Origin of the sequence: Nocardia sp. NPDC023852 (assembly GCF_040639505.1) — a bacterium.
Classification (GTDB): Bacteria; Actinomycetota; Actinomycetes; order Mycobacteriales; family Mycobacteriaceae; genus Nocardia.
In genome coordinates this window covers 1-195,484 of the sequence record NZ_JBFAAB010000012.1, presented here as the reverse complement: position 1 = coordinate 195,484, position 195,484 = coordinate 1, and the positions used below count along the sequence as shown (strand labels likewise).

At 66.1% G+C, this 195,484-nt stretch carries 171 protein-coding genes, 2 tRNA genes, 1 other RNA gene and 4 pseudogenes; 71 read left to right on the top strand and 107 right to left on the bottom strand.

Annotated features, from left to right (window positions below; translation table 11 throughout):
- A partial coding sequence (locus AB0H00_RS18475; protein ID WP_357267589.1) for a hypothetical protein occupies window positions 1-636 on the top strand: 636 nt, incomplete at its 5' end.
- 185 nt (window positions 637-821) lie between these two features.
- Entirely contained in the window at window positions 822-1,670 is an 849-nt protein-coding gene (locus AB0H00_RS18470; RefSeq protein ID WP_357267587.1) for an alpha/beta fold hydrolase, read from the top strand.
- Window positions 1,671-1,721: 51 nt separating this feature from the next.
- Here the strand turns inward: AB0H00_RS18470 and AB0H00_RS18465 are convergent, their stop codons facing one another.
- The 5 genes from AB0H00_RS18465 to AB0H00_RS18445 all read right to left on the bottom strand — a co-directional run bounded on the left by AB0H00_RS18465 (window position 1,722) and on the right by AB0H00_RS18445 (window position 5,200).
- Window positions 1,722-2,423: a class I SAM-dependent methyltransferase gene (locus AB0H00_RS18465; protein WP_357267585.1), complete on the bottom strand. Its 702-nt coding sequence runs from the start codon at window positions 2,421-2,423 to the stop codon at window positions 1,722-1,724.
- Window positions 2,424-2,570: 147 nt separating this feature from the next.
- Window positions 2,571-3,002 carry a hypothetical protein gene (locus AB0H00_RS18460; protein ID WP_357267584.1) on the bottom strand — a complete coding sequence of 144 codons (432 nt, stop codon included), beginning with the start codon at window positions 3,000-3,002 and terminating at the stop codon, window positions 2,571-2,573.
- The gene (locus AB0H00_RS18455; RefSeq protein WP_357267582.1) at window positions 2,999-3,157 is read right to left on the bottom strand and encodes a hypothetical protein; all 159 of its coding nucleotides are present in this window, start codon (window positions 3,155-3,157) and stop codon (window positions 2,999-3,001) included. Before AB0H00_RS18455 ends, AB0H00_RS18460 begins: the two co-directional genes overlap by 4 nt.
- 2 nt (window positions 3,158-3,159) lie before the next feature.
- Window positions 3,160-4,263, bottom strand: a complete 1,104-nt coding sequence (locus AB0H00_RS18450) for a hypothetical protein (RefSeq protein ID WP_357267580.1) — start codon at window positions 4,261-4,263, stop codon at window positions 3,160-3,162.
- Window positions 4,264-4,654: 391 nt separating this feature from the next.
- A complete protein-coding gene (locus AB0H00_RS18445) occupies window positions 4,655-5,200 on the bottom strand; it encodes a hypothetical protein (RefSeq protein ID WP_357267578.1) in 546 nt (181 codons plus the stop codon).
- A gap of 1,793 nt (window positions 5,201-6,993) precedes the next feature.
- Here AB0H00_RS18445 and AB0H00_RS18440 point away from each other — a divergent pair.
- A complete protein-coding gene (locus AB0H00_RS18440; protein ID WP_357267576.1) occupies window positions 6,994-14,715 on the top strand; it encodes an amino acid adenylation domain-containing protein in 7,722 nt (2,573 codons plus the stop codon).
- A gap of 58 nt (window positions 14,716-14,773) precedes the next feature.
- Here AB0H00_RS18440 and AB0H00_RS18435 read toward each other — a convergent pair whose 3' ends face one another.
- From AB0H00_RS18435 to AB0H00_RS18425, 3 genes are all read right to left on the bottom strand, one after another.
- Entirely contained in the window at window positions 14,774-17,785 is a 3,012-nt protein-coding gene (locus AB0H00_RS18435; protein WP_357267574.1) for a bifunctional [glutamine synthetase] adenylyltransferase/[glutamine synthetase]-adenylyl-L-tyrosine phosphorylase, read from the bottom strand.
- Between the two features lie 57 nt (window positions 17,786-17,842).
- Complete coding sequence (gene glnA / locus AB0H00_RS18430; RefSeq protein WP_357267573.1) at window positions 17,843-19,183, bottom strand: type I glutamate--ammonia ligase; 1,341 nt, start codon at window positions 19,181-19,183, stop codon at window positions 17,843-17,845.
- A 163-nt stretch (window positions 19,184-19,346) separates the two neighbouring features.
- Entirely contained in the window at window positions 19,347-20,876 is a 1,530-nt protein-coding gene (locus AB0H00_RS18425; RefSeq protein ID WP_357267610.1) for an alpha/beta hydrolase, read from the bottom strand.
- 188 nt (window positions 20,877-21,064) lie between these two features.
- On the opposite strand from AB0H00_RS18425, the gene panB reads away from it, so the two are divergent.
- Window positions 21,065-21,922 carry a 3-methyl-2-oxobutanoate hydroxymethyltransferase gene (gene panB, locus AB0H00_RS18420; RefSeq protein ID WP_357267608.1) on the top strand — a complete coding sequence of 286 codons (858 nt, stop codon included), beginning with the start codon at window positions 21,065-21,067 and terminating at the stop codon, window positions 21,920-21,922.
- A gap of 135 nt (window positions 21,923-22,057) precedes the next feature.
- Here panB and AB0H00_RS18415 read toward each other — a convergent pair whose 3' ends face one another.
- Window positions 22,058-22,267: a hypothetical protein gene (locus AB0H00_RS18415; protein ID WP_357267571.1), complete on the bottom strand. Its 210-nt coding sequence runs from the start codon at window positions 22,265-22,267 to the stop codon at window positions 22,058-22,060.
- Window positions 22,268-22,316: 49 nt separating this feature from the next.
- Between AB0H00_RS18415 and AB0H00_RS18410 the strand changes: the two genes are divergently transcribed.
- From AB0H00_RS18410 to AB0H00_RS18400, 3 genes are read left to right on the top strand one after another with little or no spacing between them, the layout of a single operon-like run.
- Window positions 22,317-22,547: a hypothetical protein gene (locus tag AB0H00_RS18410; protein ID WP_357267569.1), complete on the top strand. Its 231-nt coding sequence runs from the start codon at window positions 22,317-22,319 to the stop codon at window positions 22,545-22,547.
- 13 nt (window positions 22,548-22,560) lie between these two features.
- Window positions 22,561-23,523 carry a prolyl aminopeptidase gene (gene pip / locus AB0H00_RS18405; protein WP_357267568.1) on the top strand — a complete coding sequence of 321 codons (963 nt, stop codon included), beginning with the start codon at window positions 22,561-22,563 and terminating at the stop codon, window positions 23,521-23,523.
- A gap of 2 nt (window positions 23,524-23,525) precedes the next feature.
- Entirely contained in the window at window positions 23,526-24,413 is an 888-nt protein-coding gene (locus AB0H00_RS18400) for a CHAD domain-containing protein (RefSeq protein WP_357267566.1), read from the top strand.
- Between the two features lie 228 nt (window positions 24,414-24,641).
- On the opposite strand, the gene AB0H00_RS18395 is transcribed toward AB0H00_RS18400, so the two are convergent.
- Together AB0H00_RS18395 and AB0H00_RS18390 are read right to left on the bottom strand one after the other, a co-directional pair.
- The gene (locus AB0H00_RS18395; RefSeq protein WP_357267564.1) at window positions 24,642-26,093 is read right to left on the bottom strand and encodes an RNB domain-containing ribonuclease; all 1,452 of its coding nucleotides are present in this window, start codon (window positions 26,091-26,093) and stop codon (window positions 24,642-24,644) included.
- Window positions 26,094-26,109: 16 nt separating this feature from the next.
- On the bottom strand, window positions 26,110-26,442 hold the full coding sequence (locus tag AB0H00_RS18390; protein WP_357267562.1) for a hypothetical protein: 333 nt from the start codon (window positions 26,440-26,442) through the stop codon (window positions 26,110-26,112).
- A 433-nt stretch (window positions 26,443-26,875) separates the two neighbouring features.
- On the opposite strand from AB0H00_RS18390, the gene AB0H00_RS18385 reads away from it, so the two are divergent.
- Both AB0H00_RS18385 and AB0H00_RS18380 read left to right on the top strand, forming a co-directional pair.
- Window positions 26,876-27,262, top strand: coding sequence for a hypothetical protein (locus AB0H00_RS18385; RefSeq protein ID WP_357267560.1), 387 nt, complete (start codon window positions 26,876-26,878; stop codon window positions 27,260-27,262).
- 45 nt (window positions 27,263-27,307) lie between these two features.
- Entirely contained in the window at window positions 27,308-27,430 is a 123-nt protein-coding gene (locus AB0H00_RS18380; protein WP_357267558.1) for a hypothetical protein, read from the top strand.
- A 19-nt stretch (window positions 27,431-27,449) separates the two neighbouring features.
- Here the strand turns inward: AB0H00_RS18380 and rnpB are convergent.
- Window positions 27,450-27,864: RNase P RNA component class A (rnpB, locus tag AB0H00_RS18375), an RNA gene on the bottom strand.
- 36 nt (window positions 27,865-27,900) lie between these two features.
- Between rnpB and AB0H00_RS18370 the strand changes: the two genes are divergently transcribed.
- Both AB0H00_RS18370 and AB0H00_RS18365 read left to right on the top strand, forming a co-directional pair.
- The gene (locus AB0H00_RS18370) at window positions 27,901-28,788 is read left to right on the top strand and encodes an alpha/beta fold hydrolase (RefSeq protein ID WP_357267556.1); all 888 of its coding nucleotides are present in this window, start codon (window positions 27,901-27,903) and stop codon (window positions 28,786-28,788) included.
- A 172-nt stretch (window positions 28,789-28,960) separates the two neighbouring features.
- Complete coding sequence (locus AB0H00_RS18365) at window positions 28,961-29,479, top strand: TrmH family RNA methyltransferase (protein ID WP_357267554.1); 519 nt, start codon at window positions 28,961-28,963, stop codon at window positions 29,477-29,479.
- On the opposite strand, the gene AB0H00_RS18360 is transcribed toward AB0H00_RS18365, so the two are convergent.
- The 3 genes from AB0H00_RS18360 to AB0H00_RS18350 form a co-directional block, all read right to left on the bottom strand.
- Complete coding sequence (locus AB0H00_RS18360; protein WP_357267553.1) at window positions 29,480-29,917, bottom strand: hypothetical protein; 438 nt, start codon at window positions 29,915-29,917, stop codon at window positions 29,480-29,482. It abuts the gene before it with no gap.
- Between the two features lie 175 nt (window positions 29,918-30,092).
- On the bottom strand, window positions 30,093-30,512 hold the full coding sequence (locus tag AB0H00_RS18355) for a GNAT family N-acetyltransferase (protein ID WP_357267551.1): 420 nt from the start codon (window positions 30,510-30,512) through the stop codon (window positions 30,093-30,095).
- A gap of 170 nt (window positions 30,513-30,682) precedes the next feature.
- A complete protein-coding gene (locus tag AB0H00_RS18350; RefSeq protein ID WP_357267549.1) occupies window positions 30,683-31,093 on the bottom strand; it encodes a hypothetical protein in 411 nt (136 codons plus the stop codon).
- A 143-nt stretch (window positions 31,094-31,236) separates the two neighbouring features.
- Here AB0H00_RS18350 and AB0H00_RS18345 point away from each other — a divergent pair, with 143 nt between their 5' ends.
- Window positions 31,237-32,133, top strand: coding sequence for a helix-turn-helix transcriptional regulator (locus AB0H00_RS18345; protein WP_357267547.1), 897 nt, complete (start codon window positions 31,237-31,239; stop codon window positions 32,131-32,133).
- Here the strand turns inward: AB0H00_RS18345 and AB0H00_RS18340 are convergent.
- From AB0H00_RS18340 to cobC, 5 genes are all read right to left on the bottom strand, one after another.
- Complete coding sequence (locus tag AB0H00_RS18340) at window positions 32,124-33,329, bottom strand: bifunctional RNase H/acid phosphatase (RefSeq protein ID WP_357267545.1); 1,206 nt, start codon at window positions 33,327-33,329, stop codon at window positions 32,124-32,126. The genes AB0H00_RS18345 and AB0H00_RS18340 overlap by 10 nt on opposite strands.
- 46 nt (window positions 33,330-33,375) lie before the next feature.
- Window positions 33,376-34,113: a C4-type zinc ribbon domain-containing protein gene (locus AB0H00_RS18335; protein WP_357267606.1), complete on the bottom strand. Its 738-nt coding sequence runs from the start codon at window positions 34,111-34,113 to the stop codon at window positions 33,376-33,378.
- A 72-nt stretch (window positions 34,114-34,185) separates the two neighbouring features.
- Entirely contained in the window at window positions 34,186-34,830 is a 645-nt protein-coding gene (locus tag AB0H00_RS18330) for a hypothetical protein (RefSeq protein ID WP_357267543.1), read from the bottom strand.
- 210 nt (window positions 34,831-35,040) lie between these two features.
- On the bottom strand, window positions 35,041-36,162 hold the full coding sequence (locus AB0H00_RS18325) for a Nif3-like dinuclear metal center hexameric protein (protein WP_357267541.1): 1,122 nt from the start codon (window positions 36,160-36,162) through the stop codon (window positions 35,041-35,043).
- A 67-nt stretch (window positions 36,163-36,229) separates the two neighbouring features.
- Complete coding sequence (gene cobC, locus AB0H00_RS18320) at window positions 36,230-37,267, bottom strand: Rv2231c family pyridoxal phosphate-dependent protein CobC (protein WP_357267539.1); 1,038 nt, start codon at window positions 37,265-37,267, stop codon at window positions 36,230-36,232.
- 44 nt (window positions 37,268-37,311) lie between these two features.
- Between cobC and AB0H00_RS18315 the strand changes: the two genes are divergently transcribed.
- Entirely contained in the window at window positions 37,312-37,836 is a 525-nt protein-coding gene (locus tag AB0H00_RS18315) for a low molecular weight protein-tyrosine-phosphatase (protein ID WP_357267537.1), read from the top strand.
- The gene (locus tag AB0H00_RS18310; protein WP_357267535.1) at window positions 37,836-38,720 is read left to right on the top strand and encodes an SURF1 family protein; all 885 of its coding nucleotides are present in this window, start codon (window positions 37,836-37,838) and stop codon (window positions 38,718-38,720) included. Before AB0H00_RS18315 ends, AB0H00_RS18310 begins: the two co-directional genes overlap by 1 nt.
- A 124-nt stretch (window positions 38,721-38,844) precedes the next feature.
- Here AB0H00_RS18310 and AB0H00_RS18305 read toward each other — a convergent pair whose 3' ends face one another.
- Window positions 38,845-39,762, bottom strand: coding sequence for a cobalamin biosynthesis protein (locus tag AB0H00_RS18305; protein ID WP_357267534.1), 918 nt, complete (start codon window positions 39,760-39,762; stop codon window positions 38,845-38,847).
- Between the two features lie 156 nt (window positions 39,763-39,918).
- Between AB0H00_RS18305 and sigJ the strand changes: the two genes are divergently transcribed.
- Window positions 39,919-40,881, top strand: coding sequence for an RNA polymerase sigma factor SigJ (sigJ, locus tag AB0H00_RS18300; protein ID WP_357267604.1), 963 nt, complete (start codon window positions 39,919-39,921; stop codon window positions 40,879-40,881).
- Between the two features lie 42 nt (window positions 40,882-40,923).
- Here sigJ and ald read toward each other — a convergent pair whose 3' ends face one another.
- Both ald and AB0H00_RS18290 read right to left on the bottom strand, forming a co-directional pair.
- Window positions 40,924-42,039, bottom strand: coding sequence for an alanine dehydrogenase (ald, locus tag AB0H00_RS18295; RefSeq protein ID WP_357267532.1), 1,116 nt, complete (start codon window positions 42,037-42,039; stop codon window positions 40,924-40,926).
- A 139-nt stretch (window positions 42,040-42,178) separates the two neighbouring features.
- Window positions 42,179-42,952 (bottom strand): MBL fold metallo-hydrolase, encoded by a 774-nt coding sequence (locus AB0H00_RS18290; protein ID WP_357267530.1) that lies wholly within the window; start codon window positions 42,950-42,952, stop codon window positions 42,179-42,181.
- Between the two features lie 71 nt (window positions 42,953-43,023).
- Between AB0H00_RS18290 and AB0H00_RS18285 the strand changes: the two genes are divergently transcribed.
- The 4 genes from AB0H00_RS18285 (at window position 43,024) to AB0H00_RS18270 (ending at window position 45,812) form a co-directional block, all read left to right on the top strand.
- Entirely contained in the window at window positions 43,024-43,980 is a 957-nt protein-coding gene (locus tag AB0H00_RS18285; protein ID WP_357267529.1) for a helix-turn-helix domain-containing protein, read from the top strand.
- A gap of 2 nt (window positions 43,981-43,982) precedes the next feature.
- Window positions 43,983-44,498: a gamma carbonic anhydrase family protein gene (locus tag AB0H00_RS18280; RefSeq protein ID WP_357267527.1), complete on the top strand. Its 516-nt coding sequence runs from the start codon at window positions 43,983-43,985 to the stop codon at window positions 44,496-44,498.
- A 163-nt stretch (window positions 44,499-44,661) separates the two neighbouring features.
- Complete coding sequence (locus AB0H00_RS18275; protein ID WP_357267525.1) at window positions 44,662-44,847, top strand: hypothetical protein; 186 nt, start codon at window positions 44,662-44,664, stop codon at window positions 44,845-44,847.
- 257 nt (window positions 44,848-45,104) lie between these two features.
- Complete coding sequence (locus AB0H00_RS18270; protein WP_357267523.1) at window positions 45,105-45,812, top strand: TetR/AcrR family transcriptional regulator; 708 nt, start codon at window positions 45,105-45,107, stop codon at window positions 45,810-45,812.
- A 1,278-nt stretch (window positions 45,813-47,090) separates the two neighbouring features.
- Here AB0H00_RS18270 and AB0H00_RS18265 read toward each other — a convergent pair.
- The 8 genes and pseudogenes from AB0H00_RS18265 to aceE all read right to left on the bottom strand — a co-directional run.
- Window positions 47,091-47,651: pseudogene (locus AB0H00_RS18265) on the bottom strand (methyltransferase domain-containing protein); the annotation flags it as partial.
- 242 nt (window positions 47,652-47,893) lie between these two features.
- Complete coding sequence (gene dctA / locus AB0H00_RS18260) at window positions 47,894-49,267, bottom strand: C4-dicarboxylate transporter DctA (protein WP_357267603.1); 1,374 nt, start codon at window positions 49,265-49,267, stop codon at window positions 47,894-47,896.
- Between the two features lie 213 nt (window positions 49,268-49,480).
- Window positions 49,481-50,911 (bottom strand): carboxyl transferase domain-containing protein, encoded by a 1,431-nt coding sequence (locus AB0H00_RS18255; protein ID WP_357267521.1) that lies wholly within the window; start codon window positions 50,909-50,911, stop codon window positions 49,481-49,483.
- Window positions 50,912-51,029: 118 nt separating this feature from the next.
- Entirely contained in the window at window positions 51,030-52,280 is a 1,251-nt protein-coding gene (locus AB0H00_RS18250; RefSeq protein WP_357267518.1) for a KasA/KasB family beta-ketoacyl-ACP synthase, read from the bottom strand.
- A gap of 10 nt (window positions 52,281-52,290) precedes the next feature.
- Window positions 52,291-52,593 (bottom strand): meromycolate extension acyl carrier protein AcpM, encoded by a 303-nt coding sequence (acpM, locus tag AB0H00_RS18245; protein ID WP_218475618.1) that lies wholly within the window; start codon window positions 52,591-52,593, stop codon window positions 52,291-52,293.
- 121 nt (window positions 52,594-52,714) lie between these two features.
- Window positions 52,715-53,629: an ACP S-malonyltransferase gene (locus AB0H00_RS18240; RefSeq protein ID WP_357267514.1), complete on the bottom strand. Its 915-nt coding sequence runs from the start codon at window positions 53,627-53,629 to the stop codon at window positions 52,715-52,717.
- Between the two features lie 128 nt (window positions 53,630-53,757).
- Window positions 53,758-55,092, bottom strand: a complete 1,335-nt coding sequence (locus tag AB0H00_RS18235) for a helix-turn-helix domain-containing protein (RefSeq protein ID WP_357267511.1) — start codon at window positions 55,090-55,092, stop codon at window positions 53,758-53,760.
- A gap of 11 nt (window positions 55,093-55,103) precedes the next feature.
- Entirely contained in the window at window positions 55,104-58,013 is a 2,910-nt protein-coding gene (aceE, locus tag AB0H00_RS18230; RefSeq protein WP_357267508.1) for a pyruvate dehydrogenase (acetyl-transferring), homodimeric type, read from the bottom strand.
- Between the two features lie 212 nt (window positions 58,014-58,225).
- Between aceE and AB0H00_RS18225 the strand changes: the two genes are divergently transcribed.
- The 4 genes from AB0H00_RS18225 (at window position 58,226) to AB0H00_RS18210 (ending at window position 59,961) form a co-directional block, all read left to right on the top strand.
- A complete protein-coding gene (locus tag AB0H00_RS18225; protein ID WP_357267505.1) occupies window positions 58,226-58,783 on the top strand; it encodes a hypothetical protein in 558 nt (185 codons plus the stop codon).
- A gap of 126 nt (window positions 58,784-58,909) precedes the next feature.
- The gene (locus AB0H00_RS18220) at window positions 58,910-59,332 is read left to right on the top strand and encodes a DUF3052 domain-containing protein (protein ID WP_357267501.1); all 423 of its coding nucleotides are present in this window, start codon (window positions 58,910-58,912) and stop codon (window positions 59,330-59,332) included.
- A 75-nt stretch (window positions 59,333-59,407) separates the two neighbouring features.
- A complete protein-coding gene (locus AB0H00_RS18215) occupies window positions 59,408-59,872 on the top strand; it encodes a peroxiredoxin (RefSeq protein ID WP_357267498.1) in 465 nt (154 codons plus the stop codon).
- 17 nt (window positions 59,873-59,889) lie between these two features.
- A tRNA-Val gene (locus AB0H00_RS18210) sits at window positions 59,890-59,961 on the top strand.
- Between the two features lie 187 nt (window positions 59,962-60,148).
- Here the strand turns inward: AB0H00_RS18210 and AB0H00_RS18205 are convergent.
- The 3 genes from AB0H00_RS18205 to AB0H00_RS18195 all read right to left on the bottom strand — a co-directional run bounded on the left by AB0H00_RS18205 (window position 60,149) and on the right by AB0H00_RS18195 (window position 63,603).
- Window positions 60,149-61,927 (bottom strand): serine/threonine-protein kinase PknD, encoded by a 1,779-nt coding sequence (locus tag AB0H00_RS18205; RefSeq protein WP_357267495.1) that lies wholly within the window; start codon window positions 61,925-61,927, stop codon window positions 60,149-60,151.
- 603 nt (window positions 61,928-62,530) lie between these two features.
- Window positions 62,531-62,989 carry a DUF6463 family protein gene (locus AB0H00_RS18200; protein WP_357267492.1) on the bottom strand — a complete coding sequence of 153 codons (459 nt, stop codon included), beginning with the start codon at window positions 62,987-62,989 and terminating at the stop codon, window positions 62,531-62,533.
- A gap of 14 nt (window positions 62,990-63,003) precedes the next feature.
- Window positions 63,004-63,603, bottom strand: coding sequence for a DUF2867 domain-containing protein (locus tag AB0H00_RS18195; RefSeq protein ID WP_357267489.1), 600 nt, complete (start codon window positions 63,601-63,603; stop codon window positions 63,004-63,006).
- An 84-nt stretch (window positions 63,604-63,687) separates the two neighbouring features.
- On the opposite strand from AB0H00_RS18195, the gene AB0H00_RS18190 reads away from it, so the two are divergent.
- The gene (locus AB0H00_RS18190; RefSeq protein ID WP_357267601.1) at window positions 63,688-64,245 is read left to right on the top strand and encodes a TetR/AcrR family transcriptional regulator; all 558 of its coding nucleotides are present in this window, start codon (window positions 63,688-63,690) and stop codon (window positions 64,243-64,245) included.
- Window positions 64,246-65,099: 854 nt separating this feature from the next.
- Complete coding sequence (locus tag AB0H00_RS18185) at window positions 65,100-65,378, top strand: hypothetical protein (RefSeq protein ID WP_357267486.1); 279 nt, start codon at window positions 65,100-65,102, stop codon at window positions 65,376-65,378.
- 589 nt (window positions 65,379-65,967) lie between these two features.
- Here AB0H00_RS18185 and AB0H00_RS18180 read toward each other — a convergent pair.
- A complete protein-coding gene (locus tag AB0H00_RS18180) occupies window positions 65,968-66,501 on the bottom strand; it encodes a DUF3145 domain-containing protein (RefSeq protein ID WP_357267483.1) in 534 nt (177 codons plus the stop codon).
- Between the two features lie 95 nt (window positions 66,502-66,596).
- A complete protein-coding gene (locus AB0H00_RS18175) occupies window positions 66,597-67,430 on the bottom strand; it encodes a serine hydrolase domain-containing protein (RefSeq protein ID WP_357267481.1) in 834 nt (277 codons plus the stop codon).
- 257 nt (window positions 67,431-67,687) lie between these two features.
- Between AB0H00_RS18175 and AB0H00_RS18170 the strand changes: the two genes are divergently transcribed.
- Window positions 67,688-68,035 carry a DUF1801 domain-containing protein gene (locus tag AB0H00_RS18170; RefSeq protein WP_357267478.1) on the top strand — a complete coding sequence of 116 codons (348 nt, stop codon included), beginning with the start codon at window positions 67,688-67,690 and terminating at the stop codon, window positions 68,033-68,035.
- 6 nt (window positions 68,036-68,041) lie between these two features.
- Here AB0H00_RS18170 and AB0H00_RS18165 read toward each other — a convergent pair whose 3' ends face one another.
- Both AB0H00_RS18165 and AB0H00_RS18160 read right to left on the bottom strand, forming a co-directional pair.
- Window positions 68,042-69,172, bottom strand: coding sequence for an NDMA-dependent alcohol dehydrogenase (locus tag AB0H00_RS18165; protein WP_357267475.1), 1,131 nt, complete (start codon window positions 69,170-69,172; stop codon window positions 68,042-68,044).
- Between the two features lie 156 nt (window positions 69,173-69,328).
- The gene (locus tag AB0H00_RS18160; RefSeq protein ID WP_357267599.1) at window positions 69,329-70,324 is read right to left on the bottom strand and encodes a phosphotransferase family protein; all 996 of its coding nucleotides are present in this window, start codon (window positions 70,322-70,324) and stop codon (window positions 69,329-69,331) included.
- 399 nt (window positions 70,325-70,723) lie between these two features.
- Between AB0H00_RS18160 and pabB the strand changes: the two genes are divergently transcribed.
- Complete coding sequence (gene pabB / locus AB0H00_RS18155) at window positions 70,724-72,970, top strand: aminodeoxychorismate synthase component I (RefSeq protein WP_357267472.1); 2,247 nt, start codon at window positions 70,724-70,726, stop codon at window positions 72,968-72,970.
- A 44-nt stretch (window positions 72,971-73,014) separates the two neighbouring features.
- Here the strand turns inward: pabB and AB0H00_RS18150 are convergent, their stop codons facing one another.
- On the bottom strand, window positions 73,015-73,506 hold the full coding sequence (locus AB0H00_RS18150) for a hypothetical protein (protein WP_357267469.1): 492 nt from the start codon (window positions 73,504-73,506) through the stop codon (window positions 73,015-73,017).
- Window positions 73,507-73,633: 127 nt separating this feature from the next.
- Between AB0H00_RS18150 and AB0H00_RS18145 the strand changes: the two genes are divergently transcribed.
- Entirely contained in the window at window positions 73,634-75,673 is a 2,040-nt protein-coding gene (locus AB0H00_RS18145) for a TerD family protein (RefSeq protein WP_357267466.1), read from the top strand.
- A gap of 2 nt (window positions 75,674-75,675) precedes the next feature.
- On the opposite strand, the gene AB0H00_RS18140 is transcribed toward AB0H00_RS18145, so the two are convergent.
- The 5 genes from AB0H00_RS18140 to AB0H00_RS18120 form a co-directional block, all read right to left on the bottom strand.
- A complete protein-coding gene (locus AB0H00_RS18140; RefSeq protein WP_357267463.1) occupies window positions 75,676-76,401 on the bottom strand; it encodes a TetR/AcrR family transcriptional regulator in 726 nt (241 codons plus the stop codon).
- Between the two features lie 8 nt (window positions 76,402-76,409).
- On the bottom strand, window positions 76,410-77,639 hold the full coding sequence (locus AB0H00_RS18135) for a cytochrome P450 (RefSeq protein ID WP_357267460.1): 1,230 nt from the start codon (window positions 77,637-77,639) through the stop codon (window positions 76,410-76,412).
- A gap of 154 nt (window positions 77,640-77,793) precedes the next feature.
- The gene (locus AB0H00_RS18130) at window positions 77,794-79,218 is read right to left on the bottom strand and encodes a DUF1254 domain-containing protein (RefSeq protein WP_357267457.1); all 1,425 of its coding nucleotides are present in this window, start codon (window positions 79,216-79,218) and stop codon (window positions 77,794-77,796) included.
- 323 nt (window positions 79,219-79,541) lie between these two features.
- Complete coding sequence (locus AB0H00_RS18125) at window positions 79,542-79,688, bottom strand: hypothetical protein (RefSeq protein ID WP_357267454.1); 147 nt, start codon at window positions 79,686-79,688, stop codon at window positions 79,542-79,544.
- Window positions 79,689-79,783: 95 nt separating this feature from the next.
- On the bottom strand, window positions 79,784-80,077 hold the full coding sequence (locus AB0H00_RS18120) for a hypothetical protein (protein ID WP_357267451.1): 294 nt from the start codon (window positions 80,075-80,077) through the stop codon (window positions 79,784-79,786).
- A gap of 412 nt (window positions 80,078-80,489) precedes the next feature.
- Between AB0H00_RS18120 and AB0H00_RS18115 the strand changes: the two genes are divergently transcribed.
- Window positions 80,490-80,765: a hypothetical protein gene (locus tag AB0H00_RS18115; protein WP_195033234.1), complete on the top strand. Its 276-nt coding sequence runs from the start codon at window positions 80,490-80,492 to the stop codon at window positions 80,763-80,765.
- 168 nt (window positions 80,766-80,933) lie between these two features.
- On the opposite strand, the gene AB0H00_RS18110 is transcribed toward AB0H00_RS18115, so the two are convergent.
- Complete coding sequence (locus tag AB0H00_RS18110) at window positions 80,934-82,223, bottom strand: VWA domain-containing protein (RefSeq protein ID WP_357267448.1); 1,290 nt, start codon at window positions 82,221-82,223, stop codon at window positions 80,934-80,936.
- A 167-nt stretch (window positions 82,224-82,390) separates the two neighbouring features.
- On the opposite strand from AB0H00_RS18110, the gene AB0H00_RS18105 reads away from it, so the two are divergent.
- The 9 genes from AB0H00_RS18105 (at window position 82,391) to AB0H00_RS18065 (ending at window position 91,507) form a co-directional block, all read left to right on the top strand.
- On the top strand, window positions 82,391-83,767 hold the full coding sequence (locus AB0H00_RS18105; protein ID WP_357267445.1) for an MFS transporter: 1,377 nt from the start codon (window positions 82,391-82,393) through the stop codon (window positions 83,765-83,767).
- Window positions 83,757-84,176 carry a MarR family transcriptional regulator gene (locus AB0H00_RS18100; RefSeq protein ID WP_357267443.1) on the top strand — a complete coding sequence of 140 codons (420 nt, stop codon included), beginning with the start codon at window positions 83,757-83,759 and terminating at the stop codon, window positions 84,174-84,176. The genes AB0H00_RS18105 and AB0H00_RS18100 overlap by 11 nt, the downstream gene beginning before the upstream one ends.
- 169 nt (window positions 84,177-84,345) lie before the next feature.
- Window positions 84,346-84,954: a TetR/AcrR family transcriptional regulator C-terminal ligand-binding domain-containing protein gene (locus AB0H00_RS18095; RefSeq protein WP_357267440.1), complete on the top strand. Its 609-nt coding sequence runs from the start codon at window positions 84,346-84,348 to the stop codon at window positions 84,952-84,954.
- 7 nt (window positions 84,955-84,961) lie between these two features.
- Entirely contained in the window at window positions 84,962-86,422 is a 1,461-nt protein-coding gene (locus AB0H00_RS18090; RefSeq protein WP_357267437.1) for a hypothetical protein, read from the top strand.
- A gap of 284 nt (window positions 86,423-86,706) precedes the next feature.
- Window positions 86,707-87,849: an AI-2E family transporter gene (locus AB0H00_RS18085; protein ID WP_357267435.1), complete on the top strand. Its 1,143-nt coding sequence runs from the start codon at window positions 86,707-86,709 to the stop codon at window positions 87,847-87,849.
- Window positions 87,850-87,945: 96 nt separating this feature from the next.
- Window positions 87,946-88,461 carry an OsmC family protein gene (locus AB0H00_RS18080; RefSeq protein ID WP_357267432.1) on the top strand — a complete coding sequence of 172 codons (516 nt, stop codon included), beginning with the start codon at window positions 87,946-87,948 and terminating at the stop codon, window positions 88,459-88,461.
- 47 nt (window positions 88,462-88,508) lie between these two features.
- Complete coding sequence (locus AB0H00_RS18075; RefSeq protein ID WP_357267429.1) at window positions 88,509-89,807, top strand: bifunctional o-acetylhomoserine/o-acetylserine sulfhydrylase; 1,299 nt, start codon at window positions 88,509-88,511, stop codon at window positions 89,805-89,807.
- Window positions 89,808-90,241: 434 nt separating this feature from the next.
- Entirely contained in the window at window positions 90,242-91,111 is an 870-nt protein-coding gene (locus AB0H00_RS18070; RefSeq protein WP_357267426.1) for a hypothetical protein, read from the top strand.
- 222 nt (window positions 91,112-91,333) lie between these two features.
- Complete coding sequence (locus AB0H00_RS18065; protein ID WP_357267423.1) at window positions 91,334-91,507, top strand: CsbD family protein; 174 nt, start codon at window positions 91,334-91,336, stop codon at window positions 91,505-91,507.
- A 52-nt stretch (window positions 91,508-91,559) separates the two neighbouring features.
- On the opposite strand, the gene AB0H00_RS18060 is transcribed toward AB0H00_RS18065, so the two are convergent.
- The 6 genes from AB0H00_RS18060 to AB0H00_RS18035 all read right to left on the bottom strand — a co-directional run bounded on the left by AB0H00_RS18060 (window position 91,560) and on the right by AB0H00_RS18035 (window position 97,004).
- Window positions 91,560-92,174, bottom strand: a complete 615-nt coding sequence (locus tag AB0H00_RS18060; RefSeq protein ID WP_357267420.1) for an ElyC/SanA/YdcF family protein — start codon at window positions 92,172-92,174, stop codon at window positions 91,560-91,562.
- A 159-nt stretch (window positions 92,175-92,333) separates the two neighbouring features.
- On the bottom strand, window positions 92,334-94,391 hold the full coding sequence (locus AB0H00_RS18055) for an MMPL family transporter (protein ID WP_357267417.1): 2,058 nt from the start codon (window positions 94,389-94,391) through the stop codon (window positions 92,334-92,336).
- A gap of 230 nt (window positions 94,392-94,621) precedes the next feature.
- Window positions 94,622-95,434: an RNA polymerase sigma factor SigF gene (locus AB0H00_RS18050; protein ID WP_357267415.1), complete on the bottom strand. Its 813-nt coding sequence runs from the start codon at window positions 95,432-95,434 to the stop codon at window positions 94,622-94,624.
- The gene (locus tag AB0H00_RS18045) at window positions 95,427-95,861 is read right to left on the bottom strand and encodes an anti-sigma factor (protein ID WP_357267412.1); all 435 of its coding nucleotides are present in this window, start codon (window positions 95,859-95,861) and stop codon (window positions 95,427-95,429) included. Before AB0H00_RS18045 ends, AB0H00_RS18050 begins: the two co-directional genes overlap by 8 nt.
- Window positions 95,862-95,992: 131 nt before the next feature.
- On the bottom strand, window positions 95,993-96,463 hold the full coding sequence (locus AB0H00_RS18040) for a DUF4254 domain-containing protein (protein WP_357267409.1): 471 nt from the start codon (window positions 96,461-96,463) through the stop codon (window positions 95,993-95,995).
- Between the two features lie 115 nt (window positions 96,464-96,578).
- On the bottom strand, window positions 96,579-97,004 hold the full coding sequence (locus AB0H00_RS18035) for a VOC family protein (RefSeq protein ID WP_357267406.1): 426 nt from the start codon (window positions 97,002-97,004) through the stop codon (window positions 96,579-96,581).
- Between the two features lie 149 nt (window positions 97,005-97,153).
- On the opposite strand from AB0H00_RS18035, the gene AB0H00_RS18030 reads away from it, so the two are divergent.
- Window positions 97,154-98,128, top strand: coding sequence for a helix-turn-helix domain-containing protein (locus AB0H00_RS18030; RefSeq protein ID WP_357267404.1), 975 nt, complete (start codon window positions 97,154-97,156; stop codon window positions 98,126-98,128).
- 129 nt (window positions 98,129-98,257) lie between these two features.
- Here AB0H00_RS18030 and AB0H00_RS18025 read toward each other — a convergent pair whose 3' ends face one another.
- The 3 genes from AB0H00_RS18025 to AB0H00_RS18015 all read right to left on the bottom strand — a co-directional run bounded on the left by AB0H00_RS18025 (window position 98,258) and on the right by AB0H00_RS18015 (window position 100,355).
- Window positions 98,258-98,794 carry a DUF5994 family protein gene (locus AB0H00_RS18025; RefSeq protein ID WP_357267401.1) on the bottom strand — a complete coding sequence of 179 codons (537 nt, stop codon included), beginning with the start codon at window positions 98,792-98,794 and terminating at the stop codon, window positions 98,258-98,260.
- A complete protein-coding gene (locus AB0H00_RS18020; protein ID WP_357267398.1) occupies window positions 98,791-100,098 on the bottom strand; it encodes an acyl-CoA desaturase in 1,308 nt (435 codons plus the stop codon). Before AB0H00_RS18020 ends, AB0H00_RS18025 begins: the two co-directional genes overlap by 4 nt.
- Window positions 100,099-100,181: 83 nt before the next feature.
- Entirely contained in the window at window positions 100,182-100,355 is a 174-nt protein-coding gene (locus AB0H00_RS18015) for a hypothetical protein (RefSeq protein WP_357267395.1), read from the bottom strand.
- 244 nt (window positions 100,356-100,599) lie between these two features.
- Here AB0H00_RS18015 and AB0H00_RS18010 point away from each other — a divergent pair, with 244 nt between their 5' ends.
- The gene (locus AB0H00_RS18010; RefSeq protein WP_357267597.1) at window positions 100,600-101,256 is read left to right on the top strand and encodes a TetR/AcrR family transcriptional regulator C-terminal domain-containing protein; all 657 of its coding nucleotides are present in this window, start codon (window positions 100,600-100,602) and stop codon (window positions 101,254-101,256) included.
- A gap of 268 nt (window positions 101,257-101,524) precedes the next feature.
- Here the strand turns inward: AB0H00_RS18010 and AB0H00_RS18005 are convergent, their stop codons facing one another.
- Window positions 101,525-102,241 (bottom strand): TetR/AcrR family transcriptional regulator C-terminal domain-containing protein, encoded by a 717-nt coding sequence (locus tag AB0H00_RS18005; protein ID WP_357267392.1) that lies wholly within the window; start codon window positions 102,239-102,241, stop codon window positions 101,525-101,527.
- Between the two features lie 87 nt (window positions 102,242-102,328).
- Between AB0H00_RS18005 and AB0H00_RS18000 the strand changes: the two genes are divergently transcribed.
- A complete protein-coding gene (locus AB0H00_RS18000; protein ID WP_357267595.1) occupies window positions 102,329-102,706 on the top strand; it encodes a DUF5994 family protein in 378 nt (125 codons plus the stop codon).
- On the opposite strand, the gene AB0H00_RS17995 is transcribed toward AB0H00_RS18000, so the two are convergent.
- The 3 genes from AB0H00_RS17995 to hsaA are packed head-to-tail and all read right to left on the bottom strand — an operon-like array spanning window position 102,626 to window position 110,654.
- On the bottom strand, window positions 102,626-108,376 hold the full coding sequence (locus AB0H00_RS17995) for a beta-ketoacyl synthase N-terminal-like domain-containing protein (protein WP_357267389.1): 5,751 nt from the start codon (window positions 108,374-108,376) through the stop codon (window positions 102,626-102,628). The genes AB0H00_RS18000 and AB0H00_RS17995 overlap by 81 nt on opposite strands.
- The gene (locus AB0H00_RS17990; RefSeq protein WP_357267386.1) at window positions 108,376-109,509 is read right to left on the bottom strand and encodes a 3-oxoacyl-[acyl-carrier-protein] synthase III C-terminal domain-containing protein; all 1,134 of its coding nucleotides are present in this window, start codon (window positions 109,507-109,509) and stop codon (window positions 108,376-108,378) included. Before AB0H00_RS17990 ends, AB0H00_RS17995 begins: the two co-directional genes overlap by 1 nt.
- A 2-nt stretch (window positions 109,510-109,511) precedes the next feature.
- Entirely contained in the window at window positions 109,512-110,654 is a 1,143-nt protein-coding gene (gene hsaA, locus AB0H00_RS17985; protein ID WP_357267383.1) for a 3-hydroxy-9,10-secoandrosta-1,3,5(10)-triene-9,17-dione monooxygenase oxygenase subunit, read from the bottom strand.
- A gap of 339 nt (window positions 110,655-110,993) precedes the next feature.
- Between hsaA and AB0H00_RS17980 the strand changes: the two genes are divergently transcribed.
- On the top strand, window positions 110,994-111,734 hold the full coding sequence (locus tag AB0H00_RS17980) for a hypothetical protein (RefSeq protein WP_357267380.1): 741 nt from the start codon (window positions 110,994-110,996) through the stop codon (window positions 111,732-111,734).
- A gap of 163 nt (window positions 111,735-111,897) precedes the next feature.
- On the opposite strand, the gene AB0H00_RS17975 is transcribed toward AB0H00_RS17980, so the two are convergent.
- From AB0H00_RS17975 to AB0H00_RS17955, 5 genes are all read right to left on the bottom strand, one after another.
- Window positions 111,898-112,485 (bottom strand): DUF5825 family protein, encoded by a 588-nt coding sequence (locus tag AB0H00_RS17975; RefSeq protein ID WP_357267377.1) that lies wholly within the window; start codon window positions 112,483-112,485, stop codon window positions 111,898-111,900.
- Entirely contained in the window at window positions 112,482-114,344 is a 1,863-nt protein-coding gene (locus tag AB0H00_RS17970) for a RiPP maturation radical SAM C-methyltransferase (protein ID WP_357267374.1), read from the bottom strand. Before AB0H00_RS17970 ends, AB0H00_RS17975 begins: the two co-directional genes overlap by 4 nt.
- 35 nt (window positions 114,345-114,379) lie before the next feature.
- Entirely contained in the window at window positions 114,380-114,784 is a 405-nt protein-coding gene (locus AB0H00_RS17965; protein WP_357267371.1) for a hypothetical protein, read from the bottom strand.
- Window positions 114,785-114,897: 113 nt separating this feature from the next.
- Complete coding sequence (locus AB0H00_RS17960; protein WP_357267368.1) at window positions 114,898-115,062, bottom strand: hypothetical protein; 165 nt, start codon at window positions 115,060-115,062, stop codon at window positions 114,898-114,900.
- 71 nt (window positions 115,063-115,133) lie between these two features.
- Window positions 115,134-115,532 carry a hypothetical protein gene (locus AB0H00_RS17955; RefSeq protein WP_357267365.1) on the bottom strand — a complete coding sequence of 133 codons (399 nt, stop codon included), beginning with the start codon at window positions 115,530-115,532 and terminating at the stop codon, window positions 115,134-115,136.
- 90 nt (window positions 115,533-115,622) lie between these two features.
- Between AB0H00_RS17955 and AB0H00_RS17950 the strand changes: the two genes are divergently transcribed.
- Window positions 115,623-116,285: a CatB-related O-acetyltransferase gene (locus tag AB0H00_RS17950; RefSeq protein ID WP_357267362.1), complete on the top strand. Its 663-nt coding sequence runs from the start codon at window positions 115,623-115,625 to the stop codon at window positions 116,283-116,285.
- 65 nt (window positions 116,286-116,350) lie between these two features.
- Here the strand turns inward: AB0H00_RS17950 and AB0H00_RS17945 are convergent, their stop codons facing one another.
- Window positions 116,351-117,625: a cytochrome P450 gene (locus AB0H00_RS17945; RefSeq protein WP_357267359.1), complete on the bottom strand. Its 1,275-nt coding sequence runs from the start codon at window positions 117,623-117,625 to the stop codon at window positions 116,351-116,353.
- A gap of 479 nt (window positions 117,626-118,104) precedes the next feature.
- Between AB0H00_RS17945 and AB0H00_RS17940 the strand changes: the two genes are divergently transcribed.
- Window positions 118,105-119,067, top strand: a complete 963-nt coding sequence (locus AB0H00_RS17940; RefSeq protein WP_357267356.1) for a DUF389 domain-containing protein — start codon at window positions 118,105-118,107, stop codon at window positions 119,065-119,067.
- A 118-nt stretch (window positions 119,068-119,185) separates the two neighbouring features.
- On the opposite strand, the gene AB0H00_RS17935 is transcribed toward AB0H00_RS17940, so the two are convergent.
- Window positions 119,186-121,639: an FHA domain-containing protein gene (locus AB0H00_RS17935; RefSeq protein WP_357267353.1), complete on the bottom strand. Its 2,454-nt coding sequence runs from the start codon at window positions 121,637-121,639 to the stop codon at window positions 119,186-119,188.
- Between the two features lie 726 nt (window positions 121,640-122,365).
- A complete protein-coding gene (locus AB0H00_RS17930; RefSeq protein ID WP_357267350.1) occupies window positions 122,366-122,917 on the bottom strand; it encodes a helix-turn-helix domain-containing protein in 552 nt (183 codons plus the stop codon).
- 67 nt (window positions 122,918-122,984) lie between these two features.
- Here AB0H00_RS17930 and AB0H00_RS17925 point away from each other — a divergent pair, with 67 nt between their 5' ends.
- On the top strand, window positions 122,985-123,383 hold the full coding sequence (locus AB0H00_RS17925) for a nuclear transport factor 2 family protein (protein ID WP_357267348.1): 399 nt from the start codon (window positions 122,985-122,987) through the stop codon (window positions 123,381-123,383).
- Window positions 123,384-123,429: 46 nt separating this feature from the next.
- Here the strand turns inward: AB0H00_RS17925 and AB0H00_RS17920 are convergent, their stop codons facing one another.
- The gene (locus AB0H00_RS17920; protein WP_357267345.1) at window positions 123,430-123,714 is read right to left on the bottom strand and encodes a hypothetical protein; all 285 of its coding nucleotides are present in this window, start codon (window positions 123,712-123,714) and stop codon (window positions 123,430-123,432) included.
- A gap of 48 nt (window positions 123,715-123,762) precedes the next feature.
- Between AB0H00_RS17920 and AB0H00_RS17915 the strand changes: the two genes are divergently transcribed.
- Window positions 123,763-123,888 carry an Rv1535 domain-containing protein gene (locus tag AB0H00_RS17915; protein ID WP_357267593.1) on the top strand — a complete coding sequence of 42 codons (126 nt, stop codon included), beginning with the start codon at window positions 123,763-123,765 and terminating at the stop codon, window positions 123,886-123,888.
- Between the two features lie 50 nt (window positions 123,889-123,938).
- Here the strand turns inward: AB0H00_RS17915 and AB0H00_RS17910 are convergent.
- The 4 genes and pseudogenes from AB0H00_RS17910 to AB0H00_RS17895 all read right to left on the bottom strand — a co-directional run.
- Window positions 123,939-126,212, bottom strand: a pseudogene (locus tag AB0H00_RS17910) (cation-translocating P-type ATPase); the annotation flags it as partial.
- 1,991 nt (window positions 126,213-128,203) lie between these two features.
- The gene (locus AB0H00_RS17905) at window positions 128,204-128,632 is read right to left on the bottom strand and encodes a hypothetical protein (RefSeq protein ID WP_357267342.1); all 429 of its coding nucleotides are present in this window, start codon (window positions 128,630-128,632) and stop codon (window positions 128,204-128,206) included.
- A 784-nt stretch (window positions 128,633-129,416) separates the two neighbouring features.
- Entirely contained in the window at window positions 129,417-129,917 is a 501-nt protein-coding gene (locus AB0H00_RS17900; RefSeq protein ID WP_357267339.1) for a hypothetical protein, read from the bottom strand.
- A 284-nt stretch (window positions 129,918-130,201) separates the two neighbouring features.
- On the bottom strand, window positions 130,202-131,050 hold the full coding sequence (locus AB0H00_RS17895) for a helix-turn-helix transcriptional regulator (RefSeq protein ID WP_357267336.1): 849 nt from the start codon (window positions 131,048-131,050) through the stop codon (window positions 130,202-130,204).
- A gap of 138 nt (window positions 131,051-131,188) precedes the next feature.
- Between AB0H00_RS17895 and AB0H00_RS17890 the strand changes: the two genes are divergently transcribed.
- Entirely contained in the window at window positions 131,189-131,968 is a 780-nt protein-coding gene (locus AB0H00_RS17890; RefSeq protein ID WP_357267333.1) for an NAD(P)H-dependent oxidoreductase, read from the top strand.
- Between the two features lie 804 nt (window positions 131,969-132,772).
- Here the strand turns inward: AB0H00_RS17890 and AB0H00_RS17885 are convergent.
- From AB0H00_RS17885 to AB0H00_RS17800, 18 genes are all read right to left on the bottom strand, one after another.
- Complete coding sequence (locus AB0H00_RS17885; protein ID WP_357267330.1) at window positions 132,773-134,206, bottom strand: HEPN domain-containing protein; 1,434 nt, start codon at window positions 134,204-134,206, stop codon at window positions 132,773-132,775.
- Window positions 134,207-135,973: 1,767 nt separating this feature from the next.
- A complete protein-coding gene (locus AB0H00_RS17880) occupies window positions 135,974-136,423 on the bottom strand; it encodes a hypothetical protein (protein WP_357267327.1) in 450 nt (149 codons plus the stop codon).
- Window positions 136,424-136,625: 202 nt separating this feature from the next.
- On the bottom strand, window positions 136,626-137,399 hold the full coding sequence (locus AB0H00_RS17875) for a DUF2637 domain-containing protein (RefSeq protein WP_357267324.1): 774 nt from the start codon (window positions 137,397-137,399) through the stop codon (window positions 136,626-136,628).
- A complete protein-coding gene (locus AB0H00_RS17870; protein ID WP_357267321.1) occupies window positions 137,396-137,836 on the bottom strand; it encodes a hypothetical protein in 441 nt (146 codons plus the stop codon). Before AB0H00_RS17870 ends, AB0H00_RS17875 begins: the two co-directional genes overlap by 4 nt.
- Window positions 137,833-138,846 (bottom strand): hypothetical protein, encoded by a 1,014-nt coding sequence (locus AB0H00_RS17865; RefSeq protein ID WP_357267319.1) that lies wholly within the window; start codon window positions 138,844-138,846, stop codon window positions 137,833-137,835. The genes AB0H00_RS17870 and AB0H00_RS17865 overlap by 4 nt, the downstream gene beginning before the upstream one ends.
- Window positions 138,843-140,555: a hypothetical protein gene (locus AB0H00_RS17860; protein ID WP_357267316.1), complete on the bottom strand. Its 1,713-nt coding sequence runs from the start codon at window positions 140,553-140,555 to the stop codon at window positions 138,843-138,845. The genes AB0H00_RS17865 and AB0H00_RS17860 overlap by 4 nt, the downstream gene beginning before the upstream one ends.
- A 14-nt stretch (window positions 140,556-140,569) precedes the next feature.
- The gene (locus AB0H00_RS17855) at window positions 140,570-140,812 is read right to left on the bottom strand and encodes a hypothetical protein (protein WP_357267313.1); all 243 of its coding nucleotides are present in this window, start codon (window positions 140,810-140,812) and stop codon (window positions 140,570-140,572) included.
- Between the two features lie 38 nt (window positions 140,813-140,850).
- Window positions 140,851-141,363: a hypothetical protein gene (locus AB0H00_RS17850; protein ID WP_357267310.1), complete on the bottom strand. Its 513-nt coding sequence runs from the start codon at window positions 141,361-141,363 to the stop codon at window positions 140,851-140,853.
- Window positions 141,364-141,392: 29 nt separating this feature from the next.
- A complete protein-coding gene (locus AB0H00_RS17845) occupies window positions 141,393-143,477 on the bottom strand; it encodes a hypothetical protein (RefSeq protein ID WP_357267307.1) in 2,085 nt (694 codons plus the stop codon).
- A gap of 2 nt (window positions 143,478-143,479) precedes the next feature.
- Window positions 143,480-144,244, bottom strand: coding sequence for a hypothetical protein (locus AB0H00_RS17840; protein ID WP_357267304.1), 765 nt, complete (start codon window positions 144,242-144,244; stop codon window positions 143,480-143,482).
- Window positions 144,241-144,627 carry a hypothetical protein gene (locus tag AB0H00_RS17835; protein WP_357267301.1) on the bottom strand — a complete coding sequence of 129 codons (387 nt, stop codon included), beginning with the start codon at window positions 144,625-144,627 and terminating at the stop codon, window positions 144,241-144,243. The genes AB0H00_RS17840 and AB0H00_RS17835 overlap by 4 nt, the downstream gene beginning before the upstream one ends.
- Complete coding sequence (locus tag AB0H00_RS17830; RefSeq protein ID WP_357267298.1) at window positions 144,624-145,058, bottom strand: RRQRL motif-containing zinc-binding protein; 435 nt, start codon at window positions 145,056-145,058, stop codon at window positions 144,624-144,626. Before AB0H00_RS17830 ends, AB0H00_RS17835 begins: the two co-directional genes overlap by 4 nt.
- On the bottom strand, window positions 145,055-145,330 hold the full coding sequence (locus AB0H00_RS17825) for a hypothetical protein (RefSeq protein WP_357267295.1): 276 nt from the start codon (window positions 145,328-145,330) through the stop codon (window positions 145,055-145,057). Before AB0H00_RS17825 ends, AB0H00_RS17830 begins: the two co-directional genes overlap by 4 nt.
- Before the next feature lie 1,031 nt (window positions 145,331-146,361).
- Complete coding sequence (locus AB0H00_RS17820; RefSeq protein ID WP_357267291.1) at window positions 146,362-147,270, bottom strand: NAD-dependent epimerase/dehydratase family protein; 909 nt, start codon at window positions 147,268-147,270, stop codon at window positions 146,362-146,364.
- Window positions 147,271-147,285: 15 nt separating this feature from the next.
- Window positions 147,286-148,665, bottom strand: coding sequence for a helix-turn-helix transcriptional regulator (locus AB0H00_RS17815; protein ID WP_357267288.1), 1,380 nt, complete (start codon window positions 148,663-148,665; stop codon window positions 147,286-147,288).
- Between the two features lie 97 nt (window positions 148,666-148,762).
- Window positions 148,763-149,323, bottom strand: a complete 561-nt coding sequence (locus tag AB0H00_RS17810) for an HD domain-containing protein (protein WP_357267285.1) — start codon at window positions 149,321-149,323, stop codon at window positions 148,763-148,765.
- Between the two features lie 77 nt (window positions 149,324-149,400).
- Complete coding sequence (locus AB0H00_RS17805; RefSeq protein WP_357267282.1) at window positions 149,401-150,333, bottom strand: tyrosine-type recombinase/integrase; 933 nt, start codon at window positions 150,331-150,333, stop codon at window positions 149,401-149,403.
- Window positions 150,334-150,430: 97 nt separating this feature from the next.
- Window positions 150,431-150,504 (bottom strand) — tRNA-Ile (locus AB0H00_RS17800).
- A 115-nt stretch (window positions 150,505-150,619) separates the two neighbouring features.
- On the opposite strand from AB0H00_RS17800, the gene AB0H00_RS17795 reads away from it, so the two are divergent.
- Entirely contained in the window at window positions 150,620-151,051 is a 432-nt protein-coding gene (locus AB0H00_RS17795) for a nitroreductase/quinone reductase family protein (protein ID WP_357267279.1), read from the top strand.
- 6 nt (window positions 151,052-151,057) lie between these two features.
- Here AB0H00_RS17795 and AB0H00_RS17790 read toward each other — a convergent pair whose 3' ends face one another.
- Window positions 151,058-151,219, bottom strand: coding sequence for a hypothetical protein (locus tag AB0H00_RS17790; protein ID WP_357267277.1), 162 nt, complete (start codon window positions 151,217-151,219; stop codon window positions 151,058-151,060).
- Between the two features lie 63 nt (window positions 151,220-151,282).
- On the bottom strand, window positions 151,283-152,272 hold the full coding sequence (locus tag AB0H00_RS17785; RefSeq protein WP_357267274.1) for a zinc-binding dehydrogenase: 990 nt from the start codon (window positions 152,270-152,272) through the stop codon (window positions 151,283-151,285).
- Window positions 152,273-152,879: 607 nt separating this feature from the next.
- Here AB0H00_RS17785 and AB0H00_RS17780 point away from each other — a divergent pair.
- Complete coding sequence (locus AB0H00_RS17780) at window positions 152,880-153,356, top strand: hypothetical protein (RefSeq protein ID WP_357267591.1); 477 nt, start codon at window positions 152,880-152,882, stop codon at window positions 153,354-153,356.
- 36 nt (window positions 153,357-153,392) lie between these two features.
- Here AB0H00_RS17780 and AB0H00_RS17775 read toward each other — a convergent pair whose 3' ends face one another.
- A complete protein-coding gene (locus AB0H00_RS17775) occupies window positions 153,393-153,680 on the bottom strand; it encodes a 2Fe-2S iron-sulfur cluster binding domain-containing protein (RefSeq protein WP_357267271.1) in 288 nt (95 codons plus the stop codon).
- A gap of 79 nt (window positions 153,681-153,759) precedes the next feature.
- On the opposite strand from AB0H00_RS17775, the gene AB0H00_RS17770 reads away from it, so the two are divergent.
- The 4 genes from AB0H00_RS17770 to AB0H00_RS17755 all read left to right on the top strand — a co-directional run bounded on the left by AB0H00_RS17770 (window position 153,760) and on the right by AB0H00_RS17755 (window position 157,909).
- Window positions 153,760-155,151 (top strand): wax ester/triacylglycerol synthase family O-acyltransferase, encoded by a 1,392-nt coding sequence (locus tag AB0H00_RS17770; protein WP_357267268.1) that lies wholly within the window; start codon window positions 153,760-153,762, stop codon window positions 155,149-155,151.
- A 206-nt stretch (window positions 155,152-155,357) separates the two neighbouring features.
- The gene (locus AB0H00_RS17765; protein WP_357267265.1) at window positions 155,358-156,104 is read left to right on the top strand and encodes a glucose 1-dehydrogenase; all 747 of its coding nucleotides are present in this window, start codon (window positions 155,358-155,360) and stop codon (window positions 156,102-156,104) included.
- A gap of 386 nt (window positions 156,105-156,490) precedes the next feature.
- Complete coding sequence (locus AB0H00_RS17760) at window positions 156,491-156,742, top strand: CsbD family protein (RefSeq protein WP_357267263.1); 252 nt, start codon at window positions 156,491-156,493, stop codon at window positions 156,740-156,742.
- 189 nt (window positions 156,743-156,931) lie between these two features.
- Window positions 156,932-157,909: a DUF5996 family protein gene (locus AB0H00_RS17755; protein ID WP_357267260.1), complete on the top strand. Its 978-nt coding sequence runs from the start codon at window positions 156,932-156,934 to the stop codon at window positions 157,907-157,909.
- A 202-nt stretch (window positions 157,910-158,111) separates the two neighbouring features.
- Here AB0H00_RS17755 and AB0H00_RS17750 read toward each other — a convergent pair whose 3' ends face one another.
- Both AB0H00_RS17750 and AB0H00_RS17745 read right to left on the bottom strand, forming a co-directional pair.
- The gene (locus AB0H00_RS17750) at window positions 158,112-159,587 is read right to left on the bottom strand and encodes a sialate:H+ symport family MFS transporter (protein ID WP_357267258.1); all 1,476 of its coding nucleotides are present in this window, start codon (window positions 159,585-159,587) and stop codon (window positions 158,112-158,114) included.
- Between the two features lie 23 nt (window positions 159,588-159,610).
- On the bottom strand, window positions 159,611-160,660 hold the full coding sequence (locus AB0H00_RS17745; RefSeq protein WP_357267255.1) for a dihydrodipicolinate synthase family protein: 1,050 nt from the start codon (window positions 160,658-160,660) through the stop codon (window positions 159,611-159,613).
- 135 nt (window positions 160,661-160,795) lie between these two features.
- On the opposite strand from AB0H00_RS17745, the gene AB0H00_RS17740 reads away from it, so the two are divergent.
- The gene (locus AB0H00_RS17740; protein ID WP_357267252.1) at window positions 160,796-161,470 is read left to right on the top strand and encodes an FCD domain-containing protein; all 675 of its coding nucleotides are present in this window, start codon (window positions 160,796-160,798) and stop codon (window positions 161,468-161,470) included.
- A 234-nt stretch (window positions 161,471-161,704) separates the two neighbouring features.
- Here the strand turns inward: AB0H00_RS17740 and AB0H00_RS17735 are convergent, their stop codons facing one another.
- Together AB0H00_RS17735 and AB0H00_RS17730 are read right to left on the bottom strand one after the other, a co-directional pair.
- Window positions 161,705-163,168 carry an MDR family MFS transporter gene (locus AB0H00_RS17735; protein ID WP_357267249.1) on the bottom strand — a complete coding sequence of 488 codons (1,464 nt, stop codon included), beginning with the start codon at window positions 163,166-163,168 and terminating at the stop codon, window positions 161,705-161,707.
- Between the two features lie 631 nt (window positions 163,169-163,799).
- Complete coding sequence (locus AB0H00_RS17730) at window positions 163,800-164,813, bottom strand: saccharopine dehydrogenase (protein ID WP_357267246.1); 1,014 nt, start codon at window positions 164,811-164,813, stop codon at window positions 163,800-163,802.
- A gap of 174 nt (window positions 164,814-164,987) precedes the next feature.
- Between AB0H00_RS17730 and AB0H00_RS17725 the strand changes: the two genes are divergently transcribed.
- Window positions 164,988-166,430, top strand: coding sequence for an ATP-binding protein (locus AB0H00_RS17725; RefSeq protein WP_357267243.1), 1,443 nt, complete (start codon window positions 164,988-164,990; stop codon window positions 166,428-166,430).
- A 430-nt stretch (window positions 166,431-166,860) separates the two neighbouring features.
- A complete protein-coding gene (locus tag AB0H00_RS17720; RefSeq protein WP_357267240.1) occupies window positions 166,861-167,466 on the top strand; it encodes a DUF4291 domain-containing protein in 606 nt (201 codons plus the stop codon).
- 101 nt (window positions 167,467-167,567) lie between these two features.
- On the opposite strand, the gene AB0H00_RS17715 is transcribed toward AB0H00_RS17720, so the two are convergent.
- The 5 genes from AB0H00_RS17715 to AB0H00_RS17695 form a co-directional block, all read right to left on the bottom strand.
- The gene (locus tag AB0H00_RS17715) at window positions 167,568-168,092 is read right to left on the bottom strand and encodes a HEAT repeat domain-containing protein (RefSeq protein WP_357267237.1); all 525 of its coding nucleotides are present in this window, start codon (window positions 168,090-168,092) and stop codon (window positions 167,568-167,570) included.
- Window positions 168,089-173,617 (bottom strand): putative T7SS-secreted protein, encoded by a 5,529-nt coding sequence (locus AB0H00_RS17710; RefSeq protein ID WP_357267234.1) that lies wholly within the window; start codon window positions 173,615-173,617, stop codon window positions 168,089-168,091. The genes AB0H00_RS17715 and AB0H00_RS17710 overlap by 4 nt, the downstream gene beginning before the upstream one ends.
- Window positions 173,614-174,225 (bottom strand): type VII secretion target, encoded by a 612-nt coding sequence (locus AB0H00_RS17705; protein ID WP_357267231.1) that lies wholly within the window; start codon window positions 174,223-174,225, stop codon window positions 173,614-173,616. The genes AB0H00_RS17710 and AB0H00_RS17705 overlap by 4 nt, the downstream gene beginning before the upstream one ends.
- 5 nt (window positions 174,226-174,230) lie before the next feature.
- Window positions 174,231-174,632 (bottom strand): hypothetical protein, encoded by a 402-nt coding sequence (locus AB0H00_RS17700; RefSeq protein WP_357267228.1) that lies wholly within the window; start codon window positions 174,630-174,632, stop codon window positions 174,231-174,233.
- Window positions 174,633-174,729: 97 nt separating this feature from the next.
- Window positions 174,730-175,227, bottom strand: a complete 498-nt coding sequence (locus AB0H00_RS17695; RefSeq protein WP_357267225.1) for a MarR family winged helix-turn-helix transcriptional regulator — start codon at window positions 175,225-175,227, stop codon at window positions 174,730-174,732.
- Window positions 175,228-175,314: 87 nt separating this feature from the next.
- On the opposite strand from AB0H00_RS17695, the gene AB0H00_RS17690 reads away from it, so the two are divergent.
- Both AB0H00_RS17690 and AB0H00_RS17685 read left to right on the top strand, forming a co-directional pair.
- On the top strand, window positions 175,315-175,686 hold the full coding sequence (locus AB0H00_RS17690; RefSeq protein ID WP_357267223.1) for a VOC family protein: 372 nt from the start codon (window positions 175,315-175,317) through the stop codon (window positions 175,684-175,686).
- Between the two features lie 61 nt (window positions 175,687-175,747).
- Window positions 175,748-175,888: pseudogene (locus AB0H00_RS17685) on the top strand (hypothetical protein); the annotation flags it as partial.
- 67 nt (window positions 175,889-175,955) lie between these two features.
- Here the strand turns inward: AB0H00_RS17685 and AB0H00_RS17680 are convergent.
- Window positions 175,956-177,071: an EamA family transporter gene (locus AB0H00_RS17680; RefSeq protein WP_357267220.1), complete on the bottom strand. Its 1,116-nt coding sequence runs from the start codon at window positions 177,069-177,071 to the stop codon at window positions 175,956-175,958.
- Window positions 177,072-177,722: 651 nt separating this feature from the next.
- On the opposite strand from AB0H00_RS17680, the gene AB0H00_RS17675 reads away from it, so the two are divergent.
- Window positions 177,723-179,729, top strand: a complete 2,007-nt coding sequence (locus tag AB0H00_RS17675; RefSeq protein WP_357267217.1) for a polyprenyl synthetase family protein — start codon at window positions 177,723-177,725, stop codon at window positions 179,727-179,729.
- An 852-nt stretch (window positions 179,730-180,581) separates the two neighbouring features.
- On the top strand, window positions 180,582-181,142 hold the full coding sequence (locus AB0H00_RS17670) for a hypothetical protein (RefSeq protein ID WP_357267214.1): 561 nt from the start codon (window positions 180,582-180,584) through the stop codon (window positions 181,140-181,142).
- Window positions 181,143-182,168: 1,026 nt separating this feature from the next.
- Here AB0H00_RS17670 and AB0H00_RS17665 read toward each other — a convergent pair.
- Window positions 182,169-183,458 (bottom strand): Fic family protein, encoded by a 1,290-nt coding sequence (locus AB0H00_RS17665; protein ID WP_357267211.1) that lies wholly within the window; start codon window positions 183,456-183,458, stop codon window positions 182,169-182,171.
- A 1,204-nt stretch (window positions 183,459-184,662) separates the two neighbouring features.
- Between AB0H00_RS17665 and AB0H00_RS17660 the strand changes: the two genes are divergently transcribed.
- The 8 genes from AB0H00_RS17660 to arfB all read left to right on the top strand — a co-directional run bounded on the left by AB0H00_RS17660 (window position 184,663) and on the right by arfB (window position 189,160).
- Complete coding sequence (locus AB0H00_RS17660) at window positions 184,663-184,971, top strand: WXG100 family type VII secretion target (RefSeq protein WP_357267208.1); 309 nt, start codon at window positions 184,663-184,665, stop codon at window positions 184,969-184,971.
- A complete protein-coding gene (locus AB0H00_RS17655; RefSeq protein ID WP_357267205.1) occupies window positions 184,971-185,153 on the top strand; it encodes a hypothetical protein in 183 nt (60 codons plus the stop codon). Before AB0H00_RS17660 ends, AB0H00_RS17655 begins: the two co-directional genes overlap by 1 nt.
- Window positions 185,134-185,259, top strand: a complete 126-nt coding sequence (locus AB0H00_RS17650) for a hypothetical protein (protein WP_357267202.1) — start codon at window positions 185,134-185,136, stop codon at window positions 185,257-185,259. The genes AB0H00_RS17655 and AB0H00_RS17650 overlap by 20 nt, the downstream gene beginning before the upstream one ends.
- On the top strand, window positions 185,259-185,414 hold the full coding sequence (locus AB0H00_RS17645) for a hypothetical protein (protein WP_357267199.1): 156 nt from the start codon (window positions 185,259-185,261) through the stop codon (window positions 185,412-185,414). The genes AB0H00_RS17650 and AB0H00_RS17645 overlap by 1 nt, the downstream gene beginning before the upstream one ends.
- Window positions 185,415-185,653: 239 nt before the next feature.
- The gene (locus tag AB0H00_RS17640; RefSeq protein ID WP_357267196.1) at window positions 185,654-186,508 is read left to right on the top strand and encodes a hypothetical protein; all 855 of its coding nucleotides are present in this window, start codon (window positions 185,654-185,656) and stop codon (window positions 186,506-186,508) included.
- Entirely contained in the window at window positions 186,508-186,879 is a 372-nt protein-coding gene (locus tag AB0H00_RS17635) for a DUF6188 family protein (protein WP_357267193.1), read from the top strand. Before AB0H00_RS17640 ends, AB0H00_RS17635 begins: the two co-directional genes overlap by 1 nt.
- Before the next feature lie 54 nt (window positions 186,880-186,933).
- A complete protein-coding gene (locus tag AB0H00_RS17630; RefSeq protein WP_357267190.1) occupies window positions 186,934-187,287 on the top strand; it encodes a YbaB/EbfC family nucleoid-associated protein in 354 nt (117 codons plus the stop codon).
- Window positions 187,288-188,731: 1,444 nt separating this feature from the next.
- Window positions 188,732-189,160, top strand: a complete 429-nt coding sequence (arfB, locus tag AB0H00_RS17625) for an alternative ribosome rescue aminoacyl-tRNA hydrolase ArfB (RefSeq protein WP_357267187.1) — start codon at window positions 188,732-188,734, stop codon at window positions 189,158-189,160.
- Between the two features lie 221 nt (window positions 189,161-189,381).
- Here the strand turns inward: arfB and AB0H00_RS17620 are convergent, their stop codons facing one another.
- Genes AB0H00_RS17620 through AB0H00_RS17610 form a run of 3 tightly spaced genes read right to left on the bottom strand, consistent with a single transcriptional unit; the run spans window position 189,382 to window position 191,638 of the window.
- Window positions 189,382-190,194 carry a class I SAM-dependent methyltransferase gene (locus AB0H00_RS17620; RefSeq protein ID WP_357267184.1) on the bottom strand — a complete coding sequence of 271 codons (813 nt, stop codon included), beginning with the start codon at window positions 190,192-190,194 and terminating at the stop codon, window positions 189,382-189,384.
- Between the two features lie 14 nt (window positions 190,195-190,208).
- Window positions 190,209-190,664, bottom strand: a complete 456-nt coding sequence (locus AB0H00_RS17615) for a hypothetical protein (protein ID WP_357267181.1) — start codon at window positions 190,662-190,664, stop codon at window positions 190,209-190,211.
- A 32-nt stretch (window positions 190,665-190,696) separates the two neighbouring features.
- Window positions 190,697-191,638, bottom strand: a complete 942-nt coding sequence (locus tag AB0H00_RS17610) for an alpha/beta fold hydrolase (protein WP_357267178.1) — start codon at window positions 191,636-191,638, stop codon at window positions 190,697-190,699.
- A 1,045-nt stretch (window positions 191,639-192,683) separates the two neighbouring features.
- Here AB0H00_RS17610 and AB0H00_RS17605 point away from each other — a divergent pair.
- Window positions 192,684-192,965: pseudogene (locus AB0H00_RS17605) on the top strand (chitin binding peritrophin-A domain-containing protein); the annotation flags it as partial.
- Here AB0H00_RS17605 and AB0H00_RS17600 read toward each other — a convergent pair.
- The gene (locus AB0H00_RS17600) at window positions 192,862-193,701 is read right to left on the bottom strand and encodes a hypothetical protein (protein ID WP_357267175.1); all 840 of its coding nucleotides are present in this window, start codon (window positions 193,699-193,701) and stop codon (window positions 192,862-192,864) included. The pseudogene AB0H00_RS17605 and the gene AB0H00_RS17600 sit on opposite strands and share 104 nt — an antisense overlap.
- A gap of 262 nt (window positions 193,702-193,963) precedes the next feature.
- Here AB0H00_RS17600 and AB0H00_RS17595 point away from each other — a divergent pair, with 262 nt between their 5' ends.
- The gene (locus AB0H00_RS17595) at window positions 193,964-195,307 is read left to right on the top strand and encodes an ATP-grasp domain-containing protein (RefSeq protein ID WP_357267173.1); all 1,344 of its coding nucleotides are present in this window, start codon (window positions 193,964-193,966) and stop codon (window positions 195,305-195,307) included.
- Window positions 195,304-195,484, top strand: a 181-nt coding sequence (locus AB0H00_RS17590) for a hypothetical protein (protein WP_357267170.1), incomplete at its 3' end; no start/stop codon positions are given. The genes AB0H00_RS17595 and AB0H00_RS17590, both read left to right, overlap by 4 nt.

Genomic DNA, 195,484 nt, shown 5'->3' with positions numbered 1-195,484 from the left:
CGCGTCATCAACCGCGGCGGATCCCTGGGCGACGTCGTCACCTCCATGATGGACGCCGGGTTCAAGGACAAAGACATGATGGTCGGAGCCATGCGGGCCTACAACTACCGCGAGCAGTTCGGTCCCAGCGTCTGGGATGGTGACGCGTACATCGGCGAGGCCGTGGCCTCGATGTCGGTCCTCAAATTGGCTCAAACACCGGCGAACATGGCTCTCTTCGAGCACACCGCGCACCGGCTGGCAAACCGACGCTACATCGACCGGGTTCCGTGGACCGATCTCACCAAGGACGAACAGAAATATCTCGACGACTACTTCAAAAATCCCACGAGGGACAAGATCAGAGGCATCGAGGCCCTCGCCAGCGGAAGCCAAATTCTTGGACGCGATAATAAGGGGAATATCATACAGTCGAACAAGGAATACCCGCTGCCTCCCGAGTTCGAGGGCTGGAGTCAGGAACGTGGCCTGCTGATGAACAGGTTCATCATGCCCCATCTCAGCCAGAAATACCTGGCCGCCGCCAACGCAGGCGACCTCCACAAAGCGTCGGAAATACTACAGATCATGGCGCATTCCGAATACTGGACAGGCAACGTCAAGCTGACCCCATCGAAGGCAATTCCACGATTCTAGTGCTGAGTTCCTCAAAGGTGGTGTACAAAACCGGCGGCGTGGGGTCCTCGGTTTCGGCGCGGGTCGGCCCCGAATCCACGGTCGCGCGGGCGTTGAGCGCAGCGGTAGCCTGGTGCCCGAGGCATGGCCGCCCTGTCCGGGACGGGAACTGGCAGCAGAAGCCGGCCGTCACTTAGGGAGTGATCATGTCCGCTGGTTCGACCCCACTGCTTTTCCTGCACGGCTACTGGCATGGGTCCTGGTGTTGGAGTGAGGTCATCGCCCGCGTGGCGAGGATGGGCCGCGCGTCCGTCGCGGTGGACATGGCGGGCCACGGGCTTCGTGCTGTTCGGCCACAGTGCCTCACCACACGCCCATTCGACGCTGAAATTCTGGCCACAGAGATGTCTCCGGTGGCGGGGGTGGACCTCGAGCAGGCAGGTGACCTGCTTGTTTCGCAGATCGAGGAGGTCGGCCGCGGTGGCCCGGTGACCGTGGTGGCGCACAGCATGGGCGGCACTGTGCTGACGCGGGCGGCGCAACTGGCGCCGGAGTTGCTGGCGCACGCGGTGTACCTGGCCGCCTTCATGCCTGCCTCGGACGTGCCGGCCATCGCCTACATCCATCTGCCCGAGAACGCGGGCGAACTGGTCGCACCGTCCTTTCGGGCCGACCCCGCCGCGATCGGCGCACTGCGCTTCGACCTCGCCTCCGATGACCCCGACTACCGTCAGCAACTGCGGGATGCATTGTTCGGCGATGTCGATCCGGCCGTCGCCGACGCGGCTATCGGACTGCTGACGCCGGACGCTCCAGCCGGCATCGCGCTCGGTGCCACCACACTGACCCGCGATGGCTGGGGCTCGGTGCCACGCACCTATGTCACTTGCGCTCGTGACATGGCGATCCGACCGGGCCTGCAGCAGAAGTTCATCAGCGACGCGGACGCCACCTTCCCGGACAACCCGACCGCCGTGGTGGCGCTCGACTCCTCCCATTCGCCGTTCTTGTCGATGCCCGAGCAGGTAGCTGACATCGTGGCGAAGCTGGGCTGATACAGCCTCCTGCCCGGGCAATGCAACCCTGCGATCTCGCTGCTTGGCGGATCAGCCCAGATGGGCCGACAGCAGCCAAGCCGGAACCGACTTGCGGCCGTTGGGTTCGTCGCGTAGGCCCTCGAACCGAAAACCCATGTCCGCAGGCAACTCGAGGTTGCCCGCAGGTAGGTTGCCATGGATTCGCGCCGGCCTGATCTCATCGATCACCCAGTACCTCGACACCGCCTCACGAAGCTCGTCGGCGGTGACCGGCGACGGCCCCGGTTCGGGCACTTCGGGCAGGGCGGCCCGGTCGAACACCAGCGCGAAATACGACGCGCCCGGCGCGGCGGCACGCACGATCGACTGCTGATAGCCCTCCCGCGACTCGACCGGGATCGAATGGAACAGCGTGCTGTCGACGATGGTGCCGAAGCGGCCGTCGTAGCCGGTGAAGGAGGCGATGTCGGCGACCTCGAAGGAGGCGTTGCCCAGGCCACGCCGGGTGGCCTCGGCGCGGGCCAGCTCCACCGCGGTCGGCGACAGATCCAGTCCCACGGTGGTGTAGCCCCGCTCGGCCAGATGCAGCGAGATCGCCGCCTCTCCGCATCCGACGTCGAGGACATCGCCATGGAATTTGCCCTGTTCGATCAGTGCGGCTAGTTCCGGCTGGGGTTCCCCGATGCTCCACGGCGGTTTGACGCCCGGCCCGAACGGACCGCCTTTGCCTTGGTAGACGGCTTCGAATTCGAAGTCATGTGGTGTCGTCATAACCCACGAATATCAGGGCATCTGATACATGGTGGGGACGTGGACCGCGACGCGCTCGGCCTGCTCTACAGCTCGGATGCCGCCGGTGCGCTGTGGTGAGCAGTGGCTCGGCCGCGCGCCGCTTCTCGGTCAGCGAATAGGAATTGATCAGACCGCGTCGTCGTCTTCAGGGCCGAACTTCTCAGCGACGGAAGTAGCTCGGACATGCCTGCGTGCGGCAAGCACCACCGCGACAGCATCCAGCCACCTGGCGAATAGTTGGTCGCGGAGGGCATCGGGGCTGTTCGGCAGGCGCGCTGCCGACATCCAGCCGCGGACCACCTCGGTCGACTGCTCCCCGATCAACGGTTCACGCAACTCCAATGCGCCATCCAAGCCGAGCGCCCGCACACAGCCGGCCAGGAATTCGAGAGGGTACGGGCCGACCTCGAATTGCTCCGCGTACAACGCCGCCGCTACTGCCGCCGCACCGAACAGGGCCGTGCGGGCTTCGGCAGGTTCGGCCATGCCGGCAGCGATCGCGGCCTCGATATCGATCCCGCGCAGCTCTTCGTCGCGACGAATCCTCGGGTCACTCATAGTGGCAAGGCGACATCGACGGCATTGCTCAGACCCTCGTTCGGGTCACTGTCCGTGATCGCGCCCAACTCACCATCGATGAACTGCTGCTTGGTGACCCATTCTGTGTAGCCCCAGGGGTTGTAGATCTCCAGCTTGTCACCTTGCGCCGCCATGATCACCACTTCGTGGGCAGCTCCCTTTTCCCGGGGTCCCTATCCACGGTAATGGGAACCGGTTTGCCCGCATTCACCGCGGTCTCGATCTCCGGCAACATCGCCTGCCGAGCCGCCGCCGACTCGGAAGGAGAACTACCATCAACATACGTAATGGTGTAAGTATCGCCGGTTGACGGCCGGAGCGCGGTGGTGAACAGTTCGGCCAGGTCCTTGTCGCTTCCGTCCCAGGTGGCGTCGGTGGTGCCATAGACACGAACCAACCTGTCGCGGAACGCGGTGGAGGAATCGTTGCCCGGTTCCGCGCCGGCCACTGCGGCAGGGCCTTGGCCGGTGGTTAATCCCAGCATGAATACCGGGTCGTTGGCGGCTCGTGCGATGACGGTGGAGGCGGCGACACAGTTCGTCGAGTCCTGCCCGTATAAATTGTGGACATCGACCTTACCTTTCTCCTTTGCTGGGGTCGTGAAGGTCGACTTGCCTCTATAACCCGATATGTATTCACCACCTTCCCCCAATCTGGTATCGGTGCTGTGCACGTTTGGGTTCAGATGGGCAGACAGCCAAGCGAGGTCCTCTCCGTGCGGGTGTATCAATTCGACGAACGACTCGACATCGGCAAGCGAATATCCGGCTGCCAACGCTTTCCAGATGTACGCAGCCTCGTGTGGGGAGTAGGCGGCGGCGAGCATTTCTTCGAATTTCTTGCGATCCGCCTCCGACATAGTATTCAGCAGTTGCGAGGCCCGTGCCAACGCTGTCGGCGTGAGGATGCCCGCGAGCGGATTCGCCGTAGAGCCGCTGTTCCCCGCATATGCCAGAACTACCGAGGACAATGGATCGATGCCGGGTGAATTGATCTGCCTCGCCCGGGCTTGTGCGGCAAACTGATCGAGTGCGCTCACCACATCGGTTGCAGCCTGATCCCGAAGTTTGGCGGCGGCGAGGCGGTAATGGCAGCCTTCTGCCGCCCGATGGCGAATCTCGAACCACATCATCCCCGAACCGCTCAGCGATGACGCCGCAGCCTTGGCCTGCTGTAGCAGTTCGACGCCCTGTTCATCGACTTTCTGTGCCTGTGCCAGCTGCTCGGCAAAAACATTCAATGCGTCAGCTCCGCCATCGATAGCGGCCCCGGCTGCCTCTGATTGTGATGCGAGAGCCCGAACCGCTTCCGTCGCGGTCTCCGCAGCCGCTCCCCGCCAGGCACTAGGGAGCGATCTGGTTTCCACGTTTCGCAAATGCAGGGTGGCGACCGAACACGCGCCCGCCACGGCTTGATAGTCGCGTGCCCGCTCGGTGATGCTCGTCGGCGACCCACTCGGCGAAGGGGGGATCAGGGCGATGTCGATCGCGCGCGGCAAGCTCGGGAACGGGTCGATCGCGCCGGCAATCTCGGAGGTCGCAGGATCTGTGCGTGGCTCTCGAACATCAGGCTATCGATCACGTCCAATGCCGCCTGCAGGGCGGACACCGTGCTCATCTCCCGACCCCGGCCTACAGCCTCTGCATTGTGGCTTTGGGCTCGGCCACCGCAGGCTTATTCACATCGAGCGGATCCAACTCCAATGGGCTCGTAATGGGCGGCGGGTTCACCCTGAATACCCCCGAGCCGGTGGTATCGATATCCACACCGCTGACCTCCCTGCCGCCATCCAGATCTGCTCCTTCATATTTCTCAGCGGCATCGGGCAGCAGCTTCCTTAGTTCGGCCATTGCCGAGCTCGTCACACCTGTCTCGCGAACCCAGGCCTGATGGAATTCTGCCCATGCAGATTCGATGGCTGTATCGCCGAAGATTCCGGAATATATCATCAATGGCACCATGTCGAGAACTGCGTCGGCGGTCGATTTTGCCAGGAGGTTATTTATCGTGGCGAGCTTGTCGTTTACCATATCGACCATCGCAATGGGGGACAGCAGCTGGTTCGGATCGAGCCATAGACCAATCCCTCCGGAAAGCGGTGTCGCCGTTACCGAGGTAGACCCCTGCACACCGCGGTTTCCCGTCACATCGCCCTTGCCCACGTCGCCATCCGGCACAGCTTCCAACCTCTCCGCTCCCCTGCCGGACCTACTTGTACCGACAAGCATGGACCAATGCGTCCACGGCACCACTGGCCGGAGAGCCGGATATTGTGCAGCACAGGACATTCAGCAACAAAGAGGATCGCCGGACACTCCGACACTTCAGCATCTGACGTTCGACTTCGATCACTGTCCAACCGCTATGGTGTAGGACGCTAGTCGACGGGCTGGAGGCCGGAAACGGCTCCGGAGGACGCACTTTCAGTTGCTTGTTGTGAGCTGTGCACAAGCACATCGGAACCGAGGGTCCGACCACGCCGCGAAAGTCCGTGCCAGCCCCCGACCATCGACCCGGGCGCCGCATGCCGCCATCACCACCGACCACACAGGCCGGCTGGAGAACTAGGACTGCCCCTCCGCGTATTCGCCCTACCGTTGGCACCTATCGCCCCGCGACCACGGCGCGAGCAGATCAGGGTTGAATACTTCGTGCACAAGCACTCGCTGAAGCGATGAGAACGCTATCTCGTAGCAGCGCCCGACCGAGGCCCGTGGTAGAAGGCCGAACGAGTCGCGTGTGACCCCTGAATCGAACAATCGCCGCCTCTCGTACAGTCCGAGCCGACGAGTATGCATTCCGAACGGGGCTCCAGCCGGAGGAATCAGAGTGTCCTCATCCGCCGCACGGTAGGTGATGAGGTTCTCGCTGACGACCGAGCCCGACTCGTCCCGCAATATGGCGTGTCGGATACACAGAGCATGCGGATCTGTCGAGGAGAAGACGTCGCTGAAGCGAGGATGCACACTCGCGTCGGCTGCGAACGGCGGCAAAACGTCGGCGACGATGCGTGACCCTGTGATCTGCTGGAGCGATACGGTTGTCGAGCCGTCGCCGTACAGGAGCATCCTGGTGATCAACGGAAAGTCGAGGTAGGGCATGAACTCGGGGTACACACGTGTGCCGGACAGCTGCGGCAAAGCTTCCGCAATGACAGGTGCGCCGGCCTCGGATTCGATGTGCGAAAATGGTGTGGGGCGTTTTAGCACCGCCGCTTTTCGGCTGATTCTTACCATTGGTTGACTCTTTTCAGAATTCAATGACGCGTCATTGAATTGGACACCGGGCACAGACGGACAATTCGCACCTTCAGCTTCGAACAGTGCGACCGATTCTCCGTGCTCATCCCGGAGACAACGTGGTTCGCCCGATTCGGCGGCGCACCATCACGTGAATCATGGAGCCGTATCAGGCATGTATTCGACTACTTTCCCATCTGCTGTGATGCATGAGGTTAGCGAGCCGGACTGAGGTGGGAAATGGTTTGGGAGACCGTACTTTCAGCCGGGTGTTGTGAAGTATGCACAATGGGTCGGCGAAAACGGCGGCAATGCCGGTCTGGTGCGGAGGATCGGTCACTGGGTGGGCCGCACCGGGATCGCCGGCGCCTGAGCGGAACCCACTCGCGGTACTACGAACTGTTCAACAGGTCCAATGGGTTCTATTCATCAGTTTGCCGGCACCATGGACCCGATCCTTATCGAACGGTAAGCTGTGGCAGGTATTTGAACGTTCTGGACGGTTGGCCTCGGGAGGATCTCCTCGGCTTTCTTTGGTCCAGGTGAGCGGGTGGGGTGTCGGTTCCAGCCGTTGGTGAACTCGCGGATCTCGGTGTCCGGCTCGCGGACACCGCGGAAGTGCCTCGATGCATGGCTTGGCGGTCGGTGACGCCGAACCGGGCCTCGACCAGGTTCATCCACGATGCCGAGGTCGCCGAATCGACAAGTCCCAGAATAGACAAGGAACGACCTTGCCCGCCGAATACAATCCGTTTCCTGCGCTGTGGGCGCTGTTGGCCGGTTTCTTCATGATCCTGGTGGACATGACGATCGTTGCGGTCGCGACTCCGGCCATCAAAGCTGATCTGAATGCTGATATGTCCAGTGTGATCTGGGTGACGAGCGTCTATCTGCTCACCTATGCGGTGCCCCTGTTGCTGACCGGACGGCTCGGAGACAGGTTCGGGCCCAAGCGTATCTATCTGATCGGTCTGGTCGTCTTCACCACCGCCTCACTGTGGTGCGGCCTGTCGCGATCCATCGAAATGCTGATCGCCGCGCGCGCGGCGCAGGGTATCGGCGCAGCGTTGATGACGCCACAGACCATGGCCGTGATCACCCGGATCTTCCCACCGGACAGGCGTGGCGCGGCGACGGGCCTGTGGGCGTCCGTCGCTGGGCTGTCGATGCTGGTCGGCCCGATCATCGGAGGCGTGCTGGTCGACCGGATCGGCTGGCCGTGGATATTCTTCGTCAACATCCCGATAGGAGTCACCGCGTTCGCCTTGGCGGTCTGGCTGGTGCCCTCGTTGCCGACCCACACACATCGGCTCGATCTTCCCGGTGTGGCACTCAGTGCGGTCGGTATGACGTTGTTGGTGTTCGGCATTCAGCAGGGCAACGCCTACCACTGGTCGACAGGAGTCTGGGTGTCGATCGGCGTAGGACTTACGGTGCTGGTCGGGTTCGTCGTGACTCAGGCTCACGGTAGAGGCGAGCCGTTGGTGCCGCTAGGGCTGTTCCGCTATCGGAATTTCGCTTCGGCCAATGTCGCGGTGTGTGCAGCGGGTGCGGCGGAAACCGCCCTGATGGTACCTGCGTATTTCTACTTGGAGGCGGTACGGGATTTGTCACCGATGGCAGCGGCTTTGGCTTTCGCCCCGATGGCGGTCGTCACCGGCATCGCGGGCCCATTCATCGGCAAACTAGCCGACCACGTGCACCCGCGTGCCATTCCGAGCTTCGGTTTCCTTTTGTTCGCCGCTTCGATGGCGTGGCTGGCGTCAGCAATGACACCGACCACCGCGGTTCGTCAGGTTGTGCTCTCATCCATCGCAATGGGGCTCGCAGCGGCCTGCGTCTGGGCACCGCTATCGGCCGCCGCCGCACGCGACCTCCCCGTGCGCCACGCCGGCGCGAGCGCCGGCGTCTACAACACCACCCGTCTGGTCGGCTCGGTCCTGGGCAGTGCGACGATCGGCGCATTGATCACCGCTCGGATGACAGCACATGGAATTCCGTCATCGGCAGCCGACGATACCTGGCAGCTGCCCGAGTTCTTGAAGTCTCCGTTCAGTGCGGCGCTGAGCCAATCGACCTATCTACCCGCCGCGATCTTGCTGATAGGCCTGATCGCATCGATGATGCTCGTCCTTCCCCGCAAATCATCGACCCCGCCTACAGCGGGTTCGAGACAGGCCGATCCGGCAACGTCGGGAACAGGGAAGGATGCTGAGGATTCTCCGGTGGCGCCAGTTACGGTCGCGGAGTTGTTCGCCAGTCAGGCCGATCGAACACCGGCCGCGGTCGCAGCGATATTCGACGATCGTTCGCTGCGGTATGCGGAACTGGATCACGAGTCCTCTCGGCTGGCCCGGGTACTGATCGATCGAGGTGTCGGCCCAGAGACGATTGTGGCGGTGATGCTGCCGCGATCACTGGAGATGATCATCGCGATTCTGGCGGTGATCAAGGCAGGCGGGGCGTATCTGCCGATCGACCCACGCCATCCCCGCGAGCGGATCGGGTTCATGCTCACCGACGCCGCCGTGCGTCTAATCCTGACCGATTTCGCGACAGCCGAATCGACGATGCGCCCGAATACCATCGACCTGCCGACCGCGGTCTCGGTACTCGCAGTCGATGGCACCGAGACCGTCCGGCTCATGGCCGGCCAGGATGACGCGCCCCTCATCGACAGCGACCGCCTATTCCCACTGCAACCGCTCAACCCGGCCTATGTCATTTACACCTCGGGATCCACAGGCGTACCCAAGGGCGTCGTCATCACGCACCACAACGCGACGGCGTCGATTCGCGAACTGTCATCTCGGATAGAGATGACAGCGGGATCGCGAATGCTGGCCAGTACCTCGTTGACCTTCGACGTGTCTGTGTTCGAAGTATTCTGCCCGCTGACCACAGGCGGCAGCATCGAAATCGTCCGCGATATTCTGACATTGGCCGAGCGCGATTCGTGGACGGGCGATATTATCAGCGCGGCACCGTCGGCATTCGGCGAGCTGATCGGACAACCCACTGCGGCGAAACTCGACGCAAAAGCTGTCGTCTTCATCGGCGAGCCGCTGACGGCGGCACTCGTCGAGAGAACCCTGGCGTATATCCCCGGCGTTCGCATCATCAACGGTTACGGTCCGACTGAAACAACCGTTGCGATCACCTCATTCGCCGTGTCGCAGGCCCCTACTCAGGCCGCTGTGCCGATCGGTTCGCCGGTCGGGAATACGCGGCTGTTCGTGCTGGATGGCCGGTTGCGTCCGGTTCCGGTCGGGGTCGCGGGCGAACTCTACGTCGCGGGTGTGCAATTGGCCAGAGGCTATCTGCGGCGAGCGGGGTTGACCTCCTCGCGGTTCGTGGCGAACCCATATCCAGTGGCCGACGGTGAGCGGTTGTACCGGACAGGGGATGTCGTTCGGTGGAATCACGGGGGTGAGTTGGAGTTCATAGGACGGGTCGACGACCAGGTGAAAGTTCGCGGATTCCGGATCGAACCGGGCGAGGTCGAAGCGGCGCTTGCCGCCCATCCCGCGGTAGCACGCGCGGCGGTGGTGGTACGCGAAGACCAACCGGGCGACAAACGGCTGGTGGGCTACATCGTGCCGGCAAACGGAATACACTCGGAGGCCAGGGATGTCGAGCATGTCGACGCGTGGCGCCAGGTTTATGACGATATCTATAACGCGTCCGGCGTCCCAGCGCTCGGAGCGGACTTCTCGGGCTGGAACAGCAGCTATACCGATCGACCGATTCCGCGGGCGGAGATGTGCGAGTGGCGCGAGGAGACCGTACAAAGGATCCTGGAAATCGCTCCGAGAAGGGTCCTGGAAATCGGTGTCGGCGCGGGCCTGATACTGAGTGGGGTCGCGCCCACGTGTGAAAGCTACTGGGGCACCGACGTCTCCCAGTCGGTCATCGATCGCCTGAGCTCCCAGCTCGTGGGACGTCCCGGCCTGGCAGGCGAGATAAATTTGCGTTGCCAAGGTGCGGATGACACCAACGGCCTGCCCGAGAACTTCTTCGACGCGGTTGTCATCAATTCGGTTGTCCAGTACTTCCCGCACGCGGAATATCTGGTCGAGGTGCTGCGCTCGGCTGCCCGGCTACTGAGAGCGGACGGCGTGATATTTGTCGGCGATGTTCGTAACCTGCGCCTGGCGAGTTGTTTCCACACCGCGGTCGAATTACATCATGCCACGCCGGAAACTACGGCGACGGCGGCACTGACAGCCGCTGAACGGGCCATGACAATAGAGAAGGAGTTGATGGTCGATCCAGACTTCTTCGTGACGTTCGCAAACGATACTTCCGACATCGCTGGTGTCGATATCCGAATCAAGGACGGCGCCCATCACAACGAGCTGACGCGCTACCGATACGATGTGAAACTTCACACCAAGCCGAGCGCCGCGCAACAGCTACTCGAAGATGCACCGAGACTGCGTTGGGGACACCTGGTGAGTGGCATCGATGAACTTATCCACCAACTGCGCGCCGATTCACCTCCGGTACTTCGCGTAGACGGCATTCCCAACGGTCGCCTGTTTCAGGAAATCATGGCCGAGCGCAGCCTGCGCGGCGGATCTCTCGCCGCCGCCATCGCCGATCTCAACGCGCCACCACCGCACCCAGATTCGATCGACCCGTCCGAACTCAGCCGTCTGGCCGCCGAACAAAACTATCGGGCGATCATGACATGGTCTAATATTCCTGAGCAGTTCGACGTCGTCTTCGCCGAATCGGAGCGGATGACCTCAGCATCATGGATCGGAGCGTACACGCCGAGGACAACTGATGAATTCTCTGCGGACAAGCTCACCAACAGGCCCGTACGCTCCCGTGAAATCGCCGCCCTGACAAGCGTTATACAGCCATTTCTGGCATCCCGTTTGCCAGACTACATGATGCCCGCAGCAGTCGTTGTGGTAGAACGGTTCCCGCTGACCCAGAACGGAAAGTTGGACCGTCGGGCGCTGCCGGCTCCGGAATTCACCGGCGTGACATATCGGGCGGCGCGGACCGACCGGGAAAAGATACTGACAGGGTTGTTCGCCGAAGTGTTGGGAGTGGCACGTGTCGGGATCGGCGACAGTTTCTTCGATATGGGTGGGCATTCACTATCTGCGACGAGACTGGCCAATCGAGTACGTGTGATGTTGGGAATCGAGTTGGGTGTGCGGGACTTGTTCGACACACCCACAGTTTTCGAGTTGGCGGAACGACTCGAAAATGGTGTTCGGGTGCGTCCCATATTGACTACCAAAGACCGTCCACAGGAAGTGCCGTTGTCGTTCGCACAGCGGAGACTGTGGTTCCTCCATCGGCTGGAAGGGCCCTCGGCGACCTACAACATGCCGATGGTTGTGCGGTTGACCGGAGCAGTGGATACGGCGGCCCTGCAGGACGCGCTGGTCGATGTGGTGGAGAGGCACGAAAGCTTGCGCACGGTGTTCCCACAACGCGACGGTGTCCCACATCAGCACGTGTTGCCGGTCGAGGATGCCTGTCCGCGGTTGCTGATCTCGCAGGAAGTCGAGCCTCAAACGGCGGTAGCCGATGCGGTGCACTATGCCTTCGATCTGGAGTCGGAGATCCCGGTGCGGGCGTGGTTGTTCGGCGTGGGCGTGGACCGGCATCTGCTGGTTATCGTGGTCCATCACATTGCCGCTGATGGCTGGTCGATCCGACCACTGTGGCGGAACATCAGCCAGGCGTATGTGGCCCGTCGGGCGGGGCGAGCGCCGGAGTGGATGCCGTTGCCGGTGCAATACGTGGATTACACGCTGTGGCAACAGGATCTGCTGGGCGAGCAGGCTGATCCGGACAGTCGGATCGCCGAACAGCTGAGCTATTGGAAACGGGCTTTGGCCGGAACGCCGGAACGGATCATGCTGCCCGTTGATCGATCTTTCCCGCCAGTAGTGTCGTATATAGGTGCAGCCGAGCGATTTTCGTGGCCTGCAGAGCTGTGTGCGGGATTGGAAAGACTTGCCCGAGCCCATGGGGCAAGCGTTTTCATGGTTGTCAACGCGGCGTTGGCGGTGCTGCTGTCGCGCATGGGCGGCGGAGACGACATCGTCCTGGGTTCGGCTGTCGCCGGACGCACCGACGAGGCACTCGACGAATCGGTCGGGTTCTTCGTGAACACCCTTGTGCTGCGGACCGATCTCTCCGGCGATCCCACTTTCGCGGAGCTTCTCACTCAGGTGCGGGAACGTTGCCTGGACGCCTACGCCCATCAGGATGTCCCCTTCGAGCGCCTCGTCGAGGCCGTCAATCCGACGCGTTCGACGGCCCACCACCCGATATTCCAAGTGATGCTCGCTTGGGACAACACCGAGCAAGCCGATCCGGTATCGGCCGAAGGTCTGGGGCCAGAGCTGGAGGCACGCTCGGAGTTCGTCGATACGGGTACCGTTCGAATGGATTTGGCCTTCAGCATGACCGAGCGCGGTGGTGTCGGCACGGGCGGTGTCGCGGTAGACGGCATGGTGGAATTTCGGACCGATCTGTTCGATCCGGCCACCATCAAGATGTTGCTCACTCGGCTGAGACGAGTGCTCGAAGCTGTCGTGGCCGATTCGGGCACCCGGACGGGGTCGATCGATCTGCTCGACGATCTGGAGCGGCATAGGTTGCTGGCGGAGTGGAACAACACCGGCAAACGTGTTGGGTCGGTGCGACCGTTGACGGTCGCGGAATTGTTCGCCCGTCAGGTTGCTCGCGTGCCGGATGCCACCGCAGTAGCATCCGGCGATCGGTCGTTGTCCTACCTGGAGCTGGATCGACAGTCCAACCGGTTGGCGCGGGTGCTGATCGACTGCGGCGTCGGCCCGGAGAGGATCGTCGCGATCGTGTTGCCACGGTCATCGGAAATGATCGTGGCAATCATGGCAATCTCGAAAGCAGGCGGGGCGTACCTGCCTATCGATCCCGACTACCCGCGTGAACGGGTCGGATTCATGCTCGGCGACGCCGCTGTGCGATTGATCCTGACCCAGTCCAGCACAGCCGGATCGGTGTTGTCGTCGGACTCGATTGATTTGTCGGCGGACATTCCGGTGCTCGCACTCGACAACGCTGACACGGCAGCGCTCGTGGGCGGACATAGCGGCGACCCGATCACCGATACCGACGGCCTGCGCCCGTTGAATCCACTCAACGCGGCCTACGTGATCTACACCTCTGGATCAACGGGCACGCCCAAAGGCGTTATCACCACACACGCCGGCGTCGCTAATCTACTCGCCGCCCAGCGTGATCTGCTCGACATCAACGACAACAGTCGCGTATTGCAGTTCGCCTCCGTCAGCTTCGACGCCGCTTTCTTCGAACTGCTGATGGCACTCGGATCCGGGGCCACACTCGTGATACCCGCGCAGAGCCGGGTGGTCGGTGCCGAGCTCGCCGACCTGATCAACGAATGCCGAGTGACCCACGCGGTTCTCACTCCCGGTGTGCTCGATGGGATCAACCCAGCGGAACTGAGTTCCGTTACCGATCTCGTTGTCGCAGGCGAGCCTTGCACTCCCGGGTTGGTCGCGCGATGGTCGGCCACACGGCGGATGGTGAATGGGTACGGGCCCACCGAGGCTACTGTGTGCGTTTCGATGAGTTCCCCGTTGTCCGAGACCGACCCGACCGTGCCGATCGGTTCGCCGGTCGGGAATACGCGGCTGTTCGTGCTGGATGGCCGGTTGCGTCCGGTTCCGGTCGGGGTCGCGGGCGAACTCTACGTCGCGGGTGTGCAATTGGCCAGAGGCTATCTGCGGCGAGCGGGGTTGACCTCCTCGCGGTTCGTGGCGAACCCATATCCAGTGGCCGACGGTGAGCGGTTGTACCGGACAGGGGATGTCGTTCGGTGGAATCACGGGGGTGAGTTGGAGTTCATAGGACGGGTCGACGACCAGGTGAAAGTTCGCGGATTCCGGATCGAACCGGGCGAGGTCGAAGCGGCGCTTGCCGCCCATCCCGCGGTAGCACGCGCGGCGGTGGTGGTACGCGAAGACCAACCGGGCGACAAACGGCTGGTGGGCTACATCGTGCCGGCAAACGGTAGTGCCATGGCGGCAAGCGAGGTACGTCGGTTTGTCTCGTCTCGATTGCCCGAATACCTGGTGCCATCAGCGATCATGGTGATGACAACGCTACCGTTGACAGCGAATGGAAAGGTGGATCGCCGGGCACTCCCGGCCCCGGAATACGCCGATGCGGCGTATCGAGCACCGCGCACCGATCAGGAGAAGTTGCTGGCCACACTATTCGGTGAGGTGCTGGGGGTGGAACGAGTCGGGATCGACGACAGTTTCTTCGAGCTCGGAGGACACTCGCTTTCGATCACCAGACTGGCCGTTCGGATCCGGGAGGTCCTTGGCGTGAAGGTGACTGTGCGGGCCTTGTTCGACGCGCCTCGAATCGCCGAATTGGCGCAGGCGATAGCTGACAATGGCCGTTGATGCCGGTGGAGGTGGTGTCGGTGCCGGGAATACATGAGCCACAGTCGATTTCGCCGCGTCACGCACCGAATACCCGCACCACCACGGCTTTGGCGCGGCGGGTGACGCGCATGTAGTGGTCGAGGAATTCGCTGCCGTCGTCGTTGGGCCATCCCGCTACGCGTGCGATGGCGGACAGTAGTCGGCCCGGGGCGGGTAGCTGGTCGGTCGGCTTGCCGCGGACCAAGACCAGCGCGTTGCGGGCCTTGGTCGCGGTGAGCCACGCGTCACGCAGCAGCGCGACATCCGCGGCGTCCAGCAGCTTTTTCTCCTCGATCACGTCCAGCGATTGCAGCGTGGAAGTGTTGTGCAAGCCGAGGACGTCATGGGCGTGGCGCAGCTGCGTCAGTTGAACAGTCCACTCGATGTCGGCGAGTCCGCCACGTCCCAGCTTGGTGTGGGTGGCCGGATCCGCGCCGCGCGGCAGCCGCTCGGCATCCACTCTGGCTTTGATGCGCCGGATCTCGCGGACCGCATCGGCCGAGACGCCGCCCACCGGATACCGCACCTTGTCGATGATGTGCAGGAATCGCAGCCCGAGTTCCTGATCGCCCGCCACCTGGTGGGCGCGCAGCAGCGCCTGCACCTCCCATGGCTGTGCCCACTGCTCGTAGTATGCGGCGTAGGCGGCCAGCGTGCGAACCAGCGCCCCGTTGCGCCCCTCCGGCCGCAGCCCGGCGTCGACGTGCAGTGGCGGATCGGTGCTCGGCGCCCCGAGCAGCTGCCGCACCCGGTCAGCCACTCCGATCGCCCACTTGACGGCCTTGGTCTCGTCCTCGCCCGGCTTCGGGTCGCACACGAACAGCACGTCGGCGTCGGAGCCGTAACCCAGCTCCATTCCGCCGAGCCTGCCCATGCCGATCACCGCGAGATCGGCGGGCGCCTGCGCGCCCCGCTCCGCCGCACTTGCCCGGATCACCGCGCGCAGTGACGCCTCCAGCACCGCGACCCACACCGACGACAGCGCCCGGCACACCTGCGGCACGTCGAGCATGCCGAGCAGGTCGGCCGAGGCCACCCGCGCCAGCTCGTGTCGACGCAGCGAACGTGCCGCGGCTACAGCGCGTTTCGGGTCATCGTAGCGTGCTGCGGCGGTCAGGATGCCGCGCGCGACGTCCTCGGTCTGTGGACCGAGCAACAGCGGACCGCCGGGACCGTCGGCGTACATCCGGATCGTCTCCGGCGCGTTGATCAGCAGGTCGGGCAGATACTCCGACGAGCCGAGCACGATCATCAGCCGCTGCGCGATCGCCCCTTCGTCGCGCAACTCGCGCAGGAACCAGATCTGGTCGGCAAGCCCCTCGGAGACCCGGCGGTAGGCCAGTAGCCCCGCGTCGGGATTCGGCGTGTTACCGAGCCATTCGAGCAGCGTCGGCAGCAGCAAGGCTTGGATGCGTCCCTTACGCGACACCCCGCCGGTCAGCGCTTTCAGGTGCCCGAGCGCGTGTTCCGGCGCGACATAACCGAGGGCCGCCAGCTGCCGAATCGCGGCTTCCGGGCTCAGCCGCAGCGCGTCGGAGTCCAGCCGCGCCACAGATTCCAGCAGCGGACGGTAGAACAGCTTGGCGTGTAAACGGCGCACCCGCATCGCGTTTCGGCGGATCTCGCTGGCCAGCACGCCCACCGCGTCCTGCTTGCCGTCCGGCCGGACGTGCGCGGCGCGTGCCAGCCAGCGCATACCTTCCTCGTCGTCGGCGGCGGGCAGCGTGTGTGTGCGACGCAACCGCTGCAGCTGCAGCCGGTGTTCGAGCAAGCGCAGGAACTCGTAGGACGCGGTCAGGTTCGCGGCGTCGTCGCGGCCGACGTACCCGCCCGCCGCCAGCGCGGCCAACGCCTCGACGGTGCCCTGCGCGTGCAAGGTCTCGTCCACCCGCCCGTGCACCAATTGCAGCAGCTGCACGGCGAACTCGACATCGCGCAGGCTGCCGTGCCCGAGCTTCAGTTCGCGTTCGCGCAGATCGGCGGGCACCAGGTCTTCTACCCTGCGGCGCATGGCCTGCACGTCGGCGACGAAATCGGGACGCTCGGACGCCGACCAGACCATCGGCATCAGCGCATCACGGTATTCTTCGCCGAGCCGGAGATCGCCGGTCATCGGCCGGTTCTTCAGCAGCGCCTGGAACTCCCAGGTGCGCGCCCACCGCTTGTAGTAGGCGACGTGCGATTCCAGCGTGCGCACCAGCGCGCCCGCCTTACCCTCCGGCCGCAGCGCCGCGTCGACATCGAAGAACGCCTGGCTCGCCACGCTCATCATCTCGGCCGCCAGGCGGGTCGCGGTGGTGTCGGCGGGCTCGGCGACGAATACCACGTCGACGTCGCTGACGTAGTTCAGCTCGCGTGCGCCGCTCTTCCCCATGGCGATCACCGCCAACCGCACCGGCACCGGCCCGTCTTTGCAGACCCGCGCGACCGCGACCGACAATGCCGCGGTCAAGGCGGCATCGGCAGCGTCGGCGAGATGCCTGCCGACCACCCGATACGGCAGCACCGGCTCGTTCTCCACGGTGGCCGCCAGGTCGAGCGCGGCGAGCAGCATCAGCTGGTCGCGGTAGCGCTTGCGCAGCAGTGTCACCACCTCGGGACCGGAGATCCCGGCACGGAACAGCATCGGGCCCGCGTTGGCCCCCTCCTCCGGCACCCCGTCGACCACCTGGAGGAGGTCGGCGACGAGCTCGTCGGGTCCGGGTAAATCCTTGCGGCGCAAGTTTTCCCAGGCCGACGGGTCGGCGACCAAGTGGTCACCGAGCGCGCTGGAGGCACCGAGCAGAGCGAACAGCCTGCCGCGCAACGACTTTTCCGTGCGGATCGCCGAATCCAGCGCTTTCCATCCTGGTCCGATGCTTTCGCGTAGCCGCATGAGCGTGCTCAACGCGAGATCGGCATCTGGCGCGCGGGACAGCGCCCACAGTACGGGGATACTTTCGACGTTGTCCCAGCCCAATTCGCGCAGCGACGCGGCTGCGGACGGCTCCAGCAATCCGAGCCGACCGACGCCGGGTACAGCGGAGCGGGCAGACGGTGGCCGGACCATAGCTCTCAAATTACATGGCCGAGGCCGTCGGCACGTCGACGCCGGACATCCGTTGGGTTACAACCCCAGGTATTCCTCGAGCTCATAAGGCGTCACCTGGCTGCGGTAGTCCGACCACTCTCTGCGCTTGTTGCGCAGGAAGAAGTCGAACACGTGCTCGCCGAGGGTCTCGGCGACCAGCTCGGAGCGCTCCATCGCCTTCAGCGCCTCGTCCAGCGTGCCGGGTAGCTCGCGGAAGCCCATGGCGCGCCGCTCGGCGGTGGTCAGCGACCACACGTCGTCCTCCGCCTCCGGCGGAAGCGTGTAGCCCTTCTCGATGCCACGCAGACCTGCCGCGAGCAGCACAGCGAAGGCCAGGTAGGGGTTACAGGCGGAGTCCGGGCTGCGGATCTCGACACGGCGCGAGGACGACTTGTTCGGCGTGTACATCGGCACGCGCACCAGCGCGGAGCGGTTGGACCGGCCCCACGAGGCCGCGGTGGGCGCCTCACCGCCGTGGATGAGGCGCTTGTAGGAGTTCACCCACTGGTTGGTGATCGCACTGATCTCCGACGCGTGCTCGAGGATGCCCGCGATGAACGCTCGCGCCGTCGCCGACAGGTTGATCGGGTCGTCCGGATCGTGGAAGGCGTTCGACTCCCCCTCGAACAGACTCATATGGGTGTGCATCGCGGAGCCGGGATACTTGGCGAACGGCTTGGGCATGAACGTCGCGCGCACGCCCTCGTCGATCGCTACTTCCTTGATCAGATAGCGGAAGGTCATCACGTTGTCGGCCATGGACAGCGCGTCGGCGTAGCGCAGGTCGATCTCCTGCTGGCCCGGTGCGCCCTCGTGGTGGCTGAACTCCACCGAGATGCCCATAGACTCCAGCGCGTCGATGGCGTGGCGGCGGAAGTTCGGCGCCGAATCGTGCACGGCCTGGTCGAAGAAGCCGCCGGAGTCGGCCGGTATCGGCGAGGCGCCGTCCTTCGAACCGTTCTCCAGCAGGAAGAACTCGATCTCGGGGTGCACGTAGCAGCTGAAGCCCACGTCGCCCGCCTTGTTGAGCTGGCGACGCAGCACGTGGCGCGGGTCGGCCCAAGACGGCGAGCCCTCGGGCATGGTGATGTCGCAGAACATGCGCGCGGAGTGTTGGTGGCCTTTGCTGGAGGCCCACGGCAGCACCTGGAAGGTCGACGGATCCGGCCGGGCGACCATGTCGGCCTCCGAAACACGGGCGAAGCCCTCGATGGCGGAGCCGTCGAAGCCGATGCCCTCCTCGAACGCGCCTTCCAGCTCGGCGGGAGCGATCGCGACGGACTTCAGATAACCCAAGACGTCGGTGAACCAGAGACGTACGAAGCGGATGTCCCGCTCTTCGAGCGTCCGCAGCACGAATTCCTTCTGGCGATCCATGCCCGCGAGCGTAAGCACCTGGCGTTAAATCTGTGTTACATACCCGCTCAGAAATGCCTGAGTAGGTGTTTTCGGAAGACTTCGCACAGCCGGAACATCTGATTTCCGAGTTTCCGGCTCCAGCTCAACCGCGCAGCAACGATCGAGCCGGGACTCGACGGGTTCAGCAGGTGAGGCCCGGCGGGGGTTCGGTCAGGGCGACCAGATAGCCGACGACCGCGTCGTCCACGCAAGGCACGCCGCCCGCCAGCACCACCGTGTGCCTGTTGCCCCGGTAGGTGATGAGCGCGGCGCCCAGCTGCTCGGCCAGGTCGACCCCGGCCTGGTATGGCGTCGCCGGATCGTCGGTCGTGGACACCACCACGGTCTTCGGCAGCCCGTTCACCGAGATCCGGTGCGGTTCGCTGGTGTTGGACACCGGCCAGGAAGTGCACAGCTCCAGCGGTGCCGCCCCCGTGCCGTGCCCGTCGTCCAAGAACGGCGCCGCCTTGCGGTATTCGGTGTCCTGTCGTCCGGTGACACCGCGGTCACTGATGCGCGGATCGTCCATACAGCGGATGGCGTTGAACGCGTCGCTGGTGTTGTTGTAGGAGCCGTCGTCGCGGCGGCCGTCGTACAGATCGGCCAGCGACAGCAGGGTGTCGCCGCGGCCGTCGCGCAGTTCGGACAGACCGAGTGTGAGCACCGGCCACATTTCGTCGGAGTACAGCGCCTGGCGCACGCCGGTGAGCGCGTCACCGTAGTTCAGCCCGCGCGGGTCGGTGGTCGCGACCGGCTTGTCCCACAGCGGGTTCACCAGCTCGCGGAAGCGCTGCACGGCCTGCGCCGGATCCGTGCCCAGCGGGCAGTCCGGATTCCGCACGCAGTCCGCGGCGTAGGCGTCGAACACCTTCTGGAAGCCCGCCGCTTGGCGCAGCGACTCCTGCACCGGGTCCTGCGAGGAATCGATCGCGCCGTCCAGCACCAGGGCACGCACGTGCGTCGGGAACCTCTCCGCGTACGCCGAGCCGATCCTGGTGCCATAGGAGTAGCCGAGGTAGCTGAGCTTCGCGTCGCCGAGCGCGGCGCGCATGACGTCCAGGTCCTGCACCACCTCACGGGTGCCGACATGCGCGAGGAAGTCCTTGCCGGTCCGTTCCAGGCAGCGGTCCACATACCTGCGGTTGTCTGCCTCCGCGTCGGCGATGCCCGCAGGCGAGTTGTCCTCCTGCGGCTCGGCGCGTTCGGCGTCCTGCTCCTGGGCGGTCTGGCAGACGATCGCGGGGGTCGAGGAGCCGACGCCGCGCGGGTCGAAGCCGACCCGGTCGAAGCGCTCGGCCAGCGGCGTCTTGTTACCGAGGAACGACATGGTCAGGCCGGACTCCCCCGGGCCGCCCGGGTTCATCAGCAACGAACCGATGCGCTCGCCCGTCGCCTTGATCCGGGATACCGCGATCTGCGCGGTCGGGCCGTCCGGCGACGCGTAGTCCACCGGCACGGCGATCCGCGCGCACTCCGCGTTCGGGGGGAAACGGTCGTCCGCTCCACCGAATCCGGTACAGCCACCCCACTGCACCGGCTGCCCGTAGAACTTCTCCAGCCCGGTGGGCGGCGCGGGCATCGCGGTCCCCGGCTCGTCCCGGGTGACAGCGCACCCCGCAGCAACCAACGCCAGCACCGCCACCACGAGCACACCGCGCCCACTTCGCACCATCGACATGCCCTCGATATTGCCATCGGGAAAACGCCGACGCCGCCATCGGGAAAACCCGCCCGGTGCTGTGACCAATTGCACCGGTCACGGCCCTTAATTCGCCCCGGTGGCGGGTGGCACACTGGATTCGTCAGACAGACCCGGGGACCCGGACGGGCCCCGAGGCGACACAGACGAAAGGGACGATGATGTCCGTATCCGATTCGGAAACCCCTGCCTACGGTGCGGCGCCCGCCACGGCCGGGAAGGCCGTGCGCAAGACCCGGGTGCATCACCTGCAGCAGATGAAGGCCGACGGCGAGCGTTGGGCGATGCTGACCGCCTACGACTACTCCTCGGCGCGACTGTTCGAAGAGGCAGGCATCCCGGTGCTGCTGGTCGGCGACTCCGCGGCCAACGTCGTGTACGGCTACGACACCACCGTGCCGATCACCGTCGACGAACTCATCCCGCTGGTGCGCGGTGTGGTGCGCGGCGCTCCGCACGCGCTGGTGGTGGCCGACCTGCCGTTCGGCACCTACGAGTCCTCGCCGCAGCAGGCGCTGGCCACCGCGACGCGCTTCATGAAGGAGGGCGGGGCGCACGCGGTGAAGCTGGAGGGCGGCGAGCGCGTCGCCGAGCAGATCGCGCTGGTCACCTCCGCGGGCATACCGGTGATGGCGCACGTCGGATTCACCCCACAGAGCGTGAACACCCTGGGCGGTTTCCGCGTGCAGGGGCGTGGCGACGGCGCCGAGCAGCTGATCGCCGACGCCATCGCAGTGCAGGAGGCGGGCGCGTTCTCCGTGGTCATGGAGATGGTGCCGGCCGAGCTGGCCGGACAGGTCACCCGCAAGCTGACCATTCCGACCATCGGCATCGGCGCGGGCGCCGACACCGACGCACAGGTACTGGTCTGGCAGGACATGGCGGGCTATACCAGCGGCAAGACCGCCAAGTTCGTCAAGCGTTTCGGCCACATCGGCGACGAACTGCGCGCCGCCGCAGCCGCTTACGCCGACGAGGTGCGCCGGGGCACCTTCCCCGGTCCGGAGCACAGCTTCTGAGCGAGTCGGAGCGGGCGATGACCAGCGAGCGGTGCGCCCACCTGTCGCACTGCTCGGTCGTCGATGAGCTGCTGGACGAGCTGCGCGCGCACTTCCGCTGACATATTCCCGGCGAAACCAACCGGCACGGGCCGGTCAGCGGAAAAAAATGGCAGACTCGATGCCGACAATACCGACACGAGCAGAGGTACCGATGCCGCACAGCCGTTGGATTTCCCGCAGCACACTGCTGATCGCCGGTGTTTGCGCCGCCGCAGCACTCACCGCCTGTGGCAGCGAGTCGAGCCCCGCTCCGACCGAAAGCTCGACCACGGCAGCGGCGAGCGCGACCACCAGCCGCAGCACGCCGACCACTCAAGAGGTCAGCGACGCGTCCGCAGCTCAGCTATGCGACATGCTCCGCCCGGAACTGACGAACTGGCGGATACAGGGTGGGACGCTGGGCAAGATCGGGCTCAACGCTCTCGTGCACGAGTGGGCGCTGCGCAACGGCGCCATCAACGCCGCGGTGCTGGCCGACAAGGCGATCGTCGATCGCGCCGCCATCAAGAGCTGCCCCGATGTGCGGCAGCAGGCCATAGACGCCTTGGGCATCCCCGACCTGGCCTCCGGTCTGGTGTTCTGATCGAGAAGGCCGAATGCGCAGCCGCTACCCCGAGATCGAACCCTACGACTCCGGCATGCTCGCCGTCGGCGAAGGCCAGTCGCTGTACTGGGAGGTCAGCGGCAATCCGGACGGCAAGCCGGTGGTGTTCCTGCACGGCGGTCCCGGCGGTGGCACCGCGCCGTTCCATCGACGGTACTTCGACCCGGCCGCCTACCGGATCGTGCTGTTCGACCAGCGTGGCTGCGGCCGCTCCATCCCGCATCTCGCCGACGGCGCGAGCCTGGAGCACAACACCACCCAGCATCTGATCGCCGACATCGAAGCGCTGCGCGAGCAGCTCGGCGTCGAGCGCTGGCAAGTGTTCGGCGGCTCATGGGGTTCGGCGCTCGCACTGGCCTACGCGCAGAAGCACCCCGGACGCGTCACAGAGCTTGTGCTGCGCGGCATATTCCTGTTGCGCCGCAAGGAAATCGACTGGTACTACAACGGCGCCGCCGGCTACCTCTACCCCGAGGAGTGGGCGAAGTTCCTCGCACCCGTGCCCGAGGACGAACGCGACCAGGATCTGGTCGAGGTCTACCACCGCCTGCTGCACTCGGCCGATGACGAGGTCGCCCGCGCGGCCGCCGTCGCCTGGTCCACCTGGGAGGGCGCCACGAGTTCGCTGCTGCCGCAACCGGATCGAGTCGCCGAAATGGCCGAGCCCAGGTTCGCGCTGGCCTTCGCCATGATCGAGAACCACTACTTCCGCCACGGCGGCTTCCTCGACGAGGGCCAGTTGCTGCGCGATATCGGCGCCGTCGCGCAGATACCCGCCGTGATCGTGCAGGGCCGTCACGACATCGTCTGCCCGGCGGTCAGCGCGTGGGACCTGCATCGGGCCTGGCCCGGTTCGGAACTGCGCATCGTCGACGACGCAGGGCACGCGGCGAACGAGCCCGGCATCGCGCATCACCTGGTCGAAGCGACCGACCGATTCGCGAAGGCGGGGTAAGCATGACGACCACGGCCGGGAGCGCGCTCGTCACCGCACTGTGTGAGGACGTCGACCGGCTGCTGGCCGCCGAACCCGAGGTCCGTTCCGACGCAGCGGATTCCGTGCACCAGATGCGGGTGGCCACCCGCAGGCTGCGCAGCGTGCTGCGGTCCTACCGCGGGCTGTTCGACAAGCAACCGATCGCCACGATGAGCGCGGAACTCAAATGGCTGGCCGGATTGCTCGGGGAGGCCCGCGACGCGGAGGTGCGCACCGACCGCTTCGAGACGCTGCTGGCCGACCATGCCGGGCAGACCTCGCGCGCCGAGCTCGTCGCCGTCACCGCCCGGCTGGTGAACGCCGAGCGGGACCGCTACCGAGCGGCGCACGACGAGATCCTCGAGGCATTGGACAGCGCGCGTTACCGCGATCTGCGGGCGGAGCTCTGCCAGTGGCGCACCGATCCCCCGTTGCGCCACTCCCGCGCCGCGGCGCACGCCGCAGAATTTTTCGAGGAGGTCCTGCGACGCGACCTCGACCGGGTCGAGTCCCTCGTGCGCGCCGAACCCACGGTCACCGCTACCGAGCGGATAGAGCTTCTGCACGATATCCGCAAGAGCGCCAAACGTTTGCGCTACTCGTGCGAAGCGGCAGAGCAGACGCTCGGCGACGCCGCGGCCGACCTCGGCACGCGTGCGAAGAAGCTGCAGACGGTGCTCGGAGACCACCGTGACGCGGTGGAATCACACGAGGCGATCCTCGGCAGGGCGGCCGACGCCGCCGCGGCGGGCGAGCAAGCGGCCGTATACGAGATTCTCGCGGCCGCCGAGGACGCGGCGGCCGGTCGCGAGCTGAGCCGCTATCCGGCCACGGCCGCAGCGCTGTTCGGACAGCTCGACGCCAGGTAGCTCGCCGAGCCCACGACGCACGGCAGCTGGCACTCCAGCGATCCAGTGCCAGGCGAAGCTGCGCCACCGCTGCGGTTCGCAGGGTGAGCCGGTTCATGCGGTCTCTACGCGCACTCGCCGTGCGTCAGACGCGGCCATTGAAGTATTGCGACGCAACGGTTTCGATCCGACAGGCAGCAGTCGACATCCGGCACTGTCGGACGCCGACAGGGTGCTGAACGCGCGGATTCACGCGGGGAACTCGAACGTCACCTTCCGTTCCCTCGGGTCCGCCGATGTCAGCCGCACCCGCACCGCCGCCCCTTCCGGCGGCTCGCCGACGCACGGCCCGAGCACCGGAGGGTCGGCGATGAAGATCTCGGCGGGCCGATTGCCGTTGCCCTCGCGCACCACCACGGCGTCGAACTCCGCGCCGACCCGCTGCGTCAGCAAGGTCGCCTCGGTCAGATCGATGCAGGCGCGCTCCAGCTTGCCCGCGACGCCATCGCTACGGCGCATGGCCTCGGCCGTGCGCGTCAATCCGCCACGTACCCACCGCGGCACCTCGTTTCCGGCGCACCTGGCCAGGCAGATCTCCGTCGCGAACCGATCCGACAGCCGCCGCAACGGAGCGGTGACATGCGCATAGGACGCGCCGATACCGCTGTGCCGCAATGATTCCGGCGCGAGCGGCTCCCCCGCGGCGCCGTCGACAACGGTGTAGGAAGCGCCGCGCAGCAGGCTGGTCGCCTCGGACATCAGTACCAGCGCCGCCGGCGTGTTCGGGTCCAGCCGCGCCAGCATCCGGCCGACCGACTCCTCCGCGGACCAGGTCACACCGAGCGCGTGCGCGGTGCGCCGCATGGAATCGATCGCTGATTCGGCCGGTGGCGGCATGGTGCGCAGCAGCGCGACCCGCTCCTCGGCTCGCGCGGCACCGTCCAGCATGATCCGCGCCGCGCACATGCCCGTCAGCAGCGAAACCTGCTCGTTCCAGTCGTCGGCGGGGGTGCGCGGTTCCACCACCAGCCGCCAGTGCCCATCGGCGCGCGCGTCCCGAACGATGGTTTGCGCCGGCAGCCGCAGCCCGATCGCGCCGCGCGCCAGCCCAGCCTCGATGCGCCGCGTACCGAATTCCGGCAGGGCCGCGATCGAGGGATGCAGTCGACCGGCGTCGGCGTCGACCTGCACTCCGGTGTAGTCGAGGCGAGCACGGGAGCGCACCAGGGCCCGCACCACCGAGGAACTCTGCGGTTCGGCCTGCTCGTCGAGTTCGATGGTCCACAGCGCCGCAGGGCGGGTCCGCCCGGGCAGTAGGCTCGCGGACCCTTCCGCCAGCACCGGCGGATGCAGCGGCACGGTGCTGTCGGGGAGATAAAACGTCTGCCCCCTGGCGCCGGACTCCTTGGCGAGCGCGCCGTCGGGGATGATCACGGCACCGACGTCGGCAATAGCGTAATGCACGGTGAAGCCGGTGGGGGTGCGTTCGAGATGCAGGGCTTGGTCCAGATCCAAAGCCCCGGGCGGGTCGATCGTCACGAACGGGATGTCCGTGCGATCGACCCGGTCACCCGCGAACACGTCGATCGCATCGCGCGCCTCGGCGGTGGCCTCGGCGGGATACGCCGAGGCCAAGCCGAATTCGGAACGGATGGCGCCGAAATCGACCGGCGCCGAGACGATCCGCTGGTGAAGTGCCACGCTCGAGCGCCGGGTCCTACTGCAGCGCCAGCATGGTGCCGTTCAACTGCTCAACCGGCCCGTAGACGGTGAAGGTGACCCGGCCGCCGGGGACCGAGGACGACACCTGGGCCGCCACGTCGAGCGCCTCACCGAACGAGGCCGCCGAAGGATGCGGCAGGCCGGCGATCGTCTGGCCGAAATGGTTCTGAGATACCCACGCCGTGTCTGCGGGGCTGAGGTCGACTTGGACCCCACCCGGCAGCGGAGTCACCGCGACCGCGCTGGCGGAACCGGTGCCGAGCACGGCGAAAACCGATGCGGCCCCGGCGACCAATGCACCGGCGACCAATGAGCGAACTACTCGCATATGAGTTGAGACCTGCTTTCCCGCGATCGGAGTACGAATGGCCCGTTGCTGCCCGGCAACGGGCCGTGCCAACGGCGACTACTTTATGACGTCGATCACGATGAAGGCCAGCTCCACAGGAATCGACATGGCGGAAACTTCGAGCGGCGACACGACCGCGCCCACGGCTGCTAACGTGGCCCGCCGTGACGGGTGTCGCGTGCGCCCGCACATTTCGAAATGTCCCGTACGTCGACAATTGGGAGCTCTGCACCTATGTCATCGATCCTGTTCGACTACCTTTTGCCCCTCCTCGGCCCCGAGCAGGCCGCGCACTGGGCTCAGGTCTTTATGGTCAACCCGGTCTGACCGCGCGATTCTTCTCCCCCACGCGTCGCCTCCCGTTCACCTGACGGGAGGCGGCCTTGGTTCCGGGCCGCTAGCATCCCGCTGCGTGAGAAGAACTACCGCCGCTCTCGCGGCCAGTGCCGCCCTGTTCGCCCTGATCCTCGCCGGCTGCGGGGATGACGAAGCAACCAGCGCCACCCCGTCGACCACCACCTCCGGCGCGCCCTCGACGCAGGGCGGCGAGGCCCTGGCCGTCGACAGCGTGAAGGCGGGCGCGTTCGTCGTCAGCTTCCGCGGCGCGTTCCCGAAGCTCGCCGAAGGCAAAGACGATGCGAAGATCGCAAGCATCTTGTCCGAGGGGTGCAAGGACATCAAGGCGGGCAAGTCCGAAGACGAAGTCGTCACAAACATCGCCAAACGAGCCGGGGGCAGCACCGAACCCAGTTCGGAAGAGGCCAAGGCGATCTATCAGATGACCAAACTGATGTGCTGAGTGAATTACTTCCGCAGCGGCAGACACCTCATCAGGTAGCCGATCATGATCACGACGATGGCGGCAATCGGCACCGACACGCGGGAACGTCGAATTCTGCGGCGACGCACCCGGATCGGCATCCGCCGCCTGCGTTACGACAGGGCATCCGCCCGGGCGAATCCCTGATGTTTCGCCGACGTCGGGGCGGACGAGTCGGTCTCTAAGCCGGATCCTGTACCCGGTTCGCACCGGTGGCGACCATCCATCTGGACACACCGTCGCCGGGTGCCTCGAGCGGTCCACCCGCAGGCTCGGGCGAGCGACCCTCGAACGCCTGCGCAGCCGCACCGCGAGCGGTGCGACCTTCGACCTTGCTCCGGGCGGGGTTTACCTAGCCGCCCCGGTCACCCGGGGCGCTGGTGCGCTCTTACCGCACCGTTTCACCCTCACCGCACGGCCCCGAAAGGCCATGGGCGGTCTATTTTCTGTGGCACTTTCCCGCGGGTCACCCCGGGTTGCCGTTAGCAACCGCCCTGCTCTGTGGAGTCCGGACTTTCCTCGGCTCCGGGCAGCGGCACACATGTGCCCGTTCCCGGCGCCGCGGTCGCCCGACCAACTCGTCCGCGGTAACAGGATACTAGGTACGGTTACTGGCCATGGAACGTGTCGAGGTCGGCTTCCCCTCCGGAAGCGAGCAGTGCGCCGCGTGGCTTTATCGCCCGGACGGAGCACCAAAACCCCGCCCCCTCGTGGTGATGGGACACGGCCTGGGGGCCAATCGGGAAATGGGACTCGACCGCTACGCGCGGCGCTTCGCCGCCGCGGGCATCGCGGTTCTGGTGTTCGACTATCGACATTTCGGGGCCAGCCAGGGCACGCCGCGCCAGGTGGTGAACATCGCCCGCCAGCGCGCGGACTGGCATGCCGCCATCGCGTTCGCGCGCACCCTGCGCGGCATCGACGCGACCCGAATCGCCTTGTGGGGCACCTCTTTCGGCGGCGGGCACGTGCTGTCGGTCGCGCCGGACGACGCCTACATCGCGGCCGTGGTCGCGCAGGTGCCGTTCACCAGCGGCTTGGCTTCGGCGCTGGCGAAGGGACCGATCAGCCTGGTCAAGGTCGCCACCATCGCCACGACCGATCTGCTGATCGGCCCGATCCGGCGCAAGCCCGTCGGCATCCGGCTGGCGGGCCGCAAGTGGGCGGCGGCGCTGATGAGCGCATCCGACGTCCCGGACGGCAACCGCAGACTGGTCGAGGAGAGCGAGACCTACGAGCCGAAAGTCGCAGCGCGCGTGGCTATCTCCGCGCTGTTCGATGCGCCGGGCCGACGTGCGAAGGCACTGAAGATGCCGGTCCTGTACGCGCTGTGCGACAACGACTCCATCGCGCCGGTGAAATCGGCGATGCAGGCCGCCGACCGCACCAAGCACGCGATCGTGAAGCGCTATCCGGCAGGGCATTTCGACATCTACTTCGACGACGTCTTCGAGAAGGCCGTGTACGACCAAACCGAGTTCCTGGTGTCGGTGCTGCGGCCCTGAGCTCCCACGGCGCGACCCGGCCGGGCGGGTCGCGCCGCGCGATCGGTGACGTATCGTGGGGTGACAGTTCGTTTCCCGGGCAGTCCGCCCTCGGTGATGGCCCCGATGCGCCGCGAAGCATCTTTTCGATGAAAGTTGCTCTCTCCTATGGGAAGACACTTCCCGTTCCACAATGAGCTCCGCGCGGGTCAGGACCCGCACGGAACTGCGCGGACAGCGGCGCAGACGCAGCCACGGCTGCTGGAACCATCTGCTGATCGCACCACTGTGGCCCAAGCACGGCGTCAACCTGGGGACGCTGCTGCGTACCTGTGACGCCGTCGGCGCGTGCATGGTGGTGCCGCGGCGCCCCTGGGTGCCCGACGCGCTCGCGCAGGGCAACACGTTGCGGCACCGACAGTGCGTGCACTGGGTCGACGGACGGGTCGAGCGGTGGCTCGGGCGCCAGCGTGACGGTGGTTCGGCGATCGTCGGCGTGGAACTCACCGACGAATCCATCCGCCTGGCCGACCTGCCCGTCGCCCGGCGGCGCACCGTCATCGTGCTCGGACACGAGACCAGCGGGATCCCGCCGGAAGGGCTCGAGCTGCTCGACGTGGCAGTCGAGATCCCGATGGTCGGCACCGGGCACAGCCTCAACGTGGCGGTCGCGGGCTCACTGGTGCTCTACAAGCTGGCCGGACTGTGCTGATCACGTTTGCCGTCCGCGGATGGCTCGCCAGACAACGAACGCGATGATCGCGGCGGGGGCGGCGGCGAGCAGGGGTTGTTTGCGGAACAATTCCAGCAGCGTGCGGCCCTGCTGGACGATGGGTTCGGGAACTCCGGCCGCCCCACGCTCGCCGGCGGCGGCGGTGTTCGCCTCCGTCAGTTCAGCGCGCGCGGCCGCCCGGCGAATGGACGCCGCCGCCTTTTGGGTGGCCTCCTGGCTCTGACCCGCCCGTCGCGCGGCGGCCACCTTCTCCTCTGCCTCCCGTGTCGCCTCCGCGGCTCGGCGGCGCACGTCGGCGGCTTTGCGTTCGGCCGCGTGCCGCGCCTCAGCGGCCGTGTCCTCGGCGTCGGCCGCCTCGCTGCGCGCGGCGCCTGCGACTTTCTGGACACCGTCGGTTTCCGAGTTACGTTCGTTCATCGCTGTCTCCTGTCCTCGGCGGCGCGGTGCCGGGCGGATGTCCTGATGGTGTCGATCGGCGAGCGCGACACCGACGGACCGAGGCGCTGGACCAGTGGACCGCTCGTCGCACCCTGTCGAGGGCCGGTTACCCGGCGACCGCGCAGGCAAACCGAACCTCAGAGGCGCAGTTCGATCATGTGTTCCCGTCGTGACCTGGTGCGAGGGGTCCGCTGACCCCGGTCAGCGCGAAGCCGTTGCGTCGATACAACTGCTCAGCGAACATGTTCCCCTCGGCGACCTCCACACCGACCACGCGATGACCACCGCGCGCGGCCCATTCGATCACCGCGCGCACAAGCAGATCCGGTACCCCGGTGCCGCGCGCCTCGGGTGCCACCACAACGAAATCAGTTGCCCCACCGCGATTCAGGTCTGGCATGCCGGCGACGGTGCCCAGCTCGACCCCCGCGGAACCGGCCAGAAACTGCGCCGGTCCGACAGCGCACGCCGCCGGGCACGCTCGGTGCGGGCCTTCGCCTCCGCCAGGGTCGAACCGAAGAACTGTGACGCATCGGCCGGCGCCCGGAGCCGGACCCGCCGGAACACCACCCACTCGTCAGGGATGAGCTGCCTGATCTCGAACGTCGAGACATCCACCCGGAACTCTTCACTCTCCCGGCGCTGTCGTGCGCAAAGGGTTCTCCAGACGCGGCGTCTCCGGTCGAACCGTGAGCCCCGGCGGCGCGGCGGGATCGGTCGTCGGTATGCGTTGATCGCGACCGCTCAGGCGCGCCGGCGCAGGCCGGTGAATTCGAGCCCGGCGAAGACCGCGACCACCGCAGCGCCGACGAGCAGGAACGCCACACCGAGGACGGTGAGGTCGAGAACACCGGATTCGGCCAGCGCGATCATCGCTACGGCCGACACCGCGTTGACAGCGACGACCCCGTTCGCCTGCCGCGCCCGGATCTCGGGCTGTCTCGCGATCAGCAGCAGGACGAGCGCACCGCCGAGCATGGCGACACCGAACACGACACTCCAGACGGTGGGCAGCCCGAGCGGGTCCCGCAAAGCCGCGGCGCCCGCCAGCAGCACACCGCCGAAGATTCCGGTGCTCCAGCCGTCCACCCGCAGTGTGGTACGCAGGAAGTCGCGGGCGGGTGCGGGCCGGGTGGCCGGGGTCGAGATGCTCATGTCTGCTCCTGTGGTCGATCCGGTGGGGGCCTATCGGTTCCCGAGACCAACCCTGCGGACTCGAGGTCGGCGTCTCAATAACCTCTGACGTCATGGCTCCGCGGCACGGCGGGTGATTAGCTGGTCAGGTGGCACATACACCGGTGGGTACGGAATCGAGGGCGGGCAGTCTGCTACGTGCATGGCGGCAGCGACGCAGGCTGAGCCAGCTCGATCTGGCGCTGGCGGCCGACACCTCGGCACGCCACCTTTCCTATGTGGAGACCGGACGGGCCAAGCCGAGCCGAGCGATGGTTTTACGGTTATGCGAGACGCTGGATGTGCCGCTGCGCGAACGCAATACGCTGCTGATGGCCGCGGGCTACGCACCGGCGTATCGGGAGAGCAGCCTGGACGACGCGTATCTCACCTCGGTCCGCGCCGCGCTGGACACCATGCTGACCGCGCACGAGCCATACCCGGCGGTGGTGGTCGATCGGGTGTGGAACGTGGTGACCGGCAACGCGGCGATGGACGTGCTGATGCACGGCGTTCCCGACCACGTGCGGGCACCACAGCCGAACGTGTACCGGCTGGTGCTACATCCGGAAGGGCTCTCCGCCCGGCTGGCCAACCTCGCCCAGGTGCGCGAGCTGTTCGTGGAGCGGCTGGCCAGGCAGGTCACCGCGAGCGGCGATCCCGAGCTGGCGGCGCTGTACGACGAGGTGTCCCGCTACCCGGACCCACCTCGGATCGTGGACGATTCGGAGGAGACAGACACACGAACGAGTCCGTTCGAGGTACCGATCCGAATCCGCACACCCGCGGGCGAGCTGTCGATGTTCAGCACGATGGCCACATTCGGCGCACCGGCCGACGTCACGCTGTCCGAACTGGCCATCGAATTGTTCTATCCGCTGGACCAATTCACCGCGACCGCGCTGCGCAACATTGCGGCAGCGGCGAATTGCCGCTCCGCGACGGGCACGGCGGAGTCGAAGCGGAATTCACCGCATCGCACGAATGTTCCCACACCGTGTTCGGCGTCGCATCAGAGATAGGAAGTGTCGTTCACCAGACGCACCGATGCTTCACCATCGGGATAGAACTCCGCTATCGACAGCGACGCCAGATCCAGATGCAGCCGGTACAGCAGCGACGGGCCGACGCCGAGCGCCAGTTGCAGCAGCGTCTTGATCGGGGTCACATGACTGACCACCACGACGTTCGCGCCGGGATACAACCCGACCAGATCGCGACGGGCCGCGCCCACCCGCTCGCGGACCTGGTCGAAGCTCTCGCCGCCCGGCGCGGCGATCGCGGGATCGCCGATCCAGCGGGCGTGCAGTTCCGGGTCGCGCTGCGCGGCCTCCAGGAAGGTCAGACCCTCCCAGGCGCCGAAGTCGGTCTCGATCAGGCCGTCGAGCACTCTGACCGGCACGCCCAGCGCGGTGGCCGCGGCGTCGGCGGTCTCCCTGGCGCGGCCGAGCGGGGAGCTGACCACGGCCGCGATATCACCTTTGGCGGCCAGCATCTTCGCGGCGCGGGCAGCCTGCTCGCGGCCGAGGGCGGTGAGTGGAGGGTTGCCGCGACCGGAGTAGCGGCGCTGTAGCGACAGCTCGGTCTGGCCGTGGCGCAGAAGAAGAAGACGGGTGGGGCGGCCGGTGGCTCCCGTCCAGCCTGGGCCGGGGTGTGCGGCCTTCGCCGCCGCGGCGTCCGCGTCCCTGACCTCGTCGATCCAACTCGGCAGCTCGCGCTCGTCGGCGGTGGCGACGGCCGGATCGGCGGGCCCCGTCGCCGGCGCCCGCTGCTCACGCGGAGCCGCCGAGCGGACCTCGTCCACCAGGGTGGCGTCGTCCATCGCCTCGTTCGCCAACCGGTCGGCGTGCGCGTTCTGCTCGCGCGGAATCCAGGTGAAGCTCACCCGCGCGAAACCGGCGACCAGCCTGCGCGAGCGGTCCGCGAGCGGAATCATGGCCGCGTGCTTGACCTTCCAGCGGCCGGACATCTGCTCGACGACCAGCTTGGAATCCATCCGCACCGTGACGGATTCGGCGCCGATTTCCGCCGCCGCCTCCAATCCGGCAATCAGGCCGCGGTATTCGGCGACGTTGTTGGTGGCGACGCCGATGAACTCCCGGCGTTCGGCGAGGACCCGGACGCGCTCCGGGTCGTAGACCACCGCGCCGTACCCGGCCGGGCCCGGATTGCCGCGCGAGCCGCCATCGGCTTCGACGATCACCTCGGAATATGTCACCGTCGTCCCCGCTTCGCGCGGGCGGCCGAGCCGGGCAGCGGCCGGCTCACAGCCCCGATTCCTTGGTCCGGACCAGGATCGCGCCGCACTCCGGGCAGCGCACAACCACGTCGGGCGCGGTCTTGGCGATCCGCGCGATCTCGCCGCGGTCGAGTTCGATGCGGCACGCACCGCAGCGGCGGGCCTGCAACAGTGCCGCGCCGACGCCGTGCTGCTCGCGCTGGCGGTCGTAGATCGCGAGCAATTCGGCCGGGAACCGCGCGACCATACCGGATCGGCCGGTATGGCAACGGCCCTGCGCCACATCCAGATCCGCGAGCGCCTCGTCACGATGCCGCTGCGCGGCGGCCAGATCCTCTTCGGTCTTGCTCAGCCTGGCGCCCGCGTGCTCGTGGTCTGCGGCCGAAGCCTCGCGGCGCTCCATGACCTCGAGCAGTTCGTCCTCCAGCACCGAGCGGCGGCGCTCCAGGCTACCCAGCTCATGCTGAATCTCCGTCAGCTGTTTGGCGTTCACCGAGCCCGCGGTGAGCATCCCCTTGTCGCGGTCCTCGCGTTTGCGCACCGCCTCTACCTCGCCCTCCAGCTTGCGGATGTCGCGATCGAGGTCGTCCAGCACGATCTCCACGGCCACCGCGGCGTCCTTGTGCGCGTTGCGTTCGGCCTCCAGCCGGGCCACCTCTTGCTGCTCGGGTAGCACGGTGCGACGGTGCGCGATCCGCGTCAGCTCGGCGTCGACGGCGGCGAGCTGCAGCAGCTTGGCCTGAATCGGGGGTTCGACATTCAACGCGGACAAACTCCTGGACATGGTGGACGGGGTTGGTGTTCAACCGTACCTCGCCGGACCCGTTGCCCCACGCTAGCCGCCGACGGTGCGAGTCTTGATGGCGTCCCTGGAGATGTAGACGTCGTATTCGCCGGGTACCGCGATCACCGCGTTGCCGTAGGCGGAACGCACGAACGGCTGGGTCCACCAGCGGCCCGCCCGCATGTCGGTGAAGAAGTCCCGGTCCCCGTCATTGAGGAAAATCTGATGCTGGGTAGTCGCCACACCGTCCAGGCGCTGGCCGTACAGCCGGCTGATCTGATAGCCGGAGTGGAAGCCGAGGGCGTTCACCCAGGGCTCCAGCTCGACGATGCCCGCCTGCAGCATCCACATGTCACCCTCGACCCGATAGGTCTTGCGCTGTTCGGGATGGTCGTCGTCGCCGTAGAGGGTGAGGTCCACGTCGAGCTGATGCTCCTGCCCCGCCACTTGCTTGGCGACTACGTGCGCCGCCTTGATCTCCCCGGTCAATCCCAGGTACGTCTGCAGCAATGTCACGATCCACAGCAGCACCGCCGCGACCAGCAATAGCACGAGTCCGCTTGCCCCGCGGGCGACCAGCGCCCGCATCCCGACCCGGCGCGCCGTGACGAGTCCGGAGATGATCAGCGCGACACCGACGAGCAGCAGCAGGATCAGGCCGATCTGCACGACCCCGAAATCGACCGGAAAGCTCATGCCCGCGCCTCGCTAGCGCTCGGCTCCGGCATGCGCAATGCGCGCTGTAACATGATTCGCTCGCTGCGCTCACTCATACGCTAGTTGTACCCCGCACGAGCCGTGCAATTCACCCGAACCGACGACTGCATCAATGCGCGAACGCGGTCACGCCCCGATCGTTACGACACCGTGGGCAGGACAACGGCGTTCGGGTCCCGCGGCCGGCGGTCAGCTGGGTGCCCGTACCGTCCACGGGTCGGTGCGCAGCGTGGACACACGGGTCTCCAGTTCGGGCAGCGCGGTCCGGACCACCGATTCCGCCTGTGCGCACCAAGGGAATTCGGTGGCCCAGTGCGCGGCGTCGACGAGGGCGGGGCCACCCCGGCGCAGGTGCTCGTCGACCGGGTGGTGCCGCAGGTCGGCGGTGACATAGGCGTCGACGCCGAGACGGGCCGCGGCAGTCAGGTAGGAATCGCCCGCGCCGCCGCAGACCGCGACGGTGTAGACGGTGCGGTCGGGATCGCCCGCGGCGCGCACGCCCCACGCGGTGGGTGGAAGAGCGGCGGCCACCCGATCGGTGAAGGCGCGCAACGACTCCGGCTGCGGCAGCGTGCCGACCCGGCCGATCCCCAGCGATGAGGGCAGCGGTGCGCGTTCGCTGATGTGGTAAGCCGGGTCCTCATAGGGATGGGTGGCGCGGAGCGCGGCGAGCACCGCCGAGCGCGCCGCGGGCGCGGCGACCACTTCGACCCGGTCCTCCTCGACGTGCTGGAGTTCGCCGAGGGCGCCGTGCGCCGGATTCGCCTCGGCCACCGGACGGAATTGACTGGTCGCGGGCACCCGCAGCGCGCAGTCCCGATAGTTCCCGCTGCCGCCGGCGCCCGCCGCGAAAAGCGCGGCCAGCACCACGTCTGTGTGCGTGCGCGGCACCTGGACCACCCAGTTGTCAACGACAGATTCTGGTTTCGCATCCAGCGGACCGGTCACGGTGAGACCGAGGGACGCGGCGAGCGCGTCCGAAACTCCGGGATCGGCGGAGTCGGCGTTGGTGTGCGCGGTGAACAAAGCGCAACCGGAGCGGATGAGCCGATGCAGCAACGCGCCTTTCGGCGTGTCAGCCGCGACCGTGTCGACACCGCGCAGCAGCAGCGGGTGATGGACCACCAGCGCTTGGGCACCCCTATCGATCGCCTCGTCGACGACGGCGGCGGTGGCGTCGACCGCGAACAGCACGCGGGTCAGCTCCTCCGCGGGATCGCCGCAGACCAGGCCGACCGAGTCCCAGGACTCGGCCAGCCGCGGCGGATAGGCCGCGTCGAGCACCGCGATGAGATCCGCGAGTGTCGTCATCGTCCACCTTCTTCGCATCGTTCATGCATTGCCACATTCGGTTTCGTTCGGCGCGCCCCTGCGGGCATCACAGACCTGCCGACCGGATTGCGTCGACCAGCCGATCCACCTCAGGTCCGTCTCGGACCGCGACCCTCAGATGGTTCGGGCCGAGGCCGGGGAACGTGTCGGCCCGGCGAACCGCGATCCCCTGGTCGGCCAGATGCTTGCGCAGCAATTCGCCGTCCGCGACGTGCAGCAGCAGGAACGGGCCCTCGGCCGGGGTGTAGACATGCACGTCGATTTCGGTCAGGCGCTCGATCATCGCGGCACGTGCCGCGGCGACGGCCTCGGCCCGCCGCTCGGCCTCGATGACCGCCGCCTCGTCGGCGGTGGCGGTGATCGCCTCCAGCTGCAACGTGCCGAGCGGCCAGTGGCCCCGCCCGCGCTCGAGCCGCGCGAGAAGCGCGGGATCGCCGAGAAAGTAGCCGCAGCGCAGACCCGCGAGCGCCCAGGTCTTGGTGAGGCTGCGCAGCACGAGGAGGTCGGGCGCCGCGTCCGCGGCGAGGGATTCGGGCTCGCCCGCCACAGCGTCCGCGAACGCTTCGTCGACCACAATGGTGCGGCCCGGCCTGCGCAGCGCGCGAATGGCGTCAGCCGGGTGCAGCACGGAGGTCGGGTTGGTCGGGTTGCCGAGCACCACCAGATCTGCCTCGACGGGCACCACGGCGGAATCGAGCAGGTAGGGCGGTGGCAGCAGCACCCTGGTCACCGGGACACCCGCGTCGCGCAGCGCGAGTTCCGGCTCGGTGAACGACGGATGCAGCACCGCGGCCAGTCGCGGTGCTAGGCGGGGCAGCATCGCGAAACCCTCCGCGGCGCCCGCCAGCAGCAGCACCTCATCGGGAGCACGGCGGTGCCTGGCCCCGACCGCGCGGCGGGCGGCGTCCGCGTCCTCGGCGCTCGGATAGCGGCCGAGCGCCCCGAGCTGGGCGGCCAGGCGCTGCCGCAGCCACCCCGGCGGCGCCGCGCCCTGGACGTTCACCGCGAAATCGAGCATGCCCGGGCGTGCGTCCACGTCACCGTGGTAGCGCAGTTTCGCGCGGTCGACACTGTCCTCGGGCACGAGACGACACCCTACGTGGCGGCCTCGGCGCGAGACCGGCCAGAATGGCAGTCGTGGGTCAGCTGCACGTGTCGTTCGTCTGTACCGGCAACATCTGCCGTTCTCCGATGGCGGAAAAAATCTTCGCGGTGCATTTGTACCGGTCCGGGCTGGCCGACCGCGTGCGGGTCAGCAGCGCGGGCACCGGGTCCTGGCATGTCGGCGACGACGCCGACCCGCGGACCGACGCGACGCTGCGCAAGTACGGCTATCCGACCGGCCATGTCGCCGCCACGTTCGGCGCCGAGCATCGCGACGCTGATCTGGTGGTCGCGCTGGACAGCTCGCACCAGCGGGAACTGGCCCGCCTCGGCATACCACGGGAACGGCTGCGGCTGCTGCGCACCTTCGACCCGAACGCCGACGATCCGGACGTTGCCGACCCTTACTACGGCAGCGCCGACGACTTCGATCTCGTCCGCGGCCAGATCGAGGCGGCCGTCCCCGGCCTGCTCGACTGGGTGCGCGCCGAACTGCGGACAGCCGCTGAACCGTCCGACCGGAGACCCCTCCTCGACGGACGGCCCTGATGCGCAGGCTCACCTTTCTGCTGCGCCCCAGCTGGCTGATCCTGGCGGTGCTGGTCGCCGCGTTCGCCTACCTGTGCTTCAGCGTGCTCGCGCCGTGGCAGCTCGGCAAGAACACGGCCACCTCGCATCGCAATCAGCTGATCGCCGACTCGGTGCGAGCCGACCCGGTGGACGTCAGCACAGTGTTCGGCGACCCGGCCGCCGACTCACACACCGAATGGCGCCGCGTCACCGCCTCGGGCAAATACCTGCCCGACTCCACGGTGCTGGTGCGGCTGCGCCACCTCGACGGTGCGCCCGGTTACGCGGTGCTCGCGACGTTCCGGCTGGACGACGGGCGCGTGTTGCTCGTCGATCGCGGGCTCGTCGCCGCGGTGGACGGATCCCGCCCACCGCGGATCCCCGAACCGCCCACCGGGCCGCAACGCATCGAAGCGCGGGTCCGCATGTCCGAGGGTGTGGCATCCGGCAAGGATCCGAGCGTCCAGGACGGCTACCGCCAGGTGTACTCCATCGATACCACCCAGGAGTCGACGGTCCTCGGACAGCCCGTCACTGCCATCCCGACCGGCGAACGTGGCGGCTACCTGCAGCTGAGCGAGAACCAGCCGGGCGTGTTCACCCCCACCCCACTCCCACAGCTCGACGCGGGCCCCTATCTGTCCTACGGCCTGCAATGGTTGGCTTTCGGCATCATGGCGCCGCTGGGGCTCGGCTACTTCGTGTACGCCGAGCTCCGGGAGCGGCGGAAGGAAAAGGGCGCCGGCGCAACAACTCACGCCGCAACGACTCCCGTCGACGCAACCCCGGCGACGCCGACCGAACCCGCCGCACCGACCACCGAGGCGCGCCTGGCCGACCGCTACGGCCGCGGACGCAGCTGATCACCTACTGCGACGTCTGCTCAGCCACGCGGTCAGACGCGGTTCGACTCGAGGTGCGAAAGACAAGTGCTGATGCCGCCGGCCCAGCCGAGACACATAGACGTCTGGACTCGCGCGACGCGGCTCAGCGCTTGATGGCGGCGATAGCGGCGGCGAGGAGAGCGGCGGCGCACTGCACGGCTTCGGAGAGCCGCACCGCGCGGCGCAGATCGTGCACGGTGGGGGCGGGGCCGTCTCCGAGGAGCGGGCGCTGTTCGACGCCATGCGGATAATGCGTGCGACCACCCAACCGGATACCGAGCGCGCCCGCCATCGACGCCTCGACCACACCCGCGTTGGGGCTGGGGTGCCCGGCGGCGTCGCGGCGCCAGGCGCGCAGGGCCGCGGCGGGGCGGCCGTCGACAAGCGGGGCCAGCGCGGCCGTGAGCAGGCCCGTGAGGCGGGCCGGAATCAGATTGGCCACGTCGTCTGTGCGGGCCGCGGCCCAGCCGAAACGAAGGTAGCGCTCATTGCGGTAGCCGATCATCGCGTCGAGCGTGTTGACCGCGCGATACCCGAGTAGACCGGGTACACCCGCCACAGCGCCCCAGGCCAATGGTGCGACGGCCGCGTCGGCAGTGTTCTCGGCGATGGACTCCAGGGCGGCGCGCGCGAGCCCGTCCGCGTCGAGCATGTCGGGGTCGCGGCCGCACAGCGACGGCAACAGCGCGCGAGCGCCGTCCAGATCGCCGGACTCCAGCCGATCGGCCATCGCGTGACCGGCGCGCGCCAGGCTGCGACCACCGAGAACCGTCCAGGTCGCGAGCGCAGTCGTGGGCATCCCGCCCCGACGCGCCGCGACGCCGAGCCCGACGATCGCTCCCACCGCGAGCACCTCGTGCACCAGCCCCGCCGCCCGCCGGTCGGCGTAGGTGACCGACTCCAGCGCCGCGGCCGCCACACCGAACCCTGCCACTGGATGCCGTCGCCGGGGATCGCCGAACACCCGGTCGAGCGCGAATCCGACCATCAGCCCGACCGCGTGGGAGGTCCCCTTTTGCACCCGGCGAGGTTATCGGGTGGCCCGACGGTCCGAGCACATGGCCGGGATATCACCGCCGCGCGGACGTGTCACACACCGGGCCCCCACGTCGTCGACCTGGTGAGGCATTCATACACTCGCCCTGTGGGGGGCGAACGACCGAACGGCGAACAGCAAGTGACTTCCGAACAGTCCTCCACTCCGGAGCCCCTCGACCAAGCCGAACTGGCCCGGCGGTTCGAGGAACACCGGCCGTATCTGCGCAGGCTCGCCTACAGCACGCTGGGCAGCCTCACCGACGCCGACGACGTGGTGCAGGAGGCGTGGCTGCGGTTGCAGCGCCAACACGCGGCGGGAACCGCGGGCGAGATCGACAACCTGCGCGCGTGGCTGTCCACGGTGACCGGACGGCTGGCACTCGACCACCTGGGCTCGGCCCGCATGCGCCGGGAACAGTACGTGGGCGAATGGCTGCCCGAACCCGAGGTGACGAGCTGGGACGACCCGGCCGACCGGATCACCCAGGATGAGCGGGTCACCACGGCCCTGCTTGTGGTCCTCGAGTCACTGTCGCCTGCCGAACGCACGGCCTTCGTACTGCAGGACGTGTTCGGTATGAGCGGCCCCGAAGTCGCCGAGGTGGTCGGCCGCACCCCGGCCGCTGTCCGCCAGCTCGCCTCCCGTGCCCGCAAGCACGTCGAGGACGGCACCCCGCGCTTCCCCGCGTCGCCCGACGAGCAGAACAAGGTGGTGTCGGCCTTCGCGCTGGCCTGGCGTTCCGGCGACTTGAGTGCCCTGCTCGGGGTACTCGACACCGACGTCAGCCTCACCGCCGACGGCGGCGGCAAGGTGCCCGCGATCCGGCAGCCCGTGCACGGCGCCGAACTGGTGGCCAAGCTACTGCTCGGTTGGTACCACGCCCCGTCCGCGGCGGGCGCCTGGGGCCGCGCGGTACTGGTCAACGGCCGGCCGGGTCTCGTGGTCTTCGACGGCACGCACACCGGTGTCTTCTCCTTCACCGTCGACGACGGCCGCATCGTCGCGATCGACGTGGTCCGCAACCCCGACAAGCTCCACGACCTGCCCACCAGCGGCCAGCCCGACTGGTACCTGGGCGAGGGCCGAACGGACAAGGCGTAACCGCACGCGATCGACACCCGCTCGTCCGGCGAGATCGCGAGGTCAGCCCGCGATGCCCACCGGCCGCGGCGCCGTATACCCATGTGCGGCGGCGACTTCGACCGACACCAGCCCGCCCGCGTGCGCGGTGAGGCCGTGGGCCAGGTCGGGATGTGCGGAGCAGCCGGCCTCCCAGCCGAGCTCGGCGATCGCGCGGACGTACGGCAACGTGGCGTTGGTGAGCGCGACCGTCGAGGTGTGCGGGACGGCCCCCGGCATATTCGCGACGCAGTAGAACAGCGAATCCGCCACGCGGAAGGTGGGCTCCGCGTGTGTCGTCGGGTGCGAGGCGGCGAAGCAACCACCCTGGTCGATAGCGATGTCGACGAGCACCGAGCCTGGACGCATGCCCGCGACGAGTTCGTCGGAGACCAGTTTCGGCGCCCGGGCGCCCGGGACCAGCACCGAGCCGATGACGAGGTCGGCGGACACTACCGCGCGCCGGATCTCCGCCGTGTTCGACGCGACGGTGGTGACCCGTCCGGCGAACCGAGCGTCGAGTTCACGGAGTCGGCGCAGGTTGGTGTCGAGGACGCTGACGTGAGCGCCCATGCCCACGGCGACGGCGGCCGCGTTCGACCCCGCGACGCCACCGCCGAGCACGACCACCTCGGCCGGACGCACCCCGGGGACGCCGCCGAGCAGCAGTCCCGCGCCACCGAGCGGGGCCATCAGGTGATACGCGCCGATTTGGGCGCCGAGCTTGCCCGCGATCTCGCTCATCGGGGCGAGCAGCGGCAGCGAACCGTCGGAGGCCCGCACCGTTTCGTAGGCGATGGCCGTGATCCCCGAGCGCAGGACGGCGTCGGTGCACTCGCGCGAGGCGGCCAAGTGCAGGAAGGTGAACAGCACTTGGCCGCGCCGCATGCGCGGGTACTCCTCGGCGATCGGCTCCTTCACCTTCAACACCAGATCGGCTTCCCACCAGACCTGGTCGGCGCCCGATACCAGCCGTGCTCCCGCCGCGGCGTAGTCGGCGTCGCGGAAGCCCGATCCGGTGCCCGCGCCTGCCTGCACCACTACCTCGTGCCCGTACCCGGCCAGTTCCCCGGCGCCCGCCGGGGTCAGGGCTACCCGGAACTCTTGCTCCTTGACCTCTTGTGGGACTCCGATCCGCATACCGCCATCGTGGCCCCGTCACCGAGCAGGCGCCACGACCGACGCGCCGATCGCGCACGAAGAGCATCCGACCATCTCCGTCGCGTCACTTTCTCGGCACGTTGCCCACCTGAACGAGCAGACTGTGTACGGCGTGCCACTACCGGCCGAGGATGGCCTCCTTCCCCAAGGGCGGGATGTGCAGCTGGTCAGCGCGGTCCGCGTAACGGAAGACGCGGGCGAGGTGGTCGAGCGTCTCGCTGAAGTGCGCCCAGCCTTCACCGTGTACCGGGATGATCAGGGCGTCGCCGAGCAGTTCGGCGGCCAGCAGGGCGGTGCGGGCGTTCAGGGTGGCGTCGGAGTCTCCGAACCGGCCGACATTGGCGGCGCCCACGTTGAGAACTGCGATGTCGATCCGGCCGATTCGCTCGACGATCCGCGCCACCACATCGACGGAAGCGTTGTCACCCGAGACATATACCGTGGGCTCCCCGTCGGCTTGCAGGACGAAACCGGTGACGATCCCGCTGAACGGCTCGCACCCCTCGGGGCCGTGCAGCGCGGGCACGCCGGTCACGCGGACCCCGTCCACCGTCACGGTCTCCCAGTTCTCCAGTCCGCGCACCCCTTGGATCCGGGTCGCCGCGCCAGGCGTGGACAGCACGATCGGCACCGTGGTGAGAAAGGTGCGACCGGAGTTATCCAGGTTGTCGGCGTGCTCGTCGTGCGAGAGCAACACGATGTCCACCGAGCCGACCTGCCGCGGCAGTACCGCGGGACCGGCGAGTTTGTGCAGCGTGACGGGGCCCGGGTAGTCGCCAGGCTCGTCGAAGGTGGGGTCGGTCAGCCAGGTGCGGCCCGCGTAGCGGAACCGGAGGGTCGGTCCGCCGACGTGCAGAACTTCGAGGGTGGCGCATTCGATCGTGTCACTCATAACGTCGATTTTGTTCTGGCCGTGGCAACGTCAACAGTGGCCCACCAGCCCACTAGCGCTAAAATCGGGCCATGCGTACCGTGGCCGTCGTCGCGTTCGACGGGATCAGCCCGTTCCACCTGTCCGTCCCGACTCTCGTCTTCGGCCGGGTAGGGGTCGGCGGTCCGGCACCGTATCGCGTGGACGTCTGCGCCGAACAACCCGGAAGCCTTTGCACCCCGGCCGGTTTCGATATCGACGTCCGGCACGGACTCGAGACCCTGGTCCACGCCGACACGGTAGTGATCCCGAGCTGGGAGCGTGACATGCCACTGTCGGAGGACCTGCGGACGGCCCTGCACGACGCACACGCGCGCGGCGCCAGGATCGTCGGCCTCTGCCTCGGCTCGTGGGCAGTGGCGGCCAGTGGATTGGCCGACGGGCGCGAAGTAACCACGCACTGGGCCGCGGCCGCCCAACTTGCCCGCGCCTACCCTGCGGTCCGGGTCCGCGCCGACACGCTGTGGTCGGACCTCGGAGACATCGTGACATCCGCGGGCGTTGCCGCGGCCCTCGACTGCTGCCTGCACTTGGTGCGCGGGGACCTCGGTAGCCGCGAGGCCACCGAACTCGCCAGAGCGATGGTCACCGCCCCGCACCGCAGCGGCTCACAGGCGCAGTACATTCCGGTGGCGGTGCCCGACGCCGCCGAGGACGACCCGATCGAACGCGCGATGGTCTGGGCGCGAACACACCTCGGCGACCCGATCGATCTGGATGGCTGGGCACGGGTCGCGCTCATGTCGCGACGGACCTTCACCCGCCGCTTCCGCGACCGCACCGGAAGCAGTCCACAGCAGTGGCTGCTGCTGCAGCGCGCCGACCGCGCGCGGCTGCTGCTCGAATCCACCGGCGACACCGTCGAACGCATCGCCACCGAAACCGGATTCGGGACGGCGGTGAGCCTGCGCCACCACTTCCACCGCATTCTCGGAACCAGCCCGGCCGCCCACCGCGCCAGCTTCCAGGGGTCGCGGATAGGTTCGTGAACATGCGGATTCAGGTCGGCGAGTATGCGCCGGAAATCGAGGAGAGCGCGTGGATCGCGCCGAACGCCACAGTGATCGGCCGCGTCCTGCTCGCGGCCGAGGTGAGCGTCTGGTATGGCGCGGTGCTCCGGGGCGACCTGGAGGCGATCGAGGTCGGCGCCCGCAGCAATATCCAGGACGGCTGCGTCCTGCACGCCGACCCAGGCTTCCCGCTCACCGTCGGTACCGGAGTCTCGGTGGGGCACAACGCGATCCTGCACGGGTGCAGAATCGGCGACGACGTCCTGGTCGGCATGGGCGCCACGATCCTCAACGGCGCCGTCGTCGGGGCGGGCAGTCTGATCGCGGCGAACGCGCTGATCCCGGAGGGCGCGCGGATTCCGCCGGGCTCACTGGTGGCCGGCGTGCCCGGTAAGGTCCGCCGAGAACTGGGCCAGTCGGAGCAAGATCGCATTCGCCTGAATGCGACCGTCTATTTACACAACACAGCCCGTCATCGCACAGCAAATGAGATATGAGACAGGCCACATTTATCGAAGGCGCCGCCGGAAGCGCTGATAACATTCAGCCAGCGTGCCCGGTGACCCGGGGTCTCCTGCCGGAACGGTTGTCGTGCGGCTCGTAGCGCAGTGCTGAACCAACCCGGGTCGCTGGGTGAGGGTGCAGGCAGGAGGTATCACGGTGTCGTACGTGCAGTCGGGCGCGCACCGGCCCAAGAGGCGGATCAGCGTGGCCGACATCGCGGCCCAACCCGGCGGAGTCGAGGCACTCCAGCGCCGGATTCATGAATTACGTTCGACCGGTGTCGATTTCGCCGCGAACGCGATCGAGCAGGAAATGGCCGAGCTGAATCTACCGCGTCAGTAACTCGAACGCCACGGTCGACGCGTGTCACGACGACCGTGACAGATCCGACAGTGGTGTGCTGATCCAGCGCCACCAGGGCAGCCCGCATTCGCACCGGTTGTCAGCTACCGTCCAAGCGCGGACGCTGCGGTCTCGACAATGATCGGCAGGCGAAATGTCTCGCGCGCAGGGCATTGTCGTCGCGCCGGAGTCCAGACCGTCCGATACTCGGTTCCCGTCGGACATGCCCGACCACACCGCGGTATCCCGGTGGAATAATGAACGTCCCCGTCCGCACCGTCGCTGTGCCGCTCCGCGCGGCCCACCCGCCTGGCGTCCGCGCCGAGACCACTGGAGATCCGATGCCTATCGTTCCGCCCATGCTGCAGCGCATCCTGGAGAAACCGGTCGCCGACGGCGAGAAGCTGCTGGAAAGCGCGCTCTCGGCGTTCCTGGACTTCGGCATCAAGCGGACCAGCATGGGCGAGATCGCGCGCCGCGCGGGCATCAGCCCGGCCACCCTGTACCGGCGCTTCGAGTCGAAGAACGACCTCGTCGAGGCGGTTAGTGTGCGGGAAGCGCAGCGCTTCGTCGCCGCTATCGACCGGCAGGTGCACACCGTTTCCGGCACCGACGATCAGCTTGTGGAAATCTTCGTCGCCTTCATCGGCGCCATCGCGGGCAACGAGTTGCTGCGCCGACTGCTACGGACCGAACCCGACCTGATCCTGCCCCGGCTCACCACCGACGCGGGACCGATCCTCGCCGTCGGCCGCGGCTATCTGGCCGAGAAGCTGCGCGAATTACGGGCTGCCGGCGGCACGCACGACTTCGATGCCGACCTGGTCGCCGAGATCATGGCCCGGCTGGCTCTCTCGCTCGCGCTCACCCCCGACGGCCTCATTCCGGTGACCGACCAGGATGCCGCGCGCGAGTTCGCTCGCCGCACCCTGCTGCCGATGGTCGGAGTCGGGGTCAGCGCCTAGCCGCAGACCGAACGCCGCCGCCACGCGCTCGTCCAACTCGATCTGGGCCGCGGCGTCGGGCGCACGGCCTTCGACCAACTCGCTGACCAGATCGACGACGTCCGCGGACCGGGCCGTGGCCGGGTCGGGCAGCGGAAGCCGCGACACGTACTGGGTGATCCAGCGCCGCCTGCCGGAGTACAGACGGTTGCCGCAGACCGCGTCGTAGAACCGTAGTCCGAGCGCCGAATTGGCTACGCCCATCAGCAGATATGCCAGCCTCACCGCCTCGGCGTCAGCGCAGGCCAGGTCGGGCAGCGAGATCCAGTAGCAGTCGCCGTTGACCACCGCGCCCGAGCGGTCCAGCGCGAAACGCGGACGATCGCTGATGTCCGGGAAGACGAGCTTCGGCTCGCGCCACAGGTGCGGGCGCTGCGGAACCCAGATCTCGAACCAGGCCCGCCCACTCGCGGTGACATAGTGGCGAGCGGCGAGCGTCTTCTTGTTGGCCAGCAGATACGCCGCGGCGTCCGGGAAGTCGTCGAGATCCACGGGGGCGCGGCGTGAACGCGTCAGATCGTAGGGATATAGCACGCGGATGTCGCGATGGCGGGTGGCCAGCCACGGGCCGAGATCATGGTGGGTGATCAGGGCGAGCAGGAGCTCGGGCTCGGGGCAGGGGTCGGCTTCGGCCCAGCGGTCGGAGATGAAAACGCGGTCCGCGGTGGTCTTGATGCCGACCCGGATGCGCGCGACATCACCGAAGCTGCGCCAGGTGGCGTTGCCGACCTTCGCCAGCCAGATGTCGACCGCGTCGTGCGACATCCGCCACGCGGCGTCGGGCGCGCGCGCCCCACGGGACGCGGTCTTCCCGCGTGTTTCCTCTCGCCGAGCCCGCGAACCATCCCTGTCCGAGCGCTCGGGAGACGCCGGAAACCCAACCGGCGCGGTATCCGAACGTTCACTCGCCGTGAACCTCTCGTCGGTAAGAGCCTGCTCCGATCCGAAACGCCGCGTCAACCTGTCCGGTGGATGCCGCACGGTCACCAACCTGCCCACCTCGACGGCGAAGGTGCGCCCGTTGTGCTGGACGAGCGAGCGATGATCCGCTGTCAGCGCATCGAAAAGGTCTTTTCCATCGGGTATTTCGCCAGAGCTCACCTGGTAGGCGGAAACGTACCGGCAGCTGTCACGGCAGCTGTCGCGACGCGCGATGGTGATCGCGGGTAGCACAGCCGCCGCGAAGAGTTTCGTATCGCCCAGGTCGTACAGTTCGACCGGTGCCAGCTCGCTCACCAGCAGCCGCCGAATGTTCGCACCCGCCTTAGTGGTCAGGAATCTATTGGCGCACAACAGGCCGAGCATGCCTCCGGTAGGCAGCAGCCGTGGCAGTGTCGCGACGAACGGATGCGTCAGATCGATCCGTCCGCGCAACCCGAAACGCTTGCTCAGCAGCTGTGCCGTCGATCCGCCCAACTGCTGGGTCCGCACGTACGGGGGGTTGGTGATCACCGCGTCGAACGAGCCGTCCGCGAGGTCCGCCTCGACCGCGAGGAAGTCGGCCACCTGCCAGTCCACGACAATCCCTGCTGCACCAGCCCGTTCACGTGCCACCGTCAGTGCGTCGCCGTCGAGGTCGTAGCCGGTCAGGACAAGCCGGGCGCCGGGAAGCCGTGCCGCGACCTCCGCGTACACCGCGAACAGCAGCTCGCCGTCACCGCAAGCCGGATCGAGGACGCGCAGGACCCCGGATCCCGACGGCACGGCATGCCGCAGCAGCCTGCCCGCAAGGAACCGCGCCAGCGCGGGCGGCGTGTAATGCCTGCCGTGCCGCTTTCGGTCCCGCGTCTCGGAAGCCATACCCGGATTCTGCCCCGTCCAGGCGCTGCGATCGCGACAACGCGAACAACCCGGTCCTGACCGGCAGCGGCTCGTCGCACTGGTCCGGATCGAGACCTTCGACGCAGGCGTCTGGTCTTCTGCCGCGGCGCCCGTTGATCTAGCGTCCTGTTTTCGCTCACGCCGCTACCCAGAGGCGTCGGGCAGGCCTGGGCTAGACTCCGGCGCCACCTCTCCGGCGCCCTCCCCGCGCTTGGGAAACCTCATGATCCCGCAGGCTCATCTCGGGTGTACGCCACCATCGGATCCTCCTCCGGCTGCGGTGCCACAATCTCGCCGTCGAGGACTGCGCGCATCCGCGCGATGTCCAGCTGACCTTCCCATGCCGCGACCACAACGGTCGCGACACAGTTGCCGAGCAGATTCACCGTGACCCGCATCGAGTCCATGATGCGGTCGGCGCCGAGCAGCAGCGCCACCGCCGCCACCGGGATGGCGCCGTGCCCGATGGCGCTGATCGTGGCCGACAGCGCCAGGAACGACGAACCGGGCACACCCGCCATCCCCTTCGAGGTCAGCATCAACACCCCCACCGCGGTGATCTGCTCCCCCAGGCTCAGGTCGACACCGAGCGCCTGCGCCAGAAACAGCACGCAGATAGACAGATACAGCGTCGCACCGTCGAGGTTGAACGAGTACCCGGTCGGTATCACCAGGCCGGTCGTCGCCCGGGAGCACCCCGCTCCGGTCAGCTTCATCATGATCCGTGGCAGAACCACTTCGGTGGAGGCGGTGCCGAGCGCCAGAAACAACTCGTCCTTGATGTACCGCACGAACTTCCACAGGTTTACTCCGGCGAACACCCGCGCCACCACCGCGAGGACTAGCAGGAACAGCAGCGCAGCGCCGTAACAGCAGGCGATGAGCTTGCCGTAGCTGCCGAGCGAGGACAGACCGTACTGGCCGACGATGTAAGCCATCGCGCCGAACGCGCCCAGCGGCGCCAACCGCATGATCCATCCGATGATGGTGAAGAAGATCCGCCCGATGTGGTCGACCGCCTCCAGAATCACCGGCGGGCCGTGCTCACCGAACTTGGCGAGGGCCAGCCCGAACAGCACCGCGAAGAACAGCACCTGCAGCAGCATGTTTTCCGCGAACGCGGAAACCACCGACGCCGGAATAATGTTCAGCAGGAACTCGACGGTATGCGGCAGCTCGCCGCTGCCGGTCTTCTGCGCGATCTTGTCCGCGCCGGTGGCCAGAGTCTGCGGGTCGATGTCGAACCCGGCACCCGGCTTGACCAGGTTGCCGACCAGCAGCCCGAACAGCAGCGCGAAGGTGGTGATGACCTCGAAGTAGATCAGCGCCTTCACGCCGATCCGCCCCACCGATTTCATGTCGCCGACATGCGCGATGCCGAGCACCACCGTGCAGAAGATGATCGGCGCGATCACCATCTTGATCAGCTTGACGAATCCGTCGGCCAGCGGTTTGAGATCAGCGCCGAAATCCGGCCAGAGCGCCCCGAGCACGATGCCCGCCACGATGGCGACCAGTAACTGCACGAACAGCGACCGGTACCACGGCGCCCGCGACGCCACCTCGTCGCCCACTTCCCCCGAGGATTCAATCATCACAGCCACGCGACGAACCCTACGAATCCCCTGTATCGCCCCGGTTACCCCCGTGTTGCGCCTCCGCTACCCCATCGATATATCCCGACTTCACGCAACCGCTTACGTCTGCACGCATGCAACATCTGCGAGGAACTGAGCCGCCGTGCGAAGTCCGGTAGAAAACGCACAGTGGGCCCCGGATGTCTCCGGGGCCCACTGGGTGCCGGTGGGTCAGAGCGGGATGTTCTTGTGGTTGCTCGCACGGGACGGCGCTGCCGCCAGGGCAGCGGCGATGACGCTGCGCGTCTTGGCCGGGTCGATGACCTGGTCCACGACGCCGATCGCGACGGCACGCTCGACGCCACCCGCGATGCGCTCGTGCTCGGCGGTCAGCCGCTCGTGCAGCGCTTCGCGCTCTTCCTCCGGCGCGGCCGCTAGGGCCTTCTTGTGCAGAATGCCGACCGCGGCCTTGGCGCCCATCACGGCCACCTCGGAGCCCGGCCACGCGTAGACCGCGGTCGCGCCCAGCGAGCGGGCGTTCATCGCGATGTAGGCGCCACCATAGATCTTGCGGGTGACCAGCGTGACCCGCGGAACGCGCGCCTCAGCGAACGCGTGCAGCAGCTTCGCACCGCGACGCACGACGCCTTCCCACTCCTGGCCGACGCCAGGGAGGTAGCCCGGTACGTCGGTGACGACGACCAGCGGAATGCCGAAGGCGTCACACAGCCGCACGAAACGCGCGGCCTTCTCGGCGCTTTCGGAGTTCAGGCAACCACCGAGCCGGATCGGATTGTTGGCCAGCACGCCGACGGTGCGACCGCCGAGGCGGCCGATGCCGGTGACGATGCTGCGCGCGTAGCGGCCCTGCAGCTCCTCGAACGTCGACTCACCGTCGACGTTGTCGAGCAGTTCGTGGATGATCGGCTTCACGTCGTAGGCGCGCTTTGCCGACTCCGGCAGCATCGCCTTCAGGTCGACGTCGCCGTGCTCGGCCGCGGCCAGGTCGAACTCGCCCTGCTCGGCGAACATGGACACCAAGCGGCGCGCCCGGTGCATCGCGTCGGCCTCGTCGTCGGCGACGATGTGGGTGACGCCGGACTTCTTGCCGTGCGTCTCCGGGCCGCCGAGGGTGGCCATGTCGACCTGCTCGCCGGTCACACTGCGCACCACGTCCGGACCGGTCACGAAGATGCGGCCTTCCGGCGCCATGATCACGATGTCGGTCAGCGCGGGACCGTAGGCGGCGCCACCCGCGGCGAATCCGAGCACCACGGAGATCTGCGGAACCAGGCCGGACGCGCGGACCATGGCCTCGAAGACCAGGCCGACCGCGTGCAGGGCCTCGACACCCTCGGCGAGACGAGCGCCGCCGGAGTGCCACAGCCCGACCACCGGGACACCGGAGTCGATGGCGGTGTCGATGGCGTCGACGATGTGCTTGCAACCCGCCACGCCCATCGCGCCGCCCATGACGGTGGCGTCGGAGCAGTAGGCCACGGTTCGGACACCGTCCACCTCTCCGATGGCAGCGAGCACGCCGGACTTGTCACGCGGGTGCAGCGGAAGAAGGGTGCCGGGATCGAAGAAGCGCTGGAGCCGACCTAACGGATCGCGCGGATCGGTCGCAGTCTCTTGTTGAAACGGAGCGATGATGGTCATCGCGTGTTCTCCTCACCTCGATGAGTTCGCCGCTGCTTGCGGCTGCGTAAGTCGAACCACGGCGGGGTCGTGCCAATTGGCCGACCCCGCCGTGACCCTTGTGCAGTCGATCGCGCGGCTATGCCCGACCGAAGGCGAGCGCCACATTGTGCCCACCGAATCCGAACGAGTTGTTGATCGCGTACTCGATCTCCTGGCGCCGGGCCTCGCCCTTCACCACATCGAGGTCGATCTCGGGATCCTGGCTTTCCAGGTTCAGCGTCGGCGGGACAATGCCGTCCCGGATGCTGAGCACGGTCAGTACCGACTCGAGAGCGCCGACGGCGCCGATCGAGTGGCCCAGGGCCGACTTGGGCGCGTAGACCGAGGCGTGGCTGCCGACGGCCTTACTGATCGCGTTCGCCTCGGCGCTGTCGCCGATCGGCGTCGCGGTCGCGTGGGCGTTGATGTGGGTGATGTCCTTCTTCGTCAGTCCAGCGGTCTGCATCGCCCTGGTCATCGCCCGCGCCGCGCCGTCGCCCGTGGGGTCGGGCGCGACCAGGTGGAAGCCATCGGAGGTGATGCCCGCACCGAGCACGCGCGCGTGAATCGTGGCACCGCGTGCCTTGGCGTGCTCCTCGGTCTCGATGACCATGAGGGCACCGGCCTCACCGAAGACGAAGCCGTCGCGATCCTTGTCGAACGGGCGCGAGGCACCCTTCGGGTCGTCGTTGCGGGTGCTCATGGCGCGCATCATGGTGAACGCCGCGATCGGCACCGCGTCGATGAAGCCTTCGACGCCACCTGTGACGACGATGTCCGCGTCACCCATAACGATCATCCGCCACGCATTGGCGATCGCTTCGGAGCCGGACGAGCATGCCGAGACCGGAGTGACCACTCCTGCCCTGGCCTTCAGTTCGAGACCGACAACGGCCGACGGGCCGTTCGGCATGACCATCTGGACAGCCAACGGCGAAATCTTGCGATAACCACCGTTCTTCAGCTTGTCGACCGAGTCGATGAGAGCGTCGCCGCCACCCAACCCGGTGCCGATGGCAACACCCAGCCGCTCCGGATCGACTTCCGGGCTGCCCGCGTTCCGCCACACCTCGCGACCGAGCACGGTCGCGAGCTGCTCGACGTACGCCATGCGCCGGCACTCGACACGAGTCAGCAGGGTGTCCGGCCGGACCTTCAGGTGGCCGCCGATGCGGACCGGAAGGTCGTATTCCTCGATGAAGGAATCCTCGAGAACGTCGATGCCGCTCTCGCCGTTGAGGAGTCCCTTCCACGTCGCATCGACGTCACCCGCGATCGACGTGGTCGCCGCCAGGCTAGTTACGACGACGTTGGGGAAGTTCCCGTTCAAGGTGGAAGGAGTGGTCACAGTTTCGGCCCTACTCGGCGTTGTCGAACTTGGCCTTGAGCTCAGCGGCCGCCTCGGAGTTCTCGGCCTCGAGCTTCTGGATGTAGGCGACGGCGTCGCCGACCGTCTTCAGGCTGGCCAGATCCTCGTCGGGGATCTTTACGCCGTACTTGTCCTCGGTCTGAACCGCAATCTCGACCATGGACAGCGAGTCGATGTCCAGGTCATCGACGAAGGACTTCTCGATCGTCACCTCGGACGGCTCGATACCCGTCACCTCCTCGATGATCTTGCCGAGCTCCTCGACGATTTGTTCCTGGGTCAGAGCGGCCACTTCGTGGCTCCCTTCTTGTTTACTTTGCAGGGCTTTACTTGGTTTTTCGGATCGAGTCGGGCGATAGTTACCGCTCGCTCGGTCACGACCTTGCATATGGATGCACGGTCGCCGAGGAAAGCTAGCCGGATGTGGTCAGCTCAGCCAACGCGGGGAGGTCTTCCGGGGTCTTCAAAGCAAGCGTCGGCGTGCCCTTCAGCTCCCTTTTCGCGATGCCGACGAGGGCGCCCGCCGGCGGCAATTCCGCCACCGCCGATACCCCGGCCTGCCGGACGGTCTCCATACACAGATCCCATCGGACGGGCCGGGTGACCTGCGCGGCAAGCTTGTCGATCGCATCCTGTCCGGACGCGACCTGCTTGCCGTCGAAGTTCGAGAGCAGGGTCCTGGTCGGCTCGTTCGGCGAGATCGTTGCTATGGCTTCGGTCACAGCATCCTGTGCCGGAGCCATAAACGTGGTGTGGAACGCTCCCGCGACAGGCAATGCGCGAACCCTGGCCTTCTCCGGTGGGTTCGCGGCGAGCTCCGCGAGGGCCTCCAGCCGACCGGCGGCCACGATCTGGCCCACCGCGTTGCGGTTGGCCGGGACGAGGTCGAGGTCGAGGAGCCGTTCGAGCACGGCGGCCTCATCGCCGCCGAGCACCGCGGACATGCCGGTCGGCTCCAGCGCGCACGCCTTGGCCATCTCCGCTCCGCGGATAGCGGCCAACTTGACCGCGTCGTCGGCAGAGATGACGCCGGCGACGGCGGCGACGGCGAGCTCACCGACCGAGTGTCCGGCGATGATGGTAGCCGCCGGCAGTGAATCCTGCGCAATTTCGGCGAACGCGAGAAGTGCGGCGGCGACAACCAGCGGCTGGGTGACGGCGGTGTCGGTGATCTCCTCCGCCGTCGCGGTGGTGCCGAGACGAACCAGGTCGAGGCCGGAAGCCTTGGACCACAGGGTCAGGCGATCATTCGCGCCTGGAAGGTCGAGCCATGGCGCGAGCATGCCGGGTGTCTGGGAGCCCTGTCCTGGGGCGAACAACGCGATCACGTCTCTAAGAAAACACTGCGAGGCGGTCCGTACGAGATGTCGACGCCACTGAAGGATTCGGGCAGGTTTTGTGGGAGTCCCACAAATGTCCACGTGGCTTGGTCCGATCGAGCGATGAGGCAGACGCGTTACAAGCTCTCGGAGCCCAGTGCGGCATGAGTGACCTCTGGGGCCGATGTTGACGATTCGTTACGGGTTCGTGTCAAACGACCTACTGTTGCGGCGATTTGTAGCACATACGCATCCCGCGCATTCATCGGATCACGGCCCGTGATCTCGGCGATGCGCTTGAGGCGATACCGAACCGTATTTGGATGGACGTACAGCTGACGCGCACACGTCTCGACCGCTCCACCGCAATCCAGATAGGCATCGAGGGTGTCCGCCAGCGACGACCCCGCCGCGGCCAACGGTAGGACAAGGTACTCGTTCAACGCGTCGATCGCAGCTCGATCGCCCAACAAAGCGCGTTCAGGCAATAACTCCGTCGCGTGCACCGGCCGAGGCGCCCCGCGCCAGCCCACGACGGCCTCCATTCCGGCCAGCGCTTCCAGCGCGCTGGCGTGCGCGGCGCCCAACGTGCGGGTGGTCGGGCCGATCACCACGGGACCGTCGGAGAACACCTCGGCGAGCAGGTCGGCCAGGAACGGAGAGACATAGGAGGAATCGCCCAGATGCCCGGAGACGACCATCACCAACCTGGTGCCCTGGACCACGGCCAACGCGGCGCGGCCGTGCCGTGCCGCGATGGAGTGCACCGCCCCCACCGAGGAGACGCCCTGCTCGCCGGGCGGGGTGCCCACCAGCACCGTCGCCGGCGCGGTGGCGTCCCAATTCAGCGTCGCGGCCCGGGACAGCATGTCCGGGCCGGTGTCCCCGCGCACCACGGCATCGACGACGAGTGCCTCCAGCCGGGTGTCCCACGCCCCGCGCGACTCCGCGGCGCTGGCATATACCGAGGCGGCGGCGAACCCGAGCTCACGTCCGTAGCGCAGCACCGCCTCGGTGAGTGCGACCAACTGCCGGTCGTTGCGTGCGAGGGCGGGCAGCCACTGCTCGAAGAACTCCATCGCGACGCGAACCATGTCCACGGTTTGGCGCAGGGTGAGCCGCCGCGCCAAGTCCTGCGGGATCACCTGGAAGGCGTCGAGGCTGAACCGGATGTCGCTGTCCGGGTCCTGTAGCCATTCCAGGAAGTTCACCACCGCGGTCTGCACCAGCATCTGCACACCGGCACGCTGCGCGGCATCCAGATCGGTGAAGAACGGCAACCGATCCTGCATCGACCCCACCGCCTCGGTGGAGAGACGGCCGGAGAACTGCTTGACGCGTTTGAGCAGCGTGTCCGGTAGAGGGTCGCGAGTCTGCCGGTTCGGGGAGAGCGCACCGGTCGGCAGATACACCTCGTGCTCGGAGGAGCCTTCGGAGATCCGCCGCGGCCGCGGCGGTTTACGGTCCACCATCCAATGTTCCGCTACGCGAGTTCTTCTTCGGCGCTTGCCGCGGGCTTCGGCGCGGCGTCCACATCATCGATCCGGTACTTCGCCGCGGCCTCGACGGCCTTGGCGGGATCGATCTTGCCCGTCCGGCCGAGACCCGCCAGCGCGGCGACCGCGATGGATTGTGCGTCGACATTGAACACCCGTCGCGCGGCGGGGCGAGTGTCGGAGAAACCGAAACCGTCCGTGCCGAGCGTGGTGAAGTCGCCGGGCACCCACTTGCGGACCTGATCGGGCACCGCGCGCATCCAGTCGGTCGCTGCGACGTACGGGCCCTCGACCCGCGACAGCGCCTCGGTGACGTATGGGACGCCCGGATCGGTACCCGGGTTACGCAACGAGGCGATCTCCTTGTCCAGCGCCTCCTTGCGCAGTTCGCCCCACGAGGTCACCGACCAGACGTCCGCCTGCACACCCCACTCCTCGGCGAGCAGCGCCTGCGCGCGCAGGCCGTCCGGCACGGTGACACCGGAGACCAGGATCTGGGCGCGCACCGCGCCCTCTCCCCCGCGCTTGTACAGGTAGATGCCTTTGAGCAGACCAGGGATGTCCAGGCCTTCCGGCTCGGCGGGCTGCTGGTACGGCTCGTTGTAAAGGGTGATGTAGTAGAAGATGTCCTCGCCGCCGAACTCACCCGCGCTGCCGTGCGGATGGGTGCCGGGCAGGGCCACCGCACCCTGCGGGGGCGTACCGCCGCCGTACATCCGGCGTAGGCCGTCACGCACGATGTGCGCGATCTCGAACGCGAACGCGGGGTCGTAGGTCACCACGGCCGGGTTGGTCGAGGCGAGCAGCAGCGAGTGTCCGTCATTGTGCTGCAGGCCTTCACCGGTCAGCGTGGTTCGCCCGGCGGTTGCTCCGAGCACGAACCCACGGGCAAGCTGGTCCGCGGCCGCCCACAGTCCGTCGCCGGTGCGCTGGAAGCCGAACATCGAGTAGAAGATGTACAGCGGAATCATCGGCTCGCCGTGGGTGGCATACGAAGTGCCCGCCGCGGTGAACGACGCGGTCGATCCCGCTTCGTTGATGCCCTCGTGCAGGATCTGACCGACGGTGCTCTCTTTGTAGGCAAGCATCAATTCCGCGTCGACGGACGTGTACAACTGCCCGTTACGGTTGTAGATCTTCAACGAAGGGAACCACGAGTCCATACCGAAGGTTCGTGCCTCGTCGGGGATGATCGGGACGATCCGCTTGCCGATCTCCTTGTCCCGCAGCAGTTCCTTCATCAGCCGCACCAGCGCCATCGTCGTGGCCACATTCTGCTTGCCCGAGCCCTTGCGCACCGAGCGGTACGCCTCGTCGCCGGGAAGTTGCAGCGGCTTTGCCGCGGTCCGCCGCTCGGGCAGGAAACCGCCCAGCGCTGTACGCCGGTCGAGCATGTACTGGACCTCACGCGCCGCCATGCCCGGGTGGTAATACGGGGGAAGGTACGGATCTTTCTCCAGCTCGGCATCGCTGATCGGAATCCGCTGCAGGTCACGGAAGTCCTTGAGGTCCTGCAGAGTGAGCTTCTTCATCTGGTGCGTGGCGTTTCGGCCCTCGAAGTGCTTGCCGAGGGTGTAGCCCTTGATGGTCTTGGCGAGGATCACCGTCGGCTGGCCCTTGTGCGCCATGGCGGCCGCGTAGGCGGCGTACACCTTGCGGTAGTCGTGGCCGCCGCGCTTGAGGTTCCAGATCTCCTGGTCCGTCAGATCGTGCACCAATGCCTTGGTGCGTGGGTCGCGGCCGAAGAAGTGGTCGCGGACATAGGCGCCGTCGTTGGCCTTGTAGGTCTGGTAATCGCCGTCGGGGGTGCTGTTCATCAGGTTCACCAGCGCGCCGTCGCGGTCCGCGCCGAGCAGCGCGTCCCACTCGCGACCCCAGATCACCTTGATGACGTTCCAGCCCGCGCCGCGGAAGAACGACTCCAGCTCCTGGATGATCTTGCCGTTGCCGCGCACCGGGCCGTCGAGGCGCTGCAGATTGCAGTTGACCACGAAGGTGAGGTTGTCAAGGCCCTCCATGGCCGCCACGTGCGCGAGACCGCGCGACTCCGGCTCGTCCATCTCGCCGTCGCCGAGGAACGCCCACACGTGCTGGTCGGAGGTGTCCTTGATGCCGCGATCGTGCAGGTAGTGGTTGAACCGCGCCTGGTAGATGGCGTTCATCGGGCCGAGGCCCATCGACACCGTCGGGAACTCCCAGAAGTTGCTCAGCAGCCGCGGATGCGGGTAGGACGGGAGCCCGTGGCCGGGGCCACCGTGGCTGTACTCCTGCCGGAACCCGTCGAGCTGATCCGCCGAAAGCCTGCCCTCCAGGAACGCGCGGGCGTAGATGCCCGGGGAGGCGTGCCCCTGGATGAAGATCGAATCGCCGCCGCCTGCGTGATCCTTGCCGCGGAAGAAGTGATTGAAGCCGACCTCGTAGAGCGCCGCCGAGGACGCGTAGGTCGAGATGTGCCCGCCGACACCGATGCCGGGGCGCTGGGCGCGATGCACCATGATCGCGGCGTTCCACCGGATCCAGGCGCGGAAGCGACGCTCCACCTCTTCGTCGCCGGGGAACCACGGCTCGTTCTCGGTGGGGATGGTGTTGACGTAGTCGGTAGAGGTCAAGGACGGGATGGCGACACGACGTTCACCGGCCCGCTCCAACAGTCGGAGCATGAGGTAACGCGCACGACCAGGGCCTTCTCGATCGAGCATCTGGTCGAACGACTCGAGCCATTCGCTGGTTTCCTCCGGGTCGATGTCCGGTAGGTAGGACGCCACCCCTTCGCGGATCACCCGCACCCGTCCGCCAGGCTGCGGAAGGTGCGATCCGTCGGGATCGCCACTCGCGGCGGTGGCGGAGTTGGTGCCAGCGGATTTCGCTGGAGCGGAAGAGTGGATCAGGTCGGTCAAATCTGCTCCTCGTACAGGGGTGGACAGGCTGATGGCGTCGGTATCCCAGGGCGGGCACGCGTGGTTGGCGGACCGCCCGTTCAGGTAAAGGTTCGGGCGCACCACCCATCCTTCCCGATGGCGCGTCCCAGGTCATCATGTCAGCCGGAAATCCAGTACCGTTCGACAGGCAAGGTGTCGAGCCGTGGGAGCCGGGAGGAGCGGGGAGGACGATGAAGCTGCTGGACCCACGTGGGTTCGGAATGGTGTGCGCGACCGGGGCGATCGCGATCGGGTTGGTCGTCGCGGGCTGCGCGAATCGGGTGGAGGGTGAGCCGAGTCCGAACGCCAGTGACCTGGCAGCGTACAAAACCGAGGCGGCGTCCTCGTCGGCGGCGGCGACGTCTTCGCGGCGGGCGGCAGCAGAGGCCAAGGCGATCTCCGACAACTGCGGCCCGTTCCCCACCACTACCGGCGCCGGCGTGTCGAAGTACAACGAATTCGTCGACGCACATGATGCGAACGCGCCGGACTACGGTGCCAAGCGTGATGCGGCCGCGTCCACCCTCGAGGACGCCGCGAACACGGTGGAGCGCGGTGTGAGCGCCGTCACGGACACGCTGCCGCCCGATCTGGCCGCCAAATTCACCGAGTATGTGAACGCGGCACGCGCGCTGGCCGACGAGACGCGCAAGATGACCTACACCGCCCCGGTCAGCGCGCTCAACGACGCGAGCAGGCGGGTCAACGACGCGCGCAACGTCGTCCGCGACTCCTGCCCCAAACGCTGAAACAGCCGTTGACACATCCCCACAGGGCGACATTCGGTGCCTATTTCGACGGATCAGCTTGCGCTGGAGCCCATAACCATGTTCGCTTGCAGCTAACTACTGTCGGGAGTTGAGGAGGACACCACCGTGGTCGCCGCGGCGGACGCGCAGAACTACGCTCAGAAGCTTGGCATCACACACGGCTTGGTTGTCCAGGAATTGGGTTGGGACGAGGACGTCGACGACGACCTGAGGGCCGACGTCGAGGACTCGATCGGCGGCGAAATCGTCGACGAGGATTCCGACGAGGTCGTCGACGTTGTGCTGCTGTGGTGGCGCGACGGGGACGGTGATCTGGTGGACGCGTTGATGGACGCGATCAGCCCGCTCGCCGACGACGGTTTCGTCTGGGTACTGACACCAAAGACTGGGCAGCCCGGCCATGTAGAGCCGAGCGAAATAGCAGAATCCGCACCTACCGCCGGTCTTACCCAGACCTCGGCGATCAACCTCGGCACCTGGACGGGTAGTCGTCTGGTGCAGCCCAAGGCGCCCTCGAAGCAGCGCTGACCCACTTCGCTATGGTTTTCACCGGGCGGCCGTGTACGCCGCCCGGTGAAAACCCGACACGATGGAGGACTCACGATGCCACTCGAGGTCGGCACTGTCGCCCCGGATTTCACACTGCGGGACCAGAACAACCAGAACGTCACCCTGTCGGACTTCCGCGGCAAGAAGAACGTTCTCATCGTGTTCTACCCGCTCGCGTTCACCGGGATCTGCCAGGGTGAATTGTGCAAGGTGCGCGACGAGCTGCCGAAGTTCCAGAACGAAGACGCGGAAATCATCGCGATCTCGGTCGGTCCGCCGCCCACGCACAAGATCTGGGCCGCCGAACAGGGCTACACCTTCCCACTGCTGTCGGACTTCTGGCCGCACGGCGCGGTGGCTCATGCCTACGGCGTCTTCAACGAGAAATCCGGCTATCCCAACCGCGGCACCTTCGTCGTCGACCGCGAGGGACGCATCCGTTTCGCCGAAATGAACGGCCCCGGCGAGCCCCGTGACCAGGCGGCTTGGGAGAAAGCGCTCGCCGCGCTAGATTCATAGACCGTCGGCAACGATCCGGGCGTATAGCTCAGCGGTAGAGCACTGGTTTTACACACCAGCGGTCGGGGGTTCGATCCCCTCTGCGCCCACAGATGAAAATACCGGCTAGACAAGGGTTTTCTCCGCCCGGCCTGCTGCTTCATGCGCATTCCGTGGAGCAGATGTGGAGCACGTGACCATTCCAGCCAAGCCGCCTGCACCACCAGGGCGCCATCGCCCGCTGCCACGCCAGAGTCCGACCACTCACACATCCGCTCGCAGTACGCGGAACAGGGTTCAGCCGACCCGGAGTTTCACCACCGGATTGGGGCCCAGGTCGGTGACGTATACGTTGCCCGCCGTGTCGACCGCCACACCCTGAGGATTCTTCAGGCCGGTGAACGGCAGCGGCGTCGGCGTCGACGCGCCCGCCGCCAACCTCACCACCCATTTGTTGCCCCAGTCGACGAGGTACACGTCTCCCGCCGTGTCGACCGCCACACCTTGGGGATCTTTGAGGCCCGCGAACGGCAACGTGGTCGGCGCCGACGCGCCCGCCGCCAACCTCACCACCCGCTCGGTACCCAATTCGGTGACGTATACGTTGCCTGCCGTGTCCACCGCAAGACCCTGAGGATCTTGGAGCCCGGTGAGCGGCAGCGTCGTCGGCGCCGACGCGCCCGCCGCCAACCTCACCACCCGATCATTACCCCAGTCGGCGACGTACACGTCTCCCGCCGTGTCGACCGCCACACCATGGGGATTCTTCAGGCCGGTGAACGGCAGCGGGGTCGGCGTCGACGCGCCCGCCGCCAACCTCATCACTCGATCGTTACTTGTGTCGGTGACGTATACGTTGCCCGCAGTGTCCACCGCGACACCCTGCGGATTATTCAGGCCGGTGAACGGCAGCGGGGTCGGCGCCGAAGCGCCCACCGCCAACCTCACCACCCGATCGTTACCCATGTCGGTGACGTATACGTTGCCCGCAGTGTCCACCGCCACATCGGTGGGCAGGCTGACGCCGGTGAACGACAGCGGAGTCTGGGACGGATGGGCCGGGGCGATAGGCGTGGGCGAGTCGCCGCCTGATTCTCGCTGGACACCGATGACGACAGCTACGGCGGCCACCACCGTAGCCGCGACCGCGGCGGCGAGCAGCCAGGCGGTCTTGGGCGCCAATCTGATTCGCCGCCCATGGCGCGCAGGCACGCCCCGGGTGGTGCCGGCCGCGGAATCGCCCACCGCGGCAGAGGCCGCCGCGGCCAGCTCGCGCACGGTCTGGTAACGATCGTCGGGGTTTTTGGCCATTCCCTTGGCGATGACCGCATCGAACGCAGTCGGTACATCGGGTGTAGTGGTGCTGGGACGCGGCGGCGGGGTGTGCAGGTGATGGGCGATCACACCCTGCACCCCCGCTCCGCTCGCAAACGGCGGTCGGCCGGTCAGGCACTCATACAGCACGCACGTCAACGCGTACACGTCCACTCGGGCATCGGTTTTGACCTCCGCGCCGATCTCCTCCGGCGCCATGTAGGCGACGGTGCCGATGGTCTCGCCGATCGTGGTCAGCGTACGGTCGTCGGCGGCGTGGGCGATCCCGAAGTCGATCAGGGAGGCGAACTCATCGGCCCCTAGCAGGATGTTGGTGGGTTTGACATCGCGGTGGACCAGCCCGGCGTCGTGGGCCGCCTGCAGCGCTCCGGCCACCTGTGTGATGATCGACACTGCCCGCCGCGGCGACAAGGCCCCTTCTCGGCTGATCACCTTGCGTAGGTCGGTGCCCTCGATCAAGCGCATATTCAGATAGAGCCGACCGTCGATGTCGCCGAAGTCGTGGATGGGGATCACATGCGGCTCGGTCAACTGCGCCACCGCCCGGCACTCGCGGCGGAACCGCTCGCGCAACTGCTCGTCATCGGCGAAGCGCTCAGGCAACACCTTGAGCGCCACCACCCGGTTGGTCAGCGAATCATGCGCCCGCCACACCTGGCCCATGCCGCCCTGACCCAGCAGCGACAGAAGCCGATAGCGTCCGAATGCCTCTGCTGACACAGTGGCGTCCCCGCCACTCATTGATGTGTCATCCATTGTGCCGTCCCATGACCATTCGACTGGCAAAACGGTGTACTTGCTTGCATTCCAACCCCGCCCGAGCGGGTCGCCCACACTAGTTGATATAGCCAGGTCAGACCGTCGAGAGCCGGCGCTATCGTCGGCGCTCGACGTTCCCAGCCATGCTCGTGCCGGCAAGTACGCGGCCCGGGCACTGCCCGCCGGTGCGAGTGCGCGGATCGCGCCCGGAAATCCGCCAACAAACCTGTCGCAACTTCAGCGTACCTCTGAGCCATACGACCAACTTCGTAAAGCCGGTCGTCCAGCACCACTCGGGGGGCCGGGCCATCTTGCATAAAAGGCCCGTCCGACAGCGAACCGATTACGCCACGTGTCCGTCGGATCATGGCTGCGGTAGACCATGTAGAAGCTGGCGGCTCGCTTCCTTCTTTGCCCTGTGGGGCAGGCGCATCCGCTCGGGGATCAGTCGTTGTCTAGTAGTCGAACAACTGCGGTGTTATCTCCTGGTGGGTAGCGATGCGTCGATCTCAGCGGATGGCGGGCGCCTCGGATAATTGCCTCGGTGGCACTGGCAGCACAAGGCCCGGCGGCGGCGCGCGCGAATCACGCCAGGTCCATCTGCCGGTCTCGGGCTGTTCCCAGTCGATCTTCCTTTCGCGCTGCCAGGATGATGAGTGCCCCCGAGATGGTCCCGGCGAAGAACGGGGACGGCACAAGAAGGACACCGCCTAACACACACCACGCCGCGAGGCCCCAGCCGATCCCGGCGGGCACAGCCACCTCGCGCCCAGCGAGGTGCCATGTCAGGCAACCCAAGAGAATCAGAGGCACGGCGAAACTTCCCGGACCGCCCCAGAAGGTGACTTCATTCTGCATGGAATCCACCGTCTGAACGGCATCTCCATCCGCGAGCACGAGCGGGACGGCTGCCCACATCCCCCGATCCACCCAGCCGGTGACATCCGCCCAAGCGACGAGACCCAGCAAAGATAGGTGCCCTACTCCCAGCACGAGCATGATCCCGCTCGCCCAGCGGAGCAACCGCTTTCTGGAGTTCATCATGACCTCTCTTCTTCCTACTCCGCCGCTGCACGATCGCGGTCGCGCCAGGCTCGTTCCCATTGCCGGGTCAGGGCCGGGTACACGATGAGGTATCGGAACGGGGCGATGGCGCCCATATAGAGGCGCCCGAACCATCTACTGGGCTTGACGAGTACGGCCATCCGCAGCTCATAGTCGCCGTTCGCCGCTTGAACCCAGCCGAGATGCATCACGGCGTGCACAGTCTTGTTCGCAAGCTCGCGAGCGGACTCCCTGTCGAGTTCGTAGACCGCTTCGAGGGGCATGCTCTTGTTGTCCGGACAGCGCGAAGCGGCACGGACGTCGCTGGGCAGGCGGTCGCGTAGCGAGGCAACCCGTTCACCGACGCCCGCTGACGGTTCGTCCCAGCCGAGGAGTACACCGAGCTTCCACCGCACGGCGAACAAGAACCGCACCAGCCAGGTCTGCTTCACGGGGCCACCGGCAGCCCGCATTGCCGCGAGCATCGTCGGGAAGTCGTCAGGCCCGGCTCCGGGAGTGCGGAACGCCCACACGTCCTCGACCGAGAAGTCACTCGTCAGTTCGTGGATGCGCCACGACTGCTCGATGTAGGTGGTCTTTGCGAGTCGTGGCACGGTTCGGCCTCTCATCTATACGGTGTCGTACAGTTCGTATATACGGTAACGTATAAATCCAACGCACTCAATGGAGGTGTCCGAATTCCTGCCTTGCCCCGCACAACACGAGCCCGCTGGATAGCAGCGGGCCTCGAAGCCCTCGCACGAGGAGGACCCGACGCAGTCCGCGTCGAAACGCTCGCCACCGAACTCGGCGTGACGAAAGGCGGGTTCTATGGGCACTTCGATGGCCGTCCCGCGTTCCTCATGGAGATGCTCGACGAGTGGGAACGCCGCTGCACCAAAGAGGTCATCGCCCATGCCGACGCGGAAGGTGGCGACGCCGCCGACAAAATCCGGCGCGCAGGTCGACTGACCTTCTCAGAGGACCTTCACCGGATCGATCTCGCGATCCGGGCCTGGGCCCGCAACGACCAGTCTGTCGCGACGCGCCTGCGGCGCATCGACAACGAGCGGATGCAGTTCCTGCGCACGATGTTCGGCGCGTTCATCACCGACCCCGACGAGATCGAGGCACGCAGCATCCTGACGTTCACGCTCGCGATCGGCCGCCACTTCATCGTCGCGGACCACCCTGGGTACACGAAACGCGAAGCCATCCAGCTTGCCGGAGAACACCTCTTGCGCCCGCCACCGTGAAACGTCGAATTCGCGCAGGTCACCGCGGCCAGAGACCACCCCACCGTAAGCCCCCGGCCCAGTCGAGTGGCCGCGCGGCCGCTTCCGGATCATCCGTTCGCGGCTCGCTAGCCCTCTCGATTCAGTTCCCGCTGACGGGCCGACGTCGTTGGTGGCCCTTCCAGCGCCGTTGCTGGATGCGGGATTGTTCATAGCTGTAGCGGTCTCGCTACCTCATCTGTTCAATTGAAGGTCGCGGAACCGTCGGGGTGGCCCGCTGAGGCCCTGACAAGAACAGTACGTCGAGCGTCGATGGAGAATAAGCGTCGGAACCGACAGCTTTCGCGCGATTTCCGACATCTCACCTTTCGACGACGACCTCACCTGTCGAAAAGCACACCCACCTGGGAGGGATCCCCGGACTGGCCAGTGCGCTGAGATGCCGTTCTTGCAGTCTGCTGGCCGAGGGTTTCGGGTCGGAGCGGCTGGTCGGCGCGCCGACCGGGGAACAGCCATCGTGAGTTGAGTTCGGGTTCGCCGCTGTGCGCATGTTCGTGCGCTGGTCGATCAGTTCGAGGAGGAGGTTGGCGAACGGATCGGGAACGGGCGTCGGTGGCTCGCCGAAGCGGATCAGGACACCGGCGCTGGCGTGACGGTGCGTCTGGCGGTGTTTTCGCGAGTGCCGGATGGCGCGCGAGCACGATCACTGAGATCGAACCAACACCCCTCCGCCCACCTCGGTAACCGACGAGCAGCCGGTCTCCTACGAAGCTGTTTTGCGGCTCGGGCCGGCTTCGGGATTCCGCGGCCGTGCCCCGGGGTTCACCGGCACCGGAATTGCGGTCTTCCGGATCGCCGCAGGTCGAATACTGTCCTTGATTGAGTATCTGCTGGGTGTGTTCGACTATGAGGAGATAATTGTGCACTACACGATCACTAGAAGCATGTTCGCCGGGGCGATCCTGGTCGGATCGCTATTGGGATCCGGTCAGGCTGTAGCCGGACCTGGCCTGTCGCTGGAACCGGTCGGTGTCGAATCGGTGCCGAACTCCGAACCTGCGCACCGTAGCGGTTTGTCCGAAATCGTCGGCTCGACCGGTTCGACCAACTCTCTTTCCGGCCACTCCTCATGCGCCCCTCCGGTGTGCTGGTGAACTCTGGGCTCTTGCTCACTTTCAGTTTTCGCCGTGAGGCGCTGTGATTCGAATGGCGGTGCGAGACCTTCATCGCCGTCCTGTCGTAGCAGGTCGGTGCAGCTGAGGGCAGCCTGATCCGGGTGGTGCCGGGTGGTGCCGGGCAGGGCGGAGCAGCCCTGACAACGCCGGAACGGGGCCAGTACTGCCAGACGGTGCGAGTCCGGCAAGCGGGGTGCCGGTAAGAACCGTGTCATGGCCCCGAACTCCTGAGGCCGTCCTGAGGTGCAAAGTACGAACGGCGTTGCTCTAGCAGCATGGAAGTCGATCCACCGCCGCTACCACGACCCCGACGACGCCAGCCTGGCCGACCTCGCCGAGGAATACAGCGTCGGACCGCTCCACCATCCGCCGCATCATCAGCAGCACCACCCCGCCCCGGACCTGACACTCGCCTGCGGCCAACCCGGCCGCTATCCCGGCAGGGAGAACCGGACACCGAACCCGACATCACTGCTGGTCCAGGCAACTTTCGTTGTCAGGGAAGATCCACAACCGCGGCGGCCGGTTCGACGGTGGTCTGGGACCCACACGGATCGCGTGGTTACGTCTACCCCACGTCGCGGCGCAGCCAGGTGACCTCGGCGCCGGATTCCGTTCCGTAACGGTAGATTTCGAGGTCCTCGTCCCAGTCGGTGCCGAGGGCGCGGTCGATTTCCGCGGCCAGGTCGTAGCCGGAGTACCTGCCGATTTCGCTGGTGGCCTGCAGCATCGCGCGCAAGCGCATCTCACCGATCGTGACGTCGCCGTTGGCGCTGGTGGATCCGTGCCACAGACCTAGGCCGGGGACGAAGCTGTAGCGCTCGCCGTCCACGCCGTCGCTGGGGTCCTCGGTCACCTCGAAACGCAGCACCGGCCACGAGCGCAATGATTGGGCGATCCGGGAGGCGGTACCGACGGGACCGATCCAGTCGCTGGTTGCGCGCAGTTGGCCGTCGGCCGGTTGTGCGGTCCAACGCAGTTTTGCCGGGGAGCCGAGGGTCGAGGTGAGTGCCCACTCGACATGCGGGCACAGCGCGGCAGGCGACGAGTGGATGTAGACCACACCCGCCGTCGCATCCGCGAACTGACTCGATGCTCGCACCACCAATACCTCCAGCTTCGACGAGGAACGTCTTCCCCAACGACTCGTCGAACTGGCGTTGCCCGAGTGTACTGGAGTGCCCGAAGTTACACGTGTTACTTTGCGATCGTGTTGCGTGCGGTTGTAGCCTCCGCGATGACGGCATCGCTGAAAGGTGGCCAGGCCGCACGCGCCCAGTCGCCGAAATTCTGGTCGCTCAGTGCGAGACAAGCCGTGCCTGCGTTCGGGTCGACCCACAGAAATGTCCCGGATTGGCCGAAATGGCCATATGTGCGTGGCGAGTTCGTGCCACCGGTCCAATGCGGCGTCTTTTCGTCGCGAATCTCGACGCCGAGCCCCCAGGCGTTCGGGCGTTGCGAGCCGTAGCCGGGCAACACGCCGTCGAGTCCGGGGAATTGGACCGAGGTGGCCTCGGAGTGTGTCTGCGCGGAGATCAACTGCGGGGCCAGCAATTCGGCCGCGAAACGCGTCAGGTCGGCCGCAGTGGACCGCCCCGCGTGTCCGGCCGGGCCCGCCAGGACCGAAGCCGTCATGCCGAGCGGCTGGAACACCGCGTCACGTAGATACTCCTCGAACGCGATGCCGGTCTGCTCGGTGACGAACCCGGCGAGCACCTCGAAGCCCGCGCTGGAGTAGATCCTGCGGGCACCGGGTGCCGCCTGGACATCGGTGGTGTCGAACGCGAGTCCCGACGCGTGCGCCAGCAGGTGGCGCACCGTGGCGCCGGGCGGTCCAGCGGGCTGGTCCAGTTCTACCGCGCCCTCCTCCACCGCGACCAGCACGGCGTAGGCCACCAGCGGCTTGGTCACCGACGCGAGCGAGAAGACCCGGTCGACGTCGCCCTCGCTCGCTGTTCCGCCATCCGCGGTGACCACCGCCGCCGCCGCGTGCCGAACCGGCCATTCCCGAATCTGCTCGAGTGAACGCACGCTACGAGCCTACGAGAACCCCGCCGCCGCCATCGACTCGCCATCCGTGACAAGGTCAGGCTGCATGGTGAAGTCGAGTCCTTCTCCGTTCGGGTTCGGCCCGGACGACAAGACCGGCTCGGGCTCGCGATCTTCCGGCGCCGTCCGCGATCGCGACCGGCGCGAAGGCCTGTTGTGCTGCCGCCTCCCACCCACCCGATTCCGTACACTGGCCTGGCTCGACCAGCGGTAGCCGATCGCGGAATCGAGGAGACCTGATGGCACAGCAACCCGAGAACATCGACGCGTACCTCGCCGGATTCCAGGACGACGTGCGCGAGATCCTGAGTGAGATTCGCGGTACTGTGCGGCGGGCGCTACCGGAGGCTACCGAGGCGATCAGCTACTGCATCCCGACCTTCCGGCTGGGTGGCCGCAACGTCGTGCACTTCGCGGGCTGGAAGCGGCATGTCAGCCTCTACCCGATCCCGGACGGCGACGCGGCGTTCGAGCACGCGGTCGAGCCGTACCGGGCAGGCAAGGGGACACTGCGATTCCACCTCGGCGAGCCGGTGCCGTATGACCTGATCGCACAGATCGCCACGCTGCTCGCCGAACAGCGTTGATCGGGTCTACCAGTCGGCTTCGGTGTACTTGATGATGCCGCGAATGTTCTTGCCCTCCAGCATGTCCTGGTAACCCTGGTTGATGTCTTCCAGCGAGTAGCTGCGCGTCACCATGTCGTCCAGGTTGAGTTGGCCGGACTTGTACAGTGCGAGCAGGCGCGGCGCGTCCTGGCGGGCGTTGCCGCCTCCGAAGATGCAGCCCTTCACCGTCTTCTGCAGCATGGACAGCAAGAAGCTGTTCAGCTTGACGTCGCTCTCGTCCATCCGGCCCATCGCGGTGACCACCACGGTGCCCGCCTTGGCGGTGAGGATCAGGCCCTCTTCGATGTACTCGCCGTGCATCTCGCCCATGGTGAGGATGACTTTCTCTGCCATCCGTCCCTCGGTGGCCTCCATCAGCGGCATGATCGCCGCGGCCATGCTCTCGTAGGTGTGCGTTGCGCCGAACTTCTGCGCCTGCTCGCGCTTCCACGGGTTCGGGTCGATGGCAACGACTTTAGAGGCGCCCGAGAGCACAGCGCCCTGTAGCGCACTCATGCCGACGCCACCGATACCCGCGATCACCACGGTCTCGCCCGGAGACACCTGGGCGACGTGGGTGGCGGAACCGAAGCCGGTGGGGACGCCGCAGCCGACCAGGCACGCCACCTCGAACGGAATGCTCGGATCGATCTTCACCACCGAGGTGTGGTGCACCGTCATGTACGGCGAGAAAGTGCCCAGTAAGCACATCGGGATGACATTCTGGCCGCGCGCCTGGATCCGGTAGGTGCCGTCGCTGATCGCCTGCCCCATCAGCAGGCCCGCGCCGAGGTCGCACAGCGCCATGTGTCCGGCTACGCAAGCCGGACAGCGGCCGCAGGCCGGGATGAACGAGAGGATCACATGGTCACCGACCTGCAGGTCAGCGGGGGTGTTCGGCCCGAGTTCGGTGATCACGCCCGCACCCTCGTGCCCACCCATCACGGGATAGGCGGGCATCGGGGTCGCACCGGTCACGATGTGGTGGTCGGAATGGCACATGCCGGCCGTTTCCAGTCGGATCTGCACCTCGCCGGCGACCGGGTCACCGACCTCGATCTCCTCCACCGACCACGGCTGGTCGATCCCCCACAGGATCGCGCCCTTCGTCTTCATTCCTGTCGACCCTCTCGCATGCACGTGCTTATATGTGATTGCACCCACATTACGAGAAAAATGGAACGCGTTCTAGTGTCGCTCGGAAAATTCACCGATATGGCCGAACACGTACCCCGAACGCGTTCTAGTCCTGAGGCGCGCTCAGCCACAACATCATGGATGTGCCATCAGGCGCTGCGCACGCTCGAAAAGCTCCAGTGTGATCGCGTGCAGGAAGTCGCCGACCCGCTTGGGCGCCTTGCCCGCGAACGCGCGGGCATGCGTGCCCTCCAGGACGATGCCGAGCTTGAAGCAGGCCAGCACGGTGTACCAAGGGACTGCGCTGAGATCGCGATCGGAGAACTGGCCGTAGTGCGCGACCATCTCCTCCGGGGTCGGCAGACCACCGACCGCGCCGAGCTTGCCTACCAGGGCCGCGACGGTGGTACCCGGCTCCGGGCGGGTGGCGATCTGCCAGCCGAGGTCGAGCAGCGGGTCGCCGATCGTGGACATCTCCCAGTCGACCATCGCCGCGACCTGGGGGCCGTCGAAGGAGAACATCATGTTCGCCAGATGACAGTCGCCGTGCAGGATCCCGGGCGTCCAGTGCGCGGGACGGTTGCGGTCCAACCACTCCCCGACCGGCTTGACACCAGGGATCTCCGGCCCCGGGTAGCCCTCGTTCACCGAGTACGACTCGAGTTCGCCGAGCCAGCGCGGCACCTGCCGCTCGAGGAAGCCCTCCGGCTTGCCGTAATCGGTCAGGCCGAGCGCCTGGTAATCCAGCGCACCGAGCCGCGCGATGACCTCGACCGCGGACAGACCCATCTGCCTGCGGATCTCCGGAGCGCTCGCGTGCGGTTCCGGCAGCTCGTTCTGTGGGTTGAACCCGTGGATCGGCTCCATCAGGTAGAAAACCGCGCCTAGCACCGATTCGTCGGGGCAGGCCGCGATCACTCGGGGCGCGCGAACCTCGGTGCCGTTGAGCGCGCCGAGCAGGCGGGCCTCGCGCCGGATCACGTCGTTACTCTTGGCACGCAAGTGCTTCGGCCCGCGACGCAGCACGTATCCGCGGCCACCACGGACGAAGCGAAGCATGATGTTCTGCGTTCCGCCGCCCAGCGTGGTCACGTCCTCGAATTCGCCGACGGGAAGCCCCTGCTCATCCATCCACCTTCCGACGACGGCGAAGTCGATGACCGCGGGATCCACATCCGCTCCTCCGCCGCTCCCCGCCTTGCGCCGATCTGTAAACGCCTCCGAAGTCGCGTCGCGGACCGGCGGTGCGTCAGATCGCCCGGATTCGGGCTTACCCGGCGAGTTACCCATGTACTGTTCCGCCTCTCCGAGGATCAGGCCGTGCCCGTCGGGGGGCGCCGGATGTGCGTTCAGGTCCTGCGTCTGGTGTCACTCGAGTTCTGGGGTACCCGGCGAGTTACCACTGTGGTCTCGAGTCACTATCGCGTGAGAGCATGAGCATCCAGACCTATCACGTCGTCATGAGCTGTCTCACTCCGGCCATCGTAGGGCGCAGGTGTCAGCCAGCCGTTGGCGTAGTGTTCTGCACAAATGCGCACGCTGTTGGTCGACAATTACGACTCGTTCACCTATAACCTCTATCAGCTGATCAGCGAGGTGAACGGAGTCGAGCCGACGGTCGTGCGCAACGACGAGGTGCGGACCGTCGCCGAGCTGGAACTCGCCCGCTTCGACAACGTGGTCGTTTCGCCGGGGCCAGGGCGGCCCGACATCGCGCGGGACATCGGGATTTCCGCGGCCGTGATTCGCGAGACCGAGCTGCCGGTGCTCGGGGTGTGCCTCGGACATCAGGGCATCGTGGTCGGCGCCGGTGGCATCGTTGCCGCGGCGCCCGCGGCAAGACATGGATTCCTCGACCGAATCGAGCACGACGACCGGGATCTGTTCGCCGGAATCCCGCAGGGCTTCACCGCCGTGCGATATCACTCGCTGTGTGCGCTGCGGCCGTTGCCAAGGGACCTGGAAGTCACCGCGGTGGCCGCGGACGATGTCGTCATGGGGGTACGGCACCGCCGAAGGCCACAGTGGGGTGTGCAGTTCCATCCCGAGTCGATCGCCAGCGAGTTCGGCGCGGCAATAGTGCGCAATTTCGCGAATCTCACCGCGACGCGCCGGGTTCGGTCGAATGCCGGGCGCGCTGCCGTACCGCGAGACCCGGTGGAGGCGGAAGGCGGGATGGCTCCGGAAGCGAGCACCACCGGCCCACCATCCCCCACTCCGATGTCGGCACTCGCGCCCGAGCAGTTCCCGGCCGCGGCAGTCCGATTCGAGCGCTCCGTCGGCGAATGGTCCGTAGCGCGAGCGGTTTCGGCTCGCACCGAGCACTCGGCACCACGTCCCCGGACATTCCGGCTCCAGCAGGAGGTGATCGAGCGGGCGATCGATACCGAGAGCGCGTTCGTGCGGCTCTACGGCAACTCTCCCACCGCATTCTGGCTGGACAGCGAGCACGTGGAACCCGGGTTGGACCGGTTCTCGTTCCTGGGTGACGCGAGCGGTCCCCTCGCGGAGGTGCTGCGCTACCGGGTGAGCGACGGCGAGGTGACCGTCGAGTCGTCCGACGGCCATCGGCGCACCGTCTCGGGCGGCATTCTCGACTACCTGGCCGCCGAACTGCGGGCGAGGCAGTTCGAACTTCCCGATCTGCCTTTCGATTTCGTGGGCGGGTACGTCGGGTATCTCGGCTACGAGGTCAAGGCCGACTGTGGCGGGGCCGCGGTTCATCGCGCACCGACACCGGACGCGCAGTGGATTTTCGCCGACCGGATGGTGGTGGTCGACCACATGGGCGGGCGGACACATCTGCTCTCGCTCACCGACGCGACACCGGACACGGCCCGGGCGGGCGCCGACTGGCTTCGCGATACCCGCGAGACCCTCGAAACCCTTCCGACCTGGAGAAATCCGCTGCCGCTCGATGTGCCCCCGGACCGCGAGGCCGTCGCACCGCTGCTCACCCGCGGCCGAGAGCGCTACCTCGCCGACATCGCGGTCTGCCAGGGACGACTGCACGCCGGCGAGTCCTACGAGATCTGCCTGACCGACAGCGCGACAATCCCCGCCCACGAAGCCGACGGACTCGACTTCTACCGCGCGCTGCGGCGCTGCAACCCCTCGCCGTATGCCGCCTACCTACGCTTCGACGACCTCGACATCGCGTGCTCCTCGCCGGAGCGCTTCCTCAAGGTCGACCGCCACCGCTCCGTGGAGAGCAAGCCGATCAAGGGCACCGCGCCACGCGGTGCCACCCCCGCCGAGGACGAACGTCTGCGCCGCGAGCTGGCCGATAGCCCGAAGACCAGGGCGGAGAACCTGATGATCGTCGATTTGCTGCGCAACGATCTCGGCCGGGTCTGCGAGATCGGCAGCGTGTATGTGCCGAAGCTGATGGCCACCGAGCAGTACACGACCATGCATCAACTGGTGTCCACCGTGCGCGGCAGACTGCGGCCCGAGGTCGACGTGGTCGACTGTCTGCGCGCGTGTTTCCCGGGCGGCTCGATGACCGGCGCGCCGAAGCTACGCACCATGGAGATCATCGACGCGCTGGAAACCGAAGCGCGCGGGGTCTATTCGGGCACCATCGGCTTTCTCGGGCTCGGCGGCACCGCGGACCTGAACATCGTGATCCGCACCGCCGTGCGCTACGACGGCAGCTGGCGGATCGGTGCGGGCGGCGCCATCGTGCTCGATTCCGATCCCGAGGACGAATACCACGAAGTCCTGCTCAAGGCTGCCGCTACCTTGCGCGCGGCCACAGTCCACGCGCCCCGCTGAGTTCGCGCGGTGCACCTTGTGCCACTTCGTGCGGCCGCCCACCTTCACCTACGTCGCTTGGTCGACTTCGACGGCGGCGGCTCGACCGGCTCCGGTGCGCTCAGACCGGTCAGCTTGCCTAGCAAAGCCACTCCGGGCACCTTCGACAATCGGCTGAGCACGTCCTCGCCGAGCGCGATCATCGCCTCCAGCCTGGGCAACAACCTGTCGTAGGCTACGAAGGCCGGGTCGGCCAGCGCCAGCGTCCGATCCAGGCGATCGATCGTGGAGTTCAGCCGCTCGACGGCGATCGACAGACGCTCTACCAGGTCGGGCAGCTGCGCGGCGAGCTGGGCCGATGCCGGAGGCAGCCGCACCGCTGTGTCGAACGCCGAGCTCGCGGTCAGCTGGGCGGCTTCCAGCGCCTGACCCGCCGCCGTCTGCGCCGCTTCGACTGCGGCCTGCGCGGCGGCCAGGATGTCGGAGGGACCGGGCACGCGCCCACCGGGCATTTTCGGGGTCGAGGGCCTGCGACCCGGGCGTTTCGGGTTCGTCATGAGAACACTGTGCCGTACCGCACGGTACGAACGCGGTATTGCGGGATCACGGGCGTTGTCCGCCCCGCCGAGGGACGCCACCTCGCGCGTTCGGCGTGTCGGAGGGTCGTGGCATAGTTCGAGCACGATGAAACTCAGCAAAGGCGCCAACGCGCCGGTACCGACATCCCTTCTAGCCGTGGTTGTTTCATGGCGGTCGGAACATGCGGTGGACGCACACGCCTTGCTCCTGGACAGGTCCGGCACAGTCCGCTCGGACCGGGATCTGGTGTTCTACAATGCCCCGCGCCACGTCTCCCAGGCAGTGACGCTGGACCAAGAGCCCGCGCCAGGGACCGCGCGGCTGAGCGTCTCACTGCCGCGCACCGAAGCGGACGTGGACCGGATCGTCGTCGCCGGGTCCGTCGAGAACGGAATCTTCAGCGATATCACCGCTTTGACTCTCACCGTGCACGCCGTCGACGGGGCGGTGGCGACCTTCGAGATCGAGGACGCGGACGCGGTGCCCGCGCTGATGTTCGGCGAGTTCTACCGCAGAGAGGGGCGGTGGCGGTTCCGGGCCATCGGCCAAGGTTGGTCCAGCGGCCTGGCCGGACTGGTCACCGAATTCGGCGTCCAGGTCGAAGATCCGGCGGATCCGGCCCGCACGACGCACCCCACCGATCCGTTCCGTCTGCACCGATCCACCCGTACATCGCCGTCGCAGGAGCTGCGCTCGGCACGGTCGGCCACCGGCGCTCACCCGGATCCGGCTGCACCGGGCCTGCGTGATCGGCACGACCTCGCTCCGGTCCGGCACTTTCCGCACGGGTCCGTCACGTCCGATCCGCCCCGCAGGAGTTCGCAGTCGGCGCGGGAGGACCGAGCGAGCGAAACCGACTCCGAAGGCATTGCGAGGCCCCGCTTCTCCTCGAATTCCGACGACGTCGACAGCCCCGCCGAACAAGGAGTGGCGCATAACCGGTCGGACGCGAGCGCATTCGACCGGCCGCGCACGAACCTGCTGGACCGTGCGGAGACCGCCGCCATGCTCGGGTCGTACCGCCCGGTCGACCTCACCCGGCACACATCGGAAACCGCACCCGCCGCGCCCACACCACCCCCGAATCCGGAACGGGCCGACTGGCATTCGGATCCTGAAGTACCGGACCGCATGCGCTGGTGGGACGGCAATGAGTGGACGAGCGCCACCTACCCGCGCCACCGGCCGAGCGACCGGCACTGCGCGCGCTGCGGACATCCGCTCCGCCGCAAGCTGTTCGGCGGCCTCGCGCCCTGCCAGGGATGCGAGCTGGAGATCGAGGAGTACCTCACCCATTGGCACACCCAGGCGTGGCGGGTGCTCACCACGCACGGTCCGCGCGGATCAGAATGGTCGGCACTCTGGGCGTCGTTGCGCTACCAACGGATCGAGGCGGACGCGGGCCGCCGCGCCTTACGCGCCGCGGCGCTCAGCTACGTGGAGCGGCTGGTCACCTTCACCTTCGCCGACGGCGAGGTCCAGCACGCCGAACTGGAGCTGTTCGAGCAGGCGGTCACCGAGTTGGCGCTCGACGGCCCGCTGATCGAGGACCTGCGCAGGCGGATGCACCGCGGACGTACCCTGTCCCGGTTGCGTGCGGGCGATCTACCGGTGGTCCGCACGCCGGGCTTGCACCTGGACCCCGAGGAGAAGGTGCACGTGGATCTGCCCGCGATGCACGTGCGTCAGCTCGCCCGCGGCCCCAAGCTCACCGAGGGCAGGCTGATCTGCAGCAACAAGAAGCTGCGGTTCGTCGGCGCCGGCGCAGGCACCGAAATGCCATGGTCCCGTATTGTTTCCGTGCACGCGGAGCAGGAAACGGTGGTGATCGCGGCCACCTCGTCTCGTGGCGGTGGGACGTTCGCCGTCGCCGATCCCGACTATGTCGCCGCCGCACTGGAAGGCGCGTTGCGTGTGGCCAAACGCCTGGTGCTCACACCAGGGCAGCGCGACACCCGCAGCATCCCGCAGGAGATCAAAGCCGAGGTGTGGCAGCGTGACGGCGGCAAGTGTGTCGAATGCGGTGACGGGCACTACTTGGAGTTCGACCATGTCATCCCGCTCAGTCGTGGCGGCGCGACCAGCGCGGCCAATCTCCAGATCCTGTGCCGCTCCTGCAACCGCGCCAAGGGCGCACGCATCTGAACTCAGCCCGCGATCAGGCCCGCCGTCCGTCCCAGGTCGGCCAGCATGGCGTCGAACAGGATCTCCGGATTGGCCAGCGGGATCGGATAGTTTCCGAATACCTCCAGCGTGACGTGCCCGTACAGCCTGGCCCAGATCTGGATCATCAGGTAGGTCACCCCGAGGTCGAGCTTCTCCGCCGGGAACTTCTGGCCTGACTCGGACAGCGCCGCGAGCAGCTCGGTTTGGAAATGCAGGAGATCCTCGCGCAGTTCCGGCGGAATGACATCGGTGGGCGGAGTGACGACGTCATAGGTGGCAAGCAGCCTCCCCGCCGCACCGAGGAAGATGCGGCCGAACGGCTCATCGAACCGGCGCAGTGCCTGTGCCCGGTCGGCGCCCGGCGAGGCGAACACGAGGGTGAACTCCCTGGTGTGCGCCAGCGCCCAGCGCCGAAAACCACGGCAGATGGCGAAGAACTGCACCGCGCCGTCGTCGGGCAGCGTGGCGATCTCGGCGGTCAGCTCCCCGGCCAGATCGGCGCAGAAGTCCAGGCGCAGCCTTTCCAGCAGATCGTCCAGCGACTTGTAGTACCGATACAGCGCGGGAGCGGTGACACCGAGCTCACGCGCGATCGCGCGCAGGGTGACGGCGGCGGGCCCGCGCCCGACCAGCAGCGCACTGGCGACCCGCCGGATGTCGGCGTCGCTCACCACCGGTGAGCGGCCCCGCGGTTTGGACTGATGCACGAGTCGATTCAAGCGTATTCGACTTCCCAGCGCTTGATCCCGTTCAGCCAGCCCGAGCGCAGCCGCACCGGATCGGAGACCTGCCGCAGGTTCGGCATCACGTCGGCGATGGCGTTGAACATCAGGTCGATCTGCAGCCGGGCCAGGTTGGCGCCGACACAGTAGTGCGTGCCGGTGCCGCCGAACCCGACATGCGGGTTCGGGTCGCGCAGTACGTCGAAGGTGAACGGGTTCTCGAACGCGTCCTCGTCGAAATTGGCCGAGCTGTAGAACAGTCCGATCCGCTGGCCCTTCTCGATCTCCTGGCCGCCGAGCACAGTGTCTCGGGTCGCGGTGCGCTGAAACGCCGTCACCGGGGTCGCCCAGCGGACGATCTCGTCAGGTGCGGTGCGCGGGCGCTGCTGCTTGTAGATCTCCCACTGCTCCGGGTTGTCCACGAACGCCTTCATGCCATGCGTGATCGAGTTGCGGGTGGTCTCGTTGCCCGCCACCGACAGCAGGATGACGAAGAAAGCGAACTCGTCCGAGCCGAGATGCTCGCCGTCGATGTCGGCGTTGACCAGCTGGGTGACGATGTCGTCGGCCGGGCACGTGCGCCGCTGCTCGGCCATGGTCCACGCGTAACCCATCACCTCGGCGGTGGCGGCGTGGTGGTCGCCCTCGAACTCCGGATCATCGTAGGAGATCATTTGATTGGACCAGTCGAAAATCTTCATCCGGTCTTCCTGCGGGATGCCGATCAGCTCGGCGATGGCCTGCAGCGGCAGCTCGCAGGCCACCTGTTCGACGAAGTCGCCACCGCCGGACTTCTTGGCCTCGTGCACGATCCTGGCGGCGCGTTCGGTGAGCGCGGCGCGCAAACTCTCCACCGCGCGCGGGGTGAAGCCCTTGGAGATGATGCGGCGGGTCTTGGTGTGCTTGGGCGGATCGAGGTTCAGCAGCAGCATGTCGCCGAGCATGTCGATCTGCTCCCGGGTGGTGTCCTCGTTGAACCGGATGATCGCCGTGTTCTCCTGCGAGGAGAACACCTCCGGCTTCTTCGAGATCTCCTTGATGTGGTCGAGCTTGGAGACGACCCAGTACCCGCCGTCGTCGAAGCCGCTGGCGCGGCCGGACTGAGCGCACCACCACACCGGGGCGGTGCGGCGCAGTTCGGCGAACTCCTGGATGGGCAGGCGGGTGGCGAGCAGGTCAGGGTCGGTGAAGTCGAATCCTGTGGGGATCGAGGGCGTGGTCACGGCTAACTCCTACCGGTCTGGGCGTGGCGCAGACCTCACGACATTGTGTTGGAACACGGTCCAAGAGGAGATGGAACCACAGAACAAGCTTGAGTGAACAGTGTTTAGTAAAGCCCGTTTACTTTCTGCTTCGTTTGGGCAGGCGAGGGCTGAATCAGAGCAGTGGCGTGAGCGGCGGGGGCAGCCAGCGCCCCTGCAACGCCTCTGCTTTCGGCACGTACAGGCGCAGGGTCAGCGAGAACTGGCCCGATTGCGGGATGGGCAGCCAGTTTCCGGTGGGGACGCTCGGTCCGGGGTCGGCGTACTGGAGCGTGAGGTCCAGGGAGCCATCTGCATTGAGCACGACCGGGACCAGGTGGCCGACCGCGTATATCCCCGCCGGGTTGGGCACCAAATAGTTGTCGGCGTCGTAGGCGGTCAGCGACCAGAAGGCGTCGACAGGCGGCAGCTGGCCCGGCGCGAAGTGCAGCCGGAAGCGGCCCGCGCTGCCGTGCGCGTCCGCGGTGGTGAACAGGGTCGGATAGATGGCGTCCTCTGGCAGGCCGATGCCGAGACCCACCCAGGCCATCACGGCGCGCAGCGGGTAGTTGGTGCCGTACCTGCCGACGCCGTGGTCGTAGACCCAGCCGTTCACGTTGGCCGTCTGCGCACCCAGAACCACAGGAATCTGCTGCCGGGCGGTGTCGACGGCAGCCGCGAGCTCGACGTCGGACAAACCCTCGACCTTGCCGCCCGGCCGGATGCCTATGGTCGCGAAGCGGCGCATCGCAGGCGCGTCGTCGGGCGCCGGTGGATTGATCGACATCACCGCGCACATCCGGTCGAAGAAGGCCCGCGGGTCCAGCTCCGCGACCTGAGCAGGCGGGGACTGCGCCTCCGCCGGCCCACTGGGCGCCGCGGCGGGCGGATCCGTTCCCGCGATCCATGCGCTCAGCGGAACCAGCTTCAGCTCCTGCTGCAGCGCGCGAACGCTGGGAAGGTCGTCGTTGCCGTTGACCTGAATCCGGCCGATCAGCCATACCGTCGGCGTCGGCATCGGCATCGGGGTGAGACCGCTCGGCAGCGCACCCGACCAACCGGGACCGGTCACCACGTAGGTGTACGGCGGCGCGGCCGACTTGGCTCGCGGACGAGCGCTACTCGGGTTGTGCACTGTGTTCGTCCACGCGTCGAGCAGTTGCACCAGCCAGTACCGCCGGCCGTCCATCGCGGGAACCTGCAGCACCATCGGCTCGGCCGTCAGATCGAGCCAGGCGGTCGAGTACAGGGTGTCCAGATTCATTCGCACCAGATCTCGCTCCGCGGCGGTGGGCAATGTCGCGGCGTGCCGGAACCGGTTAGCGGGTGTGGTCGCCTCGTTCGCAGCGCGGGTGAAGTCCATCAGCACCAGCGGAAAGCCGAAAATGTATGCGTCCTTGGCGATCTTCGCGGCCTCGCCGGGCATGGTGGGGACGGTCGAGCCGTCCTCATCCGATCCGCCACACGCCGCCACGCCGAGCGCGGCCATCGACGACACGGCCATGCCGAGCACGCCGCGCCGCGAGACCACGGGCAGCCTATTCCCGGTGCTATCGTCCATGATCCTGCTCCGCCTCCGATCCTATCGGGCACCGCGCGAGATCCGTCCTGGAGTATAGCCATCCCTCACCGCGAAAATCGCTGGTCAGCGCCCCTGAGGCGCAACAATCCCGAGCAGCCCGGGAGCGTCGGCCAGGTCGGTGGCCGGCGGCCGCGGTGCGTCCAGGCTCCACCGAGACGAAGGAACGGCGAGCGCGCCGAGGAACGCTATCCGGCGCCCGCCAGGCGCGCATAGACGACCGCACGGCGAGCTTTTCACGCAACCAGCCCGGCGTACGTGCGACCGTGGCGCCTCTTCAGGTCGCATTCGCCGTCGACCGATTCCTATGCCAGTTCGGTCCGGCGCGGATCGGTGACCACGGCGTCGAGGCAGAACTGCCCGCGCGACAGCCGCGCCACCGCGCGGACGTCGGTGACCGTAACTCTGCGCGTAGGTGTTGACGCGGCGTCGGCGAACTGCGCACGATGCAAGACCTGTCGCTGCTATCGGCAGCCACCGCGTTGTACTCCATGCCGCCGACGACAGTCCGGACCCGGACCAGAGGCTCGCCGAGCGGTCTGCGCGGTCAGATCTCCAGAATGGTGTTCATGATCGTGCCCGCGCTGGTGGCGACAACACCACCGAGCATGGCTCCCGCGATCATCTTCGGCGACTGCAATGCGCCCCCGGTCCACTTCTCCCAGGCGAAGCGGCCGCCCGCGTAGATGATGCTGACGATGCCGGACAGCAGCGCGAACCAAGTCAGATACCGGACGAACTTCAACAACTTGTCCGACAGAGGAGGCGCCTCCGGGGTCGGATTGCCGATCTGCGCCAGTGTTGTGATCGATTCGCCGACCGACGCCAGAATGATGCTCACCGTCTACTCCCTATGCTTCAGTACAACCTTGCCGTCGCCGAGCTGCCACACGAAAGCTGTTCGACCATTGAGGAATTCGATCGTGAATGAGAATACGGGCCCGACCGCGCCACCTGTGCGGGTTCCGCCGAGCAGGCACGGTGCCGACCGCGAAACCTGGTGCGGGGCTCGAGAATCCGAATCGCGCCCCAGTGGTCATGGCAATCGCCGGCGAGTCCGGCGACGCACGACAACCGCGTTCTCGATCACCGTGCCCCACCCATCTTCCAGAGCTTCGACCGACTCGGCAAGGCCGTAGAATGCACGAACTCCCCTGCGCCACACCGACCCGCCGACATCACGGCAGACAAACGGATACGATCTTCACAGCGAAGCACTGCCCTTGTCCCGAATCCGGAATGAGCGAACGACGATGATCCTGGCCGCCGCTTACGACACCCTGGCGCAGATCGGCAACCCCACCCCCGAGGCTCCGCCGATTTCAGACAAGTTCCTTCAACTGGTCCGCTACCTGACGTGGTTCGTTCTCCTGTCGGGCGTCTGCGGCATCATCTACGCGGGCGGCCGCTTCGCCTGGGAGAAGTGGACCGGAGGCGGCCTCGAGTCGCCGAAGATGGTGGCGGGCGCCATGATCGGCGGCGTCATCGCCACCAGCGCGGGCACCATCATGAACGCCGTCATCGGCTGACCCCGAACCAACACAGCACTAAGCAGAGCTGTCATAGCTTCTTGCCATAACAGCTGATGGCGTCGAGTGGGACATGGCGTCACGATTCGCCGCGAATGTCCCACGCACGCCAGGTGTCCGAGGTGTCCGAGGTGTCCGAGGTGTCCGAGGTGTGCGAGCCGAACGGTTTCAGCGCAGGATGCCCGCGACCCGCGCAGCACGTAGCCAGTCCGGGAACTCACCGAGCAACCGCGCGTACAGCCGCGCGTCATCGATCTGATCGATGTCGTCGAGGGCGAAGAATCCCGCGTTGTCCACCACCCGGTCCGCCATCTCGTCCAGCGAACGCAGCAGGCCGTAGTTGGCCATGCCGAGGCCGATGAACTGCCAGAAGACGGGCAGCCGTGACGCTTCCCGCATCAGGGCGGCGATCTCGCGCTTGTTGGCGAAACCGCCGTCGGTGAAGAACAGTACGAGGGTGGGGCGGTCACCGGGAGGCAGGGAGTCGATGATGTCACGCATGATCGGCAGTTCGTCGTTGCGGCCGCCGATCCGGTCGTAGTCGATGTCGGCGTGGGTACCACTGAGGTGCAGGAAGGTCTGGGCCCATTCGTCGCCGTGTTCCACCTCGATATCGGGCAGCTTCACGAAGAAGCGGGCATAGAGATATGCCTCCAGGGTGCCGTCGTCATCGAGCTGAGTGGCGACCGGAATCATCCGCTGCACGACGCGATGCACCACCTGGTCGCGGTACTGCCGGTTCATGCTGCCGGTCTTGTCGATGACCAGCACGACACGGGCGCGAATCCCGAAGGCGTCCTTGTCGATCAGGACTTTCGCCACTTCCCGCTTGCGCAGATCCAGCTTCGCGCGCTTCTCCAAGGAGAGCTTCGCTTCACCCGGCACGGTGAAAACCTCGACTGAGCGAGCGAATCGGGACGTCGCTCCCGATTGCGGCGGCGCCGAAGGGGCCCGATCTGCGGGCTCGTCCACCGTCACACCGTGATCGGTGACGAGTGCGGCGAATCCCCCTGCGTAGCCTTGACCAACCGCCCGCACTTTCCATTGTGCGTTCCGCCGATACAGCTCCAGCGCGATCACCACCGATTCGCTGTCGAGCCCCTCGATTCGATACTCGTACAACACCGTCCCCGCCGCGTCGGCCACCGTCGCCACCGCCGCCTCGAACCGGCCGAAGGTCGCCGTCGGATCGTCGAGGGTGAGCACCGCGCGCACCTGTGCGATGCCCTCAGGCAGTTCGGTGAGCGAAACCTCGAGCGTGCTGGGCGTTCCCGGTCGCAGCGACACTCCGGGCGCACTCGGCTGGTTGAAGAACACGAAGTCCGCGTCCGATCGCACCTGCCCGGCTTCGGTCACCAGCAGCGCCGACAGGTCGACCGCGGTCTCGGTCAGCACCGAAACCAGCACCCGATCCACCTCCAGCGCCCCGTTCTGCCCTTTCACCAATGCAGCGCCCACCGAAACTCCCAAGCCGAATCGAAATCGCTACCGCGATCAGCCTCAGCCTAGGACAGCCCCCGGCCCGGCCCACCGACTTCGAGTTCGCCGGATCGGAGGACCACCTGCGACGCGGACCACACCGTACATCCTTGCGCGGGCAACTATTGCAACTTCACAATAGTTATGTGAACACAACTGTCGAGTCGTTGACTGTCCGGCGCAAAGCGCTCGTGCTGGCCACCTGCTGCCTGAGCCTGTTGATCGCGTCAATGGACGTGACAATCGTGAACGTCGCCATCCCGACGATCCGCGACGACCTACACGCTTCTCTCTCCCGCTTGCAATGGGTCATCGACATCTACACGCTCACGCTCGCGAGCCTGCTCATGCTGTCGGGTGCCGCGGCGGACCGGTTCGGACGCCGCCGCGTCTTCCGGATCGGGCTGGTGACCTTCGCCATCGGATCACTTCTGTGCAGTCTCGCCCCGACTGTCGAGCTGCTGATCGGGGCCAGGTTCGTCCAGGCCATCGGCGGTTCGATGCTCAACCCGGTGGCGATGTCCATCATCACCCAGGTCTTCACCGGCCGGGTGGAACGGGCCCGCGCCGTAGGGGTATGGGGCGCGGTGGTCGGCGTCTCGATGGCGCTGGGGCCCACGGTCGGCGGCGCGCTGATCGATTCGCTCGGCTGGCAGGCGGTGTTCTGGATCAACCTGCCGATCTGCGTGCTCGGGCTGATCCTCACCACGATCTTCGTGCCGGAATCGCGGTCGGCGACAGTGCGCGGCATCGACCCAGTCGGCCAACTGCTGGTGATCGCCTTTTTGTTCACCATCGTGTTCGGGCTGGTCGAGCGCGCGCCTGCGATCTTCGTGCTCGCCGCGCTCGCGTTCGCCGCGTTCCTGCGCCACGGATCCCGGCGCCGGGATCCGTTCATCGATCCGCGATTCTTCCGCAGTGTCCCGTTCGCCGCCGCCACGGTGATCGCGGTGTTCGCCTTCACCGGCCTCGGCGCGTTCCTGTTCACCTGTTCGCTGTATCTGCAGAACGTGCGGCACTATTCGGCGGTTCACACCGGCCTGCTCTACCTCGCGATGGCGATCGCGATGCTGATCTCCTCGCCGCTGTCCGGCCGCCTGGTCGGCCGGCACGGCACGCGGCCATCTCTGCTCACCGCCGGGTTCGCCATGACGCTTGCCGCGGTCCTGCTCACCCGGCTCGACACCGCCACCCCGGTGTGGGCTCTGGCCGGGATGTTCGCGGTGTTCGGTATCGGCTTCGGCATGGTGAACGCCCCGATCACCACCTCCGCGGTCAGTGGGATGCCGCCGGATCGTGCCGGCGCCGCCGCCGGGGTCGCCTCGACCAGCCGCCAGGTGGGCGCGAGCGTCGGTGTCGCGCTGTGCGGCGCGTTGACCGGCGCGAGCCTGTGGTGGGTGATCGCCATACTCGCCGCGGGAATCGCCATACTCGGCATTGCCTCGAACACCTCGTGGGCCGACCGGTCACGCGACCGCGTTGCTCCGCTCTTGGAACAGAAAGTCCCGATCCATGCCGGCTGACACCCCGACACCCGACGAGGTGTGGGCCCTGCTCACCCACGTGGTGATCGACACCCGCGACCAATGGAAGCGCGCCGTCACCGAGCGAACCGGCTTGCCGTTCAGCCGGATTCGCGTCTTGCGACGGCTGCGTCCCGGGCCGATGACAGTCAAGGAACTGGCGCACGCCGCGGCCATGGATGCCCCCGCCGCCACCGTCACGGTGAATCACCTGGAGGAGCTGGGATTGGTGGCCAGGGAGATCGATCCGGCCAACCGCAGGCAAAAGCAGGTCTCGATCACATCCGCCGGGCACACGGTTCTGAACACCGCCCTCGCCACCCCCGACCCCGCCCCCGCGGCGATCACCGCCCTCTCGAACGAGGACCTGCGGGCACTACACGAGATCCTGGGAAAGCTTCAGCACTGACGGATCCGTGACGCGATCATGCACCCTCCTACCAGCCGACCTGGAAGACCACCACACCATAGCCGCGCCCGACCCGACCGACAGTTTGTCGCGCTGGCAGGTATCGACATATAGATACGGTCTAGTAGCTACACTTGCATAGCTACGAGCTAGTTGCTAAATTGCCGTTGTGAGCTCCCCACGCACGCCAAGGGCCCGGCGCACCAAAGCCGAACTGCTCGATGCCTGCCGATCCGCCGTGATCGCCGAAGTCTGCGAATTCGGGCTCGGCCGCCTCGGAATGGAAGGTGTCGCACGACGGGCCGACACCGCGAAAACCTCGCTGTACCGGCATTGGGCCACCGCCGAGGATCTACTGCTCGACGCACTGCGGCATGCACACCCGGTGGAACTGCCATCGCCAGAGGGCGGTCAGCTACGCGCGGACCTGCTGCGCGCACTGGCGCAGTTGACCGGCTGGCTCGCCAGCCCGGCGGGAGCGGCGACCGCGGCGGTCCTCGCCGAACGGGCACGCCGCCCGGATCTGGTAGAAGCCATGTACCGCACCGTGTTCGACTCACGCGGTGGCCGGTTCACGCGCACCGTGCTCGAGCACTACGCATCGCTGGGCGAACTCGACGCCCAGCTACTGACCCCCGTCGTGACCGACATCGGCGAGGCCCTCGTCATCAAGCACCACATCGACAGCGGGCAGTTGCCCGACGAACGGGCCAGGGCTGCGATCGTCGACCAGGCGATCCTGCCGGCGCTCGGTTTTCCCCGTTTCCGTGAGGAGTAAACCCGATATGACACAGACACTTCCCTGCTCGGTCCAGGTGGACTGGAAGACGACCACCGGCGCCTCCCGCACCACACTCACCACACATCTGTGGACGGCGCCGCCGCTGCGCCGCGATTCTCCCATCCACGACAAGGCATTCGACGCGCTGCGCTCTCTCGACGCCGATCTCGTCCGTTTTCTGCCGTGGTTCTCCCATCCGCGCCTCGCGGTCGCCGAGCTGACGCCGCCGACGGAATCCGAAACATCCTGGAACTTCGACCTCCTCGACCCCATAGTCGAGGATTTCGTCGCCGCTGCGGGCGGACGACCTATCGTCGCGAACTTCGCGACCATCCCGGCCTGGATGTTCCGCACGCCGGAAACCGTGGCCGTGTCCGCGGATCCGAACGAGATCCATTGGGATTACGAACAAGGCACCGAACTCCGCGACCCGACACTGAACGAAATCGCCGACTACTTCTATCGGGTCGCTAGCTGGTACATCGTGGGCGGTTTCACCGACGAGCTGGGACGCAGACACGAGTCTGGCCATCGGTACCGCTTCGCGTACTGGGAGGTGCTCTGCGAACCCGATCTCGGCCACCGGATCTCCCCGGAGCTCTACACCCGACTGTACGACGCGATTGTCGAACGCCTGCGCCCACTCGATCCGGAGATGAAATTCATCGGATTGTCGCTGAGCCACGTGCATCACGACCCTGAGTACTTCTGGCACTTCCTCGACGCCGCGAACCATCGGGCGGGCATCCCGATCGACGCGTTCTCATACCACTTCTACGCCGCGCCAGAGATCGTGAACCCTTTTTCCGCAGAGGGCAACGCGCCGTACTCGTCCTGGCGCGACATCTTCTTCGCCCAGGCCGACGGTTTCATCGAGCAGGTCCGCTACATCGAGTCCCTCCGCCGCCGCCTCGCGCCGGACACCCGCACGTTCATCAACGAACTCGGTACCTTTCCCGCCGATGTGATGAATCCGGAACCCGAGATCCCCGATGAGTACTGGGCGCTCAGCGCCGCTGTGCAGTCGTATCTGTGGGCACGGCTCGTCGGCATCGGGATCGACCTGGTCGGCATCGCGGAGTTCATGGACTACCCGGGCATGATTCCCGGCACCACGCTGCTCGACTGGGAGACCGGAACCCCCAACCTCCGCTACCGGGCGCTGGCGCTGCTGCTCGAGCACTTCGGGCCGGGAGACCAGTCGGTCACCACCGTTACGGGAATGCCGGGTATGCCCGACAGCCGAGTGCATGCGCAAGGGTTCCACACCGTGTCGGGAGAACGAAAAATTCTGCTGGTCAACAAGACCGCCGATCCCATCACGGTCGCGATCTCCGGTGACACCCCGGACATCGGTCATCTGGCTCAGATCGGCGCTGCCACCACCGACGCTCCGAGCACGGCAACCCTGTCCGAATCGAGCTTCGCGCTGGACGGCTTCGCGACCGCGATCGTCACCTACTGACCGGTCCCACTCACCATGGGCCGGTAGCCCGCACGACTGGTCCCTGTTTCGCCGCGGCGCGCGGTCGACAGCTCGGTTCAACCTGCCTGACCCCCGCCCGGCGCGCCACCGCGTGCGGAACGAGTCCTCGGCTCCGGTGCTGTTGCGGCATGCCGCCGAAGACAACCACGTGGAGAACAGCTCGGCGGTGGGGCGACACGGATCGCCCGCCACACACGCCCAGGCGCGGCCTCCGCCTGAGCCGAGCCCTATTCGGCCCCGCGACTTCGTGCCAAACTTGGCCCGTGAGCGAACCGAACAAGGGCCAGGAACCGGATGACCGTGCGACTCGGGATCGGGGCGACGTCATAGGCGCGGGCATCCTGTGGCTCGCCAAATGGGCGCTGTGTGTTGTCGCGATCGCGGCGGGCGCCTGGGTGCTCGGCTTCCTGGTCGCCAAGCTGTGGGTGGTGATCCTGCCGGTGGCGCTGGCGATCGTCGTCTCGACCGTGCTGTGGCCGCCGACGCGCTGGCTCACCACACACGGCCTGCGGCCCGCCGCGGCAGCATCGATCGCGGTGCTCGGGTTCATCGCGCTGCTGGCCGGGGTCATCGCGCTGATCGTGCCCTCGGTCGTCGACCAAGCACCCGAACTCGCGGACAAGTCGACCGAGGGTGTCAACCAGGTGCGCGACTGGCTGCAAGGTCCGCCGCTGAAAATCCGTGACGAACAACTGGATTCGGCGGTCGACGCGATCGTATCCCGGCTGCAGTCGAGCTCCGAGCAGATCGCGACCGGCGTGTTCAGCGGCGTGAGCACCGCGACATCGGTGCTCGTCGCCCTGTTCCTCGTGCTCGTGCTCACATTCTTCTTCGTCAAGGACGGGCCGCGCTTCCTGCCGTGGCTGCACATCGTGTCCGGCAGTCGCAGCGGCAAGCACCTGGAAGAGGTGCTGAACCGGATCTGGGTGGTACTCGGCGGGTTCATCCGCACCCAGGCGCTGGTCAGCCTGATCGACGCGGTGCTGATCGGGGCGGGTCTGGTGATTCTCGGGGTGCCGCTCGCACTGGTCCTCGCGGTGATCACCTTCCTCGGCGGGTTCGTCCCGATTGTCGGCGCGTTCGTCGCGGGCGCGCTCGCGGTGCTCGTCGCGCTCGTCGGCAATGGGTTCGTCACGGCGATGATCGTGCTCGGCATCATCGTCGCCGTGCAGCAGCTGGAAGGCAATGTCCTGCAACCGGTATTGCAGAGCCGCAGCATGCGGCTGCACGCCGTTATCGTGCTGCTGGCCATCACCGCGGGTGGCTCGCTGTACGGCATCGTCGGCGCCTTCCTCGCGGTGCCGGTCGCGGCCATTGTCGCGGTCATCGTGCGCTACATCGGCGAGCAGCTCGACGCGGCAACCGCCGCTGCGGCGGAGCCCGAAACCGAACCCACTCCCGAATAAGCGCAAGGCCATTGGGAAAGGCCGGCGCACCACTGTTCGACTCAGCCGGAGTGTAACTATCGCCGTCGCGCGGCATCGTTCCTAGCGTCAGTGCATATGACGACCATCCGGCGCACGCCGCTCAACGACATCGCCGATGCCACGGCACGGGCCGTCGCGGACGACCTGGCGAACGCGCTGGTGGTCTTCCGCGCTTCCGGCACACCGGAAGGAACGGTAGGTAGCGCGGTCACTCTCGGCAAGCACACCATTCGTGTGGACGAGCCGCCTGCGCTCGGTGGCGCGGACACCGCACCCAACCCCGTCGAGGTCTACCTGGCCTCGCTCATCGCCTGCCAGGTGGTGACCTACCGGTTCTGGGCCCAGCGGCTCGGCATCACGATCGATGATCTGGCGGTAACGGCCGAGGGCGATCTCGACGTGCGCGGGTTCTTCGGTCTGGACGACGCCATCCGCCCGGGGTTCCAGGTGGTGCGCGTGACCGTGCGGGTCAGCGGACCCGAGACCGAGCAGCGCTACACCGAACTCCAGCAGGCCGTCGACGCGCACTGCCCGGTCCTGGATCTCACCACCGGAGCCACTCCGGTGGACACCACCCTGATCATCGGCTAGCCGAGCTCGACTTCGACCCGATCGCCCACACGAAGGAGGACCTTTCGATGACCGAACCCGACCTGTCCGACAACTGGAGCTTCGAGACCAAGCAGATCCACGTCGGACAGATACCCGACGGCGCGACCAACGCCCGCGCGCTCCCGATCTACCAGACCACCTCGTACACCTTCCGCGACACCGCGCACGCCGCCGCGCTGTTCGGGCTGGCCGAGCCGGGCAACATCTACACCCGGATCATGAACCCCACCCAGGACGCGGTGGAACAGCGCATCGCCGCACTCGAAGGCGGTGTCGCCGCACTGCTGCTGGCCTCCGGACAGGCCGCGGAGACCTTCGCGATCCTCAACATCGCCGGAGCGGGCGACCACATCGTCTCCAGTCCACGGCTCTACGGCGGCACCTATAACCTGTTCCACTACTCGCTGCCCAAGCTGGGCATCGAGGTGAGCTTCGTCGAGGACCCGGACGACCTCGACCAGTGGCGTGCGGCGATCCGCCCGAACACCAAGGCACTCTATGGCGAAACGGTGTCCAACCCGCAGAACCACATCCTCGATATTCCGGGGATCGCAGCTGTCGCGCACGACAACGGCGTTCCGCTGATCGTGGACAACACCGTCGCCACCCCTTACCTCATCCAGCCGCTTGCGCACGGCGCCGACATCGTCGTGCACTCGGCGACGAAGTATCTCGGCGGGCACGGCGCAGCCATCGCGGGTGTCATCGTGGACGGCGGCACGTTCGACTGGACGAGCGGGCGATTCCCCGGTTTCACCACACCCGACCCGAGCTACCACGGCGTGGTCTACGCCGATCTGGGCGCGCCCGCCTATGCGCTCAAAGCACGTGTGCAGCTGCTGCGCGACCTCGGCTCGGCGGTCTCGCCGTTCAACGCGTTCCTGATCAGCCAGGGCATCGAGACGCTGAGCCTGCGCATCGAGCGTCATGTGCGCAACGCCCAGGCGGTGGCGGAGTTCCTTGCGACGCGCGAGGAAGTGATCTCGGTGTCGTATGCGGGCCTGCCGTCGTCGCCGTGGTACGAGCGGGGCCGCAGCCTCGCACCGAAGGGCACCGGCGCGGTGATCGGCTTCGAGCTGGCCGACGGCGTGGACGCGGGCAAGCGGTTCGTCGAGGCGCTGCGGCTGCACAGCCATGTGGCCAACATCGGCGACGTGCGCTCGCTGGTGATTCACCCCGCCTCCACCACCCACTCCCAGCTGACGCCAGAAGAACAGCTCGCCGCGGGGGTGACGCCGGGCCTGGTGCGACTCGCCGTCGGCATCGAGGGTATCGACGATATCCTCGCCGACCTTCGAGCCGGTTTCGCGGCGGCAGGTTCTTGACAGGCCGTGCCCCGGGTCGCTCGATCCGGGGCACGCTCACAGTCCGATCGGTCAGCTGAGCGGACTTCCGCTCAGGGTCCGGAAATTTCCAGGGGCAGACGAGGGCTTCGCCGACTGGTTAGGGTCTTCCGATGCGGACAGCGGGGCGCGCACCCGTTTCGAGCCGGTATTTTCGAGTTCAGGCCCGAAGAGAAGGCAGAAGAAACACAGCCGTGTCCAGTAATTGATGCCTGTCACAGGTACGTCAGACCACAAAATGCGGCATTACCGCGATGTGGTGCGGATTCGGGGATGCGAATCGTCATACGGACCTATTCCTTGACCGATCGAAAAGACCGACCGGAAAAGAATTCGTTGCGATCTTCGCATCCAGAAGACGCCGCAGATCCGAACTAGAAAGGTAGGTAGGAACCCCGGTTCGAAATGAGGTAAGCATGGGCACAAAAACGCCCGGAACATCTGTTCTTCATCCCTTCTACCGCCGCGCCGCCTCCCTCGTCGTCGCGGGGGCGATCCCGCTCTCGGTGGCCGTGTCCGGTGCCGCGACCGCCGCGGCCGATCCACGATCACCCGACATCACCATCCAGATGCCCTTCGGACGGGTACCCGCCATCGCCGCGGTCCCAGCCGCCGATCCCGGCTCCGTGCCGGGGGACGCCGGCACCCCCGCCGACCCCGGCTCCGTACCGGGTGACGTACCTCCAGCACCTCCGGCAACTCCGGAACGTCCTGCGTCGACCGGCCGCAACGACATGAGCACCACCCGGCCGATGCCGGACCCCGGCAAGCTCGCGCCCGTCGATCCCCAGCGCTTGCGTTTCCCCAACCCTCTCGCGCCTGCTCCTCCGGTCGCACTCATCGAAGCCCCCGAGGGCACCCTGCGCGTCGGCAGCCTGATAATCGGCAGGCCGGAATGGTTGAGTCGCGAACAGGGCAAGCAATTCAACGACGCGATCGCGGGCTCGGAAGCGGGCATGGCGCAGGCCTTGGATTCGGCAGGCTTCGAGCCGTCGCGCTCTGACCGGATCGCCGCCGACGTATTCGGCGCCACCACGATCGGCGCGTCGGTAGGCAGCATCGTGGCTGCCCCGGTCGCCTCGATCGGAGCGGGTATCGGCGCGGTCTGCGGCGCCATCGCCGGCATACCGATGTTCCCGACCGGGACGGTGGCCACCACCATTTTCGGCGCTGCCGTCGGCTACGCGTTCGTTGCCTCCCCTGCCATCGCTATCGGCGCGGCGGTCGGTGCGGCGGTCGGCGTCGCCGAAGGCCTTCTCATGCCGCCCACGATTCCGGCCTCATAACCCGACTTCCCGGCAAGACTCCGGTCAGGACACAGATACGGCGGAGTCGATACCCCCTGGATCAATTTCATAGGCCCACGATTCAACCAGGAAGACCCGGTGTCGGCCGGGTCTTCCTGGTTGCTGTGACCACACCGCATGTTTGGCCTCGCTGTGACGGGTTATGGCCCAGGAGACCGGCTGGATAGGGCAAGCCGATCACCGCACGAAGGAGGTTGTGACATGGGCACAGTCGACAAGGCGAAGAACAAGGCCCAGAATCTCGCGGGCAAGGCCAAGGAAAAGGTCGGCGAGACGACCGACGACCAGAGCAAGAAGAACGAGGGCCGCGCCGATCAGACGAAGTCCGACGTCAAGGACGCGGGCGAGAAGGTCAAGGACGCCTTCCGCCGCTGATCGCGCACGGCTGCCAGACCGAGCGGATGGCCGCACGCCGCGGTCATCCGCTTCAGTTACGCAAAACGGCTTTCGGCGCGGCGAACCACTCGCGAATAGTGTTGCGGAACTTCGTCACCCTACGCGCTTCGCAGGGGGCCACCACTCCGTCGGCGTCGATACCCGCCGCCCGACACAGCGCCACCGCGCGCGGGAGGTGTCGCCGCTGGGTGACGATGAGCGCGCGATCGATACCGAACAGTTGTTTCGCTCGCAGGCAAGTCGCCCACGTCGACAGTCCTGCTCCATCAGCGCGGATGAGAGCGAGGTCGACGCCGCGTTTCACCAGATAGCTTGTCATCGAGTCGATTTCATCGCCCGAGGCCCCCGACGCCGCTCCGGACACCAGGATCTCCACGGCCCGGCCCGCGCGCACCAGCTCGATCGCGGCGTCCAGCCGCCCACGCAGATACGCCATCGGCGAACCATCCGGGGCGACCTTCGCTCCGGGCACGATCACCACGGGAGCGCTCGGCGCCTCCTGGGCGGCGAATCGATGCCCGGACGACAGCCGCCACAACCGCAGGTTCGACCCGATAACCAGAAGGGCCGGTACCACCGCGCCGCCGATCAGCACCCACCGTCGACACCCTCCCCCACCGGCCATTTCCTCCCCGTTTCTCGTCATCGGTTCGTTGTGAGCGCGAGAAGCACCGCCCGCATCGACAATACGCAACCCACAACAGCGCCGGATCCCGCTGGTTTCGCGTTGCCGAGCCGTGCTGGTCACGTCGATCCACCCGACCTGTGCACCGCGACCCCCGGCTGGTTCCCGGCCGAGCGTTGGTCAGCTGTCCTCCTCGACGCGCCACAGGACGCTCGGCCACCAGATTCCCCGACCGATGAGGCTGAACAGCGCCGGGATGACCACGGTGCGGACGACGAACGTGTCGAGCAAAATGCCGAGGCCGACCACGATGCCGATCTGGGTTAGCGTGATCAGCGGCAGCACACCGAGCACACAGAAGACCGCGGCCAGCACGATACCTGCGCTGGTGATCACCGCGCCGGTCGCCGACACCGCGCGGACCATGCCCTGGGTGGTGCCGTGCCGCAAGGTCTCCTCGCGGGCCCTGGTGACCAGGAAGATCGTGTAGTCGACGCCGAGTGCGACCAGGAACAGGAACGCGAAGAGCGGAACGCTGATGTCCAGCGCGGAAAATCCGAACACGTACTCGCTGATCCAGCTGCCGAGACCGAGCGCGGCGAGCGCACTGAACACGGTGACCGCGACCAGCAGCACCGAGCCGGGCACCGCACGCAACAGCACCAGCAGCACCAGCAGCACCACGACGAGGACCAATGGAATTATCACCACACGGTCCCGGCTCGCGGCGGATTGGATGTCCAGCGCCTGCGCGTCGGCGCCGCCTACGAGCGCGTCGGCCCCCGGCACCTGATCGACCGCGGCGCGCAGCGCTTCAGTCGTGTCGAACGCTCGCGCGGAGGCCGGTGGCGCATCGATCACGACCGCCCACCGGGCCAGCCCGGTCGGCGAGGTACCTGTCCGCCACGTTTCTACCACGCCCTCGGTTCGTCGGAGGGCTTCCTCGATACCCGTGGCCGAGCCGCTCCTGGCGAGCACGATGGCCGGATCGGACGCGCCGGGCGGGAAATGCTGCGCGAACGTGTCGAAACCCGCCACGGACTCGGCGCGGACGCGGAACTGTTCGATCTGCGGAAGCCCGACCCGCACGGTCAGCAAACCTGCCGCACACCCGGCCAGCACCGCCATCGCACACGCGGCGACCACCGCGGGCCTACGCACCACACCAGCGGCGACCGTGTGCCAGATCCCCTCGTTCATGGTGTCGCGGTCGTCCGCGTGTGGCACGAGCGGCCAGAACACATTCCGCCCGCACAGCGCGAGCACAGGGGGCAGGACGAGCAGGACGAACACGACGGCCACGAGCAGGCCGGCCGAGGCCATAGTGCCGAGACTGCGCGTGCTGGGCAGTGCGGCGAGCAGCAGTACGAGCAGAGCCGCGACCACCGTCACGTTGCTCGCCAGGATCGCGGGTCCGGCCCGGCGCACCGCCTGCCGCAACGCCGCACGGTGATCCGATTCCCGGTGCAGCTCATCGCGATAGCGCGACACCAGCAGCAGCGCGTAGTTGGTTCCCGCGCCGAACACCAGCACGCTCGTGATGCCGGAGGTCGAGCCGTCGAAGGTCAGCCCGGTGAGGTCGGCCAAGCCGGTTCCGACGCCGGTGGCCACCCGGTCGGCCGCGCCGACCACGGCCAGCGGCACCAGCCACAGAACTGGAGAACGATAGGTCGCGATCAGCAGCACCGCGACCACGACGGCGGTCGCCACGAGCAGGAGGACGTTGGCGCCGGAGAACGAATCCGCGATATCGGCGCCGAACGCGGGACCGCCGGTGACCTGCAGGGTCAGCCCGTCGGGCAGCCCGTCCGCCGCCACAGCCCGAATGTCCTCGACGCGGTCGGTCAGGGCGAATCCGGTCAGCTCGGCAGACACCGGCACCTGACCGATCGCCGCTTTCCGATCCGGTGAGGTGATGATCGGCCCCGTGGACGGCTGCCCGGCGGCGCGGGCCGTGGCCGAGGCCGTGGCGGCGCGGTCGTCATCGGTCAGCTCGCCGTTGTCGGCTCGGGTGGCGACCACGATCGCGGCGTAGGAGCCTCCATCCGGAAACTCGGCCAGCGCCTGCTCGACCCGCGCGGACTGCGCCGACGGCGGCAGCGACACGGGCGCCTGCCCGGCTGCTTCGTTCTTCCCCACGGCGCCGATCAGCCCCAGCGACGCGGCGACGACCACCAGCAACAGCACCCAGGACTTGCGGGCGGTCACCAGCGACGCGTACCGATCCCAAGCATTCACCTGGCAACCCTCTCAGCTTCTGAAATATCAAGCAATCGAGGACTCGCCTGCTGACACCCGTGTGCACGCGATGTCGACCGAGAAACCATCCACGCCGGAGCCGAACCGCGACCGACCCGAGGCCGATGAATCGCTACGGCCCACGATCCGGCTGTACCAGATGTCCACAACCCACTACCGGGGCAGCGCGAGCACGAGGCTCGCGCAACCCGGCCGAACCGGCTTGTGCGTCAGTCTCGTAAAGCCTGCTCGCGCAATGATTTCAACGTCTTGGATAAAATGCGCGACACCTGCATCTGCGAACAACCGATCCGCTGGGCGATCTGCTCCTGGGACATGGAATCGAAGAAGCGCATCACGAGCACCTGTTTCTCGCGTTCCGGCAACGCGGCGAGCAGCGGTTTCACCGCCAGGTAGTTCTCAACGGTGCCGAAGTCCGGGTCCTCGGCGCCGAGGGTATCCAGCAGGGAGAAGCCGCCCGACTCCGCCTCGTCGGTATCGGACGCGGCGTCGATCGAGGAGGTTTGATAGGCGTTGCGGGCGATCAGCGCCTGGGTCACCTCGTTCAGGTCGGCGTCCAGTTCCTCGGCGATCTCCCGCGCCCGAGGCATGCGGCCGAGCCGCTGCGACAGAGTCTCGACCGTGGGACCGATCGTGGACTGGATTTCCTTGAGCCGCCGAGGAACTCGCACCGACCACGCGTAGTCGCGGAAATGCCGCCGGACCTCGCCCATGATCGTCGGCACCGCGAACGACAGAAATGTGGAGCCGTGCTGAGGATCGAACCGGTCGACCGCGGCGAGCATGCCCACCCTCGCGATCTGCAGCAGATCCTCGAAGTTCTCCCCGCGACCACTGAACTTTCGTGCGATGTGCTCGGCCAGCGGCAGACACCGGCCGATCAGTTCCGCGCGCACGCTCTCCCGGCGCGGATCGTCCACGGCCAGCGCGGCCAGCTCCGCGAACAGCGGTTCGATGTTGTCGTAGCTGTCGCCCCTACCCGACTTCCGCCTGGAAGCACCGGGAATCGGCTCGTTACTCATTCGAGCCGCCGCGGACCCAACGGAAGTCGACGACAGTCGGGTAGCCGCCTATTGCGGCGTCGTAAGCATCCTGCGACGTGGCGACCGAGTCGGTCAGCGTCGCCACGATGTGCCAGCCGAAGCTGGACTCATCCGGGCTGGAGTCCGACACCGCGACCGAGGCGACTCGCACCTGCACCGCTTCGTCGTCGAAGGAGAACGCACAGTCGATCACCGACCCCTCCACCGCGTCCAGCACCAGCGCGCTGGCGACCTCGTCCAGGGCCAGTCGGATATCGGTCACCTCGTCGATGCCGAAATCGGCCATGAGCGTGACAGTTTCGGCCAAGGCACGCAACATCGCCAACTGCTCCGACTCCGCGGGCACCTGCACGCTGATCGTCCCGGTCCTCGTCGTAGCGGGAGGAGTCCCCTCACTCTTGCTCATGCACCGCTCCCAGAAGTCGCACCGTCGGTCGGAGCGACCAGCCTACGCCCTCGCACCCGCCGGCCCGAAGAGACATGGCACGGCGCGAGTATGTTGCACGGCGCGTCAGGTGGCGAGCGGGCGGCAGGATCTCAGCCGCCTCCGACACCCACCGGCGGCAGACAACGGCGACCGTCCCCCACCTGTTCGACCAAGTCTGCGTACGCGATCTCCATTTCGGCCAGCCGGGTCCACTCCGCATGCATCCGGTCGCCGCCCGGATCATCGTGCATCAGCAGATGGAATGCCCGGGCCGCCACGGCAGCGATCCGATCGATCACCTCGCCCAGGCTCGCGTCGTGCAGGCGTGCGCCCACCGCTGGGCACGGCAGGTGCAGCGTCGCCCACGTATTGATCCGATCGACCAATTCGGCGCGGCGGTTATCGATGTCGGCACTGAGCCGCCGGTCGTCGCGTCTGCGTCCGTGCAACTCGGTCAGTTCACGGGCCCACCGGCTCACCGGTCCGTCCACATGCTGGCCGCCCAGCGCGCACAGCAGGGTGCTCGGGCTCGGCAACGCCGAACCGGTCGCTTTTCCCTCTCGCGCACGCTGGACGAGCATCGACCTACCTCCTCGGCACAACCACACCGATTCCGCGGCCGGTCGTCAGAACCTTCATCAGGATGTTCATTCCGGGTCGTTCACGCGTGGGTCGGCGCCATGCGGTCACGGGCCGTCACAGTGGCGAGGTAAGTTCGAGATGAATGCCGTCCGGATCGAAAAACGCCAAGATGGCGATGCCGAAATCGGTCATCTCGGTGATCTCGCCGTGTTCGATTCCGGCTGCGGCCAGACGGGCGGCCGCCGAGACCAGATCGTCGCGGGAGGGGACGGTGAAGCTGAGGTGGTCGAGCCCGACGCGGTCGGCATCGAAGCGATCCGTCGCGGCCGCCACCGGGCGCAGGCCGAGTAACATCCCATTGGCCTGGAACACCACCCCGCCGAAAAGCTGCATAGGGTCATTGCGCACCACAGGGTCCTCGGGACTGCCTGGAGACTCGGCGGCGATCGGGAATCCGAGGACATCCCCGTAGAACGCTCGGGACCGAGCGATGTCGGTCACCGTCAACCGGACGTGGTGAGTGCCGGTTGTTTCGATCATGGTCACGCAAACTCCCCAGGTGAAGAGGTACGGCGGGCAGGTCGGCCGGACCGGCCCGCGGGCCGGTGCCGAGCCGTGTTCGATGACAGTAGGACAGATTTCCACCAAAACGGAGTGTCGCAAACGACATGTTCGGTACTGTTTCCGACATGGATGTCGCTGTCTTCGTCGTGGACGGCGTGGCCGACTTCGGGTTCGCCGCCCTCCTGGAGACCTTCAGTACCGCAAACGCCGTGCGATCCGAACTCGCCGACCCGCCGCAGCCGTGGCGGGTCCGAACCGTGTCGTTCAAGGCCGACATACGCTCGGGCAACGGCTACACCGTGCCGACGATTCCGCTCGACGAACTCGGCGACGAGTTCGATCTGATGATCGTGCCCGCGGTGAACGTGCTGGCCGCCGAGGCGCTGGTCGAACTCGTCTCCGCACAGGCCAGTCGCCCTGTACTCGATCGCTTGATCGCGGCACGGGACCGAGGTGTGCACCTCGCCGGCGCATGCACGGGAACGTTCTTCCTGGCCGAGGCCGGAGTGCTGGACGGCTCACCCGCGACCACGAGTTGGTGGCTCGGCCCGGCCTTTCGCCGCCGCTACCCCCGCGTCGAGCTGAATGAGGGTCGGACGCTGTGCCGTGGCCGTGGCGTCATCACCGCGGGCGCCTCGCTGTCGCACATGGACTTGGCCCTGTCGATGATCGCCGCGAGGAGCCCCGCGCTGGCCGAGCGCGCGATGCGCTACCTGGCGGTCGGTGCCGGGCGCCCGCAGCGCGAGTTCATCGTTCCCGAGGTCGTCGCCAGGGGAGACTCGATGACCGCCGCGTTCGAACGGTGGGTTCGCGACCATCTCACCGAGAACTTCCGAATTTCACACGCCGCCAAGGCCATCGGTGTCACCGAACGAAGCCTGCAGCGCGCCACCCATTCCCAACTCGGCATGTCGCCCAGCGAATTCGTGCACGACATCCGGCTGGAGCGGGCAATGCACCTGCTGCGGACTACCTCGCTCACCGTGGACGCGGTCGCGGCCAAGGTCGGCTACCTCAACGCCGGCACCCTGCGCGGCCTGTTCCGACGCCGCCGGGGCATGTCGATCTCCGAGATCCGGACTACCCGCATCTCGTACTGACGCGCCTGGTCCGCCCGGCAGCTCGAACCGCAGGCCTGCGTGCGGCGGCGCGTTCCGCCACGAACTCGCCGAACTCATCGCGCGCGGCAGTGCTGGTGGCAACGAAATCCGCGCCTCAGACCACCGATCTCACGATCGATGCTCTGCGCCACCTTCGGAAACCCAACGTTGCACGGCGGCTCGATCGGCGCGGTCGCTGCGCTCACGTACACCGATCATCAGCAGCTCGTCGACTGTTGATTCGTCATTCGTGGCGGATGCGGACGTCATCGTCGCGAAGGCGTCGTGCGCGTCGGTGTGTGGCGGGACCACGAGCAGGACCAGCCTGCAATCCTTCACACCGAGCATTTCGACGGTGTGAGCAGCCCCGTATCGATATCCGGCGCATCGAACCGTCCGGCCGGCGACGACGAGGTCAGCGGGCGTTCCCGCCCATTCGCCGAGCGGGTACGCCACATGATGGACCGGGCCGATCCGGGCAGCCAGGACCGCGAGCAGGGCCGGAAGTTCAGTCACCAGTTCATCACCTTGCGGCCACCACGCTCCGTCGACGTAGCCGGTCTTCGGCGTTGTGTAGCCGTTCTCCGACGTTGAGGGCTTCAACTGCACTCGCAGCGCGGGGTCGCCGTGCGACCGCTTACCGGCGCGGGTCTTGGATTTCGTCATGGCCGGCGCCCCTGTCTCGACCCCGAATCGGCCGACTCGATTCGGATCGGGCGATAACGCGACATGGTCACGCGCGATGTGTCGACAATATGTCGACCGTAGCGGCCACGGCCGGCCCGGCGTAACGCTGTACGCAACCCGCTTCGTCCGAGTGAGCGATCGGTATCGGAGGCATCGGCGCCGTCGAACTTGCGTTCCGAAGCGGTCTCGGGTGCGTCGTCGGAGGTGGCGATCAGGAAGCTGTCCGGAAGGGCAAGTTTGTGAATGGTGCGCAGGGTCAGCAGGTACTGGCGAAGTAAGGACCCGGAGGTGTATGGCAGGTCATATTTATCGCACAGTGCCCGCACTCGAACGGCGATCTCGGCGTAGCGGTTGCTGGGCAGGTCGGGGAACAGGTGATGCTCGATCTGGTAGCAGAGGTTCCCACTGAGGAAGGCGAGTAGCGGTCCCGCGGAGAAATTCGCGGTGCCCAGCATCTGTCGCAGGTACCACTCGGGTTTGGTTTCGTGCTCCACGACGGTGGGTGCGAACTTCTCTGCGCCATCGGGGAAATGACCACAGAAGATCACCAGATACGCCCACAGATTGCGCATGATGTTGGCGCTCGCGTTCGCGGCGAGCGTTCGCCGCCAGCGGCGCCCGCTGAACGCGGGGAACAGGACATAGTCCTTGCCGGCCTGCCGCGCGATCTTCTTGACCAATTCCCTGATCTGGGCGGATTTCTGGGCGGGGGTCGCGGCACGGTCTCGTTCGGAGTACAGGTCGTGCACCGCGATACCCCATTCGAAGGTGGCCGCCAGCAAAAGATTCTGTAGCGGCTGCAGCAGGTGTGCTGGTCGCCATCGCTCGTCACGGGTCACACGTATTACGCCGAAGCCGATGTCCTCGTCCATCCCGAGAACGTTCGTGAAGACATGGTGGCGGTAGTTGTGCGCATAGCGCCACTGCGACGACAAGCCCGCCATGTCCCACTCCCACGTGCTGGAGTGGATTTCCGGATCGTTCATCCAGTCCCATTGGCCGTGGCAGACGTTATGGCCGAGTTCCATGTTCTCGATGCTCTTCGCCGTCGCCAACCCCGCTGTGCCCAGGAGCCAACTGGCCTTGGTCCGGCCGAAACAGATTGTCAACCTCGCGGCGGCGTCGAGTATCCGCTGGAACGCGATCGTGCGGCGGATGTACGTCGTGTCCCGCGCACCGCGCTGATCCAGAATGTCCTGTCGCATCGCATCGAGTTCACGACCGAGCGCCTCGATATCGGCGGCGGTCAAATGCGCGTACACAGCGACTTGCGTGATTGCCATGCTTCATGTCCCCAGTTCCTAGTGCTCGCCGAATGACCGGCGGATGAATTCGGCACGCTGCCGCTGGTCGCGACGAGGACAGGTCAGCGCTGAAACACACCTCGCAGCTTGCCCATGGCTCGCTCGAGGGTGCCGCGAGTCGGCCTGCCACCGCTGTCGGTGCGGCGACGGCTGTTTTCGTCAGTTCTGGCAAGCAGTTTCTGCGTACTCGCCTGCACTGCCCGCAACCAGTACGCGATCTTGTTCTCGATAGCCATAGGCGTATTCCAACCTCTGCGCGTTCCGGTGACTGATCCACCGGAACGAAGCGGTATATGCACAGCATATGGGCCAACTACGTTGTATGTCTACAGTGTAGACTTGTGCACAATGCTGGACCGAACCCGTGAGGCGATGGATTCGATGGATCGAATCAGTGCCGGATCAACCGACTCCACAGACCTTCCGGAACATCGCGCCGACCGTGAGAGCAACCGGAACACCCCTCTGACGCGCGCCGCGATGCTGGCCGCCGCACTCCAAATGATCGACCGTGACGGTATCGATCGACTGTCGATGCGGCGTCTGGGCCAGAAGCTCGGCCGTGACCCGATGGCGCTCTACCGGCACGCCGCCAACAAGGCCGCACTCCTCGACGGGGTCGCCGAGACCGTGCTCGCGCAACTGACGGTCGACACCACCGACCCCGACTGGCGCCACCAACTACGAATCGTCGCGCGCGACTTCCGCGAGCTGGCAGTTGCCCACCACAACTTGGTGCCGCTGCTGGTCACCCACCCGCTCGCCACCCCACTCGGATTGCGGCCGCTGGGTACCCTCAGACCACTGGAACACATCCTGGATCTGCTCACCCATGCCGACTTCGACAGCGGCGATGCTCTGCATATCTACCGGGCGCTGTTCGGATTCCTCTACGGACACATCCTCAACGAGTTGCAGGAAATCGTCGAACGCCCGGACGAAGCAACCGACCTGCTGCACCTGAGTCTGCACCGGCTGCCGATCGGCGAATTTCCCCTGCTCCGCGAACTCGCACCGGCGCTGGCCGCCTACGACGGCGCCGCCGAACTGGAATGCGGCCTCGACATCCTGATCGCCGGACTCGGCAACACTATAACACCGGCCGTTACGCGGCCGAGACAGGAGCGTCGACCATGACTCCACGACAGACCATAACCGATTCCAGTCGGCGATCAGCGCCCATAGGGCGGCTGACGCTGCTACCCGCGCCGGCAGCAGAATTACCGTGCTGGTAAGCCCACCGCGCACCGATGCCGACTGCGCGCACATGAGCATGACGGATACGGCCGACCAGTCGGCACACCGACCATCGGCGATCCACTGGCGGTCGTAGACATCGAAACCATTGGCGCACAACAGCTTTGGGATTCCAAAGGCGAAGCCGGAGCACGCGGAGCCGGTACGGTCATCCGCCGTGGTGGCCGAGCAATGTGGAGGCGAGTCCGCTGAACAGGAGGTCGAGACCGCGTTCCAGTTCGGCGGCGCCGTCGTAGGCGGCCAGCGCCGGTGCGAGTTCGCGGACCAGCGGGAATTCGCCGATCGGCAGCCGGTGCAGACCCAGGCGGAGCACTTCGTCGGTCTCTTCGGGCTTCTCCACGATTTCCTGCAACTCGTTGAGGATGTGTCCATAGAGGAACCCGAACAGCACGCGATAGATGTGCAGCGCATCGACTCCGGAGAAACCGGCGCGAGTCAGTAGCGTGAGCGTATCTTCCAACGGCCGAACCATAGACCGGGGCCGCAGCCCCAAAGGCGTCGACAACGGCCGGGTCGCCAACAACGGCACCACCTTCGGATGGGCCAGTGCCAGCCCGCGGAAATCGCGGGCTACAACCCTCAACTGTCCAGCCCAGTCCGCATCGGTCGCGTCTACCGACAACTGCGCGAACACGATCTCCGCGACGCCGTCGAGCACAGCGGCTTTGTTCGGCACATGCCGATAGATCACCATCGGATCCCGACCCACCGCATCGGCCAGTCGCCGCATCGACAACCCGTCGACCCCGTCACGATCAACGATCTCCAGTGCCGCTGCCAAGACCGCAGCCCTGGTGACTGGATTGTCACCCCGGCGGTGGGTTCCGGTTCGGACATGCGCGCGATCGATCGGCGGTTGGGTCATGGCGGAACTGTCTCCATCCCTGTCGACGCACTGTAGACAGGCAGTGTAGCCCTACAACGTTGACATGCCGATGCGAGCGGACGTCTACTGTTACCAGACCTACTGGCAGTACTGATAGTTCGGCTGAGACCCATCTGGCGAGTCGCCTACGACCTGGCAGGCTGGTCGTCGGCACTCCGGCAGTTGACCGTCGGCGATCGCGCGATCCGGCTCGACACCTATCCACTTCAGCTCTGGAACACGATGTATGTCTTCGGCAGCGGCAGTGGCTTGATCGTGCTGCGGGCAATTCCCTCGGCGACCGGAGACGAACCCACGCATTCGGCCCTGATGGCTGCTGTCGATCGGGGCCAGCCGCCACCTCCGGGCGACAGCGGCCGACGATCACAAACGCTCATCGAGCCATTCGCGGATAACCTGGGCCGTCTGTGCCGAATCCGGGCCTACCAGGCCGAAATGGTCTGATCGCACGGTACGGACATCATGTGTCCGTTCGAAGGGTTTCGTCAGCCAGCGAGCCGGGTCGGGCGCACCCGGAACGACCGGTTTCGAGGCCTGAACGAAGAGCACCGGCACATCCAGCGGAGCGAATTCCATGCCGGACATCGTCGCGAGCCAGCGGCCCATCGCGGAGAGCCGGTCACTGGTGATCCCACCGAAACCCTGGGAATCCGCGAACATCTCGCGCAGGATCGCCTCAGTCGGCACCGTAGGGTCATCGATCCGGAAAGTGTCGATCATGATCACCGCGGACGGCCTGGCCTGCTGAACTGTTTCCAGGTGGCGGGCCGCCGCATACGCCAGAGCGCCGCCCGAGGAGTATCCGAGTAGGACGAAGGGCTCGCCCGCAGCGGCCCGATGCACGCTTTCGGCCACCGCGGCGACCGCGGCTTCGGCGGAAGCCGGAAGCTTCTCTCCCGAGACGAACCCCAGGAGGGGCACCGCCGAGACACGCATAACGCCCTGGAAATGTGCGGCGAGCCTCGCATGCTGGTGAACGCCGCCGTTCGCCATCGGCGAGCTCACGGCGATGAGTCGCACGCGTCGCGGTCCATCGGCCAGAATCGTCGGTGCGGGAAGGGAGTCGAGATCGGCGAGCGCGCCGAACGATGGCCGAAGGTCCGCCACCGCACGCATCAGGCCGAAGGCCGCAGCCGGGTTGCCCACCGCGACCGCATGCTGGATCACCGTCCGGACGGACTCGTCGTACCGCGGTAGTGGCGCGATCGACTCCGGCCCGGGAACACTCGGCTGTTCGATCAGCTCGTCGAACACTCGCCTGGCCAGTGCAGCGGGAGTCTCGGCCTCGAATACGGTGATAGGCGGCAACCGGAGGTCGATGACCTGGTTGAGCGTGTCTTGCAGCTCCGTCACGGTCAGCGAGTCGAAGCCGATTTCCAGGAACTTGTGATCCGCCGCCACCGCCGACGGATCATGGTGGCCCAGCAACGCAGCGGCGCGGGCACGCACCAGGTCCTCGATGAGCCGAACCTGCTCGGCCTTGTCGCGCCCGGCGAGCTGACCGCGAAAAGAGCCCGACGGTGCGGCAGCGGCGGTCCCTGTTGCCTGCACCGTACCGGTGTCGACCAGTTCACGGTCATCGGTGGACTGCGGCCCGGCCGAGTCCCGCGTGACGTCCTGTCGACCGGGTCTGGCGGGCTGCCTCGTTTTCGTTCGGCCGAGCCAGAAATGGCTGCGCTGGAACGGATAGGTGGGCAGGTCGATCTGGCGGACTCCGCAACCGTCGAAGAACCTCACCCAGTCGACCGGTAGCCCCCGAACATACGCCCTGGCCAGCGAAGCCGCGAACTGGCCGATGCCACCCTGGCCACGCCGCAAGGTTCCCACGGCGAGGCCTGCTTCACCCACCGTCGCGCCGATCGCGGCGGTGAGCACCGGATGGGGGCCGACCTCGATGAAGTGGCTGAACCCCGCCGACGCCACAGTATGCACCGTCGACGCGAACGACACAGGCTGCCGCAGATTGTCATACCAATAGCGGGCGCCGGCCTCGGGGCCCGCCATCAGTTTGCCGGTGACTGTCGAGTACCAGGGAATACGGGCGCCCAGCGGGCGCAGGTCGGACAGGTCTGCCGGCAGGCGGTCGCGGAGGGGCTCGACATGCACCGAGTGCGACGCGAAGCCGATCGGCACGACGTGGGTCGGCACGCCGACCTCCCGGAAGTCCGCCGCCAGCGCGGTGACGGCGTCGGCGTCGCCCGCCACGACCGTCGTGGAAGGACCGTTACGCGCGGCGATGCTCGCGCCCGGGTGACCGGAGATCCGTTGCTCGACGTCGTCGGCATCCGATTCGATGGACAACATCTGACCGCTCAGACCCGCGCACAGCGCGCCACGGCAGACGATGGCCCGGACGGCGTCGCGCAGCGAGAGTACGCCGGCGACGTGCGCGGCGGCGATCTCGCCGAAGGAGTGGCCGATGACCGCGTCCGGCACAACCCCGTGCCGCTGCCACAGCCGCGCCAGCGAGACCGTCACCGCGAACAGCACGGGCTGAACGACTTCGGTTCGGCGCAAGGCGGATTCGTCCGCGATCACCTCGGTCAAAGACCAGTCGACGAACTCGCTGAGCGCCTTCTCACACTCGGCCATCGCGTCGGCGAAGACCGGGGACGAACCGAGCAGCTCGGCCCCCATCCCGGCCCACTGCGCGCCGTGCCCCGGGAAAACGAACACGATACGGCCGTGGAGATCGGCGCGACCTGTCACCGCACCACTCGGCGTCCACGACGCCAGTGCTCCCAGGTCGTCGCGATCGAACACGACCGCCCGATGTTCGAGCCTCGCGCGGGTGGTGGCCAGTGCGTAGCCGACGTCCGTGGGCGTGGCACCTTCGCTGAGAAGGGAATCCAATCGTTCCGCCTGAGCGGCCAAGGCCTGTTTCGTCGACGCCGAGAAGACCAGCGGCACCACCGGCGCCGACGTGCGTGTGACGGCGGCTGCTTCGGCTGTGTCTTCTTCGGTGGGTGCCTGTTCGATGATGACGTGTGCGTTCGTGCCGCTGATCCCGAACGCGGAGACGCCTGCGCGGCGCGGTCGTCCGGTCTCCGGCCACGGCACCGCGTCGGCGGCCAGGCGTACCGCTCCTGTTGCCCAGAGCACATGTGGCGACGGCTCATCCACATGCAATGTCTTGGGCACCACCCCATGCTGGATCGCCATGAGCATTTTGATCGTCCCGACGAGGCCCGCGGCGGCCTGCGAGTGCCCGAGGTTCGATTTCAGCGAGCCGAGCAGCAGGGGCTGTGCCCGGTCGCGCCCATAAGTCGCCAGGATCGCGTTCGCTTCGATCGGGTCGCCGAGTGTCGTCCCCGTGCCGTGCGCCTCGACCGCGTCCACCTCAGACGGCTCGAGCCCGGCATCGGCCAGCGCTTGCCGGATCACCCGCTGCTGCGCCGGGCCATTCGGCGCGGTCAGCCCATTCGAGGTGCCGTCGGAGTTGACGGCCGACCCGCGAATGACGCCGAGCACGCGATGGCCCGCCCGGCGCGCATCCGAGAGACGCTCGAGCACGAGCACACCGACCGCTTCTCCCCAGCCCGTCCCGTCTGCCGCGGCCGCGAAGGGCTTGCATCTCCCGTCGGCCGCGAGGCCATTCTGTTGGGCGAATTCCACGAAGGTGGCCGGTGTGGACAACACCGTCGCACCACCGACCATCGCCAGTGAGCATTCCCCCTCACGCAGCGATCGGGCCGCGAGATGCAGCGCCACAAGAGAAGACGAGCACGCCGTGTCCACGGTGAGAGCCGGGCCGTGTAGTCCGAGTACGTAGGAAATCCGGCCGGACGCCACACCGCCGGCATTACCGGTCATGGCGCCGATGTCGGAATTCTTGACCGTCTCATACGTACGCGGCACGTAATCCGAGGCCATGATGCCAACGAAGACGCCTGTGTCGCTGCCGCGCAACGAGACCGGGTCGATCCTCGCGTGCTCGAGCGCCTCCCACGCCGTTTCCAGCAGCAGCCGCTGCTGGGGATCCATGGTGACGGCTTCGCGCGGCGAGATTCCGAAGAAGGCGGGATCGAACCAGGCGGCGTCCAGGAAACTGCCGCGACGCGCATACGTGGCGTCCGGGTCGACCTCCCAGCCACGATCGGTGGGGAAGTCACCGATCGTCTCCCGCCCCTCCGCGAGCAGGTCCCAGAACTCGGCGGGGGACGCGACGCCGCCCGGCAACCGACATCCCATGCCCACGACGACCACCGGGTCGTCTTCGGCAGGTCGTGGCCGGATCGGCATCGCCAGGTCGAGCCGGTCCCGAGTCGGGCCTGCACCGAGAAGGGCGCAGAGGTGGCGGGCGAGCAGATTCGGTGTCGGCAGGTCGTAGGCGATGGTCGTCGGCAGGTCGAAGCCCGTGGTTTCGGCCAAGGCGGCGCGTAACCGGACCGCGGTGAGTGACTTCAGGCCGTAATCGGTGAACACCTGGCCCGGCCCGATCGGCTTGGGTGCCTCTAGCACCGCGCCGACTTGTTCGCGCACCAATTCCAGAGCGTGCCGCAGCCGTTCGGAGGGTGGTAACGCCCGCAGCCGCTGCGCCCAGGGCGACTGCGTCCGCGCGCCACCGCGCTGCAGCATCGCGACGAGCTGACTTCGCGCGATCTTGCCGGTCGGCGTGCACGGCATCTCGTCGAGCACGACCAGTTCGACCGGGATCTTGTACTCCGCCACGCCTTTGGCCGCCAGATGTCCGGCAACGTCGTCGAGGGTGACCGAGGCGCTCGCACGCAGTGTGACGACCAGACACGGATACTCGCCCAGACGATCGTCCGGGCGGCCGACGACGGCGATCGAGCCCAGTCCCGCCATGTCGTCGAGTAACGTCTCGATCTCCGGCGCGCCGAATTTCACGCCGCCGACATTGATGACCTCGACGTCCCGGCCTCGGAAAGCCACTGTGCCGTCGTCGTTCATGCTGGCGCGGTCGCCGGTCCGCAGCCAGCCGTCCGCGGTCAGCGCGGTCCGGGTCAGCTCGGGATCCTCGAAATACCCGGTGAAGAGAAAAGGGCTGCGGAACTGCAGCTGGCCGGTCTCACCAGGAGCACACGGGCCACCGTCGTCGTCGACCACTCGCACCGCACCGCCGGAGATCGGGCGGCCGACACTGGTGGTCGCCGCTTCCAGCGGATCACCCGGCCGGGTGAACAGGCCCGCCCCCAGCTCGGACATGCCCCATTGGGCGATCACTTGCGCCCCCAACAGTCGGCGGGCGTCTTCGATGAGCGTCGCGGGTACGGCGGCGCCGCTGGCCCGGACCTCGCGCAACCGGACTTCACCCGTGCCGGCGGAGGAACCCAGCCGGGCTACCACATCGCGGATCTGGGCCGGCACCGCGAACAGCACCGTCGCCTCGGTGATCTGTGCCAGCCGGAGGTACTCCCCCACATCCCAGCTGGTCAGCAACGCCTGGCGGCCTCGGGTCACCAAGCTGAGGTGGACCGAAAGGAGGCCGAAAAGGTGCGTGAAAAGGCTGCCGCTGAGGATCGTGTCGGTGCCACGGGCCCCGGCGTCGGCAGCGACCGCGACAGCGTTCGAGACGAGACCGTCGTGGGTGTGCACGCAGATTTTCTGGCGCAGCGAGGTGGTGCCGGACGACGGGAGAAGCACAAACCGGTCGTCCGGCGCCACATCTGTCGGCAGCGGCGCGGTCCCCGCCCACCGCAGCACGACCTCCTCGAGCGACAACACGTTGCTCAACGGATCGTCCACGTCCCCGACCACCAGCACATGGTTCAGTGCAAGGAATTCCCCGCGAAGTTCTGGCATGAGTTCGCGCCGACGGTCCGCGGTGACGACCACCGTGCCGGCCCGTGTTCTGGCGAGGAGCGAGCGCAGCTCGTGCACCCCGAGGCCGATGTGCAGCGGGAGCATCACCGCGCCCACAGCCGCGACAGCGATGTGAACGATCAGGAACTCCCAGCAGTTGGGCAGGTGTACTGCGACTACATCGCCCTTCCTGATTCCCAGGTCCTGCAGCCCGCGGGCCAACGCGTCCGCCTCCGCACGCCACCGCGTCCAGGACCGGTATCCGCCGTCGGCAAACACCGCCGGTTCATCACCCCCGGCCTCGGCGGCGGCGTTGAACAGCGAAGGAAGTGTGTACCGCGGAGGCACTACGGAGCCCATCCGCCTTCGGGGACCGTCATCGTGAATGCGCCGCAGCCGAAACTCAACCCGAATGCCACGAGAATGCCCTGGCCGGCCGGACGGTACACCGGCTCCGCCAGCATCAACGGAACCGAGCAGCCGAGGGTGTTGCCGTAGTCGCGCAGCACCCGATACGACGAGACGACCACCTGATCGTCAGGGTCGAGGCCGAACCCCTTGCACAACGCGTTCAGGATGCGCACGCTGCCGGTGTGCATGAGCAGCACCGAGGCATCCGCCGGCGAGGCCAGTTCGCAGGACTCCTCCTTCAGCGCCATCCGCACGGTCTCCCTGGCATAGAAAGCTCCGCGCGGCGTGACGAGAGGACTCAGGGTGTACGCCCGGCGCCCCTCCACCACGGGAAGATCCGAGCCGCCGTCGGGTACGGTGCCGAGTTCGGCGTCCTCAGGCACGTCGTTCGTCAGGTTCGCCACCGGACCGAACGAGGGTCCATCCCCCTCCGCGCCCAGCACCATCGCCACGGCGGCGTCCGCGAACAGAAAGCCGTGCATCACGTTCACGGTGTCCTGACGCTCGTCCAGGCCTACCTGGGAGAAATGCGAGTAGAAGCCCGGGAGCGGTGGTGACAGCGGTGTGGTGGCTTCGGCGAAGCAGACCAGAACCCGCTTTCCGGGGTGGCATGTCAGATACCAGCGCGCCGTGTCGACGGCCTTCGCCATCGCCGAGCAACCCATGTACTCGATACTCAGGTTCTGCGCGGTCCTCGGCAGTTCCGGCATCCGCGCAAACATGTCGCACACCAGGCTCGGCACCAGTCGGCCGGGGCTGCTCGACACACCGAGCACCAGACCGATCGTCGCCACCGGAATATCGGCCTTGGCAAGGCATTTGCGGGCCGCCCTGACCGCGAGATCGACCACGGCGATACCACGTTCCGGTTCTGCGCCTCGAAAGAGAACGTCCGGATAGTTGGCGAGGACGGAGTGCCTCTTCTCGACCCCCAGGCTGCCGAGCATCGTCTCCAACTTGTCGGACAGATGCCCGCGGCCCGCGGCGAGCAATTCCTCGGTCGAATGCACCGAACGCGGAAGTTCGGTGGCGATCCCGATGAGGTGGGGATCAATGGTGGCGGTGGCCATGCTCAGAGGATCCGATCTTCCACCGGAAGCTCGAGCTCGCCTCGGCCGAAGTTCGCCAACGCCCGCTCGGCGGCATTGGCGAGGTGCAGGCTTCCCGCGTGCGCGTCGCGCCAATGGCGTTCCACCACATTGGGAGTATGTGCCCCTCGGCCACCGGAAATCCTGAAGAGCAGCTCGATCGCTTCTACCGCGCGCTCGGTGCCGCGTACCTGATCGCGGCGGGCGCGTAATCGCAGTTCGATCGGGATATCCTCGCCCGCTTCGGCGTAGCGCAGTTCCTCGGACAGGTTGCGATCCATTTGCAGGATCGCGGCGTCGATCTCCGACGCGGCCCGGGCAATGTGCACATGAGTAAAAGGATCGGTGGCGATGGCACGCTGCCGCATTCGCTCGAGGTACGCCGCATAGGCGCCCTGTGCGGCACCGATGACCGGCGCGGCGACGCCGCTCGGCAAGATGCTTGTGAAGGGAAGCCGATAAAGTGCGGGGACATCGGACGGCACGCCGCCGAGTTCCGCATTGTGAAGCTCCGCATCGTGGGTCCGGTGGACAGGCACGAACGCCTTGTCGATCACAATGTCATGGCTGCCGGTTCCGGACAGACCGACCGCATGCCACACATCGTCGATCCGATAGTCGCCGCAGGGCACCAGCAACGTCAGGTGGATACCCGGTGCACCGTCGACGCCAGGCGCCAACGCACCCACCATGACCCAGTCGGCGTGATCACAGCCGGACGAGAACCCCCATCGGCCGGACAGTTCGAACCCTCCGTCGACAGGTGTCAACGTACCCGCCGGCACATAGGACGTCGAAATCAAGGCGTCGGGGTTATGGCTCCAGACGTCATGCTGGGTTTCCAGCGGGAACAGTGCCAGCTGCCATGCATGCGTGCCGAATACCGAGGCGACCCACCCCGTCGACGGGCAGGCCGCCGCGATAGCTCGAATGACTTCGAAGAACTTTACCGGCGATGACTCGTCGCCACCGAAACGGCGGGGCTGCAACATTCGGAAAACGCCTGCGTCGGCCAGTTCGCGGATCGTGTGCTCTGGCACCCGCCGCTGCCGCTCGGTATTCGCAGCCCGCTCCCTGATGTCCGGGACGAGGTCCCGAACTCGCTCGAGCAACTTGCCATTGGTCATAGCCGTTCCTGATAAGTCTCTGATCGGCCACGCGGCTGATTTCAACGAAGCGTGGAACACCTTCGTGAGCAGGGAATTCCACTCCTATGGACACTTCCACTGACGGATCTTGCCATAGCGTGCCCCAAGGCGCTGGCCAAGCCTGGTGGGACGCACAGATATAGCGAAGGAACTGCGTCGTCCACTCGCTCGGCTTCTGCGCTGCGCAGCGTCTTCAGGATCTAGGTTTCGCGTTGCGGGAGTCGATTCCACCCGGAATACTTCGCACTGGCAGATTTCCGCACCAGTTCTTCACGCTGCGCCGCGCTGGAATTGCTTCACCGGACGGGGCCCCGCACGATGGAACTATCAGATGTCGATAGTGTCGAAGCCTCCGCCGTCGGGGCCGACGGCCTCGATGCGACGGACAGCGCCAGACTGACCCGGTTGGTCGAGTACATCGCGTCCTTTTCTCCGCGGGTCATTCTTTCGACCTTGTTGGCACTGGATCACGGCGACGAGTCGCAGGGCTCCCTGTGGGATCGATGTATTTTCGATCATGGTGCGGTCTTCTTGTTTCCGACGGATGCCGAGGCCATGCGCAAGCACCTCGCAACGGCCGGCTTCCGGCTGGGCGCGACGGTGCCGAGCGTCGTCGTCCAGCGACGGGTCTGCACCCGTTACGGACTCGACTCGGACAGCTATCGCATTCACATAGTGCACGCCCGACGCCGACACCCGGGCAGCCCCGGCCGCGAGCAGCGGATCGAGATTTTCTTCCCAGTGACATCGGCCGCCCACCCGTTGGCGCGCGAGGACGAACGGCGCCACAACCGAGAGACCCACTTCGCTTTCGCCGTAGAGGGCTTGGACTCGAGCACCTATCTGACGATGCGGCGCGAACTCGCGGAGTCGGCGGGCATGGTCCCCGACGGCGGCGGATTCAACCCGCACGACCGCAACCACGGCCCGGGCTGCTCCACGTTCTATTTCGCGGGTCCGGGAACGATGGGCGAACACCCATGGCCCCGTCGCCTGGAGCTGGTGTGTGGCGGACGACTCGAATCCGCACTCGCCGCCCACAGCGCACCGCGCCCGTGACCGGACGGCGCCTTCGACTATGTGAGTTCGGTCGCGGCACCAACCAGTACTGCGCGGACACGCCATCCGTCGAAATGGACGCCGCCTACTACACTCCACAACCCGCCGGGCGGTCACACCAGCAAGTCTCCGAACTCACCGGAGGATTCAGCTTGTCGTGAATTCAGAAGGTGGTACACGGAATGGGGAAGGTTCGGACTCGGTATGGCGACAACAGGAAATGCGCACCGTCGACGAAGGCAAGGTCGTTGTTCCGCAAGTCGGCCAGCAACATCAACTCATCGCCGGTCAGCTCATCGACACGGGTTGCCGCGGCCAGCGCACGGAACCGGGTGGCGTGCGGCTCATCGAGTGTGGCGCGAAAGCTCGCTTCGGCTCGGCGAATGTCCCTGATAGCCACGAAATCCGGTCCGTACCGGTAAGAACAGAGGCCGACCTGGTGGCGTTCCAGCCACCGCGCCAGCGTCTGTTCCGCGGTGCGGCTCTCCGCGCGCGCGGGCGGCGGCAAATGCACAACGTCGTCCAGCTCGGACGGCACCGCGGAGCCAAGTGTCCAGTCCATTCGAACACCGGCCTCCATCGCCGCGCCCAGCAATCGCAGCACTGCGAAGTCGTCCGCCCCACCACCGAATCGCACCGGATCGGCGATGGTGACGACCTGGCCGAACCGGCGGGCATCGGCGACCGTCGCGGCCGGCTTCGTGAGGTCGGCGACGACGGTTTCCGGCCACCGGGCCAGTGGAGCGGTCATGTCGGCGCCTCGAGGCGCACCAGCACCGGCTCCGGTTGTTCCGGCCGCACGATCGAGCGTTCGATCCCACCCGGCGTAGTCGCCAATCCGAGCCAGCGTCCACCTTCGGTGAACACCAGCCCGTTCGCCAGTTGCGCGGCGAGCCATTCCTCCAGTTCCGCCTCGCCCCAAGGGAACCCAGCCGAGGCGAGATTGCGGTGCAACGCGGGGATGGTGCGGCCGTGCTCCAATTCGGCCCAGGTTTCCCGCTCCCTCGGGTCGGTGAACACGTAGTCGTCCGCCGCCCAGCCGAACCGGCGATCCCTGATGATCAGCACGCCGTCGATATCTCTACGCAGCAAGGAACTCGCCGAATAGTGCGCTTGCCATACATCAATCGCGGAGTTCAGTGGGGCAACCTGCTTTTCGGTGATCCCCTGATCCGGAGTGTCGAACTCATAGACGAGGTCGGCGAGCACCCGCCGGTCGAGGTCGTACACCGCACGGTATCGCTCAGCGGGGCCCCTTTCGGAGAAGCCGATGGCCGGTTCGTCGAAATTCGGCGAGAATCGTTCGAGCACGATCCGGGCCGTTCCGCTCGGCGGCTGAAGGTGCACCAGCGCGGGGATCTGGTCGATTACCCTGCGGTAATCAGCCTCGCGTTCGCCCGGAAATCCATACAGCCAGCTCCATCCGACGGTGATCCCCTCGGTTTCCAAGTCTCGCAAGGCGCGCACGCTGCGCACTCCACTGATGCCCTTGTCCATTCTCCGCAACACATCGTCCACAAGAGACTCGATGCCCGGCTGCACACTCCACACCTTCGCCGCCCGCAGAGTCGCTGCCTGTTCCGCGGTGATGTTCGCCTTGATCTCGTAATGCACTCGCAAGTCGATGTCCATCGCGGCAATTTCCGGGAGCGCGGTACGCAGATAGGAGACATCAAGGATGTTGTCAACCACCGTAACATCCAGTGTGCGGTGCTTGCGCACCAAGTGGTCGAGTTCGGTGACGAACCGGGACGGCTCCTTCGCCCGGTACGTCATGGTCGACCCGTTCAGGCCGCAGAAGGTGCAATGATGTTTCTCGCCCCACCAGCAGCCACGCGAACTTTCCAGCACCAACTCCGGTTCAGTGAACTCACTAACCACACTGTTCCCGTAGGTTTGAAACCAATCGTCGAACAATGGGACATGCATATCGGCGGGACCCACCGGGCTGCCCCTGTGATCGTTCACCTGCTGCCTGCCATCGGCGTCCCGCCAACACAGTCCGGCAATCGACCCGAGCTCGCCATGGTTCGAGCAGAGAGCGCCGAGCAGTTTTGGGAAGGTCAAGTCGGATTCGCCGCGCAGCACTAGGTCGACGAATTCGAACTCCCGGTGCAGCGTGGCACCCATGATCCCTTCGCAATTGTAGCCGCCGAACAGGGTGCGAACTTCCGGTGCGCGTTGCTTGATTCGTTTCGCCACGGCCAGGCTCGGGACGTTTTGATTGAACGTGGAGGTGAACCCGACGATCTCCGGGTCCATGGCCAGCACCGCGTCGGTAACCGAGGAGACGAAATCGTCAGCCAGTTCCCGCATCCGGGAGATCAGATCGAAATCGATCCGGTGCCGCCGCGCGTAGTGCGTCATCCGCTCGATCCCGAAGTCCTGGCCGTTCAACGCGCCGGCGAACACCCATTCGCCGAGCGCGTGCACAAACCCGCCATCAGAGATGGTGAGATAGTCGCGAACTGCGAAACCGGCGTTCAGGAGGATCTCGGCCCAGCGGATATTGGCGTAATACGCGGCGGGCTCGGGTAGGCCGTGCGTCACACAACTCGTCTTCAGCAGGCCAAGCGCAAGCGACGGGCGGGTCAGCTCGTGCCATGGCATGCAAACCAACACTGTGCGCGGCGAACTCTCGATAGTCACACGTCACCGGCTTGCACTGCGGCCCGGTGAATTGCGGCGATCGCGTGATAGCAGTAGTTCGCCACTGCGGGTGTTGGTACTCGGGGCAGGTTACCGAGCGCGTCCACCTTATTCTCGGTTCTCGTGTTGTTGAGGTGCCGGGCCGCTGCCAGCACCACCAGCACCACCAGCTCGTAGTGCACCTTGAGTCGTCCGGAGCACTCGCCGCCTACACCGCCATGCCGAGAGCAACGCGTTCCATGGCTGCACTCCACGATGCCGGGAATGGCCTCGCTGAGTTGGTCGTCTACATCTTGGGCGGCGACGCCGTAGTGCCGCCGCCAGAGGCCCTCGAGTAGATGCGGCCTGCGCACTGCCGACCAGAATCGCCACTTCCAGCTGATCGCGCGGATTCTTTGCACCGCAATGAAAGCTTGCTCGTCAGTGAGCGATCCGAGACGAGGAAGGGATGGCTCCAACCACGGCGGAAGCCCTGACGGTGCGCATCCTTCCCCCGTGTCAGAGGGCTTCTGCATCAAGCTGTTTCGATGTCCTTCTTCAACCGGACGTCCGACTCGATGTAGAGCCTGGTCGGCTTGGTGCTGAGCTGCTTGACCTTCTTTATCGACAATACGGATTCGGCGCGACTCGCGATGTCGAGCTGGGCATCCGAATCGAAGGCTTCTGGATAGTGTGTCATGCGACACTCCTCTCGGGGGGGTCAGATGATCATAAGAACTCCCGGCCTCACCCACAAGATCGCGCGTTGGCTCAGCAATAAAAGTTCGTCGATTCTCGTGTGCTGGTTGGCGTTTGGGTTCTGCTGATGCTTGGCATTCCATGCAGTCCGAACACCCTCGGGATATCGACGACGACCTCGTCCTGCTCGACGAGGATGGGCAGGAAGGCGCGAGCACCGTTGACGACTCCGTCGAAATTGATCGACCGCAGCCACTCGTCGTCCTCGTCGAGCACCGATGATGAGACCGCGACGCCGGACGACGGTTCCAGCGCCTCGAGCAGGCCGACCGTGTCCGCGGCCAGATCGGCGAGATCGCGCTGGTCGCGATGCCAACACCCGCGGAGGAAGTCGACCGGACCGGGCGGTGGAAGTCGAAATGCATCGTCCTCCCGACAGCAGCGGTCGAAACGAATGACGTTGGTCCGCAAACACCTCTTACACACGGCTGCGTCCTCCGCCGCCGCACGTGTCCACCCATTCGCGCACGCAAGGTAGGGACGGTCAGAATAATGGGCGGCATGTCGGTACCGGACCCTCGCCAGCTGCACCCCTCGACTCGTCCCGATCTGACCAACGTGGTGTTTCTCGCCAACCAGGTCGATTCCGAGTTCATCGAGGTCGGTGACTACACCTACTTCGACGACGAGGGATCCGGCGTCCCATTCCAGACAGCGAACGTCCTCTACAACTACGGCCCGCAACGCCTGATCATCGGCCGGTTTTCCGCGATCGCACCGCGGGCGACCTTCCTCATGCCCGCGGGCAATCACCCCATGATCGGGCCGTCGACCTATCCCTTCACCATGTTCGGCGGCGCCTGGGCGGAGAACACCCTCGACACCTTCCTCTCCGTCCCGCCGGTGCCGAACACCGTCATCGGCAACGACGTGTGGATCGGCCGCGAGGCGACGATCATGCCCGGCATCACCGTCGGCGACGGCGCGGTCGTCGCCGCACACTCGGTTGTCACCAAAGACGTGGCGCCCTACGCGATCGTCGCGGGCAATCCGGCCCGACCGATCCGCGCCCGCTTCGAGCCGGAAGACGTCGAACTGCTGCGGCAAGCCCGATGGTGGGACTGGCCGATCGAGCTGATCACCGCACACGCCGCCACCATCATGGGCGGCACGCCCACCGACATCGCGCGCATCGCCGAGGAACGGTCTCGGTGGCCCCTCTGATCGCCGACTGCGGCCAGGATGCCGCCGTCGTCACCGTGATGGTCCACGCTCCATCGGTCGGGCTCCTACATGATGTTCAGCGGAGGGGACTCGGGAAAGACAACCGGCAATGCCGTCATAGCCCGATGGAAGGGGCCCGGCCGCCACACCAGCTCCTCCGGCGGCACAGCCAGCCGCATCTCAGGGAGGGCGTCGAGTAGTTGATCGATGGCATCCTGCACGACCAGGTACGCCACGGACTTGGCAGGGCAGGCATGCGGCCCCGTACCCCACGCCAGATGCGCGCGATTACCGGTGCGGTCCCCACCACGGATCGCGGGGTCGTTGTTGCATCCGGCGAGACTGATGAGCACCGGCTGATGCGCAGGCAACCAGGTGTTGTCGATCAGCATCGGTTGCCGTGGGTAGGTTGCGCAAAAGTTGGCCAACGGCGGGTCGTTGAACAGCACTTCATCGAGCGCGTCGCGGGTCGACAGACTTCCACCGAGCACATCGCCGCCGAACCGCTCGTCGGTCAGCATCAGCAACAGGGTGTTGGCGATCAGATTCTGCTGCGGTTCGATACCCGCACCGTAGAAGCTGATCAGCTGAGAAAGCATCTCCGTGTCATCGAGGTCGGCCGGATGATGAGCAAGCCGAGACGTGACGTCGTCCGCGGGCTCCGCGCGTCGCAGCTGAATCAACTCCATCAGCGCCTCGCTGAGCATCTGCATGCCACGGGCAGCCTCGACGGTATCGAAGAGCGCGGCCATGCCGGTCGCCACGCGCTGCCCCAGTTCCGCCGAGCAGCCGACCATCTGGTTGAGGACCTCGAAGACGAGCGGAAACGCGTACTGGGACACCAAGTCCGCCGAACCGTCCGCACAGAAGCTGTTGATCAGGGGAATCGCGATCTTCTCGACCGTGGAATGAAAGGCGTGCAGGTCGATTCCGTCGATGCTGGCGGTGTACGTCTGCCGATAGCGAGCATGCGCGTCTCCGCTGTTGCGCAGCGCATTCGGGTGCCACTCCAGCATCGGCTTGATGGGTGAGTCGTCGGGAATGTTCTGCTGCCATCGGCGTGGATCGGCAGGAAAGTGCTCGGGATCGTTGAGGATTCGCAACGCGGTGCGATACCCGATCACCAAGGTCGCGGGCACATTCGGAGCCAATTCCATCGGAGCCAGCGAGCCGTACTGTCTGCGCATGTCACGGTAGCCGCTATGCGGATCAGCGGCGAACTTCCGGCTACGCAGACAGACTTGAGGGGTCTCGGTATTGACAGGTGATCCGTGCTGCACTGGGCAGGTTCCGGGCGCAGTGTTGTGCGGTGCGGAAGGTGGGGACTGTGCTGCGGTCATAGACGTGCCTCCAGAGGATGGAACAGGAATTCGGCCAGGGTGATAGGTGAGCGGCAGGCGCATGCCTGGTGTCACACGCGTCGAACGGTCTTAGGTATGTCAGGTCGCATGTGGAGCGCATTGCGGCGACCGATGAATGGCACCGTAAGTCAGCTCCGATTCGGCTCGATTCAGCGTCATATCCGCACCGGGGGCTCGAGGTGGATGCCGTTGGTGTCGACCGTCGCCACGATGCCTCCGAAAGGGTTTGCCGTTGTTGTGAATCACGGTAGATCGCGCACGCCGGTCGAACCTATGGTCGGAAACGACATATTCAGTACCGAATGCGACATGGATGTTGCACCCTGGGCTTCGGTGTGGGGGTGATAGGAAGGCATGTCGGGTTGTCGCAGGCTGACGATGATTGGGCTACAGCCGGTGCTCAGACTGTTGTGCCGCGTCGCGGCGCGATATGCGGCGGCGCGCGGCACACTATCGGGGTGCTACACCTGCGGATGCTGGCTCCGGCCGAGATAACCGATGACGTGATTCGAATTCTCGAACAAGAAGATGCCGTCAGTGGCCTCGCAGTCATGCGGGGCGCCGCACGGCGGCCCAGCGGTGACGTGGTGCTGGCCGACGTGGCGCGGGAGGCGGCGAATGACGTGATCGAGCGGTTGCGCGCGATCGGACTGCACCGTACGGGCAGCATCGAGATCGAGCAGGTGCGTACCTGGCTGTCGCGCAGCGGATTCGATTGCGAGGTGCGCACGCCGGGCAGCAGTGCGGACGCCGTGGTCTGGGCCGATGTCGCCCAGCGCTCGTATGAGGAAACCGAGCTGAACTGGACCTACCTCAGCTTTATGACCTTCGCTACGGTGATCGCCGCGATCGCGATCGTGTTGGATTCCCAGATTCTGGTCATCGGGGCAATGGTCCTCGGTCCGGAATTCGGGGCAATCGCCGCGCTCGGAGTCGCCTTGGTACGCCGCCGATTCGTCTTGCTCTGGCTCGCCGTGCGCACGCTGCTGCTCGGCTTCACCACCGCCATCGCCATCACCTTCACACTCGCCTTGCTTGGGCGCGCACTGGGCTGGATCACCGTGGATGCCGTGACCGGCCCACGCCCCGGGACGGCCTTCATCTACACCCCCGACAAGTGGTCGTTCATTGTCGCCGTCGTCGCGGCCGCCGCCGGAGTACTCGCGCTGACCTCGGCCAAGGCCGGAGGAATGGCCGGCGTTTTCATCTCGGTGACCACGGTGCCCGCCGCAGGCAATATCGCACTCGGCGCTGCCTTCGGTGTCGGGTCGGCGATCTGGGGCAGCACCCTGCAACTCGTGGTGAACCTGTCCGGAATGGCGCTGGCAGGCTGGGCCACCTTGGCAGTACAGCAGGCGGTGTGGTCGCGCGTGTCGATACGCCGCGCCAAGGCGATGGGCAAACCCAGTCGGATGCTGTAGCGACCACGCGGTCGGCGAGAGTCGCGGGCGGATTCGCTGTTGCTTCAAGCCCTCGCCCAAGCCCGTTGGCCTGAGGAAACCAATCAGCCGACGAGCCGGCGGTTCGCATCGCTGGGCGTCAAAGCCTCGCGCGGCGGGCACCGCGGCGCCGTGGCCGCAGCTGGTACAGGCGGTACCAGGCCAACGCGAGGAAGGCGACGCCCAGGCCGGCGACGGCTCCCATGTCGACCAGCCAGGTGCCGAGGCTGTGTTCCCACAGCGGGTCTGGTCCGCCCGTGTGCGGTGAAAGGGTATCGAGGTCGAGGGTCGCGGCTCCCGCGCCGTATCCCCAACGGGACGGCGACAGGTAGGACAGTTGCTCCAGACCGGGTGTGCCGGGGAGCCGGACCAGCCCACCCGTGAGCACCAGCTGCGCCATCGACAGCACAATCAGCAGCGGCAGTGTCTTCTCCGAGGTGTTCACCGACACCGACACCAGCAAGCCCAGTGCCAGCGAGGTGATGCCGAGCATCGACATCGCCAAGATCAGTTCCAGCTCGACCGCCGTGAAAATCCCCTGCGGCGGCATACTCACACCAATGGTGCCGATCAAGACCAACATCGCCGCCTGAAGGGTGGTGATCACACCCAGGACCAGCAGTTTCGACATCAGATAGACCCCCGCTGACAGGCCTGCGGCGCGTTCTCTTCGGTAGATCGTCTGCTCCTTGACGATCTCGCGAATCGCGTTGCCGGTGCCCACGAAGCATGCACCGAAGGCCAAAATCATGAGCTTGGTCGGGGCATCGGTGTTGGTTCCCGGCGTCCCGGTGAACCCGTCGCCTGACGGCACCGCAGCGATCAAGCCACCCAGCAGCAGCGGCATCACGCCGAGGAGCGCCAAATAACTTCGGTCCGAGGCAATCACCGCCAGATAGCGCCGGCACAACGTACTGAGCTGGCTGAGCTTGGACTGCTGCGCGGGCGGCGGCGCCGGTGGACGCACTTCTTCTGGACCGACATCATCGGTCAGTCCGACCGCCACGTAGTTCTGGAAGCGTGGCGAAGCCCGGAACTCACCGGCCCAATCGCGGTCGTCCTCGCGCTCGAACGCCTGGAACACCTCAGCCCAGGTGCGTTGGGCGAACTGCTGCAGACCCTCCCCTGGCGGCCCGTAGTAGGCCAGCCGACCGCCAGGCACCAAGACCAACAGGCGGTCGCAGTAATCCAGATTCGCCACGCTGTGCGTAACGACGATGACGGTCCGGCCGTCGTGCGCCAGTTCGGACAGCATTTCCATGACCGTTTTGTCCAGGCCCGGATCGAGGCCGGAGGTTGGTTCGTCGAGAAACAACAGGGACGGTTTGGTCAGCAACTCCAGTGCAACGCTCACGCGTTTGCGCTGCCCGCCCGAAAGCCTATCGATGCGGGTATCGGCGTGCCGCGCCAAGCCGAGCTCATCGAGGACCTCGTCGACCCGTTGCTCGCGCTCCTCGCTGCGCGTGTCACCGGGGAAGCGCAGTTCAGCCGCGTAGAGCAGCGCGCGCCGCGTCGGAAGCTGGTTGTGCAGGATGTCCTCCTGCGGGACCAGCCCGATCCGGTGCCGGAGCTCGTCGTAATTGGTGTATAGGTCGCGTCCGTCGTAGCGGACCGTCCCCTCCGTCGCCGGCCGTAATCCGGTGACGGCGCCGAGCAGCGTCGACTTACCCGCGCCGCTGGGCCCGATGACCCCGACGAGCGAGCGCTGCGGGATGGGGAAGCCCAGCCCGTCGAGGAGCACCTTGCCCTCGGGTGTCCGCACGGTGAGGTTCTGCACCGAGACCGACACGTCCCCGGTGTCGACCGACTCGCGCAGTTCATCGCCGACGAGCCGGAACGTCGTGTGCCCCATGCCGATCAAGTCGGACTCGGATAGGTCCGCCGCGTCCACCCGGGAGCCGTTGACGTAGGTGCCGTTGTGGCTGCCGAGGTCGACGATCCGGTACTTGCCCGCGCCGATCTTGTGCAGCTCGGCGTGATGGCGGGAAAGCATGAGGTCGAGCGCGACAACGTCGTTGTCGGCGGCGCGTCCGATCCGAAGCGTGTCCGATGTGATCGGGACGACCCCGCTGGGGCGGCCCGCTGGATGTGACGGTCGCGCCACTGGCCGGGACATGCCCGGGAAGGACTTCGTGACCGTTGCTTCATCGTCGAGGTCGTAGCCGGGATCGGGGACGACCATCGTGTCTCCACCGGTATCGCCACCAGGCTCGCGGCCGGATGGGGCTTCCACCGAGCAAGCCAACTGCTCACCGTCCACGGCGTGCCCGAGCTGGAATGTCTCCTCTCGGTCGATCACCATCCGGTCGACACGATGGCCGGCGAAAAAGGTGCCGTTGAGGCTGCCGATGTCCTCTATTTCCCAACCATCCGCACCCCGCTCCAGAACTGCGTGCAACGAAGATACACGCGGATCGGTCACCACAATGTCGGCTGCCGGATCGCGACCGACATTATATGCGCTCCCAGCGCGAAGCCGATAGATGCGTTCCCTCGTCTGCACCACAAGAATCGGCGCCACAAGGAATTCCGTGGAGGACGGTTTACCGGCCATAACGCGAGTATACGACTGTGCCGCACTGTCGCCGCAATAGTCGGTCACCCCGCGATTCCGGCGCGCTGTCCACCCGCCTCGAGCCTCATTCTCTCCAGCGTTCTATCCCAGGTGGAACCAGCCTGACCAGCACAAACAATCCCAACAAGCAGAATGGCGACCACATCCTGACCCGTGGAACCCGATGAACTCGCCCCACTCCGCGAAGGAAATCACGGTCGAATTCGCAATCCGAACCGAATCGGGCCGGAAAGTACTTCGAGCTGCGGTATTCGGCTTTCTAAAGGTTGAAAATGAATCCGCTGCTTGATGATTGCCCGGAAGTCTTCTCGACATCATTCGACAGCCGCGAATCGGCGGAGTCGTCATCGCCGCGTCCACATATTCCAGTGGTGACCATCGGATTTCGACGGCGTAGCCGCGACCTTCGACGTGACCGAACACATCAGGGCGGCGATCCCCAGCGGCATTTCCACCTCCGCGTCGGCGGCGCCAGCGACCTCAGTTCGTCGCGCACTCGGTTTTGAGCCGGTAGCGCGGGAACGTCTCGTGTGCGGACTCGGCAGCCTACGAGTTCGGTTCCGCCGCTGTACCTTTGCCATGTCGCACTGACTTTGCCTCAGTGTGACGAAGCGCGACATCTGCCACTTCAGCAGGATTCCTGTCACACGCCGATGTGAATGCGTTGCGGTCGGTCGCATTTCAATACCCGGCTGCATCAGCCGTTCAGGCCGCCAAGCCGGTGCGCAGCAGCGCGACCAAGCGGCGTGCGTATTCGGCGTCGGCGACGAGGGCCGCGCCACTGGCCAGCGCCAACACGTCGGTCACGGTGACGTCCGGCCGCAGCGCCGGTCGGGCGCGCTGTACCAGGTCGCCGGCGGTGGCGGTGATCGATGCGTGCCACTGCTCGAACCGTGCCGTCCGGCGGCCGCTGGGGCCCTCGGTCGCGGCCAATGCGAGCGGACGCTTCGTCGCGACATGCACGACGAACTTGTCGAGCCAGTGGAAAAGCGCGTCGAGCGGCGCGGCCGCGTCGATCAGCTCCGCGCCGCAGCGGCACAGGGCTGCCACCTCGTCGGCGTACACGGCGACGAGTAGGTCCGCGCGGGTCGGGAAGTGGCGGTACAGCGTGGCGTTGCCGACGCCGGCGCGCCGTGCGACCTCGTCGAGGGCAACCTCGTTGCCCGCCTCGGCCATGAGCTCTCGAGCAGTGGCGAGCAGACGGGCGGTATTGCGCGATGCGTCGGACCTGGGCCCACGCTTGCTATTCGGGGACATCCCCACTTACTGTACCTGTACGTAAGTGGGGGTGCCCCCGCCTAAATGCTGAAGGGTTGCCGCCACCATGTTGACCGCTGAAGATCGATTCGCCATCACGGACTTGATCAACTTGCATGGGCATATGACGGACCGCGGCGATTTCGACGAGTTGCACGCGGTGTTCGCCGAGGAGGTCACATACGACGTGAGCGCCCTGGGTGGCGATATCCTTGTCGGGCTGACCGCCTACCGGGAGGCCGCCCTGGCGTTAGGCGACGCCCACCCGGTAGCCCACCACGTCACGAACATCGTGCTCAACGAAGCTCCGGATGGAACAGTCCGCGCTGCGTCCAAGGGTCTCGGCGTCATGCGGGACGGGTCCGTCGGTAGCGTCACCTACGACGACAACATTGAGCGGACCGTCGCAGGCTGGAAAATCACGCGCCGGGTCGTCCGACCCCGCCGGGCGCCGCTGCGACCGTAACGGGTAGCGGCGCGTGCTTTCCGGTCACTATTCACCCGCCGTTCACCTACGCCTCTTCGAGGGCTTCGCCGATTTGGTGGGCGACGCGATTGTGCTGATCCTGCACCAACCAATGACCGGCCGCGAGGACCAGCGCCACGGGCCATTCGATGATCTCCGCCGCGGCCAGCGCGCCGAGTGCACCGTAGTACGCCAACTGCTCGGGCCTAGGGATGCGGACCCGACCGACCATGGGGAGGTCCACCGCGAAACCCTGCGCAGCCAGCACCCGATCGACGGCGTTTCGGTGAGTGGTAGGCAATTCTTCGGCCACTTGTTGCCTCCCCGTCATGGTGTATTCGACAATTCGACGCCTGACGTCCGCAGGCTGTCTTTCGTGATGAGAACTGGTGTAGGCGTCTCCTCGGATCCGTTGACAGGCGCGCTGACGCAGGTGCTGACCGTGCCGTTGCGCGAGTTGTACGCGGTGCTGTGGCGCCTGGGGGTCATCGAGATCGTCGGCTGATCATCCCGTTGCTGCCCGCCCGCGGCGAACAGGCGCGGAGCGATAGCGGCGACGGTGGTCGCGACGGCGGCCGTCGACAACGCCTGCCACCAGCCGACCGGACCCAGCGGCGTGCTGCCGACCAGTTGGCTCACTCCCGGCGTGCTGATCAGCGCGCCGAGCACCAACAGTGAGCCGGCCGCGGTGCCGACCACCAGCGGGCTGTGCGAGTCGATGAGGGTTTGTCCCAACTGCGTCGCGACCAACGCCACCAGCGCCACCGTCGACGCGCGGCGCCGCCGGCCCGTGAAGCTCGCCAACACCCACGCGGCTGTCGCGGCGGAGGCGGTCGTCGCACCGCGCACCGCCACGGTCCGCCACAACGCGGCTCGGTCAGGCCCCCGGCCGGTATAACGCAGCTCGGCCCTCGGCGGGCTGACGGCAAGGGCCGCGGCCGGCAGCGCATCGGTGAGGATGTTGACCAGCAGAAATTGGCGGGTGTTCAGCGGCGCCCGGCCGGTGAGCGCGGTGCCGGCGATCGCAAAAGCCACCTCGCCCGCGTTGCCACCGAGCAGCACGGCCACGGCCGCCTGCACTCGCCGCCACAGTTGCCGACCTTCGTCCAAGGCGTCCAGCAGCGAACGGATCTGCCCGTCGAGCAGCATGACGTCCGCGGCGGTGCGGGCCGGGTCGCTGCCGCGCGCGGCCACGCCGATGCCGACGGTTGCGGTGCGGATGGCCGCCGCGTCGTTGGAGCCGTCGCCGACCATGGCGCACACGTGACCCAGCCGCTGGATTGTCTCGACGATCTGCACCTTGTGCTCTGGTGACATCCGGGCGAACACCCGCCGGCTCTGCACTGCCTGCTCCTGTTTGCGCCGGGACAGCGCCTCCCATTCGGGCCCACTGATCACCTGATCGTCGTCGACGGGCATGCCAACGGCGGCGGCGATCGCGGTGGCCGTCACGGGGTGGTCGCCGGTGATCAGCCGCACCCCGATGCCGCGGTCGACCAGCTCGGCCAGCACCTCGGTCGCGCCTTCGCGCGGCGTATCCGAAAGGCCCAGTAAGCCGGCGAACCGCAGTCCATCGCTGCACAATTCGGCCAAGGCGTCGGCGTCGTCGCGTACCGATCGGACCTGTGAGGCCGAAAGCTGCTGTGTGGCGACGGCAATTACCCGCAGCCCGTCGGCGGCCATCTTGCGCACCTGCCGCCATACCGCCTCGTCGGCGTCCGCGCACGCCGCGAGCACCACCTCCGGCGCCCCTTTGATCGATAACTGTTCGCCGCACACGGATGCCGAGAACGGGCGACCCGACCGGAACGGCAAATGCGCCGACGACTCGCCGCGGTCCAGGTGTCTCCCGGCCTCGGCGACCGCGCTGTCGGTTGCGTGTTCGTGCGGCCCACCGTTGGCGAGCGGTGTGGCACGGACGGCGTGGATGAGCACATCGTCGTCGGACAATCCGGTCGCGGCATGCACCCTGGTCACCCGCAGCCGGTTCTCGCTGAGCGTTCCGGTCTTGTCGAAGCACACCACGTCGACACGGCCGAGCGCCTCGACCGATCGCGGACTACGCACCAGCGCGCCGGCGCGGGTGAGTCGCCGCGCCGACGCCTGCTGAGCCAGCGTCGCGACCAGCGGCAGCCCCTCGGGAACAGCGGCCACGCTGACGGCCACACCGCTGCTGACGGCCTGTCGCAGACCGGTGCGCCGCAGCAGCCCGAGCGCGGTGACCAATCCTCCGCCGACAAGGCTGAACGGCCACGCCTTGTTCGTCAGATGTTTGAGCTGGGTCTGCAGGCCGACGGCCGAGCCGTCCGCGTGCGGGGTCGCGGCGGCACGGCGCGCCTGCGTCTGCTCACCGACGTCGGTGACGATCGCGACCGCGGTGCCCGCGACCACTGTCGTGGTGGCGAACAACAAGCAAGCCCGCTCGGCGACGGGCGCGGCTGGTGTGGCGTCGACCTGCTTGGGCACCGGCAGCGACTCCCCGGTCAATGACGACTCGTCGACTTCCACGTCGAGCACGTGGGTGAGCCGCGCGTCGGCGGGAACAACTTCACCTGGCCGCACCTCGATGACGTCACCGGGGCGCAGGTCGGCGGCGTCAACCGTCGCGTAGCGATCGGCGCCGACCAGCTTGCGAGCCGGTGGGTCCTGCGCGGCCAGCAGTCGCCGCAGCAGCCGTTCGGCCCGGATCCGCTGGGTCGCCGCCAGGGCGGCGTTCCCGGCGAGGACCGATCCGACCAGGATCGCGTCGACCGGCGAGCCCAGCACCGCGCTGGCCGCCGACCCCACCGCCAACACCGGAATCAACGGGTCGGACAGTTCCTCGCGCATCGCGCCGGCGAAATCCCACATCGCCCGGCGCACCGGATCGACGACCGAGCGCGCGGGGCGGGCAGCGGAGGCCAGTCGCGAGCGCTTGCGCGCTTGGGCGGATTGCGGCGGCTGCAGCACACGAGACACCTGTTCCACAGACATGGCATGCCACTCGTGCACGCTCGCGGCAGGCGGCGGTGGCGCCCTCAGCGCTCCGCTGGCCAGCCGGTATCCCGTCCATACGCCGACGGCGGCTCCCGCGGTGATCGGGCCCGAGCCGCGGCCACGCACCCCGGGGATCATCAGGATCGTACCCAAAATTGAAGCGCCGGTGGCGATTTCGACGCCGCGTTCACTTGCTCGACGGGCCGCCGGTAAGGCGTGCACAATCCGCCACACGCTGTCCAGGTCGTCGACGAGCACGTCGGCGTGCCACGGCGGCGGACCGTCCGCGGCGATACCGATCGCGACGTCGGAGTCGGCTAGTGCCTGGGCCGCGGAACTCGACACCGTCGCCACGGTGTGGCCCTCCCGCTGCAACCGGTGCACCGTGCGGGCGAGCGCTTCGTCGAGGGAACCGTTCATCGGATCGAGGTCGTCGAACGACGAACGCAGGTCGTCGATCGTATCGACGTCGACCGTCACCAGCTCGGCGCCGCTGCGGCGCACTTCGCCGAGCACCGCCGACGCCAGTGGATGATGCGCGTAGCGCACCAGCACCGCGCTGCGCCTGTCATCGCCGGACAGCGACCGTGTCACCGGCTGCCACCCGAGTTGCAATGCACCGCAGTCCAATTGGTCCTGTGCCCACTCCCATACCACCGCCCGCTCGTGCTCGGGCACATCGCGGATGCGCGCAACCCGCAGTTCGTCGCAGCACAATGCCCGAGGGTCGAGCACCACGGCGTCGACCCGGTCGAGGCGCCGGAACACCTCGGGCCGCAAGGGCAGGGCGCCGTGTCGGTCGGCCAAGCCGCGGGCGAGTGTCGCGGCGAACGACTCGCGGCTGGCGCGGGCCGCTTTAGGGGCGGCGACCATGACGGCGGTGGCGGCGGCGTCGAGGGCGCCGGTGAGAATGCCGATCGCCGGTGCGGCAGCCGCCTGGGCCAGTCCACTGCGGTCTCCGTGGCGCTCAACCGGTCCCGGCGGCAGCGGTCCTGGTCGGTCACCAGGCCGGATACCGTCGATACACGTCGCGTGCGCCGCGAGTCCCGGTTCGCGGCGTTGCCAGATGGTGGCCGCGGCGCGGGTCTCGGCGGCCTTCGCGAAGTGGATGAACATGTCGACGCCCAGTGACGCCGGCAATTGGGTGACGGTGTACACGGCGGCCGCGGCAAGCGCGATCGCGGTATCGGCGGCGTTGGCGCCGAGGCGCTGTTCGACGGCGCGACGCAGCCGCGGCTGGTGATCGACGAGCGCGACAACGGCGTTGAGGCCTACCGGCAGCCCCCGCACACCGACGACGCGGCCGGCCAGTGCGACACCCAGCCCGGCGGCGTTCATCGCCGCCGAGACCATGCTGCCGGCCAGCACGATGCCGTCGGCGGGCAGGTCGACCGGCAGCTGACCGGAATCGGGGTGCCGATTTTCGGCAGCGGCCACCACGTCACACAGCTCGTCGATGGTTGTCGTTTCGTCCACCTCGGCGATGACGCGCGACAGCGGATAGTTGAGGGTCGCCGAGATCACACCGCGATGCCCGCGGAGGGCGGCGAGTACCGCGGGACCCACATCGTGGTCCGGTTCGCGCTCGGAGAGGCCGCGCACTTCGATCCAGCAGCGGTCGTCGCCGCGCCACCGGCGCCGGGCCGGCTTGCCGCCGAGCAGTTCCGTCGCTGCCTCGCTGATCGCCTCGACCACGCGGCCGGCGGGCATCGTGCGCATCGGCAAGGTCGCGAGGTCCACGCCCGCTGCGGTGACGGCCGCAGCCGACCGCACACCCGTGTCGAGGGCGCGCAGAGGCATCGACACGGAGGTCCGTATCAGTCGGCTCAGGTCCACGTCGACGGCTAACGCTTGCTCGGAGAGCGCTTCGACCGCGCCGCGCTCTTACGCGCCGGGGTCGCGCCTCCGTCGCCTCGGCGGGGCGCTCGGTCACCTTCCGAATGCCGCTCGAGTTGTTCCGGACGACCGGGAGCATCGGGCGCCGAGTGACTGCCCGACCGCTGAGTGAGCTGCCGGACCACCAGGGCGGTGCCTCCGACGCCCAGCAGCACAGGCCAGTCCACCAGACCCGCGGCGCCGATCGCCACCAATGTCAGCGCGGCCGCCGGAGCCGAGTGACTGCCTCTGCTCAGCCCGCTCTTCACGCCGGCCGCGGCACCCTGCATGCCGCCGATCACGCCGTTCACCGCGGCCCCGCCCACAGCCCCGGCCGCAGCCGTCGTCGCATCGGCCGTCCAGGTAATCACGTCTACCGCGCCTTCGGAAATGTTCATTACCACTCCGTCGCGTTCACCATTCGGACACCAACTAGCAAACCGGAGTTTACTCCGGAGACAGAGTCATGTCGTTCGGAGCGCCGAAGACGTACCCGCCAGCTTGCTGAACTCTCGCCGGCACCGCCCCGAAGGCCACACCACACAAAATGCAGGCATGCCGCTACATAATCGCGACACCGACCTGCCGCTCGAGGGACTGGTTTGCGATCCGCCGCTCGGCGATATAGCTCCGGTCGGCCAGCTCTTGGCAATGATGCAGACCTGTTTGGCCAACTTGTGGCAATCATCCAGGCGCGAGCGCGGAATGGTCGCGGGGACCTGGTCGACGGCGCCGACCCGGAATCCCATGTGGGCCAGTGTGATCGTGTACATGCCCACGCCGTAGCCGAGGTCCAGCGCGATGCGTGGCGCTCTCGGACCGCGCTGGCATTGACACATGCGGCGAAACACAGTCAGAGACCGGCGCATCCAGCCGTTCGCGCGCCCTCGCGTAAGAGCTTTCACGGAGAACCCGTCGACAGAGCGCTGGGAGCAGACCTGTTCCGCCTTCAGAATTGATCGACTTCCACGACTCGACGGACATCCGCAGCGATAGAGCAAGCGCTTCGGTTGTGCGCATCGGCAGGTAGTGATGGTGCAGTCGGCTCCGGGTTTCGATGCCGCGCAACAATTTCTGCATCAACGCTTGTTGCTGTCGCTGTGGAACAGCCAGCCGAAGCTCTCCGGCGTTACGACCGCACGAGCCGTAACCACTCATGCGGGGTCATCAGAACCTTTGCCATCACGCCGCCTCCCGCGCTGCCTGATCCCAGTCGATGACAACGCGTTCCGGCACCCAGCCGCGGTGCAGGTCGAACACCTTCGACACCACACGCACGCGACACGGCCGGTTGATCCTTCCTACGATGCTGAGAGCGTCACCCAGGTCGTCACACTCGTCGAAGTCCGCGGCTGCGTCACTGCCGGGGAACCGCAGCTCAACCACATGCCGGACCTGCCCCGCCAGCGTGTCCCGGTACGCCGACTGCCGCGCCCGCGACCGTTTGCTGGTGGCAGCGACCCAAGCCTCGACCTCACGCTCGGGCACAATCCCGGCGGGGCCTTCTATACACTTCGGGGAGGTGTGGACGCTGTCGGACATTGCCGCGAACGAGCTGAGCGCATCCTCGAGGCTGTCGTGTTCTTCCACTTCCAAGTCACTCCACCCGTACGTCCACACGAGGTAAATGCCTGCAGGGCCGGTGGATTCGCTGCCGTCAAGACGGATCGTGTACGCGTTCATACTGCTCGTTCTCCAGTGTCGGGTACCCACTAGACACGATCATGGGGTTCGACTGGTTCATCGACGGTGTCCCCGATGACGGGACCACCCGGATTCAGATTCAGTTGCTGACGCAGGCCGCGGGGTGATGGGAGGTGGCTGCAGCGGGCAGCGGGCAGCGGACTCGTGGCCGTATCGCGCGCAGTGCCGACCCCTACCGCCAGCTGGCTGCCTGCCATGTTCGGTGACCTCGAAGTGGCCTGATCAGCGAGCGCGTTCCCCAGCGGTGGGTGGACGTCGTCGAGTTACTCGCGGACCTGAGCGTTCACTGTGGGATGCGCGCCACCGCTGTCCGCGCCCAGACCCGCGAGCAGGCGCAGCCCGTCCTCGGCGGGGCTGCCTGGGGCCGCAGACAGCACCAGCAGCTCCATGCCTGACTCGTCCGGTAGTGCGAAGTTCTCCTGGTGCAGTTCCAGCAGTCCGACCAGCGGGTGCCGGTACGCCTTGCGTCCATGTGCGCGGGCGCGCACGTCCGCGCGGGCCCAGAGGCGGCGGAAGCGCTCGCTGCCCATCGCCAGCTCGCCGATGAGCGAGGCCAGACAAGGATCCTCGGGGTATTTGCCGGCGGCCAGGCGCAGGTGCCCCACCACGTCGAGAGTGCATTTCTCCCAGTCCGCGTAAAGGCCGCGCTCGGCCTCCTCGAGGAAGATGTGCCGGGCGGTGTTCAAGCCCGGCATCGGCCGGCCGTAGAGGAGCCCGGCGAGGCGGTTGCCGGCGAGCACGTCCAGACGGTGGTCCATGATCAGGGCAGGTGCGTCGGCGACCAGGTCGAGGACGCGCAGCACCTCGGGCCGGACCCGCCCGCCCGGCACCTTCGCGTGGCGGCGGCGCTGCCGGGCGAGCCGGTAGAGGTGCCCGCGTTCGGTCTCGTCGAGGCCGAGGACGCGGGCGAGCGCGTCGAGGACCTGCTCGGAGGGCTGGGTCGCGCGGCCCTGCTCCAGGCGGACGTAGTAGTCGACGCTGACTCCGGACAGGTGCGCGACCTCTTCGCGGCGCAACCCTTCGACCCGGCGGTGCCTGTCGGTGGGGATGCCGACGGCCGCCGGGTCGACCCGGGAACGCCGGGTCCGCAGGAAGCCCGCAAGATCGTCCATGCCCCCAGTATGGCCTCGGTGGTGCCGGTGAAGGTGGTCCTGCCATTACCAGGAAGTCCCGTCCGATGGAAGAGGCGCCCCTGAACGCCGGGCGCCGCGGCACCCAGGATCGAAGGCACCCGATCCGAAGGAGTTCCAATGAAGACGCTGATCGTCTACGCCCACCCGGAGCCGAAGTCGCTCAACAGCTCGCTGAAGGACCTCGCGGTGTCCACATTGGAGACCGCCGGGCACGAGGTACAGGTGAGCGATCTGTACGCCATGAACTGGAAGGCCGTCGTGGACGCCGCGGACTACGGCCCCCACGCCTCGAGTCCACTGAAGGTCGCCCTGGACTCGGGCCGGGCCTTCGACGCCGGGACGCTCACCCCGGACGTCCTCGTCGAGCAGGAGAAGCTGCTGTGGGCCGACACGATCATCTTCCAGTTCCCGCTGTGGTGGTACACGATGCCCGCGATCCTCAAAGGCTGGGTGGACCGGGTGTTCACCTACCACTTCGCGTACGGCGTCGGCGAACATAGCGACACCAGGTACGGCGAGCGCTTCGGCGAAGGCACCCTCGCGGGCAGGAAGGCTCTGCTGTCGGTGACCGCCGGCGGCCCGGAGTCGCATTACGCCGATCGCGGGATCAACGGCCCCATCGACGATCTGCTGTTCCCGATCCACCACGGCATCCTCTACTACCCGGGCATCGAGGTGCTGCCGCCGTTCGTCCTGTACGGCGCCGACCGGATGACCGGTGAGGACTACCCCGACCTCGCCAAGGCCTGGGAGCAGCGCCTGCTCACCCTGGAGTCGACCGAGCCGATCGCGTTCCGGCGGCAGAACTTCGGTGACTACGAGATCCCCTCGCTGCACCTGAAGGAGGGACTGGAGCCCGCGGGCCGCACGGGTTTCGGGCTGCACGTGCGCGGCTGACCGCCCGCCTCATAGCGCGAAGCGACGAGGCTGAAAGACAGGTTCGCTGCGTCATGGTCGACGGAATGTAGCCGACTTCGTCGACGATGATCAGTTTGTAGCGCCGGATTTTCAGCTCGCTATCGATTGGCCCATCTGATGCGCGGCTGCCAGCCGCTTCGACTCCGAGCCCGATCAGCAGCCTACGAGAATCCCGAAAACCTGGATCAACTCATTTCTTGACCCGACAATCTCGGCTGGTCAGATAGCGTTTGTGGGGCGGGCGGGGCTCGAACCCGCGACCAATGGATTATGAGATCAAACACTCCGAACGGTGTCCTGAACAGGCAAGACCCTGATCAGGGCTCAGCATTCGATCAAAATACATTGCTGTCGAGTGGCTCGGTTAACGATCTTGATACGCCCCGGGACGACACAGCTTCAATCCCAGTATCGCGCACCACCGTTTTACCGAGTCAGGCTCGGTCATTGCCGAATCCCGCCGTACAGGATCAAGAGCGCGCGGCGGCGCAGAGCGCCGCCGCCGCGCTTCGACGCGCAACGCGCTCCCTGAACGGCGGTCGCCGCGGCGCGTCGGCACGTCGGCACGTCGGCACGTCGGCGACACTCTGCGCCACAGATGCACTGTGATCCGATCTGGCGGTTTGCGCATGCCACCACCCAGCAGGGCCAACGTGTCGGGTGAGTTACAACGTCAACGCGCCAAAGGATCAGCTACTGACCCGGCTGAGCTGTACCCGCAAGTGATCGACGCTGATGCCAATACCTAATAGTGAGGGCTATGCCACAGAATCGGGTCCAATCCTATTTGGACAGATACTCGTTTCGTTCCATCGAGCGGACCTGAACCGCGGCAGGCAAACCCAATTCGTGCATGAGAATCAGATATAGCAGCTTGCGAGCGCGTTCATACGTGATAAACATGTCCGTGACATCGCCCCCTGCTTTATCGTCGAGGGCATGCGCTATACCATTCCTAATGCGGGTTTGCTTCGAAGCCCACTTTTTTATGTCTGGAATAATGGAGACTACAGCCGCCTTGTCAGGTATTGAAGCGAGTTCTTCAATCCGTTGTTTGTAGGTCGGCTCATTCCTCATCGTCTTTTGGAGGCGCTCTCTATCTTCTGGGTCAACAAGCCCCGATAGTGCAGCATTTCGCAATTGCTCGAAATCGTAGGGTAGCATAGTCAATGCCTCGGGATACAGGAATCGATGCATTGCTTCTAGGGCAACTCCCGCCGTCAAGGCTTGAACCTGAATGAATCTGGGCGGTCCGTAGGTGAGGCTGAATAGAATATCCGTCGCGGGCTTGAGTCTTTGGTAAAGAGATAGCCAGGCCGGGATTAGCATATCAAAGTTCATATCGGCGCAGGTGAAGAGAAATCTCTGTTTTGGAATTATGGGTTTTTCTTCGGGTTGAGGATCCGCGATCCGTGGCGAATGAACCGTGGCTGTGACGGTGCGTTCGATCGTGCGCGCAGCGATGCTGCCATCTTTCTGCACATCAGGCAATTCAACTATTCGCTTTTTCTCCAGTTCGAGAGAGTAGCTCAGGATCGCGCACGCCTCTCCCGATGCCAGCGTTAGGAGATCTCCCATTGCCATTGCGATCTCATTGAACCCATCGTGTGTCAGCGGCACTGAGGAACGTATCTCTAAAGTGGTGGACGTCTTGGCGCTAACATTCATTTCACCTCGTCGTACGTCAAATCCGAATGTGCTCGAATACATCGACGCTCGAATTGTGACGCCATCGACTTCAACAGATAGTGGCTCGGGCATATTGATCTCCGCCCGGCGGATCTTACCGTCTTCGTCGAATGTATGGCTTATATTTCCGAGGCCCAGCCATTGTTGGAGATTTTCGATACGGAGCTTTGCAGCGATGAATATCGCATCGCTGACGCCTTGGAGGTGGACTCCAACTATCGTCCGATAGGAAGAAAGCTGCTGTGCACGAGGGCCGGTGGAAGTCCATGGATAGACTGCATCGCTCTCGCGGCAGTCAAGTAGCGTTATATCGTTACCTTCAGAGTTTCCATGCACAATTGGTAGGCGGAGGCGGTCTCCGGCGTAAGCGTATGAACCTTCGCCTGTCCGCTCCCAGACCATCAACGGGAAACCGCCGAGTAGATCCAGAGTGGCTTCGCCCTCCGCTGAGATCGTCAATGTTCCCGGAAACTGATCGTCGGGAGCATCCGGTTTCCACCATGTTCCCGTGTACTTCTGAAGTGGCATGGGCTCCAATGTCCTGTCATCGCGGATTCGCTTCGCCTGATGGATCGTCGTTTCATTGGCTGCCGTTACCATTAAAAAGCTAGGCGTACTTGGGGATTCAAGTGTGCGGGGAGAACTTGCTCTCGAGGTCACTCCTCCGACGAAGGGTAAGTTCAGGGAGCCCATCCAGCCTCTGGGCGCGGTGGCCGCCGGCCCCGACAGGTGGCGTGGAAGAAGATAGCGTCTGGCACGCCGACAGATGAATCCGTGCGTGCCTGGCAGTGTGGAGCTGAAGGAGTGTTTCCCAGGTGGCTAGCGGGACCAGAACGGGACCACACGATAGGCGCGCAAGCGAACAAACCCCACGTCATTGACTTTCCGCACACCACCAAAACCCGTCCGTGACCAGCGAATTCATCGCCCGGGCCGAACTGGGGGTCAAGTTGTTCCGCCGGGCTGCTCGACGACACTGCTGACGCAACCGCGTACCTCAGCCACATTGGCAACGTGGAAATCGCACTTGTGCCACGGCGGGTCTGGCTTGCCGCCTGCGCCTACGGATCAAAGGGTCGGGGAGACTTGTCAACATTGACGCTCCACCGTCAAAGTTGCCACCCGATAGCTATTCAGAGCTCCGAGAAGTTGCTGCCGGTCTCGCTACACGGCGCTGGGATCGGTCCGCCTGCTTGTGGCCGCAGCAGACCCGCCTGCGGTCACCGATGCACCCTGGCCCTTTTGGGCGGCCTGCCCCCGCGGCGAGCGGATGCTTTTCCGCGGCCTCCGGCCGCGCGATCTCGGGTTGTAGCGATGGCTGGTCTGTGTGCTGTGTGTCCCTCTCGGTGTGGCCTGAGGGCTTTTCGATCACCACGGCGGCGGGCGTCAAGGGTGGCGCAGCCATCGGCGCAGCCGACGCGACGCAGGAGCGCCCTTGATGCCCGGTGCCGTGGTGATAGCCCTCATTCAGGCCACACCGAGAGGGACACACAGCACGCCCCCGCGCAGGCCCGCGCGACCGCCAGGTCGCGGTACCCGCCCCCGATCGCGCCGCGCGCTGCACCACCGAGCAGCTGCACGGGCCAGCGCTCACGCACTTGCCGTCACACGCACTACGCCGCCCGAACAACACGCACAGCCGCGTGCAGTGGACCGCAGCCACCCGCACCTGACGCCACCACCGTCACCGACTCTTACGCAACCACATCGCAAACCCACCGATGCCCACCCAACGCAACCAAAGTCTTTTCTCTCCACCACCCCCCAAACCTCTACTTATCTTTTGATTTCTGATTGATCCCTCCACCCACCCAGTTCCACATCTCATCTTCCGTTCACGTAGTGGGAGATGAGATGTGGAACTGGGTGGGTGGAGGGATTGAGCAGAAATCCCGCCCTTAAGCCCAGTTCAGCGGAGGTTTGGGGGGTGGCGGAGAGACGCGAATAGCTAGCACACACGTGTGCTAGCTATTCGCTATGTTTCTGCTCGGCCTTTCGCGCTTCCGGACATGCTGACCGGCACCAAGATCGACTACCGGCCAGCCGTGAACACGGCGGGAGGCCCTTCCTCGGCCTGAGAGCGTGAGCACTGATGCCGGGTAGTTCAAGGGCGCTTCGCGTCGCCTACGGCGATGGCCTGCGGCCACCCTTGAGCAACCCGCCATCCGCGCTCGTTTTGCCTGCGGAGGAAGGGGCCAGGGGAAAGGTCAGGGAGGACAGGACAGCCGACAGGCTGGAGACACAAAGAAGCCCCCGGCCGAAATCTCGGCCGAGGGCTCCGGGTGGGTGCCGAATTTACTCGGCGGGCGGGAGGTAGGCGCTCAGGTCGTAGACGCGGCCGTAGCCACCGCCCTCGACCGGGCCGACATACAGCAGACCGTCCAGGCGCCCGCCGATCGCGAGCCCACCGGCACGGGCCCGACGCACGCCGGCCGCGATCGCGCGCTGCACGTCACGGTCCAGGGTGATCGCGCGCAGGCCGTCATCGGCGTCGTCGTCACGGGCATCGGTCTCCACGATGAGCTGCGAGTCGATCACCGGATCGCCCGCGCTGGCCACGGTCGGCTTGCGGTTGATCCAGAACAGCGGCTGTCCCTGGCTGTTGTGGCGGTGGCGGCGTACGACCGAGACGATCTCACCGCTCACCCCGTCGCCGGGCTGTACGTCCTTGCCGAACGGGTTACGGGTTCCCTGGCCCATCAGCTCGGCGTTGATCTGGTCCAGGTCGGTCAGTGCGTTCGTCATGTTGCTTGTCCTCCAGAGTTGAGGTGGTGAAAGGGGGATGAAGGGGGCAGGCTCACTGCCTGCCCCGTAAGGGCTCTGCCCGTGTGGCGGTAGAGGCTCGCGGGTCCAGGGTGGCCCGGCAGGGCCATCGCCGGACGGCGACGCTTGCGCCCTTGACGCGGGAGGGACCGCCGCACACCCTCCCGCACCACCAGGCGATCGGTCAGCGAACCAGGCTCAACACCTCCCCCGGATCGTCATCGACGTCGGCGGCGGCGATGATCTGCGCGACACGGGAATGCGACAACCCGACCGCAGTACCGATCCGACGCGTCGACTCCCCCGCCGCCGCGCGGCGCAGGATCTCCGCGTCGCGCTCGGCCAGCGGATCACCGTCCACCGTCTCGACGGTCACTGTCTGCCCGCTGTCCAGCTCCGTCCGGTCGCTGTCCAGTCCCGTCCATCCGGTGTCCAGTCGTGTCGAGTCGGCGTACACCGCCGTCAACTCGGTCTCCGGCTTCGGCTGCGGATTGCGGGGAACCTCAATCAAGGCGGTCAGACCGTGCGTGGCGGCCAGGCCGAACAACGGGGCGGCACCCGCCACGCATGCCGCGATCGTCGCGGGCAGGATTCGTTGCCCGGATTCCGCAGCGTGCAAGCCATTTCCGACCACGCTGATCAGCTCGGCGGCGAACAACTCGCCCCAGAAGAACCAGCGAGTAGCGGCCGGAATCGTGATGGCTTGGCGGGCGCGGCGCTGCAACGAAACCAGAGCGACAGCGGACTGGACAATCGCGCCATCCACAAAAATCGGCCCAGCCCACGCTAGACGCGGCGTAATCCCAGCCATCACACTCAGCTCGGTCAAGGCCGCGAAACTCCATGCGAACGCTCCGGCGCCGATGACGATCGTCATCGCCAGCGCGGTCAGCTCGGCGGCATCCATCCGGCCGGTAGACGGTCGGTGGACAGGCTGTGCAGCGGTTGACGGGTTCATCGGTCGTATCCCTCTCGGTTGCTCGACGCGGCCCACGGGCTCCACGCCGGGGTGTGGATCAGGCGTTCCTGTTCGACGTGCAGGGCGTGCCCGGCGAGCTGGTCCAGGGCGTTGTCCAGGTCGCTGGCAAGCTCCCGGTTACGGTCTTCCAGCTGGGCGGCCTGGTGCTCGGCGGCGTCACGGGCCGCAACGACTGCGGCCAGCTGCTCCTCCAGATCCGCGGCGCGCTGATGCGCTGCGATCAGACGCTTCTCCAGGTCGGTGGTGCTCAGACCGGTCGACGACGGCCGGGCCGCGCTCACCGACGGCGACACCGGTACCGCCGCGGTGCAGACCGGCCGCGCCGGCGACCGCAGAGTCGCCGGCCGAGCGGTCACCTGGTCGATGTCTGGCGCAGCGTGGGCGGGCATCGTCGCCTCGACAGCCGGGACGCTCACCGCTCCACTCCGTCACGCTCGATGTTCGCCATGCTCGCTGCCAGAGCGTTGCCGGGACGGTAGTCCGCCAGCGGCGCCGGCGACTCCGTAGCCGCGTCGGCGCGCTCTTCCAGGCGCGTGACGTAGTGGCAGATCAGCAGACCGTGCTTGTCGAACTCGAAGCCGTTCTCGGCGATGTAGCGGGCCTGCTCCTCACTGCGTCGCTCGATCGGCGACAGCACATCGGCGCGCTGCCGCATGACCGACTCCGCGGCGGCCGGATCCTTGTCCCACCGGGTCGTCGCGTCTTCCAGATACAGCCACTCGTGTGCCCACCGGTCGTCACCGGTGATCCACGGATTTGCGTATTCGCCGTAGGCCAGCTGATCGGCCGGGTCGTACTCCTCCGTCATGCGAACCGCATACGACCATGCATCCATGAAATCGGCGCGCATCTGCTGCTCGGTGTCGGATTCGGTTTCGTGCAGCTCCTCGGCGCGCTCGGCGCGGGTAGGGTCGGTCATCGGTTCGGCTCCCTCTCGATTGGTTGTTGTGGTGGTGTCGGGCCATCGGGCGTGGCCGGTCATGTCGCGTGCCTGCAACTGACTGCGCCACGTCACCGGGTCCATGCCGGGCGGTGCCTCGCCCGGCATGGTCGACTCGTCCGGAGGCGGATACGCGGTGCTGTAGTCGAAATGCGCCCGCAGGTCGTCCAACTCGGCCCAGCGCGACGCCACCGCCGGATCGGTGCCCCATCGCTGCTCGATCGCCTGGGCCTGCTCACGCAGCGGGTCAGCATCGGAGTAGCCGCGGCGGTCCTCGTACTTCTCCCACCGCAGATACGCTCGGCTGTAATCGGCGCGCCACCTCGCCTCCTGCGGGTCCGGGACCCGGCTGCCGTAGTAGGCGGCGACCGCGGCGTCGTACCGGTCGAAACCGTCGTCGTTGACGAACCGGTAGATCAGGCCCTCGACCGTCAGGTCGAACCTGTAGATCGGGCCCTCGACGGTCGGGGCGTCCTCGGTGCTCATCGCTCGGTCCGGTCTCGCTCAGCGCCGCTGCGGGCTACCGCGTCCGCCAGGGTGCGGCCGGGCTGGTGGTCGGCCAGCGCCGACCGTCCGGCCGATGCGGACGCCTTGGCTTGCTCGGCCAGCTGCCGCGCCTCCTGGGGTGGCTCGAATGCGCTGATGAACCCGTTGCGCGTCTCCTCGGGCACGCCGATGCGCTGCATCGTCTCGTTGAGCGCGGCCAGGCGCTGGTCCTGCTTGGTGACCAGCTCGGCCGCTGTTTTGGCGTGCTCGGCCTGACGCTCCGGGCTGCCGTACCGCTCCTGCGCCGGGGTGCGCTCGGCGAGCTTCTGCACGGCCTCGTCTCGCTCGCCGCGCAGCCGGTCACACTGCTGCGACAGTGCGTAAACCTCGCGTCCACGCGACGCCGTCGCCGTGACCATGGCTTTGTGCTCGACGCGCAGCCGGTCACGCTCGGCGGTGAGCGCGGTCAGCTGCCGGACCAGCTGGGAGTTCTGCTCGTCCAGCTGGCTGTTGTGCCCGATCGACAGGTTCAGCCGGGTCTGCAGCGAGTCCACGTTGCCGCGCAGCTGGTCACGCTCGGCAGCGATTCGGCTGTGCTCGATCGCGAGATCGTTGTGCGACGCCGCGGTGTGGGCGTGCTGCTCGCGGGTGGGCTCTTGCTGCTGGGCGTGGGTGAAGCCGTCGCGGGTCTCGGAGTGCCACAGTTCCAGATCGCGGCCGACCGTGACCTGGTTGCCTTCCACGGCGTAGAACGGCTTCGGGTTCCCGTCTTCACGGGCCTTGACCGTCAACGTCGTGCCGGGCCGCCAATCGATCTCGGTGACGCCGTCGTGGGTCCACTGCGCGGCGGCGGCTTCGGTCGGGTGGTAGGTGTACCAGGTCCGATCCTTCTCCCCCGGCCTGCCGACCGTGACCGTCACCTGCGTGCGGGAGTTGGCTTCGGCGTTGTCGAGTTCCCACCGGATCTGCTCGGGAGTCAGGCCCGCCGCGCGGGCCCGCGCGGTCGCGAGGCGCCGCCCCGACCGCACGTCTCGGCACTCGCTGTACTCGCGGGCCACCGCCTGCACATGCCGCAAATCCTGCACCGCGACGCCCTGCCGGATCGCCTGCTCCGGATCGACTGCCCGGACCGCGGCCTCCCGCACGGCCCGCTCACGGTCGTTGGGCAACACCTGCTCGATCGCCGCGCGGCGGCCGGCCACCCAGCGTTCGGACCGGACCGCGGCGTCCCGCGCTTCCACGGCGGCGCGGCCGACCGGCTTGCCGAACAGTTCCGGCCCGTAGAACGGCCGATCCACCGCACCGCAATCGAACCGGTCCATCGCCTGCACGATCTGACCGCGCTGCTCCAACGACAGCCCGGTCCCGGGCAGGTTCGACTCGATGCCGTACCGCATCGCATTCAGCCGGGCATTCTCGGCATCCATATCCAGGCCCGCAGTCCGGCGCATCCGCTGCCGCAATGCGATCGACTCGCGGCGGTAGTCCTCGACTCGCTTGGTGAACCACGCCTCGGTGACGCGCTGCTCCCCGACTCGCATGCGGATCTGCTCGGCCAGCTCGCGCCGCTCGGTGCGGGTCAGCCGCGGCACCCCGGCGTTACGGCCGTGGTCCCGGCGGCGCTGGATGTAGGTGCGGGCGACGTCGATCACCTGACGGAACACCCGGCCGGTGTCGCGGCCGATCTCGTCAATCTCGTTGTTCGACATGGAAAATCACTCCTTCACTGGTTCTCGCCGAAGACCTCGGCGGCGGTGTGGATGGCGTCCTGGGGGTTCTGCGCCCAGGAACGGAACAGGTTGGCGAGATCGGCCGCGACACCGGCGGGGCTGTCCAGCAGCGAACCGTGGTGCCCGAACCGCGCGTGCCCGGCGGAATGCTGGGCTGTCTCGCCGGACCCGAACTCACGCAGCCGATCGGGATCGACCTGGAATGTGTTCGGTTCCGAGATGTTGTTCTGGGACATGGGGTTTCCTTTCACTCGGGGTTACAGAGGGACCGGATCTACTGCGATCCGGGGTCGGTGGAGGTGCGGCGGGCCTCGTAGGCTCCGCGCCGTTCCGCGAGGCGGGTCACACGCTCGCGCAGCCGCGCCCAGTTCTCGACGGCGGTGTCGGTGAGCATCCGCACGGAGTCGACGGGTCCGGGGCGGCCCGCGCAGTGCCACCACGCGAAAGCCGCGAGCGCGAGCACGTACAGGGCCAGCGGGCCGGGCAGCGGCAGCACCGCGACCGCCGTGCCTGCTGCTGCTGTGGTTGCGAGCGCAGGCCCCCAGATACGCAGTCCGTCACGGGTTTTCGTGATCCTGGCGACGTGTGGGGCGACGGTGCGCCCGATCGTGCCGCCGTCCGGAATGATCGGCACCAGCAGTTGGGCGGCCAGCTTCTCGGCGGCGCTGCCCTCCATGTCGGCGGCCAGGCCGTCGAGGACCCGCTGCTCGTGAGCCTGCTCGGCGGCGCTGCGCCCGCCCAGCTCCTCGCCGTGGTCTTCGGGTTCTATCGGGTTCGGGAAAGACATGGTCGTAACTCCTTGCAGTGGATCGGGTTTCAGGCCGGGCGGCGTTTGGTCAGGTCGATCACCGGCGCCAGAGCGGCGGTGTCGTCGGAGGGGTCGGCGGGGTCGGCGAACTCGTTCAGCCCCGGCAGCGGGCGCATGCGCTCGAGTTCGGCGTCATCCAGCGGTGAGACGCGACCCCAGCGGGCACGGCCACCGGCGACCTGCACCACGTCGCCCTTGGCCATGGCGCGCAGCCGGTTCGGCGGCACCAGGAACTGATCAGAGGACTGCACGTTGCCCTCGTCGCCGGTGGCGTTGCCGCCGATCAACTTGCGGGACAGTTCGAACTTGGGGCGGGTGCCGTAGACCTTGGCCAGGGTCTCCGGGTCGGTGGAGCGGCCCAGCAGGCTGCCGCCCGACGCCGCGGCGACTAGAGCCGCCCGGTTGTCGTCGTCGTGGCCCAAGCCCTGCCAGGACTGCGCGATCCACCACGACCCGATGCCGGCCTTCCGTAGGCGCTCGACCCACTTCACCGCGCGGGTCTTGCCATCGGAGACGGCACTGAATTCGTCGACGACCATGAGGCTGGTGCGGCCGTGCTGCTTGTCGGCCAGCTGCTCGAACATCGTTCCCAACGCCCCGAACTGGGCCCGGGCACGATCCGGGGTCTTCACGCCCTCCAGGACGATGTAGACCACGTCGAAGTCGGTCAGTTCCTTGTCACCGTCGAACGCCGCACCCAGCGACCGGTAGAGGTTCGCGAACTCGGCGCGGGCGGAGTTCATGACCGGCTGCTTGCCGTCGATCGTCGAGGCGATCTCCATGTCCACGCCCATCACGCCCGACCACGGAGTCACCCCGGCCTGACCGCCCCACAGCTTCGACAGCTTCTCCACGTCGAACCTGCTGAGGAATTCCAGCCAGTTCCGCGGCGGGTTCTCGCCGATCGGGGTCGGTACGCCGTCGATCAGCTCGACCCGCGCCGGTGCGTCCACGATCAGGTGGATCAGGGTCTCGCGGATCTCATGGAAGTAGCGCTCGGTGTCGGTGGTCGGGGTGGAGCCGCCGGAGATCATCGCCGACAAGATCGAGCGCAGGTCATCGACTGAGGCGTTCCACATGCCCAGCGACACGTCATCGGGGAAGATCCCGATCCGATCAGGCCGGACACCCAACGCGGAGAACCATTTACGCATCCGCGCGGCGACCTTGCGGGACTCCGGGCCGCCGTTGCAGTCGACGACGATCACCAGCGGCCGACCAGGCCGATCGGCACGCCACCACTGCCGATGCCGGGTCCAGGTCGTCACGAACCACGACACCAGCACGCGCAGCATCAGCGTCGTCTTGCCCGAACCGCTGGAAGCCACCGAGGTCATGTGCTCGGCCACATTGATCCACGGCAGGATCAACCGGGTCTCCGTGCGGCCCAGCAACGTTCGCAGCACGCTCTTCGGTGGGGCCTGATCGGTCTCGGTCGACAGACGACCGATCACCAACTCCGGGCTCCACCAACCGCTCGTGAACGGCAACCGCCGGCGCGACAACCGGGCCGCGGCGCGCTGCTCACGCTGTGCTTGGGCCCACAACGCCCGCTCCGTACGAGCCGGGGACTTCAACCCGACGGTGGCGAGCTGCACGCGGCGATTGGTGTGGGCGATAGTCGCGGTCAGCCACGCCAACGGCACCAACACCACAGCCATCCCGAGCAGACCGGCCGTGTACTGGCCGTCCATGAATTGGCGGCTGGCCTCGTTCACCATCCGGCCGGGCTTGAACACATCCCACGCCCACAACGCGGTCACGCCCGGCATCGCCAACACGCTGCCGATCAGCCAGTTCCGCAACCTCGTCGGGCGCCACGCCAGCGCGGTCGCCGGGATCAGGATCATGATCGTCATCACCAGGATTGCGACCACACACGCCGCGATCAGCAGACCACCATCAGCCACACCGTCCAGAGACCAGGAGCCGAAATCGGGCAACCAACCCAGCGGGTCATGGTCCAAGCCGATCGGGGGCATCTTCGGCTCGACATGAATCCCCGTCGCTGGCGTCGGGGTCGGCGTGGCGGCCGGTGTCGGCGCGTACGGCGCGCAATCGGCGGGGGTAATCATCGGAGTGCACTCGGTCATGATCAGACCGCCTTTCCTTCGTTCGGGTCTGTGACCTGGGGGATTTCTTGATCAGCGGCACCGCCCGCGATCACCCGGAGCCCGGGTCGCGACGCGGGCGAGGAGGATTCGGCCTTCTTGGCCAGACGTTCGTCCAGGTCGTCCAGGCGCAACTTCGGCCCGTCCGACAGATCCAGACCCGCCGCAGCAGTCCGGACCACGTTCTTCACACCCTCGCCGCGGCAGTAGTAGGTCAAGCCCGCACAGCCAGCGCGCCGGGCGACATGCAGCGCCTGCGCCACCGACGTACGCGCTGCCGCAGAGCTTTTCGCAGTCAGCTCGACCTCGACCGCCCACAACTCACCAGAACTGGTGATGTAGCGGCCGTCGTGGATGTGCGGACGAGGCTGCCCGGCCTTCACCAGACCGACCTCCGCGCGCAACGACCGCTCGGAAATCCAGCGGTCCAGATCCAGACCGGTCAACGCCAACCGCAGCTGCAGCACGGCAAGGGTGTGAGCGGCCATCTTCGGTGTGGGCACCCAGTAGCGCACCGGCCGACCCAACAGAGCCTCCGCCGCAGACTTCGTCGGGTACACCCACACCGATCCGGGCACCGGACGCACCCGGTTGTCGCTGATCATGTGGGCCTTCTGCCACTTCGCCACAATCCGCGACGCCCGCGACCGGCTCACGCCCAGCATGTACGCCACCAAATCGAGTGGCGCACCGTACATCTCGGCCAAAATAGTCAGCACGAGCATGTCGCGCGGTCCCAGATGCCTCACCGGTCCATCCCCTCTCGTTCGGCACCCCGCGAGAGCGCGTCAGCCAGGGAAGAACCCGGCCTGCAGTTCGCGAGAGCGCTGGTGGATGTGTCCCAAGCCGGACCCGGATCACCGGTCACCTGCTCGATCTCCGCGACCGTCACGTACTGCGGCGCCGCCGGTCGCAACCGTTGGCCCGAACCCAGCCACTGGCCCGGCCTGCGGCCAGGAGTCCGGACCTGCTGCGGCTCCGGGTCATCCACCCAGACCCGCCGACCGGGCTCACCACGACGAAGTGCAGCGGCTGCCAAGTGCGGCAATTCGGTGACCGGAATCAACCGAGACGCCGCGTGAACCTGGGAGTGCCCACGCTGCTGCGGCTGTGGGCTACGGCGGCGGCTCACCGCTCCATCCCTTCCCGGTCGGCGCCCTGAGTGAGCACATCGGCCACGGCATTGCCCGTGCCCGCATAACCCGCCAGAGCGCTGGTGGACGTATTCCAGGCCGGACCCGGATCACCAGTGGCCTGGTCGATCTCGGCGCGGTCGACACCGTGACGTTCCGCCGCACGCAACTGGTGCTCACGGGTCGCCTTCACCAACGCCGCCAACTGGGCCGCAGTCGCAGGCCGCTTCGGAGCCGCTTTGTCCACGTCGAACAGGTACGCCACCAACGGCTCCCGACGACTACCACGCGAGCGGTACAGCTTCCCCGCAATGTCCTGCCCATTCGGACGCAAACCCTCCGCCGCCAACTGGCGACGAGTCCGCAAATGCGCAGGCCCGGCGCGCCATTCGTAAACCGGGATGCCGCCCTGCTGCTCTGGCGCGTTCACCGCGTCACCACCGACACCTGGGAGCCCGGGACGCACGACCCCGGCGGCTCCGCCGGAACCCCGGCATTGACCGGGCGGCAGATGTTCGGCGACGGCACGTAGTCCTGCTGGTCGATCCACGCCGCCGTGCACCCGCCCACCGCGACGAGCAGCAGCAGCCCGAATGCAGCTAGCCGCACCGCCGACGGCAACACGCCCAGCGGCGCGTACACCGCGCCCATACCGGTGAACTCCGAACCGGCCATCGAATGCAACGGGTTATGCGTATTCATCGCCGAACCCCCAAACGACGACCCGAACGCCACAACACGACCGCGCCGAGGAGCATCACCGTGAACCCGACAACCTCCGGCGCCGTCAGCACCAAATAACCGACCGCCACCGAAGCGAGCGCGAAACCGAAAGTGCGAGGAGGCATCACGCCTCACCGCCCTCATGGCGCCGGTTCCGGCAGCGACGGCGACGCGACTGCGCCGACTTCAACGCCAGACGCGTGAAATGCGCTTTTCGAGCGTGCTCAGCGCGAGATGCGCGTTCCTCCGGGCTCAGAAGCCCATCTGGATCCACGAGGCGGTCGAACTTGCTCCACATCGCCGCACGAGCGTTGGCCGTGCGAGCGGCCCTGTCCGTAGTTTTGGCCCAGGATTCGTATGCCGCGATCCGCGCCTGCATTGACCGTTCTGTTGGCGTGCTCATGCCGCACGACCTGGGGCTGCGATGGATCGATCGACTAAGATAGACATGCTTCAGGGGCTCCGATCTCTGAAGTGAGGAAATTGCTGAAGCGGCTGGAACCGCTTTGGTGCTTGGACTCCCCGGTAGCTGGAACTGCCGGGGAGTTTTTCGTTCCTGGGTCCGTCTCAAACCGCTGGAACGGTTCAGACGATCCGATGGAAGCTCTTGGTGTAGACCCCCTTTCGCGTCTGAGAGCTGATTTCTATAGCTATAAGACTGCTTGGCTACGCGGCCCTGCGGTGTGCCAATCTGTCACACAAGGCCACGGTGGCTAGCCACCTCTGAGTCTACTCGAGTAGTGGACGAATGGCTAGCCACCGTGACATGCTGTTATGCATGCCAAGCAAGCATCTGAATCCGGCCCGCGTATACCGTCCCGACGCTGAGCTGTATCAGCGCGCCCAGGCAGCCGTGGCCGAAGTCGGTTCGAACATGAATGCGCACGTCATCGAATTCCTACGCTGGCTCGCTGGCGACACCGATGACCTCCCCGCTCGCCCAGTATCAGCAAGTCCTCACCAGTCACCGAGGCGGAAGAAGTCAGCCGAGTCCGCTGGGTCCGACCGTATTAAGCGGCGCAACTAGCCGACCATGCGTCCCGAACAATCTCATTGATGTCGGAGTATCTTGGCGACCAGTTGATTTCGGTCATCGCCTTCGATGGGTCACTAACCAAGGTGGCGGGCTCAGCAACGGGCGGGCGGTGCTCGAGCAGAACGTGACAACCGGTCACTCGTTCTACGGCCGCCGCCACATCCAAAATGCTATTCCCGCGTCCGCTGCCGATGTTGTACCGCTTTGCCACTCCGACCGCCGGAAAGTGCTCTATACCGGCCACGAAGGCCGCTGCCGCATCGTTTATGTGCAAGTAGTCGCGAACCGCCGTGCCGTCTCCGTTCACTGGCAACGCAGATTGCCGAGCAGCGGCGGCGAGTGCACGCGGCACCAGACGAGTTGGGTCCGGGTCGACTCCACCGGCGACGTTGAGCATTCTGAAAATCACGGCGGACAGTTCGCTACCGCGACATTGCGCCTCAACAGCCAGCTCGGCGGCGAGCTTACTGCTCGCGTACGGATGCGGCGGCGCGTCTGGCAGTTCTTCAGTCATCGGCTGGCGATCAGGTGTTCCATAGATCGAGCCCGTCGACGCGAAAACGATCCTGTGCACGTCAGCAGAAACCATTGCGTCAAGCAGCGCGATCGTTCCGCGGGTGTTCACGCGAAAATACCGAAGCGGCTCAGCGAGTGATTCACGCGCTCGGGTAACTCCGGCAAGATGACAAACCGCGTCGACACCTTCCACCGCACGTCGCAATGCGGCGTCATCGAGTAGGTCCGCGGTCCGAACATCCATGGCGCCGAAAATCGCCGCACCGCGGGTACGAACCATCGCCACCGGCTCATGGCCAGCGGCGCTTAGCGCTGCGACAACTGCACGACCGACGTAGCCGTTTGCTCCGGTAACAAGTACGCGCACACAGCCATCATGTCATCAGGGCAGCAGCAGGTCGCGGTGCTTCCATGTGAGCGCAATGCACGCCGCGGCCGCCGCTGCGAGTGGCTCGTGGTTGAGAGTTCGGCGGACATTGGCCGGCGTCCATCTGATGCCAACCGCCCCCGTCTCGGAGGGGTACAAGTCGCCTTCGGCATTTCGAGAGACCATGCCCGCGAACGCAGCGTCAAAGACATCCGAGTCGATGATCGTCACTGTCAAGATTTCACTGGCTGGCGCCAGAGGATCGATGCCGATTCCAAAGCACCACGCTCGAACCTTGCCGGTTCGACGCCCTTCGGTGAGTGTCCGGAATGGCTCGGCGTCGTAGTCGACAGGTGTCCCGCTGCTACCGTCGTGTTCGGGCGCATCCAGAAGTTCCTCGGAGAACTCGCGGATCATGTTGCGCCACAGGCTCAAGTCTCGAGCAACGTTGGATTGCCCTATGGCTGCTGGCTGAAAGACACCCGCCGGGATGATGTGTGTCAACCCCGCGGCCAGCGTGACCTTTGTCGATCCTCGTCGATGAAGGAAGAAGGTGTCCCCGTCTGGGGCGCGCCGGATCGTCAGCGTGTTGATACTCGGCAGAACAGGCCGGCGGCTGGTATCGAAGAGATCACCAACCCGCTTCCGAAACGGCAAGTCGTCAAGGGTGAGGTTCCCGTCGCGCCGCGATATCCATACCGCAGCGGTTTCGTGTGCAATCACTTCACAGACATCGACCATGTCGAAGTAGGTTGTGAGGCCGAATGCCATGTGGCCGCCGGAATCGTCGAACGACGCATCGAGCAGACGGTAGGACGTGCGGTTCTCGAATAGAGACGGTTGGGCGATTGCACGGATTGCCTGGCTGTAGCGTCCGAACCGTGTGCCATTCGGGCGCAGGGGCCGATAGGGCTCCGATTCGACCTCACCACCATCGAGCAGCGGCCCAGGCGCATCCGGGTTGAAGTCGAGCCGAATGGAATCAAGATCCATGGGCGCAGAGGCCATCCATCCCGGTTGCGTGATACAGGCGGTTCCCTCGATCCGGATGGGATCCCAGTACAGCCGGGCGGCGGCCGCACTCAGCGCGTGGCGATTCCGATTCAGGGTTTGCCGTATAAGCCGCCAGTCGGTGACAGCGTTCTCTCGCTCCTCCTCAGCTTGATCAGGCGCGTCTAGCAACCCGAACGTTTCGGAAGGAAGATCCATCGCCTGAGCAAACTGGCGTAGCTGTTCAACGTCGCGACATGCCCTTGTGCCGTTGAGGTACTTCGATACCAGCGTGCGGTCGACGCCGAGGACACGCGCCATTTCCTGATGGCTGTTCAGACCGTGAGCCCTCATATAAGCCTTGATCACGTCAGCGAGACGTGAGTCGTAAGCAGGCTTCGACATAGCAATCCAGCCTATCCGATTCATCGTTGGGTGGCTATCCACCCAACGGTATCATTCGCAACGGTGGATAGCCACCCGCGAGACGGCGGGATGCATACTACGCGTGGATATCCGAGCTCGTAACCCCATTAGCTTGCAATAGCTTCTCGGTGCGCTCAGCTGCCTCGATCAGTTCAGGTGCCGCTTCGGTCACCGATCTGGAGACGACGTGGTCGGGGCCGTACCGTTCGCAAACCTCGGCAATGCGACTACGTACATCCGTTGTTTCTCCGGTTGGGGTCGTGGTTATATCCGCCCACCACAGAGCATCTCGAATCACGGATTGCTCATCCGGCCAGTCGATCTCGATGTCACGGTTTCGCGCCTCGATACGTGCACACGAGTGGTTGGCGACGAGAGCGCACAGTCGTACAGGAGCACCTTGCCGCTGGAGAAACTCAGCCCCATCGACAGGATGGAACCCCGTACGACGGATCGACGGCGCGTAACCGATGTCGTGCAGCCAAGCTGCGGCGAGCAACAGACTGAAGTCATCCACTATGCCTACGGCCTGTTGGGCGTGCTGGGCTACGCCTTGCACGTGCTGCCACCGCCGGGACATGCCGACGAGGTTGTCATACGCCAGCTGCGAGGCCCAGGTGACAAGGTCATCGGTCATGCAGGCAACCGTAACGTCTCACCGCATGACCCGCCGGCGCCTTGGAGGCTCCGAGTCAAGAGACTGACCGGGCGCTTCTACAGCTTGTCGCCTAGCCGCGCCCGACGGTGTGCCGACTTCGCTCGGCTATCCGCGACCGCCGCCCCGTACCGCGCGAGCATCTGCCGCGAACGCCACCCCGCGAGCATCATCAGGTCCTGTTCCTGGCCGCCGCTGTCGAGCCACGTATGGGCAAAGAAGTGCCGCAGCTGATGCGGATGCAGGCGTTCGATACCCGCAGCGTCACACCGCCGTTCGAGCATCTGCCGGATACCGGAATCGGTCATGACCCCGCGATATCCGAGCCACAGCGCCGGATTTTCGTTCTTCGCGCCGGAATGCCTCGCCCGAACTCGGAGATACCTTCGCAGCGCCGTTCGGGTCTTGTCGCCGAACGGACACGTCCGCGGCCGACCGCCCTTGCCGATCACCATCACGGTGTTCTCGTTGAAGTCGAGCGAGTCCACCTCCAACGGTGCGAGTTCACCGCACCGCATCCCGGTATCGGCGAACAACCGGATGATCGCATTGTCACGCCGGTCGGCGAAGTCAGCGCCTGCGCATTCGGCGAGCAGGGCCTTGATGGCGTCCATGCTCGGCACTGGCACCTTCTGTTCAGGTACCGCCGGCGGACTCATCTTGTCGAACGGATTCGTGTCGACGATCTCCTCCGCTGCAAGGTATTTGAAGAACTGTTGCAGCGACCGGTACTGACCGCGTGCGTACTCCGGCGACAGCGGCTCGCCGGTCCGCCGATTGGGCCGCGTAAGCAGGTCCTCGATGTAGCCGCCGATGTGGGCGCGGGTGATATCGGGTGCCGTGGTCGGCAGCTCGCGCTGTTGAAGGAAGTCGGCGAAGTACCTGATTCGGGTGAGGTAGCCGTCGATGGTCTGCTTGCTCCGGTTCTTGCGGCGCAGCTCCGTCGCGAAGTCTTCCGCAAGCTCTCGGATGTCGTCTAGATCCAGCCCCATGTCCGGATTCTACCGGCAAAATACATTGCTGTCGGAGCGCTGTTCTGGACTAACTCGGCTGTCGAGTTCAGCGTTTCCGCTGTTCAGATAGCATTTGTGGGGCGGGCGGGGCTCGAACCCGCGACCAATGGATTATGAGTCCACGGCTCTAACCGACTGAGCTACCGCCCCTCGCCGCGAGAATCCGCGAGCATGGGGGATGCTACCGGGTCGAGCGGGGTATGAACCAGTCGGATGGTCAGTGGCTCAGGGTACGATCGGTTCGGAACCTTACTGGAGGTCAGATATGGCCGGTCTGTTCAGGAACGTGCTGAAGGCGCATCAGTGGGTGTATGAGCACAGCGGCGGGCTGGTGGGGCATCGGCTGCTCTTGGGGAATCCGACGTTGCTGCTGCGGATGGTGGGCCGCAAGACGGGTAAAGAGCGGACCGCGGCGCTGACGTACGGGCGCGACGGCGAGGATTATCTGGTGACAGCTTCCAACGGTGGCTCGCCGCGGCCGCCGGCGTGGTTGGCGAACCTGAAGGCGAAGCCGGAGTGCGAGATTCAGGTCGGGCGGCGGAAACTGACGGTGCTGGCGCGGCCGACGCTGCCGGATGATCCGGACTACGCTCGGCGGTGGGCGATCGTCGACAAGGTGAACAGGGGCCGCTACAGCGCCTATCAGAAGCTGACCAAGCGGCCCATCGCGGTCGTAGTGCTTACCCCGGTCGGCTGAGCGGGCTCAGCTGTCGCGGTAATCGTCTCGCCAGTCGTCCTCGTGGTCCTCGGCGTCACGTCCACCCCAGGGCTCGATATCTTTCGGCGGCCTGCTGGCGAACTGCACCACAGCTACGACGATGCCGAGAACCACGATGACGGCACCGACGACGATCAGAGTTTCCACGCAGGCACCCTAGCGCCGTCGCCGACACCACGCACTACAACAATTCTCCAGTTACGGGCTAGTTCACACTGTTAACAAAGTGCGTCCTAAGGCCGCCCGGGATTCGATGAGGGCGTGCGCCCGATCGGCCTGGTCGAGCGGAAAGGTCTGACCGATGACGACCTCCAGGCGACCTTCGGCGACCTCGGCCTGTGCGCGCTCGGTGACCGCATGCCAGTCGGTGTCGGCGCTGGTGATGTCGAACAGCCCGTACACGGTGATGCCGCGCGCCGTGGCCGCCGCGCGATCCAGTGCGGCGAATTCGCCTGCGGCGGCGCCGTATCCGAGGAACCGGCCATCGTCCGCAACAGCCGCGAGCGCGGCCTCGCCCAGTGTGCCGCCCGCACCGTCGAAGACGACCTGCACTCCCCCGCTGGCGGCGTGCGCCTTCGCCGACCAGTCGGGTTCCGAGTAGTCGACTACCGCATTCGCCCCCAGTCGTGCCGCCAGCTCGAGCTTCGCGGCGCCGCGGGCGGCGGCGACCACGTTCGCGCCGGCCGCACGGGCGAGCTGGATCAGCAATGTGCCGAGCCCGCCCCCGGCGGCGGTGATCAGCACCCACTCCCCTGGTTGCACGGCGGCGCGGTCGAACACCGCCAGCGCGGTCCTGCCGTCGTGCGCTAGCGCGACAGCTTGCGGCATGCTCAGCCCATCAGGCACGGTGACCAGCGTATTTGCCTTGGCCAGCGCCTTTTCGGCGTACCCACCGATCGGCATTCCGCCGCCGATCCCACTGGCCGCGGTCGGGGTGGACACTCGCTTCCCCACCCAGGCCGGATCCACATCCGGGCCGACTGCCGCGACTACGCCCGCGATCGCACCGCCTGGCACGTATGGCGGCTGGATCGTGAAGAAGTCGGTGCCCCAGCCGCCGCGCAGCCGGGTATCCAAGAACATCACGTCGGCGGCCGCCACGTCGACCACCACCTCACCTGGTCCGGCCACCGGCTCCGGCATCTCGTGCACCGCGAGCACTTCCGGTCCACCGAACTCACTGGCCTGTACAGCCCGCATGACATAACCTCCATCGTTCCTCGCCGCATCGGACACCGACCAGCATGGAACCTGAAGCATGGTTGAGGTCAAGTCGTGCGACGGCGGTCAGGAACCTCCACCGCAGCCGCTACTACTTCCGCCACCACAACTGCTACTGCTTCCCCCGCCGCAACTACTGCTACTTCCGCCACCACAACTGCCGCCACTCCCCCCGCCGCAACTGCTGCCGCCCCCGCAGCTGCCGCCGTGATGATGATGGCCGCCCCCGTCACCCGGATTCCAGCCCCCGCCACAGCCATCCGACCGACTCGGGTCGTAGCCGCCCCCGAGACCGACTCCACCAGCCGCCCAGAACGGGTCCGAACTGCTGGGCGCCCCACCGTAATACCCTTCGCCGCGATGTCCCGGGCGCCATGGCCCGTACGGTGGTGGAAGGTAGCGGTTGCGTTGCGCGCGGAGCACAACGAACACCACGAGGGCAGGTACGGCCCCGAGCAACACCACCACCAACAACACGAGGAAGACAAGAATGATGGTGGCGCTCATATCAAGACGGTAGCCGCAGAGATGCGCATGCGTACAGTGAACTGTGGCGTTATTCCGCTTCCGTAAGTCCACGGTCGACCTGACGACGGTGCGCACCATCGTCGACGCGCTGGAACTTCCCGAGGCCGTGTACAAGACCTGCCCGTGGCAGCCGCGTGAGCTGGTAGAGAACGGCCTGCGGCAGTGGCTGCGCTGCTGCGGCGCCGCGATGCGCGATGACCAGGTGATCGGCATGCCTTCGCACGCAGTGGACGAGGCTTGGCACGGATTCATCCTATGCACGCAGCGCTACGCCCAGTTCTGCGCGGCAGCCTATGGCCGCTTCCTGCACCACTTCCCGGAAGGCACTGGGCCGCCCGGTAATTCGCACGGCACGATGGCGGAACAGCTCGGCCGCACCGTGGTCGCATGGTCGCTGGTGGCCACACGGGACGAGGAGTGTGTGCTGTGGGACCTGGACCGCAGGGTCGGCGTCGACCAGCCGTGGGGCATCGATGCCGGGCGGGTCGAAGCCGTCGAGGCCGAAATCGCCCGGACGGCTGAGAACCTCATGTGAGCGTCACCCGCCTTCTCCTTGCCGACCGGGTCGGGCTCACAAGTCGAGCACGAGTCGCCCACCATCGGCACGGGATACGCAGACGAGCATCTCGCCCGCCTCGTGTTCCGCGGCGGCGAGCACGCCGTCCCGGTGGTCGGGTTCACCCGACGGCACCCGGACCTTGCATGTGCGGCAGAAACCCTGCCGGAACCAGTACGGCTGGTCGGGCCGGGCCGACACGAGGGTGTCGAGCGCGGAGCGGTCCACGGCGACCTCGACCACCGGTCCGGGAGAGGCGAATTCGATCCGCGCGCCTTCCTGCACGGCTGCAGCAAGGATCATACATATGTAGAACTTTCAGTAACACATAAATTCGGGATCAACTGCCGGATATTAGAACGCGTTCCAGTAGGCTTTCGCTATGGAACGATTGACCGGATTGGATGCCAGCTTTCTCTATCTGGAAACCGGGACACAGCACTTGCACGTGTGCGGACTGCTGATCCTGGACCCCTCCTCAGGGGACTACTCGTTCGACAAATTCAAGGCCGAACTCGGTCGTCGACTATCCCTGATTCCGCAGCTGCGCCGCCGGGTCGTCGAGGTGCCGTTCCACCTCGACCACCCCGTCTGGATCGAGGACCAGGATTTCGACCTGGACTACCACGTCCGCCGCATCGCGATCGCCGCACCGGCCGGACACCGCGAGCTCGCCGAACTCGTGGGGGACATCGCCGGCCGCCCGATGGACCGCGATCGCCCGCTCTGGGAGATGTCCCTGGTGGAGGGCCTCGCCGACGGCAAGGTCGCGGTGATCTGCAAATATCACCACGCCGCGGTGGACGGCATCACCGCCGCCAACATGATGATGCACCTGTGTGACCTGGAACCAGACGTCACCAGGCCGGAGCCGGACCAGGACTGGCAGCCCGAGCCGAGGCCGAGCGAGTGGCAACTGCTGGCCCAGGCGGTGATGAAATTCCCGGCGAAGATGGGGATCGTCGGCATGGTGCCGAAAACCCTCGGCGTGGTCGCCGGTTTCGCGCAGCGACGCCGAACCAACAAGGCCGGCATGGCGATACCGTTCTCCGCCCCTCGCACACCGTTCAATCTCGCCATAACCCCGCATCGCGCCGTCGCGTTCACCCAGGCCGAGCTCGACAAGATCAAAGAGATCAGTACCGCGTTCGGGGTGAAGGTCAACGACGTAGTGCTGACCATCGTGGCGGGTGCACTGCGCGACTATCTGGAAAAGCACGACCATCTGCCGGATCGCTCGCTCATCGCGTCGGTGCCGGTCTCGGTCCACGATTCGACGCGACACACCGCGGGCATCAACAAGGTGTCCACACTGTTCGTGCGGCTCGGCACCGACGTCGCCGATCCGGTGGAACGCCTTCACCAAGTGGCCGAGGCCAATTGCGGAGCCAAAGAGGAACACGACTTGATGGGCTCGGACTTTCTGCAAGACTGGTCGAAGTACGCTCCGCCGAACACCTTTCGGCTCGCAGCGCGGATGTACTCGTCGCTGAAACTGGCCGAGATGCACCCGGTGGTGCACAACCTGGTCGTGTCCAACGTGCCCGGGCCGCCGATGCTGCTGTACTTTCTCGGCATACGCGTGGACGGCATGTACCCGTTCGGGCCGGTGTTCCATGGCGCGGGACTCACCGTGACCGTATTGTCGAACAACGGCAAGCTGCATTTCGGTTTCATCGCCTGCAAGGAACTGGTACCTGACATCGCGCAGCTGGCCGACGCGGTTCCCGGCGTGGTCACCGAATTGCTGTCCGCGGCACGGAACTCAGTGTGATCGCCGCTCATACGGCGGATTCCCCCGCAACGCCCCCGTTCGCCACTGCCACAGGGCCGAACCGACTCAGATGACCTCAGGTCGCCACAGTCGATCTCGGGACGGCGACCGGCTTCCACCGCACCTGAGCTACTGTCGCGGGATGCGCAGCGGCGCATTTCTGTAACGTGTTGCGGACGATTTCGGAGAGACGGAGGTACCGCCCCATGGGTCGGTTGACCGGCAAGGTGGCGTTGATCAGCGGCGGAGCGCGCGGCATGGGCGCCGCGCACGCCAAGGCTCTGGTCGCCGAGGACGCGCGCGTGGTGGTGGGCGATGTGCTCGACGACGAGGGTGCCGCGGTCGCCGAGGAACTGGGTGACAACGCCGCCTACCTGCACCTCGACGTGCGTGAGCCGGAGCAGTGGCACGCTGCCGTTACCGAAGCCGTGCGGCGCTTCGGCTCGCTGAACGTACTCGTGAACAACGCGGGCATCGCCAACGGCAACACGCTGGTCGCCTTCGAGCTCGCCGAATGGCAGCGGATCATCGACATCAACCTGACCGGCACGTTCCTCGGCATGCAGGCCGCGACGCCCGCCATGATCGAGGCGGGCGGCGGCTCGATCATCAACATCTCCTCCGTCGAGGGCATGCGCGGCAGCCCTGGGCTGCACGGCTACGCGGCCACCAAGTTCGCCGTGCGCGGGCTCACCAAGTCCACGGCACTGGAGTTGGCGCAGCACAAGATTCGGGTGAACTCGGTCCACCCTGGCCTGATCCGCACCCCGATGACCGAGAACATCCCCGAGGACTTCCTGCAGATTCCGCTCGGCCGCGCCGCCGACCCGTCCGAGGTCTCCGCCCTGGTGACCTTTCTGGCCAGCGACGAATCGTCGTACTCCACCGGCGCCGAGTTCGTCATCGACGGCGGCCTGACGGCGGGCATCCCGCACAAGTTCTTCGACAGCTGACCGATGCCGAGAAGGCTGCGGTGACCACGCCCGGTGGCGGCGTGCCCTGCGCGGCTGCCTCCGACTTGCAGTCACCAGCGTCGCGCAGTCAGCGCCACCGTGCTGACCTGCCGAATCGCGCGCCGAGCAGGCCGCGGCCGCCCGATCAGCACAGACCTGACGAAAGCGTGACAGTCCGGGCCGTGGCACGCGACTTTCCGGGGAGTACCCGCCCGTCTCGCCTCGCACGAGTCTGATGCCGATGTGCGTTCTGCTGACCGACGGTTGTCGAAGGACCGCTGGATGGCGGGGGCAGCCCGGCGAGTTGGCCAGGTCACAGCTTGATTGGGCCTTTCGGACCGGGGTATGCGGTCGGTGTCAGCCGACAAACGATTCGGAGGAATGTCATGCCGGAGCATCAGAGCGGACCTCGGGAAGCTGTCGAGGGTGTCGTCGAGGACATCAAGGGCAAGACGAAGGAGGCTGCGGGCGTCGTCACCGGCGACGAAAACCTGAAAAAGGAGGGGCGCGCGCAGCAGGACAAGGCCGAATCCCAGCGTGACGCGGCGCAGAAGGAAGCGGAGGCCGAAAAGGCACGCGGGGAAGCCGATCTCGACGAAGCGCGCCAGAGCGCGCACCAGAGTGGCAAGGACGTCTAGTTTCCGATGCGGCGGTAGGGCGGTACGACCCGTTCCCGGTCGGCGGCGATTTGCCGCCGCCGGGCCGCCGTTGGTGCCCCCTGACGGAATTCGTTGCCCGCCAATCATTCGCTATAGCGTCCGCAGTATTCGCGCGCTGACCTGACACCAAGGCCTCTCGAAGTTCCCGAGAATGGGGGTACAGCAACAGTGACAGGCACTGAGCCCACGCGTCGACTGCGAGCGTGGCCGGCATTGCGCGTCGATGACTGGACTCCCACGCGCGAAACCCTGCATATGTGGACGCAGATCGTCGGCAAAATCAGACTTTCCCGGGCTCCGCTGGTCAACCACTGGTGGCAAGTCACCCTCTACGTCAGCCCGCGGGGACTGACCACCTCTGCCATTCCGCACGCTGCGGGCTCATTCGACATCGAGTTCGACTTCGTCGACCACAGGCTGCACATCCGATCCAGCGATGGCCGGACCCGGCAGGTCGCGCTCGAACCCAAGCCGGTAGCCGACTTCTATTCCGAAACCATCGGCGCCCTAGGCGAACTGGGAATTCCTGTGCAGATCCAAGCCAAACCCAATGAGGTCGATCCGGCGATCCCGTTCGCCGAGGACCACGAGCATCGATCCTACGATGCCGCGGCCGCCAACTTGTTCTGGCAACAACTGGTCGCCGCCGACCGTATCTTGCACGAGTTCCGATCGCGCTTCACCGGCAAGGTGAGCCCAGTGCACTTCTTCTGGGGAGCGATGGATCTCGCGTGCACCAGATTCTCCGGGCGGACAGCGCCGCAGCACCCGGGTGGTGCCCCGAATTGTGGCGACTGGGTCATGGTGGAGGGCTACTCCCATGAACTGAGCAGCTGTGGATTCTGGCCTGGTGGCGGGGCCGAAGGTGCCTTCTACGCCTACGTGTATCCGGAGCCCGAGGGATTCGCCGACTATCGCATAGGCCCGCGAGAAGCCTTCTACAGCCGAGACCACCGCCAGTTCCTCCTGCCGTACGAGGCGGTCCGGACCGCCGAAGCGCCGGAGCGGGCGCTACTAGAGTTCCTTGACACGACCTATGAGGCCGCCGCCGAACTCGGCCACTGGGACCGCTCCGCGCTGGAGGCCGACCCGGGGCGCTGGAACCACAAGCACCGAATCCACAATCCATGGGAGGTGGAGCCGTGACCGACCGCCAAGCTCTGCCGGCCCCCGAGCACGGAGGCGCCGATGCCGTCTTCGTCGGGCAGCGGGGCGACCCCGAATTTGCCCTTCTCCGTTGGGGATCGGCTGGCGCGACACCGTAGAAGTCGGGCCAGGTGCGCAGGAACAACACGTTGATCCGGTCTCGGCCCGATAGCCGACGCACTGGTTCGATTCGCCGAAGTGGTTACTCGGGATCCGACTGGGCGGGAGCCACACCGCGCGTACTGCCGTCGATGGTGTCTCCGACCCACACAGCATCTGGCCCCAGCCATCGCTGTACGCGGGTCGGGGCGTCGGCCGCAATGAGCATCATGACCACGAGCGTCAACCCGAATGACAACATCGCCAGGGCGGTACCAAGGCTGATGCGCTCGGTCAAAGCCACGCCGAGGGCCGGTGCCACCGCTCCGCCGAGGGCCCCGACGTTGTAGGTGAACCCCAAGCCCGCGGCGCGCTCGCGAACGGCGAAGTATCCGCCGATCCATTTCGGTAGCAGGCCGGAAATCCCCTGGCCGAACATCTGCTGGATAAACAGCAGAACGCCGAGCAGGACCAGACTCGCGCCGCCGACAGCGAAGACAGGGAAAATCAGCAGCTGCGACAGCGCCAGGCTCACCCAGTATGCCCGCGCCGTCCCGAACCGGTCACCAGCGAATCCGGCAACGCAACAGCCCACAGCCGTACCGAATCCGGCGAAGAACAACACCATACTGGCGTGGCCAGGGCTGTACCCGAGATCGCTCTTCAGGTACGTGGGCAGTAGTGCCTGGATCGGCCACGAGTACAGGAACGCGGCGAATACCGTGACCATCAAGGTGACCGCGGTCGGCCAGCGGGCACCATTGATCTGCACCGTGTATGACACGAAGACCAGTGCGGCCGCTACCGCGAGTACAACCACCACGACGCCGTGCACCGCATTGGTGAATATCAGCAACAGCGCGGCGAACGCTACTGCGGCGAGCACGGCATTCACTGCCGCCCTACCTCCACGAAACAGCACATGCAACGCCGATGACGACTCTCGCGGAACGGCTGTGACTTCCCAATCCCGTGACTCCGGCAGACTGCGCCGCAACCAGACGGCGACAATGATCGGCGCGACTCCGATCAGGAACAACGCGCGCCAGCCGAAGACGGGAACCACGAGGGCGTAGGCACCGGCCGCCACGACAGTTCCGATCGAATAGCCGGAAATCAGGAACCCGCTTGCCTTGTTCCGCAGCTGCGTCGGCCAGGACTCGATCACATAGGTGGAGCTGGCGCCGTACTCTCCGGCCATCCCGAGCCCGATGATCAGCCGCGCGACGAACAACACACCGAACGACGGCGCCAGCCCGCAGCCGAGGGTGCCGACGCTGAACAGTCCGATCGAGGCCACCATGGCCGGCCGCCTGCCGTAACGGTCGCCCAGCGCGCCCAGCGCGAGACCACCCGCCCAGCGGGAGATGAACGTGGCCGACACCAGGCTCGCCGCCTGGGCCGTAGTCAGCCCGAAGGCTTGTTCGACTTCGGTCAACACCAAGGTGATCAGCACGAAATCGAAACCGTCGAGCAGGTAGCCGAGCCAGGCGGCCGTGAATGACTTCCACTGCTGCACCTCGATCTGCCGATACCACGGAAGTGCCTGGGCCCGAGCGGATTCCGCATCACTGGTCACGGGAGTGTCCACACCGAATCTCGTCAGGGCAGCAGGCCGGCTTCGGCAAGGATCGCCTCGATCTGCTCGACCTCTCCGTCATCGAGCGGAAGCTGCGGTGGTGCCGTCACGGCGTTGCCGATCACCCCCCGCAGCTTCATCGCGGTTTTGAATGCCCCCAACGCGGCGGAACCGCGGCCCATCCGGTCCGGTGCACCGACATCGACGATCGAGAACAGGCGCAGCAGCCGCTCCTGCTCGGACCGCGCCGCAGCTGAATCGCCATTGCTCATGTGTCGGTAGACGGCGACGAAGCCTGCCGGATCCACGTTCGCCAGCCCAGGGACGGCTCCGTCGGCACCGAGTGCGAGCATCGTGTCGACCAGAAGTTCCGAGCCCGTGAGCACGGCGAAGTCGTGCAACTTGCGATCCTGCTTGCCCAGCACGAGAGCACGGAAAGAAGCATCGGCACCGCTGGAGTCCTTGATTCCGGCCAGCACCCCATCCTCGGCCAAGCGGAGCACCAGGTCCGAGTCCAGTTTGCTGTGTACCGCGATTGGAATGTCGTAGGCGATGACCGGCAACTCGGTCCGGTCACGCAACATCCGATAGTGCAGCTCGATTTCGGCGGGATGGGTCCGGGCATAGAACGGCGCGGTGACCACCACACCGTCTGCGCCTGCTCGGCCGACCATGTCGATGTGCTCGGCGACACGCAACGTCGTCGTATCGATACATCCGACGAGCACCGGAACACGTCCGGCGACGTGGTCCACCACCGTCTCCACCACCAGCGCGCGATGGCGATCGGGAAGATAGGCGACCTCGCTGGTGGAGCCGAGTACGAACAGACCGTGCACACCCGCCGCCAGCAGGAAATCCACTGTCGTGCACAGAGATCGCACGTCGACACCGAAGTTGTCGAGTAGCGGAGTGCACACCGGCGGGACGATGCCCCGGAACGTCGTTGCCATAGTCGGCTCCAATGCCTCTGGATGGGTGAACCGGTGTGCCGTAGCACGCTCGGCGACGATCGAAAAGTCCGTCATCCGACGCAAGGCGAAGTCTTGGTCATAGGACGTGGGATGTCTCATGACGGTAGAAGGCGGACCAAGGAGAGTCAAGGCCGACGTCGCCACGGTGAGATCGGCTCGCCGAGCCCCGAGTCGTACCATGTCCTCTGAGACGAACAAGTTGACGGCATGGTTGCCAGAAGAGGTCCGCGAGGGATGTCACTGCAGGAGCGGGTTGTCAACCTGATTCTCGAACGCGGTCTGGGACCGGGCGATGTGGTGCCGCCGGAACCGCAGCTGATGGCCGAACTAGGGGCTAGCCGCAACTCGGTGCGCGAGGCCCTGCGGGCCCTGCATACGCTGGGGATCGTCGACATTCGGCACGGCCACGGCACCGTGGTCGGGCATGCACCGATGACCGCGATGTTGCCCGCCTTGCGGTTCCGGGCCCAGCAGGCGGTCCGGCATGACGCCGACGACCTGGCGGAGCTGGTCCAGGTGCGCCGAATACTGGAGGTCGCGCTGATCGCCGAGGCGGCGCGGCTGGCCGACGACCAGTTCCTGGCGGACCTCGAAGACGCGATCACCGAGATGGAGACCGGGAATCTGGCCGAAACGGATCGCAGGTTCCATCTGACGTTGTACCAGCGGGTGGACAACGAGATCGCCACCCAGCTCATCGATCTGTTCTGGACTGTTTACCACCAGATCGACGCCGATCTACGCCCCACCACGTGGAAGCGTTCCGAGATCATCGCCAAACACCGCCTGATCCTGCACGCGCTACGCGCGGGTGACCCAGAGGCCGCGCAAGCGGCGATGTCGGCTCATTTCGCTGATATCGAGACGCGCTCCAGGCGACCGCCGCGGCCGATATCCGCCTCGGCCTGACATTATCCGCAGCGCCACCGGCAAGACCTGACACCTGCGTCGAATACTCGATGGCGAACCCGGAATCGGTGAGGTGGCCGACCGGTTCGAGCGTCAGATGACCGGCCGCGATCCATACCACCAGCGGCGCTGCCATCGCATCACGGCTGCAACCGTCCTGACGCAGGCCGTAGGCGCGACGAAGCCCCTGGCCTTCGATGATGCAGCCAGGGGCTTCGTCGTGCCGAATCCCGTTCAGCCCTTGACCAGTTCGGGTGTCGTTGTCTCGGGCTCCTCGGCTTCCTCCGGGATGACGGCCCGGCTCGGCAACAGCACTGCCATGACGATCACGATCAGCGCCAAGGCTGCGGAGACGAGGAAGGCCAGGCGCATGCCATCGAGGTGAGCGGTGACGGGATCGGCGCCATCGGCGACGAGCGTGGAGCTGCGGGCCGACATCACCGTCACCACCAGGGCGGTACCGAAAGCCGCGGCGACCTGCTGCAGGGTGCCGAGCATGGAACTGCCGTGCGAATACAGGTGCTGCGCAAGCGCGCCGAGGCCGAGAGTGAAGACCGGGGTGAAGGTCGCGGCCAGCGACACCATCAGCAGAATATGCAGAGCCAGTAGCTGCCAGTACGGCATGGTCATCGAGATCTGGGTGAACCCGGCCAGCGACGCGGCGATCCCGATCGACCCCGGAATCACTAGCAAGCGTCCGCCGAACCGGTCGAACAAGCGCCCAATGGTCGGTCCGAGCAGACCCATCGCCAACCCACCCGGCATCACCAGCAAGCCGGTCTGCAATGGGCTCAGACCACGCAGGTTCTGCAGGTACAACGGCAGCAGGATCATCGACCCGAGCATCGCCATGAACGCGACCGACATCAGAACCAGCGCCTTCGTGTAGATGCCCGACAGCAGGACCCGCAGATCCAGCAACGGAGTGCCGCTGCGCTGCAGCCGCAACTGACGGAACACGAACGCGGCGATGAGGGCCGAGCCCGCGGCGACGATCAGCGCCGGGCTGGTGAGATTGCCACTCTCGAACCGGCTGAGCCCGAACACCAGCCCACCGAACCCGAGCGCGGCCAGTGCCACGCTGGCCGAGTCGATTCCCCCGGCTTGCGGTTCACCGACGTTCTCGAGCTGGCGCAGGCCCAGCCAGGTGATCACCCCTGCAATCGGCAGCACCAGCACGAAAAGCCAACGCCACGAACCGATCTGCAGCACCACTCCGGAGATCACCGGCCCCATCGCGGGTGCCACCGAAATGGCCAGAGTGACATTGCCCATCACCCTGCCGCGGTCATGCTCGGGCACCACCGTCATCAGTGTGGTCATCAGCAGCGGCATCATCACCGCGGTGCCGCCGGCCTGGATGATCCGTCCGAGTAGCAGCACCGCGAACGACGGCGCGACCGACGACAGCGCGGTACCGGCCAGGAAGACCCCCATCGCCACGGCGTAAGCCTGCCGGGTCGACACGCGCTGCAGAAACCAGCCGGTGGCCGGGATGATCGCCGCCATCGTCAGCATGAATGCGGTGGACACCCATTGCGCCGCCCGCTCGGTGACCGCGAGGTCCTCCATGAGCCGCGGGATCGCGTTGATCATGATGGTCTCATTCAGGATCACCACGAAAGTCGCGAGCACCAAGACCCGGATGACGGTCGGTGTCCGTCCTCCCGAGGCGGGAGCGGATGGTTCGGCGGACATCGGATACCTCCGGAGTATGGACGTTGGCAGGAGTGCGTGGCCCGTTGCCGAGTCACCGGATCGCGTCCCGGCGCCACAGCGGTTGAGACGGCGTCGGCTGATCGAACTCATCGGGCGCGGGTCAGTATTCCGGTCGGCACCGACACAAATCACCCGGTTTTCCCGCCGACAGACCACGCACCCTACTCGGAACTTGCTGGTCAGCAGCCTTTTCCATGAGCTGTCGATACCAGATCGTGAGCCTGGTCACCTACCTCCGGACGGCGTCGCCGGCACCTGACCACGTCTCGAGCGCGACCATGGTTGTCCTCACCCGAACGGCCATACGCCGGCGCAACCCGGTTCCGTGTCGCTCGGGCCCCGAAACGGACCAGACCAGGGTCGAACTGATGCGTTCACCCTGGTCGCAGCTTCTCCCGACCCGCACCACCTCGCCGATGGACCGGCGACTTGCTGTTGCTCGAACCCCTTTCCCGTCCGTTGACTGCTCTAGTCCGCGCCACGGCATTCCGGCATGTTCGTGATACCGGGACCGGACGATACCCGTCCGACGCCGGAGGGCGGCGAATCCCGGCCGTCAGCATGAATTCAATTCGAACAGCATGTCATTACAGTCACCTCGTCAGGGCGTTCAGCTGTCGCCTCGTGCGCCGACGAACGTAGTGCCGATCTCTACCATCCGCTCTACCACGTAGGCCGGGTCGAGTAATGCCTCCGGGGTGTGGATGCCCGGCGCCACGGCTTCGCCGCGCAGACCGAGCAATCGTTCGACGCCGAGTGCGACGCCGAGTGCGGTCAAGGGGCGCTGCCCCGCCGGGTGGACGAGGTAGCAGCTCGTGCTGAGCGGGGCGCCCGTGGGATCGGTTCCCTCGAGGTCGATCCTGACCTCGGTAGAAGCGGGTTCGCCACGACGTCTGCTCGCGGTTTCACCGACCGCGAATTCGAAGAGGACGTTCGGTGCGCCTGTCGCGAGGGCGAGGCTCGGGACGTCGAGGAAGGCGAGGATCTGGCCGGGCAGGACAGTGCCGTCGACACTGGGTACGCCCACCTCGGCTTCGGGGCCGGTGACCCAGGTGAAGACGCCGTCGCGGCGGACAAGTCCCCCCGAGGGGGCTGCCGCCAGGCGCTGCAAATCCGCTATCCCCGCAGGCCCGCCGGTGTCGGTTTCATCCAGTACGGCGCTGATCCGGATGGTGTCGATCCGGTCGAACTCCCTGGCCGAGTCCAGCGTCGCGAGGACGAGGATACCGGCGAAACAGTGGCTGGCCACCAGGATCGGCGCGGCACCTGCCCGCTGGCCGCTCGCGACGACCTCCGGTGCGATATCCAGCAAACCGCTGGAGATGCTCAGATAGGGCAACCCGTGGTGCTGTGCATAGCGCAGCCCGTTCAGGCGGTTGTCCCACAGTGCCGCCACCACCGCCGAGTAGTTGTGGTCAGCAGGGAGCCCGAGATCGCTGCGCCGTAGATCAATAGTCACGGCCGTCGCGGCGCCGAGTTCGTCGGCGACGCGCTGCGCGCGATCGAGATCGCGGCCCGCGATTGTCAGCGGCAGTGTTGGGTGCCACCGGCGCAGGATGGTGGCGGTGTCCGCGCCTGCCTGGCCCGAACCGCCCATGATCAGCACTGGTTTCGACTGTTCCACTGTGGTTTCCTCCCGCTCGCACATTAAGCTACATTTTGTAGTCTACATTTTGTAGCTAAACTGAGGCGACAGCGCAAGGGAGGGCAATGACCACAGCGCCCGCACACGGGCCCACGTAATGTAGATTGAGTCTATATAGATCTCATATACATAGACTCGTCTCAGGAGCGGGCGTTGACATCAGGGTTCGTCGGCCGGAGTGTCGAGCTAGGACTGCTGCGGACTCGCTTGCAGCGTGTCGCGGAGTCCCGCAGGGGCGGCGCCATTGCGATCAGAGGGCGCCGACAAGTCGGAAAATCGCGGCTGGTTCAGGAGTTCTGCGACACGGCGCAAGTGCCATACCTGTACTTCACCGCCACCAAAGGTATGCCGGTCTCCGAATCACTCGCGATTTTCCTGGCGGAGTTGAAGAGATCCGGGATCGCACCCGATCCCGAGACCCTCCCCGAGGGCATCAGCGGCTGGACCGACACATTCCGACTGTTGGCGGCCTCGCTCGGTGATACACCGGCCATCGTCGTGATCGACGAACTGCCTTGGCTAGCAGAACAAGACACGGTCTTCGACGGCGCGTTGCAAACGGCGTGGGACAGGTTGCTGCAGCACCGGCCGGTCTTGCTGCTACTGCTGGGCAGTGACATCCACATGATGGAACGACTCACCGCTTACGATCGCCCGTTCTATGGGCGAGCCGACAACCTCGTACTCGATCCGCTCAACCCAGCCGAAGTCGGTCGCGCTCTCGGACTAGACGCAGCCCAGAGCATCGACGCACATTTGATCACTGGCGGGCTGCCAGGCATCTTGCGTAGCTGGCCGCATGGACTGCCGCCGCTTCAGTTCGTCCGACGCGAATGCGGCGATCCCGCCGCGGCGCTGTTCGGAGTGCCCGAGTCCACCCTCCTGGCCGAGTTCCCCGCACCCGACCAAGCGCGACGTGTACTCGAAGCGATCGGCAGCGGGGAACGCACCCACGCCACCATCGCGGCCGCGGCGGGCAGCCGCAACGGCGCATTGCCCTCCGGATCATTATCGCCCCTGCTACACCGACTTTCGGCGGACAAGCAGGTGCTGTCAGTAGACCAGCCACTGTCGGCCAAACCCGGGAAACCAGCACTCTACCGGGTCGCTGACAGCAACCTGCGGCTCTACCTCGCCGCCCTGCGCTCGGTTCAGGACCTTGTTCGACGGGGGCGAGGCAACGCGGCCTATGAATTGTTCACTCGACGCTGGACCTCCTGGCGCGGCAAAGCTGTCGAACCCCTCGTACGAGATGGGCTCGAACTGGCCGCGCTCGCGGGAACGCTGCCCTGGAACGGCGTCACCGCGGTCGGCGGCTGGTGGAACCGCGCATTCAACCCCGAGATAGACCTCATCGGCGCCGACCGCTCCCCCGTTGCCAATCGCGTGATCTTCGCCGGATCGATCAAATGGCTCGCTACCCCGTTCGACCGCCACGACCTAGCCGAACTGACTCGCGGGGTCGCCAATGTGCCAGGCTTTGTCCCGCGCGAAACAGCATTGGTCGTGGTGTCCTTGACCGATATCGAACGCACCATCGCCGATACCGTCGACCTGGTGTGGAACGCCGCTGACGTGCTGTCGGCGTGGAGTTGAGGAGACCGGCTACGGCGTTTTGCCAGCAATTTGTTGATCGGATCCCGAAATGCGGTAAGGACCCAGCCCGCATCGTCACCTACGAGCCGACAGGACTCGTAGCCGAATGACCGGAGAATGAGGTCCCGCCCAAGTCTCCACCACCAGAGCCGCCGGATCGCAAACAACGGCTGCTGCACCTCATGGAGTGGTCGATCACGGCCGAGCGGTTGGTTGCCGAGTGGGACCAGCCTGCTCGAGACCCGGGTCGTCATCGGCGACTTCAAGCACAGGCACAACTGCTGGCACCAACCCTTCGCGCTGGGCTACCCGACCCCGGCCGAGTACGCTGCCCGCTGCAGCCACACCCCATCACCCCGTGGCCTGCGAAATCTGAACCGGTGTCGAAAATAACCTAGCTCTAGCCGATCGACATGCAACCATGGCTTCCGTGGACAGGCCCTTTCGTGAGATCCGTGGCGTATACGATGCCGATACGATTACGGTGTACCAGGCGTACGGCCCGCAGATTGCCGTTCCCGCTGCGGCTTCTGGACGGTTCCCGAGCGCCTTCAAGCGGGAGCGCATGACGTGGGTCAAGCCATCGTTCCTGTGGATGATGTACCGATCCGGCTGGGCCAGTAAGCCCGGACAGGAGCATGTACTGGCCGTCCGGATCTCTCGCTCCGGTTTCGAATGGGCACTTCGCCATTCGGCGTTTGCGCACTTCGACAGCGCTGTGCATCAAGACCATGCTCAATGGAAGACCAGCTTGGCCGCGCCGGTTCGGATTCAATGGGATCCCGAGCGCGACATCGCATTTCGTCCCTTACCATTCCGATCGCTGCAGGTGGGACTTTCCGGCGAAGCGGTGAATCGCTACTGCGACGAGTGGATCGTCGGGATCGAAGACGTAACCGGACTCGCCCATGAGATCGGACGTGAGGCAGCCGCCGGGAGGCACGTTCCCGATCGCCTGCCCGCGGAAAAGCCGTACCCGACCCCATCTGATCTGCGCGAGCTACTAGGAATGGGTACCGGAGCCGTCACACACTGACCAGTGGCCGAGGTTTCTATCGCCCTTGGGTGATGACGGTTTGTAGCCATCCGCAACATGTGGCTTACCCCAGTTTCAACGAATGGTATGCGGACCCTTTCCTACGTTGCAGATTTTTTCCTGCGCCCGAGCTGCGCTTCGGCTCCCCGCCGCACAATCGGACTATCCGATTCGCGCAGCCGAACTAAAGCGGCTTCAGATTCCGGCCCAGGTGTGTCGCCAAGCGCCCAGATCGCTTTTGTTGCAAGGGCCCTGTTCTCGTCGTATTCGAGATAATCCGGAATCCAGGTTGCAGCTCGATATAGCGCGTCAACGGCAGCAGACGTTCGAAGCTGCCCCAGTCTCGACACCACGGCCTCATGCATGTAATGCCAGTCGGCTGAACTCAATTGCATCAATGTATCGAGATAGTCCATTGTGAGCCCGAACTCTGAGCTCACAATCAGGGCGAGCTCGACACCGTCGGCATCGCGATTTTCGGCCGCTTCTTTCAGCAGCGCCAATCCGAGTTCGCGACCATCGCTCGTTCCGAAGTGACGGAGAACTTCTTCCGCTGAACCAACCCGCTTCTGACTGGACGGATTGTAAACCAGCCCAAGTATGACCTTCTCATCCTCTGGAGTCATCTAAATATCTCCCTCCACTTGACTATGGCGTCGTTGAATATTTCCAATGCAGGACCTCGACCTAATCCAATATTGATGTGCTGCACACCCTCACCCTTGAAATGAGCGGCAAAGTCGGCCCACCCCTTCGACACCATAGGCATATCGGGATACAATTCGCGAACAGCTCGCGCACTGTTCCTCACACCAATTTCGGCCAGCTCGTCGATTACTCCCGGACGGAGCTCGAATTCGACGAGTCGACCAGCATAGGAATCAGAAAATGCTTGAGTCGGTGAGATAAATGTTTCACTTGTGGGGGGCAGTCTTCCAGTATTCTGTAGTGTTTCGAAGTCGGACTCACTCATGGAGCGGTAGTACTTATGATTACAGCCGTCGGGCAGCAGGCCGAGAGGGTCCGCCCATACTGTCGGGTTGTGGGGATAGGTACTGGGATTCGGCGCCGGTGATAGACCGAGCGGATCTTCGGTAAGGAATCTGCCCGTGGCAGGATCATATATGCGGCGAAGATTGTAGTGGAGGCCAGTTTCGGGATCGTGTATCTGGCCGGGAAACCTTAGTGGCGTGGCTACCTGGCCGCGCCACACCATGCGGCCCCATAGATCGATAGTCGTGGTGCTCGCTGTTGCGGCGCTATCAGGATTGATGATTTCCGTGGGCGTACCGACGAGGTCGGTGACTATGGCATAGAACTCGCGGTCGGAAGCGTCTTGGTCAGTGGCTTGGGTGACGGGGGTATGGGAATTCGGTTGGTATTGCCATCGGGTCGAGACCCCGTCGGCGCGCTGTTCGATGAGATGCGTGCCGTCCCAGGTGTAGTCGGCGCGTTCGAGGACAGCCCCGTCGTTGGTGAGGTGTTGTTTGGTGGTTCGGCGACCGAGTGCGTCGTAGGTGTAATGCCACCATTGGCGGTCTGGGGTCCAGACATCGGTGAGTTGGTCGAAAGAGTTGTACCGGTAGTGCCATATGTCAGCTTTACGGGACAGCCGGGCGGTGGTCTTGCGGATGAGACGGCCAGCCCTGTCGTAGTGATAGCGGGTGCGGCCGTCGCGGATGAGCAAGTTGTTGCGGTATTCACGGCGGCTGTCTACCTCAGATACGAGCTGAGGCGTAGAGAAATCGTGCGGGGCGGCAACCGTCGCCGTCGCGCTGGTGTTGTCAGGTAGCCCTGATTGCAGCGCACTGGTGATGTTACTGAGCGAGTCGTAGGTGTATTGCTCGGCGAGCGTGCTGTCGCGGGTGATCGATGTGACGCGCCCGGCAGGGTCGAGGATGTAATCGCTCACCACAGAATTGGTGTCGGGGCGAGTGAGGGTGTGGTTGACGAGGTAGCCGTCGGGTCGGTAGGCGTATTCGTCGTGACGGAGTGTCCGGGGGCTGAGCCGCGGTCCGGTGTCGAGGTTCAGTGATGTGGCGGGGTGGGCGATTACCTGCTGGCTGGTAACGCGGCCGATATCGGAAAGCGTTCGGTGGATAGCGATTTCGCCGACGCGCCAGCTGTTGAGGTGCCCGATCGGGTCGTAGTGGAAGGCGAGTTTGTGTCCGTCGGTGGTAAGGCCGCGGACTTTGCCGGTGCTGTCGTAGTCCCAGCCCGTGGTGGCGCCGGCGGGGGTGATGCGACGGATGCGGCGACCGGAGTGGTCGTGGTCGTGGCGCATCGCCGGTTGGTCGTCGAGTTGTTGTGAGGCGAGTTGGCCGGTGGCGGTGTAGGTGAATTCGAGGGTGTGGGTGGGATCTTCGTCTAATCCCGAGACTGCGGTCAGGACTCGTCCACCGAGGTCGTGACTGTATCTGATCCAGTCGCCGGTGTCGGTAGTAACCGCGGTGAGGCGGCCAAGGATGTCATGAGTCTGGTGGCGGGTCACGCCGGTGGCCGGGGTGATCGAGGTGACTCGTCCGGCGGCGTCGTGGGTGTATCGGGTGGTGGCGCCGGTGTAGTCGGTCTGGGTGATCAGGCGCCCGGCTGGGTCGTAGCCGTAGGTCCAAGCCTGGCCGAGGGGGTTGATGACGTTGGTGAGACGACGCTTGCTATCCCATATGTAGCGGGTGGTAGCGCCGTCGGGATCGGTGCGGGAGTGCAGTAGGTCGAAGGCGCCATAAGTGAAGTGGGTGAGGTTGCCTGCGCGGTCGGTATGGGTGAGAGGGTTGCCTTCGCCATCGTAGGTCCACGACTCGGCATACCCGTCCGGGTCAACCCGGCGCATCAGTTTTCCGTCAGGACCCCATTGATAGTGGGTCTGGGCATCCAGCGGGTCGGTGACTCGAATCGGGCGGCCACAGCAGTCTCGCTCGATGCGTGTGATTGCCCCAGATGAGTCGGTAACCTGCACGGCCAGGCCTGCGGCGTCGACTTCGATGCAGGTGCGTGTGTCGACCGCACTGATGATCTCTGCGATCGCCCCGTTGGGGTGGTAGGTGTACTCGGTCCTGGCTCCTGCCGGGTCGATAACGGCCGCGAGGTTGCCTGCCTTGTCCCATTCTTGTTGTCGCGCAGTGCCGTCGGCGTCAGTGACTCGGGTTGGCCGGTTGCGCCAGATGTACTCGATTTCGACGGTGCGGCCGTCCGGACGGATGATTTCGGCGATGTCGCCCTCGCCGGTGTACCGATATCGGGTCACCGCCCCGTCCGGCGCCGTGACCTTCAGTGGTTTGCGGTCGGCGTTGTAGTCGGTATGAGTGCGGCCGCCGGCGGGGTCGACGAGGTCGCGCAGGCGAAAGTCTCGATCGAAGCCGTGGGATGTGGTGGCTCCGAGGCAGTCGGTGACCGTGGTGAGACGGCCAGTTCCGTCGGGGAATTCGAGGTAGTCGAAGTCGGTGTCCAGGATCCCGGCGGTTCCGCGCTGGAAGATGACACGTCCGGATTCGTCGTAGGTGTTGACCATCTGGTTGCCGTTGGAATCGGTCCAGGACCTCAGCCGATGTTCGTCATCGTAGGTGTAGCTCGTGGTAGCGCCGACAGCGTTCACAACCGCCGACAGCTGGCCTGCGTCGTACCCGAATTCCCTTAATTGGGTTCGGGTCTCAACGCCGTCGGAGTCGGTGCCGACTACGGACAATCCGGTGACGCGTCCTGCTGCGGTGTCGATGCGTACTCGGTATCCGCCGGAGTGTGACACTTCGACCGGTGCGCCGTCGGTGTCGTAGTGGAAGCGGATCCGGTTGCGGTGGCGGTCGGTGATCGCGGAGATGGCGTAGTTGCCCAGGCGCGACTCGATGCCATCGAGAGTCGTTTCGGGCGCGAAATGCCAAAGTATTTCCCGCTGTTGATCCCAGATGCGATAACCGCCGACCTCGGTTCGGGTCAGCGTCCACGCCTGTCCACCGGTCACCGGGTCGGTAGCGGCACCGACCTCGGGGTGCGGGTAGGCCAGCATGATGCCGTCCTCACCGAGGAAGGTGACTCCTTCGTGCTCGACGACCAGACGCATGTCCAGGGTGGTCGCCCACGAGGGGCCGAACCAGCGGCCGTACCGGTAGTTCGAGCGATGCGTGCGCCGCAGAGTTAGTGCGAGGACACCGGAAAGGTCGACATCGGTTTCAGGGAGCAAAAATTCGCCGGTCGCGATATCGACGGGGTCTTCGGAGCAGGTTTTCTCTCCCCCGGTGCGGTCGTTATCCGCACCGTTCTCACGGGCGGTGTCACCGGCGCCTTGGTCAGCGTCGGCACGCTCCTGCAGAGTCGGGTGCTCCTGGGATGAATCATGACGCTCCGGTGGGTTTTCCTGGGCGGGATTGTCGTGTCCATTGGGATTCGTGCCGTCCCCGTCCGGGTGTGTGGGTTCTGTCCCGTCGTGGGTTTGATGCGGACTGCCGTCACCCTGATCTGTTGGGGTGTCGAGTGAATCGGTGTGAACACGCGGACTGGAGTCTGGGTTGGGGTGGTGGCCGGGTGTGTCGTAACTCGGGTTCGGCCCCGAGGACACCTCGGTATCCGGTCGAACCGCAGGTGTGGCGGAGGGCTGCTGATGTGGTGTTTGGGGCGGGTCGCCGGGATGTTTACCGCCAGGGTGCGAGTCGGGCGCCGCCTGTTCGGGGTGCGCCTGCTGTGGCGTGTCCGGCTGAGTGTGCCCCGGTGCGTTGTTGTCGGGTCCTCGTGTGCTGGAGTCCGCTGTGTGCGTGGACGTTTCAGATGACGGGTTGGTCGTTCCCGGTTGCGTCGGCGACTCGGTTGTCGCGTGTGGTTGTGGGCCCGGCTCGGTGGTGCTCGGATGGGTTCCGGTCGGAGTGCCCGGCTCGTTGCCGGTCGAGGTTGGTGATGGCGCTTCCGTTGTCGGGTGTGTGCTCGCTGGTGTGCCCGGTTCGTGCGGGGCCGACGAGGGGGTGTGGGTTGCCGGGGCGCTGCTCGGGGTATGTGGTGTGGTGTGTGGGACGTGTTCGGCCGCGCTGGTTACGGCATGGGTGGTCTTGCTGACCTTCGAGACGTCACCGATCTTGTCCAGCACCGACAGCGCGGGTTTAGCCGCACCGGCACCGCCGGTGCCCACTGTGGTGATCAGGTCACCGGTCAGCGAGCCTAGGAATTCCGACGGGTTCTTGCGCGCACCGGACAGGATCGAGGACACCGTCGCCCCGGGATCAGCCGCCGCGACCACCAGCCCGGTGCCCAGATCCGACATTCCCGACAAGTATTCGGCCGGATGGGTCAGGTTGTAAGCGTCGATCGGGCTGACCTGACGCACGAACTGCACGATCCCGGTGAAACTGGTCAGCAATCCGGAGGTGAAGTTCAGCTTCGCCTGATCAACCGCCCCCGACAGATCCGAGACATTGTTCGACCAGCGTTCGGTGAACGACGGCTCGGTCGGGGCGGCCTCGGTCGCCGCCGCCAGCGCCGCCTCAGCCGATGCTGCTGCATTATCACGCTGTGAGCGTGCACCGCGCAGGATCTCGCGAGCCTCGTTCCGGATCGAGGTCCACGTGTCGGTCAGAGGTGTCTTGCGTTTCTGCTCGTCGGACAGGGCGTTCCACTGATTCTTCCTGGTGATTTCCTCGGTATCGGCCGCTTCCCATCTCGCGATCGCATCGGCTGCTTTCGTCTGTGCCGCAGTGACCTCGTGGTACCAGCCGTCGAGCACACCCGACGCTTTGTGCATCGCGTCGGCGCCCGCCCACCACAGCTTCGGCTGCTTCGCGAACTCGGTGTGAAACTCCTCAGCCGCCGACCCGGTCCAGTCCGCGGTGTTGACTGTCCGCAAGGCGTCACCGGTCTTGCCGATCGAGTCGCCCATCTTCTGCAACATCTCGACGGCGTCGTGGATCGCCGAGGGCTCGCCCCGGATCAGTTCTTTCGGGTCGGTGGTGTGCCCGAGTTCGCGTTCTTTGATTTCACCGCCGGCGAGATCTGCGATCTTGTCACCGAGGTCGTCGAGGTTCTCCGCGACCCCGTCGGCACCGGCCTTGCTCGCCAGCCCCGCCGCCGCGTCCAAACCAGCGTCGGCGAGCTCGCCCGCCTTCTGGGTGACCGATTCGACGCCGTGCTCGACCGCGTCACCGACCTTGTTGACGAAATCACCGAGACCACTCACTTATCGCCCCCACCTCGACCATTCATGATCTCCGCCGCCCGCTCGGCAGCACCGGTATTCCAATGCCGCGGAATCCCCGGTATCGGACCGCTGTTCCCCAACGCATCCGGGCCCACCGCCTCGATCACCTCCACATTCGTGCCGATATGGGTGAAGGCATTCTGGAACGACTCGGCGCTGTAGTCGGTGTGGCGGACCTGGTTGAACTGATTGTCGGCCAACGTGTCTGCCCACGACCGCGCATCGATCTCTTCCTTCGACAGATGCGGGTTCCCCGTCAGCTGCGTGAACATCTCCTTGAACGTGTTCGAGAACTTCTCATCCATGATGTGATAGCGCCCCGCCGCCAACCCCAACGTCTTCGCGATCTCGTTGCCCGCCTGCACCAGCGCCCGCACACCCCACGACCAACGCTCGGTGAAGGCCTCGAAAGCGCTCTGCACCGATGCCTTACCCGCCTCCATCGGCGACAGGGTCAACAAAGAGAACCCGCGTCCCATCGCCCCGGTCTCCCCCACACCCAGATCCGACAACTCACCGATGACCCCGGTGATCCCATCCGCAGCTTGCTGCAGCACCGCGGGATCAACATTCAACTGATCCCCCACCGCCGCTACCTCCCGTCCCCAGCGGAATAGTCCGACACCTGCGGTGGAAACGCCATCGGCGCCGAACCGGTGATATCGACCGCCACACCTGTCGGCTCCGACCGCCCAGCCGCGTACTGGGCCAGCCGCGATCCCAACAGCGAGTGATATCGATACTGCTGATCACCAGCGACACCCCGCGCAGCCATGTAGTGGGCGTACTCCTCGACGCCGGTGAACGCGCAAATCCAATCAACGCCCCCAACCCGAGAGATGTACAGGCGATCATCATCGACCAACGGCACCAACAGAGCAGCCTGCCGAAACGCCGCCTGCAGCACCTCAGGCTGCCCGAAACCGGCATAGAAGGCCGCGATCTCCGCCCGCAACGCGCCACCACTGTTGAACTCCGCCAATCGCCTAGCCACCCCCACGATCTATCGGCCACCCGCCAAACCAAGCCTTCGCAGCATACCTAGGCAGCATCTCCCAATAGATTTCGCGGCGCTTGCGCGGCCGATCGATTCACTGGATCGTCTCGTCGGCGAGGCGTTGCAGGTAGCTGGCGAATTGGCTGCGGTCGTGATCGTTCCACGCTGCGGTGAGCTGGTCGAAGCAGCGGCGTTGCCAGTCGTGGGATGCAGTCAGCAGCTCGTGTCCGCTGTCGGTGAGTCGAACGACGACGCGGCGACGGTCGCGAGTGGAGTCGCCGCGGGCAAGGTATCCGGCCGCGACGGCGTCACGCACCATGCGGCTGGCGCCGGAGTGGTCGAGACCGAGCTGCTCGGCAACATCGGTGACTGCCGCTTCCTCACCTGTCCATAGCACGGCAGCAACGGCTTCTACGACCTGAATGTGCTGCACCCGCCGCAGCTCTCCATCCGGTTCCCGGGTTACTCGCGTGAGTGCCTGGTTGCTCCAGCGGCGTGACCAGAAACGGACCAGCCGAAACAGGGCCGGGCCACCGTCGACCGCGGCGGTGTCGGCCGTGGCCGAGGTGCTTCGAGTGTCACGTGTTCCCACCCTCGACATTGTATGCGATACGCACCTATATTTGTATGCGTATCGCATATAAATGACCTTTCGGGGTCCACGACACAGGAGGCATCGATGTCCATCGTTCTCAATCACACGATCGTTCCGACGACCGACAAGCAGGCCGCGGCAACCTTTTTCGCCGAACTGATGGGGCTGGTGGTATCCGCTCCAACCGGGCCGTTCGTGCCTGTGCGAGTCAACGACGATCTGACGTTCGACTTCGACGACCGTGGGCGGGTCGAGCCTGGTCATTACGCCTTCCTCATTGATGACGACACCTTCGATGCCGTGCTGGGGAGGCTGGCGAAATGGCCTGCCGTGGAGTACGGCTCCGGCCCGGAACGCGGGTGGGACCGGCAGATCAACCACCTGGCCGGCGGGCGCGGCGTCTACGTTCGCGAGCCCGACGGCCACAGCTACGAGCTGTTCACCGCCGTTCCCTGAGCCACGCAGTCGACGACGGGATTTCTGCGGGTGGCATCGAGAAGATGGCGGAAGGTTCGGCATGGTTGGCGCGATTGCCGGCCGGTGTCTCGTCCTGACGGACCAGCAGTGGGAGTTGCTGGAACAGCTGTTGCCGAGGTCAGAGGGGCGGGTCGGCCGCAATTTCGCCAACAATCGCCGCGTGGTCGAGGGCATGCTGTATCGGTTACGGACCCTGGCCGCTGACTCACCTCGGATCGCGGTGCGGGCGTTGATCTCACCCGCTGGTTTCATCCGTCTGACGGTGGACCCGAAACTGTCGGCGGCTTCGGCCGTTCAGGTACAACGTCCCACATATAAGCACACGCACCGCATGCTCCGGCTGTTCGTCGCCCCGGTCGGTAGAGCCTCGCGTAGAGCCTGCTCGCGACTCGCTTCTCGTGCGCCGGCATAGAACGGCCGCCCGATTGTCCAGGAGCGGTTCCCGGCCGGGCAAACTGCACCAGCACCGCGCCGATGAGCAGTATCACCGACCCGGCCAGTTGCGTCAGCCCGAGCGCTTGGCCGAGCAGCAGCCAGGCCAGCCCCGCGGCGACCAGCGGTTCCACCATGGCCAGCACGCTGGCCGTGGCCGAGGGCAGATCCCGCAGCGCCCGCAGCCCGGCAAGGTAGGGCAGCACGGTGCCGACCACGGCCAGCAGCAGCAGCGCCAGCCATACCGGGGTCCGCAGGCCGCCGAGTACCGCCGGGTCGGTGAGGCCGGAGGGCAGCGTCCACGGCGGGCTGATCGCGACCACCACCACCGCGCCGATCGCCAGCCCAGCCGCGGTCAGCCCGAATGGATCGTGCCTGCTCGCGCCGTGCTCGCCGAGCAGAAAGTACCCCGCCGAGCAGATCGCCGCGGCCAGCCCGGCGGCGACACCGAGCATGTCCAGCCGGGTGCCCTCCCAGATCTTCGCGACCAAGGCCAAGCCGGCGACGGCCAGCCCGATACCCAGCCACACCAGCCCGGGCAGCCGGATGCGCCGCACCACCCGCACCCACAGGGCGACCAGCGCGGGCGCCAGGTTGACCAGCACCATCGCCACCCCGATCGGAACCCGCGCCACGGCGACAAAGAAGAACAGCTGCACCCCGGCGACGCCGAGCAGGCCGTAGCTGAGCAGCAGCCAGAGATCGGCGCGACGGAACTGCAGCGCCCGTGGCCGCAGCGCCCCGACCACCGGCACCAGCAGTACAGCGGCCAACGCGATCCGCACCGAGGTCACCTCGGCCGCGGACCAGCCCACCGCCATCACTGCCTTGGCCAGTGAGCCGGAACTCGCGAACAGCACCCATGAGATCAGGCTCAGCCCCGTCGCCCGGGCCTGGCTCGGCGCCCGCGCGGCCTTCTCCGGTACGACCATGGCTGCAGTGTGCATGAGGAATCACGGCCACGACCAAAGGTTTTCCGACGGCTGAGCCCACGGCGTCAGAGCGAGACGGGCCCTGAGTCGAAGTCCGGATTTCCTCGCCAACGGCAACGGTCTCGACTACGACCACACCACTCTGGCTCCGCTGCAGGGATGGGTGTGTTTACTGCTTCGGCGAACGCGCCTGCAGCGACCACTTCCGTACCGACCCGAACGGACACCGCGTCAGCGACGACGGACTGTGCCAGCACTGCCGCGACACCGGTCGCAGCGGGGTCACCTCACTGCCTGCAGGTTTCACCCTCGCCGACGAGGTCGCCGCCTACTGCCAGTACCTCACCTACCACTACCACTACCACTACCGCCGCCGCAGCCGGTCTGCTCGACGCCTTGAAACAGCGCTCGACACGAGTAGTACCCGGCCTCGTCATCGCGTTCCTCGACCGAGGCCCGCAATCATCGACACCAGGCACCCCGATCACGATACTGACTCCGGTGCCGCTGCGGACCGGGCGGGCTGCTCCTGCTACGCCCTACGAGGCATCAAAATTGGCAGATACCAACATCTTCCGCACCAGGTAGTTTCGAATTGCCAGTGATCGGCGGTGTCGTAGATGAACGTTGTAACCAGTCAGGAGTGCCCGCGTGCCACGTGAAATCGATTCGGCTGTCTTCCCGCATCTGGATGCGGACCTGGACCGCGTCCGTGCCGTTCTCGGACCCGTGCAGTTCCGCGGCAGGCCCGAACTGACCGCGCTCACAGACGAAGGACCGGACACCTCTCGCCGCCTGGTGCGCCCCACTCTGACGTTGCTGTCGTACTACCTGCTCACCGACCCCGCAGCCCCAGCCGACGACCGGGTGGTGCGCGCCGCTGCCGGCGTCGAGTTGCTGCATCTGGGTTCGCTCTACCACGACGACGTCATCGATCACGCGGACCAGCGTCGCGGCCGCCCCAGCGCCAATACGGTGTGGGGATCGCACATGGCGGTATTGGGTGGGGACTGCGTGACGTCCTCGGGCATGCGCATACTGGCCGAACTCGGCCAGCGTGAAGTTCTCGCGGCGACGATCGCCAGTGAGCAGATGTGCGCGGGCATGGTAATCGAGGCCGCCGACCAGTATGTAGCCTCCCGCAGTGAACAGTCCTACTTGGACGCGATCGACGGCAAGACCGCGGCGGTGCTGTCGCTGGCATGCCGGGTCGGCGCGATGCAGGTCGGCCGCTCCGAGGAGCAGGAAGAGGCGTTGGCTTTGTTCGGTCGACATTTCGGGCTGGCCTACCAGCTGTATGACGACATCCTCGACCTGACCTCGACCACCGAAGAAATGGGCAAGCCCGTCAACGCGGATCTGCCCGAGGGCATCTACACACTTCCCGTGATCCGCGCCGCCGCCCGCGACCAGGGCCTTGCCCGCCTGCTGCGCCGAGCAATGACGGGTGAGCAAGCCGCACGCGCCCGTGCGCTCGTCATCGCCTCCGGAACGGTGGAAGAAGCACAGGCGATGGCTGAGGAATTCATCGACCAGGCCGCTAGTCAGCTTGCCGCCTTCCCCGTCGACCCGCGCGCCCGCGACGCGATGATCGCCTACGCCCGGTCCGCACTCGATCGGCGAACTCCCCGCCGCGCCGTCTCCGGGTCCTCACCCCACCAACCCCACGTCGACAGTGCGGTCGTCTCGCCGCAGGCCATGTCATGGTTGAGGAGTTGGCTGGTGGACACCGGCCTTGTCGCCTCCGCGGCAGAGGCCGACCACCCCAGGTGGACAGGCGTGTGGCGATTCCCGGCCCAGTATCCGACCCCGGCGGACGCGGCCCATGAACAGACCGCCATCGGTGTGGGGATGCTGTTCTTTGTGTGGGATGACTTGTTCGAGGATCCGCAGCTGACGGACCCGGAAGCTGTCACCGCGCTGCGGCGCGGAATGGTGGCTACGCTGCGCCAGGATCCGCAGGCACCCTGGAGGCCAGGCGCGATCCCGACGGCATGGGCGAGTTTGTGGCCGCGCCTGCGCGAGGGCCGCACCACCCGCTGGCAGGAGCGGTTCCTCGACGACCTCGAGGAGTGGTTCGAAGCAGCCGAACGCGAAGCGCACCATCGCATCAACGGCTACATCCCGCCCACGGCCGACTATCTGCCACTGCGGAAGTCGACCCTTGGATTCGACACCGGCCTCGCTTGCGTAGAGGTGCACCAAGACTGGGAACTGCCGTCGAAGCTGCGCCACCACCCCGTGATCCGCCGTCTCGAAGAACTGCTCTTCTCGGTGACCGCCGCCGAGAACGACCTGGCGGGGTTGGATCGAGACGAGGCCGACCAAGTCCCCTACAATCTGGTCAGGGCGATCCGGCATGAGACCGGCTGCACCCGCCGCGAAGCCATCGAGCAGGTGCAGCGCCAGGTAAGCCAGCAACGCGCCCAGCTCGAATCGGTAATCCGCTACCTCCCCGCGCTCCTGCGCATGATTCCCGACCTATCCGGCCAGTGGAGGGAGTACGCGTCTCTCTACGCGACCGTGACAAACGTAGCACTCGAGGCGCATCAGGCCGATCGGTACACACCGGCCTCGGCTTCCGCAGCACCGGACCTAGAACGCTTGCGCCGCGAGATCTACTACCCGGCCGCCGAACCGGCTCCTACCGCGCCGTAAGCCCCGCAACTGGCAAAGCAGGGTGTCCGGACATCGCCGGTCCGGGGATACGGATCCGCGTCGTGGTCGGAGAGACGAACGGTAACGCAAACGGAAAGCAGCCGAGCCCATTACACGCGGCGCGCGTCACCGCGAACGCGTCGGCATCCCGCGGCTTGATTCGGTGGGCGGGCCGGCAGTCCACCACCAGCACGACACCGGCAGCCGACCGGGCGAAGTAGTCCGACGCGTGGGAATGTGGATTGTCCTGCCGCCGACGGCGCCGGCAGGTCAGTGAGGTGTGACGTTTCCGTGACGCTTACGGGCATCAAAAGGAAAAACCAGGGTCAAACTGTAGCGTTCGCCCTGGTCCCAGCTCCCCCATCTGGACTCGAACCAGAAACCTGCCGGTTCTCTCGGCGGTCCATAACTGTCCGCTGATGTCTCCGTAAACCCGCCGGTACCAGTGTGTTTCGCGATGGATCATTCGCCGCCGTATGCCGTCGTACGCCCCAATCGTCGGGCGTTTGTAGTCGGAAAGTAGTAGGTGAGTCGTTTCCCTTGGCCCTGTTCTGGGTTGGGTTGCGCATCAAAGGGGCTGGCTCACCGCCTGCCCGATATGGCCTGCCTTTCACGCGCAGAGGCTCACAGGTCAAGGGTGGCGAATGCCCATCAGCGGAGCTGACGCGAATGCGCCCTCGAGGTGTGAGGGGCGCGGGATCACAATGCAGGCCAACCCAGTACAGGGCCACGCGGCCACCGGTCGCGATACCACCGACCTCACCGCCGGTATCTGCGCATTTTCGACACCTTTGTGCGCAGCTCCCATGGCATCCTCATATCGAAACATCGGCACACACAGAACGAGGCGCGATGACGGCACTCCGGATACATCTCGCGCCTACGGCCTGCGTGCTCGCCGGCCTCGCCTGGATCGGGAGCAAGCCGAACGGCGGCGGAAGCTCCTTGTTCCTCGGACTCATTGCGCTGCTCGCCATGCTGGCCATCGCGTGGCTGATTCTGGTGATCGTCAGCCTCTGGCGCCCTGCGGGTTCGCGGCTCTGGGCGACTGCTGCTCCGCTCCTGGTAGCGGCGGTGATCGGACCGCAATTCGTCGTCAGTCCGCTGGAGGCCCGCTGGCACTTTGCTCAGCCGTCGTTCGATCGCGCGCTCGCGGAAGTCCGGGCCGACTCCGACAGCGGAGACGACTACCGATCGGCTGCCCGAGACGCACGGACCATCGGCAGCTATCAGGTCACCAAGACCTGGAAGACAGGCACCAACACCTACTTCGCCGTCGAGGGAGGGGGGTTCGCCGGGGGTTCGGGCGGATTCGTCCACCGCCCCCGTGGGGCTGCTGCCGAAGATGGATGCAACGCACAGAGTGACGAACGCTTGACCGACGAGTGGTTCACCTTCGAGTGCCGATCATAGAAGTGCCCGGCGCGCTGACAGAGCAATTGTCAATACCTGTGGATTCAAGCGTTGCTCACCGGCGCCCGGAAGACAACTGACTGGTAAAGGGGCTCGGTGGCCAAGTGCGTGGGTCCGGCAGGCTGGTCTTACGAGGAAAGCGAGCGAAGCTCGTGCGGCAGCACCGTAGGGTCGCCGTGGCTGGGGCTGTCGATCAGGCAGAGTGCCGGGACGAATCCGGGGTCTGTGATTCGTTCAGCAATCAGAACTCGGAGTGACTGCCGATAGCGCGTGAGGGCCGCCGACGCGCCGGGCTCCCACCAGCAAAGCTGGGATGCCCGGTTGCGCGGCGGCGGCGCGCACGCGCCGCCGCAGGCGCTCTTGAACGGCGAACTGTCGGACCGGACGCAAGAAAGGCCCTTGACCAGTTCACGAAGGGAAAGTAATCCCTCATTTGTAGTCGGAAAGTAGTCGATCTGGGGCGATTTCCCCGGGCAACCAAAAAGCCCTCCACCTGCTTGCGCTGGTAGAGGGCTTTTTTGTGCTCCCCCATCTGGACTCGAACCAGAAACCTGCCGGTTACGAGCTACGGTCAAGGTGCTGGTCACACGAAACATTGGTGGGGACATCTGGTTATGGGGTCAACTAGGAACGCACGATATTGTCTATGCATCCTGCAGGTTCGCGTACGGAGATCCCCTCTCGCGCCCCGAATGTTTGGCGAAATCTTGGGGAAGGGTCGAATTCGAACACCCCGCTGCCGACCCTGTCAGGGTAGCGGCCGACTGGCATGCGACCTGGGCAGCAGACCCCCTGAATGACCGCGGCACGCCGACCGTCCGCTGTTGCGGCTGGTCCGGGCGCTTCCCGACCCGGACCAGCCTCCGCCTCGGTCCTGCCAGGGGAACCGTGCGCCGCTTCGCCCGTTCCGCCACTGCCGAGCAGTTGCTGGTCAAAACGGTACCGAGTCGAAGGGATGCGTTGATCGGGCAACAAGGGGTCCATGACCGGGCCGGTGACAGGTGCAGTCGCTGACCGAGCCCGGAGTTATTCCGGTGAATCGGTACGCAGTCGGCCGAAACGGTCCACCGCCGGCGCCGGCGGCCCCTGATCGGGTCGCCGATGGTCGGTATCGCCGGCCCCGACCCGGTTGGCGCGCTCAGCGAGGGCAGTAAGGCCCAGGTGGGCGTCGGCTGTGTAGCACACGATTTTGCCCTTGTGATTCTTCGAGCGGCCGAGTATTCCGGCGTCGGCTAGCTCGGTGAGGGCACGGTGGGCGGCGACAGCCGAGACGCCATACCGAGTGGCGGCCGATTCTGTGGTGAGTACGGGGTGTGTGGACAAGTCCGCGAGGATCTTCATGGCGACCGCGTCCCGACGGGGTAGGGCGGGACTGGTGCCCTGTCGGCGACGGTGCTCGACCAGGCGTTGCAGGACTTGCTCATCGAGTGCGGCAGCGTCTCGGGCCAGCCGCACTCCGGTCTGCGCTGCTTGCTCGGCGGCCTGGGCGAACCCGATGACCCACTCGTCGGTGTGTGGTTCCGGATCGCGATAGGAGGTCAGGCCTGCCAGATAGACGTCGGTGCGCGCGGCGAACACAGTGCTGATCGGGATCAGCGTGTGCCGCAGGGCATCACAGCGCCGCAGCACGGTGTGGATCAGTGCGCGGCCGGTGCGTCCGTTGCCGTCGATGAACGGGTGGATCGTCTCGAACTGCGCGTGGGCGATCGCGGCCCGTACGACCGGATTGCCGTGAGTGGCAGTCAGGAACGAGGCCACGTCCTCGACCAGGGCGGCAACCTCGGACTCGGGCGGGGGTACGAAATCGGCCCGCAATGGGCTCCACCCGGGTCCACCCACCCAGTTCTGTTCGGTGCGCAGACCGGCCGGTAACCGGGGTTCGATGGTGTGCTGTAGGTCCACGATGTCTTGTGTCGTGATCGGCCTGGATCGGTCGGCCAGGGAATCGATGGCCTGCTCGGTGGCGTGCACTGTGGCAACCACGTCCAGGGCGGTGCGAGTACCCGATTCCAGGGTTTCGGCGATGGCGAGTTTCTTGGGGGTGATGCGGTTACCTTCGATCCAGGACGAGGAGATCGACTCGGACCGGATCAGCAGGTGGTTGAGGTAGCTACCCCGGGACCCGATGCGTTCATCAGCCCTGGCCAGCACCGCCAGTGCGTCCTCGGCCGCCTGCTGGGCCCGAGGGCCGATCTGAGGTAGGTCCACCCCCAGCGGATCGGGGATGTAGGCCCGGTAAGTTCCAGCCTGCCGGTCACGTCGAGCGAGCAGGCCCTCGTCTGACGGCTGCCACACCCGTTCCTCGTACCGCGCCACGGACACTCCTCAAGGTTAAGCATCGCGCCAGAAACCTAACCCTAGAGTATCTAAAGTTAATTTTATGGGTGATAGCGGAATGTCCGACTGTAGAGAACCGGCTGTGCGCAGCGTACTCACATTCGGTCAAGGCGCTCGCAGATCAGTACGCAGCAGCACGGCGTCGTCGTACTCGGCCGGTTTCCGAGATAGACCCGCTTCACGGCGACCTCAGCCGTGCCGCGGCCCCCTTATCGGGCCGCGGCACGGTAGTCGGCTGTGCAGGTCGCCGACGACCGTATCGGCGAATCAGTCGGCCAGATGGATGTGCCAATGTCCTGGAAACGAGCAACTACAGCGTCGTAGCCGACAGGTTCGTCGAGCAGGCCGGTGCCGACACCGAAGTCGACGAGTTCGGCCACAGTCCAAGCGTCGATTCGCGGGTCGTAATACGGTGCGTCTCGACGTACGAGTTCGGCGATCAGCGAGGCTTCGTGCGGTGGGAAGGATTTTCTCCGACGCCGGTAGCGAGATCGGGATCTTCCCGCAGCAGAGTCTGCGCATGGACGATCGCGTGAGTCATCGCGGTGACCGCGTCCGGGTGGCGCTCGATCGTCTCGTCGGTGACCGCCAGCGCCGGGAAGGTATAGCCCTGGGATCCAGCGGGGCCGTCACCGCGACGGGCATCGAGAACAACGGTACCGACGCCACGCGCTACGGCCTGAACCGGACACCGACCCGGGTCATCAACGAATCCAACTCGGCCACAGAACGATCCAACACCACACCACAGATCTACCAGCACCCACTCACACGGCTACGACTGGGAAGCCCTCGCCGCCGCCAGATTGAGCCACCAAGCATTGTCGTGGTCGGATCGAACGCGATACCCCGCACTGAATCGCCCCAGCATGTCCGGAGACAAAGTCACCGGACTCGCCGGGGCGATTCAGATCGATCTGTGGGAGACCGGCCGCGGACCGAGGCTCAGAATCACCGTCTGGGTGTGTGGTTCCGAGATGAAGTGACGCAGAGAAGCTTGTTCAGAACACGATTCTCGAACACAGCCGACCGAGGCTGCCGCGCGCTGAGTGACGGGTACAACCTAACCGGTGGGCCGGTCACCAGCACGGCTTGCCGAGGACGAGCCTGGACTGATGGCCGGATTCGGGCCGGTCAGCCGCACTCAAGGCTCGGTCGAGTGCGACGGTGGTAACTTCGCAAGGTGCACAGCAATCCCGATCAGATGCACGCCACAGCCGACCGCATGTCTTCGAAGGCGGACGAGTTCTGGGAAGACATAGAGACTTTGCGTATGGAAGCCGATGCGCTGATGTCCGCTGACTGGGTGGGTGAGGCTGCCGATACCCATGCTGCGCTATGGACGGAGTGGGTCGAATCCGCCCGCAAAGTTGCTGTGGCACTGCGTGAGGACGCGATGCTGGTACATCAGTCCGCGGACAGGTACACGGAGACCGACAGCAAAAACGCGAGCGACGTCACCTATGTGCAGTTCGATCTGGGCGAAACGTGATGGCGGCGTATGGAGCAAACACCGACCAGATTCTGGCACTTGTCGCCAAGGCTCGTCTCATCGGGCAGCAGATCGAGCAACGTATCGCCGATGTCGAGCGTGAAGTTGCTGCGCTGCATATCGAATGGGAAGGCAGCGCGGCGGAAACGCACCGCGCCAAGCATGACACTCAGCAGCGCTGAGATGCAGGACATGAAGGCGGCACTCACCGAGCTCGAAACCGCGGCCCGGACCGCGCGCGATCGATATCTGGCCAATGTCGAGCACAACAAGCGAATGTGGCCCTGATGGCGCCTATTTCGATGGACTCGCGCATCCTCTACGACGCCGCCACGCTGTACGAGGACGGCTATCACAGCGCAGAAAATGTCGTCAAGACACTCGCTGCGGCGCTCGACAAGGATTGGGGGTGTGCAGGCAGTGACAGTGCGGGGCGAACGTAGGCGGCCAGTTATGACCCGGCCGCGTTCAAGGCTGTTGCCGCCGGAACAGATATTGTCAATGCGTTTGGCAAGCTACACGACCTCCTCGCCTTCACCGCCGTAAACCACTCGAACACAGAGAAACTGAACAAAAACCTCCCGAGACACCCGACCCCGCCCCTGCGATTCTCGCGGCCACAACCGCACCGACCTTCAAGGGTGCATTCGGTGGTGAGTCCGATCCACCGTTCGGCTGGAGCATGATCAGCAGCTGGCTGCAGGGCCATACGTGGCCGAACGGGGACCCCGACAAACTGAGGCGGCTCGGTACAGCGTGGCGAACCGCAGCCAAAGGGTTACGCGACGCCAGCGACGGCACCAGTCAGGCGTGGACGAATCTCGAGGAGAACGCGTCCGAAGAGCTACCGCAGGCAATCGATCAGATGGACGCGGTATGGATGGGCGTCGGGGAGGTCGCAACGCAGTACGAGAAGCTCGGCGGCGCATGTGAGGACTGGGCACAGCAGATCGAGAACGCGCACCATGAAATACTCGCCATACTCGCCGGGGCGATCGGCGCGGGTCTCATCGCGGGCGTCGTAGTCGGCTTTTTCACGGCGGGCACAGGGGCTGTAGCGACAACAACCGCTGCTGGCAGTGCCGCCGGCGCCGCCGTTGTCACTGTGCTCGTCGCATTCGATACCGCCGCAGCCGTTGCGGCTGGGGTTACTGTCGCCGCGGGTGCGGCGGCAATCGGGGTAGCCACAGAGTTACAACCGCTCCTCGCAGCCAACCCTACCCAGTTCAATACCAGCACTGGTACCTGTGGTGGTGGAAGTAGCAGCAGCTATTCGCGCCCGCCTGAAGTTCCGAGCGACTGGGTACCTCGTACCGCCGACAACGGGAAAGGGGTGGTTTGGCAGAAGCCGGGATCGACCGGGAACGCCGACACGATCCGGGTCATGCAGCCGAACTCTCAATATCCGAATGGATATGTCCGGTTCTACAATTCGCACGGCCAACCGGTCGATCTCGCAGGCAAACCAGGCCCCAACAGCACAACACATATCTCGGTAAACCCAGATGGAACCTTCCCCAAGCCACAAGGATGGTAATGGAACTACCGATCACCGGACAGCGCGTCTCGGTCGCAGCCAGTGAGTACATGGTCGAGGTCACGACCGTCGGCGGATTCGAACTCCAGATCGAAGGAGACATGGAGATCCAATCCAGCTGCGGCGACCGATGGCCCATCGCACTCGCGAACGGCGGCGGTTCGCAAGTCGAACTCGAACCCGTCCTTCGTGGCGCGATCACCTCCGCCGTCGTCGACTCCTCAGGGACCCTGACCATCGACCTGGACTCCGGGAACCGGCTCGTCGTCCCACCGGATGATGAATACGAGGCATGGACACTCGTGGGTCCGAACGGATATCGGGTTGTCTGCATGCCGCACGGCGAGCTGGCAACCTGGACAGCCGACTGATCGGCTGCTCCCACATACCCGGCCGATCAGGCGGCGAATACCTCAGGAGTCCCGATGGATTACTTGGACCGATGGAACGAAGAACAACGTCGTGTCGCGCAAGACTGGCGGCGCAAAAATCATCAGGTACAGCAAGCGCTCGCACAGATCGCGGTCCGTGCCAGCTCCCGTCATGGCGAGTTGAGCGCGACGGTGGACGCCCACGGCAAAGTCACCGATCTACGCATAACGCCGCAGGCGCTGCGGCTCGGAGAAATCCAGCTCAGGAAAGCACTGTTGCAAGCTATCCAACGTGCGCAATCGGACGCACAACACCAGGTCGACGCAATCACACGCCCCTACACCGAGGAACCCGCCAGCGCCGCCGCGATGACATTCATCCGCGACATCCTGGGCCCGTCGACCTGAACCCTGGTAAGCAGCCATTACGCGTGCGCCGCGTGGCAGTCGGCCCGCGGAGACAACAGCACTGCCTGTCTACAGCGAGTAACCAGCTTCGATTATCAACTGCCGCCCGAAATCCGCAGGTCGTCCCGTTCCCATGTTCGATTTGCCCTGCCGAGGGCACGAACCTGCGACGTTCAGGCGTCGAGCTGGAGGCGACCGACTGATGGGCCGTATCTCAGGCGAAACGGTGGCAGCGCCGGAAGTTTGGCCCGGAATTCTTGGCGTATTTTTGGTAGCAGCCCGCAGACTAAACAGGTCAGGCACGGTGACCGTGCCTGACCTGCTATTTATGCTCCCCCATCTGGACTCGAACCAGAAACCCGATAACGAGCTCCGGTCAAGATGCTGGTCACACGCAAACATTGGTGCATGTCAACGCACGCTGCAGGTTCACGGACGAATCTCCCCGACGCGACCCGAATGTTTGGCGAAACCTTGGGACGGGTCGAATCCGAACACCCCATTGCGGAGCCTGTCGGCGTGACGACCGAGCTGCATTGGACCGGTCAGCAGAACCCCGGACGACCGCAACACCTCAACGTCCCAGTGAGCGTGCCGACCCGTCGGCAAGCACAGCCATATCACGGTGAAGCGACTTGCCGTTGATCTCCCAGCACCCGTGCGGTCGGTTCGGTCACCGCCCGAGCCCGCAGGCACGATGATGCGTTGCTGACAGCCGTTCGGCGCTCCGCCCGTTGACCTTTCGAGGTGCCAGGCCGGCCGGTTCGATCTGCGCGGTATACGGCACTACCGAACGTACTGTTTCACCAGGCTCGCCACGACCGCGTGAGCTGCCGAGTCGATCTAGATGCAAAAACTTATGGGTTCCGACCAGGGCGACACTTCTTCGCCAGAGCTGCCCTGTTGCGCTTTGATCGTGCACCAGGTGCCGGGTGCTTGCCCCAGCTGAAGATCCGCCGCCCATTGGCCGCTCGGATCAGCAACCGTCTGAGCGACCACGTGACCAACGTCGGCCAAGCAGACAATTGCCGTCTCAAAGGGCTGGGCGGTGCCAAAGCCCCGAGGCAGCGGTCCGGTGTCCGTCCGTCGTACCGTTCGATGGTGACACGATCCCTGGAGCTGGCAGAGGCATTTGTCTGTCCGTACTTTCAAGGCCAGCGAAGTCACCCCCGCCAGCGGGGCAAAGAAGACGTGATGTCCTACACCAGAGCACTTTTGGACGTCGTGACTATCTTTGCACCCGTCGCCCCCGCCAGGCATCCGAACGCGATCATCGGCAGAAGCGGACGCTCCGATTTGCGAGCGCTCAGCGGCATAGAAAGACGGCCTGCTTGTTACACGTCGACAAGGTCGCCGCTATCGTGAACGAGAAGGTCACCATTCAGTCGCAACTAGACCGACGTGGCCTTGTCGACTCGCGGATCGGAAAGAGCGGCATCGGATCATGGCAGAGGACCTGACCGTGACTCCGGTGCTGGTGATACCCGCGTCCGAGTTACGCGAGCGGTTCTCACGGTCGTCCGGTCCCGGAGGGCAGCACGTCAACACCACCGACAGCCGGGTAGAGCTGTCGTTCGACCTCGCCAACTCGCCCTCCGTGCCGGAGTGGCTGCGCACCCGGATGCTCGACCGCCTGGCCACCCGCCTGGTCAACGGGGTGCTCACGATCGCCGCATCGGAGCAACGCGCACAGCTGCAGAACCGCGCGGCCGCCCGCGAACGCCTGGCCTCGTTACTGGCTGACGCCGCTACCGCACCGCCACCCGTCCGCCGCGCCACCAAGCCCTCGCGCGGAGCAAAGGAACGTCGCATCGCCGCGAAGAAACGGCGCGGCGTCACCAAGCGCAACCGCCGCGCCTCCCCCGACGACTAGCCGACGGGCAGCGCCACAGGTCGGGGCATCGGCGGCACAGTCGTTGTCGAACGGGCCCCCGCTCGCAAAGTACCCGTCTGCATCTTCTCGTCGCTGGCAGCGGCCTAAGCAGGCACACCGACACACGCTATTCGGCCAGCCCAGGCCAGAACAGCGCGGTATGCGGCATGAGAGGGCGGGCGGGGTGTGCTGATGGTGCTGGCCAGGGTGTCGTTGGTTGGTCAGAATCGGTAGCGGAGTATGCGGGTTCCTTGACGGGACAGGCCTGTGTTCAGGCTCATGAGGCGGGTGAGTGCGCGGAGGGGTTGGGGGAAGTCGGTGACTTCCGGGACGCGGGTGAGGAGTTGCTCGTCGGTCAGGGCGAGGGCGGCGTCCCAGGTTTCGGGTTCGTGTGGGTTGTCGAAGCCTTGGGCGGCGGTGATGCCGAGGGTTTTGATGGTCGGGTGGTATTTCATTGCCCATGCGGCGAAGCGGGTGTAGCCGTTGAGGGCGAGTTCGCCGGTGGGGAAGTGTGTGGTCAATGCGCGCGTCATCTGCTGGAAGGTGTCGCCGGGCATGAAGGGCAGCAGGCCTTCGGCGACGATCATGGCGGGCCGGTCCCTGGGCAGCGCATCGAGCCAGCCGGGTGTGGTGAGGTCGGCGCCGAGGAGCCGGGATCGTTCTGGGAGGAACTGGGGGCGCAGGCTGATGATCTCGGGGAAGTCGATGTCATACCAGTCGACGCCGGTGGGTGGGTCGCAGCGGAACACCCGTGTGTCGAGTCCGCAGCCCAGGTCGAGCACGATGGCGTTGGGGTGGTCGGCGAGGAAGTTGATGACCGCCTGGTCCAGTTTCTTCGCGCGGAGCGCGGTGCCGCAGATGAGGCTGGGTTTGACTTTGAGTTTGGCGAAGTCGTAGTCGATTTTCTCGGTGAGGTCGGCGGAACGGGTGTCGCCGAGGATCGGGTGGGGCAGTTTGCTGTCCAGGGCCCTGGCACAGAGGGTCAGCAGGAGGGTCTCCTGGATCGGGTCCAGGGTGAGGCGCTGGCGTTGCATAACGGATGTGTCCTTTAGGTTTTCAGGGGGTTGTGGGCGGCGATGTCGCGCAGCCAGGTCAGGGACTGCTGGGCGGTGCGGATGCGTTCGACGCGGGGCCCTTCGCCGCCAGCGAGGGCGACGCCTTGTTCGGCGATGTCGCCGAACGCGGCGAGGCTGTCGAGTTTGCGCTGGATCACCTTGTGCCAGGCGTCGTCTTCGATGCGGTAGTACGCGGTGCGGCCACCGGGGACGCGGACCTTGCGGATGAGCCCGATGACGGTGAGGAAACGCATGTTCGAAGTCAGCGACGCGCGGCTGGCCTGGATCGTCTCGGCGATCTCGCCGGCGGAGCGCTGGGGCGGGTCGCAGATCATCAGCAGGCCGAGGATCCGGCCGGTGATCGGCGGGAGCCCCCACTCTTCCACGCAGAAGGTGGCTACCTGCTCCACCCACTTCAGTACCTCGTCCTGGTTGTCCTGACCGGGCATGGCGCGTCCTCCTCGGCTGCTCGTCGGCCCCGTCACTGTGTCATGGCAGCCACCGACTCGCGGGTGGGCGGCGGGGTGACGGCGGCCGGGCGGATCTTGCGCAGGTAGCGGTCGAACCAGTCCACGGCCAGCGCCATTGCCTCGTCGAGCCCGGGACCCGTGTAGAGGCCGAGGACGTCGTAGGGCAGCACTTCGAGCCGTTTCGGCTCGCCGGCCTTGGCGAACGCGCTCTGCGCCTCCTCGAGCATGTGGTACGGGTCCCAGCCGCCGTTGGCGATCATCAGCAGCGGGGTGGGCGCCAGCCGCTGGATCAGGTCTTCCGGGGCGAAGGTGAGCAGGTGCTCGGTGGAGTCGAGCGTCTTCTCGTTGCGGTAGGAGGGGAACAGTTCCGCGGCCAGGTCCGGTGTGTCCTGCACGGTCTCACCGTCCAGGCTCAGGTGCGCGACCCGGGCGCTGTCCCCGCCCTCGTAACGGCGCTGCCAGTCGTCGTCCAGCCGGTCGCGCAGCGCGTGCACACCGCCGCGGCCGAGCAGGCGTTCCAGGTAACGCCACCCGTTCCACACGCTGGGGCTCTGCACCACGACGCAGCTGGCGCGCCGATCAAGTGCGGCGGCCTGCACCGCGACCGAGCCGCCGACGCTGACTCCCCACAGCCCGACCCGTGCGGCGTCCACCTCCGGCCGGGCCTGCAGATAGGAGATCGCGCTGCGGAAGTCCTCCACCTGCCGCTGCGGGTGGTCCTGGCCCCGAGGCTCACCCTCACTGGAGCCGACCGTGCGGTAGTCGATGGCCAGCACCGCGAAACCGGCACGCACGAAATACGGCGCGAACACGGCCAGCGCCTCCTTGACCATCACCCCGCTGTGCCCCAGCACCAAGCCGGGAACCGGGGTATCCACCTCCGGCAGGTACAGGTCACCGGCACACCGGGTACCAAGGCTGTTGAACATCACCGGCTCGGGTCGCAGGACCATCTCCATCACCTCTCCGCCAGACTCATTGCTAGTTATTTCAGTCTCGACTGAAACAGCTGGCATGTCAACCCTGGTCTCCGGAGCCGCGCGCTGAGCCGATTTCGATGGACATCCACTCGTCCACGGCGGGGCACCCCAAGACGACGCGCAACCTGCGACCGCACTCAAATTGGCAGAAGAGGACGTTCGGCCGACGCCCGCCTCTCGGCATTTCCGGACGTTCAGTTTGCCGTCGCCGTGATCGGTCGGCATGCCGAATCTGGAACATGTTCTCCCAGCGGATCGCCTGCTGTCGGTGGTCCCACGACTGGCAACGCGGTGGTCCCACAACAAGGCCCATGTGCCACCGATCTCGACCAACCGCTGGGCGCATCGTTGGGTGAATCTGCCGGTCGCCCGGCATCGCCGCGTTAGCGGCAGAATTCGAATTAGGCTGGGCAGGAGAATCTTTCATGGTTTGCCTCACTGTCTGGAAGTGGTCGAGGCAAACTCTCCGGCGAGAATGTTGACAGAAGTGGGGGTAGCGGCACCAAGGTACGAGACCACGGATCCCCACTGGGGCACGAGGATCCAACCTGAATGCACTGCGGCGTGGGACTAGTCCTCGCCTCGTGCGCTCTGTTGGCTGTCCTCCGCAGAGTGTCGTCGCTGCGCCCATGTGCGCCATCGCGCGAACTCAGCGGCGAGACTCTGGTCGGTATGTGGGCCTGGGTTGAGGTCGAACTCGCCTTCGGTCATGCGGCGTTGGACGCGGCATCGCGTCATGTGCAGTTCCGCGCGACATCAGGATGTCCGGGTGTTGTCCTCATCGCGCGCTCGATCGGCGCCATACTCGCCAAACCGCAAAGAGGCGTCGCTGATTCGTCCGATACCGGCGAAGGCACACAACAAGTCCCTGAAGGAGGTCCTCTTGGTCCGTTCGAGCCCCCGCATCGTCGATCGCGTGCCAATTCTGGATGATGAGCGAACAGGGCAACGGGCTTGAGCCCGATCCGGACAACCTGTCGAAGTTCTATCGGATCGTCGACGGTGATGTGTCAACGGTGTCCGTCACCAGTTCCAATGCGGCCCCGACACATACTTCCATCCCGAGCTCGAGGCGTGTGTCCATCCGTGGCAGGTGCCGGCAGGATTCCAGTTACCCGTCGACACCCGCACCGACGAGTACCGCACTGCCTGCGCTCAATACGGCGCTGACGGACAGGCAGCCGGCAGGCGATCGCTCAGCGTCGCACAGCGCGTGGTTGGGTCGCCAGGGTGGCGAGCAGGTCGACGTAGCGGGCCATGGCGTCCGGGGCGGTGTCGAAAAACCATGACGGTTCGATAAGTTCGGCTTCCATCAGATAGAACTCCCGGTCTCGGCAGACTCCGTCGATGCGGGCGTACACGGCGGGCTCGGGCAGTGCGTGTAGGACCGCCCGCGCGTGATCGACAAGCCAGCCCGGCGGCCGCGCCAGTACCGACGTGCCGCCATATCGGCGTTGCACCCGATACTCCTGTGGGGCAGGGGTTTTGAGGACGGCGTGGCTCAACACTTCGTCGAAGAAGCACAACGTCCACTCGCCCTCGGCGCTGACCTCCGGGAAGAACGGCTGCACCAGCGCCGCGCACGAGTCCAGGATGAGTTCCAGCGCCGCTTGGTGGGAATCGGCATCGGCACGCGAGGTCCGGAAGGTGCGGTAGGCGCACGCCGAGATCGCGGGTTTGACCACCACAGTCGTCCACCGCTGGGCGTCGAGCAACTCGGCGAGCCGCACCGGTGAACCCGGCTCGATGATCTCGGTCGGAACGATCCGAACACCTCGCGCGGCCAGGTCGCGCAGATAGCGTTTGTCGCTGTTCCATCGGATCAACGACGGCGTATTCCACAACGCGATCCCGTGGTGGTGCATCGACGAAAGCCATTGCAGGAATTGCTCATACCGTTGGTAGTAGCCCCACACTCCGACCGCGACGACGGCGTCGTATGTTGTCCAGTCCGCGGTCGGGTCGGTCCAGACGACGAAGCGTGCGTCGATTCCCCGCGATCGCACCATCGCGAGGAGCCCGGCGTCCTCGGGCAACAGTTCCGGAAATCCCTCACACGTCACGAGAGCCAGCCGCGGTGAGCGTTGGTGCGCCAATTACGATCCCCTTCGATGTCCGGCGTGGCAGGCTGGCCTCCCCACCCGCGGCCCGGGGAGAACGAACCCTACGTTCGGGAACCGCCAGTAGCGTAACGTCTTTCGTCGGCGACGACCCGGCGACCTCCACCGTGCCGGAGCGCCAAGGCGTCCCCGGTGTGCCGGAGCGAGTGCAGAGTGGGCGTGGGAAGAGCGGGGAAAGATGAGCGAGGCCGCGGGCCTGCCTGTTGGCGAATTCACCGGGCAGACAGCACAACGCATTGGGCGGGGAAGCGCCCTCGGGGACACACGTCCGCTGCTGCTGGTGGTCAACAGCGGCCGCGACGCGACCTACCGAGGCTGGACGTTGCAGAGCATGTCCCAGCGATATCGCTTGTGGCTGTTGAGTGCTCGGCCCGCCGAGTGGGAACTGCCCTACATCGTCGGACAGACTTTCCTCGACGTCCTCGATGGCGTAGAGGCGGCGGTCGCCGCGGCTGAACGACTGAAAGAGCACGGCCCAATCGCGGGTGTGGTCTGTTACGACGAGATGCGTATCGTTGCCGCGGCCCGCCTCGCCGAACGGCTCGGTCTGCCAACTGCCACCTCGGCCGCGGTGCGCAGCTGCCATGACAAGCTGCTGCTGCGTCGACACCTCGGTGAGGTGCGGTCCCTGCCCGCCGCCGACGCGGCCGAGGCATGTGCGGCCGCGGCGCGCATCGGCTACCCGGTCATCGTCAAACCCCGCGCGCTTGCCGCCAGCGAAGGGGTCGTCAAGATCGACCAGCCCGACCAGATCGAGGCCGGATTCGGTTTCGCCACAAACGCCTACGCCAATTTCGGCGCTCTCGCCACCGACGACCGCGGCGTGCTCGTCGAGCAATACCTCGACGGGCCCGAGGTCGCCGTCGACGCGGTGGTCTGGCGCGGGCGGGTCCGTCCGGCGTTCATCTCGCACAAACGCCAAGATCTGGCACCCACCTTCGAGGAGACAGGCCACCTCGTCGACGCCGAGGATCCCCTCCTGCGCGACGCGGAGTTGCTGCGCGTGGTGCAGAGCGCCCACACCGCCGCGGGGTTCGACCACGGCGTCACCCACACCGAGATCCGTCTGACCCCCGATGGACCCCAGTTGATCGAGTTGAACGCCCGCCTGGGCGGAGATCTGATCACCCACGTCGGGTTGCTGGCGACCGGCATCGATCTCGCCGCGGCCGCGGCCGACGTCGCCGCCGATATCGAGCCCGACCTCACGCCACGACGCCGGGGCGTGGCCGCGGTGCGGTATCTGTACCCCGCCTACGACCTCATCCTTGAACAGGTCCGAATCCACCACCATCTGCTGCCACGCCACACCTGGTCGGTGACCCCGCTCGCCGCGCCGGGCACACCACTGCGGCGACCACCCGCGTCGTTCGTGAAAGGCCGTGCCGCACTGGGGTACGCCCTGGCCGACGATGTCACCACCTGCCAGCACGCGCTCACCGAATTGGCCGACGCAGTGGAGATCACCGGTGCGCCGATCCCCGCCGCCGCCGACCCGCGCCCGAGTCGAGCGCGCCGATGAGCGAGATCGCCGTGATGACCGACCACGGTTCCACCGAAGGCAGCTCCGCCGAACTCGTCCGAGCCGTGCAGTTGGTGACCGGAACCACCCCGACGGTCCTCGACGCCCGAGATTTCTACGACGGCGGCGAAGGACACGTGCGCACGCACGGATCGCGAGTGAGCCTAGAAGTCCCCT

Bases quoted from the DNA above. Each gene is read 5' to 3' on its own strand.
- AB0H00_RS17815 (WP_357267288.1), bottom strand. From the start codon at position 148,665: ATGTCGAAGCCTGCTTACGACTCACGTCTCGCTGACGTGATCAAGGCT.
- AB0H00_RS18350 (WP_357267549.1), bottom strand. From the start codon at position 31,093: ATGAGCATCTCGACCCCGGCCACCCGGCCCGCACCCGCCCGCGACTTC.
- AB0H00_RS18325 (WP_357267541.1), bottom strand. From the start codon at position 36,162: ATGACGACACTCGCGGATCTCATCGCGGTGCTCGACGCGGCCTATCCG.
- AB0H00_RS18115 (WP_195033234.1), top strand. From the start codon at position 80,490: ATGATCCTGGCCGCCGCTTACGACACCCTGGCGCAGATCGGCAACCCC.
- AB0H00_RS18065 (WP_357267423.1), top strand. From the start codon at position 91,334: ATGGGCACAGTCGACAAGGCGAAGAACAAGGCCCAGAATCTCGCGGGC.
- AB0H00_RS17875 (WP_357267324.1), bottom strand. From the start codon at position 137,399: ATGAACCCGTCAACCGCTGCACAGCCTGTCCACCGACCGTCTACCGGC.
- AB0H00_RS17645 (WP_357267199.1), top strand. From the start codon at position 185,259: ATGGCGCCTATTTCGATGGACTCGCGCATCCTCTACGACGCCGCCACG.
- AB0H00_RS17825 (WP_357267295.1), bottom strand. From the start codon at position 145,330: ATGAATACGCATAACCCGTTGCATTCGATGGCCGGTTCGGAGTTCACC.
- pabB (WP_357267472.1), top strand. From the start codon at position 70,724: ATGCGCACGCTGTTGGTCGACAATTACGACTCGTTCACCTATAACCTC.
- AB0H00_RS18150 (WP_357267469.1), bottom strand. From the start codon at position 73,506: ATGACGAACCCGAAACGCCCGGGTCGCAGGCCCTCGACCCCGAAAATG.
- AB0H00_RS18270 (WP_357267523.1), top strand. From the start codon at position 45,105: ATGAACGTCCCCGTCCGCACCGTCGCTGTGCCGCTCCGCGCGGCCCAC.
- AB0H00_RS18040 (WP_357267409.1), bottom strand. From the start codon at position 96,463: ATGCTCGTCCAGCGTGCGCGAGAGGGAAAAGCGACCGGTTCGGCGTTG.
- AB0H00_RS17635 (WP_357267193.1), top strand. From the start codon at position 186,508: ATGGAACTACCGATCACCGGACAGCGCGTCTCGGTCGCAGCCAGTGAG.
- AB0H00_RS17770 (WP_357267268.1), top strand. From the start codon at position 153,760: ATGGAACGATTGACCGGATTGGATGCCAGCTTTCTCTATCTGGAAACC.
- AB0H00_RS18200 (WP_357267492.1), bottom strand. From the start codon at position 62,989: ATGATGAACTCCAGAAAGCGGTTGCTCCGCTGGGCGAGCGGGATCATG.
- AB0H00_RS18330 (WP_357267543.1), bottom strand. From the start codon at position 34,830: ATGAGCTTTCCGGTCGATTTCGGGGTCGTGCAGATCGGCCTGATCCTG.
- AB0H00_RS18365 (WP_357267554.1), top strand. From the start codon at position 28,961: ATGAGCTCCGCGCGGGTCAGGACCCGCACGGAACTGCGCGGACAGCGG.
- AB0H00_RS18030 (WP_357267404.1), top strand. From the start codon at position 97,154: ATGGATGTCGCTGTCTTCGTCGTGGACGGCGTGGCCGACTTCGGGTTC.
- AB0H00_RS18225 (WP_357267505.1), top strand. From the start codon at position 58,226: ATGAAGCTGCTGGACCCACGTGGGTTCGGAATGGTGTGCGCGACCGGG.
- AB0H00_RS17680 (WP_357267220.1), bottom strand. From the start codon at position 177,071: ATGGTCGTACCGGAGAAGGCCGCGCGGGCGCCGAGCCAGGCCCGGGCG.
- AB0H00_RS17620 (WP_357267184.1), bottom strand. From the start codon at position 190,194: ATGCAACGCCAGCGCCTCACCCTGGACCCGATCCAGGAGACCCTCCTG.
- AB0H00_RS17905 (WP_357267342.1), bottom strand. From the start codon at position 128,632: ATGAACATTTCCGAAGGCGCGGTAGACGTGATTACCTGGACGGCCGAT.
- AB0H00_RS18020 (WP_357267398.1), bottom strand. From the start codon at position 100,098: ATGGCAATCACGCAAGTCGCTGTGTACGCGCATTTGACCGCCGCCGAT.
- AB0H00_RS18215 (WP_357267498.1), top strand. From the start codon at position 59,408: ATGCCACTCGAGGTCGGCACTGTCGCCCCGGATTTCACACTGCGGGAC.
- AB0H00_RS17775 (WP_357267271.1), bottom strand. From the start codon at position 153,680: ATGATCCTTGCTGCAGCCGTGCAGGAAGGCGCGCGGATCGAATTCGCC.
- AB0H00_RS17805 (WP_357267282.1), bottom strand. From the start codon at position 150,333: ATGGGGCTGGATCTAGACGACATCCGAGAGCTTGCGGAAGACTTCGCG.
- dctA (WP_357267603.1), bottom strand. From the start codon at position 49,267: ATGATTGAATCCTCGGGGGAAGTGGGCGACGAGGTGGCGTCGCGGGCG.
- AB0H00_RS17915 (WP_357267593.1), top strand. From the start codon at position 123,763: ATGAGAACTGGTGTAGGCGTCTCCTCGGATCCGTTGACAGGCGCGCTG.
- AB0H00_RS18370 (WP_357267556.1), top strand. From the start codon at position 27,901: ATGGAACGTGTCGAGGTCGGCTTCCCCTCCGGAAGCGAGCAGTGCGCC.
- AB0H00_RS17890 (WP_357267333.1), top strand. From the start codon at position 131,189: ATGAAGACGCTGATCGTCTACGCCCACCCGGAGCCGAAGTCGCTCAAC.
- AB0H00_RS17610 (WP_357267178.1), bottom strand. From the start codon at position 191,638: ATGGTCCTGCGACCCGAGCCGGTGATGTTCAACAGCCTTGGTACCCGG.
- AB0H00_RS17650 (WP_357267202.1), top strand. From the start codon at position 185,134: ATGACACTCAGCAGCGCTGAGATGCAGGACATGAAGGCGGCACTCACC.
- AB0H00_RS18170 (WP_357267478.1), top strand. From the start codon at position 67,688: ATGGCACAGCAACCCGAGAACATCGACGCGTACCTCGCCGGATTCCAG.
- AB0H00_RS18390 (WP_357267562.1), bottom strand. From the start codon at position 26,442: ATGCGAGTAGTTCGCTCATTGGTCGCCGGTGCATTGGTCGCCGGGGCC.
- AB0H00_RS17880 (WP_357267327.1), bottom strand. From the start codon at position 136,423: ATGACGAACGCACTGACCGACCTGGACCAGATCAACGCCGAGCTGATG.
- AB0H00_RS18460 (WP_357267584.1), bottom strand. From the start codon at position 3,002: ATGAGTGACCCGAGGATTCGTCGCGACGAAGAGCTGCGCGGGATCGAT.
- AB0H00_RS18160 (WP_357267599.1), bottom strand. From the start codon at position 70,324: ATGGATGAGCAGGGGCTTCCCGTCGGCGAATTCGAGGACGTGACCACG.
- AB0H00_RS17715 (WP_357267237.1), bottom strand. From the start codon at position 168,092: ATGACTCCAGAGGATGAGAAGGTCATACTTGGGCTGGTTTACAATCCG.
- AB0H00_RS17970 (WP_357267374.1), bottom strand. From the start codon at position 114,344: ATGCCATGGCACGAGCTGACCCGCCCGTCGCTTGCGCTTGGCCTGCTG.
- glnA (WP_357267573.1), bottom strand. From the start codon at position 19,183: ATGGATCGCCAGAAGGAATTCGTGCTGCGGACGCTCGAAGAGCGGGAC.
- AB0H00_RS17615 (WP_357267181.1), bottom strand. From the start codon at position 190,664: ATGCCCGGTCAGGACAACCAGGACGAGGTACTGAAGTGGGTGGAGCAG.
- AB0H00_RS18255 (WP_357267521.1), bottom strand. From the start codon at position 50,911: ATGACCATCATCGCTCCGTTTCAACAAGAGACTGCGACCGATCCGCGC.
- AB0H00_RS18310 (WP_357267535.1), top strand. From the start codon at position 37,836: ATGCGCAGGCTCACCTTTCTGCTGCGCCCCAGCTGGCTGATCCTGGCG.
- AB0H00_RS18100 (WP_357267443.1), top strand. From the start codon at position 83,757: ATGCCGGCTGACACCCCGACACCCGACGAGGTGTGGGCCCTGCTCACC.
- AB0H00_RS17935 (WP_357267353.1), bottom strand. From the start codon at position 121,639: ATGGCCGGTAAACCGTCCTCCACGGAATTCCTTGTGGCGCCGATTCTT.
- AB0H00_RS17640 (WP_357267196.1), top strand. From the start codon at position 185,654: ATGATCAGCAGCTGGCTGCAGGGCCATACGTGGCCGAACGGGGACCCC.
- AB0H00_RS18075 (WP_357267429.1), top strand. From the start codon at position 88,509: ATGACCGAACCCGACCTGTCCGACAACTGGAGCTTCGAGACCAAGCAG.
- AB0H00_RS17860 (WP_357267316.1), bottom strand. From the start codon at position 140,555: ATGTCGAACAACGAGATTGACGAGATCGGCCGCGACACCGGCCGGGTG.
- AB0H00_RS18060 (WP_357267420.1), bottom strand. From the start codon at position 92,174: ATGACGAGAAACGGGGAGGAAATGGCCGGTGGGGGAGGGTGTCGACGG.
- AB0H00_RS17975 (WP_357267377.1), bottom strand. From the start codon at position 112,485: ATGACCGCTCCACTGGCCCGGTGGCCGGAAACCGTCGTCGCCGACCTC.
- AB0H00_RS18465 (WP_357267585.1), bottom strand. From the start codon at position 2,423: ATGACGACACCACATGACTTCGAATTCGAAGCCGTCTACCAAGGCAAA.
- panB (WP_357267608.1), top strand. From the start codon at position 21,065: ATGTCCGTATCCGATTCGGAAACCCCTGCCTACGGTGCGGCGCCCGCC.
- AB0H00_RS18090 (WP_357267437.1), top strand. From the start codon at position 84,962: ATGACACAGACACTTCCCTGCTCGGTCCAGGTGGACTGGAAGACGACC.
- AB0H00_RS18080 (WP_357267432.1), top strand. From the start codon at position 87,946: ATGACGACCATCCGGCGCACGCCGCTCAACGACATCGCCGATGCCACG.
- AB0H00_RS17865 (WP_357267319.1), bottom strand. From the start codon at position 138,846: ATGAGCACCGAGGACGCCCCGACCGTCGAGGGCCCGATCTACAGGTTC.
- AB0H00_RS17990 (WP_357267386.1), bottom strand. From the start codon at position 109,509: ATGGCCACCGCCACCATTGATCCCCACCTCATCGGGATCGCCACCGAA.
- AB0H00_RS18360 (WP_357267553.1), bottom strand. From the start codon at position 29,917: ATGAACGAACGTAACTCGGAAACCGACGGTGTCCAGAAAGTCGCAGGC.
- AB0H00_RS18025 (WP_357267401.1), bottom strand. From the start codon at position 98,794: ATGACGAAATCCAAGACCCGCGCCGGTAAGCGGTCGCACGGCGACCCC.
- AB0H00_RS18130 (WP_357267457.1), bottom strand. From the start codon at position 79,218: ATGGACGATAGCACCGGGAATAGGCTGCCCGTGGTCTCGCGGCGCGGC.
- hsaA (WP_357267383.1), bottom strand. From the start codon at position 110,654: ATGACCAATGGCAAGTTGCTCGAGCGAGTTCGGGACCTCGTCCCGGAC.
- AB0H00_RS17630 (WP_357267190.1), top strand. From the start codon at position 186,934: ATGGATTACTTGGACCGATGGAACGAAGAACAACGTCGTGTCGCGCAA.
- AB0H00_RS18205 (WP_357267495.1), bottom strand. From the start codon at position 61,927: ATGAGTGGCGGGGACGCCACTGTGTCAGCAGAGGCATTCGGACGCTAT.
- AB0H00_RS17930 (WP_357267350.1), bottom strand. From the start codon at position 122,917: ATGTCCCCGAATAGCAAGCGTGGGCCCAGGTCCGACGCATCGCGCAAT.
- AB0H00_RS17745 (WP_357267255.1), bottom strand. From the start codon at position 160,660: ATGAGACATCCCACGTCCTATGACCAAGACTTCGCCTTGCGTCGGATG.
- AB0H00_RS17920 (WP_357267345.1), bottom strand. From the start codon at position 123,714: ATGACGGGGAGGCAACAAGTGGCCGAAGAATTGCCTACCACTCACCGA.
- AB0H00_RS17670 (WP_357267214.1), top strand. From the start codon at position 180,582: ATGACGGCACTCCGGATACATCTCGCGCCTACGGCCTGCGTGCTCGCC.
- AB0H00_RS18070 (WP_357267426.1), top strand. From the start codon at position 90,242: ATGGGCACAAAAACGCCCGGAACATCTGTTCTTCATCCCTTCTACCGC.
- AB0H00_RS18400 (WP_357267566.1), top strand. From the start codon at position 23,526: ATGACGACCACGGCCGGGAGCGCGCTCGTCACCGCACTGTGTGAGGAC.
- AB0H00_RS18380 (WP_357267558.1), top strand. From the start codon at position 27,308: ATGATCACGACGATGGCGGCAATCGGCACCGACACGCGGGAACGTCGA.
- AB0H00_RS17925 (WP_357267348.1), top strand. From the start codon at position 122,985: ATGTTGACCGCTGAAGATCGATTCGCCATCACGGACTTGATCAACTTG.
- AB0H00_RS17765 (WP_357267265.1), top strand. From the start codon at position 155,358: ATGGGTCGGTTGACCGGCAAGGTGGCGTTGATCAGCGGCGGAGCGCGC.
- AB0H00_RS17760 (WP_357267263.1), top strand. From the start codon at position 156,491: ATGCCGGAGCATCAGAGCGGACCTCGGGAAGCTGTCGAGGGTGTCGTC.
- pip (WP_357267568.1), top strand. From the start codon at position 22,561: ATGCGCAGCCGCTACCCCGAGATCGAACCCTACGACTCCGGCATGCTC.
- arfB (WP_357267187.1), top strand. From the start codon at position 188,732: ATGGCAGAGGACCTGACCGTGACTCCGGTGCTGGTGATACCCGCGTCC.
- AB0H00_RS17855 (WP_357267313.1), bottom strand. From the start codon at position 140,812: ATGTCCCAGAACAACATCTCGGAACCGAACACATTCCAGGTCGATCCC.
- ald (WP_357267532.1), bottom strand. From the start codon at position 42,039: ATGCGGATCGGAGTCCCACAAGAGGTCAAGGAGCAAGAGTTCCGGGTA.
- AB0H00_RS18165 (WP_357267475.1), bottom strand. From the start codon at position 69,172: ATGAAGACGAAGGGCGCGATCCTGTGGGGGATCGACCAGCCGTGGTCG.
- AB0H00_RS18235 (WP_357267511.1), bottom strand. From the start codon at position 55,092: ATGGTGGACCGTAAACCGCCGCGGCCGCGGCGGATCTCCGAAGGCTCC.
- AB0H00_RS18455 (WP_357267582.1), bottom strand. From the start codon at position 3,157: ATGGCGGCGCAAGGTGACAAGCTGGAGATCTACAACCCCTGGGGCTAC.
- AB0H00_RS17785 (WP_357267274.1), bottom strand. From the start codon at position 152,272: ATGCGGGCTGTACAGGCCAGTGAGTTCGGTGGACCGGAAGTGCTCGCG.
- AB0H00_RS17795 (WP_357267279.1), top strand. From the start codon at position 150,620: ATGGCCGGTCTGTTCAGGAACGTGCTGAAGGCGCATCAGTGGGTGTAT.
- AB0H00_RS18045 (WP_357267412.1), bottom strand. From the start codon at position 95,861: ATGAGCAAGAGTGAGGGGACTCCTCCCGCTACGACGAGGACCGGGACG.
- AB0H00_RS17740 (WP_357267252.1), top strand. From the start codon at position 160,796: ATGTCACTGCAGGAGCGGGTTGTCAACCTGATTCTCGAACGCGGTCTG.
- AB0H00_RS17735 (WP_357267249.1), bottom strand. From the start codon at position 163,168: ATGTCCGCCGAACCATCCGCTCCCGCCTCGGGAGGACGGACACCGACC.
- AB0H00_RS17945 (WP_357267359.1), bottom strand. From the start codon at position 117,625: ATGACCGCAGCACAGTCCCCACCTTCCGCACCGCACAACACTGCGCCC.
- AB0H00_RS18015 (WP_357267395.1), bottom strand. From the start codon at position 100,355: ATGGCTATCGAGAACAAGATCGCGTACTGGTTGCGGGCAGTGCAGGCG.
- AB0H00_RS18145 (WP_357267466.1), top strand. From the start codon at position 73,634: ATGAAACTCAGCAAAGGCGCCAACGCGCCGGTACCGACATCCCTTCTA.
- AB0H00_RS17950 (WP_357267362.1), top strand. From the start codon at position 115,623: ATGTCGGTACCGGACCCTCGCCAGCTGCACCCCTCGACTCGTCCCGAT.
- AB0H00_RS17960 (WP_357267368.1), bottom strand. From the start codon at position 115,062: ATGACACACTATCCAGAAGCCTTCGATTCGGATGCCCAGCTCGACATC.
- AB0H00_RS18280 (WP_357267527.1), top strand. From the start codon at position 43,983: ATGCGGATTCAGGTCGGCGAGTATGCGCCGGAAATCGAGGAGAGCGCG.
- AB0H00_RS18315 (WP_357267537.1), top strand. From the start codon at position 37,312: ATGGCAGTCGTGGGTCAGCTGCACGTGTCGTTCGTCTGTACCGGCAAC.
- AB0H00_RS18035 (WP_357267406.1), bottom strand. From the start codon at position 97,004: ATGATCGAAACAACCGGCACTCACCACGTCCGGTTGACGGTGACCGAC.
- AB0H00_RS18010 (WP_357267597.1), top strand. From the start codon at position 100,600: ATGCTGGCCGCCGCACTCCAAATGATCGACCGTGACGGTATCGATCGA.
- AB0H00_RS17810 (WP_357267285.1), bottom strand. From the start codon at position 149,323: ATGACCGATGACCTTGTCACCTGGGCCTCGCAGCTGGCGTATGACAAC.
- AB0H00_RS18435 (WP_357267574.1), bottom strand. From the start codon at position 17,785: ATGGTCCGGCCACCGTCTGCCCGCTCCGCTGTACCCGGCGTCGGTCGG.
- AB0H00_RS18005 (WP_357267392.1), bottom strand. From the start codon at position 102,241: ATGACCCAACCGCCGATCGATCGCGCGCATGTCCGAACCGGAACCCAC.
- AB0H00_RS18050 (WP_357267415.1), bottom strand. From the start codon at position 95,434: ATGAGTAACGAGCCGATTCCCGGTGCTTCCAGGCGGAAGTCGGGTAGG.
- AB0H00_RS18290 (WP_357267530.1), bottom strand. From the start codon at position 42,952: ATGAGTGACACGATCGAATGCGCCACCCTCGAAGTTCTGCACGTCGGC.
- AB0H00_RS17845 (WP_357267307.1), bottom strand. From the start codon at position 143,477: ATGACCGAGTGCACTCCGATGATTACCCCCGCCGATTGCGCGCCGTAC.
- AB0H00_RS17980 (WP_357267380.1), top strand. From the start codon at position 110,994: ATGGAACTATCAGATGTCGATAGTGTCGAAGCCTCCGCCGTCGGGGCC.
- AB0H00_RS18285 (WP_357267529.1), top strand. From the start codon at position 43,024: ATGCGTACCGTGGCCGTCGTCGCGTTCGACGGGATCAGCCCGTTCCAC.
- AB0H00_RS17900 (WP_357267339.1), bottom strand. From the start codon at position 129,917: ATGAACGCGTACACGATCCGTCTTGACGGCAGCGAATCCACCGGCCCT.
- AB0H00_RS17690 (WP_357267223.1), top strand. From the start codon at position 175,315: ATGTCCATCGTTCTCAATCACACGATCGTTCCGACGACCGACAAGCAG.
- AB0H00_RS18470 (WP_357267587.1), top strand. From the start codon at position 822: ATGTCCGCTGGTTCGACCCCACTGCTTTTCCTGCACGGCTACTGGCAT.
- AB0H00_RS17895 (WP_357267336.1), bottom strand. From the start codon at position 131,050: ATGGACGATCTTGCGGGCTTCCTGCGGACCCGGCGTTCCCGGGTCGAC.
- AB0H00_RS17655 (WP_357267205.1), top strand. From the start codon at position 184,971: ATGGCGGCGTATGGAGCAAACACCGACCAGATTCTGGCACTTGTCGCC.
- AB0H00_RS18425 (WP_357267610.1), bottom strand. From the start codon at position 20,876: ATGGTGCGAAGTGGGCGCGGTGTGCTCGTGGTGGCGGTGCTGGCGTTG.
- AB0H00_RS17850 (WP_357267310.1), bottom strand. From the start codon at position 141,363: ATGTCTTTCCCGAACCCGATAGAACCCGAAGACCACGGCGAGGAGCTG.
- AB0H00_RS18410 (WP_357267569.1), top strand. From the start codon at position 22,317: ATGCTCCGCCCGGAACTGACGAACTGGCGGATACAGGGTGGGACGCTG.
- AB0H00_RS17885 (WP_357267330.1), bottom strand. From the start codon at position 134,206: ATGCCACTTCAGAAGTACACGGGAACATGGTGGAAACCGGATGCTCCC.
- AB0H00_RS17595 (WP_357267173.1), top strand. From the start codon at position 193,964: ATGAGCGAGGCCGCGGGCCTGCCTGTTGGCGAATTCACCGGGCAGACA.